The 226,646-nt window shown below is 61.4% G+C and carries 199 protein-coding genes, 1 tRNA gene, 1 other RNA gene and 5 pseudogenes (2 of these 206 cut by a window edge); 121 read left to right on the top strand and 85 right to left on the bottom strand.

Going from position 1 to position 226,646, the window contains the following annotated elements:
• Positions 1-263, bottom strand: partial view of an ABC transporter permease gene (locus tag ACZ5TO_RS09940; RefSeq protein WP_464797955.1) — the start only. The gene continues 562 nt to the left of window position 1, outside the view; the window shows 263 of its 825 coding nt (coding positions 1-263); its start codon is at positions 261-263; its stop codon lies beyond the left edge, outside the window.
• The gene (locus tag ACZ5TO_RS09935) at positions 260-1,177 is read right to left on the bottom strand and encodes an ABC transporter permease (RefSeq protein WP_464797954.1); all 918 of its coding nucleotides are present in this window, start codon (positions 1,175-1,177) and stop codon (positions 260-262) included. Before ACZ5TO_RS09935 ends, ACZ5TO_RS09940 begins: the two co-directional genes overlap by 4 nt.
• 233 nt (positions 1,178-1,410) lie before the next feature.
• On the opposite strand from ACZ5TO_RS09935, the gene ACZ5TO_RS09930 reads away from it, so the two are divergent.
• Together ACZ5TO_RS09930 and ACZ5TO_RS09925 are read left to right on the top strand one after the other, a co-directional pair.
• On the top strand, positions 1,411-2,826 hold the full coding sequence (locus ACZ5TO_RS09930) for an aminotransferase (RefSeq protein WP_464797953.1): 1,416 nt from the start codon (positions 1,411-1,413) through the stop codon (positions 2,824-2,826).
• A gap of 337 nt (positions 2,827-3,163) precedes the next feature.
• Positions 3,164-4,090 (top strand): IS110 family RNA-guided transposase, encoded by a 927-nt coding sequence (locus tag ACZ5TO_RS09925; RefSeq protein ID WP_464797952.1) that lies wholly within the window; start codon positions 3,164-3,166, stop codon positions 4,088-4,090.
• A 42-nt stretch (positions 4,091-4,132) separates the two neighbouring features.
• On the opposite strand, the gene ACZ5TO_RS09920 is transcribed toward ACZ5TO_RS09925, so the two are convergent.
• Together ACZ5TO_RS09920 and ACZ5TO_RS09915 are read right to left on the bottom strand one after the other, a co-directional pair.
• Positions 4,133-5,329: an aromatic ring-hydroxylating oxygenase subunit alpha gene (locus ACZ5TO_RS09920; protein WP_464797951.1), complete on the bottom strand. Its 1,197-nt coding sequence runs from the start codon at positions 5,327-5,329 to the stop codon at positions 4,133-4,135.
• 169 nt (positions 5,330-5,498) lie between these two features.
• Positions 5,499-5,726, bottom strand: a complete 228-nt coding sequence (locus tag ACZ5TO_RS09915) for a hypothetical protein (RefSeq protein WP_464797950.1) — start codon at positions 5,724-5,726, stop codon at positions 5,499-5,501.
• 165 nt (positions 5,727-5,891) lie between these two features.
• On the opposite strand from ACZ5TO_RS09915, the gene ACZ5TO_RS09910 reads away from it, so the two are divergent.
• Together ACZ5TO_RS09910 and ACZ5TO_RS09905 are read left to right on the top strand one after the other, a co-directional pair.
• Positions 5,892-7,310 (top strand): amidase, encoded by a 1,419-nt coding sequence (locus ACZ5TO_RS09910; protein WP_464797949.1) that lies wholly within the window; start codon positions 5,892-5,894, stop codon positions 7,308-7,310.
• Positions 7,311-7,560: 250 nt separating this feature from the next.
• Positions 7,561-8,778 carry a DUF2778 domain-containing protein gene (locus ACZ5TO_RS09905; protein WP_464797948.1) on the top strand — a complete coding sequence of 406 codons (1,218 nt, stop codon included), beginning with the start codon at positions 7,561-7,563 and terminating at the stop codon, positions 8,776-8,778.
• A gap of 100 nt (positions 8,779-8,878) precedes the next feature.
• Here ACZ5TO_RS09905 and ACZ5TO_RS09900 read toward each other — a convergent pair whose 3' ends face one another.
• A complete protein-coding gene (locus tag ACZ5TO_RS09900) occupies positions 8,879-11,365 on the bottom strand; it encodes an ATP-dependent helicase (RefSeq protein ID WP_464800372.1) in 2,487 nt (828 codons plus the stop codon).
• Positions 11,366-11,639: 274 nt separating this feature from the next.
• Here ACZ5TO_RS09900 and ACZ5TO_RS09895 point away from each other — a divergent pair, with 274 nt between their 5' ends.
• The 4 genes from ACZ5TO_RS09895 (at position 11,640) to ACZ5TO_RS09880 (ending at position 21,299) form a co-directional block, all read left to right on the top strand.
• Positions 11,640-12,806 (top strand): efflux RND transporter periplasmic adaptor subunit, encoded by a 1,167-nt coding sequence (locus ACZ5TO_RS09895; protein ID WP_184140088.1) that lies wholly within the window; start codon positions 11,640-11,642, stop codon positions 12,804-12,806.
• Positions 12,806-15,961 carry an efflux RND transporter permease subunit gene (locus tag ACZ5TO_RS09890; RefSeq protein WP_184140086.1) on the top strand — a complete coding sequence of 1,052 codons (3,156 nt, stop codon included), beginning with the start codon at positions 12,806-12,808 and terminating at the stop codon, positions 15,959-15,961. The genes ACZ5TO_RS09895 and ACZ5TO_RS09890 overlap by 1 nt, the downstream gene beginning before the upstream one ends.
• A gap of 82 nt (positions 15,962-16,043) precedes the next feature.
• A complete protein-coding gene (locus ACZ5TO_RS09885; RefSeq protein ID WP_464797947.1) occupies positions 16,044-17,456 on the top strand; it encodes an FAD-binding oxidoreductase in 1,413 nt (470 codons plus the stop codon).
• A 66-nt stretch (positions 17,457-17,522) separates the two neighbouring features.
• On the top strand, positions 17,523-21,299 hold the full coding sequence (locus ACZ5TO_RS09880; protein ID WP_464797946.1) for an AsmA family protein: 3,777 nt from the start codon (positions 17,523-17,525) through the stop codon (positions 21,297-21,299).
• Here the strand turns inward: ACZ5TO_RS09880 and ACZ5TO_RS09875 are convergent.
• The 4 genes from ACZ5TO_RS09875 to ssrA all read right to left on the bottom strand — a co-directional run bounded on the left by ACZ5TO_RS09875 (position 21,292) and on the right by ssrA (position 22,786).
• Positions 21,292-21,516, bottom strand: a complete 225-nt coding sequence (locus ACZ5TO_RS09875; RefSeq protein WP_464797945.1) for a ribbon-helix-helix domain-containing protein — start codon at positions 21,514-21,516, stop codon at positions 21,292-21,294. The genes ACZ5TO_RS09880 and ACZ5TO_RS09875 overlap by 8 nt on opposite strands.
• 70 nt (positions 21,517-21,586) lie before the next feature.
• Positions 21,587-21,784, bottom strand: coding sequence for a DUF4169 family protein (locus tag ACZ5TO_RS09870; RefSeq protein WP_464797944.1), 198 nt, complete (start codon positions 21,782-21,784; stop codon positions 21,587-21,589).
• Between the two features lie 10 nt (positions 21,785-21,794).
• Entirely contained in the window at positions 21,795-22,316 is a 522-nt protein-coding gene (locus ACZ5TO_RS09865; protein ID WP_464797943.1) for an SspB family protein, read from the bottom strand.
• 110 nt (positions 22,317-22,426) lie between these two features.
• Positions 22,427-22,786, bottom strand: a transfer-messenger RNA (tmRNA) gene (gene ssrA / locus ACZ5TO_RS09860).
• A 134-nt stretch (positions 22,787-22,920) separates the two neighbouring features.
• Here ssrA and ACZ5TO_RS09855 point away from each other — a divergent pair.
• From ACZ5TO_RS09855 to ACZ5TO_RS09805, 11 genes and pseudogenes are all read left to right on the top strand, one after another.
• On the top strand, positions 22,921-23,232 hold the full coding sequence (locus tag ACZ5TO_RS09855) for a DUF2853 family protein (RefSeq protein ID WP_464797942.1): 312 nt from the start codon (positions 22,921-22,923) through the stop codon (positions 23,230-23,232).
• A gap of 87 nt (positions 23,233-23,319) precedes the next feature.
• Positions 23,320-23,847, top strand: a pseudogene (locus tag ACZ5TO_RS09850) (thymidylate synthase); the annotation flags it as partial.
• Between the two features lie 183 nt (positions 23,848-24,030).
• Positions 24,031-24,990 carry a thymidylate synthase gene (gene thyA / locus ACZ5TO_RS09845; protein WP_464797941.1) on the top strand — a complete coding sequence of 320 codons (960 nt, stop codon included), beginning with the start codon at positions 24,031-24,033 and terminating at the stop codon, positions 24,988-24,990.
• Between the two features lie 236 nt (positions 24,991-25,226).
• On the top strand, positions 25,227-28,577 hold the full coding sequence (locus ACZ5TO_RS09840) for a hypothetical protein (RefSeq protein ID WP_464797940.1): 3,351 nt from the start codon (positions 25,227-25,229) through the stop codon (positions 28,575-28,577).
• The gene (locus tag ACZ5TO_RS09835; RefSeq protein ID WP_464797939.1) at positions 28,505-30,607 is read left to right on the top strand and encodes a hypothetical protein; all 2,103 of its coding nucleotides are present in this window, start codon (positions 28,505-28,507) and stop codon (positions 30,605-30,607) included. The genes ACZ5TO_RS09840 and ACZ5TO_RS09835 overlap by 73 nt, the downstream gene beginning before the upstream one ends.
• Before the next feature lie 43 nt (positions 30,608-30,650).
• Positions 30,651-31,208, top strand: a complete 558-nt coding sequence (locus ACZ5TO_RS09830; protein WP_464797938.1) for a hypothetical protein — start codon at positions 30,651-30,653, stop codon at positions 31,206-31,208.
• Positions 31,209-31,211: 3 nt separating this feature from the next.
• Positions 31,212-32,960 (top strand): tyrosine-type recombinase/integrase, encoded by a 1,749-nt coding sequence (locus ACZ5TO_RS09825; protein WP_464797937.1) that lies wholly within the window; start codon positions 31,212-31,214, stop codon positions 32,958-32,960.
• A gap of 225 nt (positions 32,961-33,185) precedes the next feature.
• Complete coding sequence (locus tag ACZ5TO_RS09820; protein WP_464797936.1) at positions 33,186-33,908, top strand: hypothetical protein; 723 nt, start codon at positions 33,186-33,188, stop codon at positions 33,906-33,908.
• A gap of 560 nt (positions 33,909-34,468) precedes the next feature.
• A complete protein-coding gene (locus ACZ5TO_RS09815) occupies positions 34,469-35,668 on the top strand; it encodes a metallophosphoesterase family protein (RefSeq protein WP_464797935.1) in 1,200 nt (399 codons plus the stop codon).
• The gene (locus ACZ5TO_RS09810) at positions 35,665-37,512 is read left to right on the top strand and encodes an ORC-CDC6 family AAA ATPase (protein ID WP_464800371.1); all 1,848 of its coding nucleotides are present in this window, start codon (positions 35,665-35,667) and stop codon (positions 37,510-37,512) included. Before ACZ5TO_RS09815 ends, ACZ5TO_RS09810 begins: the two co-directional genes overlap by 4 nt.
• The gene (locus ACZ5TO_RS09805; protein ID WP_464797934.1) at positions 37,509-38,516 is read left to right on the top strand and encodes a hypothetical protein; all 1,008 of its coding nucleotides are present in this window, start codon (positions 37,509-37,511) and stop codon (positions 38,514-38,516) included. The genes ACZ5TO_RS09810 and ACZ5TO_RS09805 overlap by 4 nt, the downstream gene beginning before the upstream one ends.
• A 501-nt stretch (positions 38,517-39,017) precedes the next feature.
• Here ACZ5TO_RS09805 and ACZ5TO_RS09800 read toward each other — a convergent pair.
• The 3 genes from ACZ5TO_RS09800 to ACZ5TO_RS09790 all read right to left on the bottom strand — a co-directional run bounded on the left by ACZ5TO_RS09800 (position 39,018) and on the right by ACZ5TO_RS09790 (position 40,887).
• Positions 39,018-39,353 (bottom strand): metallophosphoesterase, encoded by a 336-nt coding sequence (locus ACZ5TO_RS09800; protein ID WP_464797933.1) that lies wholly within the window; start codon positions 39,351-39,353, stop codon positions 39,018-39,020.
• Between the two features lie 193 nt (positions 39,354-39,546).
• On the bottom strand, positions 39,547-39,924 hold the full coding sequence (locus ACZ5TO_RS09795) for a hypothetical protein (RefSeq protein ID WP_464797932.1): 378 nt from the start codon (positions 39,922-39,924) through the stop codon (positions 39,547-39,549).
• A gap of 273 nt (positions 39,925-40,197) precedes the next feature.
• A complete protein-coding gene (locus ACZ5TO_RS09790) occupies positions 40,198-40,887 on the bottom strand; it encodes a response regulator transcription factor (protein WP_464797931.1) in 690 nt (229 codons plus the stop codon).
• Positions 40,888-41,414: 527 nt separating this feature from the next.
• On the opposite strand from ACZ5TO_RS09790, the gene ACZ5TO_RS09785 reads away from it, so the two are divergent.
• A complete protein-coding gene (locus ACZ5TO_RS09785; RefSeq protein WP_064329943.1) occupies positions 41,415-42,626 on the top strand; it encodes an IS256 family transposase in 1,212 nt (403 codons plus the stop codon).
• A 143-nt stretch (positions 42,627-42,769) separates the two neighbouring features.
• Here the strand turns inward: ACZ5TO_RS09785 and ACZ5TO_RS09780 are convergent, their stop codons facing one another.
• The gene (locus ACZ5TO_RS09780) at positions 42,770-43,159 is read right to left on the bottom strand and encodes a hypothetical protein (RefSeq protein ID WP_464797930.1); all 390 of its coding nucleotides are present in this window, start codon (positions 43,157-43,159) and stop codon (positions 42,770-42,772) included.
• 229 nt (positions 43,160-43,388) lie between these two features.
• A complete protein-coding gene (locus ACZ5TO_RS09775; RefSeq protein ID WP_464797929.1) occupies positions 43,389-43,982 on the bottom strand; it encodes a TetR/AcrR family transcriptional regulator in 594 nt (197 codons plus the stop codon).
• Positions 43,983-44,085: 103 nt separating this feature from the next.
• On the opposite strand from ACZ5TO_RS09775, the gene ACZ5TO_RS09770 reads away from it, so the two are divergent.
• From ACZ5TO_RS09770 to ACZ5TO_RS09760, 3 genes are read left to right on the top strand one after another with little or no spacing between them, the layout of a single operon-like run.
• Positions 44,086-46,206 (top strand): xanthine dehydrogenase family protein molybdopterin-binding subunit, encoded by a 2,121-nt coding sequence (locus ACZ5TO_RS09770; protein WP_464797928.1) that lies wholly within the window; start codon positions 44,086-44,088, stop codon positions 46,204-46,206.
• Complete coding sequence (locus ACZ5TO_RS09765) at positions 46,203-47,504, top strand: FAD binding domain-containing protein (RefSeq protein ID WP_464797927.1); 1,302 nt, start codon at positions 46,203-46,205, stop codon at positions 47,502-47,504. The genes ACZ5TO_RS09770 and ACZ5TO_RS09765 overlap by 4 nt, the downstream gene beginning before the upstream one ends.
• 11 nt (positions 47,505-47,515) lie before the next feature.
• A complete protein-coding gene (locus tag ACZ5TO_RS09760) occupies positions 47,516-48,097 on the top strand; it encodes an LOG family protein (RefSeq protein ID WP_464797926.1) in 582 nt (193 codons plus the stop codon).
• An 818-nt stretch (positions 48,098-48,915) separates the two neighbouring features.
• Here the strand turns inward: ACZ5TO_RS09760 and ACZ5TO_RS09755 are convergent.
• Positions 48,916-49,629, bottom strand: coding sequence for an HD domain-containing protein (locus ACZ5TO_RS09755; RefSeq protein WP_464797925.1), 714 nt, complete (start codon positions 49,627-49,629; stop codon positions 48,916-48,918).
• Positions 49,630-49,958: 329 nt separating this feature from the next.
• Between ACZ5TO_RS09755 and ACZ5TO_RS09750 the strand changes: the two genes are divergently transcribed.
• The 3 genes from ACZ5TO_RS09750 to ACZ5TO_RS09740 all read left to right on the top strand — a co-directional run bounded on the left by ACZ5TO_RS09750 (position 49,959) and on the right by ACZ5TO_RS09740 (position 51,631).
• On the top strand, positions 49,959-50,093 hold the full coding sequence (locus ACZ5TO_RS09750) for a hypothetical protein (RefSeq protein ID WP_464797924.1): 135 nt from the start codon (positions 49,959-49,961) through the stop codon (positions 50,091-50,093).
• A gap of 103 nt (positions 50,094-50,196) precedes the next feature.
• Positions 50,197-51,140, top strand: a protein-coding gene (locus ACZ5TO_RS09745; protein WP_464797923.1) for an IS630 family transposase whose coding sequence is annotated in 2 segments (ribosomal slippage) — positions 50,197-50,533 and positions 50,533-51,140 — 945 coding nt in all. Because the reading frame shifts where the segments join, the coding sequence is not laid out codon by codon here.
• Positions 51,141-51,226: 86 nt separating this feature from the next.
• Positions 51,227-51,631, top strand: a complete 405-nt coding sequence (locus tag ACZ5TO_RS09740; RefSeq protein ID WP_464797922.1) for an EF-hand domain-containing protein — start codon at positions 51,227-51,229, stop codon at positions 51,629-51,631.
• An 860-nt stretch (positions 51,632-52,491) separates the two neighbouring features.
• On the opposite strand, the gene ACZ5TO_RS09735 is transcribed toward ACZ5TO_RS09740, so the two are convergent.
• Positions 52,492-53,409 (bottom strand): AraC family transcriptional regulator, encoded by a 918-nt coding sequence (locus tag ACZ5TO_RS09735; RefSeq protein WP_464797921.1) that lies wholly within the window; start codon positions 53,407-53,409, stop codon positions 52,492-52,494.
• A 100-nt stretch (positions 53,410-53,509) separates the two neighbouring features.
• Between ACZ5TO_RS09735 and ACZ5TO_RS09730 the strand changes: the two genes are divergently transcribed.
• On the top strand, positions 53,510-54,478 hold the full coding sequence (locus ACZ5TO_RS09730) for an oxidoreductase (protein WP_464800370.1): 969 nt from the start codon (positions 53,510-53,512) through the stop codon (positions 54,476-54,478).
• A gap of 498 nt (positions 54,479-54,976) precedes the next feature.
• Here the strand turns inward: ACZ5TO_RS09730 and ACZ5TO_RS09725 are convergent, their stop codons facing one another.
• The 3 genes and pseudogenes from ACZ5TO_RS09725 to ACZ5TO_RS09715 form a co-directional block, all read right to left on the bottom strand.
• Positions 54,977-55,222, bottom strand: a complete 246-nt coding sequence (locus tag ACZ5TO_RS09725; protein WP_464797920.1) for a hypothetical protein — start codon at positions 55,220-55,222, stop codon at positions 54,977-54,979.
• A gap of 267 nt (positions 55,223-55,489) precedes the next feature.
• Positions 55,490-55,690, bottom strand: a pseudogene (locus tag ACZ5TO_RS09720) (transposase); the annotation flags it as partial.
• 613 nt (positions 55,691-56,303) lie between these two features.
• Positions 56,304-56,930, bottom strand: a complete 627-nt coding sequence (locus ACZ5TO_RS09715; protein ID WP_464797919.1) for a TetR/AcrR family transcriptional regulator — start codon at positions 56,928-56,930, stop codon at positions 56,304-56,306.
• Between the two features lie 126 nt (positions 56,931-57,056).
• Between ACZ5TO_RS09715 and ACZ5TO_RS09710 the strand changes: the two genes are divergently transcribed.
• A complete protein-coding gene (locus tag ACZ5TO_RS09710; protein WP_464797918.1) occupies positions 57,057-58,067 on the top strand; it encodes an HlyD family secretion protein in 1,011 nt (336 codons plus the stop codon).
• A 2-nt stretch (positions 58,068-58,069) separates the two neighbouring features.
• Complete coding sequence (locus ACZ5TO_RS09705; RefSeq protein ID WP_464800369.1) at positions 58,070-59,854, top strand: MFS transporter; 1,785 nt, start codon at positions 58,070-58,072, stop codon at positions 59,852-59,854.
• 288 nt (positions 59,855-60,142) lie between these two features.
• Here the strand turns inward: ACZ5TO_RS09705 and ACZ5TO_RS09700 are convergent, their stop codons facing one another.
• A complete protein-coding gene (locus ACZ5TO_RS09700; protein WP_464797917.1) occupies positions 60,143-62,941 on the bottom strand; it encodes an ATP-binding protein in 2,799 nt (932 codons plus the stop codon).
• Between the two features lie 525 nt (positions 62,942-63,466).
• Between ACZ5TO_RS09700 and ACZ5TO_RS09695 the strand changes: the two genes are divergently transcribed.
• On the top strand, positions 63,467-63,907 hold the full coding sequence (locus ACZ5TO_RS09695) for a hypothetical protein (protein WP_464797916.1): 441 nt from the start codon (positions 63,467-63,469) through the stop codon (positions 63,905-63,907).
• Between the two features lie 733 nt (positions 63,908-64,640).
• Here ACZ5TO_RS09695 and ACZ5TO_RS09690 read toward each other — a convergent pair.
• From ACZ5TO_RS09690 to tnpA (ACZ5TO_RS09670), 5 genes are all read right to left on the bottom strand, one after another.
• Positions 64,641-64,988 (bottom strand): hypothetical protein, encoded by a 348-nt coding sequence (locus ACZ5TO_RS09690; protein WP_464797915.1) that lies wholly within the window; start codon positions 64,986-64,988, stop codon positions 64,641-64,643.
• Positions 64,989-65,065: 77 nt separating this feature from the next.
• Positions 65,066-65,365: a hypothetical protein gene (locus ACZ5TO_RS09685; protein ID WP_464800366.1), complete on the bottom strand. Its 300-nt coding sequence runs from the start codon at positions 65,363-65,365 to the stop codon at positions 65,066-65,068.
• Positions 65,365-67,002 (bottom strand): IS66 family transposase, encoded by a 1,638-nt coding sequence (gene tnpC / locus ACZ5TO_RS09680; RefSeq protein ID WP_464797879.1) that lies wholly within the window; start codon positions 67,000-67,002, stop codon positions 65,365-65,367. The genes ACZ5TO_RS09685 and tnpC (ACZ5TO_RS09680) overlap by 1 nt, the downstream gene beginning before the upstream one ends.
• 59 nt (positions 67,003-67,061) lie before the next feature.
• Positions 67,062-67,412: an IS66 family insertion sequence element accessory protein TnpB gene (tnpB, locus tag ACZ5TO_RS09675; protein ID WP_064334793.1), complete on the bottom strand. Its 351-nt coding sequence runs from the start codon at positions 67,410-67,412 to the stop codon at positions 67,062-67,064.
• Complete coding sequence (tnpA, locus tag ACZ5TO_RS09670; RefSeq protein ID WP_464797880.1) at positions 67,409-67,780, bottom strand: IS66-like element accessory protein TnpA; 372 nt, start codon at positions 67,778-67,780, stop codon at positions 67,409-67,411. The genes tnpB (ACZ5TO_RS09675) and tnpA (ACZ5TO_RS09670) overlap by 4 nt, the downstream gene beginning before the upstream one ends.
• Positions 67,781-68,372: 592 nt before the next feature.
• Between tnpA (ACZ5TO_RS09670) and ACZ5TO_RS09665 the strand changes: the two genes are divergently transcribed.
• From ACZ5TO_RS09665 to ACZ5TO_RS09655, 3 genes are all read left to right on the top strand, one after another.
• Entirely contained in the window at positions 68,373-69,041 is a 669-nt protein-coding gene (locus ACZ5TO_RS09665; RefSeq protein WP_464797914.1) for a response regulator transcription factor, read from the top strand.
• A gap of 770 nt (positions 69,042-69,811) precedes the next feature.
• On the top strand, positions 69,812-70,291 hold the full coding sequence (locus ACZ5TO_RS09660) for a carboxymuconolactone decarboxylase family protein (protein WP_464797913.1): 480 nt from the start codon (positions 69,812-69,814) through the stop codon (positions 70,289-70,291).
• Between the two features lie 60 nt (positions 70,292-70,351).
• Complete coding sequence (locus ACZ5TO_RS09655) at positions 70,352-71,113, top strand: SDR family oxidoreductase (protein ID WP_464797912.1); 762 nt, start codon at positions 70,352-70,354, stop codon at positions 71,111-71,113.
• Between the two features lie 236 nt (positions 71,114-71,349).
• On the opposite strand, the gene ACZ5TO_RS09650 is transcribed toward ACZ5TO_RS09655, so the two are convergent.
• Entirely contained in the window at positions 71,350-71,802 is a 453-nt protein-coding gene (locus ACZ5TO_RS09650) for a hypothetical protein (protein WP_464797911.1), read from the bottom strand.
• A 226-nt stretch (positions 71,803-72,028) separates the two neighbouring features.
• Here ACZ5TO_RS09650 and ACZ5TO_RS09645 point away from each other — a divergent pair, with 226 nt between their 5' ends.
• Both ACZ5TO_RS09645 and ACZ5TO_RS09640 read left to right on the top strand, forming a co-directional pair.
• Positions 72,029-73,348: a DUF4365 domain-containing protein gene (locus ACZ5TO_RS09645; RefSeq protein ID WP_464797910.1), complete on the top strand. Its 1,320-nt coding sequence runs from the start codon at positions 72,029-72,031 to the stop codon at positions 73,346-73,348.
• The gene (locus ACZ5TO_RS09640; protein WP_464797909.1) at positions 73,332-74,792 is read left to right on the top strand and encodes an argonaute/piwi family protein; all 1,461 of its coding nucleotides are present in this window, start codon (positions 73,332-73,334) and stop codon (positions 74,790-74,792) included. Before ACZ5TO_RS09645 ends, ACZ5TO_RS09640 begins: the two co-directional genes overlap by 17 nt.
• 523 nt (positions 74,793-75,315) lie before the next feature.
• On the opposite strand, the gene ACZ5TO_RS09635 is transcribed toward ACZ5TO_RS09640, so the two are convergent.
• Positions 75,316-76,281: an alpha/beta fold hydrolase gene (locus ACZ5TO_RS09635; protein WP_464797908.1), complete on the bottom strand. Its 966-nt coding sequence runs from the start codon at positions 76,279-76,281 to the stop codon at positions 75,316-75,318.
• A 514-nt stretch (positions 76,282-76,795) separates the two neighbouring features.
• Here ACZ5TO_RS09635 and ACZ5TO_RS09630 point away from each other — a divergent pair.
• Positions 76,796-78,088, top strand: a complete 1,293-nt coding sequence (locus ACZ5TO_RS09630; protein WP_464797907.1) for an epoxide hydrolase family protein — start codon at positions 76,796-76,798, stop codon at positions 78,086-78,088.
• A 236-nt stretch (positions 78,089-78,324) separates the two neighbouring features.
• Complete coding sequence (locus ACZ5TO_RS09625) at positions 78,325-79,260, top strand: DUF2971 domain-containing protein (RefSeq protein WP_464797906.1); 936 nt, start codon at positions 78,325-78,327, stop codon at positions 79,258-79,260.
• A 39-nt stretch (positions 79,261-79,299) separates the two neighbouring features.
• Here ACZ5TO_RS09625 and ACZ5TO_RS09620 read toward each other — a convergent pair whose 3' ends face one another.
• From ACZ5TO_RS09620 to ACZ5TO_RS09605, 4 genes are all read right to left on the bottom strand, one after another.
• Positions 79,300-79,638, bottom strand: a complete 339-nt coding sequence (locus ACZ5TO_RS09620) for a response regulator transcription factor (protein WP_464797905.1) — start codon at positions 79,636-79,638, stop codon at positions 79,300-79,302.
• A gap of 101 nt (positions 79,639-79,739) precedes the next feature.
• Complete coding sequence (locus ACZ5TO_RS09615; protein WP_464797904.1) at positions 79,740-80,393, bottom strand: response regulator transcription factor; 654 nt, start codon at positions 80,391-80,393, stop codon at positions 79,740-79,742.
• 107 nt (positions 80,394-80,500) lie between these two features.
• Entirely contained in the window at positions 80,501-82,519 is a 2,019-nt protein-coding gene (locus tag ACZ5TO_RS09610) for a PAS domain-containing sensor histidine kinase (RefSeq protein WP_464797903.1), read from the bottom strand.
• Between the two features lie 167 nt (positions 82,520-82,686).
• Positions 82,687-83,142 (bottom strand): hypothetical protein, encoded by a 456-nt coding sequence (locus tag ACZ5TO_RS09605; protein WP_464797902.1) that lies wholly within the window; start codon positions 83,140-83,142, stop codon positions 82,687-82,689.
• 395 nt (positions 83,143-83,537) lie between these two features.
• On the opposite strand from ACZ5TO_RS09605, the gene ACZ5TO_RS09600 reads away from it, so the two are divergent.
• The 3 genes from ACZ5TO_RS09600 (at position 83,538) to ACZ5TO_RS09590 (ending at position 88,178) form a co-directional block, all read left to right on the top strand.
• Positions 83,538-84,863, top strand: a complete 1,326-nt coding sequence (locus tag ACZ5TO_RS09600) for a mechanosensitive ion channel domain-containing protein (protein ID WP_464800368.1) — start codon at positions 83,538-83,540, stop codon at positions 84,861-84,863.
• Entirely contained in the window at positions 84,745-85,146 is a 402-nt protein-coding gene (locus tag ACZ5TO_RS09595; RefSeq protein WP_464800367.1) for a LysR substrate-binding domain-containing protein, read from the top strand. Before ACZ5TO_RS09600 ends, ACZ5TO_RS09595 begins: the two co-directional genes overlap by 119 nt.
• Before the next feature lie 116 nt (positions 85,147-85,262).
• A complete protein-coding gene (locus ACZ5TO_RS09590; protein ID WP_464797901.1) occupies positions 85,263-88,178 on the top strand; it encodes a PAS domain-containing protein in 2,916 nt (971 codons plus the stop codon).
• Positions 88,179-88,187: 9 nt separating this feature from the next.
• Here ACZ5TO_RS09590 and ACZ5TO_RS09585 read toward each other — a convergent pair whose 3' ends face one another.
• Positions 88,188-88,550, bottom strand: a complete 363-nt coding sequence (locus tag ACZ5TO_RS09585) for a response regulator transcription factor (protein ID WP_464797900.1) — start codon at positions 88,548-88,550, stop codon at positions 88,188-88,190.
• Positions 88,551-89,142: 592 nt separating this feature from the next.
• Here ACZ5TO_RS09585 and ACZ5TO_RS09580 point away from each other — a divergent pair.
• The 13 genes from ACZ5TO_RS09580 to ACZ5TO_RS09520 all read left to right on the top strand — a co-directional run bounded on the left by ACZ5TO_RS09580 (position 89,143) and on the right by ACZ5TO_RS09520 (position 103,080).
• On the top strand, positions 89,143-89,622 hold the full coding sequence (locus tag ACZ5TO_RS09580) for a carboxymuconolactone decarboxylase family protein (protein WP_464797899.1): 480 nt from the start codon (positions 89,143-89,145) through the stop codon (positions 89,620-89,622).
• Between the two features lie 955 nt (positions 89,623-90,577).
• Positions 90,578-91,537 (top strand): MBL fold metallo-hydrolase, encoded by a 960-nt coding sequence (locus ACZ5TO_RS09575; RefSeq protein WP_464797898.1) that lies wholly within the window; start codon positions 90,578-90,580, stop codon positions 91,535-91,537.
• A 300-nt stretch (positions 91,538-91,837) separates the two neighbouring features.
• Positions 91,838-92,542, top strand: coding sequence for a hypothetical protein (locus tag ACZ5TO_RS09570; protein WP_464797897.1), 705 nt, complete (start codon positions 91,838-91,840; stop codon positions 92,540-92,542).
• 366 nt (positions 92,543-92,908) lie between these two features.
• Positions 92,909-93,544, top strand: a complete 636-nt coding sequence (gene wrbA, locus ACZ5TO_RS09565) for an NAD(P)H:quinone oxidoreductase (RefSeq protein ID WP_464797896.1) — start codon at positions 92,909-92,911, stop codon at positions 93,542-93,544.
• Positions 93,545-93,571: 27 nt separating this feature from the next.
• Positions 93,572-94,735 (top strand): VOC family protein, encoded by a 1,164-nt coding sequence (locus ACZ5TO_RS09560; RefSeq protein WP_464797895.1) that lies wholly within the window; start codon positions 93,572-93,574, stop codon positions 94,733-94,735.
• A gap of 38 nt (positions 94,736-94,773) precedes the next feature.
• Positions 94,774-95,892, top strand: coding sequence for an iron-containing alcohol dehydrogenase (locus ACZ5TO_RS09555; RefSeq protein WP_464797894.1), 1,119 nt, complete (start codon positions 94,774-94,776; stop codon positions 95,890-95,892).
• Entirely contained in the window at positions 95,889-97,274 is a 1,386-nt protein-coding gene (locus ACZ5TO_RS09550) for an amidase (protein WP_464797893.1), read from the top strand. The genes ACZ5TO_RS09555 and ACZ5TO_RS09550 overlap by 4 nt, the downstream gene beginning before the upstream one ends.
• Positions 97,275-97,282: 8 nt before the next feature.
• Positions 97,283-98,173: a tryptophan 2,3-dioxygenase gene (locus ACZ5TO_RS09545; protein ID WP_464797892.1), complete on the top strand. Its 891-nt coding sequence runs from the start codon at positions 97,283-97,285 to the stop codon at positions 98,171-98,173.
• A gap of 104 nt (positions 98,174-98,277) precedes the next feature.
• Positions 98,278-98,889 carry a glutathione S-transferase family protein gene (locus tag ACZ5TO_RS09540; protein WP_464797891.1) on the top strand — a complete coding sequence of 204 codons (612 nt, stop codon included), beginning with the start codon at positions 98,278-98,280 and terminating at the stop codon, positions 98,887-98,889.
• 123 nt (positions 98,890-99,012) lie between these two features.
• Positions 99,013-99,729, top strand: coding sequence for a nitroreductase (locus tag ACZ5TO_RS09535; RefSeq protein ID WP_464797890.1), 717 nt, complete (start codon positions 99,013-99,015; stop codon positions 99,727-99,729).
• A gap of 90 nt (positions 99,730-99,819) precedes the next feature.
• Entirely contained in the window at positions 99,820-100,743 is a 924-nt protein-coding gene (locus ACZ5TO_RS09530) for a LysR substrate-binding domain-containing protein (protein WP_464797889.1), read from the top strand.
• Positions 100,744-101,203: 460 nt separating this feature from the next.
• Positions 101,204-101,983 carry an alpha/beta fold hydrolase gene (locus ACZ5TO_RS09525; RefSeq protein WP_464797888.1) on the top strand — a complete coding sequence of 260 codons (780 nt, stop codon included), beginning with the start codon at positions 101,204-101,206 and terminating at the stop codon, positions 101,981-101,983.
• A 65-nt stretch (positions 101,984-102,048) separates the two neighbouring features.
• Entirely contained in the window at positions 102,049-103,080 is a 1,032-nt protein-coding gene (locus ACZ5TO_RS09520; protein WP_464797887.1) for an alpha/beta fold hydrolase, read from the top strand.
• A gap of 113 nt (positions 103,081-103,193) precedes the next feature.
• On the opposite strand, the gene ACZ5TO_RS09515 is transcribed toward ACZ5TO_RS09520, so the two are convergent.
• Both ACZ5TO_RS09515 and ACZ5TO_RS09510 read right to left on the bottom strand, forming a co-directional pair.
• Entirely contained in the window at positions 103,194-103,619 is a 426-nt protein-coding gene (locus tag ACZ5TO_RS09515) for a nuclear transport factor 2 family protein (protein ID WP_464797886.1), read from the bottom strand.
• Positions 103,620-103,631: 12 nt separating this feature from the next.
• Positions 103,632-104,381, bottom strand: a complete 750-nt coding sequence (locus tag ACZ5TO_RS09510; RefSeq protein ID WP_464797885.1) for an SDR family NAD(P)-dependent oxidoreductase — start codon at positions 104,379-104,381, stop codon at positions 103,632-103,634.
• Between the two features lie 184 nt (positions 104,382-104,565).
• Here ACZ5TO_RS09510 and ACZ5TO_RS09505 point away from each other — a divergent pair, with 184 nt between their 5' ends.
• From ACZ5TO_RS09505 to ACZ5TO_RS09495, 3 genes are all read left to right on the top strand, one after another.
• On the top strand, positions 104,566-105,375 hold the full coding sequence (locus tag ACZ5TO_RS09505) for a substrate binding domain-containing protein (protein WP_464797884.1): 810 nt from the start codon (positions 104,566-104,568) through the stop codon (positions 105,373-105,375).
• 161 nt (positions 105,376-105,536) lie between these two features.
• A complete protein-coding gene (locus ACZ5TO_RS09500; RefSeq protein ID WP_464797883.1) occupies positions 105,537-105,968 on the top strand; it encodes an organic hydroperoxide resistance protein in 432 nt (143 codons plus the stop codon).
• A 190-nt stretch (positions 105,969-106,158) separates the two neighbouring features.
• A complete protein-coding gene (locus ACZ5TO_RS09495; RefSeq protein WP_464797882.1) occupies positions 106,159-107,457 on the top strand; it encodes an MFS transporter in 1,299 nt (432 codons plus the stop codon).
• A gap of 100 nt (positions 107,458-107,557) precedes the next feature.
• Here ACZ5TO_RS09495 and ACZ5TO_RS09490 read toward each other — a convergent pair whose 3' ends face one another.
• On the bottom strand, positions 107,558-109,000 hold the full coding sequence (locus ACZ5TO_RS09490; RefSeq protein WP_464797881.1) for a DNA methyltransferase family protein: 1,443 nt from the start codon (positions 108,998-109,000) through the stop codon (positions 107,558-107,560).
• 926 nt (positions 109,001-109,926) lie between these two features.
• On the opposite strand from ACZ5TO_RS09490, the gene tnpA (ACZ5TO_RS09485) reads away from it, so the two are divergent.
• The 5 genes from tnpA (ACZ5TO_RS09485) to ACZ5TO_RS09465 all read left to right on the top strand — a co-directional run bounded on the left by tnpA (ACZ5TO_RS09485) (position 109,927) and on the right by ACZ5TO_RS09465 (position 114,393).
• On the top strand, positions 109,927-110,298 hold the full coding sequence (gene tnpA, locus ACZ5TO_RS09485) for an IS66-like element accessory protein TnpA (protein ID WP_464797880.1): 372 nt from the start codon (positions 109,927-109,929) through the stop codon (positions 110,296-110,298).
• Positions 110,295-110,645 (top strand): IS66 family insertion sequence element accessory protein TnpB, encoded by a 351-nt coding sequence (tnpB, locus tag ACZ5TO_RS09480; RefSeq protein WP_064334793.1) that lies wholly within the window; start codon positions 110,295-110,297, stop codon positions 110,643-110,645. Before tnpA (ACZ5TO_RS09485) ends, tnpB (ACZ5TO_RS09480) begins: the two co-directional genes overlap by 4 nt.
• A gap of 59 nt (positions 110,646-110,704) precedes the next feature.
• The gene (tnpC, locus tag ACZ5TO_RS09475; RefSeq protein WP_464797879.1) at positions 110,705-112,342 is read left to right on the top strand and encodes an IS66 family transposase; all 1,638 of its coding nucleotides are present in this window, start codon (positions 110,705-110,707) and stop codon (positions 112,340-112,342) included.
• Positions 112,342-112,641: a hypothetical protein gene (locus tag ACZ5TO_RS09470; RefSeq protein ID WP_464800366.1), complete on the top strand. Its 300-nt coding sequence runs from the start codon at positions 112,342-112,344 to the stop codon at positions 112,639-112,641. Before tnpC (ACZ5TO_RS09475) ends, ACZ5TO_RS09470 begins: the two co-directional genes overlap by 1 nt.
• 1,065 nt (positions 112,642-113,706) lie before the next feature.
• Entirely contained in the window at positions 113,707-114,393 is a 687-nt protein-coding gene (locus tag ACZ5TO_RS09465) for a hypothetical protein (RefSeq protein ID WP_464797878.1), read from the top strand.
• Between the two features lie 26 nt (positions 114,394-114,419).
• Here ACZ5TO_RS09465 and ACZ5TO_RS09460 read toward each other — a convergent pair whose 3' ends face one another.
• Positions 114,420-116,264: an ATP-binding protein gene (locus ACZ5TO_RS09460; RefSeq protein WP_464797877.1), complete on the bottom strand. Its 1,845-nt coding sequence runs from the start codon at positions 116,262-116,264 to the stop codon at positions 114,420-114,422.
• Entirely contained in the window at positions 116,261-117,481 is a 1,221-nt protein-coding gene (locus ACZ5TO_RS09455) for an SIR2 family protein (protein ID WP_464797876.1), read from the bottom strand. Before ACZ5TO_RS09455 ends, ACZ5TO_RS09460 begins: the two co-directional genes overlap by 4 nt.
• Before the next feature lie 1,148 nt (positions 117,482-118,629).
• Here ACZ5TO_RS09455 and ACZ5TO_RS09450 point away from each other — a divergent pair.
• Positions 118,630-119,235, top strand: coding sequence for a hypothetical protein (locus ACZ5TO_RS09450; RefSeq protein ID WP_464797875.1), 606 nt, complete (start codon positions 118,630-118,632; stop codon positions 119,233-119,235).
• Positions 119,236-119,528: 293 nt separating this feature from the next.
• Here the strand turns inward: ACZ5TO_RS09450 and ACZ5TO_RS09445 are convergent, their stop codons facing one another.
• From ACZ5TO_RS09445 to ACZ5TO_RS09435, 3 genes are all read right to left on the bottom strand, one after another.
• Entirely contained in the window at positions 119,529-120,341 is an 813-nt protein-coding gene (locus tag ACZ5TO_RS09445) for a metallophosphoesterase (protein WP_464797874.1), read from the bottom strand.
• A gap of 421 nt (positions 120,342-120,762) precedes the next feature.
• Complete coding sequence (locus tag ACZ5TO_RS09440) at positions 120,763-122,787, bottom strand: AAA family ATPase (RefSeq protein WP_464797873.1); 2,025 nt, start codon at positions 122,785-122,787, stop codon at positions 120,763-120,765.
• Positions 122,784-123,101, bottom strand: coding sequence for a hypothetical protein (locus ACZ5TO_RS09435; RefSeq protein ID WP_464797872.1), 318 nt, complete (start codon positions 123,099-123,101; stop codon positions 122,784-122,786). The genes ACZ5TO_RS09440 and ACZ5TO_RS09435 overlap by 4 nt, the downstream gene beginning before the upstream one ends.
• A gap of 157 nt (positions 123,102-123,258) precedes the next feature.
• Here ACZ5TO_RS09435 and ACZ5TO_RS09430 point away from each other — a divergent pair, with 157 nt between their 5' ends.
• The 3 genes from ACZ5TO_RS09430 (at position 123,259) to ACZ5TO_RS09420 (ending at position 125,306) form a co-directional block, all read left to right on the top strand.
• Positions 123,259-123,537 carry a helix-turn-helix domain-containing protein gene (locus ACZ5TO_RS09430; RefSeq protein ID WP_464797871.1) on the top strand — a complete coding sequence of 93 codons (279 nt, stop codon included), beginning with the start codon at positions 123,259-123,261 and terminating at the stop codon, positions 123,535-123,537.
• Positions 123,538-123,637: 100 nt separating this feature from the next.
• A complete protein-coding gene (locus ACZ5TO_RS09425; protein ID WP_464797870.1) occupies positions 123,638-124,921 on the top strand; it encodes a ComEC/Rec2 family competence protein in 1,284 nt (427 codons plus the stop codon).
• A 118-nt stretch (positions 124,922-125,039) separates the two neighbouring features.
• Positions 125,040-125,306, top strand: a complete 267-nt coding sequence (locus ACZ5TO_RS09420) for a hypothetical protein (protein WP_464797869.1) — start codon at positions 125,040-125,042, stop codon at positions 125,304-125,306.
• 231 nt (positions 125,307-125,537) lie between these two features.
• Here the strand turns inward: ACZ5TO_RS09420 and ACZ5TO_RS09415 are convergent, their stop codons facing one another.
• Together ACZ5TO_RS09415 and ACZ5TO_RS09410 are read right to left on the bottom strand one after the other, a co-directional pair.
• The gene (locus ACZ5TO_RS09415) at positions 125,538-126,026 is read right to left on the bottom strand and encodes a hypothetical protein (protein WP_464797868.1); all 489 of its coding nucleotides are present in this window, start codon (positions 126,024-126,026) and stop codon (positions 125,538-125,540) included.
• A gap of 177 nt (positions 126,027-126,203) precedes the next feature.
• On the bottom strand, positions 126,204-126,956 hold the full coding sequence (locus ACZ5TO_RS09410) for an SDR family oxidoreductase (protein ID WP_464797867.1): 753 nt from the start codon (positions 126,954-126,956) through the stop codon (positions 126,204-126,206).
• Positions 126,957-127,264: 308 nt separating this feature from the next.
• On the opposite strand from ACZ5TO_RS09410, the gene ACZ5TO_RS09405 reads away from it, so the two are divergent.
• Complete coding sequence (locus tag ACZ5TO_RS09405) at positions 127,265-127,735, top strand: hypothetical protein (RefSeq protein WP_464800436.1); 471 nt, start codon at positions 127,265-127,267, stop codon at positions 127,733-127,735.
• A 14-nt stretch (positions 127,736-127,749) separates the two neighbouring features.
• On the opposite strand, the pseudogene ACZ5TO_RS09400 reads toward ACZ5TO_RS09405, so the two are convergent.
• Positions 127,750-128,129 (bottom strand): annotated as a pseudogene (locus tag ACZ5TO_RS09400) (transposase); the annotation flags it as partial.
• A gap of 637 nt (positions 128,130-128,766) precedes the next feature.
• On the opposite strand from ACZ5TO_RS09400, the pseudogene thyA (ACZ5TO_RS09395) reads away from it, so the two are divergent.
• From thyA (ACZ5TO_RS09395) to ACZ5TO_RS09370, 6 genes and pseudogenes are all read left to right on the top strand, one after another.
• Positions 128,767-129,045: pseudogene (thyA, locus tag ACZ5TO_RS09395) on the top strand (thymidylate synthase); the annotation flags it as partial.
• A gap of 21 nt (positions 129,046-129,066) precedes the next feature.
• Positions 129,067-129,588: a dihydrofolate reductase gene (locus ACZ5TO_RS09390; protein ID WP_464797866.1), complete on the top strand. Its 522-nt coding sequence runs from the start codon at positions 129,067-129,069 to the stop codon at positions 129,586-129,588.
• A gap of 216 nt (positions 129,589-129,804) precedes the next feature.
• Positions 129,805-130,926, top strand: a complete 1,122-nt coding sequence (gene hflK, locus ACZ5TO_RS09385) for an FtsH protease activity modulator HflK (protein WP_464800313.1) — start codon at positions 129,805-129,807, stop codon at positions 130,924-130,926.
• A complete protein-coding gene (gene hflC / locus ACZ5TO_RS09380) occupies positions 130,926-131,858 on the top strand; it encodes a protease modulator HflC (RefSeq protein ID WP_464800312.1) in 933 nt (310 codons plus the stop codon). The genes hflK and hflC overlap by 1 nt, the downstream gene beginning before the upstream one ends.
• A 10-nt stretch (positions 131,859-131,868) precedes the next feature.
• Positions 131,869-132,057 carry a DUF2065 domain-containing protein gene (locus tag ACZ5TO_RS09375; RefSeq protein ID WP_184140065.1) on the top strand — a complete coding sequence of 63 codons (189 nt, stop codon included), beginning with the start codon at positions 131,869-131,871 and terminating at the stop codon, positions 132,055-132,057.
• 177 nt (positions 132,058-132,234) lie between these two features.
• Positions 132,235-133,719 carry a DegQ family serine endoprotease gene (locus tag ACZ5TO_RS09370; protein ID WP_464800365.1) on the top strand — a complete coding sequence of 495 codons (1,485 nt, stop codon included), beginning with the start codon at positions 132,235-132,237 and terminating at the stop codon, positions 133,717-133,719.
• 175 nt (positions 133,720-133,894) lie between these two features.
• Here ACZ5TO_RS09370 and serB read toward each other — a convergent pair whose 3' ends face one another.
• Complete coding sequence (gene serB / locus ACZ5TO_RS09365; RefSeq protein WP_464800311.1) at positions 133,895-134,788, bottom strand: phosphoserine phosphatase SerB; 894 nt, start codon at positions 134,786-134,788, stop codon at positions 133,895-133,897.
• On the opposite strand from serB, the gene miaA reads away from it, so the two are divergent.
• Positions 134,787-135,710, top strand: coding sequence for a tRNA (adenosine(37)-N6)-dimethylallyltransferase MiaA (gene miaA / locus ACZ5TO_RS09360; protein ID WP_464800310.1), 924 nt, complete (start codon positions 134,787-134,789; stop codon positions 135,708-135,710). The two genes, serB and miaA, sit on opposite strands and share 2 nt — an antisense overlap.
• Here miaA and ACZ5TO_RS09355 read toward each other — a convergent pair.
• A complete protein-coding gene (locus tag ACZ5TO_RS09355; RefSeq protein WP_464800309.1) occupies positions 135,688-137,754 on the bottom strand; it encodes an ATP-binding protein in 2,067 nt (688 codons plus the stop codon). The genes miaA and ACZ5TO_RS09355 overlap by 23 nt on opposite strands.
• A 323-nt stretch (positions 137,755-138,077) precedes the next feature.
• On the opposite strand from ACZ5TO_RS09355, the gene ACZ5TO_RS09350 reads away from it, so the two are divergent.
• Positions 138,078-139,856, top strand: a complete 1,779-nt coding sequence (locus ACZ5TO_RS09350) for an acetolactate synthase 3 large subunit (RefSeq protein ID WP_464800308.1) — start codon at positions 138,078-138,080, stop codon at positions 139,854-139,856.
• 74 nt (positions 139,857-139,930) lie between these two features.
• Complete coding sequence (ilvN, locus tag ACZ5TO_RS09345) at positions 139,931-140,503, top strand: acetolactate synthase small subunit (RefSeq protein ID WP_184140053.1); 573 nt, start codon at positions 139,931-139,933, stop codon at positions 140,501-140,503.
• 277 nt (positions 140,504-140,780) lie between these two features.
• On the opposite strand, the gene ACZ5TO_RS09340 is transcribed toward ilvN, so the two are convergent.
• The gene (locus tag ACZ5TO_RS09340) at positions 140,781-141,626 is read right to left on the bottom strand and encodes an aldo/keto reductase (RefSeq protein WP_464800307.1); all 846 of its coding nucleotides are present in this window, start codon (positions 141,624-141,626) and stop codon (positions 140,781-140,783) included.
• Between the two features lie 108 nt (positions 141,627-141,734).
• On the opposite strand from ACZ5TO_RS09340, the gene ACZ5TO_RS09335 reads away from it, so the two are divergent.
• From ACZ5TO_RS09335 to ACZ5TO_RS09320, 4 genes are all read left to right on the top strand, one after another.
• Positions 141,735-142,328, top strand: coding sequence for a LysE family translocator (locus tag ACZ5TO_RS09335; RefSeq protein WP_464800306.1), 594 nt, complete (start codon positions 141,735-141,737; stop codon positions 142,326-142,328).
• A gap of 91 nt (positions 142,329-142,419) precedes the next feature.
• Positions 142,420-142,995, top strand: a complete 576-nt coding sequence (gene nthA / locus ACZ5TO_RS09330; protein WP_464800364.1) for a nitrile hydratase subunit alpha — start codon at positions 142,420-142,422, stop codon at positions 142,993-142,995.
• Positions 142,992-143,651 carry a nitrile hydratase subunit beta gene (gene nthB, locus ACZ5TO_RS09325; RefSeq protein WP_464800305.1) on the top strand — a complete coding sequence of 220 codons (660 nt, stop codon included), beginning with the start codon at positions 142,992-142,994 and terminating at the stop codon, positions 143,649-143,651. The genes nthA and nthB overlap by 4 nt, the downstream gene beginning before the upstream one ends.
• On the top strand, positions 143,638-143,994 hold the full coding sequence (locus tag ACZ5TO_RS09320; RefSeq protein WP_464800304.1) for a nitrile hydratase accessory protein: 357 nt from the start codon (positions 143,638-143,640) through the stop codon (positions 143,992-143,994). The genes nthB and ACZ5TO_RS09320 overlap by 14 nt, the downstream gene beginning before the upstream one ends.
• On the opposite strand, the gene ACZ5TO_RS09315 is transcribed toward ACZ5TO_RS09320, so the two are convergent.
• Positions 143,991-145,109 carry an AbrB family transcriptional regulator gene (locus ACZ5TO_RS09315; RefSeq protein WP_464800303.1) on the bottom strand — a complete coding sequence of 373 codons (1,119 nt, stop codon included), beginning with the start codon at positions 145,107-145,109 and terminating at the stop codon, positions 143,991-143,993. The genes ACZ5TO_RS09320 and ACZ5TO_RS09315 overlap by 4 nt on opposite strands.
• 115 nt (positions 145,110-145,224) lie before the next feature.
• Here ACZ5TO_RS09315 and ACZ5TO_RS09310 point away from each other — a divergent pair, with 115 nt between their 5' ends.
• On the top strand, positions 145,225-146,352 hold the full coding sequence (locus ACZ5TO_RS09310) for an ATP-dependent DNA helicase (RefSeq protein ID WP_464800302.1): 1,128 nt from the start codon (positions 145,225-145,227) through the stop codon (positions 146,350-146,352).
• A gap of 80 nt (positions 146,353-146,432) precedes the next feature.
• Here ACZ5TO_RS09310 and ACZ5TO_RS09305 read toward each other — a convergent pair whose 3' ends face one another.
• Positions 146,433-147,110 (bottom strand): MerR family transcriptional regulator, encoded by a 678-nt coding sequence (locus ACZ5TO_RS09305; RefSeq protein WP_464800363.1) that lies wholly within the window; start codon positions 147,108-147,110, stop codon positions 146,433-146,435.
• Positions 147,111-147,424: 314 nt separating this feature from the next.
• Complete coding sequence (locus ACZ5TO_RS09300; RefSeq protein WP_464800301.1) at positions 147,425-148,486, bottom strand: hypothetical protein; 1,062 nt, start codon at positions 148,484-148,486, stop codon at positions 147,425-147,427.
• 242 nt (positions 148,487-148,728) lie between these two features.
• Here ACZ5TO_RS09300 and ACZ5TO_RS09295 point away from each other — a divergent pair, with 242 nt between their 5' ends.
• Positions 148,729-149,481, top strand: coding sequence for a pyridoxine 5'-phosphate synthase (locus tag ACZ5TO_RS09295; protein WP_464800300.1), 753 nt, complete (start codon positions 148,729-148,731; stop codon positions 149,479-149,481).
• A 34-nt stretch (positions 149,482-149,515) separates the two neighbouring features.
• On the opposite strand, the gene ACZ5TO_RS09290 is transcribed toward ACZ5TO_RS09295, so the two are convergent.
• On the bottom strand, positions 149,516-150,403 hold the full coding sequence (locus ACZ5TO_RS09290; RefSeq protein WP_464800299.1) for an SDR family oxidoreductase: 888 nt from the start codon (positions 150,401-150,403) through the stop codon (positions 149,516-149,518).
• 152 nt (positions 150,404-150,555) lie between these two features.
• On the opposite strand from ACZ5TO_RS09290, the gene ACZ5TO_RS09285 reads away from it, so the two are divergent.
• Together ACZ5TO_RS09285 and ACZ5TO_RS09280 are read left to right on the top strand one after the other, a co-directional pair.
• A complete protein-coding gene (locus ACZ5TO_RS09285) occupies positions 150,556-150,963 on the top strand; it encodes a winged helix-turn-helix transcriptional regulator (RefSeq protein WP_184140034.1) in 408 nt (135 codons plus the stop codon).
• Positions 150,964-150,981: 18 nt separating this feature from the next.
• Complete coding sequence (locus tag ACZ5TO_RS09280) at positions 150,982-152,226, top strand: FAD-dependent oxidoreductase (RefSeq protein ID WP_464800298.1); 1,245 nt, start codon at positions 150,982-150,984, stop codon at positions 152,224-152,226.
• Positions 152,227-152,277: 51 nt separating this feature from the next.
• On the opposite strand, the gene ACZ5TO_RS09275 is transcribed toward ACZ5TO_RS09280, so the two are convergent.
• Positions 152,278-152,487, bottom strand: coding sequence for a cold-shock protein (locus tag ACZ5TO_RS09275; RefSeq protein WP_184140030.1), 210 nt, complete (start codon positions 152,485-152,487; stop codon positions 152,278-152,280).
• Between the two features lie 277 nt (positions 152,488-152,764).
• A complete protein-coding gene (locus ACZ5TO_RS09270; protein ID WP_464800297.1) occupies positions 152,765-153,145 on the bottom strand; it encodes a BRA0787 family protein in 381 nt (126 codons plus the stop codon).
• Positions 153,146-153,540: 395 nt separating this feature from the next.
• On the opposite strand from ACZ5TO_RS09270, the gene ACZ5TO_RS09265 reads away from it, so the two are divergent.
• The 3 genes from ACZ5TO_RS09265 to ACZ5TO_RS09255 all read left to right on the top strand — a co-directional run bounded on the left by ACZ5TO_RS09265 (position 153,541) and on the right by ACZ5TO_RS09255 (position 156,959).
• Entirely contained in the window at positions 153,541-154,197 is a 657-nt protein-coding gene (locus ACZ5TO_RS09265) for a TetR/AcrR family transcriptional regulator C-terminal domain-containing protein (RefSeq protein WP_464800296.1), read from the top strand.
• 55 nt (positions 154,198-154,252) lie between these two features.
• Positions 154,253-155,272, top strand: a complete 1,020-nt coding sequence (ilvC, locus tag ACZ5TO_RS09260) for a ketol-acid reductoisomerase (RefSeq protein ID WP_184140024.1) — start codon at positions 154,253-154,255, stop codon at positions 155,270-155,272.
• Positions 155,273-155,735: 463 nt separating this feature from the next.
• Positions 155,736-156,959, top strand: coding sequence for an aminotransferase-like domain-containing protein (locus ACZ5TO_RS09255; RefSeq protein WP_464800295.1), 1,224 nt, complete (start codon positions 155,736-155,738; stop codon positions 156,957-156,959).
• A 157-nt stretch (positions 156,960-157,116) separates the two neighbouring features.
• Here ACZ5TO_RS09255 and ACZ5TO_RS09250 read toward each other — a convergent pair whose 3' ends face one another.
• Both ACZ5TO_RS09250 and ACZ5TO_RS09245 read right to left on the bottom strand, forming a co-directional pair.
• On the bottom strand, positions 157,117-158,757 hold the full coding sequence (locus ACZ5TO_RS09250; RefSeq protein ID WP_464800294.1) for a M20/M25/M40 family metallo-hydrolase: 1,641 nt from the start codon (positions 158,755-158,757) through the stop codon (positions 157,117-157,119).
• 113 nt (positions 158,758-158,870) lie between these two features.
• Complete coding sequence (locus ACZ5TO_RS09245; protein ID WP_464800293.1) at positions 158,871-160,487, bottom strand: hypothetical protein; 1,617 nt, start codon at positions 160,485-160,487, stop codon at positions 158,871-158,873.
• Positions 160,488-160,619: 132 nt separating this feature from the next.
• Here ACZ5TO_RS09245 and ACZ5TO_RS09240 point away from each other — a divergent pair, with 132 nt between their 5' ends.
• From ACZ5TO_RS09240 to ACZ5TO_RS09230, 3 genes are all read left to right on the top strand, one after another.
• A complete protein-coding gene (locus ACZ5TO_RS09240) occupies positions 160,620-161,726 on the top strand; it encodes an endonuclease/exonuclease/phosphatase family protein (RefSeq protein ID WP_464800292.1) in 1,107 nt (368 codons plus the stop codon).
• A 78-nt stretch (positions 161,727-161,804) separates the two neighbouring features.
• Positions 161,805-162,719: a PhzF family phenazine biosynthesis protein gene (locus tag ACZ5TO_RS09235; RefSeq protein WP_464800291.1), complete on the top strand. Its 915-nt coding sequence runs from the start codon at positions 161,805-161,807 to the stop codon at positions 162,717-162,719.
• Positions 162,720-162,837: 118 nt separating this feature from the next.
• Positions 162,838-162,913: transfer RNA gene (locus ACZ5TO_RS09230), tRNA-Lys, on the top strand.
• A gap of 123 nt (positions 162,914-163,036) precedes the next feature.
• On the opposite strand, the gene ACZ5TO_RS09225 is transcribed toward ACZ5TO_RS09230, so the two are convergent.
• Positions 163,037-163,252, bottom strand: coding sequence for a hypothetical protein (locus tag ACZ5TO_RS09225; RefSeq protein WP_464800290.1), 216 nt, complete (start codon positions 163,250-163,252; stop codon positions 163,037-163,039).
• A gap of 503 nt (positions 163,253-163,755) precedes the next feature.
• Here ACZ5TO_RS09225 and ACZ5TO_RS09220 point away from each other — a divergent pair.
• The 7 genes from ACZ5TO_RS09220 to ACZ5TO_RS09190 all read left to right on the top strand — a co-directional run bounded on the left by ACZ5TO_RS09220 (position 163,756) and on the right by ACZ5TO_RS09190 (position 171,338).
• Complete coding sequence (locus tag ACZ5TO_RS09220) at positions 163,756-164,265, top strand: hypothetical protein (protein WP_464800289.1); 510 nt, start codon at positions 163,756-163,758, stop codon at positions 164,263-164,265.
• An 11-nt stretch (positions 164,266-164,276) separates the two neighbouring features.
• Positions 164,277-165,053: a hypothetical protein gene (locus ACZ5TO_RS09215; protein WP_464800288.1), complete on the top strand. Its 777-nt coding sequence runs from the start codon at positions 164,277-164,279 to the stop codon at positions 165,051-165,053.
• A 334-nt stretch (positions 165,054-165,387) separates the two neighbouring features.
• Positions 165,388-165,945 (top strand): DUF924 family protein, encoded by a 558-nt coding sequence (locus ACZ5TO_RS09210; protein ID WP_464800287.1) that lies wholly within the window; start codon positions 165,388-165,390, stop codon positions 165,943-165,945.
• A gap of 104 nt (positions 165,946-166,049) precedes the next feature.
• On the top strand, positions 166,050-168,530 hold the full coding sequence (locus ACZ5TO_RS09205) for a mechanosensitive ion channel domain-containing protein (protein WP_464800286.1): 2,481 nt from the start codon (positions 166,050-166,052) through the stop codon (positions 168,528-168,530).
• Positions 168,531-168,672: 142 nt separating this feature from the next.
• The gene (locus ACZ5TO_RS09200) at positions 168,673-168,936 is read left to right on the top strand and encodes a hypothetical protein (RefSeq protein ID WP_184139890.1); all 264 of its coding nucleotides are present in this window, start codon (positions 168,673-168,675) and stop codon (positions 168,934-168,936) included.
• Positions 168,937-169,057: 121 nt separating this feature from the next.
• Complete coding sequence (locus tag ACZ5TO_RS09195; protein ID WP_184139888.1) at positions 169,058-169,885, top strand: response regulator; 828 nt, start codon at positions 169,058-169,060, stop codon at positions 169,883-169,885.
• Between the two features lie 208 nt (positions 169,886-170,093).
• Complete coding sequence (locus tag ACZ5TO_RS09190; RefSeq protein WP_464800285.1) at positions 170,094-171,338, top strand: GGDEF domain-containing response regulator; 1,245 nt, start codon at positions 170,094-170,096, stop codon at positions 171,336-171,338.
• A 46-nt stretch (positions 171,339-171,384) separates the two neighbouring features.
• Here the strand turns inward: ACZ5TO_RS09190 and ACZ5TO_RS09185 are convergent, their stop codons facing one another.
• The gene (locus ACZ5TO_RS09185) at positions 171,385-172,392 is read right to left on the bottom strand and encodes a GlxA family transcriptional regulator (protein WP_184139879.1); all 1,008 of its coding nucleotides are present in this window, start codon (positions 172,390-172,392) and stop codon (positions 171,385-171,387) included.
• Between the two features lie 289 nt (positions 172,393-172,681).
• Here ACZ5TO_RS09185 and ACZ5TO_RS09180 point away from each other — a divergent pair, with 289 nt between their 5' ends.
• Positions 172,682-173,290 (top strand): N-acetyltransferase, encoded by a 609-nt coding sequence (locus ACZ5TO_RS09180; RefSeq protein ID WP_464800284.1) that lies wholly within the window; start codon positions 172,682-172,684, stop codon positions 173,288-173,290.
• Positions 173,291-173,375: 85 nt separating this feature from the next.
• Here the strand turns inward: ACZ5TO_RS09180 and ACZ5TO_RS09175 are convergent, their stop codons facing one another.
• Positions 173,376-173,561, bottom strand: a complete 186-nt coding sequence (locus tag ACZ5TO_RS09175) for a hypothetical protein (RefSeq protein ID WP_184139877.1) — start codon at positions 173,559-173,561, stop codon at positions 173,376-173,378.
• 105 nt (positions 173,562-173,666) lie between these two features.
• Positions 173,667-173,885 carry a hypothetical protein gene (locus tag ACZ5TO_RS09170; RefSeq protein ID WP_184139876.1) on the bottom strand — a complete coding sequence of 73 codons (219 nt, stop codon included), beginning with the start codon at positions 173,883-173,885 and terminating at the stop codon, positions 173,667-173,669.
• A gap of 116 nt (positions 173,886-174,001) precedes the next feature.
• Here ACZ5TO_RS09170 and ACZ5TO_RS09165 point away from each other — a divergent pair, with 116 nt between their 5' ends.
• Positions 174,002-174,919: a LysR family transcriptional regulator gene (locus tag ACZ5TO_RS09165; protein ID WP_184139874.1), complete on the top strand. Its 918-nt coding sequence runs from the start codon at positions 174,002-174,004 to the stop codon at positions 174,917-174,919.
• A gap of 195 nt (positions 174,920-175,114) precedes the next feature.
• Here ACZ5TO_RS09165 and ACZ5TO_RS09160 read toward each other — a convergent pair whose 3' ends face one another.
• From ACZ5TO_RS09160 to ACZ5TO_RS09130, 7 genes are all read right to left on the bottom strand, one after another.
• Entirely contained in the window at positions 175,115-177,157 is a 2,043-nt protein-coding gene (locus ACZ5TO_RS09160; RefSeq protein WP_464800283.1) for an ASKHA domain-containing protein, read from the bottom strand.
• A gap of 285 nt (positions 177,158-177,442) precedes the next feature.
• The gene (locus ACZ5TO_RS09155; RefSeq protein ID WP_464800282.1) at positions 177,443-178,408 is read right to left on the bottom strand and encodes a methyltetrahydrofolate cobalamin methyltransferase; all 966 of its coding nucleotides are present in this window, start codon (positions 178,406-178,408) and stop codon (positions 177,443-177,445) included.
• A 92-nt stretch (positions 178,409-178,500) separates the two neighbouring features.
• Positions 178,501-179,595: a methylenetetrahydrofolate reductase gene (locus ACZ5TO_RS09150; RefSeq protein ID WP_184139869.1), complete on the bottom strand. Its 1,095-nt coding sequence runs from the start codon at positions 179,593-179,595 to the stop codon at positions 178,501-178,503.
• 3 nt (positions 179,596-179,598) lie between these two features.
• On the bottom strand, positions 179,599-180,186 hold the full coding sequence (locus tag ACZ5TO_RS09145) for a methylenetetrahydrofolate reductase C-terminal domain-containing protein (RefSeq protein ID WP_184139867.1): 588 nt from the start codon (positions 180,184-180,186) through the stop codon (positions 179,599-179,601).
• Positions 180,179-180,481 (bottom strand): virulence factor, encoded by a 303-nt coding sequence (locus ACZ5TO_RS09140; RefSeq protein WP_184139865.1) that lies wholly within the window; start codon positions 180,479-180,481, stop codon positions 180,179-180,181. The genes ACZ5TO_RS09145 and ACZ5TO_RS09140 overlap by 8 nt, the downstream gene beginning before the upstream one ends.
• 187 nt (positions 180,482-180,668) lie before the next feature.
• Positions 180,669-181,451 (bottom strand): formyl transferase, encoded by a 783-nt coding sequence (locus ACZ5TO_RS09135; protein ID WP_464800281.1) that lies wholly within the window; start codon positions 181,449-181,451, stop codon positions 180,669-180,671.
• Between the two features lie 110 nt (positions 181,452-181,561).
• Complete coding sequence (locus ACZ5TO_RS09130; protein WP_464800280.1) at positions 181,562-182,203, bottom strand: DUF1638 domain-containing protein; 642 nt, start codon at positions 182,201-182,203, stop codon at positions 181,562-181,564.
• A 17-nt stretch (positions 182,204-182,220) separates the two neighbouring features.
• Here ACZ5TO_RS09130 and ACZ5TO_RS09125 point away from each other — a divergent pair, with 17 nt between their 5' ends.
• Entirely contained in the window at positions 182,221-182,379 is a 159-nt protein-coding gene (locus ACZ5TO_RS09125; protein ID WP_184139859.1) for an entericidin domain-containing protein, read from the top strand.
• A 51-nt stretch (positions 182,380-182,430) separates the two neighbouring features.
• Here ACZ5TO_RS09125 and ACZ5TO_RS09120 read toward each other — a convergent pair whose 3' ends face one another.
• Positions 182,431-183,126, bottom strand: coding sequence for a corrinoid protein (locus tag ACZ5TO_RS09120; RefSeq protein ID WP_184139857.1), 696 nt, complete (start codon positions 183,124-183,126; stop codon positions 182,431-182,433).
• Positions 183,127-183,466: 340 nt separating this feature from the next.
• Here ACZ5TO_RS09120 and ACZ5TO_RS09115 point away from each other — a divergent pair, with 340 nt between their 5' ends.
• The 6 genes from ACZ5TO_RS09115 (at position 183,467) to ACZ5TO_RS09090 (ending at position 190,622) form a co-directional block, all read left to right on the top strand.
• Positions 183,467-185,038, top strand: coding sequence for a trimethylamine methyltransferase family protein (locus ACZ5TO_RS09115; RefSeq protein WP_464800279.1), 1,572 nt, complete (start codon positions 183,467-183,469; stop codon positions 185,036-185,038).
• Positions 185,039-185,145: 107 nt separating this feature from the next.
• Entirely contained in the window at positions 185,146-185,838 is a 693-nt protein-coding gene (locus ACZ5TO_RS09110; protein WP_464800278.1) for a ferredoxin, read from the top strand.
• Positions 185,839-185,951: 113 nt separating this feature from the next.
• Entirely contained in the window at positions 185,952-186,644 is a 693-nt protein-coding gene (locus ACZ5TO_RS09105) for a phosphodiester glycosidase family protein (RefSeq protein ID WP_464800277.1), read from the top strand.
• 78 nt (positions 186,645-186,722) lie between these two features.
• Positions 186,723-187,244, top strand: a complete 522-nt coding sequence (locus tag ACZ5TO_RS09100) for an RNA polymerase sigma factor (protein WP_464800276.1) — start codon at positions 186,723-186,725, stop codon at positions 187,242-187,244.
• 14 nt (positions 187,245-187,258) lie between these two features.
• Complete coding sequence (locus ACZ5TO_RS09095; protein WP_464800275.1) at positions 187,259-189,226, top strand: vWA domain-containing protein; 1,968 nt, start codon at positions 187,259-187,261, stop codon at positions 189,224-189,226.
• A gap of 514 nt (positions 189,227-189,740) precedes the next feature.
• Complete coding sequence (locus ACZ5TO_RS09090; RefSeq protein WP_464800274.1) at positions 189,741-190,622, top strand: LysR family transcriptional regulator; 882 nt, start codon at positions 189,741-189,743, stop codon at positions 190,620-190,622.
• On the opposite strand, the gene ACZ5TO_RS09085 is transcribed toward ACZ5TO_RS09090, so the two are convergent.
• Complete coding sequence (locus ACZ5TO_RS09085) at positions 190,607-190,954, bottom strand: hypothetical protein (RefSeq protein WP_184139843.1); 348 nt, start codon at positions 190,952-190,954, stop codon at positions 190,607-190,609. The two genes, ACZ5TO_RS09090 and ACZ5TO_RS09085, sit on opposite strands and share 16 nt — an antisense overlap.
• 125 nt (positions 190,955-191,079) lie before the next feature.
• On the opposite strand from ACZ5TO_RS09085, the gene ACZ5TO_RS09080 reads away from it, so the two are divergent.
• Both ACZ5TO_RS09080 and ACZ5TO_RS09075 read left to right on the top strand, forming a co-directional pair.
• Entirely contained in the window at positions 191,080-191,727 is a 648-nt protein-coding gene (locus ACZ5TO_RS09080; RefSeq protein WP_464800273.1) for a helix-turn-helix transcriptional regulator, read from the top strand.
• Positions 191,724-192,857, top strand: a complete 1,134-nt coding sequence (locus tag ACZ5TO_RS09075) for an aminotransferase class I/II-fold pyridoxal phosphate-dependent enzyme (protein WP_464800272.1) — start codon at positions 191,724-191,726, stop codon at positions 192,855-192,857. The genes ACZ5TO_RS09080 and ACZ5TO_RS09075 overlap by 4 nt, the downstream gene beginning before the upstream one ends.
• 141 nt (positions 192,858-192,998) lie before the next feature.
• On the opposite strand, the gene bmt is transcribed toward ACZ5TO_RS09075, so the two are convergent.
• The 5 genes from bmt to ACZ5TO_RS09050 all read right to left on the bottom strand — a co-directional run bounded on the left by bmt (position 192,999) and on the right by ACZ5TO_RS09050 (position 198,279).
• The gene (gene bmt, locus ACZ5TO_RS09070) at positions 192,999-194,012 is read right to left on the bottom strand and encodes a betaine--homocysteine S-methyltransferase (RefSeq protein WP_464800271.1); all 1,014 of its coding nucleotides are present in this window, start codon (positions 194,010-194,012) and stop codon (positions 192,999-193,001) included.
• 178 nt (positions 194,013-194,190) lie between these two features.
• Positions 194,191-195,234, bottom strand: a complete 1,044-nt coding sequence (locus ACZ5TO_RS09065) for a quaternary amine ABC transporter ATP-binding protein (protein WP_184139835.1) — start codon at positions 195,232-195,234, stop codon at positions 194,191-194,193.
• Entirely contained in the window at positions 195,227-196,138 is a 912-nt protein-coding gene (locus ACZ5TO_RS09060) for an ABC transporter permease (protein ID WP_184139833.1), read from the bottom strand. The genes ACZ5TO_RS09065 and ACZ5TO_RS09060 overlap by 8 nt, the downstream gene beginning before the upstream one ends.
• A gap of 240 nt (positions 196,139-196,378) precedes the next feature.
• Positions 196,379-197,377 (bottom strand): ABC transporter substrate-binding protein, encoded by a 999-nt coding sequence (locus tag ACZ5TO_RS09055; protein ID WP_464800270.1) that lies wholly within the window; start codon positions 197,375-197,377, stop codon positions 196,379-196,381.
• Between the two features lie 758 nt (positions 197,378-198,135).
• Positions 198,136-198,279 (bottom strand): hypothetical protein, encoded by a 144-nt coding sequence (locus ACZ5TO_RS09050; RefSeq protein WP_184139829.1) that lies wholly within the window; start codon positions 198,277-198,279, stop codon positions 198,136-198,138.
• 245 nt (positions 198,280-198,524) lie between these two features.
• Here ACZ5TO_RS09050 and ACZ5TO_RS09045 point away from each other — a divergent pair, with 245 nt between their 5' ends.
• Both ACZ5TO_RS09045 and ACZ5TO_RS09040 read left to right on the top strand, forming a co-directional pair.
• Positions 198,525-199,988 (top strand): cobyric acid synthase, encoded by a 1,464-nt coding sequence (locus tag ACZ5TO_RS09045; protein WP_464800269.1) that lies wholly within the window; start codon positions 198,525-198,527, stop codon positions 199,986-199,988.
• Between the two features lie 146 nt (positions 199,989-200,134).
• Positions 200,135-201,739, top strand: a complete 1,605-nt coding sequence (locus tag ACZ5TO_RS09040) for a peptidoglycan-binding domain-containing protein (RefSeq protein WP_464800268.1) — start codon at positions 200,135-200,137, stop codon at positions 201,737-201,739.
• 90 nt (positions 201,740-201,829) lie between these two features.
• On the opposite strand, the gene ACZ5TO_RS09035 is transcribed toward ACZ5TO_RS09040, so the two are convergent.
• On the bottom strand, positions 201,830-202,759 hold the full coding sequence (locus tag ACZ5TO_RS09035) for an IS110 family RNA-guided transposase (protein WP_464798050.1): 930 nt from the start codon (positions 202,757-202,759) through the stop codon (positions 201,830-201,832).
• 266 nt (positions 202,760-203,025) lie between these two features.
• On the opposite strand from ACZ5TO_RS09035, the gene ACZ5TO_RS09030 reads away from it, so the two are divergent.
• Together ACZ5TO_RS09030 and ACZ5TO_RS09025 are read left to right on the top strand one after the other, a co-directional pair.
• Positions 203,026-203,340: an HlyU family transcriptional regulator gene (locus tag ACZ5TO_RS09030; RefSeq protein ID WP_464800267.1), complete on the top strand. Its 315-nt coding sequence runs from the start codon at positions 203,026-203,028 to the stop codon at positions 203,338-203,340.
• A gap of 157 nt (positions 203,341-203,497) precedes the next feature.
• Positions 203,498-204,745, top strand: coding sequence for a GGDEF domain-containing protein (locus ACZ5TO_RS09025; protein WP_464800266.1), 1,248 nt, complete (start codon positions 203,498-203,500; stop codon positions 204,743-204,745).
• Here ACZ5TO_RS09025 and ACZ5TO_RS09020 read toward each other — a convergent pair.
• On the bottom strand, positions 204,742-205,203 hold the full coding sequence (locus ACZ5TO_RS09020) for an Lrp/AsnC family transcriptional regulator (RefSeq protein ID WP_184142117.1): 462 nt from the start codon (positions 205,201-205,203) through the stop codon (positions 204,742-204,744). The genes ACZ5TO_RS09025 and ACZ5TO_RS09020 overlap by 4 nt on opposite strands.
• Before the next feature lie 163 nt (positions 205,204-205,366).
• Here ACZ5TO_RS09020 and ald point away from each other — a divergent pair, with 163 nt between their 5' ends.
• On the top strand, positions 205,367-206,485 hold the full coding sequence (gene ald, locus ACZ5TO_RS09015) for an alanine dehydrogenase (RefSeq protein WP_464800265.1): 1,119 nt from the start codon (positions 205,367-205,369) through the stop codon (positions 206,483-206,485).
• A gap of 257 nt (positions 206,486-206,742) precedes the next feature.
• Entirely contained in the window at positions 206,743-207,609 is an 867-nt protein-coding gene (locus ACZ5TO_RS09010; protein ID WP_464800264.1) for an IS110 family transposase, read from the top strand.
• Between the two features lie 115 nt (positions 207,610-207,724).
• On the opposite strand, the gene ACZ5TO_RS09005 is transcribed toward ACZ5TO_RS09010, so the two are convergent.
• Positions 207,725-209,260, bottom strand: a complete 1,536-nt coding sequence (locus tag ACZ5TO_RS09005) for a sensor histidine kinase (protein WP_464800362.1) — start codon at positions 209,258-209,260, stop codon at positions 207,725-207,727.
• 162 nt (positions 209,261-209,422) lie between these two features.
• Here ACZ5TO_RS09005 and ACZ5TO_RS09000 point away from each other — a divergent pair, with 162 nt between their 5' ends.
• The 3 genes from ACZ5TO_RS09000 (at position 209,423) to ACZ5TO_RS08990 (ending at position 211,236) form a co-directional block, all read left to right on the top strand.
• Complete coding sequence (locus tag ACZ5TO_RS09000; RefSeq protein ID WP_464800263.1) at positions 209,423-209,989, top strand: thermonuclease family protein; 567 nt, start codon at positions 209,423-209,425, stop codon at positions 209,987-209,989.
• Positions 209,986-210,636, top strand: a complete 651-nt coding sequence (locus ACZ5TO_RS08995) for a uracil-DNA glycosylase family protein (RefSeq protein WP_464800262.1) — start codon at positions 209,986-209,988, stop codon at positions 210,634-210,636. Before ACZ5TO_RS09000 ends, ACZ5TO_RS08995 begins: the two co-directional genes overlap by 4 nt.
• Before the next feature lie 111 nt (positions 210,637-210,747).
• On the top strand, positions 210,748-211,236 hold the full coding sequence (locus tag ACZ5TO_RS08990) for an Lrp/AsnC family transcriptional regulator (RefSeq protein ID WP_184139651.1): 489 nt from the start codon (positions 210,748-210,750) through the stop codon (positions 211,234-211,236).
• A gap of 142 nt (positions 211,237-211,378) precedes the next feature.
• Here ACZ5TO_RS08990 and ACZ5TO_RS08985 read toward each other — a convergent pair whose 3' ends face one another.
• Both ACZ5TO_RS08985 and ACZ5TO_RS08980 read right to left on the bottom strand, forming a co-directional pair.
• Positions 211,379-212,269: an NAD(P)-dependent oxidoreductase gene (locus ACZ5TO_RS08985; protein WP_464800361.1), complete on the bottom strand. Its 891-nt coding sequence runs from the start codon at positions 212,267-212,269 to the stop codon at positions 211,379-211,381.
• A 224-nt stretch (positions 212,270-212,493) separates the two neighbouring features.
• The gene (locus tag ACZ5TO_RS08980; protein ID WP_464800261.1) at positions 212,494-213,309 is read right to left on the bottom strand and encodes a class I SAM-dependent DNA methyltransferase; all 816 of its coding nucleotides are present in this window, start codon (positions 213,307-213,309) and stop codon (positions 212,494-212,496) included.
• 126 nt (positions 213,310-213,435) lie between these two features.
• Here ACZ5TO_RS08980 and ACZ5TO_RS08975 point away from each other — a divergent pair, with 126 nt between their 5' ends.
• Positions 213,436-214,164: a DUF2270 domain-containing protein gene (locus tag ACZ5TO_RS08975; RefSeq protein WP_184139646.1), complete on the top strand. Its 729-nt coding sequence runs from the start codon at positions 213,436-213,438 to the stop codon at positions 214,162-214,164.
• Positions 214,165-214,179: 15 nt separating this feature from the next.
• Here the strand turns inward: ACZ5TO_RS08975 and ACZ5TO_RS08970 are convergent, their stop codons facing one another.
• The 4 genes from ACZ5TO_RS08970 to ACZ5TO_RS08955 all read right to left on the bottom strand — a co-directional run bounded on the left by ACZ5TO_RS08970 (position 214,180) and on the right by ACZ5TO_RS08955 (position 217,164).
• Complete coding sequence (locus ACZ5TO_RS08970) at positions 214,180-214,446, bottom strand: usg protein (protein ID WP_464800260.1); 267 nt, start codon at positions 214,444-214,446, stop codon at positions 214,180-214,182.
• A 144-nt stretch (positions 214,447-214,590) separates the two neighbouring features.
• Complete coding sequence (locus ACZ5TO_RS08965) at positions 214,591-215,421, bottom strand: ABC transporter permease (RefSeq protein WP_184139642.1); 831 nt, start codon at positions 215,419-215,421, stop codon at positions 214,591-214,593.
• Positions 215,418-216,221 carry an ABC transporter permease gene (locus ACZ5TO_RS08960; protein WP_464800259.1) on the bottom strand — a complete coding sequence of 268 codons (804 nt, stop codon included), beginning with the start codon at positions 216,219-216,221 and terminating at the stop codon, positions 215,418-215,420. Before ACZ5TO_RS08960 ends, ACZ5TO_RS08965 begins: the two co-directional genes overlap by 4 nt.
• Positions 216,222-216,384: 163 nt before the next feature.
• Positions 216,385-217,164 carry an ABC transporter substrate-binding protein gene (locus ACZ5TO_RS08955; protein WP_184139640.1) on the bottom strand — a complete coding sequence of 260 codons (780 nt, stop codon included), beginning with the start codon at positions 217,162-217,164 and terminating at the stop codon, positions 216,385-216,387.
• A 330-nt stretch (positions 217,165-217,494) separates the two neighbouring features.
• Between ACZ5TO_RS08955 and ACZ5TO_RS08950 the strand changes: the two genes are divergently transcribed.
• Positions 217,495-219,639, top strand: a complete 2,145-nt coding sequence (locus tag ACZ5TO_RS08950) for an OmpA family protein (protein WP_464800258.1) — start codon at positions 217,495-217,497, stop codon at positions 219,637-219,639.
• Positions 219,640-219,687: 48 nt separating this feature from the next.
• Here ACZ5TO_RS08950 and mobB read toward each other — a convergent pair whose 3' ends face one another.
• From mobB to ACZ5TO_RS08935, 3 genes are read right to left on the bottom strand one after another with little or no spacing between them, the layout of a single operon-like run.
• Entirely contained in the window at positions 219,688-220,206 is a 519-nt protein-coding gene (mobB, locus tag ACZ5TO_RS08945; RefSeq protein WP_464800257.1) for a molybdopterin-guanine dinucleotide biosynthesis protein B, read from the bottom strand.
• Complete coding sequence (gene mobA, locus ACZ5TO_RS08940) at positions 220,203-220,838, bottom strand: molybdenum cofactor guanylyltransferase MobA (RefSeq protein ID WP_464800256.1); 636 nt, start codon at positions 220,836-220,838, stop codon at positions 220,203-220,205. The genes mobB and mobA overlap by 4 nt, the downstream gene beginning before the upstream one ends.
• Before the next feature lie 53 nt (positions 220,839-220,891).
• The gene (locus ACZ5TO_RS08935; protein WP_464800255.1) at positions 220,892-221,797 is read right to left on the bottom strand and encodes a DMT family transporter; all 906 of its coding nucleotides are present in this window, start codon (positions 221,795-221,797) and stop codon (positions 220,892-220,894) included.
• Between the two features lie 345 nt (positions 221,798-222,142).
• On the opposite strand from ACZ5TO_RS08935, the gene ACZ5TO_RS08930 reads away from it, so the two are divergent.
• A complete protein-coding gene (locus ACZ5TO_RS08930; RefSeq protein ID WP_464800254.1) occupies positions 222,143-224,686 on the top strand; it encodes a methyl-accepting chemotaxis protein in 2,544 nt (847 codons plus the stop codon).
• A 77-nt stretch (positions 224,687-224,763) separates the two neighbouring features.
• Here the strand turns inward: ACZ5TO_RS08930 and moaA are convergent, their stop codons facing one another.
• Positions 224,764-225,750, bottom strand: coding sequence for a GTP 3',8-cyclase MoaA (moaA, locus tag ACZ5TO_RS08925; RefSeq protein WP_464800360.1), 987 nt, complete (start codon positions 225,748-225,750; stop codon positions 224,764-224,766).
• 200 nt (positions 225,751-225,950) lie between these two features.
• Between moaA and ACZ5TO_RS08920 the strand changes: the two genes are divergently transcribed.
• Both ACZ5TO_RS08920 and ACZ5TO_RS08915 read left to right on the top strand, forming a co-directional pair.
• Positions 225,951-226,325, top strand: coding sequence for a gamma-butyrobetaine hydroxylase family protein (locus tag ACZ5TO_RS08920; protein ID WP_464800253.1), 375 nt, complete (start codon positions 225,951-225,953; stop codon positions 226,323-226,325).
• A 54-nt stretch (positions 226,326-226,379) separates the two neighbouring features.
• Positions 226,380-226,646: pseudogene (locus ACZ5TO_RS08915) on the top strand (monovalent cation:proton antiporter-2 (CPA2) family protein); it runs 1,559 nt beyond the window's last position.

The following is a 226,646-nucleotide window of genomic DNA, read 5'->3' as shown; positions in this document are numbered from 1 at the left end:
CAGATGCCGAGGAGCGTGGAGAGCAGCGATACCGTGACGCCGACGACGAGGCTGTTGCGCGCGGCCTCCAGCATGACGGTGTTGCCGATGAGCGAGGCGTACCACTTCGTCGTGAAGCCGGCGAGCGGGAAGGTGGTCGTCGCCGCGTTGTTGAAGGAGAAGACCGGCAGCAGCAGGATCGGCAGGTAGAGGAAGAGGAAATAGACCGCGACATAGGCCGGCAGGAGCGGGATGAGGCGCAGGCGCTGCGTGAGGGCGTTCATCTGATCCTCCGCACCGCGAACTTGAGGGCGAAGACGACGACGGCGGCGGCCAGCGAGACGAGCACCATGGTCGTGACGGAAAGGGCCGCGCCCAGCGGCCAGTTGGCGCCCTTGCCGAACTGCGTCTGGATGGCGGTCGCGATCATCACGCCGTCCTTGCCGCCGACGAGGCGGGGCGTGACGTAGTCACCGACCGTCGGGATCATCACGATGAGGAAGGCCGAGACGACGCCGGGCAGCGAGAGCGGCAGCGTGACGCGGAAGAAGGCGCGCATGCGGCTGTCGCCGAGGTCGCGCGCCGCCTCGATCAGCGTGCGGTCGATCTTCTGCAGCGAGACGTAGATCGGCAGGATGGCGAAGGCCGCCCAGCTATGCACCAGCGTGATGACGACGGCGTTGGAATTGTAGAGGAGCGAGGTCACCGGCTTGTCGATGAGGCCGAGCGAGATGAGGCCGGTGTTCAGCACGCCGCCATAGCCGAGGATGACCTTCCACGACATGACGCGGAGCAGGTAGCTCGTCCAGCAGGGCACGGTGACGAGGAAGAGCCAGAGGTTGCGGTGCACGCCCCCGTGGAACGAGATGAACCAGGCGATGGGATAGGAGAAGACGACGGTGGCGACGCTGACGACGAGCGATATCCAGAGCGAGCGGACGAAGAGGTCGCGGTAGATCGGCTCGGTGAGGGCCTGCCGGTAGTTTTCCAGCGTGAAGGTGCGGTCGATGTCGAGATAGTCCTGGGTCCAGAAGCTGTAGGCGAGGACGGTGAGGACCGGGAGGAGGAGCAGCGCAAGCGCGTAGAGGAAGGTCGGCGAGATCATGGCGAGGCCGCGGGCCTCTTCGCTGCGGACCCACCGGCCTTGCCGCGCCGGTGGGAGCGTGTCGGCCGCCGCGCCGAGCGCCGCCGCCGTCAACGGACGGGTCTCCGGCCGCAACAACTTTCATAGAGCGTGAGATGTCCCGTTTCCATGCGGCGCGCCTTTTCGGCTTCAAGTGTTCCCGACGCCAACATGCGCTCAAATGCCCGTTGAAATCAAGCCCCGATTCTGCGATATTGATTGAACGAACATTCAGTATGAATTGGAAAAATGAAATTTTTCATGCTGTTGGTCGAGAATATTTCTCGTGAAATTCGATGGAGGGAAGCATGGCGGCAATTCCGAAGACGGCAAACGGGCCCGCCGACGAGGCGGCCGACGACCTGACCCTGCTTGCCGAGCGTCATCTGGTGCAGCCCTGGCCCGTTTCCGGCTCCATCGGCGCGGAGGCACGCGGGCGGCTCGATGCGGGCGAGGGCATCTATGTGACGGATGCGAGCGGCCGCCGGCTGATCGACGGGCCTGCCGGCATGTGGTGCGTCAATGCCGGCCACCGCAACCGGGAGCTGGCCGAGGTCATGGCCTCGCAGGCCATGGAGCTTTCCTACAATTCGCCATGGTACACGACGAACGCGCCCTCGGCGATCCTCTCGGCACGGCTCGCCGAGCATGCGCCGGAGGGTGTCGACCATGTCTTCTACACGACGGGCGGGTCCTCGGCCGTCGAGACGGCGCTGCGCTTCATGCAGTTCGCCAACAATGTGAAGGGGCGGCCGGAAAAGAAGCTCATCGTCTCGCGGCAGGGCGGCTATCACGGCTCGACCTATCTTTCGGCCTCGCTCAACGGCCGGCCGCGCGACCACGACTGGATGGACAGTGCGTCCGATCTCGTCGTCAAGCTCTCCTGCCCGGATCCGTTCCGCCGGCCGGACGGCATGAGTGTCGAGGCCTTCTGCGACTTCCTGGTCGAGGAGTTCCGCCAGGTCATCGAGGAGAAGGGGGCCGATCGCATCGGCGCCTTCATCGCCGAGCCCGTCATGGCCTCCGGCGGCGTCATCGTGCCGCCGCCCGGCTACCTCAGGCGCATGCAGGACCTCTGCCGGCGAAACGATATCCTCTTCATCGCCGACGAGGTGGTGACGGCCTTCGGCCGGCTCGGCCATGTCTTCGCCTCGAAGGAGGTCTTCGGCATCGAGCCGGACATGATCACCTTCGCCAAGGGGGTCACATCCGGCTATTTCCCGCTCGGCGGGGTGATGATCGCCGGCCGGCTCTTCGAGGAGCTGCGCCGCTCGAACCACTCCGAGGCGATGTTCGCGCACGGCCTCACCTATTCCAGCCATCCGGTGGGCTGTGCGGTTGCGCTGAAGAACCTCGACATCCTCGAAGGCGGGCTGCTTGCCCATGCGCGCGCCGTGTCGGATCATTTCCAGCAAAGCCTCAAGGCGCTGGAGGAGTTGCCGCTGGTCGGCGAGGTGCGCGGCCTCGGGCTGATGGCCTGCGTCGAATGCGTCGCCGACCGCGTCTCGAAGAACCCGCTCACGCTCGACCTCGAGGTCGGCAAGCGCATCGATAGGCATTGCCAGGACCTCGGCCTGCTCGTGCGCCCGCTCATCCACATGTGCGTGATGTCGCCGCCGCTGACCATCTCGCTCGACCAGATCGACGACATGGCCTCGATCCTGCGCCGCGGCATCGAGCTGACGATGGACGACCTGACGCGGGAAGGGCTGTGGAAGGGCTGAGGCCTTGCGTGTTCGGCCTGCTGTGCGATGTGGATCCTCGGGTCAAGCCCGAGGATGACGGCGGGGAGGAGAGTTACCCCATCCATCAAACGATGCGGCATGCGGAATCGCCGCTTTTGCCGCTATACTTCCCTTCTGTCGTCATCCTCGGGCTTGACCCGAGGATCCTGTGTGTTTTGGTTGGTGTAGGATGGTTGCGGGAAGGAGACCGAGAGGATCCCGGCCGTCGTTTGTAACGGCAGGCCGCCGCATGGCCTGGTCCCTTCCCGCTTCGCCCATCAACCTGAACAGTTGCATGAGGCTGTTGGCGCAGACCTCGCACACAGGAGCAGGCTCCATGACGATACACCACAATTTCATCGGCTGCGACATCGGCAAGGAAGCGGTCGATATCTTCGACCCGCGAACGGCCAGGTTCTGCCGCATCCCCAACACCGAGGCGCAACTGTCCGCCTTCGCAAAGCGCCTCGACCCGGCCGGCGACCTCGTCGTCCTGGAGGCGACGGGCCATTGCGACCGGCTGGTGCGCCTGTGCCTTGCACAGGCCGGCATCGCCTTTGCCCGCGTCAATCCGAAGACGGCGCGGCGCTTTGCCGAGGCGCGCGGGCGGCTGGCCAAGACCGACCGCATCGATGCCCGCTCGCTTTCGCACATGGGGGCCATGTTCGGCCTTTCGGCCGATGCGCCGCCTTGCCCGGTACACGAGCGGCTGGCGGCCCTTGCCCGGCGCCGCGACCAGCTCGTCGACGCCCGTGCGGGCGAGCGCAGACATCTTGGCGAGGCCTTCGATCCGGCCGTGCGCGCCGACATCGAGGCCATGATCGCCATCCTCGGCGAGAGGATCGCTGCAATCGAGAGCGCGATCGACGAGCAGATGCAGAGCGGCAACCTTGCCGAAGGGGCCAGGCGCCTCGCATCGGCTCCCGGCGTCGGCAAGGTGACGGCCCTGGCCCTGCTTGCCCATATGCCCGAACTCGGCACGCTCTCGCCCAAGGCGGCGGCAAGCCTTGCCGGCCTTGCGCCCTTCAACGACGATTCCGGCAAGAGAGCAGGCCGCCGCCGCATCAAGGGGGGAAGACCAAGGGTGCGAAAGGCCCTCTATATGGCCGCCCTCGGCGCCATCAGGGCCTCATCGCGCCTGCGCACCTTCTACCTCGCCGTCAAGGCCAGAACGGGCGCCGCTAAGGCCGCCATCATCGCCGTCGCGCGAAAGCTCATCACCATCCTCAATGCCATGCAGCGCGACAAAACCCATTTCCGATGAAACACAGTTGCCACCCGGCGAGTGCGGCTCTGGCGGAGGCGCCTAGCCCTGCCGCAGCCCGGCATTGACGCCCGCCATCTCCTTTTCCTCCGGCGCATCTTTCAGCGTCATCACCGGCAGCACGCGGCGCAGGTGGTCGTGGTGGGTGCGCACGCCGTATTCGAGGTCGGAGAGGTAGAATCCGGCGAAGGCGTTGGAGGTCATGGCCTCGTTGGACCAGACGGTGAGCTGCACGTCCTCGGCCTGCGTGTCGCGGTCGATGCGGTAGGCGAGGTAGCGGGCGAGGCGGCGCGCGCGGTCTTCCTCGCGGTAGCGATAGATGCCGCCCCGCAAAAGCGTCTTGCCGACGGCGACCGGGAACTCCTGGTAGAATTGCACGGTCTCGGGCGTCACGGCGATGACGCAATTGGGGAAGAGGCCGAAATAGATCCACGCCTTGCGCAGGTGCTCCGGCAGGCGCGCGTTCTCCGGCGATATCCTGACGTAGTTGCGCACGCTCCAGCGCCGGCCGGCATGGGGATTGTAGGTGGCGAAGGAGCGGCAGAGGCCGTCGACGAAGGGCTCGTCGTAATAGGTGGAGCCGTAGAGGTCCTGCAGGGCCGGATGGGCCATGGCGACGTGGTAGCCTTCGTTGTCGACATCGCGCACCGATTTCCAGTTGACCGGGCTTTCCTGCGTCCAGATATCGCCGGCCGGCACCATCTCCTCCGAGCGGTAATGCGACAGCTCGGCCTCGAAGGGCTTCATCACCTCGGCGACGGAAGGTTGCGGGCCGGGGGCGAAGCGGATGAAGACGAAGCCTTGCCAGACCTCGCATTCCAGCGGCTTCAGGGCGAATTCGTCCTTGTCGAGCGGGGGAAAGCTCTTCGGGCGCGCGGCGCCGCGCAGCGTGCCGTCGAGATTGTAGACCCAGCCGTGGAAGGGACAGACGAGGGCGTTGCGGCAGGCGCCCTTCTCGTCGGCGACGAGGCGCGAGCCGCGGTGGCGGCAGATGTTGTGGAAGGCGCGCACCGCGCCGTCCTGCCCGCGCAGGATGAGCGCGCGCTCGCCGACGACGTCCATGGCGAGGTAGTTTCCGGGCTCGGGAATGTCGGAGACATGGCAGGAGATCTGCCAGTGCTCGCGGAAGACATGCTGCTTTTCCAGCTCCAGGAGGGCGGGGCTATGGTAGCACCAGCCCGGAAGCCCGCTGCGGTCCCAGTCGTTCGGAACGCTGATATCGCGGATCATCTCGTTCATGTCGCTCCCCATATCTTGCTGAACGTTCATTCAATATAAGCATAATTCCCGTTCAAAAGGAATAGGTTGCGAAGCCGGTGGTTTTTGCGGATGCGAAAGGCCCCGGCCGAGAGGCGGCCGGGGCTGCGGGGCGCTCGTCTCCAGGCGATGCCGTGATGCCGGAAAGGCTTCAGCGGCAGACCCTTACGGTCCTGAAGACGACGTGGCCCCATTTGTTGTAGCGCTTGACCTTCTTCCAGAAGCAGTGGCGGTGATGGCCGTGATAGTGCGAATAGCCGTGGTGGTGGCCCCAGCCGTGGCCGCCGACGCCGAAGTAGAAGCCGCCGGCCTGCGAGGGGGCGGCGAAGGACACCGCTGCGACGGTCGCGATGACGGCGGACATAAGGAACTTGCGCATTTCTCTCTCCTCTCTGGCCTTCAAGGATGAAACGCTCATCCTCTGGCTCCAACTTTCGCAGAGGGAAGGGGGCCGCGCTGTTCCGCATGGAACAGGCGGGCTCGCGGGCTGGCGCTTCGTCCCGGCGCCTGCTAGCTCTTCTTCGAACGACCGCGGGAGCCGAGCTTGCAGGACATCACCGACCTTTCCGCCCTTGCGCTATCCTCCGCCATCGCCGAACGCCGGCTCGACTGCCGCGCCGTGATGGCCGCCTATATCGAGCGCATCGCCGCGATCAATCCGCGCCTCAACGCCATCGTCAGCCTGCGGCCGGCGGACGAGCTGATGGCCGAGGCGGAGGCGGCGGACCGGGCGCTGGCGGCGGGAACGCATCGCGGCTGGCTGCACGGCATTCCCTTCGCGGTGAAGGACCTTTCCGAGGCGAAGGGCATCCTCTGCTCCTTCGGCTCGGCGAACTATGCCGATTTCGTGCCGGACTATGACGATATCCATGTCGAGCGCATCCGCGCGGCCGGCGCCATCGTCATCGGCAAGACCAATGCGCCGGAAATGGGCCTCGGCTCGCATACCTACAATCCGGTCTTCGGCGTCACCCGCAATCCCTATGACGTGACGAAGAGCGCGGGCGGTTCTTCCGGCGGGGCGGCGGCCGGGCTTGCCGCGCGCATCCTGCCGGTCGCCGACGGCAGCGACATGATGGGCTCGCTGCGCAATCCCGCCGCCTTCAACAATGTCGTCGGCTTCCGGCCTTCCTTCGGCCGCGTGCCTTCGCTCGGCAACGAACTCTTCCTCGGCCAGCTTGCCGTCAACGGGCCGATGGGGCGCAGCGTCGCCGATGTCGCCGCCTTGCTTGCGACGCAGGCCGGGCACGACCCGCGCGACCCGCTGTCGCTCTCGGACGAGGACCTTTCGGTCGACCTTCACCGGGATATCGCCGGTGCCCGCATCGGCTGGCTCGGCGATTTCGGCGGCCATCTTCCCTTCGAGCCGGGCGTGCTGGAGCTTTGCCACGACGCGCTCGGCGTCTTCCGCAGGCTCGGGTGCCATGTCGAGGAGGTCGCGCCGGGTTTCGACATGGACAGATTGTGGCAAACGTGGCGGGCGCTGCGCCATTTCCTCATTGCCGGCGGGCAGGCGGCTGACTACGGCGACCCGGCCCGGCGGGCGCGCATGAAGCCGGAACTTCTCTGGGAGATCGAGCACGGCCAGCGGCTGACGGCGGCGGAGGTCCATGCCGCCTCGCTCGGGCGCAGCGACTGGTACCGCTACATGCTGGACCTGTTCGCGGCTTACGATTTCCTCGTCCTGCCCTCCGCGCAGGTCTTCCCCTTTTCGGCGGAGCTGGACTGGCCGAAGGCCGTGAACGGCCGGGAAATGGACACCTACCATCGCTGGATGGAGGTGGTGATCGGCCCGACTCTCGCCGGGCTTCCCGTCGCCGCCATGCCGGCCGGCTTCAGCGCGGAAGGGCTGCCGGCGGGCATCCAGATCATCGGCCGGCCGCGCGGCGACCGGCAGGTGCTGTCGGCGGCGGCGGCCTATGAACGCGCCACCGACTGGCTCGGCCGGCATCCCCAGATATAGCCATAGCCGGGCTTTGGACACGCCAGCGCCGCATTTTCGTGAAAGGCACGCTTGCCGGGTGTCGAGGACCGCCCGGCAGACTCCTTCAAAAACATGAGGCGCCGTTTAGGAATTGCTTACCATATTTCGTCATTCTTTGCTCGTTCGGCAAGGCTCCGGGACGCGTGGTTCCGCCTGCCGCCAGCGTAAAGGCCTTCGGAGCGTCATTTCCGCGGCCGCGTCGAGTAACGAGTATCGGGTAACGAGTATCATGGCGTCTGTGTACGAGTCCGCGCGCTCCGCGTCCAAGTCCCGGCAGGGCCGTTCCGGGAGCATCCTTCTCAGCGCCGCGCTTGCCTGCGGCGTGCTTGCCGGCTCCGCCTGGGCCGTCGTCTCCACGCTTCATGCCATGCAGGATGCAGCCTCCTCGCTTGCCGAGGGGCGCAGGTCCATCGCCGCATCGCTCTCCGTCGCATCGGCCGGCATTAGCGACGCCCAGCCCGAGCGCCTGGTGAAGGTCGCCAAGTTCTCGCGCCTTTCCCCGCCGTCCGAAAGCGAGATCCGCCAGAAGCAATTGACCGCCGAGGCGATCCAGGCCTCGCGCCAGCGCAAGATTTCCATCGAGCTCGCCTCCGCCGTCAAGCGCGAGAAGGCCAAGGCCCTGATGATCGAGACGGCCGTCGCCCGCGCCGAGCGCTCCGTGGAGCAGGAAAAGGCGATCACCGGCGAACGCGCGCTCGTCACCGCCATGCTTCCCGACGACGTTTCCGGCCGCAAGAGCATCCAGCCCTTCGGCCTCGTCATGAAGAAGGCCGAAGCCGAGGAAGAGGACAGCGAAGACGATATCCTCAGCGATATCCCGCTGCCGGAAACCCGCCCGGCACTCGAGACCGTCACGATCGAGCGCAAGCCGGCGGAGGAAAAGCCCGCCACGCGCACGGCCACCCGGCAGGCGAAGGAGGACGACGACGACGACAAGGACGTCGCCATCGTCAAGCCGGAGCGCTCGCTGTTCGGCGATCTCTTCAAGAGCCGCGGCAACGGCACCGGCTGGGTGGGTAAGGGCACGAAGGTGGCGATCTACGACGTCTCCAACGCGACCGTCTACATGCCCGACGGCACGAAGCTGCGCGCTCATTCCGGCATCGGCAAGATGCGCGACAACCCGCGCTTCGAGCATGTCAAGATGACCGGCCCGACGCCGGCCGGCATCTATCGCCTGCGCATGCGCGAACGGCGCTTCCACGGCGTCGAGGCGATCCGCATGCTGTCCGTCGACGGCCGCGATCCCAAGAACCGCACGGGCCTGCTGACGCACACCAATCTCCTGCGCGGCCAGAAGGGCTCGCACGGCTGCGTCGCCTTCCAGAACTACGAACCGTTCCTCAATGCCTTCAAGCGCGGCCATGTCAACATGCTGGTCGTCGTGCCGGAACTGCCGTCGTCCCGCACGCAGCTTGCCGCGCTCTACAGGAAGGCCGGGGCGTAAAGACCCCTCCCTAAATCCCTCCCCGCAAGGGGGGAGGGACTTGCCCTGCGGCACCCTCAGAGAGAAAATTTCAAGGCTAGCGGGCAGAGAGGGCCTTTGCTCACACCGGCTGGACGAACCCGTCCAGCACGCGTTTCTGGCCGGCGCGGTCGAAGTCGATCGTCAGCTTGTTGCCCTCGATCGCCGCAATGTTGCCGTTGCCGAACTTCATGTGGAAGACCCGGTCGCCGATGGAGAATTTCGAGGGCTCCGTCACGGTCGACTTGGCCACCAGCTCGCCTTCGATGGTGCGGGCGCGCGGGCCGCTTTCGCCATAGCCGATGCGCTCGACGGCGTGGCCGGAGCGCGAGCCCCAGTTGTCGCGCGTCGCCTCCGTGCGGTTCGCCTGGGCGCGCCGCCAGCCGGGCGTCGAATAGGTGTTCTGGAACGGCTCCTGCTTGTCGAAGCGCGACTGGCCGTATCCGCCGCGCCCGTAGCCGCCGTAGGACTGCTCCACCTCGGCGACTTCCACATGGGTTTCCGGCAGTTCGTCGAGGAAGCGGGAGGGTAGCGTCGTCTGCCAGAGGCCGTGGATGCGGCGGTTCGAGACGAACCAGATGTGGCAGCGGCGCTTGGCGCGCGTGATGCCGACATAGGCAAGGCGCCGCTCCTCCTCCAGCCCCGCGCGGCCGCCCTCGTCGAGCGAGCGCTGGTGCGGGAAAAGGCCTTCCTCCCAGCCGGGCAGGAAGACGGTCTCGAATTCGAGGCCCTTGGCCGAGTGCAGCGTCATGATCGAGACGGCGTCAAGGTTCTCGTTCTGCTCGGCATCCATGACCAGCGAGACGTGCTCCAGGAAGCCGCGCATGGATTCGAAGGCCTCCATGGAGCGGATGAGTTCCTTCAGGTTTTCCAGCCGCCCCGGCGCCTCGGCCGACTTGTCGGCCTGCCACATCGCCGTATAGCCGCTCTCGTCGAGGATCTGCTCGGCAAGCTCGGTATGCGGCATCGTCTCCAGCAGCGACTGCCAGCGGCGGAAATCGGTGACGACGTCGAAGAGCGCCTTGCGCGCCTTCGGCTTCAGTTCGTCCGTCTCGACGATGTCGGCGGCGGCGGCGAGCATGGGGATGTCGCGGGCGCGGGCATAGTCGTGCAGGTTGCGGATCGTCGTGTCGCCGAGGCCGCGCTTCGGCGTATTGACGATGCGCTCGAAGGCGAGGTCGTCGGCCGGCTGGCTGACGAGGCGGAAATAGGCGAGCGCGTCGCGGATCTCCAGCCGCTCGTAGAAGCGCGGGCCGCCGATGACGCGGTAATTGAGGCCGAGCGTGACGAAACGGTCTTCGAATTCGCGCATCTGGAAGGAGGCGCGCACGAGGATCGCCATGTCGTTCAGCTTGTGGCCCTTGCGCTGGAGCTGCTCGATCTCCTCGCCGATGGCGCGGGCCTCTTCTTCCGAATCCCAAGCCGCATGGACGACGACCTTGTCGTCGTCCGGGTCGCGCCGGTCGGTGAAGAGCGTCTTGCCCAGCCGGTCCTCGTTGTGCGCGATCAGATGGCCGGCCGCGCCGAGGATATGGGCGGTGGAGCGGTAGTTGCGCTCCAGCTTGACGACCTTGGCGCCGGGAAAATCCTTCTCGAAGCGCAGGATATTGTCCACCTCCGCCCCGCGCCAGCCGTAGATCGACTGGTCGTCGTCGCCCACGCAGCAGAGGTTGACGAGGCTCGCGGCCGCACCGCGCCTGTCGGCGCTGGCTTCCGGCGTGCCCTTCGGTCGCTGCGCCAGAAGCCGCAGCCACATATATTGGGCAGTATTGGTATCCTGATACTCGTCGACGAGGATGTAGCGGAAGCGCTGGTGGTATTCGGCGAGCACGTCCGGATTGGCGCGGAACATGCGGATCGGGTGCAGCAGGAGGTCGCCGAAGTCGCAGGCGTTCAGCGTCTTCAGGCGGTTCTGGTAGGCGATGTAGAGCTCTCGCCCCTTGCCGTTGGCGAAGGCCCGCGCGTCGCCTTCGGGGATCTGCGCCGGGTCGAGGCCCTTGTTCTTCCAGCCGTCGATCATGCCGGCGAACTGCTTTGCCGGCCAGCGCTTGTCGTCGATGCCTTCCGCCTGGAGGATCTGCTTGATGAGGCGCACGACGTCGTCGGTGTCGAGGATCGAGAAATCCGAGCGGAGGCCGACGAGCTCGGCATGGCGGCGCAACAGCTTGACGCCGATGGAGTGGAACGTGCCGAGCCAGGGCATGCCCTCGACGGCGCCGCCGACGAGGAGGCCGATGCGCTCCTTCATCTCGCGGGCGGCCTTGTTGGTGAAGGTCACGGCGAGGATCTGGCTCGGGAAGGCCCGGCCGGTCGCAAGGATATGGGCGATGCGCGTCGTCAGCACGCGCGTCTTGCCGGTGCCGGCGCCGGCGAGCACCAGCACGGGGCCGTCGAGCGTTTCCACCGCCTCGCGCTGCTCGGGATTGAGACCGGCAAGATAGTCCGGCGCCCGGTGTGCGTCTCGCGCCGCCATGGCGCGCGCGGCGATGCCGCCGGCGGGCTTTGCTGGCCTTGCGGAAAGCTGCGGGTCCTCGTCGAAGAAGGGAATGTCGTCGTAACCGCTGATCATGCGGCTCAATGTAGTGATTCGGGACCGAAAGGCCAGTTTTCCGTTCTGCTTTTATTCCCGGGGTGCTAGATTATGAGGACGGCGGCCGGCGGCGCGACGGCGGGCTGCCGGAAGAGGGCGGCCTTTTCTTACGGTTCGGTAAGGCAGGGGGCCGCCAATCTTACAATTCCGTAATGATCGCATTCTTTCATTGTCCGTTCATTCTCAAAGCGGGATAGTTGGTCTATGTCGCGGTGCAGTACGTGACGGTTCGCTTCCATCGGAGAAAGATTGCATGCGGGTTTGGAAACAGCTCCTCATCGGCACCGGCGTCATCGCGGCCGGGGTTCTGCTTTGGGGTCGCTTCGTGCCCGGGGCGAACGACATGCTGGAGGCTGCCGGCCTTCCCGGCAAGCTCGTCGCCGCGATCGCGCCGGCCGGTGAGGACAAGGCGGACGGCGGCCAGAAGGCGGGCGGGCGCCGCGGCTTCGGCAACGGGCCGACGCTCGTGGCCACCAAGCCCGTCGCCATGGCCGTCGTCAACGACCGGCTGAATGCCATCGGCGACGGCGAGGCGATCCGCACCGTGACCGTGACGCCCTATGCGACCGGCAACCTCACGGACGTGCTCGTCCAGTCGGGCGAGCGCGTGGAACAGGGGCAGGTCATCGCCCGGCTCGACAGCGAGGAGCAGAAGATCGCCGCCGACCAGGCGCGCGTGGCCCGCGACAGCGCCGAGCAGAAGCTGAAGCGCGTCCAGAACCTGCGCTCCTCCACCAGCCTCGCCGAACTGCAGGATGCGGAAACCGCGGTGAAGGCGTCGGAACTTGCCCTGCGCAATGCCGAGCTTGCCCTCAGCCGCCGCGACATCACCGCGCCCTATGGCGGCGTGGTCGGCATCATCTCGGTCAATCCGGGCGACTACGTCACGACCTCGACGGCGATCGCCCGCATCGACGACCGTTCGGAAATCCTCGTCGACTTCTGGGTGCCGGAGCGCTTCGCCACCTCCGTGCGCGTCGGCGGCGAGGTCTCGGCGACGGCCGTGGCGCGGCCGGGCGAGACCTTCTCCGGCACGGTGCAGGCCATCGACAACCGCATCGAGCAGGAAAGCCGCACCCTGCGCGTGCGCGCCCGCATAGCCAATCCCGAGGACGTGCTGCGCGCCGGCATGTCCTTCCAGGTGACGATGCGCTTTGCCGGCGACCTTTATCCGAGCGTCGATCCGCTCTCCGTGCAGTGGAGCGCGGACGGCTCCTACATCTGGCGCGTCAAGGGCGACAAGGTCGAGCGCGTGCCGGTCCATATCGTCCAGCGCAATCCCGACATGGTGCTCGTGAAGGCGGAACTTGCGGAAGGCGACCAGGTCGTCACGGAAGGCGTGCAGACCCTGCGGCCCGGCGGGGCCGTGCGCAAGGTGGCCGAAGGCGAACAGGCGCCCGCGGCCACGGAGGGCTCGTGATGTCGGGGGAAGCCACCGGCCACAACGATACCGGCAAGGCGGGCTTCACCGCGCTTTTCATCCGCCGGCCGATCTTCGCCCTCGTGCTCAATACGCTGATCGTCGTCGCGGGCCTTGCCGCCTTCAAGGGCGTCGAGATCCGCGAGCTTCCCTCGGTCGACCAGCCCGTCATCAGCGTCACCACCAATTTCGACGGCGCCTCGCCGGAAACGGTCGACCGCGAGCTGACCGACGTGATCGAGGGCGCGGTCTCGCGCGTCCAGGGCATCAAGGACATCTCCTCCGTCTCCTCCTTCGGCCGCAGCCGCGTCACGCTGCAGTTCTCCGACACGACGGACGTGAACCAGGCCGCGAACGACGTGCGCGACGCGCTCGGCCGCGTGACGAACCAGATCCCCGACGGCGCCGACGATCCGCGCGTCGTCAAGGCCGATGCGGACAGCCAGCCGATCATGCGCCTTGCGCTGACCTCCGACACGCAGTCGCTGGAAGACCTGACGCTGCTCGCCGAAAACGAGATCACCGACAGGCTCGCCTCCGTTGAAGGCGTTGCCGACGTCGTGGTCTACGGCGACCAGGAGAAGATCTTCCGCGTCGACGTCGACCAGTCGAAGCTCGCCGCACGGGGCCTCACGGTCGCGGACCTGCGCAATGCGCTCGCCACCGCCGCCTTCGACGTTCCGGCAGGTTCCCTGAAGAGCCAGAGCCAGGACATCACCGTGCGCGCGACGGCGGATCTCGTCAAACCCGCCGATTTCGAGAACCTGATCCTGAAGAACCGCGTGCGCCTCGGCGACGTCGCCATGGTGACGCTCGGGCCGGACGAGGGCTCGACGGCGCTGCGCTCCAACGGGCGGCAGGGCATCGGTCTCGGCATCATCCGCCAGGCCCAGTCCAACACGCTCGACATTTCCGCCGGCGTGAAGCAGATGGTCGGCCAGCTCGGCAACGTTCTGCCGGAAGGCACCCAGCTCAAGATCACCAGCGACGATGCCGTCTTCATCGACGGCGCCATCCACGAGGTGGAGATCGCGCTCGTCGTCGCGGTGCTGATCGTCACGCTCGTCATCTACCTCTTCCTGCTCGACTGGCGCGCGACGCTGATCCCGACGATCAGCATGCCGATCGCGCTCGTCGGCACCATCGCGGCCATCTACATGGCGGGCTTTTCCGTCAACATCCTGACGCTGCTCGCCATCGTATTGGCGACCGGCCTCGTGGTGGACGACGCCATCGTGGTGCTGGAGAACATCGTGCGCCGGCGCGCCGAAGGCCTCAAGCCGCGGGCGGCCGCCATCCTCGGCACGCTGGAGGTGTTCTTCGCGGTGGTCGCGACCACCGCGACGCTCGCCGCCGTCTTCGTGCCGCTCTCCTTCCTGCCGGGGCAGGCGGGCCGGCTCTTCCGCGAGTTCGGCTTCGTGCTCGCCTTCGCGGTGCTGCTCTCCTCCTTCGTGGCGCTGACGCTCTGCCCGATGCTCGCCTCGCGCATGCTGACGAAGGACGTCAAGCACGGGCATACCGGCGTTCTGGCGCGCATCGGCGCGGCGGCATCCGGCTTCTACCGGCGCACGCTGCGGGCCTGTCTCGGCGCGCCGCTCATCGTCTTCGTCGTGGCGCTGCTCTTCACGGCGGCGGGCGCGACCTCGTTCTTCACCATCAAGTCGGAGCTGACGCCGAGCGAGGATCGCTCGATGGTCATGCTGCGGGTCAACGCGCCGCAGGGCGTGTCGCTGGAATATGCGCAGGACCAGATGAAGCTGATCGAGAACAAGCTGCGCCCGCTCTACGACAGCGGCGAGATCGTCAACATCTTCTCGATCTCCGGGCAGGGCGGCTCGACCAACAGCGGCTTCATGGTGCTGACGCTCGCGCCCTGGAAGGAGCGCGCCCGCACGCAGCAGCAGATCGTGCAGGACATCAACAAGGCGGTCGCGACCGTTCCCTCCGTGCGAACCTTCGTCATGCAGCCGAACAGCCTCGGCATCCGCGGCGCCGGCAACGGCCTCCAGGTCGCACTGGTCGGCAACGACTACACCAAGCTCGGCAATGCGGCGGCCGAGCTCGTGCGCAAGATCGAGGACAGCGGGCGCTTCCAGAACGTGCGCCTCAACTACGAGGCCAACCAGGCGCAGCTTTCCGTGACGATCGACCGCGAGCGCGCGGCCGATCTCGGCATCGACATCACCGGGCTTTCGGCGGCCCTGCAGGCGATGCTGGAGGGCACCAGCGTCGTCGACGTCTATGTCGAGGGGCAGGCCTATCCGGTCAAGCTCTCCTCCACGACGACGCCGATCAACGACCCGATGGATCTCGAAAACATCTTCCTGAAGACCGGCGACGGCAAGATCGTGCCCATGTCCTCCATCGCCTCGCTGGAAGAGAAGGCCGTCGCCCCGCAGCTTTCGCGCGAGCAGCAGCTTCGCGCCGTCTCGCTCTCGGCCGGCCTCAAGGACGGGCTTGCGCTCGGCGATGCGCTGTCGATGGTCCAGGAGATGGCGCAGCCGCTCCTGCCGGACGGCGCCCGGCTGATGCCGATGGCCGAGGCCGCGACGCTGCAGGAGAATTCGAGCGGCCTTGCCGTCACCTTCGGCTTTGCCATCGTCATCATCTTCCTCGTGCTTTCGGCGCAGTTCGAGAGCTTCGTCAGCTCGATCATCATCATGGTGACGGTGCCGCTCGGCCTTGCCTGCGCCGTCTTCGCAATGGTGGCGACGGGGACGACGCTCAACATCTACAGCCAGATCGGGCTGGTGCTGCTCGTCGGCATCATGGCGAAGAACGGCATCCTCATCGTCGAATTCGCCAACCAGCTTCGCGACCGCGGGCAGGATATCCGCAGCGCCATCGAGGATGCCGCCAACATCCGCCTGCGTCCCGTGCTGATGACGATGATCGCCACCGTCGTCGGTGCGGTGCCGCTGGTGCTGGCGAGCGGGGCGGGCGCCGAGGCGCGCATCTCGCTCGGCTGGGTGCTGGTCGGCGGCCTCGGCCTCGCCACGGTCGTCACGCTCTATTTGACGCCCGTCGCCTATCTGGTGATCGCCCGCTTCACGAGCCCCCATGCCGACGAGGAGAAACGCCTTGCCGCCGAGCTGGAGCATGCCGAGGCGCTGGCGCGCGGCGGCGCGCGCGACCTGCCGCTCGCGGCGGAGTGATTTGCGGCGGTGAGCCGATATTGCGGCTGGACAGCCGGGCGCCAATTTGCTGAGTAAACCTCATAGAAGTGAGGACCTTACCATGGCATTGGCGGATATCAGGAGCGGCGTACGCAACGAGAAGGGCATTGCCGGGGTGTTGCCGCTGCTTGCGGCGCGCTTCGGCGAGCGGTTCCAGACGGGCGAGGCGATCCGCAGCCAGCACGCGCACACCACCACCTACATTCCCGCCCAGCTTCCCGACGGCGTCGTCTTCGTCGGGAGCGCCGAGGACGTGCAGGCGGTCGTGGCGCTTTGCGCGGACCATGCCGTGCCGGTCATTCCCTTCGGCACGGGCTCTTCGCTGGAAGGGCAGGTGAACGCGCCGAACGGCGGCATCTCCATCGATTTCTCCAACATGAAGCGCGTTCTCGAGGTGAATGCCGAGGATCTCGACTGCACCGTCGAGCCCGGCATCACGCGCGAGGAGCTGAACACCTATCTGCGCGATACGGGCCTCTTCTTCCCCATCGATCCGGGCGCCAACGCCTCCATCGGCGGCATGGCCTCCACGCGCGCTTCGGGCACGAACGCCGTGCGCTACGGCACGATGAAGGACAACGTGCTGGCGGTGACGGCCGTGACCGCCACCGGCGAGGAGATCCGCACCGCCCACCGCGCGCGAAAATCCTCGGCGGGCTACGACCTGACACGGCTTTTCGTCGGGGCGGAAGGAACGCTCGGCGTCCTCACCTCGGTGACGCTGCGCCTGCAGGGCATTCCCGCCGTCATCGCCGGCGGCATCTGCGGCTTCCCGACGCTGAAGGATGCCTGCAACGCCGTGATCATGACGATCCAGCTCGGCATTCCCGTCGCCCGCATCGAACTGCTCAACGCCCTGCAGGTCCAGGCCTGCAACGCCTATTCGGGCCTCACCCTTCCCGAGCAGCCGACGCTCTTCGTGGAATTCCACGGCAACGAGGAGAGCGTGCGCCTGCAATCGGAGGAGTTCGGCGCGATCGCCGCCGAATGCGGCGGCGGGGCCTTCGTGTGGAGCGCCGACGCGGCGGAGCGGGGCAGGCTCTGGAAGGCGCGGCACAATGTCTACTGGTCCTGCAAGGCGCTTCGGCCGGGCCATGAGGCGCTGTCGACCGACGTCTGCGTGCCGATCTCGCGGCTGGCCGATTGCGTGGCCGAGACGGAGCGCGACATCGAGGAGCACGGTCTTCTCGCGCCCATCGTCGGCCATGCCGGCGACGGCAATTTCCACACCTGCGTCGTCTTCGACGACAAGGACCCGGCGGAAGTGGCGAAGGTCGAGGCCTTCGTCGGCCGGCTCAACGCCCGGGCGCTCGCCATGGACGGCACCTGCACGGGCGAGCACGGCATCGGCCAGGGCAAGCAGGCCTTCCTGCCGAAGGAGCTCGGCGGATCGCTGACCCTGATGCGGCAGATCAAGCAGGCGCTCGATCCGCACAACATTATGAACCCCGGCAAGATTTTTTCGACTCCGTAGCCGGCGTTCGCGCTATCGTGCGGCGATTGAAGGGAATTCGAGGCATGCGGCGTGCTTTCTAGGATCATGCTTTTCGTCGGCGGCCTGGTGGTGGTGGCGCTGTTTGCGGCGCTGCTCGCCCCGCTTTTCGTCGACTGGACGAGCTTCCGGCAGGATTTCGAGCGCGAGGCGAGCCGCATCATGGGCCGGCCCGTCACCGTGCACGGCAGCGTCGATGCCCGCCTCATCCCCTTTCCATCGGTGACGCTCAATGACGTTCGCGTCGGCTCGCCCGAGGACGGCAAGCCGCTGGTGGAGGTCGCGCGCTTCTCGATGGACGCGGAGCTCGCGCCCTTCCTTTCCGGCGAGGCGCTGATCTTCGACATGCGCATCGAGGAGCCGAAGGCCCGCATCAAGCTTTTCGAGGACGGCACGCTCGACTGGGCGCGCGGCCGCCAGTCCGCCATCCCGGCCCGCACCGTCGTGCTGGAGAACGTGTCGATCACCGGCGGCGAGATCGAGTTCGTCGACGAGCAGACCGGCCGCACCCGCCACGTCACGGGTCTCGACGCGCAGGTCTCGGCAAAATCGCTTGCCGGCCCGTGGCGCATCGACGGCCGCGCGGCGCTCGACGGCGAGAGCGGCGCCTTCCAGCTTGCGAGCGGCCAGGTGGAGAACGGGGCGCTTTCGCTGCGCACGCATATCGTGCCGGACCGCCTGGCCTTTGCCGCCGATCTCGACGGTGCCGTCAAGCTCGTGGATTTCCGCCCGCAATACCAGGGGGGCTTCACCCTTTCGGAAAAGCCGCGGCCGAAGGGCGAGGGGGCGCAGGACCCGATCCGCGTTGCCGGCAAGTTCGAGCTTTCCAACGAGCGCATCCGCGTGCCGGAATACCGGCTGGAGGCCGGCCCGCGCGACGATCCCTACGTCGTGACGGGCGAGGCGACGCTCGATACCGGCCGCGCGCCGGAATTCCTGCTGCTCGCCGACGGCCAGCAGATCGACGTCAACCGCATCGGCAACAGCGGGACGAACGGCAAGACGGGGCGCAACTCGCAGATTTCCGCCCGCCAGCGGCTGCAGGCGCTGCTCGCCATCGCCGCCGATATCCCGATCCCGCAGGTGCCGGGGCGGGCGAGCCTCTTCCTGCCCGCCGTCGTGGTGGGCGATACGACCGTGCGGGAAATCCGCCTCGACGTGAAGCCGGACGGCGACGGCTGGCAGGTCGAGCGGGCCGATGCGCTGCTGCCCGGCCGCACGGCGCTGGAGGCCAAGGGGCGGCTGCAGCTCGGCGAGAACCGCGGTTTCGTCGGCGACCTGCTGATGGCCTCCAACCAGCCCTCCGGCCTCGCGACATGGCTTGCCGGCTCGGTGGACCCGGAAATCCGCAAGCTGAAGACCGCCGGCTTCTCCGCCAAGGTCGACCTTACGGACGAGTTGCAGCGCTTTGAGAACCTGGAGGTCGCCGTGGGGCCGGCCTCGCTGACGGGACGGCTGGAGCGCGAATCCCGCTCGGGCACGGCGCCCACGCTCTCCATCGAGCTGCGCGGCAACGAGGTGGAGCTGGAATCGCTGAAGGCGCTTGTCGGGCTGGTGGCGGGCGACGCGTCGCTGTCCGCCGTGCTCGACCATTCCATCGCGCTCGATATCAAGGCGGATCGGTTCCGCGCCTTCGGCGAGACCGCCTCCGGCGTCGATGCGGTGATGACGGCGAAGGACGGCCTCCTCACCCTCAGCCGCCTCGATGTCGATGCGCTGGCGGGCGCCTCGCTCTCGGCGAGCGGCACGCTCGGCGGCTCGCTCCTTGCGCCGAGCGCCGGCCTCGACATCCGCGTGAAGGTGGCCGCCATGCAGCCGGTCGCGGACCTTCTCGCCCGCCACCTGCCGGCCCACCCGCTGCTGTCGCGCTTCGTCGCCGGCGCGGGCTACTATGACAATGCCGACCTTTCCGCCCATCTTAGTCTTTCCGACGAGGCGGAGAGCCCGCTGACGGTCACGCTCTCCGGGCCCGTCAACGACGGGCGGGTCGACCTGAAACTTTCGGCCGGCTCCCTCGACGATCTTCTCGAGGCGCGCGGCTTCGATCTGGACGGTAGCCTTTCCAATCCGCAATCGGTCGTGCTGGCGGGGCAGATGGGGCTCGATCCGCTGCCCTTCGACGCGGATTCCGACGGCCGCATCGCTCTCGCCGTGAAGCAGCCGGAGGAGGGATCGGCGGATGTCTCCGTGACCTTCGATGCCGGCAGCACGGCGCTGTCCGCCAAGGGCACCGCGGATCTTTCGGCCGGGGATTTCCTCGCCGGCACGCTCGCCCTTTCGGTGAAGAGCGACGATATCGAGCCCTACCTGATGATGAACGGCATCGCGATGCCGCAGGGCGGCGCGGGCCTTCCCGTCACGCTGGACGCCGATGTGGCGACGAGCGCGGCGGCGGTGGCGATCACCGGCATTGCCGGCAAGGCCGACCGCAACGCGTTCTCCGGCGCGCTGACGTTCGACCGCACGGCGCCGATCCTCAAGGGCACCGGCGGGCTGCGCTTCGATACGGTCGACCTCGCCTATCTGGCCGAGGCCGTCGCCGGGCCGGTGAGCGACGTTTCGGACGGCTCGCTGAACGGCGCGCCCCTGGTGCAGCCGTTGCAGGATGCCGCGGACGTCTCCGTGGCGCTGGAGGCGGGGACCTTCTGGCCGGGGCTCTACGGTGCGGTGGAAGGCTTCCGCGGCGACCTTGCCTGGAAGGGCGGGGAACTGACGCTGACGGACATGGCGGGCGACTGGCTGGGCGGAAAGCTCGCCGGCCGCCTGAAGATCGCCAATGCCGACGAGAACGGCCTGTTCGAGGCGCGCGCCACGCTGTCGGGCGTCGACCTGTCGAAGATCGTCTGGTCCGGCCCGGACGGTGCGGTCGCGGCAGGCAGGGCCGACGTGACGCTGGCGGTCGATGCCTCCGGCAAGAGCGTGCGCGCCATGGCGGAAGGGGCGAGCGGTTCGGGCGAGGCGCAGGTGTCCGGCCTCGTCGTCAAGGGGATCGATACCGGCGCGCTGCCGTTGCTGCTCTCGGCGGCGGACGGCATCGAGGGCGATATCACGCCGGAGAAGGTGGCGGGCTTTGCCGCCGATGCGATCCTCAAGGACGAAGCGGCGCTGGGCGCGGTGCGCATTCCCTTCGCGCTTGCCGGCGGGAGCCTGCGCTTCCAGAGCGTGGCGGCGGAGGATGCCGGGGCGGCGCTGACGGGCGATGCCGATATCGGGCTTGCCGACGGATCGATGACGGCGCGGCTTTCCGTGGCCTACAAGGCGGGCGAGGACGCGCTTGCCGGCGCCGAGCCCGAGGTGACGCTCAGCTATCGCGGCCTTGTCGATGCGCCGGGCTTCTCGCTCGACGTGCAGCCGCTCGCCAACTACCTCTCGCTGCGCCGCTTCGAGACCGAGCGCCGGCGGGTGGAGACGTTGCAGGCCAATGTGCTGGAAAAGCAGCGCCTGCGCCGCGAAGCCGCGCTCTACCGCGCGCGGAGCGAAGCGCGTGCGGCCGCCGCCGAGGCGGCGCGCCTGCAGGCGGCGGAAGAGGAGCGCCGGCGCGCGGAAGCCCGCAAGCGTTCCGACGAGGCGCATGCGGCGCAAGAGGCCGAGAGCCTGCGCCGCAAGGAGGCGGACGACGCCCGGCGCCTTGCGGAGGCGCAGGAGGAGGCACGCCGCCTCGCCGCGCAGAAGGCGGCCGAAGAGGCGCGGAAAGCGGAGGAAGAGGCAAAGCGCCGCCGCCTGCCGGTCACGCCCGAGGAGGGCGTCGAGCGCGGCGGCGAACTGCCGCCCGTCGGCGGAAGCGGCGGGGCCTTGAACTTCGAAGGCCTGCCCGGCCTCAACTGAGGCCACCGCCCCGGGCCTTCAGCCGTTCCAGCACATGAAGGCGCAGCGCCGAGGAAAGATTGCCCTCGACGCCGCGCGCATCGTCGATCTCGCGAATGAGGGCGGCGAGCGGCATGGCGCGCTCGGCGGCAATCGCCTTCAATTCATCATGGAAGGCCGGTTCGAGGGAGAAGCTCGTGCGGTGGCCGTGCAGGGTGGCGGAATATTTCCGGATCACATCCGACCTCACGCGATGATTCAGATGCCTTGCAAACCGAATCCGGCATTGCCGCCAAGGGATTGAAATTTCAGCTCTTCGTCTCTTCGGGCCGCTCGATGCGGCCCTGGTCGTGCGCGTTCTTCGCCTTCTCGTTGAGGGCGCGGGTCAGCGACTTCTCCGCTTTCGTGCGGCCGAAGGCGACGCGGTTCTGCTCGGCCTGCCTTTCCTTTTCGGAACGGGCCTTCTGCTTGCGGACCTGGCGGAGATTGACGACGTCGCCGCTCATCGGCCGGAACTCAGTTCTTCTTGCGGAAGGAATCGAGCGAGACGACCGAGCCGCCGCCCTTGCCGTTGTCGTCGCCTGTCGGCGGCGTCGGTTCCTGGGCGGTCTCCTCGGCCTTTTCCGCGGGCGCGGGATAGGCGGTGACCTCGGCCGAATGCTCGTCCTCTTCCTCCATCGCCGGCACGTCGAATTCCAGCTCGAAGCTCACCGACGGGTCGTAGAAGCCGCGGATGGCGTTGAAGGGGATGACGAGTTTTTCAGGCGTGTCGGAGAAGGAAAGGCCGATCTCGAACTGGCTCTCGGTGACCTTGAGGTCCCAGAACTGGTGCTGGACGACGATGGTCATCTGCTCGGCATATTTCGCCTTGAGGTGCTGCGAGATGCGCACGCCCGGGGCATTGGTGAGGAAGGTGATGAAGAAATGATGCTCGCCGGGAAGATGCCCCGTGACCGCGACTTCGGACAAAACCTTGCGAATGACGCTGCGTAGCGCGTCCTGGGCGAGAATGTCGTAGCGAATGTGGTCTTGCGCCATCCGTTCCTGTCTTTCTTCCAGCCTTTGTTTTCAGGCATTGCATGTCTACCCATGCCTTCCCGGCACGAGTCATCTGGCACAGCTATAGACCATTTCAAGGCATTGGAGAAGGTGAAGGCTTCTGTTGCCAGGTGCCTTCGGACCCCGCCTGCCGGTGCGACCCGTCAGGACTTTGAGTGAAGTGTCACACCGCCATTAGGCAGCGAGACGAGCTTCCGCATAGTTGTCGTTTGCAACTACAAGTTTAGCCCGATAACGGTGGTACAATGCCGAGCAAAAAGTCGATCTTTACGCCCTTGTCGATCCTATTTCGCCCCCATCAAAAGCCGATCCTTCCGGTCGATCGGTTTTTGGTGGAGGCGCCGGGTACCGCCCCCGGGTCCAATGGGTTTATTACACCGCCCGTTTATTGCCATAGCTGCCGAGGCAGCACTTCACATATAGGCGCTCTCTTCGCCCAAGAAAAGACCCCCGCGCAGGTCATTTTCGGCCATCCACCCGGATATGTTCATTAACGCTTGACTTGCCGATCCTGCTTGAAAAACATGGGCCCGCGGCAGCGCGCCATGACGGCGGCAGCAACGTGACCCGCGAAGGAGACACCATGACCGACTATCTCGCAGATGTCCGCAAGTACGACAGCGGTGCCGACGAGGCCATCGTCAAGAAGATCGTGAGCCATCTCGGCATCGCGCTGCGCAACCGCGACTCCTCGCTCGTCTCCTGCTCCGACCCGGACGAACTTGCCCGCGTCAGGGAAAAGTGGTGCGGCAAGAAGCGCGGCATCACCGGGGATGCCGCCGACAAGGCCGTCGAGGCCGTCTGCAAGGCCATGTCCGACGACCGCACCAAGTCGCGCGTCACCTTCTACTATCTCACCGCCAAGGAACTCGGAAAACTCGGCGCGCTCGCCTGAGGAAAGCCGGGAAAATCCCATTTCACCCTTTGGCCGCCGCCGCGATCGCTCTAGTATCGAATGCTGGACAACGAATCGGCGGCGACCATGCAGCAATATCTCGACCTTCTCTCCCATGTGATGGAGAACGGCACCGACCGGGGCGACCGCACGGGCACCGGCACGCGCGGCGTCTTCGGCTACCAGATGCGCTTCGACCTTTCCGAAGGCTTTCCGGTGCTGACCACGAAGAAGCTGCACCTGCGCTCCATCATCCATGAACTGCTGTGGTTCCTGAAGGGCGACACCAACGTCGCCTACCTGCGCGACAACGGCGTCACCATCTGGGACGAATGGGCCGATGCGGACGGCGAGCTCGGCCCGGTCTACGGCTACCAGTGGCGCTCCTGGCCGACCCATGACGGACGCCATCTCGACCAGATCGTCGCCGTCGTCGACAGCATCCGGCGCAATCCGAATTCCCGCCGCCACATCGTCTCGGCCTGGAACCCGGCGCTCGTCGACGAGATGGCGCTGCCGCCGTGCCATTGCCTGTTCCAGTTCTACGTGGCGGACGGCAAGCTCTCCTGCCAGCTCTACCAGCGCTCCGCCGACATCTTTCTCGGCGTGCCGTTCTTTTCCGACATCAAGTCTGTATCTTCGGTGCTAACTAATTGGTTCCGAAAGATTATCCCGTCTTCCTCTCCGGTATCGGTACTCTCTCCAATTTGATCGCGTCAAGGCCAAGATGCATTTGATGACTTGCGCGCTTTTCCGGCCGTCGTCAGACTGTTTCTAACGCTATAGGAATTGCAGAACATGCCTCGCCATCCCGAGTATCAATATCTGGACCTTATAGAGCATCTCCTTGAAAAAGGTGATCGCCGGATCGACCGAACAGGCGTCGGAACCCTCTCCACTTTTGGAGCGATGATGCGGTTTGATCTGTCTGACGGGACCTTCCCGGTCTACACGACGAAGCGCGTATATTGGAAAACAGCTGTGAAGGAGATGCTCTGGTTCCTGACGGGGCAAACCAACATCCAGTCTTTGCTTCGTGAGAACGTGAATATTTGGACGGATTGGCCGCTAGACAAATATCGAAAGGCGACGGGCGAGGACATTTCGCAGAAAGACTTCGAAGCGAAGATTCTCGATGACGATGACTTTGCCGCCAAATGGGGTGACCTGGGTCCGGTCTATGGCAAGCAATGGCGACGTTGGCTTGCCAACGGGGTCGAATATGATCAGGTCGCGACCTTAATTGAGACACTGCGGACGAACCCGGCCAGCCGCAGGATGTTGTTCCACGCGTGGAACGTCGCCGAACTCGATCAGATGGCGTTGGCACCCTGTCATATGACCTACCAATTTTACGTCAGTGAGATGGGGGAAGGGGCAAATGGCAATACGGACCCGAGCGCGATGACCGATGCGAACGCTGGGAAGCGCGGCAAGCTGAGCCTTCTCGTTGGGCAGAGATCTTGCGACCTTGGCTTGGGGAATCCATTCAACGTGACTCAGGAAGCGGCCCTTCTGCATATGATTGCGCAGCAGGTCGACATGGTCCCCGGCGAGCTGATTTGGGTCGGTGGCGATGTCCATCTGTATCTGAACCACCTTGACTTGGCACGGACAATCTTAAGCCGCGGACCCAGACCGTTCCCGAAGCTTCGTCTCAAGAGACGACCAGCATCGATCGACGACTACACAATCGATGACTTCGAGGTCACGGGTTATGATCCACATCCGGCAATCGAGGCACCGGTGGCCGTTTGATACAGCACCGTCTCCGACGAGGGTGCCATACATCAAAAGGCGATCCAGGTTCTGGTGAGCTGAAACGGTGACTTCGTTAGGAGTCTGGAAAGTATACCGAAAAATTAGCAAAAGCTAATCGACCCGTCCTGGTACCGGTCGCTTGCTTGCGCGCGGAATGCAACCGGCAATTTGATACCAATTGTAAACAACTGAAACTTAGGCCTGGATGTGTCGATCTGGGACAGGGCGAACGTATGCGCAAAAAAGGTCAGGATATCAAAGGAAGAAGCCGCCCCGCGGACAACGCGCAGCTGGAGTTCTCGGACGTTGTCAACGCACAGATGTCATCGGAAGTTCTCGTAGAAGATGCACCGATTTTTGGGAGGCAGGTTCAGTCTGTTCCCTCTGATCGGAACGACATTGGTTCAGCCGACCTCGCTCCGACGCGAACACTCACCCGGGCTTCGCTCGATCTTCAGTCTGGGCTTCCCAGCCTCGTGCCGGAGACGGGCGACATGCATGAACTCTTCGCCGGAGAAGCGTCACAATGCGACATCACTGCCTCTCTGGACAATGAAGAACGAGCTTCATCGGGGCACGGCGTGGAACCGTATGGCGACCTGATCGCACGTTTTCCTTCACTTGCCGCTCATCAGAACTATCGGCCAACAACGACGAAAGGTAAGTTAGTTGCTTGCCTCAACGAGTGTCTGCATGCGGGACGGATTCCTCGCTCCAAACGCGACCCGACGCAAATCAGTCGCGTCTTCTTCGCTCAGAAGGTGGATGTAACCCACGGAATGCTCGGGCATTTGAAATACATCCTCGAAACCTACGAGGCTGTATTGGAGCTTATCGAGCCGCTGTCGTCATTGCCGGACGCGCCAAAGTTCGGAGCGGACCCCGAGCACGGCGAGCCGATGGACGACGCCGCACTCTATGTCGTTTCCCTGTACCCTGAGCTTCTGAAGCACCAGCATTACGCAGTCGACAGTACGGCGAGAGCAATCGTTCGGATCCTGAACCTGCAGCTTGTGAGCGGTGGGCTGGAGCGGAGCAGGGGCGGAAAAATTAGTCGTCGGGCAATTACAAGTCAACTTGGGCTGAGCAGCACAGCAACTGCGCCTTATGTGCCTATTCTGGTTGACTACGAAGATGCCGTTGGCGGCAAAGAGTCTGTTCACGAAGCCAATATTCCCGCCATGCGCTCTTGGCTGGAAGAGCAGTTCAATGCTGGAACACTCGATACACGAGATGGCAAAGTCAGCCGCAAGCAATTTACCGATCACTTTGGTCTGCCGCAAAACACGTTGATCTTTCTCCGGTACCCGAGAATTGGGGCCGTTATGGAGGAGATGGACGACCGCATTAAGTCCACGGGATACGTTCCCGGCCCGACACGAGAGAGGCTTGAGGCTCTCGAAGCGATACTTGCTGACGATCCTCCGCTCAGCAAAGATGGTCGTTCGATACACCGAAAAGGAGTCGCGACACTCATTGGAATTCCCAAAGGAAACCTCAGACGTTCCCCTTTTGCGGAGCGCCTGCGTGACGCTGACCTTGATATGGTCAAGAGCCTGGAAGAGGATCCACTAACTGCCTTCGCGGGCGGCCGGATATTCAAGTTCCGATGCCTCGTCGAGCAAGGTTGGCCGGAAACGTATGCTGTCCGGGCCAAAATCTGCTTCGAACGCTTGTACCGGACGAAGAAGAAGGACGAGGCCAAAACCTATTTTGCGGGCTTGATCGAACTGTTTGCGTTCTTGGCAGGCAATGGCTCGCAATACTGCCGGTCTCTGTTCCACGGTCTGGGGAATGGAGTTCGTCCAAATTCCCTGCGCCGCGAGTTCACGATGGCCGCGCAGGAGTACCGAGAGCACCTCAGAGCAGCGAACGAAAACACGGACACGTGTAATGCCAAGATCAGCGTCACGAACGGCATTATCCGTAAGCTGAGCGCCGACGCCATTCTCCCATCGCTTACACTGTACCTGATTCAATATAGAAGCGATAAAAAAAACCACGGCAAGACTGTTGCCGAAGCAGTCGAAAGCCAAGACGGAAAGCGCTCGAAGCCTCACGTCGACGACTATCTGATGTTTGCGACTTCAATGCTCAAGCAGGCGGCCGAGCTTCGACAAATCGAATTGAGTAGCCTTGACCAAAGTGATTTCAACAAGGTTCTTCGCGAGGAGCTTGAGAGGGAGCAATTTACGGCGGCTGATAATCCGGCCACGTTGATCCTGCGTATATTGGATCGCCGTCTTACCCTTATCAGGAACGCCGCATGGGCAATGGTGAAGGAGGGCCAGCGGCTTCTGGAGCACGGGCAGGAATTGCTCGAGCGGGGGAAAGACCCTGGGGAATTGTTCGATGTCATCGTTCGAAAGGGAAAGATTAGCGAACCCGTTCGGGTGAGGCTGTTGCATGAGCATTTCCCCGACGTGAATGACTGTGACCAAGGCATTGCAAACCTCTTGAGGGTCGTGGCCGACCGGTACAACTGGATTTATCCGTCCAACAAGGATGGACGTTCCGAGGGTCAATTTTTCCAGAAGCGGGCTCTGAAGTATGGCGGAGCGAGGACGTTACAGGCCTACCTGATCCCTTCGCAGGATACGATGGCCGCGGTTCTCACACTGTACCTCCTGGAATCCGGCAGCAACGTCTCCGTCGGTCGCACGCTTTATTTCGATTGCATTGAAACGACTGAGGAGCCGCATCATTCCAAAGTGACGGGCTACAAGGCTCGTGCAGGCGGCAAGCCGATTTTCGCTGTCATGGAGGATCGGTGCGAGGCGGTGAAGGCCATGAAGTGGCTCCAAGAGGCCGTGGGCCGAATTCCCGAATTGCATCCAGAGACCAGAAAGCAGCTTTTCATCTCCCGTGGCTTTGGTGAAGAGATCAAGCTCATCGAGGAGTTTACGTATCGCGCGGCGTTCAAGCGGCTGATCGAGACGATCCCGGAGCTGGCAAACCTAACGCTTACCCCGAACATGATCAGACCGTCCGTCCTGCTGAAGGCGGCCTTGGAGGCTGGGGGGCTTACGAGGCTATCGAGGGCGATGGGACAGCAGAGCCCGCAGGTGCACGAGGGCTACGTCAACAAGTATCCGATGAGGTTTTTGCGCGATACCGAGATCTACCACTTCCAGCATGCGCTTGAGACCGCCGTCGTCAGCGGTATTGAGAACGCCCACGAGATACTAGGTGTTGACGTCGATGGCATGGCTCGCCGTATCGAGTCCGTCATGAAGACGGGCCTAGGCACGCTCTGCAAGAACCAGAAAGGTCGCCCTGGCAACGATGGCGCAGTGTGCACTTCGATTGACTGCTGGAATGATTGTCCGCAGTTGATTGTCATCGCCAAGAAGGAAGAGATCGCAATTCTGCAAATCTGGCAGCATTCCCTGCGATTGGTCGAAGGGGATTGGATCCGTGATCAACCGGAGCGGTGGGAGAGTGTGTGGCTTCCATGGTTGTGCTTCGTGGATGCCGTTGAGGTGAAGATGCGTAGCACGTTTGGCCCGGTATGGAAGGCGGCTACGGCTATCTCCGAGAAAATTATTGCGAACCCGAATTTCCAACCGATGAGGCTTTTCTGATGCCGGTACAATTGATAGCGAGGCCTCTTGGTAAATGTCACCAGGCAGTGGACCCGAAAGACCGCCGACGCGCCTGGCTGAGCGCTTACGAGGACACAAAGTGGGTGCTGAGCGACTCACCGGGTTGTGGAAGCGACGAAAAAACAGTCGATTTCGACGTCCGGATGGCAGATGGACGGTCCCTCATCTATCACACTGAACTCTACAATAGTACGAAAGAGCTGCTCTTCTGGATTCGCGCTGGAAATTACACGCGCTTCGACGATGCTTCCAGGCATAAGCAATACGCTGAAACGATGCTGAGGCTTTGCTACGGTCTCACGTCGAGGGGCTTCTATTCCTTCGCGGGCCTGACCTCTATCGACATCGATATCATTTGTGAAGAAGCCGCATTTGGCGTCGATGGGCTCACCGGCGCATCGGCATTGGTGAGGAAGATGTTGGGGCAGTATCACAGCTGGGAAGACGTGCCTCCCGAGCTGCGAATGCGGGACGCTTTTCACGAGGCGGATGTCATTTTCAATCTCAACCTGCCCCCGAAATGGGCTCTGCCGGAGGTCCGTTCCGAAATCGAAGCAGCAACCGCGCGTATCAACGGAAAGACCATCGTTTCGCTCGCTGCGCTTAAAGACGAGCCGATCACAAACCAGAACGTTCAGCTTGTCACAATGCTGTTCGAGGGTCTCTTCGCTTTGCGCGATTTCATCGAAGCGACGTCAATTTCGTTTCGGCCGTTTCCAGAAGGAGCGGCGCAGCGTGCATTCAACTTGGGCCGGGGCACCACCAGAACGCCTGTTCCGCCCCCGGAACTTGCCATGCGCCTCCTGGAAAACACTACACGCTACCTGGTGGACCATGTTGACCACGTCGTTAAGTCCTATCATGACGCTCTCAGTTCGCGCGGTAGTGAGGGATGGTATGCGCGAGCGTTGGAGGTCGGCACACAGGTGCGAAGTATCGTCACCGCAGCCTACATCCTGATCGCAGCCTTCACCGCTCGCCGCGCAGAAGAGATAAAAATGCTTCGACGCGATTGCACTGCTGGCAATGACAGCGACGGCTGGTGGATGAAGGTCTACATCGAAAAGACCGAACGCCAGTGGACGTGGATCCCGGTGCCAGGCCTCGTGGCTCGCGCGTTCAATGCGGTGCGTTCTCTCACTCCTGATAGTGAGGTCGATCCGGATGCTGACTTGTTTCAGTTCCACGACATCGCGCAAAACAAGGTTGTCAATCTGTATCCCGAGAACCTTTTGGATACTTTCGCGGAATCGATTGGTGCGCGCGAGTATGCGAACGACAACACGAAGAAAACCCAGACGTGGACTTGGGTCACCAGACAATTCCGTCGCTTGTTCGCTGTCATCTTCTTCTATCGCTACAGGGGCAAGATCAAGACGCTCGCCCATCAACTTCGCCATTTCGATTCTAGGATGACGAACGACTACGTCACGTTGGATCCCGACATTCACAAGCTCTGGGACCAGGAGGTCTGGCACCATCAGATCGAGATCGCCAGGGAAATTGTTGATGGCCGCGTCACTTACAAGGGGCCAATGGGCAAGCGTCTGACCACGTTGGTCAAGCGTCTGCGTGAAAAGTTCTCTTCTCAGATCAAGGTTGTCAGCGAGGCTGCGGGGGCAGCCTTAGTGCGCCATCTTCAGATATCTGAAGGGGCTGTGGTCCGGCAGATCAGAAAAAACCAGCTCGTTTTGACCCCAAAGCTCTGGGTGACTTGCTCGTGCCCACGTAACCGTAAGGGCTGCGAAAAGGCGGCCTGTCGGAAGGCGGCCGGGTACAATGACAATGATGTCGGACCGGACTTCGCTGCGGCCGGGCCGACCGTTTGCCCAGAATGCCCGTTCGCCCTTATCGGCCCCGAGAACATTGCCTATATCGAGGAACAAGCGCAGGCGATGTCTGCCAGTGCCCAGGTATCCGCAGAGTATGGCAACTCAATCTTCGCGTCGCTGCAGGCCGCGAATGTCGTCAAAATCACGGGGTTCTTGGAGGACCTCAAGGCCGCGTGACAGGCGCGGCCTGCCAGGGCCTGGAGGGCAGGGAGCAAAATAGATGTCCAAGATGCCGGAATTTGAGAAGATCAAGGCTCTTTTCACGACCTGGGTCGAGACGGGTGTACCGAACGGAATTGAGTACCCGAAGACGCAGAGTGCTGCCGTTGGATGGAAGTGCGAGCAGTTCGGCATCAGTGGTGTCGGGACGAAGACGTATTTCAACACGCGAAGCCCTGAATACGGGAAAATTGTTCAGGAGATCAAAGCTCTGATCGCCCAGCTCAAACCCCAGGCGGAGGTCCGGAAGCTTTCCCGAAAGCAAGCGAATGTTCCCGCACCAGTCCCGGCCCCTGAAAACAAGCGTGTATATGTTCCTCAGGCGACCCGGACCTACAGAGCGCAAAGCCAAGCCAAGGAATTTGAAGCCGAACTGATAGCTACCGTCACCCAGCTTCAACAAACCAGAGAAGCGCTTGTGTCCTCGGAGCTGAGTTTGAAAATAGAGCGGCAGACTACTGAAAGGCTGAGAGCCGAGAAGGCGAAGCTTGAGCAGGATAACGCGCAGCTCACCCGCTTACTCGCGGCGAAAACCGGCGTCCTTCACGTGGTCGAATGATCGATGGATATCGAGTTGAACCCATTCGACATCGCTCGCGACGAGCCCACACCTGCCAAGGATACAGGGTTCGACGAGAAGCTCCCTGCGTCCAATCAGGCGCGGAGTAAGGCCCTGCTCGGCCGTCTGAATGAGCTCCTCCGCACGTGCGATCCGGCCAATGTTCCCTCCTATAAAGGCCGGTTTTCACGCGTTTGGTTCGCGGAAAGGATCCATTGCTCCGTCTCGACACTAACGACCAGTGTTCGGCTCCGAAAGGCCCTGAATGTCTGGGAAGAGAAGCATCGTAAGAAGATGGTTCCGACGGAACGTCGGACGTACGATGATACGAACGTCGTCCTCCTCCGCCGAAAGTCAACAGGGCGTATCGTGCGCGTTCCCGTGACGATTTCCCAAGCCATCAGCGCACAGACGAAAATTGTTCCGACGCTCGTTTGGGAAGACGGGATGGATGAGTGGGCTGCGGATTACGCACGACATCTCACCTTTCGCGTAAAGAATGGCCCTTCGAGCGTCGAAGAAACGGTCAAAAAGCTCCGGCAATTCCGCCGGTTTCAACGTACTCACGGCGTTCAATACCATCAAGTCGACGATGACTTTCTGCTTACCTTTCAGGGTGCAATGGAGAGCGACGGTCGATCCACGAGGAAGCGCCGTGACGAAGTTCTCTCAGCGGTCCACGACTTCTTCAAGTGGGCCGATGGCAGGGGGCTGCTGACAAATCATGTCCAGACAGCGCCCAAGGGCGAATATAGTGATCTGCCGGATGACTATGTGTTCCCTATATCCAGTGAGCAGGTGTCGGTATCCGGGCGGCATGGTCAAGCGTACCTGAAGTGGGTGTCGACGCTCACGGGGGGAGCCGAGCACAGTACCTATGGTGCTCGACATACGCCGACTTCCTCCGAAGTTCTTGAGCTGGGGGAGATTGTCGAAACCCAGGGGCGTCACAGGGTCCGCAACAGGCTGATCATGGACTGGGCGCTACTCACTGGCGCTCGCGTGAGCGAAATCGTCCAGGTCCGCGAGAGCGATCTGCCGCCGTTCGATGATATCAGCGCATTCTTCTCTGATGACGGCAGTCCAAAGATGTTCGAAGTCTGGGTCGAGCGTAAGAACCGTGGCCGAAGCATGTTGCGTGTTCCCGACGATCTCGCGCTCCGTACGGCAGAATACATCGCTTGTGATCCGGAACGGCTCGATATCGTCAACAGCGGTCTGGGTGGGACCCGTCGCAACGACAACTTCGTGTTTCTGTCCGAACGGACAGGCGAAGCGTTGGTTACGGATAGCATTACCCGCATTTTTAGGGCATTTTTCAAGCAGGCTGGCATCAAGAAGGCCAATATCCATCGCTTGCGGGCAAAATTCATCACCGAGAAGATCGAGATGCAACTGGATAGGTTGCAGGAAGGTGGAGTCTACGTCGATCCCACTTCGAACTGGGAAGAAACTGTGCTTGTGATGGCTGCGAAGGATATGGGCCACTTACATCCGGTCTCGCTCATGCCCTATCTGCACGACATTCTACAAAAGCGCCAAACCAAGGACGGGGAGCTCGAAGTCCGCTCGGCCGAGTCTCGGGCCCAATCGCTTAAAAGCTTCGTCAATCAGATGCAGTCTCGCCTTGAGACCCATGCGGGGTTGGCCGAGGTCGCCAGGTTGCTGGAAGGGGAAAAAGTCTCAGAGGCCATAGACCTATTGGGAGATGTGCAGGACCAACTGCGTGAACTCATTGGTATTCGAACGTAGTTTCAGCCGGTTGCAGTTGATGGTGTCTGGCCATGTGCCTGCTGTGAATACGATGGTCCTAATACCCTGGTTCTCGCTGGCCACCGTCTGGCATTACGGGTGGTGACGGGGCCGTGGAGGGCGGAGGCGATTCATAAATGTATTAGGCAACGTCTTTTTTGGCTTGCCAAGGCCGCGTATTCACCTGAGCATCATACCCAGTGAAGTCCATATGAACCGTTCCTCATGCCGCGTAAGGTTTTCGAAGCCAGCCTATTTCATCTTTCACCCTTTGCCGTCGAGTGGTTATTCCGGAGCGATAGGTTCAAAATGGACTATGCGTGTGCTCCATTCGAGGGCGGCCTGTTAATCCAGTGCGAGACACGATCATCTTCGAAAGTGCCTGATCACGGAACGCCCGAAATCGACCTCGTTCTTGGTCAATCGTTTTCTGGAGCAACACACTTATTTTTCCATGAGGGCGGTGCCGTGCTTCCCTTACCTACGCACGACAAGGCAACCGTGCTTTCAACCTATAAGACTCCACCATTTTCGAAGAATTGCGATGACAGCGACTTCGCAAGAAGTGGGTACGAGGCCCTTTTGGACGAGCCTGAGTTCACTGCGGCGACACCAGAAAAATTCACGACAATGATCATGGATTGCGATCAGCGGCTCCGCCAGCGATCCCTATACAGCGCAGACCTCGAAATCGAGGATGATATCGAGTTCGCGTACAATCTCGCGTGTGGCGTGGAGTACGTGAAGCTGGAGTCAAACCAGAACTGGGTCCCATGCGACATTGCGATCAAAGAGCTCGCCCAGGCGGTTGATGTCTACATTCGGGCGTTTGACCGGCTATACAGCCAAGAAAATAGGTACCTGGACGGTCTAATACTTGCTGCGAAGTCAAGGATTTTCCGTAGCTTGAGAGTTGAGGACGATTGGCGAAGGAGGCCTGTGATGTGACGGGCAAACCGGCGTTCTCGCGGACTTGCACGCCGCGATCTCGACGCTCCTGGTGGACTGTGATCACCTGCGGCAGCAACTGCAAATCGCAACAGCGTACGTGAGCGGAGGCTTCACGTGGGGCTGGAGGCCGGACGTCGAATGGCAAGATTTGACGTCAGCGCAGACCGTCCGTGGAGGGACGCACCCGCGATATCCAATGTGCCGATTAATCTGGCTAGTGGAACAGCAAATTTACCGCATACTCTTTAAAGCATTGTTCCTGCGATCGGTGGATGCCCCGTTTGGTACGGCGTCGCAGTTTTCTGCGCATAGACAGCTAAGGGCATGGTTTGGGTCAGAGCTATGGTGGCGACAGTAGCGGATGCTATCGATTAGCTTCGGCCCGGCCCGAGGCGGTTGGGAGTCTGTGAGTCTTGTAGAGGTGTACTCTTGGCGCTCGCCACGGCTGGTGCAGTTGGCACTGCTCAAAGGTGCCGGGCTCGCTGGAGCGAACGGAATTTGACCCTGCCAAAACGCGCTGATAGGTTGAGCCGAAAAACGGAGCTAGGGCTGGATGCATGCCGACTTGTAGTATTTTGCAGATTGGCGATATCCATTACCCCGTCTACAAAAATGAAGCCGATGTCGACAACAAGCTCGACACTGGATCGATGGTCCTGAACGGGGTCGGTGTAAATCGCATTGCGAGCGTAATCAAATATATCGGCAACCTCTCGAAGTCAGTACATATCGATTTTGCGGCATTTGTCGGCGATTTCACGGACGCGGGCAATCAAGAGGAATTCATCAACTCACTTGAATATTTCTCGACGGCGTTCAAGTCGCTGGGGATACCGGCATATGGCGTGCCAGGTAATCACGACCTAGAATGGCCACAGATCCTCAACAAGGAGCATAACAAGTTCGCCGCTTTCCAGGCGATAGCTGGCAAATACACGGGATCGATCGAGCTCTCTTTTGACAATCATAAGGCTTACGAATGCTCGGCAGGGGCTGGAGCGGTCGCTCTCTATGCTTTCAATTCCTGTCTTGGCTGCTCTGACATTTGGAAGATGAGCCGTATCTACGAGGTGGATCTAGAAAGCCACCTCAACTCCCTAAGCGGGCCGGACCTGTTTTCCCGGTTTGACGCCCCTTACATCGATCAGGACTCTATTTCGTCGGTGTGTCACGACATCAGGTCCAATCCGCATGTGACACCGATTGTTCTTGCCCATCACAACATATTTCCGCAGCGGACACCCCGAATAGCCATCTTTCCGGAAATGCTCAACGCCGGATACGTCAGGAACGAGCTGAAGCAGCTCGGGCGGCCGATCGTCTATCTTCATGGACATATCCACGACTCTCTCGTGGAATCGCTTCTCGCGGACGATGGTGACGATGGGCAGATCAGCATTGTTGCGATTTCTGCCCCGCTTCTCCGCGATGGCTTCAACCACGTCCAGCTGTTCACGTCCGATGATAATGTCCCGTTGGGCGTCCAGATCGACGAATACAGGTTTCAAACCGTGGGAATTACCGGGCCGAAGCGTCGGAAGATTCGCTTTTACGGTCCGGAAAAGCGCGACCGCCTCATCGATGAGACTGGGAAAGACATTATCTCTCTGGTCAAATCTCAGAGCAGTAGTCGGTTCTCAGAACTTTCAGATAAATTCTCCGCTCACAAGATCTTGGAGCTGGAATTCGCCGGGCATCTGATGATTGATCGGACGCTGGAGTTCAACGACAAAACCTGGCGGGTAAGTTGCCGATGATTTCCAATTTCCTAAATCCCTTTCGACCCGTCAAGTTCGAGGATGAAGGCTCGCCCCTCATATACGTCTCTGATCAGGCGATGCAGCAATTTACTGCGGGTAATTACTTTTTCACGGGCAAAAGGGGCTGCGGGAAGACCTCAATCCTAAAAATTTCGGATACACTCTTTCAGAACGAGAATAGACATCTTCGCCAGTCATCGGACATCGCTCGGTATAAAACGACGTTCGGCGTATATATAAATTTGAATAATCGTTCAAAGCCCAATTTCTTTACGATGAGGGATAATAAAGCTAACAGAAAATACCTTGTCACCAAAGAATCCAAACAAGAGCTTACGACATATTACCTTGAGCTGATCATTCTCCATAAGGTTGTCGAACATTGCGTGGCATTAAGAGACGCAGCGGTTTTCAAGGTCGATGACGACTGTGAGCGGGGCATCGCACACAGCGTGTGCCGGGAATATGGGGTAGGGAAGGCCAAAAACCTCGATCATCTCGTGTACGAGATTGAGCACGTTCTGGTCGAGATGCTGGAATTCGCAAGATGCATCCGCGACGACTTGCCGTCGTTCAAGACGCGGCATGAGAATAAATTCCATTCAATCATGGGTCAGGTTCTCCGCGCGCTAAAGGGCCTCAATGAACACTTGAACCAAATCCGCATCTTGATTGATGACTGTGAAACCTTTTCGCCGGAGTTCCAGGCCGCTCTTAACACTCTGATCCGCACACCACGTGGAGAGCCCGTGGCCTGGTCAATTGCCTATGTTGATGGTCGTTACCGGGCAGCTGAAACTACAATCGACGGTCAGGCGCTAGCCCGAGAGGAGCGGACGATCGTTTATCTCGACGGCCTTGATGCCGTGGATTATGAGAAGTTTTGCACTGAGGTCACGCGACTGCGCGTAAAGCGCGCGTTTCCTGATGTCGGCGATTTCAGCATCAAAGACAAGCTCGCGGCTTTTGAGATTGATGAGCTCTGTGCCGAGAGCTTTGCGGATACCACCAACAAGCGCGCTGTCACCTTCCTCAAGGATTTTCAGAACCGTCAGAACCCTTCGCGTAAAATGTGGGAATTTTTCCTTGAACGGTCCGGCATTGATGACGTTCGCTCCAACGATGCGCTCCGCAAGAAGGCCTTGGCCTCCTATATTTGCATCTGCGCGAAGTACCGAGTTCCCATGTACTACGCAGGCTTCAAAACCGTCGTCGGTCTTAGTGATGGATGCATCCGAGATTTCCTGGAGGTATTGGGGTCGCTGTACGAGCAGGTAACGCACAGCTATTCCGATCCAAAACGCTTTCTTCAGCGGGAGGTCTATGACATCCGCGAGCAAGATCGCGGCTGCCGGGAGGCTGCGACCAGGAAGCTTCTATCGATCAGCGACTATGCCGAAAAGAACGGGTACTATCTGGCTAAGCTAATTCCGTTTCTAGGTCACTTGGTTAAAGAGTTTCAGCACGATTACAAATACCAGTCCGCCCTCAAGAGTCCGGATCGTGCGGTTTTCAGCATCGAGATGGGACGAAACGAACGGTACATTGAACTCATCAGGGATGCTGAAGTAGACGGATACGTGCGAAGAGTCGATCTCGTCGCGAAGCAGGGGGTCTACTGTTTTCGTCTGCACAGGCAGTTTGCCCCAAACTTCGATATTGCTTATCGCGAGCCGTCAGATGGCTTGATCCCGATCCCTACTTTTTTCCTTCATCAGATTAATGATCGTGAGGTGGACAATCCCTCTGTGTGGGCCAGGCACGTCTTCGAGGGCTGGCTTCGCAAGCGCCAGAACCCTGCGCAGGCAGACCTGCTCGAAGATGAGGAGGACGAGCGTTGAAATATCGTTTTGAGACCTTCAGCGATAAGTCCCCATCGGAGTTGGCACAACTCGTCACGGCGGATGTTGCGATCGTAGCAGCCAGTTGGGAGAACCGCAGTAAGACGGCACTGTCTGTGCTCGAAAACGTCGATCTTAAGCGTCTCATCGTGGTGCGATTCAGTAATACGGGAAAGACAGGCGTTTCTGGCAATATCCGGCACCAGTACAAAGCGTTCTGCAAAGAGCGAAAAATCGAACACAGAGAAATCGTCTTCAACTCGGTCACGGATGACTACGGCTCTCTAGTCGAGGTGTCGAAAGAGATCGATTCAGCCATAGGAAATGCCAAACGCCTGATTTTTGACATTACATCAGCGCCCCGTCTCCTGTGGTGCTCCCTGGTCGCCCTGTGGGATAAAAAGAACTTCGTCAGGAAAATAACATTTCTGTACGCGAGGCCGAACTATGCCTTCAAGGAGACACCCGACCGCAAGCTCGTCTTTGATTACACGGATGGCGACTGGCAGCTAACCGAGCCCGCTTTCCTTCCGCCCGTGTTTAAGGGCGGATTGGCGAAGACGAACTTCATATCGATCGGGTATGAATATGATCAAATCAAAAAGCTCCTGTACAGATTCGAAGCGGACAACAACGTGTTTGTCTACTCAAGCCCAGGTTTTCGGGAAAAATACACCGAACTCGCGTTGGAGACGGTGGGCAAGATCAAGAACGTATTTGAGGTCCCAGAATCCAAGTTCATGCCCTATCCGGTGCAAGACTTTGTCGGCTTGCAGAGCGCACTTAGTTCGCGGATCTCCGAGGTGAGCGATCTGCCCGGGGCGAGCGTGCTGCTGGTCTGCGCGGGCAGCAAAATCCATAGTCTCGCGTTCCTGTTTTGCGCCTTGGAGAACCCTGCAGTTGGTCTGAGAGTCCGTGTGCCTCAGCGCTACAACGAAGTGTCCACTGAATGGACGGCAGGGATCGAGGCTATCACCGCCGAGAACATTTTCTCTCCCCTTTGAGGGTGGGCGTCCCTTTCTGTTTGGCTAGATATTGGCGACAAAACCCGCCTGGAAACCATTTTTCTCTCGCTCGTATGGATATCCGCGCGGGTTGCAGACGATCCTGGTACTGCCCCTCGTAATAGTCGACGAAGCGGTGGATATGACCATGGACCCATAGGTCGGGCTTTCCATTCTAGATTGTCGGTGTGAGGTCCGACGCGAATGCCGCGTTGGTTTCTTGCCCATGAAACTTCGGATCCAGAGATCTTGGCGATGGCGCATGGTGCGTGAGCACGACTGTCGTGCCGTGAAACGGCTTCGCAAGTTGCGCCTCGATGAATGCTCGGCTGGCAACGTGGCGTGTGATCAGCTCTCGGGCCATCAGCAATCCCGGCATACCGGTTCGTGCCAGCCGGAACGGAATATCTCGCGGAAGTCGACCATGTATCGTTTGCAGACATCAATCGCTATCTCTCGACGATCCGGCAACGAAACCTCCTCTTTGATCCCCCATTCGATCTAGAAATCTGTCCATAGCGTCGCTCCGACAACGCGCACGTCTCCAAAGACTTTCGTTTCGTTTTCCAGGACCGAAATCCGTGTTCCTTCGGTAAGCTTCCTCGCAGTCGCAAGGGTGTTGTCGATCGTGTTGCCGTAGCACTCATGATTGCCCAATACCATGACCACGGGCATGATCGGCTCGACCCGCGTCACGAGGAAGTCGAGTGACATCTGGATGAAACCAGCGACGTCGCCAGCACATAGGCAAATATCGGCATCTGGGATTTCAATCGAGTTCGCAGGCAAACGCTCCGCGTGGGCAACGTGCAGGTCACTGACGATCCAAGCTTTCAAAAAGCACCTATTGTCATGGGATAGGAAGCAGAGAGAGAGTTCGGAACGAAACACAGCATGGCGACCGCTTCACGCCGTGCTCCCCATCGTCGGAGACGCCGCAGACGGACCTCATCGGAATACATCTCGCCAATGCTAAATGTAGCACAGTGCGATGTCGCAGATGAGAACCTCAGCGAGGATGGTCCGGCGGTCAGGCAGCCACGGTCTCTTCAACCGGCTCGAAAGCCCACAGCGTGGACTCGTAGAAAATGAAATCGTTTGGATACCGGATCGATTTGTGCCCCTTACGCCGGATCTCGATGTTGACGCCTTCACCATCCGGCCTGATCTCCACGCTGACCTGATCCTCCTCCTCAACTTGATTGTCTCTAACGAACTCGTGGATCCGTCCGAAAAACTGCAGCGCGCTGCCCTGGTCACCATCGAAATGCTTCACCAGCGTTGCAGCCATCCATGCGAGGCTCCATCCTTCTTCGACACGACCCTCAGCGTAGGTGCAATAGTGATGCACGTCTTCGAACAGACGTACCGATTGAATGTTCACCGTCGACCGAACTAACTCGCTCATTCTTTCTTTTCCTCAATTCTGGCATGCAAGTGTTTGATAGATATTCAAAAAGAAAACACTGCGTGGTCGGCGCTCGCCGTAGAAGCACCGAGCCGTCAGGCCCAGGCCAACTTAGTGAGCGGCGTCTGACGCTTCACGTCGGGCCCCGGTCACAGCCTGCGGTATCGGGAGCCCGCAAAGTACCGCTCAAGGTGATATCGCCTCATCATGATCGGTGTGAACAGGCCGCGATCGGGCGAATGTACGCCACGATCGAGCCAAGCATACTGTCGTTCAATGAATGATTCTGAACGACTGCCGCTCTTGTGCGCGACCTGCATCGCGTGTGATTTCGTGCATTCGAACGAGTTCGGCGACGGAGCGGGCTTTCATCTTCCGGACCATTTTGCCGCGGTGCACCTTCACCATAATCTCGCTGACTCCGAGATTGTAGGCGATCTGCTTATTCATCAGCCCGCTGGTCACGGCTTCAAAAACCTCCGTTTCCCTTGGTGTGAGGGTCGCGAGCCTCGTAAGAATTGCCCGGCGCGCCGACACGGCCGCAAACCGCTCCGCGTCTTTCTTAAGTGCGTAATTCACTGCGTTGAGAATTTCGCCGCGATCGAGTGGTTGGAGGAGGAAGTCAACTGCGCCAGCCTTCATAGCTCTAACGCTTTTCTGAACATCGTGGTCCTGGCTGATGAAAATCACTGGCAGATTGATGTCCAGCTGGCAGAGTCTATCATGGAAGTCGAGGCCACACCCGGTAGGAAGGCTGCTTCCAAGGACGATGCATCCGCGAGCGTCGTCGGCGACCGACGCCAGGAAATCATGGGGATCGGCAAAAGCCTGAGCCTCCAGTCCGTAGTCGGTAAAGAGGCGCAAAAGTGAGAGCCGGGTTTGTGGGTCGCCGTCGATGATGAACGCGGTCGCCTCGCGGAAGATGTCGAACCCTTCGGTTGTCGTCGCGGTTTGCAGTTCCATGGCGTTATTCTCCGAGTTATGAATGTGTTTCGGTAGCCCCTAAACTTGGTAGACATCGGCGCGCCGAGCGAGTTCAGATGTGTTTTGATTTGCGAAATAATGTTGGTATTCGGTTGTGCTGGAAGTGCCGATGGTTGACCTGTGCCTCGCTAAAAGTTGCCGATTGTTGGCGGTGCGGAATCGAGAGGAGGCCGGGGGTGACAGAGCGCTACTGACGCGATGGCGTCCCAGACGCAGGGATCGCGCGGCTGATATGAGAAGGCGGTAACGGCGCGTCTTTGTATGTTTCCGAGCCGACGCCCCTTAGGTGTGACCGCATCGGCCTTGAATTTACCCGGAAACGCCAAGCAGCGAGCAGGGGGTGTCCCTGCTGGTAGCGTCCGCGCAGATGGTGTAATTTCGGAGGCGCATTGAGGTGGAAACGGCGGTGGAGAATGGGCTGCCGTATTCGTTGAGCGCAAGGTGGGCACCGGGCCTGTCGGAGAAGGTGGAGTTGCAAAGCTTCAACCAGACCGAAAGGAACCCCGATGACCGACGATAGATTACCCCTTGCCGAGCTTGCCGCGAAGAGCGGCGACAGTGATTTTCTGCGAGCGATTGCCGAAAGCGTGCTGCAACTGATCATGGAAGCCGACGTTGACGGTCTGATCGGCGCTGGCCGCTATGAACGTGGTGACGGCCGCCAGACATGGCGCAACGGCTACCGCGACCGCTCGCTCGACACCCGGCTCGGCACGCTGAACCTGAAGATACCGAAGATGCGGCAGGGAGCCTACTTTCCCGGCTTCCTGGAGCCGAGGAAGATGGTGGAGAAGGCGCTGGTCGCCGTGATCCAGGAGGCGTGGATCAACGGTGTCTCGACGCGCAAGGTCGATGAACTGGTGCAGGCGATGGGCATGACGGGCATCTCCAAATCCTCCGTTTCCAAGCTCTGCAAGGACATCGACGAGCGGGTGAACGCCTTCCTCAAGCGCCCCCTTTCCGGCGACTGGCCATATCTATGGCTCGACGCCACCTATCTGAAGGTGCGCGAGGGCGGGCGCATTGTATCGGTGGCGGCGATAATCGCGGTGGCAGTCAACACGGACGGGAAAAGGGAAATCGTCGGCCTGCATATCGGCCCCTCCGAAGCCGAGCCGTTCTGGACGAGCTTCCTGCGCGATCTGGTGCGCCGGGGCCTCACCGGCGTCAAACTGGTGATCTCCGATGCTCATGAAGGGCTGAAGGCCGCCATCACCCGCATCCTCAGCGCGACATGGCAAAGGTGCCGCGTTCATGCAATGCGCAACGCGCTGGCCTACGTTCCCAAGGGCCAGCACACCATGGTCGCCGCCGCGATCCGCCAGGCCTTCATCCAGCCCGACCATGACAATGCCGTCCAGACCTGGCGGCATGTCGCCGACCAGCTCCGCGTCAGATGGCCCAGGCTCGGCACCTTCATGGACAACGCCGAGGCCGACGTGCTGGCCTACATGGCCTTCCCCGCGCAGCACCGCACGAAATTACATTCGACGAATCCGCTGGAGCGGCTGAACAAGGAGGTGAAGCGCCGCGCCGATGTCGTCGGCATCTTTCCCAACGAGGACAGCATCGTCCGGCTCATCGGCGCGGTCCTGCTCGAAGCCAACGACGAATGGCAGCTGCTCAGCCGATACATGCAGGTCGAGGCGATGGCCGAGCTGAATCCATCGACAGTCGAGGAGGAAACCACACTTCAAATTACACCCAGAGCCGCCTGATCATGACGGCCCGGAACCACACCCGAAATTACACCAACTTGACGGACGCGGCCGTCCCTGCTCGCTGCTCAGGTACTCACGAGAGTGGTTAAGCCTTACGCTTACATCATCGTAGGCTTACAATCACTTGCGGATGACGACTCTCACAGAGCCTTGCGCAATATAATCAACTGGTCGATCTGCTCGTTGTGAAGGGTAACATAGAACAGCAGGACGAGTGGGTCGGGAAGGCCGAATCCTTCGAAACTTCCCTTAACCTCGGCTGTGAGGATTACACCAGCGGGCCGTTGCCGGACATCTGACACCGAGATGTTCATGTTCATTCCGATGACGTCTCGCCTGCTCCAGTCCTCGATGGAACATTTTCCTTGAAACTCTTCGAATTGGTCGTTCACGACCGCGCTTTCGGCGAATTGCTCCAACATTTGGACGACGTCATTGTTGTTCACAGCCTGAAGGAAAGCTATGACCGCCGGGGGCAGTGCCCAAGAAGTGGCTGGTTCACACCGCGCTTCGGAAAGTTGCGACTTCATTAATCGTGGCTCCTCGGAAACAATTTGCCTCGATCATACCCGCGGAAGAGGCGGTTGGCATGTTAAGAACCGTTGGTTTCCGTTAAGAGCTGAGTGAACCGAACGCCATGATCACGTCTGTACACGCTTCTTTCCATCCGTGACAGAAGATAGCGATGGCGTCGGCACAAGCTGCCGCCATACGGGTATTTATGGAGACGCGAAAACACCGAAAGATCCGCTGAACCCTTTATTTCTCTGGGGTTTCGTCCGGAAGGACATTATTCACAATGGCTTTGATCCATTCTGCGTCGATCGGAGCATACGGTATCAACATCCTGTAGTAGAACGCGCCGAACAGCAAATCGAGGATGACTTCCCCCCTTTCGCGGCCCAGACCCGCCGTCATTATTGCTTTCAAACCCTCTTCCCGACGCGGGTGTATCCAGCTCTCCCAGAAAGCTAGACGTAGCTCGGTATTGGACTGAGCCGCTCCAATCAGATGGCACAGGAGCTCCCTACGCTTGCTATCGAGAGCAGCGGCAAGGTCCATCAGCGCGTAGATCAAGGTCTGGCGCAGCGTTTCGCCGTGGCGGTAGGCGATCAGAGGATGGAGATCCGCAAGAAAAGCATCCATGACGAGATGTGGCGCGCTGGGCCAGCGCCGATACAGCGTTGTTTTTGCGATTCCTGACTGTGAAGCGACGCCTTCCATCGTGACTTTTTCCGCGCCCAGTTCCCGCGCCAGGCGTAATGCCGTGCCGCGAGCTTCTTCGCTGATTTCCTCCCTGCGCGGTCGGCCTGATTGTTTAGTCTCTCCCACAGTTACCCTCGTCAAATCCATCTGAACCCACTTTATCGGTAATCGACGGTTTCGCAACGGCACGTATCGATTTTATATTGCTTCGATACGTATCGTATTGTATCTTCCGATGATGCTGGAGACCATGAGTATGATCGGACAATCCGTCGTCAAATGGGATGCCTATGACAAAGCGCGTGGCACATTTTGCTATCCATCAGATTTGTCTCTGCCAGGCATGCTTCACGTCAAGGTTCTACGAAGTCCTCGCCCGCACGCGCGGCTGGCTGCAATCGAAGTGAAGGATGCGCTTTCTTCGGCGGGAGTGGTTTGTGTCCTTACCGCTCGCGACATTCCGGGCATCAACAGGTTTGGTCTCGTAACCCCTGATCAGCCGGTGCTGTGTGAAGAAATTGTTCGTTTCTGTGGAGACGCAGTTGCGATCGTAGCGGCCGAAACTGAAGCGCAGGCGCGGACAGCGCTGGCTAAAATTGACGTCAAATATGTCGATCTCCCACCACTTTTCGATCCGCGAAAAGCGCTCAATGCTGATGCGCCTCATATTCATGAAGGCGGAAATCTCTGTTCGGAACTGCGCCTTGGATTCGGGGATGTTCCAGCAATACTGGCCGCTTCGGCGTATGTGGTGAAAATTGCCTACGCTACTGGCCGCCAAGAACATGCCTATCTGGAAACAGAGGCAGGCATCGCATTCTACGACGAACAGGGCAGGGTCTGTATCACATGCGGAGGACAGAACCCCTTTGCAGACAGGTTACAGCTGGCGATGATCCTAGATCTGCCGGAGGATCGGATTTGGGTGAAGCACCCGCCCATGGGCGGCGCGTTCGGAGGGAAGGAGGATCTCAATGTCCAGGCAGTTCTCGCGCTTGTCTTGAGGCACACAGGTCGTCCGGCCAGCATGATGTACGATAGGAGTGAAAGCATCGCGTTTTCGGTGAAGCGCCATCGATTTGAAGTTGAAGTGGAGGTTGGGGCCGACGCTGCAGGCAATCTCACCGCGTTCCGAGCTGATATCCTGGTGGACACCGGAGCATACCGTACTCTCGGACCCAGCGTTCTGACACTTGCTGCGGAACATGCGCCGGGACCGTATAGGTTCGCTGCCTCGGAGGTAAGCGGACGGGTCGTGCATACGAATAATGGGAACGCATCCGCTTTTCGCGGTTTCGGCAATCCGCAGGTCATCCTCGGCATAGAACAGGCGATGGACGAGTTGGCCGGAAAACTGGGGTGGGACCCGCTTGAGTTTCGTTGCCACAACCTCTTGAAGAAGGGTGATCGTGCAGGCGCAGGCCATATCGTCACCTCGGACGTGAGCCTACATGCTTTGGCCAAACGAGCACGCGAAAGCGTTCTTCGTACCCCGCCAGAGACCAACGGAAGCGTCCGGCGCGCAACCGGGTTTGCATTTGTATGGCAGGGTTTTGGGCTTGGGCCGGGCGTCGAGCAAGGTTCCACGGTGTCCATCCGGCGGGACAAGGACGGCGGCTTTATTCTCGACTGCTCCGCCCCCGATCTGGGAGAAGGCAATTTAACGGCGTTCATACAGATTGCGGCCGACACGCTCGGGTGCCAGCTCAATGCGGTTCGGTTGAAAAACGGTTCGACCGACGAAATGAATGCGTGGTCTACCAACGCCTCGAGATCCGTTGCGGTGACCGGGAGTGCGGTCTTATTGGCTGCGCGTGCCGTTCGGACACGGATCGACGCGGGCGAGAACGGAGAGGTAGAAGAAACGGCCCATTACTCGCCTGATCTGCGTCAGAGCCTTGTTATCGGAGCGCCGCACATCGACTACGCCTATGGCATCCAGTTGGTTCGCATTGCACTCGATACGGTCACAGGAGCAGTAACAGTTGAGGAGGCGGAGACCTATCTCGATCCCGGCCAGGTGATCAATCCCGATGGTGTCAGTGGGCAGGTCGAGGGTGGCTTCGCACAAGGTCTGGGCTTCGCGCTATTCGAAGAACTTGCGCTTCAGGGCGGAATGGTGCTGAACGACCGCCTTTCAAGTTATATCATTCCAACGATCCGGGACGTGCCCTCGAAATTGCGCACGTTTCTGCACAGTACGCCGAGCCACTCTAATCCGCTTGGAGTACGCGGTATCGCCGAGGTTGGTTTGACGCCCGTAGCTGCGGCCACTGCGAACGCTTTGGCCTCTCTAACCGGTCGGCGTTTCGAAGTGTTTCCTGTCCGTCCCGAAGCCCTCCTTCCTTTCGCGAGAGGAGAGAGGCCATGACAATGTTTACGGTCAATGGCGTCGTTCATGAAACGCACGAAGGCAATCAAACTCTATTGGAGGTGCTGCGAAACGAGCTTGGTCTTAGCGGTGCCAAACTTGGCTGTGGCGAAGGAGAATGCGGGGCTTGCACGGTACTACTGGATGGCAAGCCTATATGCGCCTGTCTTCAGTTGGCATCGTCGACTCAAGGACACGATGTCCGAACAGTGGAGTTTGTGGCTGAAACCGAAATTGGCCGAGATGTGGTGCATGCGATGGTCACAGCTGGCGCAGTCCAGTGCGGATTTTGCACGCCCGGAATCGTTGTCGCTGCGGCAGGGCAGTTGGCACTCGGTCTGCCTGACAGTTTGGATGCCGCTCTTGAAGGTAATCTCTGTCGCTGCACCGGCTATGCCAAGATTCGCCAAGCACTTGAGACGATCCCGGCCGAACGGAAGACGCCCCAGGTGATCACGACCAGGCGGGACATGCAGCTTACTTACGCGCTTTCCCGATTGGCCGCCGACTCCGGCACTATACCGATTGCCGGTGGAACCGACCTCTTGGTTAGGCACGAGCATGATCTTGTCGATAAAAGGTTTCTCGACCTTACTAGACTTGATGAACCCGGTTTGGCCGTCATTCGGTGTTCCGATCAGGGATTGGTGATCGGTCCGCTCGTCACGTGGACCGATATCCTGTGCAACGGAGACGTGATGCGGGAAGCGCCGTTGCTCGTCGAAGCCGCACGCACTGTCGCCAGCGCCCAAGTTCGCAATGTGGGTACATTAGCTGGGAACATCGCGACGGCCTCGCCCGCAGGTGATGGTCTGGTCGCGCTGAGTGCGCTGGGCGCAGAATTGGAAATTTGCCATCAAGCGTATCAGCGCCGCGAGTCCCTCGCTGATTTTGTCACCGGGCCGGGCCGCACGTCGCTCCGCCCAGGGGAGTTGATCACGGGAATCATGATTTCGCGTCAGCCTCGTGGTGCGGACGTTCGCCAGTTCTTCCGGAAGGTTGGACCCAGACGTGCTCAGGCCATCTCTAAAGTCTCTTTGGGAATGGTGGTGAAAATAGAGAATGGCATCATCCAGTACCTGCGACTGTCCTTTGGTGCTGTGGGACCGAGACCGATGACGTGCCCGACAACCACGAGCTTTCTCGTGGGCAAGGCCATCAACCAACCCAACCTAGAACGCGCGAGCGAATTTCTCGTCAAGGAGATTTCTCCGATCAACGATCACCGCTCGACTGAAATCTATAGACGCGAAGTTGCAGTCCGACTGCTTTCGGACGCTCTGCTGCAATTTGCCTGAAGGAACTTCTCATGCGTATCTGCGTGTTCACCGGATCAAGTTTTGGTCGATCGGAGGCTTACCGGAACTCTGCCGTGAGCTTGGGCCGGACAATTGCGCGAAAAAGTCTCGGGTTAGTTTACGGCGGTGCTTCTGTCGGCTTGATGGGGGCCGTCGCCGACGCTGCGCTCAACGAAGGCGGTGAGGTCATTGGCGTCTTGCCCCGAAAGCTTGCAAATCAGGAAGTGGGACATCGCGGATTGACCAGGCTGCATTTGGTTGACTCAATGCACGAGAGGAAGGCGATGATAGCCGACCTGTCAGATGGTTTCGCAGTCTTGCCCGGTGGGATAGGTACGCTGGAGGAAGCCTTTGAAGTGTGGACATGGTCACAGCTGGGCTTCCACAGCAAATCGGTCGGCCTGCTAAACGTAGACGGGTTCTTCGATGGATTGAACGGTTTTCTGGACAATCTTGTAACCGAGCATTTTCTAAAGTCTGTTCACCGAGGAATCCTACTCTGCGAATCTTCTCCGGAAATGTTGATCGATAAGCTCACGACTACGCGCGTCCCAGTCGCTCCCAAATGGATTGAAATGTCGGAAGTGCGGTAGTCCTATGCGGGGCTATTTCCCTCCACGCGGGCTCACGAAGCATCCGCTGCTGGACGTGATCCTGCTGATACTCGGCATTTAAGGCTTGCGTCGCTGAGTATAGCGAGCGGGTCGCTCCCCACACATGATTGCCGACCAGGGAGCTGGTCTTGCGGCCGAGATACTCCTCGCCTGAGGCGGTCTCTCCCCGGGAAGCGAGTTCTGCCTCGATTGCGAGGGTGTCAGTATGACGACCGTGTTCGCGAGTTCGCTCCAAAGCTGGGGGAGTCGACAGCCCCGAGCGATCTTTGAAGGCCATCGGCTGTGCTACTTGCGCCGAGGCGGGCGAAGGCGTGCTAGTTGTGCAGTAAGACAGGAGGAGGCAGACAAGTCCCGTCAGTGCGCCAGATGGTTTGAGACTCACGTTTCTTCCACGTTGTTCCCCGACCGTACCCTGACATTCTGTTGTTTTGAGTCACGCGGGGCGTAGTGGATTAAGCGGTTGTCGTCCACGACATGAATTGTAGGCGATCGGTTGGAAAAGGCCGCCCCTCCGAAAGGGGCGGCCTGCGGAGCTTCTCCGCTGCTTCGGATTGGGAGGGGCATGACCGAAGCGTGTCGCCTTGCAGGTTTGGGAGGAGGGGAGGCGACGATTGAAAACTACCGCAGGTAGGATCTTCAGGGCAGCTATACTTGAGTTTGCTAAGGCGTGCTGGACTAATGAGGTAGACTGAAGCACCACGAAAGTTTTCACTATGATAGTGCCATAGGGGAGGCCGTGTGCGGGCAAAAGAGGGATTGCCCTCGAATGGCGCGAGCACAGCCACGCAGCCGCCCGGTCACTCTTCGAAAGGAGCTTCGAGCACCATGTCCACTGCAGACGGCGCTGAATACTCTGCGACGTAACGGTGACCGAAGTCTGCTAGAAAGCTACCGTAACTGGCTCCTGGAGCGCTCTCGACTATGTGGCAGAAGCAGCGGATCATCTTTTGCTTCATTTTAAGGCGCGGAAAGAACTTTATGATCGATTGTATCTCAGCCGCAGGAATGACTTCATACTGGAAGCCCACCACGTCCAGTCCTATTCCCGCCGTGCAAAGGGCCACCTCAGATTCCTTAAACAAGCCAATCGAAGGCGTCGAGTTCAGGGCTACGCTGTCCCAGATCAGCTGGGCGCGGCGGGTGTCTAGTCCATTGTCGATCGCAAACGCGCGAGCCAGATCAGCCGCTTCTACCTCAAACCTCCGCGGTCCCACGAAACTCTCGTTCAATGTTATGTCGTGCAAAAGGGAGCCCAACGCCACGACCTCCCTGTCATGCTCAATGCCTTGAATGTCAGCTATCCTGACAGCGAACAGCCACGAGCGCACAACGTGGTTGAACAGGTAAGGTTCATATCGTCTGCGCGCGTATTCGAACGCCATTTGAACGATGTCGGTCGCCGGAACGGTGACACCGGCAATGGTTTGAAAACTGGATGAATTCACGGTCTTGCCTTTGATCTTATGGTCGCGTTGAAGTGGTGTGAGCAGGAACGGAGGCGCGATGACCATCCCGATGCCAATGCTTGTCGCGGAGTGGCCATATGTCCGGCAGATCCTCGACAGCCACTTTGATCATAGGTCGAGAAAGAAGGGGCTATAACTATACGTAAGGCTGGTATCGAGCGGACTGATCTATCAAGTCATCCATGTCCCGTCTGAGTGGCAAGTTTTGCCGGATCCACTGTTCCGGCAATGCGCGAACAGAGTGTTACTATACGTATATCTATCGGAGCCCTCCAGTAGCGCTTACCTTCGCCGACGGGTTGGATGGCCTTGGTACGCATCAGCATTGATAGGCGTTTCCAACTCTTGACCAACCAACAGCAAAGGATACGGTCATGTTTTGGATTGAATGGGCTCTGATCGCCGCGCTGATGACAACGGCTATACTGGCTGGCGTGGAGGCGTATATGAATCGGCTTCATGTCCCAGTGCCGGTAAAGGCAAAGAAGGACTCCTTGCCTAAAAATTGAAGCCAATGCCGATGCTAGAGCACGTCCGGGGATCGATGAATCGATTGTGATGTGACGTACTGGCTGGTTTCTGCTTCAACATGCGTTTTGGCGGAGGTTGATGATGGCCAGAGCGCTCAGCAAGGAGTTGCGGTTACGTGTCTTGAAGGCTGCTGACGAAGGGGCATCGGCCCGTCAGGCGGCAGCACGTTTTGGGGTTGGAATATCGAGCGCCATCCGCTGGATCGCGCGGGCGAGAACCGGGGAACGGATGCCGCGCCCCCAAGGCCGTCGTCGTGGTTCGAGCCTCGACGGATATGCAGACTTCATCGTCGGGATGATCGAGGAACGCAAGGACATTACATTGAACGAGATGGTCGAGCGTCTCGATACGGAGCGCTCGATGCACATCGGTCGAAGCGCCTTGAGTGACTGGCTGCGCGGGCGCGGCTGGACATTCAAAAAAAGTCCGCACATGCACTGGAGCAGGACCGCCCCGACATCGTGAAGCGCCGACGCGCCTGGTTCGACGGCCAGCCCGATCTCGATCCGGCGAAACTGGTCTTCATCGACGAGACCGGCCTGTCGACCAAGATGGCGCGCCTGCGCGGCCGTGCGCCCTGCGGTGAGCGCTGTCGGGCCGGTGTGCCGCACGGCCATTGGAAAACCACCACCTTCACGGGCGCACTCAGACTGTCCGGCATGACCGCGCCGTTCGTCTACGACGGTGCGATGAACGGCAACGTGTTCCGCGCCTATGTCGAGCAGGTGTTGGCTCCGTCCCTTGCGCATGGCGACGTCGTCATCATGGATAATCTACCCGCCCATAAGGCCGCCGGTGCGCGCGACGCCATCGAAGCGGCAGGCGCGAGCCTGCTCTACCTGCCGCCTTACAGTCCCGACTTCAACCCCATCGAGAACGCATTCGCAAAGCTCAAGGCGTTGATGCGGGCAAGGGCCGAACGAACCATCTCCGCTCTCTGGAACGCCGCCAGTTCCATCGTCGAGCTCTTCACCCCCGCCGAATGCGCAAACTACTTCAGGGCCGCTGGATATGAACCGGATTAAACCGGACGTGCTCTAGACGCAAATCGTCCAGCCTCACACAAGATGTCTGTCGCACTGGAACAATGCCAACAAAAAAGGGAGATTCCATGCGCGTCGGATCAGCTTCCGAAATTCACCAGCTTTTTATGCCTCGGACCAAATCGAAAGATGCTCCGGTACCCCCCGAAGAGCAGGCGAGTTCGATACCACGGGTCAGTGGGGGAACTCCCGTCAACGATGAGGTAGTAGCCGCTTTCCTCGCCAAGTTGGCGGAGAGCAACTTCAACCGCGACGACACCAACGGTGATGGAATTGTCTCGCGGCAGGAGTACATCGACAACAAGATGGAGCGCCGACCGAACGGCTACCAGCCGCAGATCGAAGATGTCCAAAAGACGTGGAACGAGCTCGACAAGGACGGGAAGGGCCAACTGAACGAGCAGGAGTACACTCAAGCCTTTGCCTCGGTCTTCCGCGTGACCCGTGGAACGATCGAGAAGCCGATTGGCTGAACAAACCAGCGCCAGCGTCAGCCGTCGAGTGATGCGACGCTGGACTGCACTGTTATTCCGCTTCGGAGGGCAGCCGGTTTTACCTGGGGTCTCGTCGACAAAGATGATGTCCGCCGTTCTGATGAATGCGACTTCAATCAAGAACCCCATTCACTCATCTGAGTTCTAGCTTTTGAAGCCAGAGGGCCCTATCTGATTTAGTTGAACGCGCCCGCCAAGGACCCTAGCGGCGCTTTGCATCAGCTGGGCGTACGACCGCCAGTTGACGCCGTCTGCCCTATTTACCATTGCGATGAGTGGGTCTTTCAGGAGTTCGTCAACTGTGAGTTCAAGGGACGGGAGCACTTTATTGCGACATGCGGATGGTTCCTTTCTTGTCCTGGCTGGGCGGGGAAGAGCATCTGACGCTTTTTCGATGTGACCTTCTTCGCCGAGGCGGTCGATGCTTGAGGCCCGGCTAAGACTGGTAACGTTCAACTGTTCAAGACCGTTCGATTTCGCGAAGGAAGTCGCCATTCCTGACAGATCGTATCTTCTTTTCTTGTGAGCCTCGGCATGCATCGGAGAGATTTTAGTGGCCTGTTCGTGTGTGGCGGGCGCAGACATAGGCATCCTCTTGCAGAAGAAATGAAGGTTGGAGGCGGGGCGCTAGCCCTGCGGTCTGTCAGCCATAATGTTTAACACCGAGACAAAAGCGCACCAGCATACTTGCGTACACCTATGAAGGTTCTGAGCCTCTCTCGGATCAGGCAATCTGCTTGGCGTGCAAGTATCGCTGCGGCGTCATCAGATTGGGCGGTGGTGAAGTTGAGGCAGAGTTCTAGAAACCGCATCAATCGCAATCGCCTCTTGGACGGCCTCTAAAGCGGGGAGTTCTCCTGTCTGTGCATACGAGGCGAGTGGCCGTAATGCTGCCTGAACCTCGCGCTGAACGCGCTCTCGGAACTGAACCCGAGGCCGTTTGCGATGTTGCCGATCGCTTGGCTGCCTCGTCGCAGAGCGCGGCTCGCAAGCTGCATCCTCAGCTCCGAGAGGTACTCGATCGGAGATGTGCCGATGAGGGTCTTGAATCGCAGGGCGAAGTTAGCTCGCGACATGCCCGCAATGTTGGCAAGCTGAACAAGCGTCCATTGCTTGCCTGGTTCAGAATGAAGCGCGGTCAGGGCCCTGTCGATTCGAGGATCGCGAAGCGCCGCGGGCCAGCCGGATCCGATGCGCTGGTTAGCAGTCAAAAATGCTCGAAAGCCTTCCACTATAAGCACGTGCAACAAATGGGAGCGAATAGAAGTCGACCCAGCCAAGGGGTGTTCAATCTCTCCGGCGAGCTTATCGATCAACCACGCGATAGAATTGGAGCCAGGTGTGTCGGCCGGAATGTGAATGAGCGTAGGAAGATCCTGCAAAAGTGGCCGCGCTAAGCTCTCGTCTATGGTCATTTTGCCTCCGATGACGAGTAACTCCTCAGATAGTCCGTACTTGGCGACTCCCTGTGACACGTTCGCAAAAACTGCAGAAGCAAGGTCGGGCTCGCGATCCAAGTCACTGGCCATAACAAAAGAAACGGATCGGGTAAGGATAAAGCAGTCACCCTGCTGCAGCAGGAGCCCTTCCTGCATATCGGCAGTCTTGAGCCATGCCACGCCTTTAACAATCGCGTTGAACTTGAGACCTTCAAATGATGGGGTCAGAACCGACCAGTTCCCGCCTGCGCTCAGTCCGACAGAAACATAGGACTTCGCTTCAAGCAAATCCAGGATGTTGGAAAGGGAGTCGTTCATCAGACGATTACGATAATTTTTAAGACTGAACCGCGTTGATCGTCTCACATGCCCGATCTAATGTCCAGTCGAGAGTATAGATAGAGCGAGGACAGCAATGGTGAACTTGAAACAGGCACCAATACACAGTGGTTTTGGAGCTGCGACGACTGCCAGAGAGGTAGCCAAAGGTATCGATCTTTCCGGTAAGACGGCAATCGTGACCGGTGGGTACTCCGGGTTGGGCCTGGAAACGGCCCGGGTACTGTCAGAAGCGGGGGCCACCGTCGTCATTCCCGCACGAGACACCGCGAGAGCGCTAGCTTCGGTGGCAAACATCGAAAACACCGAAGTAGATGAGCTCGATCTGATGAACGCGGCCTCGATCGAGACCTTTGCTGAGCGGTTTTTGGCATCGGGAAGGCCGCTCGATATCCTCATCAACAGTGCAGGGATCATGGCAACTCCGCTGATGCGCGATAGTCGCGCGTACGAAGCGCAGTTCTCCACCAATCACCTTGGTCATTTCCATCTGACCAAGAAACTATGGCCAGCCCTAGCAGATGCCCATGGCTCCAGGGTCGTAAGTGTTTCGTCCGGGGGGCACCAAATTGCTCCAGTCAGTTTCGACGACATCAACTTTGAACGGCGGCCCTACGATAAGTGGATAGCCTATGGCCAATCGAAGACCGCGAACGTGCTTTTTGCCGTCGCTCTAGACAAACGAGGCGAAGCACAAGGAATAAGAGCTTTCGCCCTTCATCCCGGCACGGTCCTTGGCCCCTTGGCTCGTCATCTCACTGAAGACGAGATCGAGGCGTTCAATGTCTACGATGACCAGGGCAAGGTGATCGTTGCGCCGGAGCGGGATCTCAAGAACGTAGAGCAAGGAGCCGCCACCGCCGTTTGGTGCGCGACAAGTCCACTCCTTGCTGGTCTCGGAGGTGTTTATTGCGAGAATTGCGATGTCGCATCGGTGACGCCCGAGGACGGCTCGTCACGCTTTGGCGTTAATAAATGGGCCATCGACGACACCGTTGCAGAAAGACTTTGGACTGTCAGCGAAAGGATGATCGGTACAAATCGTTAAATGAGAATGTGACTGCCGATACGTCAGACCCTAAGCGAACCTTGTGGTCGTGGCTGTACCGAGTAGATCGCGAGGCCGATTTTATCTTGTCACTCCGCCTCAACGAAGGCGGATGTGACGACGGGCAACATTCATCTGCAATTCGTGGCGTGACGCATATCGACCGAGTAGTCGTATCAACCGCTTTTCCTGGGTTTCGTCAATTCCTACCCGAATGCAATATTCGGCGACGTCCCACATATCCTGCACTTGTGATTTTTCGGATTCTTTATCTGACATTGAAAGCATCAGCCGACTTAAGTGGCCCCTGTGGCGTTCGGTTCGCAGCGCTCACGGTCGCATCCATTCACGATCTTTGTCTTCTTTTAGGATGGACCGCCGCAAATTGCGATCTTGCTAGCGGGCCATAGTTCATTGTCTTGAAGTGTCGTTCAGTAGGGCCGCTCGGGTGACCTAGTCACGAGAGCGGCCAACCACCATCGGCGACTAGCTTCTTCTTTAGCGATCGCTCAAGTGCGATCGATGGCTGAGTTTCAGCGAACGATCGGGCTGAATGAGGTAGGTCTCGCGGTAGCGGTTACCTCCGCTGATGAACTCGTGGTTAACGATGCTTCCAACCGGTGCTTTCTGAAGTCTCGAATGCGGTTGACCATTATAGGTGATGCTGCCGGGGATAGGCTCGAGTGCCGAAGCAGAAGTTGCCGACAACCCGACGAAGGCGAGTATGCTGATGAGGTTTTTCATTTTCCGTGTCTCCTGAATGGCTGGAGGTATTTCCTGCCTTGACGAGAAGACTATCGTACGGAGAGAGGCTGTTTCCGAGTTATACAAGGGCTTAGCTATACCAAAGCACTGCCTGATGTGAGTGCCACCTTCTCGAGAAAAAGCTGAACAAAGTCCGTGAAGCAGTGGTGACCCTCGTTTTTAGCCGCTGACCTGAGCCCCTGAACTTCCTCCAAATTTTGGTAGAGTCCGTCGCAACAGGAGACGGACGGAATGAAGCGTGCACGGTTTCAGCTTGGCATTCTCATCTTCAAGAGCCTTCAGGCGTTTGGCCTTCGGCACGTCCATGCCGCCATACTTCGAGCGTCACTTGTAGACGGTCGCGTCGCTGACGCCGTGTTTGCGGCACAGCTCAACGGCCGACAAACCGGCTTGGTGCTCCTTCAAAATGCCAATGATCTGCTCGTCGCTGAAACGGGATCGCTTCATTCTCTATCTCCATCTCCGCAGAACAGAATAACCTCAAACCGAGGACATTCCAGGGGAGCATGTCACTGGCTTCGATATGCGTCTCCCGTCGGAGGCTTGCGCCATTTGCTACACGATGTCGATTTTCATCAGCACCAACGTATAGTTTACCTTACCACACAGAGTGAACTAGCTTTTCGAAAATGGTCAGACTGGCTCTCAGTTCTCCTTTGATGCGATGCCCGGTTGGAAGAGCCAAGGAGGGCTTCTAGCCGCAAATTGCTGACGAGACGGCGAAATGCCTCATAGGAAAGGGAAGGGCATGCGCATCATAATTGTGGTGATGGTCGCCTCTGTCCTCAGCATTCTGGTGTTCAAGTATGTCGATCACTCAATAGGCGCAGACCTACTTTTTCATGAGATACGGTACCCGGAAACGACCATCGATGGGTGACGACGCTCAAGTTCCGAAGGACTCGCGATGTACCGGATAATCAAGGCGGAAACACCAACTATCCCGCGAATCTGCCTCTCAGAGCTCTTCGCTTATGGGGGGAAACCTACTCTAGATGCCTGGAGCTACAACCGCGCGGGCGGTAACGCCATGATGGCTTCAAATAACTCATTCAAGCCCTTAAGCCCGGCTTTGAAGTCCGTTGAGAAATATACTCACTATCGACTGCGCCATTCTCTCGGTCTCGCTGGGACTCAGAGGTGGACGCAAGCCGAGAACAACTTGCAAGTGGATATTGTCGCGCAACATTCCCGCAAATTGATCGGCGACCATCTTGCAATCGTCAACGTCAATTTCACCACGCTTCTTTGCCTCCTCCAGAACCTCGGCGAGGCGGAAGGCGGCGCGACCCGGACCACGATCATAGAAGGCTTTCGCCAACTCCGGGAACCGCAAGGCCTCGGCCATGATCGCACGATATACGCCGATCATCGGCGGCGACATATAGACCTCAACAAGCCTTCGTGCGAATTCCAGCATAGTCTCCCGCAAATTACGGCCACCGATTTCTTCGACAGCCAGCGCGGCGAGTGCTTTATCTGCTCCCTCAGAAACAAGAGCGGTGAACAGCCCCTCCTTATTTCCAAACTCACTATAGATGGTTCGTTTCGAGCCCCCAACTCGTTCGATAATGGCGTCCATGCTCGTAGCTGCATAGCCTTGCTCGAAGAAGACTGTGGCAGCGGCTTGCAGGATTGCCGTCCTCCGTTCTGCGGCAGACAATCTCTTGCCCCTGTATGCATCCATTCTGTTCATCCTTCTGAGAGCCTCTTGACTGGTACGGTACGTTACCGTATTTGTCAACGGTAACAACCAGTACCAAGCGGAATCGTCACAATGCGAAGCGTTATAAGAGTTGGAATTCTAGGGGCTTTGGCTGTCCTCGTCGTGGCGCTTGCGTGGTCATGGGGGTGGCATTGGCTGACGACGGGCCGCTTTGAAGAGACAACTGACAATGCCTACGTACGTACCGAGATAACTTCGGTGGCACCCAAGGTTACAGGTTACGTTCTCAAGGTGAGTGTGGCGGATAACGCGACGGTCCAGGCAGGGGACGTTCTTTTTCAGATTGATGACAAGGATTACAAGGCTCGGCTCGCGCAAGCAGAGGCCAATATCGCATCTGCCCGTGCCGCCCTGCTGAACCTTGAAGCCGAGGCACGCCTTCAGAAAGCAGTTATCGCGCAAGGTGAAGCTCAACTCAGGTCTGCGCTCGCCACCCAGACACTGGCAATGCAAAACTTTGACCGCAACCAGTCGCTAGTACGCACCAGCACCGTCAGCCAGGCGAAATTCGAGGAGAGCGAAGCTGGAATTGCACAGGCTGAAGCTTCCGTCAGCGCAGCGAAAGCCGCCATTCAGGCTCAGCAGAGGAAACTAGAGGTTCTGGCTGCTCAAGGAGACGTTGCCCGAGCAGCGCTGTCTCAAGCTGAGGCTGCACGTACTTTGGCGCAGATTGATCTAGACAACACCACCGTGCGCGCGCCAATCAATGGTGTCGTTGGCAACCGTCAAATTCGGGTCGGTCGACTAGTGAACACGGGTGCTCCCGTGCTCGATATTGTCCCTGTCCACAACGTCTGGATTGTCGCCAATTACAAAGAAACCCAGCTGGAAGATATTCGCGTTGGGCAACCGGTTCGTGTTTCTGTTGACGGTTATCCCCATGTAGAAGTGCTTGGCGTCGTTGATAGTCTTGCACCGGGCAGCGGAGCGGCGTTCAGCCTGATCCCCGCTGACAATGCGACAGGCAATTTCGTTCGTGTCGTACAGCGACTGCCTGTAAAGATCACACTCACTGATATCCCTTCTCAGGTTCATCTCGTCCCTGGTTTGTCCGCTCGCGTAGCGATCAAAACCTCCGGAGGGGAGGGCGCATTGTGACCATGCAGGTAATCGATCCGCGCCATGTCGCTACCCTACCAGACGCCCGCAACAGTGCGCCAGCCATACTCTTTGTTACAGGTGTCGTGCTTGCCGCGCTAATGGAAGCGGTTGCTGGTACGGTTTTGTCTACTGCCCGCCTCGATATTATTGGCGACACGTATGCGACATCCGATGAGTTGGCGCGTTTGGACGTTGGATACACGGCAGCCAAGCTTCTGGCCTATATCCTCGCGCCGTGGTTCATGGCACGGCTTTCGCCACTAAGCTGCCTTCGCGCCGCGACAGGTACCATGACCGTCGTCTGTGGTGCGGCTGCCATAACTTCGGATCTGGACGCGCTCACTGTGCTGCGCCTGCTTCAAGGCGCAGCGGGAGGGATCTTGCTAGTGAGCGGACAGACAATGCTATTCCTGATGTTCCCCCGTTCACATCAACCTCTTGTACAGTGCATTTTTGCTATCGGCGCAGTTGTCGCGCCTGCTACCCTTACTCCGTACATGCAAGGATGGTTTGTCGACAGCTTGTCCTGGTCGTGGATCTTCTTAAGCATCGTGCCGATCGGCATTGGAGCGCTGACCCTTCTTGCCTTGTCCAAGGAAAGCCTGGATGGGCGGACTGGCGTAGGGAAGTTTGACTGGCTTGGAGCGGCCTCGTTTGCCGGAGCTGCATTCTGCCTCACGTACGCTTTAAATCAGGGAAGTCGATGGGATTGGTTTGAAGAACCGATGATCGCACATCTGCTGACTGTTGGTGGCCTCGCGTTGCTCCTATTCCTCGCCTACCAGTTCAATACGAAGAAGCCTGACACGGTTCTTGATCTCACAATTTTTCGGAATAGCGGATTTGCGTTCGGGTTTATCGCAAGCTTCGCAGCAGGGTTCGCGCTCTTTGGCAGCGCCTATCTTATACCGACCTTCGCCGTCTCGATCATCGGGATGACGCCTACGGAAGCGGGAATGCTTCTGCTCCCAAGCACACTAATGTTTATTGCAACGCTGCTTTTGACCACGTTTCTGGTGCAGCGGCGTGGGCTTCCTCCAATCGTAACCGTACCGTTCGGCATTCTTTGCTTCATCGCAGCTATGTGGATGCTTTCTGGGGCTAACGGTGACAGCGGCTTTCCCGACTTGATGCCAGCTATCCTCCTTCGGGGCCTTGCACTTGGTTTCCTGTTCTTGTCAATCACGCTGATCACGCTGCCTGATCTTGAGGAGCAGCAAATGGCGTACGGCGTGGGTCTCTTCAATGTCGGTCGCCAAACTGGTGGACTCCTGGGCGTCGCTGCCCTGCAGACTCTGCTTGATCATCAAACGGCATTAAATAAGAGCGTGCTCGTAACCTACATCGTCCCAGGCCGCGTTGCCGTCTCAGATCGTATCGCGCTTTTGACGAACAGCCTCATTTCGCGCGGATTGGACGCGAGTGCAGCCGCTGAAGCTGCCGTTCAAACTCTCGGGAGAGAGGTTACAAAACAGGCGAGCATAGTCGCCTTCGACACCGCGTTCCTTGCAGTGGCTCTGTTCTTCGTTGTTGCAGCTCCAGTTCTGATCGTGTCCAAGGTCATTATTGGCAAAGTTCTCAATCCTGGTTCGCGCAACGTTTCCGATCATCTCGAAGAAGGCAGCGGCCTGAATCTCGAAAAACTACAGACACGATCCGCGTCCAGGGAATCCCCCGTTTCAGAGCAAAGTCTCTTTGAAATGTTGCCGGATCATTCCGTACGAGACCTTAGCACCGCCAGCCGAACTGGCGCTCGCCAGCGGCGAATTATGAAAGGAATCTAACATGACTAGAGTAACTGCAGCTGTCATCGCCACCGTCGTTGCAATGCCGCTATTCTCCGGCGTGTCGTTTGCAGAAGGCGACTACTACGAGGGTGCAAGCCGTCCGAACTGAGAGCAGTTTATTCAAGACATCGAACTTCGTCCGCGGCTCAAGTTCGCAAATCAGAGTCGCGGACTTGCTGATGAGCCTCGACGCGTTGCCGAAGGCCACAGCAGATCGCCCCGAGGCCGTTAAGCACTCGAGCTATCATAAACGCTACTTGTGGACTCAGGGGCAGCATGACGGGTCTATGATTTCGCCAATCTGATATCGTAGCTGTCTTCGTCGGATGCGAAACGCGCCAAAATCTGTTCGACATTGAGGATGCTGTCGCCCAAGAGTTGCGGGTAGTGTCGCGCCGTAAGAGCAACCCTCAGCTGGAACGCCAGGGCTCCGTGTTCGCACGCGAGATCCCATGCCCTGTCCAAATGCCTCCGAGCTTCTTCAACTGGCTGGCCCTCACTTTGGAGAGCTAGCACTGCCTGTAGCCGATACATCTCTGCGAGCTGGAATTTTTCGCCGCTAGCCTCCGCCACGCGAAATGCCTTCATAAGCGTGGCTCTGCCCCGATCACATCGACCCGTTCGCGCCAAACCTTCAGCGAGCGCGGCAAGGAAGCTGACGATCATGTGGTGGTGGTTTTCGGACGCCATGATTTCGAGCGCTTCTTCAAGCAACGGAACACCGACGTCGGAGAGCCCCTTTCGAACGGCCAGCTCTCCCTCCAGTCCTTTGCTAACAGCGCTGAAGGCCGCTAAGGAATTTTCTCCAGCGATGGTGCGTAATCTCATCACCAAGTCCGCCGCATCATTCCAGTCCCCAAGCCAGATGAGGGTAGAGGCAGCGTATGCAAGGGCAATGCAATGAGGAATGGGGTGGCCGTACGCCGACGCATCTTCAACCGCCTTCAAAGCGTAGCGTCTAGCCGCTCTTCCCTGGCCCTGCAGGCAAAGCACGCGGCCGAACTGGACGTAAGCCCGAATACGCTGGGTGAAGACGCAGAGATTGAATCTCACTGGCTCAGACCGCAAGTCGGAACAACTCGCGTCGAGATGCTCTGAGGCCCGTTGCAGCTGACCGGAATAGGAGAAAGCTACCCCAAGCATCCATTGGACAAGATCACGGGCCTCCGGGTCCTTGACGCTCGCGATCCGCTGGCTCTCTAGCGCGATATCAAGGCCTTTGTAGCAATTCCCGGCGCGCATCTCGTAGATGTTGAGACCAGCAAGGATGTCAAGCTGCATCCGTTCGTTGGCTATCCGCTCCGCTATAGCAAGGGCCTTGGAGAATGCTTCGGAAACGTTGCTATTACCGTTCCGGACGATGATGCCGGAGACGGCAAGCGCTTGCTGGAGGCGGGCCTCTTCAACGGACCCCGCCATTTCTCCCGGGAGACGGTCCAGTGCGAGTGCGGTCCATCTATGACACTCATCGAGAAGGGAGAGCTCCAGGAGAACAGGTGCACTCGCTGCGGCGAGGCGAGCTCCAGTCTGGACGCTCGCCTCGTCGTCGTAGCACCAACGCAGCGCGAGTCTTATGTTGGGAAGAGCTTTCCGATGTGAAGCCGGGGTTCCGGTTAGACGAAACGTATCGGCGTTGCCGATGGCATCCTCCAACAGGCGCAAGTAATACCTCGCGTGCCCGAGAGCTGTTTCTCGCAATTCATTTGCCTGTGACCGCTGCAGCTTCTCTAGGGCATATGCCCTGGCGGTTTCCGACATCCTGTAAGTACGGGCCCCATCTTGGCTAAGGAACCGTGAGAGTAGGAACCTATCGGCGAGTCCTTCGATCACAAGAGAGGCTTCCGCGATATCATCGAAGCCGCAGATGGCCATGGCAGCGTCAATACTGAACTCGCCGACTATCCAGCCAAGTCTTCTGAAACCCAGCTTTTCCCGGTCGCTTAAAAGGTTGTAACTCCAGTCGTGCAGAGCCGCCATAGTCTGATGACGAGGTAACGCCGTGCGACGGCCTTGCCAGTAGAGTCCGAATCGATAGTCAAGCAGGTCCGGCATTTGTAGCAGGCCGTGGACGCCTGCGCGTCCCGCGACAAGCTCGATGGCTAAAGCAACTCCTTCTAGGCGACGGCAGATACTGGCCGCCACAGAAATTTCCTCTGCGGTCAGTTCGAGGCTCCCGCCGCTGGCGTAAGTTCGGTCTACGAACAGCCGAACGGCTGGAAAGGCGAGCATTTCTTCCGGCCCTAGAGGATGTCCTTCGGGCGGTGCTTCGAGCGGCGGAACGACGAGCACATGCTCCCCCTCGACTCTCAGAGTCTCCCGGCTAGTCGTGAGGAGATAGACCTCGGGGCATTCGAGGAAAACGTGTTCGGCAAAACGGGCGACTGCATCAATGATATGCTCGCAGTTGTCGAGGACCAACAGAAGACGTTTCTGCCGAACGACAGAGGTGATATCTGCGGTTGGGTCACGGGAAGCTACGGGTACCCCCAGAAGGTTAGCGATAGCGGATGCGACCAACTCACCATCCACGATCGTAGTAAGATCCGCAAAGACCACACCGTGGGAGAATTCGGCTTGGGCCGCGTGAGCTGTCGCCACCGCAACGGTCGTCTTTCCGATGCCGCCCGGTCCAATGAGGCTTAAGAAGCGGCACTGTAGCAGCCGCTCCGCGATGTCCTGTACTAGATGCTCGCGTCCCACCATACGCGAAAGGAGAGGAGGAAGAACGGATGTCGCGCCGTCGGGTGAGATACCTGGCGGAATTGCATCACTAGCTGCTCGACGGACGGGAACTGAGAAAGCATAGCCCCGTCCGGAAACATTCGTAATGTACTGCTTTCCGCCACTCGCTTCTCCAAGCAGTTTCCGTAGACCGGATACGTGGACGCGCAGACTGACCTCGTCCACAACCATGTCCGGCCATACGCGCGCGTGCAGGTCCTTTTTGCTGACAACGGCACCGCCGTTCTCGACAAGAGCAGTGAGCAAATCGAACGCTCTGCTACCGATAGCTACGGAGCAACCGTCTCTCTCCAGGGTTCGCTCGGCGGGTACCAAACGGAAGGGTCCGAACTCGTAAGACATCGCATCTCCGAAACGATTTCGGCCTCTCACGACGCGAGGAGTATCGGTACAAGCTGTGATCAGGCCACTGGTGCCGCCGCCATCCGTCGGGTAGGCAACATGCCGCAAGTTAGCCCTTCGATGCGGAAGGGACGATGCAAACTTTGGTTTTAGTGGACTGCGGAAGTTCTATGCGTTTCGCCTCGGTGCATCGTCGAAGACGAAACAGTAGTTCTGAATTCGAAGATTTCGTATGCCACCACAAGGTGAGCGACAGAGCGGGTTTTCATTTTCCCGACATAATCCTCCATGGATTCGGAACATAAACTCGCTGTTTTCCAACTGAAATGGGTTTCGGCTGAGTGTCATCCGCCCCCATCTGCGTTCGTGACGGGAGATCCGGCCATCCCCTGCTACCACTTTCTCAATCAGGTCCTTGTTCGCACAATGACATAGAAACCCAAAGGGGTCCTAAACCATCGTTTGGGAGGTGTCGCTTGAACCTCGGTGTTACGTTTCCGATCATTCCAACGGCAGGAGATAGATATGAGAGCGGTGAAAATCAGCGTGTACGCCATGGTATGGTTCAACATCCTTTTGGCAGGATGGCTCTCCATTCACATGCTTTACGATCCGGAGAGCTGGTACTACTTCGTACCGGGGGTAACCGATACCGGGATGTTTAACCAGCATTTCATCCGGGACATTGGCATCATCCAGGGTTTCGTCACGGCGGCCTTCGCCGTGGGATTGTTCAAGGCCAACCGGCGCACAGAGCTCTGGGCCGCCGCCACGCTCTGGCTCATTGCGCATGGATGTTTCCATCTGTGGGAAGTGGCAGTCGGCATTTGCTCGTCGTCCGTCATCATACGCGACTTTCCGGCAGTCAGCTTGCCTGCGTTGTTCGGAATTGCAGCAACGTGGTGGGCGTTCGCTCAGGCTAAACGCTCGAGCCCCAATGCGGACATGGCGATAGCAGGCGCTTGATAAGGCAGCAGAGGGGGAGGGCGTCTCCTTCTGTCGTCTAGTCGACACTCAGTACCGATGATCGCGTCGAGCACTCGCTCGCCTGGATCATCGGCCATGCGACTACTAAGCGACCTACCCACCAATTATTCCATCGGCAGCCAAACACTACGTCGTTGTTGGTCAGGATGTTTGGCGGGCAATCGCCCGGTCCTAGCCAGAAGAAAGCAAAGTCATTTTGAAGACATCGCCATCCCTTGTGATCACGATGCCGATCGCGGCTGTTATCGTTTTGCTCCCGAGTTCGGTCTCCGCTCATGTGAAATGGTTCGCCCCCTTCATTGTGGGGGCTCCGCCCGAACCCGTTACGCGCACCCTGCATGACCTTTGGTTTTGGGTTGGCATCGGCCTTGTGTTGTTATTCTTCATACTGGCGCGAGTGATCGAACGCAGTTCATACGGAGCCAGCATTATTCAGGGGCTCAACTATGCCACCGGCCCGCTCTGGAGGCGGCAAGACGACTACATCAGGTCGATCATTGCTGCATTCTTTGTTGCAATCTTCGCCGTCGGCGGCGTCTATCTCACACCCGATCTGAAGACTCCCGCGGAATGGGTTTCCTGGTTGCAGCTTGTGATCGCGTGCTGCATCTTCTTTCGCCCAACCATGCCGATAGCTGGGGCGGGTATTGTTGCCCTCTGGATCTTCGCGCTACGTGATTACGAACTCTTTCACTTGTTTGACTACCTTGCGCTAGGGCTTGGCGTAGCCGGATACCTGATCCTCGAGCCAATGAGCAATGAAAAGCTTCGGTCGCGCCGCTTTGAAGCGCTTCGTTGGCGGCTGGCAATAGCTTTGATGTGGTCCAGTCTGGAGAAGTTTGCCTTCCCTAGCTGGTTCTATCCGCTTGTTGTCGAGAAGCCATTCCTCACTTTCGGGATGCCGCGTGATGTGTTCATCCCAATGGCAGGAGTGACGGAGTTCACACTGGGATTTGGTCTGCTTTGGACACCATTGATCCGCAGACTTTCTGCTATCGCGCTCCTCGTAATCTTTACAGCCGCGGTCTGGCCATTCGGCCGGGTGGACCTCATCGGTCACGGGCTCATCATGACAATCTTAATTGCAGTGTCGGCTGATCAGCGTTCAGGGTATCCATCCGGCGAAGGCCGCGGGGTTTATGATTTCGGCTCGTCTGCCATGATGCGTTCGATCCTTGTGGGATCGCATTGCTCGTCCACAAGGAACTGTCGGACACCGCCATCCCAGGTGCGGATATCGGCGAGGAATTCCTTTAGGCTTTCGATGCCCCGGTCGGTGAAGGTCGTGATGCCCTCTTCGCTGCCGTCATAGGCATGGATCATCTCGCCGTAGTCGATGTTGTCTGAGTTGCTGGCAATTTCCTGGACGGGTTCGAGGTTCTCGCCGATCAGCGTGGCGACGTATTCGATCGTGTAGACATGGGTCGGTCGCGCCATCAGGCCGCCCTCTGCCGTGCGCTGCCGGCGGCGGTCCAGTTCCACGGCAACAGTTCCGGCAGGCGTGATACGGACATGTTGGGCATGCGGGCGAGGACATCCGCCAACCAGGCCTGCGGATCGATATCGTTCATCTTTGCGGTGACAATCAGGGAATACATGAATGCGGCACGTTCGCCGCCGCGCTGGGAACCGGCGAATAGCCACGCCTTTCTTCCCAGAGCTATCCCGCGCAGGGCCCGCTCGGCTGCATTGTTCGAAAGGCAAAGCCTGCCGTCGTCAAGGAACCGGGTGAAGGCATCCCAGCGCCCGTCCTTCTCGAACATGTAGTTGATCGCCTTGGCGACGGGATTGTGCTTGGACATCTGGGTGCGCTGCGCCATCAGCCAGTCGTGCAGTTCCTCCACAAGCGGGCGAGCATGTTGTTGGCGTGCTGCGAGCCGGTCCTCGACAGGCAATCCGTTTATGTCGCGTTCGATATCGAAGAGCGCGTCGATGCGGGCCACGGCCTCGAGTGCGACCGGCGATATCTCATGAGCGGGTTTGCCCTTGCGCACGTTGCCGGCGATGTCGGCCAGTTCGAAGAACTTGCGCCGCGCATGACTCCAGCAGAGCGCGCTGATTACCGGTGCAGGGCCGCGGTCCGCACGATAAAGGTCGTTGTAGCCACCATAGGCATCGGCTTGCAGTGTGCCATGCCACCCAGCGAGATGCGTGTTGGGATGGATTTTCTCGCGATCGGGAGAGAAGTGGAAGAGCGCCGCGGGAGGGGCACCGCCGGCGAAGGGGCGGTCATCGCGCACATAAGTCCATAATCGTGCCTGCCGCGTTGCACCTCTGGCCAGCAGCGGCACGGTTGTGTCGTCGCCATGCAGCCGGCTGGCGGCCAGCACATGGGCGCGGATCAGATCATGAATCGGCTGCAGCACCGTCGCGCAGGCTCCGACCTGATCGGCCAGCGTGGAGAGGCTGAGATCGACGCCTTCCCTGGCGTAGCGCTCAGCCTGGCGGTTCAATGGCTGATGTTGGCCGAACTTCTCGAACAGGATCGTCGCCAGCAAGTTCGGTCCCGCCCATCCACGCGGGGTCGCATGGAAAGGTGCCGGTGGCTGGCTGATCTTCTCGCAGTCCCGGCAGGTGAACTTCTCGCGCACCGTCTGGATCACCTTCCACTGGCGCGGAATCGCCTCCAACGTCTCGGTGATGTCTTCGCCCATCTTCACGATCCGGACCGAGCCGCAACAGGCGCAGTGCGCGGGAGCCTCGATGATCACGCGTTCGCGCGGCAAGTGCTCGGGAAACGGCTTACGGGCTGGCCGGCGGCGTTCGAAGGCGGAGACATTTGTGATCTTCGCTGCCACGCGTTCCGCGGCGATCTCGTCCTCGGTGGCGTCGGCCTCGAGTTCTTCGAGCTGCAATTCCATCTGGTCGATCAGCCGGGCGCGCCGTTCCGAACTCTGGCCGTACTGCTCGCGGCGCATTTTGGCGATCTCAAGCTTGAGGTGCCGGATCATCGCTTCGGAGGTCGTCACAACGGCGCGCACCTGCGCGAGATCGGCCTCGGCGGAGGCGGCACGCGCTTCCGATGCTGCAAGCGCGGCGCGTAATCTGGCTATCTCCGAAGCAGCATCATCCATGGCCGAAAGCTACCATGTCACATGCTGAAAGCCCAACAAAAACAGAGGAATGATAGAGATCAGCCTGCCGCTGCAGGCCGTTGCGTCCAGCGGGGATTGCGCCAATCGATCCCTTCCAGGAGATATCCCAACTGCGCCGCCGAGACCGGCACGGCGGAGCCATTCTCGCTGACCGGCCAGATGAACTTGCCCGCCTCAAGGCGCTTTATGTAGAGCGACATGCCGACGCCGTCATGCCACAGGACCTTGATCAGGTCACCCTTGCGGCCTCGGAAGCAGAAGACTTCGCCGCCATGAGGATCGCGGCCAAGACCTTGCTGAACCTTCAGCGCCAGGCTGTTCATACCGCAACGCATATCCGTCACGCCGCCCGCGATCCATACTTTCACCCCGGCCGGAAAGGCGATCATGGCGCGTCCAGAACCGGCAGCAGGCGCGCGAGGATCGTCGGATCAAGCGAGGCCGGAATCGTCAGCCGCCGCCCGTTCGGCAGCCCGATCTCGATCGTCTTGGCGTCTTCAGGCGGTGGCGGTGAGGCCACCTCGCATGATGCGGCCATCGGTGTCGAAATCGTAACTGGCACGAAGCCCGTTGGAGCGGAACCGCTCAGAAGGCCACTACGATATTCCCGACGCCAGCGGGTCAACAATGACCGCGACAGTCCATATCGCCGCGCCGTCACTGAGCCCTGCCGAAAGCCTTGAAGGCTCTCCTCGACGATCCGGACCTTCTCTTCGTCCGACCAATCCCGCCGGCGACCAAGATCATCGGCGGACAAAACCTCAATCGGGGAAATGATTGTAGCGCATGACATAAGCCATGGACTTAACGCCAATCAGCAAGTCAGGGCAGACGGCCTTCGGCGGAGGGATACCGTTCAGGCGTGGATCTCATGAGATCCTTCAAGCGCAGGCTGGTGAACATTCCGATCGGTCTCACCACTGCGCTGGTTGTTTTCTGCGCTTCATACTGGGGCCTGCATTTCGCGTTTTATGGAATGGACGGAGACCAGGCCATCGGTGACATTCAAAAAACAACGCACTCGTACAGTTCGGAACATCCGCACGGACCCGGTGGTCCGAATAGCGCGTTGGAAGATCAGATGCACCCGTGAACGGCAAGTGCCGAGCTGCTGTCCGGGCAGCGAGCTAGCAGTGAGCCAATCCTCAATCGCCTCAAGTTTTCGGGGGGCGCATTAGCGAACGCTAGGAACCTAAACCAAGGTTTGGTCCCATATGGCTTGAATTTGTGATATAGAACGCTGGTCATGAGAAGATCCGTGATGTGAAGCGGACGCGGCTGGATAGAGATATGAACGTGGGAAAGGGACCCGAAAACGTGAGCTCTTTTTCAGATATTGAGGCGACACGATGCAAAGCGCTCAGGCCGGAATAGAAATGTCCGCCGAACCTATCGTATACGTTGTTGACGACGACCTGGAAATGCGGGAGGCGTTGCTTGATCTGTTCATGGTGACGAAAAAACGTGCATCTGGGTTCGCGAGCGGGACTGAATTCATCAAGCTAGCCGACACAAAAGCACCAGGCTGCGTGGTAGTTGATCTGCGAATGCCGGGCGGTAGTGGCCTGGATCTTCAAAGTCAGCTCATCTCCATGGGCAGCAGGCTCCCAGTTATTTTCCTCACCGCCTATGCGGATGTACCCACGAGCGTCAAGGCGATGAAGGCGGGGGCTAGTGACTTCATCACCAAACCATTCGCCAACCAAGAGCTTCTGAAAGCAGTCGAGCATGCCATTCAGCTGGACTTAGAGCGGCGCAAAGCAGATGAAGAACTCGATAAGATCCGGCTCTTGGCTGACACGCTGACACCGAGAGAAAAAGAAGTTATGCACGCTGTCGTAAGCGGCTTAATGAACAAGCAGGTCGCATTCGAGCTCGGTATCAGCGAAATGACGGTCAAGTTGCATCGGATGAGCGTAATGAGGAAGATGCAATGCCGCTCTCTGGCCGCACTGGTACGGTGTGTCGAGCAGTTGCAGCGGGTCGCGGGGGAGCCTCCCCGCATTCGGGCGGCGTAGCTCCAACTAAGGCTTTGTGGCGCGAGCCAACGCAAATTAGCCCCTATGTCAGCCACCTTGAACGAGTACAGAGCGGGTGAGCTGTGCTACGGCTTCTGGACGGCTCAGGTTCAGTGTGCCAGTTAGGACTCATCCACCGAAATTAAAAATGAGATTACTAATAATCAAAAACCACAGCGCGGCTGATTAAGAGCAATTAATGTTAAAGACAAGTATAGAAGAATTGCCAGATCATTTGCGTGAGCCATTGATGAAAACTCTGATGTTCAATGGCATGACGCTCGACAAATCAGTTTTGATCTTGCACCGCAAACGAGCTCTTCTCGTTAACGAAGACGCTCAAGTCAGGACGAGATTTACATCGGATGGTTATACCACAACTTTTCCTTACGCCTGAAGACGTGAGGAGTCGGCATCAGCTCTTGCGCGTTTCGCGCTCGCTTTGTTGTTCGCCAAGCCAGCAAACGCGTGTTCATCGCGTTTGAAGCCAAGTGTTCGATTGGTGGCAGGCAATAGGGCTAGGGGCGATCGATCTCGTCGAGTGCGTGACCCTTGTCCCCGCTAGTATGCGGGCGAACGCATGTGCGCCGTCACCATTGAACAGGATTCCCGGATTACCGCACGCCATTCCACCTGCGATCGTAGCTGTCGCCCACCCTGAACACTTAAACCTACGTTTATCTATCGCCCAATGGGTGATCGCTTAGAGTTGCTCAAGGTAGCCCGATGCAGGCGACCGGTTCTTCACTTCCAACTCAGGAATAACGCCAATGACACAGCGCATCAACTTCGCGAAGGAATCTCCGGATATCATGAAGAAATTCATGGAATTCGTGACTGCCACAAAGGACAACGTCGTTGAGGAATCCATTCGGCATCTGGTGAACGTACGCGTCGCGCAGCTTAACAACTGCACCTTTTGCCTGGATATGCATATCAAGCAGGCCAAGCTCAACGGCGAGCGGGAGCTCCGGCTCTACCACCTGGCATCGTGGCGCGAGTCGATGCTCTTCTCTCCGCGCGAGCGCGCTTCGTTGGCCTGGGCAGAAATCCTCACGAAGCTTCCTGACCTTGGGGTGCCGGACGACATCTACGACCGCGTTCGCTCCCAGCTTAGTGAAAAGGAGCTGTCTGACCTGACCTTCGTCGTCATGTCTGCCAACGCCTGGACCCGCGTCAACGCTGGCTTCATGACCGTACCAGGATCATTCGACACAGCCCTCGGGCTCGACAAGGCTGAGTTGAACTAAGGAATGTGCTGCATCGGCGTCGGTGCGGCACCCGTCATAATCATCTAAAGGAGAGCAAAAATGAAGATTGTCGTCATTGGTGGTACGGGCCTAATCGGGTCAAAGCTTGTCCAGCGCCTGCAGGCAAAGGGGCATGATGTCATCGCCGCTTCGCCTGCATCCGGCGTCAATACTGTCACAGGTGAGGGGCTGGCAGAGGTTCTTGCTGGCACTCAGATTGTGGTGGACGTGGCCAATTCTCCATCCTTCGAAGACAAGGCGGTCATGGAGTTTTTCCAGTCTTCCGGTAGTAATCTTCTGGCGGCAGAGGCTGCCGCTGGCGTCACGCACCACGTAGCACTTTCCGTTGTCGGAACTGATCGCTTGCAGGGTAGCGGATATTTTCGCGCGAAGCTCGCCCAGGAAAAGCTCATCAAGGAAGCTAGCATTCCTTACACTATTGTCCATTCCACGCAGTTTTTTGAGTTCATGTTCGGCATCGCTCAATCTGGTGCTCAGGGCGATAAAGTGCATCTCTCCCCTGCTATGATGCAGCCGATCTACTCGGATGACGTCGCCGACGCGCTTGTTGACTTCGTTCTCGGTAAGCCTCTCGATGGGATGGCCGAAATAGCTGGTCCTGAGCCGATCCGTATCTCCGATGCGGTTGAAAAGTACATGCGTCAGATCGGCGACAACCGCGAGATCGTTGTCGACAGCCAAACTCCCTATTTCGGCGTCCGTCTTGACGACAAGACTCTCATGCCATCGGAAGGTGCACGGCTCGGGAAGACGTTGTTCTCCGAATGGGTTAAAACGGCAACGCCACCCCCGGCGCGCTAAGTCAAACTTCTATATAACGCCCTGCTTCGGCAGCACGTGGACTCGGATAGGCGGCAGCCCGAATACAGGGTTGCCGCTTTCGATTCACAGTGCGCTGAAGCAGCGTAGCCCTATTGCTTGCTGGACGCGGAGCCTCGTATGGGTTGTCGTCTGCCGAGCATCAAAGATCGCCACCACCACAAGCTCGCCAGGTTTCAAAGAGCCCCTGTATCCCTACTGGGATGCCTCTCGAGCGGTCACGGATTTAGACTCGGGACCAGCGCGGACATCACGGTACGCAGCAGGGAGGTGACCATCGAGGGTTCGTTCCGAAACCTTGCGAACCGGCCGAGATCGTAGGCCACGTCTCGCAAACCCTCGAGCATTCTTTGCCGCTGGGCCGCGCTCAGATTGTTGAGGCTTTCATAGTAGTCCTCGCCCTGTCCGAGAGAGAAATAAGTTTCGGGAAGCTCGTTGAACTCAGGCAGGAATTCGGGAGCACGAAAGCCTGGGAGCAGGTTTCGGGAGGGTTGCAGTCCGATCCGGCCGATCTTCACAGACCCTATCTGATGTCTGACACCCAGCTCATCTATGACCAGGACTGTGAACATCGTTCTAAACAAGAACCAACCGTCCCAACCGTCCACGATGAGGTAAGCGCAATCGGTTGCGTTGTCGGGAATAGGACCTTGAAGAATTCTGAAAAACATCTCGGATGAAGTATTCTCGGGGTGTGCGTGCCGCTAAGCTATTGAGAACCACTAAAGGCTGCAACTGTTCGTTTTTTTGGCATTACGCCAGCGCTGGGCGATGCACTTTAAAGCCCGTGTTAGTGGCCTGTAAAACTTGTGGAGGAAAAGCGAATTGTTGTCGGTATGATTGCATTGTCATTCGATATCCGTTGGCAGGTTGGGAGCTGCATCGTACTCATAGGCGATGGCCAAGACTATTACGCAGAATCAGATCAGCGGTGAGATCGGGGAGACAGCCACAAGGTTGTGCTTCCTCAAAATGGGCTTCCAGTTTGATGGCCGCTCCCGCTTGGAAGCAGGCATAGACGGGATCGCCGAAGTAATGCTCGAAGGCAGGCCGACTGCTGGAATGATTGCTGTCCAGGTAAAGACGACCGAGTCCGGAATGTACTCCGGTGAGGACGACCATGGCATTAGTTATCTTCTGCGGGCCGAAGACCTCGAGTACTGGCGTCCCAGCAATCTGCCGGTCATCATCGTCCTGCATCGAATTTCCGACGGCAGCCTCTACTGGAAGGAAGTACCGACGGGTGATGCCTTCCAGGACAGGCGTTTGAAATTCAACAAGGCGGAGGACAGGCTCGGACCCTCCGCAGTGGATCGACTGGCGTCATTGACGGTTCCGAAGACCGGTTTCGGCTATTACATACCCCCGCTGGGCGGCGGCGAAGAGGCTTTGGTCAATATCCTTCCGGTCACGCTGCCCCGAGAGATCTACGTTGCCACTACCAAGTATGATCGAAAGCAGGCGAGCGCCATCATCCTCGGCGACGACGAACCGGCGCGGTTCGACTGGGCTACCAAGGGAGGCGGGTTCTGGTCGTTCCACGATCCACGGATGAGCGTCTGCCGGAAGTTCGTCGACCTTGATCAGGTCGAAGCCATTGAGGTCGAGCATCTGGCCTTTCACGAAGACGAAAACGAACGGAACAACTTCGCGTTCCTATTGCGTCAGACCCTTAGTCATCAGGTGCGCGGCAACCTCTCTTGGAGCAAGGAGAAGGGACTTCACTATTTTACAGCACGAGCCAAGAACACCGGTCGCGTATTCAAGTATCGGGCCTCGAAGAAGAATACCGAGGCGGAGGTTGTCAACGTCGTCATGGATAGAGACAAGCCGGAGCGGGTATCGTTTGTCCGTCACCACGCGTTCATTCCTCGGTTTGAGAGTCTTTTCGACGAGTGGTATCTTGTGATCGAGCCAACGTACTTCTTTACCTATGACGGCGTAACCCCCCACACCGCGCCCGATGCCTTGCTGTCTGGAAAGAAGCGCATGGACAATAGCAGCGCCATCCGCGGCCAGGTCATCATGTGGCACCGCTTCCTGCAGAGTATCGAATCCAAAGCTACAGACCTCTTTGCCGCTCCATCCGGCGAACCGTGGTTGACCTTCGGAGAGCCCCCAATGGTTCAGCTCCCGACACGTGTCCCCGAAGATGTATGGCGTACTAAAGCCAAATCGACCGGAGAGGAGGGGCCGCAAGGTGTCTTCGAAATTTAGAACCACGATATTTCAAGAGCCGCACCTCGAGTTTGGCGATAACCACCACAACACCGATCCGAGGCGCGGTCTCGTCGTTGGCGGACCGTTGCAGACCCCTGTCGGAGACACCATCAAGATCGCCGTGGTCGGCAGCGCCAAGACCGTCGAAGACGCCAAACGCTTCATGGGCACTGTCGCCGGGGGCGTCGCTGGAAACGGTGAGAAGCATCCGAATATGCACCCTGATTTCCCCGGCTTGGGCAATCAGAATCCTTATAGATGCAAGTTCGAAGTGGATGAGCGCGCGACCGCTGCCATCCCTCAGTCGAAAATCAACAAAATCAAGAAGGAGCCATACACCGATAAGGCCATCGAAATGGCCGTCGACGAGATATTCAAGGAGCTCCAAGCAGTCGACGAGAGTGGAAATCGCCCGGACGTTGCTGTCATAGCCCTCCCTGTTTCCCTGATCGAAAGGGTGTGGAACGCCCGGCCCGACGCAAGCGATGGCAGTGAAACAGATGCCGTCGAGCGGGCAGACGTCCTGAATTTCCGCGGGCTCCTCAAGGCAAAGTCGATGCATCTGAGCTTTCCGACCCAGATCGTGTGGGAGGATGTCTTTGACGGGAAGGCCTCAATCCCGAAAAAGATCAAGGAAGACAGCGAACGTAACACTCAAGACGACGCCGATGTCATCTGGAACCTGATGACATCGCTGTACTACAAGGGAACTGGGCGCATACCGTGGCGGCGGATGCCTCATCTAGGTGAGTTCACCGCCTGCTACATCGGCGTGAGCTTCTATCGGGAGGCTGGCGGGAAGGACCTGTTCACGAGCGCGGCGCAGATGTTCGACGAGCGTGGCCGCGGCTTTATCCTGAAGGGTAAGCGCGCAGAAACTGAGAGTAGGGGGCGGCATCCCTACATGACCAGGGATGATGCCCGTGATTTGATCCTAGAAGTGCTTGCTGCCTATAAGGCCCACCACCGGAACTACCCCGCCCGTGTCGCTGTCTACAAGACGTCGCGCTTCCGTGAGGAGGAGGCGGAAGGGATCACCGAGGCGCTTGCCGAATCCGCGATCGAGATGAAGGACCTAGTCTGGATTCAGGAGCGGACGGCTATGAAGGTGCTCCGCGACGGCAACTATCCTGTAATGCGCGGCACATTCGTCGAGCTCGACGGAAAGGGTCTGCTGTATACGAACGGTAGCATTCCGTACTACGGTACCTATCCGGGCACCTACGATCCCCGACCGCTACTCATTTGCCCCCATGAATCCAGTGACAACACGGTCGAACAGATTGCTAAGGAAGTCCTCTCCTTAACCAAGATCAACTGGAACTCGACCCAGATGAACCAAAAGCTGCCGGTGCCGATCAGGGCAGCCAGGAAGGTCGGCGAGGTGTTGAAATACGTAGGTGACGACAAGGTGAGCTCGGACTACTCGCGCTATATGTAACCGCGAGTAGTCCGGCGAAGCGGCTGATCTCAATTTGCTCCTATCGACGCCCATGCGAGCTCTAGTCGAGGGCCATCGGCAGATGAAATCCTGCGGGCACCGTACCATCGCTTTCGTACTTCGCTTGAAGGCGGTGGCGGGACTGCGCCGCCTGCTGCTCGCTGCGGCTGCCACCGCCTTCAGCCCAGGCGGTCCATGGTTTTCGACTAGCCGGATTGTTTGTGGTTTGCCATCGCGCTTCATCCGGCCGATCCGCTGAAGCGAGGAGCAAGAGGTCCGATATTAGTTCAGCCACGGTGATCTCTATAGTACGCGCGCAGGGAGGTGAGCGTCAGGCGGGAAGCTTAGGCCGTTAATCGGCGATTATGTTCCCAGTGCGTGTGGTCGCTCGTGCGAAGCCGCTCGCGCCCGCCACCTGAATAGACGATGGATGCTCCGAATATAAGACTTTCGGCAGGTAAATCACATTTCTAGGCCGCTATCGACAGTGGGGGTGCTCGTACAAGCACCCCCACTAGCCTTCTTATGCCTCCAGAAAATCCATGATGTCGGCATTGATGATATCGGCATGAGTTGTAGCCATTCCGTGCGGCAAGCCCTTGTAGATCTTGAGCGTAGCCTTTTTGAGGAGCTTCGCAGACAATTCAGCTGAGTCAGCCACAGGTACAACCTGATCGTCGTCACCATGCAACACGAGCGTCGGAACCGAGATGACCTTGAGGTCTTCCGTAAAATCAGTTTCGGAGAAAGCTTTGATGCCGAGATAATGGGCATTAGCCGCTCCAGTCATGCCCTGTCTCCACCAGTTTTGGATCATGGCGTCAGATGCGGTCACGCCTTCGCGATTGAAACCGTAGAAGGGACCGCTCGCGACATCAAAGTAGAACTGCGACCGATTGGCGGCGAGCGCCTGACGGAAGCCGTCAAATACCGAGATTGGAAGACCGCCAGGATTGGCGGTAGTCTTCACCATAAGCGGGGGGACTGCACCAATGAGTACGAGTTTGGCAACGCGGTTTTTGCCGTGCTTGGCGGTGTAACGAGTGGCTTCGCCGCCGCCGGTCGAATGGCCGACATGAACGGTTTGCCGGAGATCGAGATGTTCGACAACGGCCGCTACGTCCGCGGCATAATGGTCCATGTCGTGCCCGTCCCTGACTTGGCTCGATCTGCCATGCCCTCTGCGGTCGTGCGCGACTACCCGATAGCCCTTGTTCATGAAGAAGAGCATCTGGTTGTCCCAATCATCGCTGCTTAGAGGCCACCCGTGATGGAAAACGATTGGCTGACCGTCCCGCGGTCCCCAATCCTTGTAGAAAATATGCACGCCATCCTTGGTGGTAACATAGCCAGTCTCGCCCACTACGCTTTGCGATCCTTTTCCCGGTTCAGCGGCTGCAGCCTTTGATCCGACCGCCGCGGCGGCGGCGAGCGAAACGCTTCCCGTCATAACCCTGCGGCGGCTGGTAATCAGTTCTTCCTTCGTCATTTCAGCTTCTCCGTTCGATAGCCAATACGCCACGATCATGCCCAGGGGTCAGGGGCATAGTGACGGCTTAGGCTAGCGGCTGGGGTTAGCTCGAGGAACTATACGTGCGTTTGGTGGATACCCAAGTTTATAGGACATAGAATAAGTTCAGTTGAACTACAGGTTTGCAGATCTTCTTGAAGGGTTATTAAGCGGCTAAGGGCTGGGGCTGCGTAATTGATTGGCAAAGGAGGGATTGGACTCATTTCTCCAGTCAATGCCCAAGAGGCTTTCGACAGCGCCGCGTCCAACGCCAATTTCACGGCCTCCAGTACAATCAACGCCTAGCCGTCGGCAGAGGCGGAGGGCAGGGTACGCCCGGTAGGCACAAGTCTTGTGTCCGTGTTCCGTCTAATGATTTCGCTCCGACGTGACTAAATTCCAGCTGCTGAGAGGATACGTTGCCAGGGTCGATAAACGAGACCGCCCGTCGTGCCCCATTTCAGCATCTGTCATATCTCGGAGATTAAATTCGATGCACCATCAGCTCGTTACCGATCGGAATGCCTTGAACTCACAGAGCCGAAGGAGGTTTCTCGGCGGCATCGCAGCTGTAGGCGCGACGTTAACAGCGCCCAATACGATGTTAGCGAGCTCCGGCGGTCTCACTCTGCCGAAAGCCTCACCCCAAATCACGCCCTTCACCGTTGAGATTCCGCAGGCGGCTATTGATGATCTAAAGAGCAGGTTGGCTGGCACCCGGTGGCCCGACCAGGAGACGGTTGATGATCGAAGCCAAGGTGCCACGCTTCATGATGCCAAAACACTGGTGGATTACTGGGCTAAACATTACGACTGGCGAAAATTCGAATCCCGCATCAACAAGTATCCGCAATTCCGTACTGAAATAGATGGCTTGGGCATTCACTTCATCCACGTGAAGTCCAAACATCAGGACGCCCTCCCAATCATTATGACGCACGGGTGGCCCGGATCGGTGGTTGAATTTCTTGACACGATCGAAATTCTCACGGATCCGACGTCACATAGTGGCCGGGCGGAAGATGCCTTTCATGTTGTAATACCGTCAATTCCCGGTTTTGGATTCTCAGACAGACCTTCCGGCTCCGGCTGGAACGCCGAGCGCACTGCTGACGCCTGGGGCTTATTGATGCAACGGCTTGGTTATACCCGTTGGGTCGCCCAGGGCGGAGATTGGGGTTCGCTGATTACGCATCGTCTGGCGCAGCGCAAACCGAGCGGGCTTATCGCCGCGCATGTGAACCTCCCCCTCGTGTTCCCCATGGAACCGCCAGTCGAACCAAGTGCGGAAGAGCGAAAAGCGCTGGAGGACATGTCAATTCTCAGCAGTGAAGGTTCTGCGTACGCGTTCCAGCAGGGAACCCGACCCCAAACCCTTTCGTACGGATTGGCTGACTCACCTGTAGCCCAAGCCATGTGGATCTATGAGAAATTGCAATCCTGGTCCGACAACAATGGAAACATCCAGGACGCGCTGTCGATCGATGCAGTGCTCGACGATATTTCCCTTTACTGGTTCACCAACACGGCTGGTTCATCAGCGCGGTTTTATTGGGAAGTCTTCAGAACCGGCTTTTCCAACTACTCGGCGGGTCAAATTGATCTCCCTATGGCAGCGACGATCTTTCCCCGAGAGTTCTATCGCACGCCGCGTTCATGGGCTGAAGCGGCCTGGCCAAATCTCTATTACTGGAGCACCGCACTGCGCGGTGGCCACTTTGCTGCGTGGGAACAGCCGGAGATCTTCGCCACTGAACTCAGAAAGGCATTCTCAGGCATGAGATGACGAATAGGTACACGTACGGCTCGGAGCTTGATGCCTCCAACGCATCGATCGCTGACCAAGGTCTGAGACAGTCGCTGAGTGGAGTTAGCGTTTAGCGGTTTAGGGATTAAGAAAGGAGAGGTTAGGAGTTTTTTTTAAACCAGGAATTCCTCTAGTTCGTCGAAGTTGCGAAGCCATTGCATCATCAAAGGCGACCCTGAAATACTGGATCAAGAACCCGATTCGTGAGAGCGATAATGTCTGATCCGAGTGCTATTCCGGATATCTTCGACCCCGAAGTCTTCAAAATTTCCGAACCACCGCCGCCAATTCTTTATAAGTATATGGTGGCGGATCGTATCGGTGGGGTTCTCGAACAGGAAATGGTCCGATTTACGCATCTCCTCGACACGAATGACAGCTTTGAGGTCCGGAAAACGTTTCGGCGCTTTGCAGGTCCGAAGCTCATCAAGATCATGCAGGGCGCAATCAGGGCCATGTTCACGCCCGAATACATAGAGAAGAAGTTGCAATCAAAACTCGCCGAACGCGGCATTCAGGTGCCGTACTCTCAGGTGAAGGAGATGTTTCGGCAACAATTCGGTATGTCTCTCGAAGATGTCATGCGCAGCCAGATGAGTGAGTTTGTCGACAAGTTCCTGGGTGGTATTGATACGATCAAGACACCAGAAGAGTTCCTGACCGAAGTTGGCTCGATCCTTATGTGCTTCTCACTATCCGAACGCTGCGACATCGCTACCATGTGGGCTCACTACGGCGGAAATCACACTGGCGTGGTCGTTGCCTTCGACACTGCCCACCCTTGGTTTATGGACGACAAGGGGAAGTCGAAGCTGCAGAAGATCAAGTATCTGGATGAGCAGAACGAAGAGCTTTTTGATGATCTGCAAGCGGCGTTGTCATCAAAAGGAACGGACTGGGCGTACGAACGGGAATGGCGCATCAACTGCGCGATGAAACAGATCGAGAAGACCATCGACATTGGGCAAGATAAGATTCATCTACGGTCGTTTCCGACTGAAGCTGTTACCTCGGTAATAGTTGGTGCGAAGGCTTCGAGCGCTACTATCGAACATACTCGCCACATCCTGACGCGAAAGTACCCGCATGCTAGGCTGCAGCGTGTGATCCCTCAAAGAATGGCCTCAACCTTCGAGATACACGACATTTGAGGCCGCCAGCTCGCGCCCAGCTTGCGGCGGACCCGTCTCCTACTGACCTCCGGACGATGAAATCAACGCAAGAAGGGCTGCTGGGCTGATCGGCTTTTCGAGAAAACCAATGGCACCGCCCCTCTCTGCCGCTCGTTTGGTCCGATCATCCGCAAACGAGGTCATCAAACAGACCGGAGGCCCATTCTGCTTCACAAGTTGTTCCAGTAGCTCAAGCCCGCTGGTGCCCGGCATCTTTACGTCAGCGAGCACACAGTGGACGCGCGGAATATCACCAGATTTCAGAAATTCATCCGCGGAATTGTAGGTCCAGCTTTCGATTCCCATCGCATCGAAGAAGTCGTGTAGTGATTCCAGCAGGAACTGGTCGTCATCCACGATAGCCACCGTTTTGCTTGTTGTGTGCTGCATTAAACTAAAATCCCAGTGTAGACCATGAGGCCCTGTCCCCGCGGTGATCTGTTTATGGAGGAGCGACGTTATTCAGTCGAATCCAGAAGAATGACTGAGTGCCGAACGAGTTCGGCGAGGGAGGTTACCTGCATTTTCCGCATCATGCTGCCGCGATGCAGTTTGACCATGATCTCACTGATCCCAAGTTCAAAGGCTATTTGCTTGTTCATCAGCCCCGACACTACAAGGCGCATTACCTGGTCCTCCCGCCGCGTGAGGTTCGCAGCGCGCGCCCTGACCGTTTGGCGAAACAGACGTTTTGGGTGATTTTCCAGGTCGATGGCGAAGGCAGCACTTACTGCACCAAGAAGTTCGCGGGTCAGGAGGGGCTTCTGGAGGAAATCGACAGCGCCCGTTTTCATCGCGACGACGCTGGTGGCCACGTCGCCGTAAGCTGTCATGAATACCACGGGGAGATCGTAACCTGATGTTTTGAGCTGCTTTCGGAAGTCGATTCCGCCGACACCTGGCAAGCGGATGTCGACCAGAAGACAACCGTTTGTGGAGCGAGATACTCGGGAATAGAACGCTGCCGCGTCTTCGAAGGCCTCTGCCTCTATCCCATTAGCTTGGAAAAGGTCCAAGAGGGACAATCGAAGCAACTCGTCGTCTTCGACGATGTGTACGACCTGATGGGGCGAACAAGCAGCGTTAGGGTCGCGGGCAGCAGCGTGTGCCATAGGCGGTCCTCCAAGCGAGATGGACTTCAGGTCCAGGCTTCATTTTATCGTCACCGCTTCCTTGGGCAAGTAAACGAACGTTTGCTGTGTGGCCCGAGTTCCGTTCGCTAATCCGGCTCGCTTTCCAATTGTGCGGGCAGGGGCAGAGCTACAGTAAACTGCGCGCCCGTGTCGTTGTTTCGAGCAGTGATCGTGCCTCCGTGATTTGCTATGATAGAGCGGCATATTGCCAGACCCATTCCCATTCCTTCGGCTTTGCGAGAGAAGAATCCGTCGAAGATCCGCTCGATGTCGTCGGGCGCGATGCCGCCACCCGTATCCCCTACGGATATCACGAGCATTCCATCGAGATCTGCTGAGGTCGCGATCATAATATCTCGCGACGGACCGTCGTGGGTGGTAATCGCGTGAATGCCATTGATGAGGAGATTTACTATAACTTGTTGTATTTGCACCCGGTCGCCAAGAACCTGCGGAAGTTCGGCATGCAGCCGCATGGCGATGGTGATACGGTGCGCGATGCTCTCGGGCTGCACGAGAAGCACCCCTTCCCGAATGATATCATTCACATTCACAAGGGCGCGTGAGGGTTCTGTTTTGACCGCCATGTCCTTTATTCGGCTGATAACTTGGTTCGCGCGGTGCGCATTTTTCTGGATACGCCCAATGATTGCCCGCAGCTTCGGAAGGTTTGAGTCATCTCTCATCAACCATTGAAGTGCCGTCTCGGCATCCGTAGCTACAACAGAAAGCGGTTGCCTGACTTCATGTGCAATGGATGTTACGAGCTCGCCGAGAGCGGAGATGCGCGCAGCGTGGGCGAGGTCCGCCTCGATTTTTCGAAATTGCCGTTCGAGCCGACGTTGCTCCGTCACATCGATCATTATGATCAGCGTCTTGTCGAGCTTCTCCGGAAACTGTGGAAAGGTGACGTAAAACAGGACGTCTCTGAGTTCTCCATCGAATGTGCGGATTTTCATTTCCTCGCTGTAGTTGCGGCCGCCTTCGAAATGGGCCATGACGACCCTCGCTCCGGCTTCTGGAGTGCCAGCGAAAAGATATCTCACGTCGCTTATAAAGTCCTCTCTACGAGAACCCTTAAAGAGTTTGATCGCACTCTCGTTCACGTCCGTGACAACGACCGCCTCGCTCGCGAATGCAACCAGATTGGGGTGGTCTCGGACGTGGACGCTTATATCGGTCACACCTGAAGCCTTCAGCCGCTCAATGACGCCAGTCATTACTCGGGCGTCTACCTGCCAAACCGGAAGTGGCACATTGTCTATTAGATTCCGATACCGCTGCTCACTGGCAGCCAAGTCCCAGTAGGGTTCTAAATCGCGTAAGGAGCCTTGAACGCATGCCAAGATGGTATTTGAATACCTCGAGCCGTCACGCCAAACTGCGAGAACGTCTTTATCTACCGCTTCCCTAATGATCATCTGATCAGCACCTTGGCCCGAAAGCATCTTGATTGTCATCTGAAGCAATCTATCCCGATGCTTCTTCGGCCACGAGGTATACGCACTTCCGCCTACGGTCGCTTTGGCCATCTCGTCTCCGGCGAACAATTTCGCGGCGGTCGCGTTCAGATCAATGACCTGGAGATGCTCGGCGATGAGTGCGATATCCCCGTCTGTTAGTTCAGTAAGCTCTGGTCCCAGTCGTCTTGCAATCTGATCAAGCGCTGTCGCAGCGAACGAGGCATCGATGCGCCAAACGGCGAGCCAATCCTTTTGAAGACCAACGGGTTGCCGTTCGACATTGTTGGTGTCGGCAATCGAACCGCACTCAATATATCTATCGGTGTTGCCGTTGCGATCCCGACCCGTCCGCACCCTAATGTGCACAAGGACTGGCATTCCATCATGGTCGGTACGGTGGACAATCCCTTCCCAAAAGCCAACCCTCTTCAGTTCCGTCCAATTAAGATTAGCACCTGTGTCTATGAAGACATCTTGGATGTTCTTGCCAATCACCTCGGGCTGAGACCGCCCGTAAAGCAGATGAGCCGCCCGGTTCCAGTAGACGATATGTCCAAATTGATCATAGACAACTACGCACTCGCTGACCGCCTCCGCGATCTGCGAGTCAAGAAGGTCGTTTTGTTGGATTGCCGATAACATAAAATTTCTGACCAACCTCAACGATAAACTTCGACGAAACAACTCGCCTTTCCGGAACCTGCGGTGTCTTTTGCGCCCCCGAGCATGGCGTCCGCTAGAACGGCCGCAAAGTATTTTCCGAGTGAGGGTCACCAGCAGATTTTGAAGCTTGTGCTCTCTTTTCTCCTTCAGCGGATTGGCGACGGCTTTGTTAGCGTCAGCTTCGCATTGAGCGCTTTTCGCGGATCGAAAAGTGGTGGGAGATCGACATATTTGACGTCAATTTTAGCCAGCGCTGTCCGCGCCTGCGCTTCAGTTTCGGCCGCTACGATCGCAACTGCGTCTCCACAGAAACGAACAATTTCTTCACACAGCACCGGCTGATCAGGGGTTACGAGACCAAACCTGTTGATGCCCGGAATGTCGCGAGCGGTAAGGACACAAACCACTCCTGCCGAAGAAAGCGCATCCTTCACTTCGATTGCAGCCAGCCGCGCGTGCGGGCGAGGACTTCGTAGAACCTTGACGTGAAGCATGCCTGGCAGAGACAAATCTGATGGATAGCAAAATGTGCCACGCGCTTTGTCATAGGCATCCCATTTGACGACGGATTGTCCGAACATACTCATGGTCTCCAGCATCATCGGAAGATACAATACGGTACGTATCGAAGCAATATAAAATCGATACGTGCCGTTGCGAAACCGTCGATTACCGATAAAGTGGGTTCAGATGGATTTGACGAGGGTAACTGTGGGAGAGACTAAACAATCAGGCCGACCGCGCAGGGAGGAAATCAGCGAAGAAGCTCGCGGCACGGCATTACGCCTGGCGCGGGAACTGGGCGCGGAAAAAGTCACGATGGAAGGCATCGCTTCGTCAGCGGGTTTGATCCGGGTTTTTGACCGCAGCACCTACCAAATGGATAGGTGCCCCCGCTAAAATTTTCGCTGTAGCCTCCTCGCAAACTCTTCGCGACACGTCAGGGTAGGTAAATTTGCCTGCCAAGTGGCGCGATTATCTGACAGGTGCCGCCGCAATGCCGCAACATGCGTACCTCTTAGTCATAACTACTGTTGTCCTTGGTGCAGCGGGAATAATCGTATGGCACCTCCAAGGCCGAAATCGGCCGACGGAGCGGCTGATAGTGCAGATAATATGCTTTCTCGGCATGTCGCTGACAATTCATCTTGCTGATGTGTTTCCCTTCCGGTTCGAAGCGCCTCATTTTGACGAAAGCAGCGCGCTGGTGGTGTCCGCGAAGATCTTGTGGTGGACACACCTTTCTTGGGCCACGATCGGTTTTGTCCGGATCTATATCGTGCTTGAACGCAGACCACGGGAAGCGAGACTTGTACAAGATCTCCTGGTCGCCATAGTCTACCTCGGTGTCTTCCTTTCGATACTGGCATTTGTGTTCGGGGTGCCGATCGCGACGCTGCTCGCGACTTCGGGTGTGGTGGCGATCATCCTCGGTTTAGCGCTGCAAAATACGCTAGGGGACGTGTTTTCGGGCGTTGCGCTTACGCTGGGTCGGACGTACGCCATCGGCGACTGGATTTTGCTCGGAGACGGAAGCGAAGGAAGGGTTATCGCAAGCAACTGGCGATCAACCTATCTATTGACGAGCGCAAATAACGTCGTGGTTCTCCCGAACAGCGTACTCGCCAAGCAGAGCCTGACCAATGTCAGCAAGCCCGACGAAACCCATCAGATTGTACTGCCCATCAACATCGTGCCAAACCGATTACCGCACCTAGTCCTTGCGGTCATGCAAGAGGTAGTAAAAGGCAGCAATACCATCGTGCAAAATCCCCCGCCGATTGTCTCGCTTGTTGGCATCAATGGTGCCGCAATCGAAATTCAACTTTTGTTTCAAGTAAGGAGTCCGTCCCAGCGGGTTTCGGCGCGTAACGAAGTTGTCGATCTTGTCTACCGACATTGTATCGCGAACAATATCTCCCTCTCGCTTCCCCCCGCGACGCAGGCCGTGCAAGTCGTACCGCCAAAGAAAGATGTACGCCCCGTTGGCTCATTGCTCGGAGCGACCACCGAACTTTCCCACTTGAAGCCGGAAGAGCGGGACAGGTTGCTTGCTTCGGCTGTGTGGAAATCATATGGGGCCGGTGAAAAGCTAGCCAACCGCTTTGCTTTAATTAGGACGGGAGTCGTTGAGGTTCGCGGATCTGACGATGAGATCATTCGGCTTGCGCCAGGTGATGCTATTGGCACTTTGGAGCTGCAAGATCAGCTCGCGTGGAACACCGAAGCCCGGGCGATCACGCGGGTTACGGTATACGAAATCGACCGAACTTCGATTTTCGCCGAGTCCTCCACAGATTCAGGCTTCTCTGCGGCCTCTTAAAGGCTCCACGATCTTTTTCCGTTCCAGACTAGCCGGTGGAGAGGCAGCGTGCGCAAACCTCGGTATCGCTCCGCTTCCAGGCTACATTTGCCGAGAGGAGAACAGGGCGGGGAGACTTCGCCAGACTCTGCCCGGCTGGATCGCCGCCGATGCTCGGATGAGCGCGCTCATTCCTTACAGAAATGGCCTGCTGCCAGCGGTTCGTTCACTTGTCGATTTTCTGGCAGCCGAACTACCAGGCGTGACCGCCTTCGAGCCTCTTGGTGTGTCACCCCACAATTGACCATAAAATGACATACTCGGTGAAGTGACAGCGGCCGTAGCGCTTGCGGTCGCGGCTATGACAGTTTTAGGTAGTCTTCAAGCAAAGATACGCTTCAAGCGCCCGGTTGGCTTGTGATGCGCGCCATAGAGGCTGGGATGATTATTCGAAAGGCACAGTACACCTTCCTTCTCATAGTGGCCCTGGCGATCGGGATCATTACGTTATGGTTTGGTTCCACGATCCTGGGTTTCCTGCCGCTTTTCACGATTGTCCTACTTTTTGCTCGCCGGAGTGACCTGAAGGTTGCGAACGTCCTGCTTCTCGCTGGCTTGATCGTGTTTGCTGCGACGGCAGTCCTGTTTCAGGGAGTAGTAAGACAGCAGGCAATATCGTTCACGATACTTTGCGCGGCCGCCCTCTGCATCGCTAGGGCGATCACTCTCTCGGCGGCAGATACGGTCACACCGCAGTCGAGCCGCCCTCTATCCGCACCGGGGAAGTCGAGACAAGATGCGAGCGAGGCTGATATCGGCGTCATGATCCATGAAGCCGATCGGGAGGCTGCTGCGTTCGCCTCCTCGCGCGCGTTCTGGACCGATGTTACACAGGTCATGAGCCTGCGCGTGCGCCAACCTGACGGCAGTGTGCAGTGGAACAAAGTCAGGTCAGAACCAGGAGGCAAGTTAGCGGTCGAGGTTGATGAACTTGATACCTCGGCAAATCGGATTGCGTGGACAGACACCGCGCCTCGTGACCCCTCCGAACCCGTCGCTGCAGCGAAAAACATCGAGAACCTTTTCGGGAACGGCTGGGCCTTCGACGCCGAAGGAAGGTGGATATACCTGCCCATCTTCGCGCAGACGACCCTCGGCTTCACGCCGGATCAGCTAAATGAATCCATTGCGGACGGCGTATCTGCCTGGGCAAAGCTCCTCCATCCGGATGAACGTGACGAAGTGACTGAGAGCTGGCTGCGATCTCTGCGCACTGGAGACCCTTTCAACGCTGAGTTCCGTATTCGCCGAAAGACCGGGTATGCCTGGGCCCGTAGCGCGGCTCGTTGTGTACGCGACAGAAGCGGCGACATTGTCGGTTGGTATGGGACATCGATAGACATCGACGTACAGCGTAGAACCATGGAGGCACTCCACGAGCGTGAGCGAGAACTCCTGCAACTGGTCAACATGGTGCCGAGCAACATCTGGCGGCTCGGACCGAATGGCGAACCAAACTTCTTCAACACGCGAATGGTTGAGTATCTCGGGATTGACGTTCCGCAAATCGAGATGCCGGGCCTAAGTCGTCTGGACGCTATGATAAACCTGGCCATCCACCCCGATGATCACACCGTTTTCGGGCAGGCGTTGAAGCAGTCACTACTCACAGGCGATAGTTTCGAATCGAGGTACAGACTGCGGCGTTCAGACGGAACGTTTCGATGGATGTCGAGTCGAGCCGTGGCGATGCGTGACCGCGAGGGGCGGATCACACAATGGTACGGGTTATGTCACGACATTGACGATCAGGTGCACGCGGAGGAGGCACTGCAGCGTAGCGAATGGCACCTCCAGCGGCTGATCGGCGCGTTCCCGGTGCACGTGTGCAGCTGGACACCAGATGGCAGGCTCTCCTACATCAATCAGCGGTATCTCGAAGACCTGGGCGGTCCGATCACGACCCGCGAAGAATTGGCCGCGGCCGTATTGTCGCGCGTTCATCCCGATGAAGTCGCTCAAGTCGCAGAACAGGTGCGACGGGGCACAGGGGGCGGTGAGGCCTTCTCCGTACGCTACCGTAGACTGGATAAGGACGGATCCTATCGTTGGACCGATGGTCGGTTTGAGCCCCTTCATGCCCGAGACGGTGAGATTTCCGAATGGTTCGGCATGACGATCGACGTGGACGACGAGATGAAGGTGCAGCAGGCTCTGCGAGAAAGAGAGAGATCGCTTCAACGGCTCGTCGAGACCCTTCCTGCTTTGATTTATTGCAGCACTCCAGAAGGAAAGCCAATCTACCGAAGCCAGAGGCTTCGTGAGTTCCTCGGTTTCAATATTGAGGACAAGGACAACATCGGCCCTACGAGACTGGAGGGCACGCTCGCGGCCATCATTCATCCTGACGATCTTCCGGCTGTGAGGGAGCGCTATGTTCGGTCGCTTTCCACGGGCATTCCTTACGTAATGAAACACCGCCTCAGACGTTTTGACGGCACCTACCGCTGGGTTGAAACTCGATCGGCGGCGATGCTCGACGAGGAGGGCAAAATCGTACAATGGAATGGTGTCTGCTTGGATATCGACGATTTGATCCGTGCCCAGGAGGAACTGGGCCTCGCACAAAGAAATCTTGCTCGTGCGAGCCAGGCTGCCAGCATGGCGGAACTCACGGCTTCGATCGCGCACGAAGTGGGGCAACCGCTCGCGGCTCTGCTATCGAGTTCTGATGCTTGCCAGCAATGGTTGTCCGCGGAGCCGCCGAACCTGGAGCGCGCCCAGAGGGCACTAGACCGAGTTATCAGAAGTGCTAACACCGCAACTGCTGTCGTGACTAGAATACGTGCTCTGTTCAGGCACTCTAACGAGGCCAAATCGACAACGTCACTCGCCGCGGTCGTCGCGGATGCAAGGGAACTTATGGCCGAGGAGGCGGCACGGCGAAGCGTCCGGGTGCAAGCGTCCGTTAGCGAGCGTCTTCCCGAGGCGGTACTCGACAGGATCCAAATCCAGCAGGTATTGGTGAATCTTGTTCGGAACGCAATGGAGGCAATGGACCCCCGCCAGGACAATCGCTCGATCGAGGTCACGGCCGAAGAGGTGGCAGGATGGCTACAGGTTGCGATCAAAGACAGCGGACCGGGTATCCAGAATCCTGATCGAATTTTCGAACCCTTTTTCACGACCAAAGGGGAGGGAATGGGCATGGGTCTGGCGATTTGCCGGTCCATAGTCGAGGCACACGGAGGACGTTTGTGGGCTGAAAACAATCCGGAGCGAGGGGCCACTTTCTTCTTCACATTGCCGACGGTCGAGGTCGCAGATGCCGCCTGAGACGTTCCGTTAGGAGTTGACCGCAGTTTCTAAGGCCGAACGAAGGTCGTTGCTGTTGAATGGCTTGAACAAGCATGTGCCAGCGCGTTTTGCTTCATTTATAACCGCGTGCTGCGCATGTCCGGTCATGAACACGACGGGTATTTGATTCTTCCGCCGTCTCAATTCGTTGTAGAGCTCGACGCCGTTCATTTCCGGCATTGAAATATCAAGGAGGAGGCAGTCGGCGTCGGCAAGGCGCGGCGACTCAAGAAATTCGCGGGCCGACGCGAAAGTGACTGCCGAGTAGCGGAATACTTCCAGTAGATCGAGGAGGGACTCCCTAACGGATTCGTCGTCGTCGATAACTGCGATCAATGGCGGGTGCTGCATGTTAGGGCGTTCCCGCGAAATATTCGGTGTCGGTCGGGGCAGTCGAGGCATGCTAGGTTCTGAAGGTGGTGCAGGCGGAAGGGTGAAAGCGAGCGTCGCCAACATGGGCCCCTTGGAAGGAGCCCCTTGTTGTGATGGAAGCGTCTGGAGCTCTCGGCGGCATATACTCAAATCCGATCCAAGTTGTCGATGCGTGAGGTGACATACACGTCGTATGATCGCAGATTGTCGGCCATATGGCCGCACCGCTTGTCGCTGCTTCTCGGCCGTGGTCGATCTTCCAAACCTCAATGGCGACCCGTCCAGGTGGCCAGAAGCTGTTTCGGTGATCCACTGGCCTCTTAGCTTCTCCGATATCTTTCGTATCATGGCGTCAGCACTTCGGTTCGCCCATCGTTGTTGCTGGGTCCGGAACTTGCTTCTTAGCGCGTGGAAATTCGGACTGCGGCAACCGGAACTCCCTTCGCCGTCGCGCCTCCCCAACAGACGTATAGCTACAATAGGGTTTTAATGTGCACCATCATCCTTACGCCTAAACGCATACGATGTTGGGCTCCCCTGCAAACAAATATTTTGAGATGGACGACAGAACATGACACAGCGGCTTAACTACGCTCAACTTTCACCTGAGCACTTCAAGGGTCTGATGGCGTTCAGCAACGAAATCAAAAAGGGCTCTATCGAGCAGTCAATCCTGGACCTAGTCGACATCAGGGCGTCGCAAATCAACGGGTGCACCTTCTGCCTGGACATGCATTCTAAAGAAGCGCGGATGCACGAGGAACGGCCGCTACGCCTGCACCACGTCGCCGCTTGGCGGGGTTCGACGTTGTTTAACCCTCGCGAGCGCGCAGCTCTCGCCTGGACTGAAGCGCTTACGAAGCTACCAGAAGGAGGCGTTCCGGATGACCTCTATGAGAAGGTTCGCGGGCAGTTCTCGGAGAAGGAACTCTCCGACCTGACGTTCCAGGTTATGGCGATTAATGCGTGGAACCGCGTTAGCATCGCGGTCAAAGCCGTACCTGGGTCTGCCGACAAGGCATTTGGTCTCGACAAGGCCGGGCTGAAGTAGCGCGTTCCCGGCTACAGACAGCCGCTCTCCAGCGGTTGTCTGTTCGCGTTTATGTAGTTGCCCGCCTTTTGGTGCCAAAGATGCCGCGTGTGACTGGCCTCGAGATCGACGGCTATTCCATGCTGCTATGCGGTCACCAGAAGGCCTTTTACTTGGCACGGCTCCTGAAGGAAAAGTTCGGTCCTGACACGGCTGATCAGAGAGGCCATTGGGCGGCGAGTGCCGATCAGCGGCGTATGATCCAAACAAGGCCTGTGGCGTCGACCCGAAGATTGGCTAGTGCTGGCACCTCTCTTGCTCAATCCAATATAGCGGACGACTGGTATCGCTAATGAGGCGCTTTAGCCAGCAGGCAATCCGATGACCTATTCAATGGGAGCCAAGGTGCGCGCAACTGGATACATCGTCAGTCAGGCGGGGAGGGGGTATTGCTGGAGATCCGCTCGAAAAGAAGGCCGCCCCGGTTTAAGGGGCGGCCTGAGCGGAGAGAGATCCGCTACTCCGGTCGGGGAGGCGGCGGGACCGGAGCTTGCCGCCGATAGTGAGGGGGATCAGAGCGGCGACGTTCACAACATAAGGCCGCGCCTGCCTCGGCAATAGTTATACGTTGGTTTGTCGTTTTGGGTCTGCATAGCTCTGCGCAACTGAGTAGAAGCGCTTCGACGCAACTGAGCTTAGCCGTGTTTGGAAGAGCGTGACTTCATCCTTCCCTTAAACGGCGTCCGGCCTGCTTGAGGAATGGCAAAGGTGTTGTGCGGTTAGACGCCACTCCTAAACCTAAGTTTGGATTATCGGCGCTTGAGGGCGAACATAAATTGACGACAGCCGTCACCGAGAAGCGCTTGGACGGCGATGATCAGATTAAGTTCGAGCGCGGAAATACCTCACGTATGCAATGTCAGCGTTCTACCGGATGGAAGGTGGCAGGCTAGTGTCCACACAAAAGGAGTGCGTCATGTCGCAGTCAGAAGCAAAAGCCCTTACCTCGCAATCAAATATTCCCTCGGACAACACATTTCATCCTGGCAAACCGGGTACTGGGGAGCTCGTTCCGTCGCGCTATGCGCTGCGGATTGGCGAAATTGACGTTATGGTAGTCAGCGATGGAGTGCTACCGCTCCCAACTAAGATGTTGGGGCACAACGCCGATCCCGCTGTGCGGGCGACATGGATGGAGAACATGTTTCTTCCGCCAGATGCATTTGACTGGCCGCTGAATGCGGTGGTGGTGCGTAGCGGCGAGCAGACTATTCTCGTCGATGCAGGACTTGGGCTGGACCCGGACTTGCACTTGCCGAGGGCTGGGCAATTGGTAAAGCGGCTGGAAGCCGCGGATATCGATCTTGGATCCGTAACCGACGTGGTGCTTACCCACTTGCACATGGACCACATCGGCGGGCTTCTCGTCGAAGGCGTTAAGGAACGGCTACGCCCCGACCTGAAGATCCATGTAGCGGCCTCCGAGGTCAAGTTCTGGGAATCACCCGATTTCTCCCAAACGAACATGCCGCAGGGTTTTCCGGACGCGCTTAAGGCGACCTCCAAGCGTTTTCTGAACGAGTACCACAACCAGCTTCGGATGTTCGATGACGAGTACGAGGTAGCACCTGGAGTAGTGGCCCGTCGCACTGGCGGACACACACCAGGACACTGTGTGATCCGTTTGGCGTCTGGTGGCGAAGCGTTAACTTTCGCCGGAGACGCTGTGTTTCCGGTCGGATTCGATCAGCCAGAGTGGCACAACGGTTTCGAGCACGACCCTGAAGAGGCAGCCCGCGTCCGCGTTGATCTTTTGCGGGAACTAGCGGCGACCGGCGAACTGCTGGTGGCAACCCATCTGCCGTTCCCCTCTATCGGCCGAGTGGCGGTCTCCGGCGAAGCTTTTCGTTGGGTACCGGTCTTCTGGGACTATTAACCGCTAGCGGTCGACGCCAAAAACGCGTCCGCCTGCATTAAATGGCTGACGGTAACCGATGATGCACGCACCGTCCTGCCCATGCATCCGACTGATCCAGCGAGGTTCGGGGAAACCCGGACCTCGCATCATGTTGGTGGCTGTTCGTCACCACGTGTCGGGGAATTTGAGCAAACGGATGTATAGCTTGGACGTGCATGCCGTCCGATTATGATCGTGATGACCCCGACGGGAGCGGCGGAACCTGTCCATCGCACTAGGGCCGTCGGTCCCTAACATCACGTAGCGAAGGGCAGCACCATGACCACTACTTCTTACCGCGAGTACGCCATGGATCTGCGAGAGCGGATGCAGAAACTTCGTCGTTCGGACAACGTAAGGGGTACCATGGAGGTCGTTATATTCCGCAATGCCTTTTGCTACAGAAGCTTTGAGGTGGTTGGGAAGGCGTATCGTCGCGACTATCACAGCGGTTCCATCAACACCGAAAGTGAACTGGTGCGGGAGGATGGCCAGGATACCTGCCGGGAAATCGACAGCTTCTTTCTTCTGCCTGAGGTGTACGCCTATTCGGACCGAGCACTTCAGGCGGATAGAAATCCTCTGAAGCACTCACATTGGGATGGCACCCTGGCGCTTATTGAAGTCAAGTACAGCACCGCTGTCACGACCTGGCATCAACGGATGCTTTTTATAGGCTTCTGCGATCCGATCCATGCAGACTTCGCCATAGCCCTTGACAAGGATATATTCAAAGACGGTAGCTCAGGTGGGACGCGCCTTTTTGAGTGGCGACCTGTAGACATCCCGCAGATAAACAGCTTCGCGGATGCTCAACCAGCTCAACCGAAATGCCCCGCTTCTGGATTCTCTACACAAGCCCTTCCGCCGGGGTGCCGGGAATGCTTGAGCTCGTCCGGTGGATCGCGTTCTCAGGCCACGTGCGCGGGTAGGTTCGCAGTCGACGTTGGCGCAGGCGTGATGGATCTCCCGCTCTCGTCGTAGTCGAGTAAACTCTTCAATAGGCAAGGAGTGTCAATCAGTAACATTGACACTCCTTGCCTATTTTGCTGCCACGCTTCCCTCACGCTTCAACGGGCTGCCTCCTTCCTGAGAAAAATCGCCGGGTGTCGGTGATTCGAACCACATGAGGTTTGCTGCGTTTACAATGCCTTTTTCGCATTCTTCTGTCGCGGGATCGTTCAATTGGTTGGACGGTGGGTCTTGCAGGACGGGCTTCCGCCTTACTTCCATTCGCGTAAACTCGGCGACATGCAGGCCCTGGTGGCCGCGTCAACCTAGAACCGAAACGGGCAACCGACGGCAGCATCGCGCTGCCGATCGTACCCGCATGCTTAGTCAGGAGTGAAGATGCCCAAGGTGTTGATCGTATTCCATTCACGCAATGGATCAACGGAAAGCCTCGCCAATGCGATAGCGGAAGGTGCGCGTTCAAATGGTGCAGAAGTCAGGCTGAGGCGCGCCCGGGAGCTGGTGTCGCGGGAGGTCATGGAGTCCGTGCCGGGGTGGGGTGTGGCCGCTGATGCGATGAACGAGAAGTACGAAGCTCCTACGGAGCAGGATGCCGACTGGGCGGACGCGATCGTTTTCGGGACGCCCACCCGGTTCGGATCCGTCTCGTCGGAACTGAAAGCTTACATCGACGGGCTAGGGGGCCTCTGGATGCAGGGCAAGCTTAATGGAAAGGCTGGATCGGTGTTCGGGTCTACTTCCTCCAAGCATGGAGGAAACGAAGCGACGCTGCTGTCGCTGTATGGACCGATGGCCCATCTCGGCCTGATCATCGTCCCTCTCGGCTACTCTGATCCATCCATGTTCGCGGCCGGTACTCCTTACGGCGCGACGCACGTTTCGGCTCGGGACACGGTGGCTCCAGGCGAGGCTGACCTCGCGGTAGCTCGCTACCAAGGCCACCGTGTCGCCCACGTGGCCAGCGCGCTGCTCGAGGCCAGAGCTTCGGCGGAAGATGAGCGGCTTTCGGCCTAAACCAGACAACTAAAAAGAGGTGGAACAATGAATGAGATGATCATCAAAGGCGTTAACAGCCAGACCTTCGTGTCCGCGAATATCCGCCGTACCGAGCACTTCTTTTCCCAATTGCTCGGTCTGCCAGTCGTCAAGAGAACGGTCCACAATCTTGACAGCCGCTTGCCCGTTATCACGTTCGGCTTCGCTGAACATCCTGGCGAAAAAAAGCGGCACGAGACGATCACCTACATTGAATGGAACCCCATCTTCTACATGATGCCTGAAGCCGGTTTCGTCGATCCTCAGCAAGCTGCTGATGGCGTGTCCTCTCCCCGGGCCGGGGATCCGAGGGGTCGCTGGGGCGCTGGTACCAACCACCATCTAGCGCTGCATGTCCCCGACCGAAACGGACTTCTCAAGTGGAAGCGCCGCCTCACTGATCACGGGGTTCACGTAACTGGACCCTACAACCGCCACTATTTCCACGCCATCTACCTCCGCGACCCGGACGGAGCGATCATCGAAATCGCTACCAGCGAGCCCGGCTTTGGCCACGACGAGGCCGTTTTGGGCTCGGGATTTCGCCCGCAACCGAAGGAGAACCTCATCGGGGGACGCGACGAACTCTCGGTGGCGTCAGAAACCTGGCCCGAGCCTGTGGAGACGATCACTCCGCACTTCGCGCTCCGCGGCTTCCATCACATCACCTCAGTTTCCAGCAACGCTGAGCGGACCGAGAAGTTCTTCGTTGAGACGGTCGGGCTGCACTTGATCAAGAAGACAGATTATCTCGATGAGAAGGGCGGCACTCACTTCTACTATGGCTGCGACGACGACCTCTCGCCGGGCTCAGTGCTGACTTTCTTTGGCCTACCGGGCTATAAGCCGGGGAGGCTGGGTACCGGATTGGCTCACCACTTCTCGCTAAATGTCGAAAATGACGCTGCACTTGCGGACCAGCACGAAAGACTGTCCCGTCTCGGCGTAAACGTCTCCCAAATTCAGGCAACTCCCTACGCGCAGCAATTTTACTTCCGTGATCCGGATGGCCACATTTGCGCGCTGTCGACCCCGAGCGAGTTTGCCATTGATGAGGAGCCGGGCCAGTTGGGCAGGAAATTGTGCCTGCCTGAAGACCGGGAGGCCGATCGCACCGCTATTGAACGCCATATAGCGTTCCGCCCAGCTCCAGTGCCAGTCCAAGCCTAAGCCAAGCGATTTGGTTCACTAAGCAGGGGAGAGCCCAGATGAGCGAGATCCGTTTCCTTCCCCAGTCATCGGTGATCTGGGGAAAGGATGTAGTTGCGCCCGCGTTGCGCCAGGTCAGAGAACAATTCACGCAGAAACCGATACTATTCAGCATCCCGGAATTAGTAGACGTACTGGAGGAAACTGTCGCGCCTGGCCTTGGGCAGACATTTTCAAGGTATCTGGATTTCCCTCCGCATGTTCCCGATTTCGCCGTTGAGGCTGCGCTGGGAGCTGCAAAATCTGCAGGAGCGGGTCTGATAGTCGCTTGCGGCGGAGGATCCGTGCTAGACGCCGCCAAGGCCGTCTCGCACGCGCACCACCTGGAAACGGGAAGCTTTCTCCCTATCGTTGCTCTTCCCACCACCCTATCAGGATCGGAATTCTCTCACTACTTCGGGATAACTGAGACGAGTGGAGGGACTAGGTTCAAGCGCAGTTACGCTGTGCGGGACACGACGCCTCGACACGTCATCATTGACCCCGACCTGATGCGGAGAACGCCCAGACCACTCCTTCTCTCGTCCGCCATCAAAGGGATGGACCACGCACTTGAGGGAATGAGGAAAGTGGGAACGGAGCATCCGCATGCGATCCTGGCGGCTCAAGGGGTTCGCAGGTTCCTGTCTGTTCTGGGGAATTGGCCGGAGCAGCTGGAAACGGAAGACGCGTTAGCGAAGGGACTGGTGACGCTAGAAGATATTCTCGCGCTCCAGCTCAGCGCGTGGCACTGCTATTTCTACCCCGCGTCGGTTGTCTACGGCCTTAGCCATCGCATCGGCCACATACTTGGCGGGACTTTCGAGTTGCCCCATAGCATGACCTCCTGTGTCACCCTTGCGCCGGTCATGTCCGCTACGTCAGCGTTCTATGGAAGCAAACTGCGCCCATTCGCGCCGGAAGAGAACGCAGCTGCCCCGGCAGAGTATTTGGCCCGGGTTATAGCCCAGACGGTGAAACATTTAGGCCTGCCTTCCACCCTCAGCGACCTTAGGCTAGCGAGAGAGGCACTGCCCGATGTCGCGTCTCTTCTGCAGGAAAACTACCCTGACGAGGTCCGTGACCTCGGTCCCGGGGCAGAGGAGAAGCTGCTGCCGCTCTTGGAGGCGATGTGGTGAGCGCTGTCGAAAACAACGGTTCGGATGGCCTTCTTCCTGCGGATCGATCCGTTAGTGAACTGCTGCTTTCGCTACGGGAAGGAATGCTCACCGCACGTTGCGCCGCAGAAATGGCGTTCGAGCGCATTCGATCATGCAACGGGAAGATCAATGCCTTCTCGACCCTCTCCAACACCGCACTCGATGAGGCCGACGCCTCGGACGCGCGGCTCCGCTCCGGACGGCAGAGACCCTTGGAGGGACTTCCTATAGCCGTGAAGGATATGATCGACACGCGAGGAATGGAAACGGGGTACGGCTCGGCTGCCTATCTTGGTTACGTCCCGTCTCGTGATGCGGCTGTCGTTGAGCGCCTCCGGCGCGAAGGCGCAGTCGTGGTCGGAAAGACGACAACACATGAATTCGCGTGGGGCGTGACGACGGAGAGCGCGGCGCTGGGCGACACCCTTAATCCTTTCGACGGGTCTCGTACACCTGGCGGCTCAAGCGGAGGCGCGGCCGCGGCTATCGCAGCCGGAGCGGTTCGGGTAGGACTTGGAACGGATACGGGAGGCTCTGTTCGGATTCCAGCTTCGCTCTGCGGCACCGTCGGCTACAAGCCCAGTTACGGAGCCGTCCCCGTGGAAGGTGTCTTTCCGCTTTCCCCATCACTTGACCACGTCGGCATCCTTGGTGTTACGGTTGAGGACGTGAGCATCATCGCGGAGGCATGCGGTATTGACCTCTCCGGGCTTCTCGCAGATGCCAGCCCTTCCTTCGCTTCGGCTCACGAGGACGCGGCCGTGCCAGCGGAGCGTGCAGTTGTATTGGCCTTTCAGGCAGCCTTGGACAAGGTGAGTAGCCGCTACGAACTGCTTCCCGCTCGCGGCGGAGCTGTCACTTCTGAAGCCTATGAAATTTTTGCGTCAACGGTGCGGTTCGAAGCTTCAGCAGTACATCTAATGCGACACGGGGTGGATTTCCTGCGGCGTTACTGCTCGAAGGAGACGGCTGACAGAGTAGCGGCCGCAGAAGGCTTAACACTCTCCTCGTATGCGGCGGTACAGGAGCGCCGGAGGAAACTTAACGCTCGCTTGTTCGGTCTCTTTCAGGACGCAGAATTCCTTTTGCTTCCAACCACCCCATGCATTGCTCCCAAAAGAGGCACAGCTGGCGTGTCCATCGAATGGTGGAATGGTTCTGTGCGGGAAGCGCTTATGGCATACACCTGCGCTTTCAATCTCTCCGGGTGTCCGGCCGTCAGCATCCCGATGCCGCATCCCGCGCTATCCATGCCCGCAGGTCTGCAGATTGTGGGGCGTCCGGGCTCCGATGGCCGCCTTTTGCGGGTCGCGGCCGCAGTGGAAAAGTTACTCTGCCAGGCAAGAACATCAGACCACTAGGAGGACCAATGATGATCAATCACCTCGAGAGCAGGAACTGGCCCGAAGGCACACCTGAAGGGCATACCCCCTATAGCGCATGGCTAAAGGTGGACGAGTTGCATTCCCTTCAGCAGACGGTGGGTGATCATCCGGGGGAATACGGGTTTATCGTCACCGTCCACATCTCCGAGCTGTGTTGGATGTTGATCATTAGGGAGATGGAGATAGCGCAGCAGCAGCTTCGCCAGAACAACGTCCGTGAAGCTGTCCGCACCCTACGGCGGGTCGTGGGGCATCATGCCCCGCTCAATGCGACTTGGAAGTCAATTGCCTGGATGACTCCAGCCGACCTCCTGTCAATGCTTTCAAAGGTTGTGCAGAAACACGGTCAAGACACGGCTCTTCAAGGTTGGACCTACCGGCATATGGTTTACCTGATGGGCATCAAGCAACCGGAGCATCTGAGACATTTCGAGCCGCAGCCTCATCGCATGAGGCAGCTTGAGAAGGTTCTGGCGGAGCCCAGCCTCTACGATGACGTCATCGCCTACCTCGCACGGCGTGGCTTCGCTATTCCCGCCGAAGTCCTCACCAGGAACCCTGCTTCGCCTTCGACCTGTTCCCCCGAAGTGGAGGAGGCATGGAAAGCAGTATATGCTTCGTGCGACCAGGACCTGAAGGATCTCGGTGAGATCCTCGCGGATGTCGCCGAAGAGTTCACCAACTGGAAATACCATCACCTGATGGCTACGCGTCGGACATTCGGCAAGCGAATGGCGTATTTCGGAAGCGAAGGCATCGCGTGGCTGACACCAACGCTGGAAGAACTGCCGTTCCCCGAGCTTTGGAGCGCAAGAACCTCGATTGGTGATCCTCAGTCCGGACAGACTCCGTTGGCATGTCCTCATCATAGATGATTGCAACAAGCGGCTTGGGGCCGCCGGTCTTCAGCCCTTGCGAAGTGATAGCCAAGGGCCGGGGAAGACGTTATCAATGGATCTTCATGTGACGGATCCATTCGATGCTACGACTATATGACAGCCGCCTGTCTGGTAATTCATGGAAGGTCAGGCTTCTTTTAAGCTACCTGGGGACGCCGTTCCAACGGGTGACGCTCGATCTCGAACGCGGCGATACCAGGGAGCCTTCATTCGTCCAGAAGAGCCGATTCTCACGAATTCCGGTGCTGGAACTCGATGATGGGACCACCATCGTCGAGTCTGCAGCAATCTTGCTCTACCTAGCGGAAGGGTCTCCGTTGCTTCCCGACGATCGTCTGCAGCGGGCTGACGTTCATAGCTGGATGTTTTTCGAGCAGGCCGATCTCCAGAAACCCCTTGCCCTTTCGCGGATGTACCGCATCAGGGGACTGGCCGAAGCAAAAGTCGATGACATGGCGCGGATGCTGACGGAGGGCACCGCGGCTCTGGAAAAACTCGACCGCTGTCTAGAGGGTCGCCACTGGCTCGTCGGAGAAAACTACTCCTTAGCCGATTTGGCGGTTTTTCCCTATGTGTCGCTGGCCCACGAAGGTGGATTTGATATGCGGCCATTCCAGAACATTGCCCGTTGGCTCAGCTCCGTGAGGAACCAACCAGGATGGATCGACCTGCTGCAGGATGTGCAGACGTAGAGCCGACCTCCGATAATGTCGGCGTTCGCGATATTGGACGATGCGTGCAATCGTTGCGCCTTTTCATCGAGGCTGGTTCTCGTACTCTCGTGGTGCCGTAAGAGCACAAGAAGGGGAATGAGAATGAACGCAACGATCCAGCATACAGAAACCGATCAGGCCTCCGCTGCGTACTTCGTGGACCGGGTAATGAAAGACCGCACGGCTAAACGAGGTTTCCTCGACAGGGCCGTATCGGTGGACGTCGTTCGGGAGATACTATCGATCGCTCGGTACGCACCCAGCTCCAGCAACACGCAGCCTTGGCGCTGCTATGTTCTCATGGGCCCATCAAGGGATAGGATAACGGAGAAAGCGGTAGAGATATTTCGTGCTGGACCGGAGAAATTAGCGCCGGAGTACCCGTTTTTCCCCCAGCCGCTACACGAACCATACTTGAGCAGGTTCAACACGTTCCGTGGGCAGCTGGGCGACGCCGTGGGGGTACCCCGTAGCGATCGGTATGGGCGCGCAAAGGACGTCGAGCGCCAGTTTCGCTTCTTTAACGCTCCCGTCGGCCTAATCTTCACCATGGACCGTCGGCTGGAGTGGGCAAGCTTTATCTGCTATGGCTGTTTCCTGCAGAACATCATGCTGGCCGCCAAGGCACGAGGTCTCGACACGTGCGCGCAGCAGATCTGGTCTCTCCAGCATCCTTTGCTGAAGGAAGAACTTAGGATTCCCGACACTGACATGGTGGTCGCAGGCATGTCTCTCGGGTACGCCGACAATAGCCGGGCCGAGAACAATATGGCCATAGAAAAGCTTCCGCTGGAAGAAGTCGCAGACTTCGTTCAATAAGGGCGCGGTCAATCGCACCGTCCTGCAGGCTGCCGCAAGGATTGCGAACGATCGCGAGACCTGCAAGATTGGCGTCTGGCAGGAGTCTTGATGCTCGACTTACGTGACATCTACTATTTTGTTCAAATCGTGGATCGAGGCGGGTTCACGGCGGCCGGAAATTTTCTCCGGTTGCCGAAGTCCACACTAAGCCATCGCATGCGTGAACTCGAAGTGAATCTTGGCGTTCGTCTCCTTAACCGGACGTCGCGACAGTTCGGCATGACTGAAGTCGGCACCGAGTTTTACCGTTACGCAACGCAGGTCCTCCGTGAAGCCGATCTGGCGGAACAGGCCGTGCGCCAGCGGGTGTCTGAACCCAGCGGGACAATTCGCATAACTACTGCGGTCGAGATCGCGCAGTTTGCCCTAAAGCACCTCCTTCCAACCTTCCTCAACAAGTATCCTAAGGTGCGGATTGTAGAGATCACGACCGATCGGTTGATAGATATTGTCGGTGAAGGTTTCGATCTCGCCCTACGAGGGCATGTGACGCCACTACAGGATTCCGGATTGGTACAGCGCGCGATCGCGAAAGTGCCATGGTGTCTCTTCGCCAGTCCCGGGTATCTGAAAGACAAGGGTACCCCGATCGCGCCCGAGGATCTGGTCCGACATGAGACGATCTCGATGGTCGGCCGAACCACTGGTGTTTGGAAATTGCAGAACGGTGACGGCACCATGCTCGAGATCGCCGTTGATCCGAGATTTCTCAGCAACAACATGGTGGCGCTGAAGGAAGCGGCCTGTGCCGATCTCGGGATCGCGGCGCTACCGGGCTATATATGTAAGGACGAACTGGCCGACCGCAGGCTAGTTCAGCTCTTGCCGGGCTGGATCACGGCGGACGCCCGAATGTCCGCGGTGATGCCGCACAGAGAAGGACTTCCGCCTGCCGTGCGCGCTCTGGTGGACTTCCTGGCGGCCGAGATACCGAAGATCACGGAGTTCTCGGAAGACGCCGTCCGATGGTAGCAAGCTAGCGTCCCTGCGCGCTGAGCCGTTGTTGCGAAGTCTCTTGACGGCATTCAGGCAATCCAGGTTGGCAATTTATTGTTGTCGAAGCAGGGCCGCGGAGGTGTCGATACGGACGCTCCGATCCATTGGAAACGTTCGGGACGGCCGGACGGTGACGCCTCTCTCCACCTTTGCTGGCAAGTCTGACAGAGGCTGTGACCGGGAACCCTTAGCATCACGCTCAACATTTTCGCATGCCTGCAACTAGCACGGACCAAACCACCGTATAGCTGCCCCGGCAGCAGCAGATGCTTAAATTGCAAGGCGTTACCAGACGAATTGTCCGTGATCACAGAAGCTGGCACGAGCAGCAGCATGCTCAAATCCTGCCGCGCACGAAAGATCACACTGATGACCGCAAGGTTGCCCAGGCGTCGGCTGGAAAGTTGATAGCGCCTGAAAATGGAAGGATGCGAAAATGATGAAGGTAATTAAGGCGAGTCTCTTTGCCGCGTTCCTTAGCGCAACGGCAGGTTCTGTCCTCGCTGCTGACGCAAAGCCCACTGTCGTGCTTGTGCACGGGGCCTTCGCTGACGCTTCGAGCTGGAATGGTGTCATCAGCGAGCTAGAGAAGGACGGCTTTCCCGTGGTGGCCGTGGCAAACCCTCTCCGTAGCGTCAAATTCGACGCCGACTATGTCCGGCGGGTCGTCGCCGGGATTGAAGGTCCGGTTGTTCTGGTCGGGCACTCGTATGGCGGCTCCGTCATCAATGACGCGGCGGTTCCCAAGAGCAATGTCAAAGCTTTGGTTTTCGTGGCGGCTTTCGCTCCGGAACGCGGTGAAACGGCGGCTGAGCTGTCGGGCAAGTTTCCCGGCAGTACCTTAGGCTCGGCGTTGGCCAAGCCAGTCGTTCTGGAAGGAGGCCAAAAAGACCTATACATTGAACAGTCTAGGTTCCACGAGCAGTTCGCCGCTGATGTATCCAATGCCCAGGCCGACCTGATGGCTGCAGCCCAGCGCCCTATAACTGAGGCGGCCCTTTCTGAACCGTCGGTGAGCGCGGCGTGGAAATCAATTCCTTCCTGGTTCGTGTACGGCGACGCCGACAAGAACATTCCCCCAAAGGCGTTAGGTTGGATGGCGGAACGAGCAGGTTCCAAGGGCACCGTCGTGGTGAAAGGCGGCTCGCATGTCGTAATGGTCTCCAACCCCACCACGGTTACCCGTCTGATCGAGGACGCGGCTCGCCGAGATTGAGTTCGCCGGTGCGTGGGCTCATGAGCTTAGCGTCGCACCTGAATGGCAATGTAAGGAGCAGAAGAATGTTCAACGACAGCACGATAAGCCGCCGAAGCTTGGTGCTTGCTGGCGTGGCTGGTGCCGCAGCCGCCTCTCTGCCACTCCCCTTATCGAGAGCCGCTGTAGCGGCCGAAGGTAACGACATGAAGACAAACACCCTCGGGGCCTCGAAACAGGTGAAAGCAGGTGTCCTGGAAGTGGGATACTATGAAATCGGTCCTTCAGACGGACCAACAGCCATCCTCCTGCATGGCTTCCCATACGACATCCAGAGCTATCGCGAGGTTGCGCCACTTTTGGCATCCAAAGGCCTCCGCGTTATCGTACCGCACCTGAGGGGGCATGGTAACACCAGGTTCCTTGACGCAGATATTCCGCGCGCGGGGCAACAAGCCGCTATAGGACGAGACCTCTTGGACTTGGTAGATGCCCTGAAGATCAAGAAGGCGGTATTCGCCGGGTACGACTGGGGCGGAAGGGCAGCGTGCGTTGCCGCGGCTCTATGGCCTGACCGATGCTCAGGCCTCGTTTCCGTCAACGGCTATTTGATCCAGGACATCGCGAAGTCGGCGCAGCCCGCTCCTGCCGGGGTGGAGCGCGGATTCTGGTATCAGTTCTACTTCCAGACTGAGCGGGGCAGGGCGGGGCTGGAGGCGCATAGAAAAGAAATTGCCGAGATCATGTGGCATGACAATTCCCCTACCTGGCGCTTCGACAAGCCAACCTTTGAGCGAAGTGCGGCGTCCTTCGAGAACCCGGACTACGTTGATGTGGTGATCCATTCCTACCGTCATCGTCTGGGTGGCGCTTCGGGCTACCCAGAGTATGCGGAACTGGAACGGCGACTTGCCCAACAACCTGTCATCACCGTGCCGACTGTTACCCTCGACGGTGATTCCGACGGGGTCGTGGCCGCTACCGACGGAACCGCCTCCGCGAACAAGTTCTCTGCTAAAAGAGTTCATCGGGTCGTGAAAGGCGTTGGGCATAACCTGCCCCAGGAAGCGCCACTGGCCTTCGCAGACGCCGTGCTGGAAGTCGCCTCACTAACCTGACGCTGTGTGGATCCCTGGTTTTAGCTGCGGCTTCGGAATGGAGGTGCGCGTTCCGCAGGGGCGACGCAACAGCGGGCCCAGGGTGACCCTGCTGTCGCGCGACCTTGCACCGATCAACGTTGTGGTTGCGCTCTAGGCGGAAGGAAGCCTTTTGCTGAAGAAAGGTCGGGCCACGGGAGAACCGTTTCTCCCGCGACTTTCCATCCGTTGTCCTTCTTCACGAGACGCAATTCATAGAGGGCAGCATCTGCATGTTGGCTCATTCTCCTGTAGAGAAGCGCAGTTGCTTGGTTACCTTGCTCCTCAATGTGGAGGATACGCTTTTCTGTCGACAGTGGTTCCTCTCCAGCGTCTCGGCGGGAACGGAATTCGGCGAACATCTCGGACTTCGAGAAGCGCACCACCTCACCCTCAGCGGTCAGAACGAGAAAGCCGAGATCATCGGTGTAAAGATCGTCCATCTCGTCCATTCGATAGTGGCTGCCCGTGTCCGCGAGCCGATGAATGAACTCTACTATTTCCTGGTTCAATTTGCTCATCTTCTCATCCTTTCACGTGATAGACATGCCGCCGTCGACGTTCAGCTCAATTCCGTTGACGAAACTTCCCGCGTCAGAAGCAAGGAAGAAGGCGGCGTTTGCTAGTTCTTCGGGCGTCCCGAGCCGACCTGCAGGAATGGTGCGTGCTAGCTCCGCCTCAAGGGAGGGCCGGTCTGCGTCGGAGATACCCAACTTGCTGAGGATTGCTGTGTCTGTTGGTCCCGGGCTCAGAATGTTCACACGGATCTTCCGGTCTCTCAGCTCCAATGCCCAGTTGCGGGCGAACGCAGCTATCGCGGCTTTTGTCCCGGCATACAGAGTGTGATTGGGCAGAATTTTCGAGGCGGCAAGCGAACTCGTAATCACAATACTGCCGCCGTCCCTCATAACGGGAAGGATTTCTTGGACCCCGAAAAACACTCCGCGGGTATTCACCGCGAAATGATTGTCGTATTCATCCGGTGTTACTTTATCGGACGTCGTAAGGTTGATGATCCCCGCGTTCGCGATGTAGATGTCAACCGCTCCGAAAAGCTCTCGAACTTTCGACGCCACCGCCGCATGATGTTCCAGATCAGCCACGTCACCTTGAATGCCAAGCGCGCCATGTCCAATCTCCTGAACCGCATTTTCCAGGACATCCTGCCTTCGTGCCGTGATGACAACCTGGGCTCCTTCTCTGGCGAACATGGCGGCGGTAGCTTTGCCTATGCCGCTGTTCCCGCCCGTGATGACCGCAACCTTGTTTTTCAGCTTCTGCATTGCCTTCTTACTCCGTTGTAATGCACGGTAAGTAAGCTGCATGCCCGACCCTCATTAGAACTCCAATTGGCACAGGATCTCGTCCTCCCAGGCTCAAATGACTAACTTACTCACCGAAGCAGCCAACCTGATTGCCTTCGTCAGGACAGTGGAAACTGGGTCTTTCAGCGCCGCGGCAAGACATATGGCGACGACACCCTCGGCAATTTCGAAGAGCGTCGCTCGCATTGAAAGGGTCCTCGGCGTGCGTCTATTCTTGCGTTCGACGCGTGCTCTCGTGCTTACCTCCGACGGGCAGCTGTTTTTCGATCGCGTGGCACCGCTGCTGAGGGAGCTGCAAGCCGCGGGTGATATTGTTGGGGGACAAACCGGGCTTTCCGGTAGACTCAAAATCAGTCTTCCAAGCGAGGTTGCACGCGTCGTGATGGACGCCTTGCTGAAAGACTTCGCCGCGAGTCATCCCGACCTGAGCATCGTCGTCGGAGTAACAGATAGGTTCGTGGACGTTATCCGCGAAGACTACGATGTCGTATTTCGCGTCGGCCGTGTCGCCGAGAGCGAACTGATCGCAAGAAAGTTATCCAAGATGGAGATGGTGCTCGTCGCGGCTCCATCGCTTTTGGAGCGTTATGGCAATCCGGTGAACATCGAAGACCTAGCTAAGTTGCCCTTTGCAAAATACTACGTCCCGGGCCGACCATTCGAAGTCCTGTTCTCGAACGGTAGCAGGATTGCACCGGGCGGTCCGATTGAGTGTGATTCCGGATTTGGCCTGCAGGCTGCCGCCTTGCATGGTATAGGCGTCGCACATCTCATGAAGTTCGTGGTGGCGAACGATATTGAAGCTGGCCGTCTGGTGCAGCTGCTTCCCGAGCTGGAGCTGCCCTCCCTTCCGCTCAACGCGTTGCACGGGTTTCGTCGTTCCGTACCGCTAAGGGTGCGGGCAATGTGCGATTTCATTGCCAACGAAATCAATAACATCTCCCCTCAATGATGCGTACGTTACGGGTGATCTCGGAGACGGTCCTCTCCTCCTTGGGAAGCTGAGAACCAACAATCCGCCATTCACGTGGCACAGGTATACCTAGGTTTCCCTCGACAGCCCCGGGCCAATGGATTGTTCTTCACCGCGTCTTGTCGGCGAAAGGAGAGAACATGTCAGTCCAGGCAAAATATAAGACCAGAGCGACAGCAACCGGAGGAGGGCGCGACGGTAAAACCGCGCTCGCCGACGGTACGCTCGAACTGCAGCTTGTCGTTCCGAGAGAGCTTGGCGGATCGGGCGGAGACGGCGCGAACCCAGAAAAGCTCTTCGCACTCGGTTACTCCGCCTGCTTCCTTGGCGCATTGCGGGTTGGCGCATCGCAGCTGAAGTCAAAGGTTCCCGAGGGCTCGACGGTCTCCGCCACCATTGGAATTGGTCCACGCTCTGAAGGAGGTTTCGGTATCACGGCAGCGCTTGACGTTTATCTCCCCGGTATGAGCGAACCAGACGCCAAGCATCTTGTCGAGGTCACGCATGGGATCTGCCCTTATTCGAACGCTATCAAAGCAAGCGTTGATGTCGACTTCACCATCCGGACCTGATCGTGTCCAGCAACGCTCCATTTTGGAGTCGCGGCCGTCCTCGTGACGGCCGTTTGGTTTAGGGCTGTCAGCGCAAAGAATTTGGAGGGATACGGAATTCGGCAAGTTCGCCAAATCAACCTAAACGAGGGTTTACCTTGAGAAATCGCCAGGAATTCTGTTCATCGAGTCTACGAGAGCGGAGGCGGCGATGTCTGCGACAGAACCTAACAAACACAGTTCAGCCATTTCTTTCCGAGGGGCAGTGGCAGCCATTGTTTGCAGTGGCATCGAATTCTACGATGTAACGCTATTTGGGATTTACGCATTCGCGATCGGTCGTACGTTTTTCCCGAACTCTAATCCCCAGCTCGAAGTGCTTGCCGCTGTTGCGGTTTTTGGTGCCGGGTTCATTACCAGACCCTTCGGAAGTGTGATAATTGGTGCCTATGCCGACAGAAGGGGAAGGCGCTCGGCTCTCGTACTGACCGCGACCTTGATGGCCGCCGCCACCCTGATCATAGCCTTGATGCCGAGCTACGGACAGATCGGCATTTTCGCTTCGGTCGCAGTGGTGATCGCCCGTCTGACACAGGGCTTTGCCTTTGGCGGGGAAGTCGGTCCTTCGACCGCGCTCGTCTACGAGCTCGCTCCCTTGAACCGGCGCGGCGTCTACGCTAGCTGGCAACCGGCCATTCAAGGATTGGCGACGATGTTTGCGGGGGCATTCGGCTTAGCACTCAGCGCTTTTATGCCCCCGGGATCTCTTGTCGATTGGGGCTGGCGGCTTCCCTTTCTAATAGGTTCCGCTGTGTTGCTGATCGCTCTGGTCCTCCGCCGGAGGATGCCCGAAACACTGTCTGCTGCTGACCGTCACGATAAACGGAAGATCGCCCAAGAGATGATTGGTTTGGTGGCGGGGTATCCGAAGGTCCTGGTAGCTATAGTAACCCAGATCGCTTTCGGTACGATTGCCGTCTACGTATGCGCCTACATGAACACATACATTCTCACCGCCCTCAAAATGCCCGCGCAGATGTCCTTTCTGGCAACATGCCTAGTCGGCGTCTTCATCTGCATCGGCTCGGTGGCGGGTGGAGTCCTCGCTGATGTTCATGGTTCGCGCTCTGTCATCTACATATCTCGCGCCATCCTATTGATAACGGTCTATCCGCTTTTCTGGGCCGCAGAGGGGTCTCTTTATGGTGTCATCCTCCTAAGCACCGCCCTCCCGTTCCTGTCGATGTTAAGTGGGGGAGCTAGCTTCGGTGCGATGATGGCTGCGTTGCCCGTTGCCGTGAGAAGTACCGGGCTGTCGATAAGCTATGCGGTGGTTGTCTGCGTATTCGGAGCGTCGCTGCAGTTCGTCCTGACAATGCTGATTTCGAAGACTGGGGATGCTCTCGTTCCTGCGTACATCATGATGCTGACAACGGTTGTGGGAATGCTAGGGGTACCGTGGCTGGAGGCCAACAACACATCGCGCGGTGGAGCGATATCTCCGGCTTGAACCGAGATTTTCGCTATCGCTGGAACCTTGCGATCCGCACTCTCAGCTGTTTGCGCCAGGACCTGGGCAAGAGGCTAGCATTTTGTGTGACGCCACTCTCTTAGAGCTCGGACGGCTTCCTGAATGATACCCCGGTTCTCGGTGGAGCGATGAGTCGGAAAAACCACTCGCCGAGCCTCTCCTGGTTCGAGCTTGAGCATTCTCCTCCGCCAAGTGGATGGCCTTCCAGCTCGCAGCTCAGCTTTACGAAATCCGATCCCCAACTTGGCAACCTTAACGTCGCGGAAGCCGGATTGATGATTTTCACCGCGAGAATGCTGTTCGTACATACTGCCCCGGCCTCATTGCGCGCGAGGCGGACCTCTGCACCCGACATATACTGTAGGAAATAATCCGGCCGAATGACGCCTGGGACAGAATACCAAGCTGCGCGGGTCCGGCACTTATACCGAGCTCGAGCGATAAGACCGCGGTCACTGTCCAGATATTTCACAACGGAGTCCGGCACGGGGCCCGCTGAGAGACTAAGCAGGAGGCATTGCTCGTCGTTAATCATCCATTCGTTGATGGTGCCATCTTTTACTACGTCCGTCTGGAGATATTCGCCTCTCCGTACGGTCGGAAGCAGATACTCGCTGGGAATGCCAAACGAACGCGCGGAGGTTGGGGACAGGTGAAAGAAGTCGTTGTCTCCGCTGATATAACCAATGCCGATCTTCGCGAAGTCCCCGAAACGCTCCGTGCCTGAACGCAGGCTATATTCCTGGTAGAGCGCCCGGCAGTGACGCGATATTAGAAAGGGCCGCAAGCGACCCTGCCAATTGATTTCAAGGTCACGCCAACTTACCCTCTCGTCGGAAGGTGGCGGACGATCGCATTGCTCAAAGCTGCTGAGTTTGGCGAACTCGATGTGGGTTGTCCGCTCGCCAAAGCCGTCGCAGTAGAGAAGCCAGCAATCCTCGGACAATTTAGGGAAAAGCTTTCTTTGTACGGCGACAACGTTAACGGTCCGGAAGTGCTCGACAAGATACTGCAAAATTGGCTTAGCGTAGGGGGCGTGACCTATTTCGGCGGGAACGACGAAAGCCATTCGCCCTCCGACCTCAAGGAGACTGGCTGTTACAACCAGGAAGGCAGCCCAGGCCGAACTTAGACCGCCAAGCTTCACGCCTTGCGCCGCGCAAATGTTCTCGGCGGCAATTTTTGTTTTTCCCTTGAACTTTTGGAAGCGAATACAAGGCGGGTTCCCCGCTGCGCAAGGAAACCGTTCCTTGGTGTCCAGAGCCCACTGGAAAAAATCGGTGTTGTCGATTGTGGCGGTTGGTGCTCGCTCCCGAGCAAGCAATGCCGCGAACGGGTCGTGTTCAATGCCCCTCGAATTCGGATGATGTCGGACTATTGCACCGTCACCACAAGACGGATCGAGCAGACGATCGCCGGGGTCGTAGACAACCCAGCGGACGAGGGATTGGGCTACATGCTCCGGGGTAAAGAATTGACCTAAAGGTTCGGCTTGAACGCCGTCCAGAGAGACAAATTTCATGGGGAATTAGGGCAGCCCGACGAGCTTGTCGTAGCTGAAGTTGCCGATAGTCAATTGTGGGCTGAAATGTTGGAGCGCGACAAGAGCCAACGAACGTCTGAAGGAAAATTTTCCTTTTGCTCGTCCAAGACCTGCTTATAGAGGACCCGTTCCGAACGCATCTACCTCAACATGACGTTCGCAAATCTACAGACTGGCAGTCACACGCGGCCAATGTTGGCGGCCCCGATGATCTAAAAGCGTCGGGCTCGTCGTAAGCGATGGACTGGTTTATATGGAATTCTATTGCTGCTCCTATGAAAACGTTCTTGGGAAAAATTCCATCGTCGCAATAAATTATGAGTGGAAATACTGGGGTCCAATAATGAAGATTATTGGACGTTAGGCGGTGTAGATGGGGCTATATGTAACTTTTGAACTTAGTCGCATCTAGCTTCCATTGCCAATGTGCTCGTCCAGGATTAGAGCCGTGCTGGGATAGCCCGGGTCCGCGTGACAATCGCAAGCCCGCGGTGCAGGCGAGAGACATCTATATCCCAGACCTCCACATTGATACTCAGCAGGTGAAACTATGGAACTTCCATTGAGAAGGGCGACGATGTCGCGCTTGTTCGCAGCTACAGAGTCTCTTGCGAAGATTGTAAGTTATTTCGGCATCGACGTGCGGCGGACGGCGTATATAGAGCCTTCTGGATTCAATAGATTCCCAAATTTCGAACCCCCGTTAACTGTATGATGTTATGGCGAAAACGCCGTGGCCGAATCCGGAAGTCCACTAACTTTTGAAAGAAGTCCACTAACTTTTCACGGCGCGTGGCATCGAAAACAGTGTATCCCTCCGCCGAAGGCCGTCTGCCCTGACTTGCTGATTGGCGTTAAGTCCATGGCTTATGTCATGCGCTACAATCATTTCCCCGATTGAGGTTTTGTCCGCCGATGATCTTGGTCGCCGGCGGGATTGGTCGGACGAAGAGAAGGTCCGGATCGTCGAGGAGAGCCTTCAAGGCTTTCGGCAGGGCTCAGTGACGGCGCGGCGATATGGACTGTCGCGGTCATTGTTGACCCGCTGGCGTCGGGAATATCGTAGTGGCCTTCTGAGCGGTTCCGCTCCAACGGGCTTCGTGCCAGTTACGATTTCGACACCGATGGCCGCATCATGCGAGGTGGCCTCACCGCCACCGCCTGAAGACGCCAAGACGATCGAGATCGGGCTGCCGAACGGGCGGCGGCTGACGATTCCGGCCTCGCTTGATCCGACGATCCTCGCGCGCCTGCTGCCGGTTCTGGACGCGCCATGATCGCCTTTCCGGCCGGGGTGAAAGTATGGATCGCGGGCGGCGTGACGGATATGCGTTGCGGTATGAACAGCCTGGCGCTGAAGGTTCAGCAAGGTCTTGGCCGCGATCCTCATGGCGGCGAAGTCTTCTGCTTCCGAGGCCGCAAGGGTGACCTGATCAAGGTCCTGTGGCATGACGGCGTCGGCATGTCGCTCTACATAAAGCGCCTTGAGGCGGGCAAGTTCATCTGGCCGGTCAGCGAGAATGGCTCCGCCGTGCCGGTCTCGGCGGCGCAGTTGGGATATCTCCTGGAAGGGATCGATTGGCGCAATCCCCGCTGGACGCAACGGCCTGCAGCGGCAGGCTGATCTCTATCATTCCTCTGTTTTTGTTGGGCTTTCAGCATGTGACATGGTAGCTTTCGGCCATGGATGATGCTGCTTCGGAGATAGCCAGATTACGCGCCGCGCTTGCAGCATCGGAAGCGCGTGCCGCCTCCGCCGAGGCCGATCTCGCGCAGGTGCGCGCCGTTGTGACGACCTCCGAAGCGATGATCCGGCACCTCAAGCTTGAGATCGCCAAAATGCGCCGCGAGCAGTACGGCCAGAGTTCGGAACGGCGCGCCCGGCTGATCGACCAGATGGAATTGCAGCTCGAAGAACTCGAGGCCGACGCCACCGAGGACGAGATCGCCGCGGAACGCGTGGCAGCGAAGATCACAAATGTCTCCGCCTTCGAACGCCGCCGGCCAGCCCGTAAGCCGTTTCCCGAGCACTTGCCGCGCGAACGCGTGATCATCGAGGCTCCCGCGCACTGCGCCTGTTGCGGCTCGGTCCGGATCGTGAAGATGGGCGAAGACATCACCGAGACGTTGGAGGCGATTCCGCGCCAGTGGAAGGTGATCCAGACGGTGCGCGAGAAGTTCACCTGCCGGGACTGCGAGAAGATCAGCCAGCCACCGGCACCTTTCCATGCGACCCCGCGTGGATGGGCGGGACCGAACTTGCTGGCGACGATCCTGTTCGAGAAGTTCGGCCAACATCAGCCATTGAACCGCCAGGCTGAGCGCTACGCCAGGGAAGGCGTCGATCTCAGCCTCTCCACGCTGGCCGATCAGGTCGGAGCCTGCGCGACGGTGCTGCAGCCGATTCATGATCTGATCCGCGCCCATGTGCTGGCCGCCAGCCGGCTGCATGGCGACGACACAACCGTGCCGCTGCTGGCCAGAGGTGCAACGCGGCAGGCACGATTATGGACTTATGTGCGCGATGACCGCCCCTTCGCCGGCGGTGCCCCTCCCGCGGCGCTCTTCCACTTCTCTCCCGATCGCGAGAAAATCCATCCCAACACGCATCTCGCTGGGTGGCATGGCACACTGCAAGCCGATGCCTATGGTGGCTACAACGACCTTTATCGTGCGGACCGCGGCCCTGCACCGGTAATCAGCGCGCTCTGCTGGAGTCATGCGCGGCGCAAGTTCTTCGAACTGGCCGACATCGCCGGCAACGTGCGCAAGGGCAAACCCGCTCATGAGATATCGCCGGTCGCACTCGAGGCCGTGGCCCGCATCGACGCGCTCTTCGATATCGAACGCGACATAAACGGATTGCCTGTCGAGGACCGGCTCGCAGCACGCCAACAACATGCTCGCCCGCTTGTGGAGGAACTGCACGACTGGCTGATGGCGCAGCGCACCCAGATGTCCAAGCACAATCCCGTCGCCAAGGCGATCAACTACATGTTCGAGAAGGACGGGCGCTGGGATGCCTTCACCCGGTTCCTTGACGACGGCAGGCTTTGCCTTTCGAACAATGCAGCCGAGCGGGCCCTGCGCGGGATAGCTCTGGGAAGAAAGGCGTGGCTATTCGCCGGTTCCCAGCGCGGCGGCGAACGTGCCGCATTCATGTATTCCCTGATTGTCACCGCAAAGATGAACGATATCGATCCGCAGGCCTGGTTGGCGGATGTCCTCGCCCGCATGCCCAACATGTCCGTATCACGCCTGCCGGAACTGTTGCCGTGGAACTGGACCGCCGCCGGCAGCGCACGGCAGAGGGCGGCCTGATGGCGCGACCGACCCATGTCTACACGATCGAATACGTCGCCACGCTGATCGGCGAGAACCTCGAACCCGTCCAGGAAATTGCCAGCAACTCAGACAACATCGACTACGGCGAGATGATCCATGCCTATGACGGCAGCGAAGAGGGCATCACGACCTTCACCGACCGGGGCATCGAAAGCCTAAAGGAATTCCTCGCCGATATCCGCACCTGGGATGGCGGTGTCCGACAGTTCCTTGTGGACGAGCAATGCGATCCCACAAGGATCGAACGCATCATGGCAGACGAGCCGAAATCATAAACCCCGCGGCCTTCGCCGGATGGATACAAAACAGTTCGAAATTCGAACTATTTAGAGACGAAGAATGCTTCGAATCTCGAAGTAATTTTATATCGTCATGGCGTCTGCGCGTCTCCTTTTCTGCATTGGCAAGTAGGTAGCCCGCCTTTGCATGAGACAACTATATATTGTTTTAAATTACTGGTGATTCCTGGAGTGATGGCAAAGTACGCCGTGCGTCCACCACGACACGCAATGCTAGCGCCGAAGAGATTTCTTGTTACCTTTGAGGTAGCACATCTGGTTAACGATTATATGGTAGAGGCACCGAAAACATCCCCAAGAGCCTTGAAGTCTGTTGAAATGGCGAGACTCGTTCCGGACGGCCATTTTGACGACTGGACCCCGAAGAGCACGCCTGGTTCATACCTCGCTTGGCACGAGAGCGATGGCTCCCACACGCGAATGGAAAAACTTGGCGATGGCGGCGTGTTATTTTGCAGCTACTATGCCGAGATGCGGCAGGAGTGCGAAATCTGGCTTCTTGGGTCAGTCCAGTCGCCTGGCCTACATCCGCTAGTCCTCAGGTCGAGCCGCGGCGACGGGCTTGCTCCTTTCACGCTCGATTGGAACTCGGGGAGCGGGACCAATCTTGGATATCTGAACAAAGAGTTCGTGGAAAATGCGTCAAATCTCGGTCACGTCCGCATCCGATGGCGGACCGTGGTTTCGCAACAAGATTTCGAGCATACGTTCACTATACCTCTCATGATTGTCGCTGGGTAACGCAGCGTTAACTCGGGTTGCCCTACGCCCCTCCACCAAATCGGAGACAACGTTGTGGCCCTTCGCCTTTTTCAAGCTAGTCGTGGATCAGGTCCAGTTTTTGCGGCGGATTGCTCAACCGACGACGGTCCGTTTTGGTGCGGGACATGCAATGCCCCGGTGATCAGGATTTCGGCTCATACAGTCCGTGGCGATGATCTCAGACTTCGACGAGACGTCCCGGCATTTTTCAGACTTGCAAAACATCAACAGCACGGGCGAGGGTGTCCAAACTCGGTTCAGGGTGCAGTTGAAATAATCATGCGGGAGGCGGATGCGGTAGAAGATCGCGCCGAGCCAGAGTTCCAGGTCGTGGATGGCAATGTGAGGTTTCGCATTAATATCCCGACGGTCCTCGCAGCGAGGAGAGAACATGTGCGCCCAGACGAGACGCTCGGTCCAAGGCTTGGACGGATTATGAGAGAAGGGCATCTCGACAGCTATCTTAGGTCTGCGGTGGGATTGGCAAAGATCTGGAACGCGATCGATAGAGCGGAAAACAGAAACGAGCTCAGGGAGCTGGTGCATCTAGCGGACAAAGATAACACGATCTCATGGTCGAATTTCTCGTTCTCGCCGCCTCGATATTCCGAGCTACTCCGTGAAGTTGAAAAAACGAACCGTCATTCCATGGCAGTTCTCGTCACCGTGCAGAAACTGCGTGCGTTGAACGTTAATTGGATTAAGGTCGAGTGTGCCGTCGCGCGGACAACCGACAAAAAACGAGATACCAGAGTCTCCCCGATATTATTCGTGAGACCGCAAGTAGCCCGGAGATTGGCTCAAGATAAGCAATACATCGCATTTGGGAACTGGCGACTTGGTACGGAAAACCCTTGGAAGTCACCATCTGGTTACGAAATCGTCTATCAGGACGTGACTCTAAACGTGGAACGCCTGGCACAGATTGCTCCTATCGCCGTTCCTGGCGAATCGGAAAACGTGTGAGACGCCGACGCGGGACAGTGATTATCCTACCCCGTCATTCGTTCGACGATTGTCGCAAGGCCTTGCGTCGTCGTGCCCTCTGACGACCAGCCTTTTGCAAACGAGATGTCGTTCGAGTCCGGCAGTTGATCTTTGGTCAATGTACGTAGCTTAATACGCGCGGGAATGGCGGCAGCTTCACCGACAAACAGTGCCTCTTGTCGTGGCAACGACGAAAGAACCTTCGTCATGCCAGCAAGGCTATCGGGTAGGATGCGTGAAACGTGTTCTTGGTCGCTGCTATTAGCCAAGCGCAGGACAATCCAGGAATTGCATTGAGAAATCACCGTGTCCTCGATATCGGACGGTCTTTGAGAGACGAGCATCAGGCCGAGACCGTACTTGCGGCCCTCACGGGCCAAGCGACGGACTGCTGACTGAGCAACCTCGTACTGGGCGTCGCCCCTGTTTGGCACATATCGATGCGCCTCTTCGCAAACGAAGAGCATGGGATCCTTCTCTCTATCCTCACGCGTCTGATGCAGCTTGTATTGGAAAAGGAGGCGTGCAATCGCACCGGCAAGGGGACCAGCCACTTCATTCGGAAGGCCAGAGATGTCGACGATCTTCAGGCAAGCGTCGGTGGCACCATCGATATTCAAAAATTGCCCGAGAATATTGGCCAAGGCAGGAGAGTCGGCACTGTGCTCTTCCATCAAAAACCGGACGCGTGGGTCAGTGGTAAGCACGCGAAACTTATTCAGGATTGAAACATAATCCTTTTGGAAGTCGGACGGTGTCACGTCGGCCCATGCACCATTGTTCCACCGCTTCGCTTGTCTGCCCTTTATGTGAGCCAGAAATTCTTCCAGCCGGAATGGCCTCGGCTTATCGCGGTCGAATGCCAGCAGTTGTTCTTCTGTGACGCCTGGCATTGGCATCGGCTGCTCCGGATGCTGGCCTGCTGGTAGGTCGTTTGGGATGTCACCGATAGCACTTCGGGCGAGCCCTGCCGCGACCATACGGGCGTGGGCAAGCGCCTTGTAAACGGTATTGGCCTGGGACGTCGCTTCGAACTCCGTTTTTCCGATCACTAGGGATCGGAACTCATCGCTCGACATCAGCCAGTAGGGCAGCTTCAGTGTCGCTATGCCCTCCGGGTTCTGGCCCAACGCGTTATAAGCTCTGAATACCTGAGACTTGCCATTGAATGCTGCAGCATATTCGCCGTGAGGGTCAATGAGGACTATGCACGGACGAGTTGGATGATCAGGTTGGCCTTGATGCTCCAGAACGGAATGAAGTACAGCTGCGACCGCGCTGGACTTCCCCGAGCCGGTCGATCCGAGTATTGCGCAGTGATGACCGAAAAGTTTATCTACATTTGCCCGGCATGACACCCTCGTTGTGCCGACGTAACTTCCTATTGGAACAAGCCGGTCGACACCGTCCTCTGAAGACTTTTCCGCACTCGCGAAAAGTCTATCGGTCTCTTCCTTGGTGATCAGGTGGACCGCCTGAAGAGGGAGAGGGTAGGTCGACACGCCTCGCTTGAAGGACAGCTTGTCTTCGGCGGCATTGAACCATGCTTCTCCTAAAAGGTCTGCCTCGATCACTCTGCGGTCCTGATCGACGGCTTTCCTTTGTGGAGCCGAAAGGGCTGCGGCCTCTTCATCAGACTGGAGGCGCAGCAACCGCACGGTTGCGAAGAGTATCCGCCGTCCCGCGTGCATCTTTATGATGCTGCCGATCTGGCCAACGTCATAGACGCGACCACTGTGGCTCCTGGTCAGTTCTGTTATGTCGCGCTTCAGCGCGATCTTCATGGCGCTTCCGGCTACCTCAAAAACGATTCCGATTTCCAGATCCGGGTCTAGGGCAAACGCGCTCATGCCATCGCCTCCAGGATGTCCTTCGGTAATCCGCTTGAAAGAAGCTTGGAGGCCCCCTCGAAAGTCCACCAGCTTCTCGTTCCGTTTGGGGCAGGGAAGAATGGCCCTTTCTGACCTTGGTAAAGGCCCTTAGGACTGGCGATGAAAAGCCGTTGTCCCCACGGTTCCGATTGCCATTTGCGCAACGTCGGAGGAAGTTCGTTATTCGGTTCATCGCTGAAAGCGACGACGGTAAGCTGGTTTTTGGCGGAAGCCATCGCGATCTCGAACTCGGCATTTATGTGGTCGTCGCCGAACGAATAGCCACAGGCAAGCACCACATGATCATTGCCTTGAGACAGGCGCTGCCGAAACCGCTGAAAGATCTCCGCAAACGGGTCGCGTTGGGTGTTCACGTACTTTGTTGCCTGCGGGTAGATCATCACCGACCCACCTTCACCAGGATACGTGTCGCCGTTGCGCACTCGCAGCATGTTCGGACTACCTGAACTCGGCTGATACCAGTCGATTGATCCATGTAGCTTCGAGACGATAGCTCTGGTCCCGGGGGTCACGCTATAGTTTCGGATATTCCAGAAGCCAACCCCACCTCCCACGAAGCCGTCTTGAAACTCCACTCCGGCCAGGGCAAGAGCGTCTTCGATCAGTGTGTCGTAGTTCGTTGTAAAGAACTCGACCGGGGTTCGAGCAAAATCCAGCCCGGCACGGTTCGATCCGAAGACCGCCGAGATGAATTGCTTATGGCCGACGATGTCGACAATCGACTTGCCGTTGGTGCCGACCATTTCTGGATCGGTAACGGCTCCGTGCTCGTCCTTGCGGGCGGCCCTGAAGCCCCACCGGACAGCGGCGGCGATTTCACCGATCAGCCCGCGGTGGACTTCGATCAACTTATCCTTCGAAACTTGCTCGCCACCGATCATGATGCCACCGGTCCGCGACCTAGCCGCAATCGAGATCAGATCGCCCAGGTGAGTTAGATGGTGCTCAATGTGGGAATTCGCACCGCAATCGTCCTGAATAAACGCGAGGATCCGCAAGGCGGCAGGATCCTCGTGAAACAGCTCGCTTCGGGCAACTGCGAGCACCCGTGCCGTCAGAGCGTACATGAGGGGAATATTAGCCGGGAAGCTAACGCCTGCACCCAGAAGCCATGTCTGCTTAGGACTGCTTAGATGCTTTTCGAATTGTTCAGCCACGTCGACGTCGATCGTCATTGCAGCGTTCCCCCAGTTTTGCTCCCCATTCGCGGCGCAACCATCGGTACTGCTGAGGGATTCGTCAAGAATGGATGTGTGGCCAAGGCAATCAAGCGTGCTGAGGCGTTTCGCCTCCGGTCGGTCTCAGCGGCTATGGATTGCCACGTCCTCTGCGCCGGGTGTCGCGTGAGGGGATGATAAACATCCAATAGGCGAAACCGTGCGCCGAGGGCTAGGATTAAACGCGACCGGCGGCTGTTGCGGCACACAACAACAGTCTCCAGCGATCTACGCTTGACGGCGGTGAGTGGTGACGCCAGCATTTTTGTATCGCGTCAGGAATGTCCGTAATGAGTAACCCCACCATGCTGGTCGTCAGCACAACCCACCTTTGCAACGAAACAAATGCCTTTCTGTCCTCCACCGACTGCATGGACTGGCCAATCCTGGGCGGACCATATCGGGATATTGGCTGGTTTTTTCCATGTAGATGAGGATGTTTACGCCGATACCGAGCGGCCGTTCTTCGACTTGTATTCTGTCATCCAGCACGCGGCCGATCACGGATACGGTATCGTCCTGTTTTATGATTTGGGCGATGTGATCGACTGCTTACCAGTCTATCGGGAGCCGGATTGCGTGGACACGGACGCGTATTTGTACGAGGGCTCCATCAGCAGGCAAGCTACTCGGGACTCGATCAGTAAAACAAGTTCCGGAGAGAACACACCTGCAGCAGTCTCGTCTCGATCTCTCCTCCTTGACCTGAATATGTCCATCGTCAAGGCTCACGACTACCTACTCGCTAGGCGGTCAGAAATTTACGCAGCCTCTAAAACCCCGAGCCACCGGACGTTATTTCTGGAGAGCTCCAGACTGGTGAAAAAAACATCCTCGCTTTTCAAACCCTTTTGGCCGATCTCGATGCAGAACTCTACCCCTAGCCGACGTTGGCAGAGAACTTCCGAGTTACGTTAACCGCACCATTGTCACCTGCTCGCCTCAACTGGGCGGGCTAGCTCATATCCAAACAATTAGGAGCGTCCTGGCTGAGGCGAGCATATCGCAATGCTCTTCAAACTTGATGGAGCATTGTTTTCAAGGTTTCAATTGACGGGCGGGAAAATCCGACTGAGCATTATAATGGTTCCATTTGGAAATTAAGCATGACAATTTTTGAGGCGAAGTTAAATCTAACAACAAAAGCATATATCCCCGCAGATAACGAAGAAAGCGCCAAGCGAATGTGGAAATATTTCGTGGGATCGTCTTTTGATTTGGCTGATGTCCGGTGGACTTCCCCTTGCGGCACCTCGCCGTTCACAATATTTCCAGATTTGAACATCGAGCCCATTCGGCGAAGGACGCAACTGCGACCAATCCTTTATGAAAATGTCCGTGTTGCTGTGGAGCAGGAACCAATCGTAGATCAGGACTTCCTCCGCCCGAGTGGCGCGTACCCTGAGGTCGCCCTGAAGATATTTCCCTTGGATGTCGCTCTCCAGGTGACAGGCTACATAACGAAGGGCGGGCGTTCGTCCGTAGCGGAAGTTGTCGAATACCTCGATCTAAGCGTCGTCAACCTCTCAGATGCCGCGAAGTTTTGGCTTTCGATGGAAGGCCTGGAGTCCGAGGTTTTGCCGATAGTGATCTCACGAACAGCAGTAATTTCTGGTTTCAGTGGCACTGGTCGGAAGCCGACCCTGAGGGCTAAGCCATCGCGGTTATCTGGTGCATCGGGCAGTTCAGCGGGTGCGCGACGCCTGCTGTAGGTCTAGCAACACGTGAGAGACGGAGCGCTACGTCCCAGCGCTTGCCTGGCTCCTAGCGTCGCAATGTCCTGTCACTAAGGCACGGAATTTGAGGGATTATGGAGCGTCTTTTTCTTTCCAGAGGCCGTTATGGTGGCTCTGTTCAAGCGTGTCTGGTCTAGCGTTGCCATGAGTAACTTATTTCCTCAGACTGTTGTTGCGCCTAGGGTAGGTCACCTCGAAGGTGATGGTGCCGTTGTTCCAGATGGGTTTAAGCCAAAGGATGTTTTCGTCCGCCACAATACGCTCCGCTTTCAGATGTCGATGACTAAGCCCTCGATGAATCCGGTCTCAGACTTTTCCCGTTGATAACCGAGTGGATTGCAAATCACGCGCGTATGACCTTCCCGGTAATCCAGCGCATGGTGGACATGGCCATGTATCCAGATGTCTGGCTTTCCTTTGTGAATAAGGTCGGAAAGATCCGAAGCGAAAGCGGCATTGCTCGGGTGACCACGGAACCGCGGATGAAGGGATTTTGTTAGTGGTGCGTGATGTGTAAGAACGATGGTCGTTCCGGCAAATGGTTTCGCAAGTTCTTCCGTGATGAACGCACGGCTTTCGACGTGGCGTTCGATCAGTTCCCGCGTCGTGAGCAGACCCGGCATGCCATCCTCGAACCATTCTGACCGGAAGATCGCGTGGAAATCCATCATGTATTTGCGGCAGATCGTCAGCGCCAGCGACTTTCTCTCGTGGAGAGGTAATTCCTCACCATCAACCCCGTGTTCGCATTCGAAATCAGTCCACAGCGTCGCGCCTACAATTCTGACTTGATCGAAACAGCGTCTTTCGTTCTCCAGGATATGGACGCCGCGAACGGCTCGTTGCTTTGCCGTCACCAGCGCCTGATTGATTGTCGCTCCATAATAGTCGTGGTTCCCCAGCGTCGCTACCACGGGCATGCGGGGTGCGATGTGACGAGCTAGGAAATCCATCGACATGTCGACGTTTCCTGAGATGTCGCCCGCGCAAATACAGATATCCGCATCCGGGATAGTTATCCGATCCGGCCGGATGAGTTCCGCGTGAGTCAAATGCGTGTCGCTGGTCAGCCATGCTCTCACGACAGTATTCCTTTCATGGTGAACTTTTCTCAAAGGGCGGTTCAAGCGTGGTCATGGCCTTCGGCGAATGCCCGGTTATGTGCGAACTGATGCTCGTGACGGGAGGATGACGGTTCCTTTAGAACCGTCATCGCTTGCCGAAGTCGACGGCCGTAGCGGCGCGAGCAACTCCGTAAGCCTAGGACCCGACAATCGGCGCTCGGTTTTCAGCGCTTGGGCTATCGCGAAGACGACAGCCTGATGAGATTGCAGGAGGTCAGTTGTGCGTTCATGCTCGGTCTTGAGGAGGAAATCGACCTCGTTATGAAGCCAAGGATCCCTTTCGATCAGCTGAGGAGCCAAGTGGTCGAGATGGCGGCCTGGAAGGACGTTGAACCACCAGCCCATTCCGTAAGCACCGATCATCTTGATCGCCAATTGTTTAGACCGCTTGCTGACTATCGGCATCCTCCCAATCTTCGGAGCGACCTAATGGGCTTCTGTCGAGCGGGCGAAGAAGCTCATCCAGTTTCGGACCATTCAGTTTTCCCTCCGTTTTCAATGCCTGGGCGAGCTGCATAAGAATGGGTTTGTGAGCGTTCAGGGCCTCTTTGGCTTTGCGATATTCAGCCCTGAGAATAGTGCCGATCTCCCTGCGTAGATCCGGCCGTCGTTCCAGAAAGCCCGGATCAGACGAGTCCACGAGGTGGATGGGCATGAAGCTTATTACTGTGCCCATGCCGAAAGTCGCTACCATGCGGGCAGCTATCTCCGTTGCCGAGGCGAGATCGCTCTCAATCGAGCCACCGGCAGAAGTTGAGCGGTCCCCGCAGATGATCTCCTCCGCAGCAAGGCCAGCCAAGCCGACTGCTATTTCCGCCCGAAAGGCGGTCGCGGTCTTCAGCATCGAAGTGGGCTGGTGGACCTTCGTATTTCCATGAGAATAGCGGTTGTCATTCGCGATGTAGTCGAATGCGTAAACTTCAACCGAAACTATCTCACCAACGTTCAACAGTTTCGCGATAACCGCATGGCCCGCTTCGTGGACACAAACCCGCCAAATCTCTTGCTCGGTAAGGCGAGGGCGCTTCGGCAACGCCCGCTCCAAGTCGGCGGGTTCAACCTGACGATTGTCTATGCGTGCGAATTGGCGCACTTGCCTGGTTAGGTACTCAAGATCGGCACCCGTATATCCAGGTAGTTTTTCCGCTGCGTCTAGAACCGACAGATCGCCGGATAGCTCGGGCAAATAGAATTCAAGGATGGCGATCCTGTCGTCGATGGAGGGCGCACGGATTTCTACATGCCGTTCTAGTCGACCGGCGCGAGTGAGGGCGGGGTCCAGTCGATCCGGTAAGTTGGTTGCGGCCACGATAATCACACCCTCGCGGCTAATAGATCCATCAATCGCTTCGAGCAGGGCCGTCACGACCTCCGTGCAGTATTGAGAGTTATCGCCTGAGAACCTGCGCCGGTCGCCGACCGCGTCGACTTCATCGATGAAAAGGATAGCGGGAGCCATCTCTCGGGCTTCGTTGAAGTCAGCATTCATGGCCTTTAGGAGATCTCCCAAATGTCCGCGGGACTGCCATTTGGCCAATGAGCAGGGCACAAAATGGGCGTTGCATTCAACGGCGAGCGACGAGGCGAATGTTGTTTTGCCTACTCCTGGAGGACCGTACAGGAGGATGCCCCGGTCTACGTTTGCCCAGGAGAGCTTGCCTTGACGCCAAGCAGAGAGGTCGTATTTCAGCTGTGTGCCCCAACGACCGGTCTCTCCGAACGCCTGCATCGGGAGGATGTTTTTGGCTGACGCCACCTGAACTCGCTGACGCCGCAGGCGTTCGATAGAACGCGAGGCACGCCGCCCGCTTCTGAAAATACCGTCAAGCAAGGCGGGCTCTTGCTGGCGCAAAAATTCTTTCTGATCGGCTGTCAGTATTCCAGCATTCATCAGACGCGCCAAGCCATCAAGATGAGCATCCTGCATCGGTTCCAGGTCCATGACCGCGTCCGCCATGGCCTCGATCACTGGGTGGAGATCCGAACCAATATTCGCAAAGATGATAATCTTGCTTGCTCTCAACATGTCCTTAGGAACAGTTTCCCATTTGCCCTTCTTGTTTCTTTCGGGATGGGTGAATGCAGCAAACTGGAAAGACCGGTTTTCTGTCGATCCGAGGCACAGGGCTGAAACGGCCTCGAGATCTTCCAAAGTCCAGTTTCGCGGCACCCTTACGATTAGGACGAACGTGCGCGCGCTCAAGAAGGCTGGAACTCGCTTCAACAGTTGGATGAACGCGCAGCACTCCAGGAAGAGGCGGGGACCCTTATCAAGAGCCTGGAAGGCAGCATTTCGCCGAAAGCTTAGTGGCATTTTGGAGCGCACCTCATCGACTCTCTTCGCAGCTTGCATCATTGCGGCGATGGCTGCGTCGAGCAGCTCGCTGTCATATTTTTCGGTCACGACTGGAGCTCCTGTTGCACCAGGAGCGAGCCAAGGCTGTACCAGCGATTGGTCGTGCGGGCGATGCCGAGAGACTGATCAATATAGATCAGCTCCGATGTAACGCCGCCTTTGCCATCGCGGATTGATGGGTGAGAGTTCATCGTACCAAGCAGACAAGGAACCGCACGCTTCACGATGATCCAGTCGTCAATAGTAACCGCTGGATAGGGAAGGTGCCCATCGGCCAAAGAAGTGAGATCTGCCGCTAGCCTTCTATACGTTGCGGCCATCTCCCGAAGACCGTCGGAGTTGAACGTTGATGTGAAATCCATTTGCTGATTCTCCGTCGATTTCGAAAACAGAAAGAATTTCACACAGAAAGGCACGATTCGTTTCAGAAATGCAAATAGATTATTGCTTTATAGGAGTTCTGGTTTTGAAAATGCAAGCTATGTTGACATTTTTCCTGACGCGGATGTTTGTGGACAGATGGCATTGTCATTTGACCCCTCAACGCTCCGAGCTGCGCGCGTTCTTGCTGGCTTAACGCAGGAGGATTTGGCTCGTCTTTTGAAGATCTCGGTGCCGTTTTTGCGCAAGGCGGAAACAACACCTGAAAAGATGACTATTGAGACGCTTGAGAAGATAAAGGTTGCGTTGGAAAAGCAGGGAATTGTCTTTATCCACGAAAGCGCCGGGGAAGGCCCAGGCATTCGGCGTCGCAAACCAAACGAGAAGAAGCCGGACACTCGCTCTAAGGATGGATAAGAGCTGCTCGGCGGTTTAGCTTACAAGAGAGACCAGTTCCTAATTTTCAAGGTGTTCGCTAAAGCTGGCCAACGTTCGTTGAGGAGGGGGTAGGGTTACATTGTTCATCGATATTCCGACGACAAGATATCTTGAAGAATTTCCTCGGCGATCCTTATACGCTCGACTTTCCCGCATCGATTTCCTCAGTGATCGGCCACATCGTCGCGCGTCGTTCGAGTTCGACGGCATCGATGCGCGTTCGGTTGACTTGGCGACCGACGTCAAAAAGGAACTTTTCGATGGCCGGGAGTTCCGGTCGTTCGGCCTGGTGCGGATTGTAACGACGCTTCATCGTTTCTCCGAAGTGCTTGGATCACCCCCGGTCATTGGCGGATGGTATCACCTGGAACTTGAGCCGGGCGTCCTCCATAAAGGGTTGATGTCCTGGCATGCTCAGCTTGGGCCGACCGGCTACTATGATCAGTCACGAGGCTCGACGATATCCGGATCACCACTGGAGGATCCGCTAGACCCGTCCGACCGGCCAAGACCTCGCAGCCTCGGTGCGGCGGCAAGCAGGCAAAAGCTTCCCCAGAGCATCGCAGAGCTTTCCAAGGTCGCGACGGTATCATCTGACATTACCGTCCTTGATGGGATTTTGGCGCAGATTCAAGCGCCGGAAGCCATCGTCGTTCGTGATGTGGGCCAAGCGTGCTTCACATCCTTCTTAACCAAGGACGGTGAAGCCTACCTCCACTTTGACACCGGTCTCCCGATCTCCTTCAACGGACATACGGCACCGAAATCGATCATTGTCCAACCGGCTAAACAGCAAGCCGTTATTCTGTCGCACTTCGACTGGGACCACTTGCATGCTCCGTATTCGATCCCGGCGTTGCTTGACGCGAAGTGGATTGTTCCGTCTCAGAAGCTGGGGCCGGGGGCCGCGCGGCTGGCCCTTATTATAGCGAGAAGGGGTGGTCTTCATGTTTGGCCAGCCGGGCACGCCTACAACTCCGCGGCAGTTTCGGTAGCTGAATGCTCCGGCACCGCAGGAAATGTGAATGACACTGGGCTGACAATTGTAGCAAAGCTGGCAAGTGGTAAGCGTGCGCTACTCACCGGAGACGCTGCATATTCGACGCTGCCAGCTGGCTTCAACAAACCGGTCGAGTATCTCGTCGTAAGTCATCACGGCGCGAAATGTTCAGGTGGCTTAAAAGGACTTCCTACACCTTCAGGAAAGTTCGAGAAGTCGGTTGTCTCATTCGGCTCGCGCAACGTTTACCGCCATCCGGACCTAGCAACCAAAGCGTCACACGTATCTGCGGGCCTACGTCCTTGGATTTCTACGGCGGCTGATTACCCCCATTATGGCCGGGGTGATAGATATCTGAAATAAAGGCGAACCCGCGTGGGGCAACCTTCGCTCATCGGAGCCCCCGGCATTATGGAGAGCAAGTGCCAAGAGATACCGATGAGGGCTGATGCTATCTCCTCGTGCGTCAGGAGTAATGCGTATGGTGGAAATCGTACACGAATTGAAAGCGCAACTGGGTGAGACGGGTGCCACGTTCGAGGCGCTGCGACCCGAGATCGTCGCCCTCGGCGACCAGAAGTCGGCATTCGAGAAGGTGATAGAGGTCTACGATCCTGGCTTTGAACTCGCTGCGCCTGCGAAGGCTCGCTGTGCTTCACGAGTGACAGAAAGCCGGAGCGGCACCGAGCTTCTCAAGGGCAGGCCTGTGGCAGCTGCTAAGCATATACTGACAAACATCAGCGTATGATGTAGGGTACTTCAATGGCAAAAGCAGTGATGAGTTGGGGAATCGACTGCTGAAGCTCAGGAAACCATCCTGACCCGCATCCTCGGAAACAATGACCTGGCGCGATACTGCGGGCGCTCCATGCTGCTTTCGGATGCGGAAGCTCTTCTGGAGCAACTCAAAGAGTATGGACAGTGGGTCGAGAGCGAAAAATCCCGGGGTTCTGGGCTTTTCTAAACATCAGGGGCAAAGTTAAGGAGCCGTACCAGCACACGCCAACCGCGGCCCTGGATCCGCAATGTCGAGCCCACCGGAAATCGACAGAAGCGTGCTTGCAATTACATTGATGGCGCTCCGGCTCGCGATCACCGATGTTTCGCAGCCTTGTTTAAGATGATCTGCCTCTGAAAGTTGCTGTAATGTGTCCCGCGCGAGGGCGAGCGCTGCAAGCCAGGCTGACCGATCCCACCGCCGTGCGATGGTACCGGCGGCTCGGCTATGGTCGTGATGAAGAACCGGCCCCGTGCGTACAAGTTCGTCCAAAGCGTTCAACAGCGCTTTTCGAACAACGTTGCCGCGAGGACGAAGTAACGTACCGTTGGGATCGATGCCGGTCTCAAAAGCGTGGATAAATTCGCACAACGTATGTCTATAGGAGGTGGCATACGCTGGCCGTTCGAGGACATCTTTCGAGACGACGGGTCCGGCTGCTAATTCTCTAAGCTCTTCTATGATACGCATATGACTACTCCCCGTTCTTCATGAATAGGGTTTTCTGCGGCGGCGAATGGTGCAAGCGGAAAATTGCGCGCTCAAATTTTAGGCCGCCATCGCCATCGGCGAACGAAACGCGTCGCCGGTAGCGCCGGTCGGACTCAACAGATCCCGGGACGACCGCACCTCTCCTTCGCCTCGCTGTTATGTCTGCAGGCCTCGTGAAAGCCAGTCGTGAAAGGTCTCGGTGCCTGACGCGAACGGTCTCGCTGGCAAAAGGGCTTTGCCCCTCAGTGCAACCCCGAAATACATAGCTGTTGGGCTGGAAACAATGGCACGGCTATCTTGATGTGCGCTTAGGAGCTCTCGGGCTAGATCGCAAAGTTGGCTGGCTTCTGGGCCTCCGAGATCAACAGTGCGATATTTTGCTTTCTGTTGGACCACCCGCGCGATGATCGCTGCCGCTTCGTCGGCGGCGATCGGCTGGAGGTCGACTACGGGCAATGCCAACGCTCCATCAACTTCGGAAGCGTCTACTATGCCTCCAAGTGTTTCAAAAAATTGGGTGGATCGAACAATTGTATATGGTACGCCGGACGACCGAACGAGGTTTTCTTGGACCAGCTTTGCTCGGAAGTAGTCGTTCTCCACCAACTGATCGGCTCCGACAACCGATAGGACGATATAGTGCCGGATTTCGGCATTTCGCGCGGCGGTGAGCAGGTTGGATCCGGCTTGCTTGAAGGATTGAAGGGCATCGTTGCCGCCGAAGGAGCCAAAATTGGTTACATCGATAAGGGTGTCGGCAAACGCGAGAGCCTGGCTAAGTCCTTCGCCTGTGATCGCATCCACGCCCGTACTTTTGGACGCTTCTACTACTTCGACCCCGCTGCGCCTCAGAGCCCCTACTATCCTGCTGCCCATCAATCCGCTCGAGCCCAAAACTACGGTTCTCATCGCGCTATCCTTTCAATGTACGCAGAGGGCGATAGTAAGGGTTCCGACAGCATGATCGATTAAACGATGTTTTGGGTTGACCAAGTGAAAGTTGACCATCCGCAAGTTCTCTGACGATCTCAACGAAAACTCACGAGTTGTGACCTGAGACCCTGAACTTTCTCCAAATCTGATAGACTCCGTCGTATCAAGGGGACGGAGGGAGTGAAGCGTGCGCGGTTACCGCTGCAACAGCTGCCGAAGCATTGGACGCGCATGTGGTCGAATGCCGCCGCGCGCTTTTCTGACCGCGCCCGAACGATGACCTCGTGACGCTGCTTGATGAAAGTCGAGCTGCCGCAAGCCCGAGGCCATCAGTAGATCCGATCATAAAAACCCGACTCATGAGCCATCCCCTTCGTAGGTTGATCGCCGCGGCATTTTTGTGGGTTGCGGCCGACAGATTCATGATTGACGCTATCATCAGTGCAATGCGGAATCTGACCATGTGGTTCAACCTGACTGATACGGAAGTAAGAGAAATACTGGCTCTCATGCCGGAGGGAACTGTCGCCGAAAAGCTGCGAGAACCTGCTGATCCGGACGCCCAAGCATTTAAAGACGCCGTCGCAACGAGTGACGATCTGGAAGTCGATCCGGACGCAGTCGTGTCCCGGGGCGACGATGGAGCTTTCGTCATGAGTTGGACCTGGGTCCCGAATGAGAAAGCGGGCATTGAGCCAGCCTCCGACGAGGAGGACCATGACAGCATCGATTCGACCAGGGGCATACTGATCTGATGGCGTATTGGGATCAGCGGGTTCTTCAGCCAGGCATAGAAGCCACTGGGCCGGATACGCAGGCAGCGGCACATCGCCCGCACCGTGAACTGCTGGCGATGCTTGGCAACAAACGCGTATCTCACTTTGCATCCTTGGCGAAATACGCGGTGGCTTTTTTTAAGATGTCGCGTTCCTCGGTGACGCGCGCCAGCTCCGTCTTCAGACGACGTATCTCTGCCGCCTGATCCCCATCGCTTCCTGATGGCTTCGAGAACTTCTTCTTCCACGCGTAGAGCGAGTGTTGGCTCACGCCCAGCCGCTGCGACACCTCCGCAACCGGATAGCCCCGCTCGGTAATCTGCGCGATAGCATCGCGCTTGAACTCGTCACTGAAATTGCCAGATCCCATCATGGCCTCCTTGCCTCAAAAATAGGGAAGAAGGCGTCCACAAATCTAGGGGCTATTCAGTCCGCTCCTCTGCGCCGGTCCTCCAGTGTCTTCCGCTTTTCGTCACAATAGCCCAGGAGCATATCAGCAACCCGCTCGCGCAGCACATAAACTGTCGGCATCAAAGTCCTCACGCATCACTCAATCGAAGCCTTCATGACGCATGCTAATTGCTAGAACCTTTACGTTCTGTCGCAACGTTAACGCCGGTAAGCGTCGTGAAGAGTGTTGCCGGAGCTTTCGTCAGGCAGCCACTAGCTTCTGAGATGTTGGACTGTTGGACCGACCCCGCGCAAAGCCTGACATGACAGAGAAGCTAGTCAACGCAAGCATGCTTGCGTCCTCCACTTCGTTCCGGCCCTGGCGGGTGACAAGCTCCTCCTTACATGTCGTGCGAGAGCTATCGGGACGGGGAACATCAAAAAGCGCCCTTCGGGCGGTTCGCTCCCCTCTGGGGGATCGAACAGGGAACAGGCTCAGTGTAGGACTCAACTCTCAAGCGCCGAATTTGGATTGAACGAATTGACTATCGCCAGCCGAAGCCGACAATAGGAAATGACTCGTTTTTCGGTACCAAGTTATGAAAAAAAATGATGATGTCGGAAAACCGTTCAACATCGCCTCCTATGCGCTGCTGACGATGATGGTGGCGCAGGTGACGGGCCTCAGGCCCGGCGATTTCGTCCATACGCTCGGCGACGCGCATATCTACGCCAACCATTTCGAGCAGGTGCGCACGCAGTTGACGCGCCGGCCGAAGCCGTTGCCCTTCATGAAGATCAATCCGGACGTGAAGGACCTTTTCTCCTTCAAGTTCGAGGACTTCGACCTGATCGGCTACGAGGCCGATTCAAACATCAGGGCGCCGATCGCCGTCTGATTTTTCGGGAAGCCGACCAGCATGAGCCAAGCCAAGATCGTCCTCGTCGTGGCCGTTGCGCAAAACGGCGTCATAGGTCGGGACGGCGACCTGCCGTGGCGCCTGCCGTCGGACCTCAAGCGCTTCAAGCAGCTTACGCTCGGCAAGCCGGTGGTGATGGGCCGCAAGACCTGGGATTCGATCGGAAGGCCGCTGCCCGGCCGGCCGAACATCGTCGTCACGCGCGATGCTTCCTTCGCCGCTCCCGGCGCCACGGTCGTCTCCTCGCTCGACGAGGGGCTTGCCGTCGCGCAGCGCGAGGCGGAGGCGCTCGGCGTCGACGAGGTCTGCGTCATCGGCGGCGGGCAGATCTATGCCCAGGTCTTCGACCGGGCCGATATCCTGCATGTCACCCGCGTGGAGGCGGACGTTGCGGGCGACACGCGCTTTCCGGCAATCGATCCGGCCGTCTTCGAGAAGGTCGCTGACGAGCCCATCCCGCAGGGCGAGAAGGACAGCCACGCCATGCATTTTGCGACGTGGCGCCGGCGGAAAGCCGCCTGATCCCCCGCGAAAATCACCGATAACGAACTATTTTGCCGCACGGGCGCCCAAGAGCCAGCGGATTTGTTGAAAGGCGCCCGAGGGATACCTATAACGGGTTCACCTAGCGTTGCGCGGCGAAACAATCCGCGAAGCGCTCGACAGACGGAACTGGCGCGTTTTGCATTTCGAAGAAGCGCAAGAAGGCGCCAAGGGGATTTAACGAAAGAGGTATTGATGCCCTGGAGCAATCAGAACGGCGGCGGCGGCCCTTGGGGCGGCGGCGGCGGAAACAATCAGGGGCCCTGGGGGCAAGGACCGAACCGCCCGCGCGGCGGAGGAGGCGGCAATAGCGGCCCGCCGGATATCGAGGATATCATCCGGCGCGGCCAGGACCGGCTGAAGAACGTCATGCCCGGCGGCTTCAACGGCGGCGTGGTCGTCATCGCGCTCCTGCTTCTCGGCATCTTCTGGCTGATGAACGCCATCTACACCGTCCAGCCGGACGAGCGCGGCGTCGAGCTGCGCTTCGGCAAGCCGAAGCAGGAAGTCTCCATGCCCGGCCTGCACTTCCACTTCTGGCCGTTCGAGACCGTCGAGCTCGTCAAGATCACCGAGCAGCAGCAGAATGTCGGCGGCCGTGCGGCCTCTTCCGGCTCCGACAAGTCCGGCCTGATGCTGACGGGCGACCAGAACATCGTCAACGTCCAGTTCTCGGTGCTCTTCTCGGTCACCGACCCGCAGGCCTATCTCTTCAACCTCGAACATCCGGCCGAGACGCTGCAGCAGGTCGCCGAAAGCGCCATGCGCGAAGTGGTCGGCCGCCGTCCCGCGCAGGATATCTTCCGCGACAACCGCCAGGCGATCGCCGAGGGCGTGAAGGCGACGATCCAGTCGACCATGGACGCCTACGGCGCCGGCATCTCGATCAACACCGTCGCCATCGAGGATGCGGCCCCGCCGCGCGAAGTCGCCGACGCCTTCGACGAGGTGCAGCGCGCCGAGCAGGACGAGGACCGTTTCGTCGAGGAAGCCAACCAGTACGCCAACCAGAAGCTCGGTCTTGCCCGCGGCCAGTCCGCGCAGATCCGCGAAGAGGCGGCCGCCTACAAGGACCGCGTCGTCAAGGAAGCGGAAGGCGAGGCGGCACGCTTCCTCTCCGTCTACGAGCAGTACAAGGCGGCGCCCGACGTCACGCGCAAGCGTCTCTTCCTCGAAACCATGGAAGAGGTGATGAAGAGCTCCAAGAAGGTCATCATCGACGACAAGCAGAACGGGCAGGGCGTGGTTCCCTTCCTTCCCCTCAATGAACTCGGCCGGGCGACCGGCCAGCAGCAGCAGGCGGGAGGCACGCAGTGATGGGCAACCGTTTTCCAGCAATCCTGATCGCCATCGGCGTTCTTCTCTTCATCGCCTATTCGTCGGTGTTCGTCGTCAACGAACGCCAGCAGGCGATCGTCCTGCGCTTCGGCCAGATCAAGGACGTCAAGACGGAGCCGGGCCTCTACTTCAAGCTGCCCTTCGGCTTCATGGACGCCGACAGCGTCCAGTATGTCCAGGACCAGGCGCTGCGCTTCGACCTCGACGACATCCGCGTCCAGGTCTCGGGCGGCAAGTTCTACGAGGTCGACGCCTTCGTGGTCTACAAGATCACGGATGCCCGCCGCTTCCGCCAGGTCGTCTCGGGCGACCGCGAATCGGCCGAATCCCGCCTTCGCACCCGTCTCGACGCGGCGCTTCGCCGGGTCTACGGTCTGCGCGGCTTCGAAGCGGCCCTTTCGGAAGAGCGCGCCTCGATGATGCGCGAAGTGCGCGGCGAGCTGACGGGCGACGCCCAGAACCTCGGCCTCACCATCGAGGACGTGCGCATCCGCCGCACCGACCTCACGCAGGAAGTCTCCCAGCAGACCTACGACCGCATGAAGGCCGAGCGTCTGGCGGAAGCCGAGCTCATCCGCGCCCGCGGTAACGAGCAGGGCCAGCGCCGCCGGGCCGTCGCCGACCGCCAGGTCGTCGAGCTCGTGGCGGCCGCCCAGCGCGACTCGGAAATCCTGCGCGGTGAGGGCGAAGGCGAGCGCAACCGCGTCTTCGGCGAGGCCTTCTCGAAGGATCCGGCCTTCTTCGACTTCTACCGGTCGATGAGCGCCTACCGTGCGGCGATGACGTCGTCGACGGACACGACGCTGGTCCTCTCGCCGGAATCGGAGTTCTTCCGCTACTTCGAGGATGCTGCCGGCGCCAAGCCGGGCGCCTCGGGTGCGGCGGCGACGACGCCGTCGAACGCGAACTGAGAACGCCTCCATGTCCGATTTCCTGACGGGGATCGCGTTCTTCCTGATCATCGAGGGGCTGGTGTACGCACTGGCCCCTTCGGCTTTGAAGCGCATGGCCGCCTATCTGCCGGCCGTGCCGGAAGGCCAGCTCCGCGCCGCCGGGCTCGGCGCGATGGTTCTCGGCGTCGCGATGGTCTGGTTCATCCGCGGCGCCTGAAACGAACCCTTGCGGCGGGCCGGCAAGACGGGCAAGAGTTCGTGCCGGAGAGCGTGACTGACTGATTTTTGCCGTATCCGGCGCGAACACTCGCTGCGACGTGCCAGACCGAAGAGGATGCCGAACATGGCTTTGAACAAGACGTCCAGCGCCGCCCGTGCGGCGCTCACGCTGGCGATGGGCTTCTCGCTGATCGCCGGCGGGCCGCTCGCCCTTCCGGCGCGCGCCGAGGTGAAGCCGGCCGGTCCCGAATCGGTCGCCGACCTTGCCGAAAGCCTGCTCGACGCGGTGGTGAACATCTCCACCTCGCAGAACGTGAAGAGCGACGACAAGGCCCCCGTTCCGCAGGTGCCGGAAGGCTCGCCCTTCCAGGATTTCTTCGACGAGTTCTTCAAGGGCGAGGGGGGCGACGGCTCCAACCAGCCGCAGACCGTCAATTCGCTCGGCTCGGGCTTCGTCATCGATCCCAAGGGCTTCATCGCCACGAACAACCACGTCATCGAGGGCGCGGACGATATCGAGGTGAACTTCGCCAACGGCTCCAAGCTGAAGGCCAAGCTCGTCGGCACAGACCCGAAGACGGACCTCGCGCTCCTGAAGGTCGAGCCGAAGGCGCCGCTGAAAGCCGTTCCCTTCGGCGATTCCCGCACCATGCGCATCGGCGACTGGGTGATGGCGATCGGCAATCCGTTCGGGCTCGGCGGCTCGGTGACGGTCGGCATCATTTCCGCGCGCGGGCGCAACATCAATGCCGGCCCCTACGACAACTTCATCCAGACGGACGCCGCCATCAACCGCGGCAATTCCGGCGGCCCGCTCTTCAACATGAAGGGCGAGGTCATCGGCATCAACACGGCGATCATCTCGCCCTCGGGCGGCTCGATCGGCATCGGCTTCTCCGTGCCGACGGAGCTGGCGCAGAACATCTTCCTGCAATTGCGCGATTTCGGCGAGACGCGGCGCGGCTGGCTCGGCGTGCGCATCCAGCCCGTCACCGACGACATTGCCGAAAGCCTCGGCATGAGCGGAGGAGCCAAGGGCGCGCTCGTTGCGGGCGTCATCAAGGGCGGGCCGGTCGACAACGGCTCGATCCGCACGGGCGACGTCATCACGCGCTTCGACGGCAAGGACGTGCGCGAGATGCGCGACCTGCCGCGCGTCGTCGCCGAAAGCCCGGTCGGCAAGGCGGTGGACGTGGTGCTGCTGCGCGACGGCAAGGAGATGACCGTCAAGGTCACGCTCGGCCGTCTCGAGGACGACGAGAAGCAGGCGGAGAACGAGGACGCGGCGACCGGCGACGAGGAGACGACCGAGGAGGAGGACCTTGCGCCCGAGACGGGCGAGCAGGCCCAGCCGAAGGCATCCGAGACGGTTCTCGGCATGGGGATCGGCGACCTCGACGAGGAGGCCCGCAAGACCTTCTCCATCGTGGAAAGCGTCAAGGGCGCCGTGATCACCGAGGTCGCCCCGGATTCGGCCGCCGCCGAGCGCGGCATCGTGCCGGGCGACGTGATCGTCGAGATCGGCCAGGAGGCCGTGGCGAGCGCCGACGAGGTGAAGACCCGCATCGCCAAGCTGAAATCGGAAGACCGCCGCAACGTCCTTATGATGGTCGCCAACCACAGCGGCGCGCTGCGGTATATCACCGTGCGGATCGATTGACGTAGAGGCGGCGTCCGCCCCCTCATCCGGCCTGCCGGCCACCTTCTCCCCGCAAGCGGGGAGAAGGAGACAAGGGGCAAGGTCGCGCCCCGATCTTTCGGGAAAACGGCGCAGCGTTCCCCTTCTCCCCGCTCGCGGGGAGAAGGTCGCGGCAGCGGGATGAGGGGCTTTGCCCTCAAGCCGCCCCGACGAAATCCGATTTCCGATAGCCCTGCAGGTAGAGCAGCGCCGTAAGATCACCGTGGTCGATGCGGATTTTTGCCTCCGCCGCGACGGCGGGCTTGGCGTGGAGGGCGACGCCGGCGCCGGAGAGGTGCAGCATGCCGAGGTCGTTGGCGCCGTCACCGACGGCCATGGCCTCTTCCGGCGAGATGCCGAGGCGTTCGGAAATGTCGGTGAGCGCGTCCACCTTGGCCTGCTTGCCGAGAATGGGTTCGGCGACCTCGCCGGTCAGACTGCCGTCTTCGGCAAGCAGGATGTTGGCGCGGTTCTCGTCGAAGCCGAGCGTGGCGGCGATGCGGCTCGTGAAGACCGTGAAGCCGCCCGAGACGAGGGCGGTGTAATAGCCCTTCGCCTTCATCGTGGCGATCAGCTCGCGCCCGCCGGGCGTCAGCGTGATGCGCTTTTCGATCACCTCGTCGACGACGGAGACCGGCAGGCCCTTGAGCAGCGCGACGCGCTCGCGAAGGGCGGGCTCGAAAGCGATCTCGCCGTTCATGGCGCGGGCCGTGATGGCGGCGACCTTCTCCTTGAGGCCGACTTCGGCGGCAAGCTCGTCGATGCATTCCTGGCCGATCATGGTCGAATCCATGTCGGCGATCAGCAGCTTCTTGCGCCGCGTCTCAGTCTCCTGCACGGCAAGGTCGACCGGCGTGCCGGCGATGACGGCGAGGATCGTGTCGCGGGCGGCGGCAATGTCGCTGTCGTCGCGCAGCGCGATATCGCAGGCGATGCCGTCGGCAAGCCAGTAGAGGCCCGAGGCCTTGACCCGGTCGGCCGCCTGTTCGGCAATGGCTGGTGTCAGGACGGGATTTGACGGATTGGCGACAAGCGTGGCAACGAAAGCCATGATGAGAAACCTTGATCGAAAGCGGGACGCGATCCTGATAACGGGCCCGACGGCGAGCGGCAAGTCCGCGCTTGCCGTACGCCTTGCAGGCGAGCACGGCGGCGTCGTGGTCAATGCCGACAGCATGCAGGTCTACGACACGCTGAACGTGCTGACCGCCCGTCCGCAGCCGGCGGACATGGGCGGCATCGAGCACCGCCTTTACGGCCATGTGCCGGCCGGCAGCGCCTATTCCACCGGCGACTGGCTGCGCGAGGCGCAGGCCGTCATTGCCGAACTGCGCGCGCGGGACAGGCTGCCCGTCTTCGTCGGCGGCACGGGGCTTTATTTCCGGGCGCTCACTGGGGGACTTTCGGACATGCCGGCGATTCCGGGCGAGGTACGCGAAAGGCTGCGCGGCCGGCTGGAAGAAGAAGGGGCGGAGGCGCTGCACCGGCTGCTTTCCGCCCGCGACCCGGAGACGGCGGCGCGCCTCATGCCGGGCGACGGCCAGCGTATCGTGCGCGCGCTGGAGGTGCTGGAGGCGACGGGAAAATCCATCCTGGCCTTCCAGTCGGCATCGGGGCCGGCGGCGGTCGATCCCGCCCGTGCGGAGAAGATCGTCGTCCTGCCGGACCGCGCAGTGCTGGCGAACCGGATCGACCGGCGTTTTGCGGCGATGCTGGAGATGGGGGCGGTGGAGGAGGTGAAGGCGCTGCTTTCGCAGAACCTCTCGCCCGCCATGCCTGCGATGAAGGCCATCGGCGTGCCGCAGATCGCGGCGATGCTGGCGGGAGAGATGAGCGAGGCGGAGGTCGTCGCGCGCGGCGCGGCGGCGACCCGGCAATATGCCAAGCGCCAGATGACCTGGTTGCGCAACCAGCTCGACGAGAGCTGGCGGCGGATCGATCCCATGGCGCCTAACGGCGAATCAGGCTGCTGAGCGGCTTCTTGAGGAGTTGTTCGCGGATGGAGCCCTCGCGGCGCGGTTCTTCCGTGCCGCCGAAGGCGGGCGTCGGGCGTGCCGGCTGGCGATAGGGATCGGCGGCCGGGCGCTGCGGCTCGGCAAGCTCGCGGCGGCTGGCGTCGAAACGCTCCTGCGTCGAGGGCTGGTAGGCACCGGCCGCGCCCGGCAGCATGTCGGGCCGGTAGGGTTCGTGCACGACGGGCTGCGGCGTTGCCGCGGCCTCCAGCGTATCGATGTAATCCTCCTCGTCCTCGTAGGGCGCATCCTCGTAGCCGGTCGGGAGCGACGCGTTGGACGCATTCGAGGAGAGATAGGAATTCTGGAAGCCGGAAATGTCGGGCCCGGAAATGGCACGCATGCGGGCGACGATGGAGCGCAGGTCGACGCTTTGTGAGGTGTCCTCGCTCGCCCGGATGCCGGTGCCGTTCGCCTTCGGCAGGCGGTCCGCCTCCACGCGCGAGAAGCGCATGCGCATCGGCACCGCGACGGCCTCGCCGAACGCGATGGCCTCGCCGTTGCCGATCGAGGAGATGAAGCTGGTCGTCGAAGACGAGGAGTTGGGGATCGCCGAGCGGATGATCTCCTGGTCGTGCTCGTTGGCAAGGCGCATGGCGAAGACCGTCGAGCACTGGGAGAGGATCGTCGGGTCGAGCTCGCCGGGCCGCTGGGTGACGATGCCGAGCGAAACGCCGTATTTGCGGCCTTCCTTGGCGATGCGAGCGATGGCCTGGCGGGTCGGCGTGAAGCCCAGCTTGGGATCGGCCGGCACGTAGCGGTGCGCTTCCTCGCAGACCACCAGCATGTGTACGCCGCCATTGCTCCACAGGCCGATCTCGAAGGCCATGCGGCAGAGCACGGAGGCGACCGAGTTGACGACCTCCGAGGGGATGCCGGCGAGCTGGAAGGTCGTCACCGGCTTGCCTTCGCCGGGAATGCGGAAGATGCGGGCGATGGTGTCGAGGATCGTGTCGGTGATCGTGTTCGAGGAGAACATGAAATGGTAGCGCGGGTCGTTGATCGCCGACATGATCTTGACCTTGAGCGAGCGCAGGTGCGGCTTCTCCGCCCGGCCTTCGAGCCGGCCGATGCGCTCGTCGACGAGCGCCAGCAGGTCGGCGATGCGGAAGGGCACCGGTGTGTCGGCCGTCATCGAGCTCTTCTCGCTCGATCGGCGCATCAGCCCGCTCTCGCTGGAGCCGCGAAAGGCGCGCTTGGCCTCGGGAATGAGGTCGCGCAGGATGTCCATCTCCTCCGGCACCGGCGGACGGCCGCGGAAGACGACCTCGGCGAATTCCTCCAGCCGGAACAGCCAGAAGGGCAGGTCCAGCGTATCCGTGTCGATGACGACGGCAAGGTCGCCGAAGGCGGAGGCGAATTCGTTGTGCGGGTCGAGGATGAGGACGCGCAGTTGCGGATCGGCCTGGATCGCCTTGTGCAAGAGCAGCGTGACGGAGGTGGACTTGCCGACGCCGGTCGTGCCGACGATGGCGAAGTGCTTCTCCAGCATGGAGGGGACGTGGATCGTCGCGTCGAGGCTCTCGTCCTGCGTCAGCTTGCCGATGGTGCACACGTCGCTCTTGCCGGTGTCGTAGACGCGGGCAAGGTCGGCGGCGCGGATGCGGTGGGCGATGGCGCCGAGATAGGGATAGTCGGTGATGCCGGCGGAAAATTCCTCGCGCCCATCGGGGCTCACATGCACCTCGCCGAGAAGCTCCACCTCGATGCGGAAGACCGTGTCGTTGTTTTCCACCCAGCTCTGCTGGTCGGTGGACATGGAATAGACGAGGGCGACGACGCGGTTGCGGCCGACGGAAATGGAAATGAGCCGGCCGACGGACCACAGTTCCGTAAGCGCGGTCTGGCCGCCGTCGGCGAGGGCGCTGATGGTCGCGCGCGAGCCGTTGCAGGCCACGACCCGGCCGAGCAGGCGATTGCCTGTCTGTCCGTCCCGGCGGTCCTGTTCGCCCGCCGTCATGGAGGTCTGGAATTCATTGTTGAGCAACGCGGCACTCCTTGCCATCAACCGCCACGTTACCGTTGCGCACTTAATAAGACGTTTCGGGTTGAACGGCTTCGCAGCCGCCTTTTGCCCGCCATTTCCAAAACCGTGCCGTTTCGAAACATCCCGAAAGGCGTTGACGCGGATGGCCTTTGTGGCTAACAATCCGCGCCATGAATAATCTGACGGCTATCATTCTTGTGGTGGGATCGCGCATGGGCAGGGTGGTGTAACCACCCGGCGAAAGCTCCCATGCGCGGTAAGCAGGCTCCTTCCGGGGCCTTTTTTTATGCCCGGAAATTCGATAATCACCCTGAAATACGAAAGAGACGGACGGAAATCCGATGAGCGGAACAGAAAACCAGATGACGGGCGCCGAAATTGTCTTGCAGGCCCTGAAGGACAACGGCGTTGAACATATCTTCGGCTATCCGGGCGGCGCCGTCCTGCCGATCTATGACGAGATCTTCCAGCAGGACGACATCGAGCACATCCTCGTGCGCCACGAGCAGGGCGCCGGCCACATGGCCGAAGGCTATGCCCGCTCCACCGGCAAGGTCGGCGTCATGCTCGTCACCTCCGGCCCGGGCGCGACCAATGCCGTCACGCCCCTCCAGGACGCCCTGATGGATTCCATCCCGCTCGTCTGCCTCACCGGCCAGGTTCCGACCACGCTCATCGGGTCGGATGCCTTCCAGGAGTGCGACACGGTCGGCATCACGCGGCCCTGCACCAAGCACAACTGGCTGGTCAAGGACGTCAACGACCTCGCCCGCACCATCCACGAGGCCTTCCGCGTCGCCCAGTCCGGCCGTCCGGGCCCGGTCGTCGTCGATATTCCGAAGGACGTCCAGTTCGCGACCGGCACCTATACGCCGCCGTCGGACGCGCCCGTCCAGAAGAGCTACCAGCCGAAGACGCAGGGCGACGCCAGCCAGATCGCGGCGGCCGTCAGCCTGATGAAGTCGGCCCGCCGGCCGATCATCTATTCCGGCGGCGGCGTCGTGAATTCCGGCCCGGAAGCCTCGCGCCTCCTGCGCGAACTGGTCGAGATCACCGGCTTTCCGATCACCTCGACGCTGATGGGCCTCGGCGCCTATCCGGCCTCCGGCAAGAACTGGCTGGGCATGCTGGGCATGCACGGCTCCTACGAGGCGAACATGGCGATGCACGATTGCGACGTCATGGTCTGCATCGGCGCGCGCTTCGACGACCGCATCACCGGCCGCCTCAACGCCTTCTCGCCGAACTCGAAGAAGATCCACATCGACATCGACCCGTCCTCGATCAACAAGAACGTCCGCGTCGACGTTCCGATCCTCGGCGATGTCGGCACCGTCCTCGAAGACATGGTCCGTCAGTGGCGGGCGGGCGCGAAGGATTACGACAAGTCTCTGCAGGCCGACTGGTGGACCTCCATCGCCAAGTGGCGGGCGCGCAACTCGTTCGCCTATACGCACAGCAACGACGTCATCATGCCGCAGTACGCGATCCAGCGGCTCTACGAGCTGACCAAGGACCGCGACACCTACATCACCACGGAAGTCGGCCAGCATCAGATGTGGGCGGCGCAGTTCTACGGCTTCGAGCAGCCGAACCGCTGGATGACCTCGGGCGGCCTCGGCACGATGGGCTACGGCTTCCCGGCGGCGATCGGCGTGCAGGTCGCCCACCGCGACAGCCTCGTCATCGACATCGCGGGCGACGCCTCGATCCAGATGTGCATCCAGGAGATGAGCTGTGCCGTCCAGTATAACCTGCCGGTCAAGATCTTCATCCTGAACAACCAGTACATGGGCATGGTGCGCCAGTGGCAGCAGCTCCTGCACGGCAACCGGCTGTCGAACTCCTACACGGAGGCGATGCCGGACTTCGTGAAGCTGGCGGAAGCCTATGGCGGCGTCGGCATCGCCTGCGACAAGCCGGCCGACCTCGACGGCGCCATCCAGGAGATGATCGACGTCAAGCGCCCGGTCATCTTCGACTGCCGCGTCGCGAACCTGACCAACTGCTTCCCGATGATCCCCTCGGGCAAGGCGCATAACGAAATGCTGCTGCCCGACGAGGCCACGGACGAAGCGGTCGCCAACGCGATCGACGCCAAGGGCCGCCAGCTCGTTTGATGAAAAGGAGAGCAATTCCAGCAAAAGTGTGAAGCGGTTTTGCGTCCGGAATTGCGTGAGGAAAGAAAACGATCATGAACGCACATCTTCAGCCCACGGGCTCCGCCTATTTCATCGCCAAGGAAACGCAGGTCGCCGAGAGCCATACGCTCTCCGTCCTCGTCGACAACGAGCCGGGCGTCCTTGCCCGCGTCATCGGCCTCTTCTCCGGCCGCGGCTACAACATCGAAAGCCTCACCGTCTCGGAGACGGAGCATGAGGCGCACCTGTCGCGCATCACCATCGTGACGCGCGGCACGCCGGGCGTCCTCGAGCAGATCAAGTCGCAGCTCGAGCGTATCGTCCCCGTCCACCGCGTCGTCGACCTCACCGTGCGCGCCCGCGCGCTCGGTCAGGAACGCCCGATCGAGCGCGAGGTCGCGCTGGTGAAGGTCATCGGTTCGGGCGAGATGCGGCAGGAGACGCTGCGCCTTGCCGACGCCTTCCACGCCAAGGTGGTGGACGCGACGACCGATCACTTCATCCTGGAGATCACCGGCAAGTCGTCGAAGATCGACCAGTTCGTCGCGATCATGAAGCCCCTCGGCCTCGTCGAAGTATGCCGCACCGGCATCGCCGCAATGAACCGCGGCCCGCAGGGGATGTGAGGGGCAGCCGCCCCTCATCCGCCTGCCGGCACCTTCTCCCCGCAGGCGGGGAGAAGGGGGTGTTGCTCCGTTTTCCCGAAGACTGGGCTGGAGCAAGGCCCCGCTTCGCCTTACCTCTCCGCTGTTTGCCTCTCGTCAGCTACCTCTCCGTCGTCATCCTCGGGCTTGACCCGAGGATCCATGCCACAAATTCAGGGCATGCGGTGGAGTGTGGATCCCCGGGTCAAGCCCGAGGATGACGACGGTGGGGGGAGCCGGGTTGGTCTTCCCTCCGTTTTCAAATCATCTCCAGCGGCCGCTTGCGGGTCGGGGGCGGGAAGGCCTGGTCGAGGAGGCGCAGGTCCTCCGAGGACAGGCGGATCTCGGCGGCGCGGAAGTTCTCGCGCACGCGCTCCGGCGAGCCGGATTTCGGGATGGCGATGACGCCGGCCTTCGTGAGCAGGAAGGCGAGGGCGACCTGGGCGGAGCTGGCATCGTGGATGCGGCCGATCTCCTCCAGTGCCGGATGGCCGACAAGCCGGCCCTCGTCGAGCGGCGAATAGGCCATGAGCGGAATGCCCTGCACCTGGCTCCAGCGCAAAAGATCGTACTCGATGCCGCGGCGGGCGAGGTTGTAGAGCACCTGGTTGGCCGCAGGGCGCGCCGGCTCGGCGGCGGCGAGCAGTTCCTGCATGTCGCTTTCGTCGAAATTGGAAACGCCCCAGGCGCCGATCTTGCCGTCCGCCTTCAGCCTCTCGAAGGCCTCGACGGTCTCGGAAAGGGGATGGCGGCCGCGCCAGTGCAAGAGGTAGAGGTCGATATGGTCGGTGCCGAGGCGCTTCAGGCTCGCCTCGCAGGCGGCGATTGTGCCGGCGCGGCTGGCATTATAGGGCAGCACCTTGCTGACGAGGTAGACCTCCTCGCGCCGGCCGGCGATCGCTTCGCCGACGACGTCTTCCGCCCCGCCGTCTGCATACATCTCGGCCGTGTCGATCACCGTCATGCCGAGGTCGAGGCCGGCGCGAAGGCTGGCGACTTCGTCGGCGACGGGCGCGCCGTCCTCGCCCATGTGCCAGGTGCCGAGGCCGAGCGCCGGCACCTGCCGTCCGCCGGGAAGGGTGACTGCCGGTAGTTCCGCTTTCATGCTGCGCTTCCTCCGAGGCCGAATTGTCTGCATGACAAGAATTGGCTGGTCGTTGCAAAGAGATGGGCTATCAATCCGAAAAAACAATCCGGATAACAAGAGTCCGCCATGCCGATCGAAATCTTTCTGGCGCTGATGGTCTTCGCCTTCACCACCTCCATAACCCCCGGCCCGAACAACATGATGCTCTTCGCCTCGGGGGTGAACTTCGGCTTTGTGCGCACGATCCCGCATATGTGCGGCATCGGCGTCGGCTTCCTCGTGCTGCTGCTGGCCGTCGGCTTCGGGCTCGGCGCGCTGCTGGAGACGTTTCCCGCCGTCTATACGGTGATGAAGTTCGCGGGCGGGGCCTATCTCCTCTGGATCGCCTGGAAGATCGCCATGTCGCGCAGCATCGCCGAGGGCAAGGCCGGGACGCAGCCGATGAGCTTCCTCGAGGCGGCCGCCTTCCAGTGGGTCAATCCGAAGGCGTGGGTCATGGCCGTCTCCGCCATGGCGACCTATACCGATGCGCGCAACTATACGGTCAGCGTGCTGATCGTCGGCCTTGCCTTCGCCATCGTCAACTTCCCGAGCGTTTCCACCTGGGCGGGCTTCGGCTCGGCGCTGCGCCAGTGGCTGTCCGATCCGGTGCGGCTGAAATGGTTCAACATTTCCATGGCGCTGCTGCTCGTCGCCTCCCTCTGGCCGATGCTGCGCTAGCGGGGTATGAAAGGGCGAAGCGGGAGGAACGACCGTGTCGCACGATCACGACCACGACGACCATCACCACCACGACAACCATTTCTCGCCGATGGAAGCGCGCGTGCGCGCGCTCGAGACCATCCTGACGGAAAAGGGACTGATCGATCCGAAGGCCATCGATGTCATCGTCGAGACCTACGAGACGAAGGTCGGCCCGCGCAACGGTGCGCGCGTCGTCGCCAAGGCCTGGGCGGAGCCTGATTTCGCAGACTGGCTGAAGCGCGATGCGACGGCGGCCATTGCCAGCCTCGGCTATACCGGCCGGCAGGGCGAGCATATGCGGGCGGTCTTCAACGACGGCGAGACGCATAACCTCGTCGTCTGCACGCTCTGCTCCTGCTATCCCTGGTCCGTGCTCGGCCTGCCGCCCGTCTGGTACAAGGCGCCGGCCTATCGCTCGCGCGCGGTCATGGATCCGCGCGGCGTGCTGGCGGAATTCGGCGTGATCCTGCCGGAGGCGCGGAAAATCCGCGTGTGGGATTCGACGGCGGAGCTGCGCTATCTCGTCGTGCCGGAGCGCCCGGCCGGTACGGACGGGCTGGAGCAGGACGCGCTCGCCGACCTCGTGACGCGCGATTCGATGATCGGCACCGGGCTGGCGCTTATCCCGGAGGCGCGACCATGAACGGGCCGCACGACCTCGGCGGCCAGCACGGTTTCGGCCCGGTCGCGCCCGAGCGGGATGAGCCCGTCTTCCACGGCGACTGGGAAAAGCGGGCGCTCGGCGTGACGCTCGCCTGCGGCGCCTTCGGCGCGTGGAATATCGACGAAAGCCGCCATGCGCGGGAAAATATCCCGCCTGCCACCTATCTTTCGGCGAGCTATTATGAAATCTGGATCCGCGCGCTGGAAACGCTGCTGCAGCGTCACGGCTTCGTCAGCGCCGCGGAGCTGGCCGAGGGGCATAGGCTGGACAAGGGCGCGGCGCCGAAGCGTATCCTCACGGCGGACATGGTGCCGGCGGTGCTCGCCAAAGGCGGGCCCTGCGACCGGCCGGTGGCGGCCGCGCCGCGCTTTGCCGCCGGCGCACGCGTGCGCACCCGCAATTTCAATCCGGCAACGCATACGCGCCTGCCGCGCTATGCGCGGGACAAGGCCGGCATGGTGGAGGCCGTGCAGGGCTCCTTCGTCTTCGCCGACGACAACGCCCATGGCCGGGGCGAGAACCCGCAATGGCTCTATACCGTCGTCTTCGACGGCGCCGAGATCTGGGGCGAGGGCGCCGCGCCCGGCCTCACGGTCTCGATAGACGCATGGGAGAGCTATCTTGAGCCGGTGTGAGACGCTTGCCGATTCGCCGCATCTGCCGAAATCGGCCGAGGGCGATCCGGTCTTCGCCGAGCCCTGGCAGGCGCAGGCCTTCGCCATGACGGTGCGTCTTTACGAGCAGGGCGTTTTCTCCTGGGAGGACTGGGCGAAGGCGCTGTCGCGCGAGGTGCATCGGCCCGGCCGGGCAATCGACGGCGCGGATTATTTCGACTGCTGGGTGGCGGCGCTTTCCGGGCTCCTGAGTGAGCGGGGCGTTGCGAGCGAGGCGGAGCAGGCGGCCCTTTCCGACCGCTGGGCGCGCGCGGCGGAAGCCACGCCGCATGGCAGTCCCATCCTTCTCGAAAACGCCGGCTAGGCGCGGTTCGCCACGAGGCGGGCGAGCCAGGGGCCGATGAAGGTGACGAGGATCAGCCGCGCCGTCTGGAGCGTCATGACGAAGGCGATGTCGACATTGCTGGAGGCGGCGATGACGGCGACCGAATCGAGGCTGCCGGGGCTTGTCGCGAGATAGGCCGTCAGCGGATCGATGCCGAGGACGAAGACGAGCAGCGCGGCGAGAAGTCCTGAAAAACAGAGCAGCGCGAGGATGGAGAGCACCGTCGGCAGCAGCGCCCGGCGCGCATGCATGAGGATGGCGCGCGTGAAGCCGAGGCCGATATTCCAGCCGAGGAGCGCGAAGGCGATGACCAGCAGCCATTGCGGCAGCACGATCGTCACCGTGCCGGACGTGTTCAGAACCGAGGCGATGGCGAAGGGGAAGAGGAAGGCGCCGGCGGGGATGCGCAGCTTCTGCCCGGCGAGGCCGGCAAGGATGCCGATGGCCAGGAGGGCGGCAAGCGGAAGGAGCGGCACCGGCTCGAACCAGGCATGCGCCGCCACGGTGCCCTGATGGCCGCTGAAATGGGCAACGAGCGTTGCAAGGCTCGCCACGAACAGGACGCGCAGATACTGCATGAAGGCGACGAGGCGCACATCCGCGCCGTAGGCTTCCGCCATCATCAGCATGGAGGAGGCCGCACCCGCCGACGAGCCCCAGATCGCCGTGGTGCCGGGCAGGACGCCGCTGCGGGCGATCGTCCAGCCGCTGAACGTGCTGACGGCGATGACGGAGAAGATGACGAGCAGGATCAGCGGCCAGTCGCGGAGGAAGGTGCCGACGAAATCCTGCGAGACCGTGGCGGCGATCATCAGCGCGAGGACGACCTGCACGGCGAAGAAGCACAGTTTCGGCACGCGGATCGTGCCGCCGGAAAGCGCCACGGCGATGCCGGCGAGCATCGGTCCGATCATCAGCGCGGCCGGAAAGCCCGTCATGTAGAGCGGTGTCGTCGTTGCGAGCGAGAGACAGGCGACGATGGCCCATTGCAACGCCGTCGGCAGCCGGCCGAGGCCGGCGGGCAGGTGGGCGGTCGCGTTCGGGGTCTCGGCGGCGGGGGACAAATCATCGCTCCATGGGATCGCGCCTTCCATACAGCGGGGCAGCGACGGGGAACAGGGCCAAAAGAGGGGGTAGGCGACCCCTTCCGCCTGTGAACCCGGCGGACCGGCCCTTGCCTTGGGCGTGCGAATCCTGCCAAGTCCGGGCATGGAATTCGCACCCCAACAGGACGAGGCGCTGAAAGCCGTCGCGCGGTGGCTGAAGGACGGACGGGACCCTCTCTTCCGGCTGTTCGGCTATGCCGGCACCGGCAAGACGACGCTTGCACGCCATTTTGCCGAGCATGTCGACGGCGAGGTGCTGTTCGCCGCCTTCACCGGCAAGGCGGCGCAGGTGCTGCGCTCCAAGGGGGCGACCAACGCCAAGACGATCCATTCGCTGATCTACCGCCCGCGCGGCGAGGAAGAGGTCTCGGACGAGGAGACCGGCAAGACGTCGATCTCGCCGATGTTCTCCATCAATCGCCAGAGCCCGGTGGCCAAGGCCGCGCTCGTCGTCGTCGACGAATGCTCGATGGTGGACGAGGCGCTCGGCAAGGACCTGATGAGCTTCGGCACGCCCATCCTCGTCCTCGGCGATCCCGGCCAGTTGCCGCCCGTTTCCGGCGGCGGCTATTTCACCAACCAGGAGCCGGATTACCTGCTGACGGATATCCACCGGCAGGCGCGGGACAATCCGATCATCCAGCTTGCCATGCAGGTGCGCGAGGGCCGCGACATCGCCCATGGCGACTACGGCGCGGCGCGCGTCATCGGGCGGGGCGAGGTGGACCAGTCGCTGGTGCTCGATGCCGACCAGGTGCTGGTCGGCACGAACCGCACGCGGCGGCGCTATAACCAGCGCCTGCGGGAGCTGAAGGGCTTCACCACCGACTATCCGCAATCCGGCGACAAGCTGGTGTGCCTGCGCAACGATCCGGCCAAGGGCCTGCTCAACGGCTCGCTCTGGCAGGTGATGAGTTCGTCCAAGGAGACGGTGAAGCCCGGCATCAACCTGATGATCCGGCCGGAAGACGACGACATGGATCGCGGCGCGGCCAAGATCAAGCTGCTGAAGGCCGCCTTCGAGAACCTCGAGGAGGAAATCCCCTGGTCGACGCGCAAGCGCTACGACGAGTTCGATTTCGGCTATGCGCTCACCGTGCACAAGGCGCAGGGCTCCCAGTGGAACAATGTCGTGCTGTTCGATGAAAGTTTTGCCTTCCGCGACACGCGCGAACGCTGGCTCTACACTGCCATCACGCGCGCCGCGGAAACGCTCACCGTCGTGCGATAGTAGGGACCCGCACGACGGACCGCTCACCAGGAAGCGGATGAAAGAGGCCGGTCATCATGTCCGGCCGCTTGACGCCGGCCTTAATGGCCGACGATCCCGAGCATGACCGCCTTGGCGACGGCCTGGAAACGGTTGTTGCTGTTGAACTTGGCGATGATGTTCTTCTCCATCACCTGCACCTCGCCGGGCTCGACCTCCAGCGCGCGGGCGATGCGGCTCGTCGGATAGCCTTCGGCCATCAGCGAGAGGCAGCGCAGCTCGGCGGGCGTAAGGTGCGCGCGCGGCGTGTTGTCGTTCGTCTCGGCCTCGTGGCCGGTGCTGAAATCGAGGAGCTCGTTGATCTGCTGCATCTGGCGGCGGATCGTCGATTGCTGGGCGGCGAGCTCGCGCTTGCGCGCGATCATCGCCGTGCGGAAGACGACGTCCGCCTGCTCCTGCGTCTCGGCGGCGGAAAGCTGCTCCAGCAGTTCCTGGATGACGGCGACGGGCATGCCCGTCTCGCGGCAGGTGTTGACCACCGCCATCTGCTGGATTTCCTCCGGCCCGTAGACCCGCATCGGCCCGACGCGGGCAGCCGTCAGCAGACCCTTCTCCTCGTAGAAGTGGAGGGTGCGGTGGGTCACGCCGAAGGCGTTCGCCATGTCGGCGATGGCAAGGCGGCCTTCCGGCAGGTTTTCCGGCAGCGGCGCCACGGGCAGGAAGCGGATGGCTTTGCGCCCGCCGACCCGTGCTGCGGCTTTCTTCGACTCATTGGTCATCATGAAAGCGGCCCGCGATAAAAGATGCAGTCATCAATTGCCCCCGGTCGCCGGCGTGAGGGCATCTGCTCGAAGGAGAGATGCCGGGACGGCGGATAGTACCTTTCACCACGGTTTCCGGCGCACATGTGCAGCGCTGCCGGTCGCGGTCTCTTCGGAATTGCCGATCCCTGCCGCAAAACGACTGTGCCGGATCGGGACTCCCGGGCGGTAAATCTTACCGAACCGCCCACGCTGCCAAAATAAGCGCAAGATGAAAGTGTGCCTATCGTTATATCTAGGGATGTATTTTCTGTGCCGGCGCGGTTCGGTCCCTATTGCATGAGGGAGGCCTGGTTCACCGCCGCGGCCTCTGCGACCGCCGGCTTGCGGGCCGGGCAGGCCGCTTCGCCGGGGTGGAAGGCGCCCTGCTCCGAGCGCGCGAGGCACTCCATGGCGCTGCTCGCCATGCCGTTGCGGAGCGCATGGCGGTAGAGCGGGCCCTGGGCCGAAAGCGCGCGGGCGGCAAAGGCGACCGCCTCGAAGGCGATGCCCGATTCGCTGGCAAGCTGCGCGGCCGAGAAGTGGCGGGCATAGATCGTCGCCCCGGTCTGCTCGTGGATCAGCCTTGCATAGACGCCGTTGCCGTCCGGCCTGTTCTCGACGCGGATCGCATAGGCGAGCTGGGGCGCCTCGCCGGTCTGCGGCGTTTCCGAGAGGCGCACGGTCCTGTGATATCCGGCCGAGCGGGCGATTTCCTGGGCGAACGCCGCGCAGGCGCCGCCGGCCGGCCAGCATTGGAGGATATGGAGCCGCGGCAGCGCTTCGGCATGGCTCGTCGAGCGCGCCTGCATGACGAGGGCGAGCTGCGCCCGGTCGATTGCCGCATCGAGCGGGCCCGGATAGAGCGAGGGCACGAGGAAGAACAGCGGCAGGAGCGAGAAGAGCGCCAAGGGCGAGGAGACCGGCGCGGGAAGCCAGGAGCGCCGCCGGCGCGGCTTGTGGCGGGCCGGGCGGGCCTGCGCAGGCGAGGCGGCATCCTCCGGCGCCGCGTCGAGGAGGCTGTATTCGGGAACATAGCTGCCGAGCGGCACGCGGATGCGCAGCCGGTCGCCGGCGCCTTCGCTTTCGTAATACTGGTCGAGGAGCTTGCGCAGCTTGCCGGCCTGCACGCGCACAAGGGGGTCGTTGCCGGCATCGAAGCCGGGCGCCCGGCCGAATACGTCGATGCCGATGCTGTAGCCCTTCAACTGGGTCGCCTTGCCGGAGAGCTCGTTCTCGACGATGTAGGACAGGAACGAGCGCAGCCGCTCCGAGCGGGCAAAGGTCTCGCTGGCCACGACCGAGCCGAGGGCGCGCCGCACGAGATCGCACGCCGGCCTTTGGATCCCGCTCATGGTGCCGTCGCCGAGGAGACCATCGTCGCTGTCCGATTTCCTTCCCGTTCCCCCGAGAGGGCGCCCATCGGCACCCCCAAAAATCAAGGGGAGTTTATCGGTGATTCCCGACCGGCGGCAAGAGGCGCGGGCGGCTCACGTCGACAATTCGTCGGCAAGGCCCGAACCGCCGCGAGTTCCGGTGATTGCCCTTGTGGAAACAACGCGCTAGACCACGTTTCATAACAGGAGCCAGCCCCGCCATGCCCGCAAAACTGTCGGTCAACCTGAATGCCGTCGCCATGCTGCGCAACCGCCGGGACCTGCCCTGGCCGAGCGTCACCGGCCTCGGCCGGATCGCGCTTCGGGCGGGCGCCAGCGGGCTCACCGTCCACCCGCGTCCGGACCAGCGCCATATCCGCTTCAGCGACCTTGCGCCGATCCGCTCGCTGATCGACGGCGAGTTCCCCGAGTCGGAATTCAACATGGAGGGTTTTCCCGAGGAGAACTTCCTGCGGCTGGTCGAGGAGCATCGTCCCGAGCAGGTGACGCTGGTGCCGGACGACCCGCGGCAGGCGACCTCCGACCATGGCTGGGATTTTCGCGCGAGCGAGGCGCTGCTGCGCACCATCGTCGGCCGCCTGAAGGGGCTTGGCCTGCGCGTCTCGCTCTTTGCCGACGGAGAGCCGGACCGCGAGGCGCTGGCGATCGCAAGGGACGTCGGCGCGGACCGGATCGAGCTTTATACCGGCCCCTATGGTGGCTGCCATGATGACCCGGCGGAGGCCGCGCGCCTTGCCGGACGGCTCGGCGAGACGGCGGATATCGCCTTCGGGCTCGGCCTCGGCGTCAATGCCGGCCACGACCTCACCGTCGCCAACCTGCCGATGCTCGCCGCGCGCATTCCGCACCTTGCCGAAGTCTCCATCGGCCATGGCCTCACCGCCGACGCGCTGGAATACGGCATGGCGGAGACGGTGCGCCGCTTCTGCCGCGCCTGCGGCCAGGACGTCTGAGAGGCGGCACCCGCAAAGGCGCCGCCCTTCTGCCTCAGCCGAGGAAGGCCGCCTTGTTGGCGGCGACGAAATCCTCGAAGGACGTCGGCTTGCGGCCGGAGAGCTTTTCGGCGTCGTCGGTGACCATCGCGATCTTGCCTTCGCGCGTGTTGGTGTCGAAGGAGACGACGGTGGGAATGAACCCTTCCGGCAGGCCGGCGGCCTTGAGGCCTTCGGCAAGCTGGGCATCCGTCACATGCACCACGTTCAGCGGCTTGCCGGTGGCGGCCGAGACGATGGCGGCGATCTCGTCGGCCGTGTGGCTCTTCGTGCCCGTCAGCGTGTAGGTGCGGCTCTCGTCGCCAGCCGAAAGCAGCGCGCCGGCGATGGCGGCGGCGGTGTCGGCGCGGGTGATGTGGGCCAGTTTGCCGTTGCCCGAGGCCGTGTACCAGCTTCCCGTCTGCAGGGCGTGCGGCAGCGACATGAAGAGGTTTTCCGCATACCAGCCGTCGCGCAGGATCGTATAGGGGATGCCGGTCGCCTTGATGGCCTCCTCGGTGCCGAGATGGTCGGGGGCGAAGGTGACGCGCGAATCGTCCGGCTGCGGCATGGACGTGTAGAGGATGTGCTTTGCGCCGGCCTTCCTGGCGGCGGCGACGGCGGCCTTGTGCTGGGCGAGGCGCCGGCCGGGCCTGTCGAGCGCGTCGGTGGAGAGGATCAGCACCTTGCCGGCGCCCGCGAAGGCGGCATCGAGCGAGGCCGGATCGTCGAAATCGGCCGCGCGGACGGTGACGCCCTTTTTCGCATAGGCGTCGAGCTTGGCGGTGTCGCGCGTGGTGGCGATGATGTTTGCGGGCGCGACCTTGCCGGAGGCGAGCAGCGCATCGAGGACGAGGCGGCCGAGATGGCCGGACGCGCCGGTGACGAGGAGGGTGTCGGTCATGTCTTTACCTTTCGTGGCGGGCAGGCGGGACGGAGACCTCCGGTCCTGCGGCGAGTTGGTCTCTTATTGAGACTTGCTCTTATCTGGTAATCTGCTAGAGCGTGTAAAGAAGGCAGTTTTTTCTGCGGTGGTTACTTCAAGGGAACCGGGTCATGAACAGGGTCGTCGATCGCGCCGAGGGCGAACGTGTCATTCTCATCGACGGCGTCGCCATGTCGATGGACGATTGCCCGGTGCGCGACGTGCTGGACAGCGTCGGCGGCAAGTGGACCTCGCTGATGATCCTCGGCCTTGCGGACGGGCCGCGCCGTTTCTCGCAACTGCGCCGCTTCATCCCGGATATCTCCCAGCGCATGCTGACCCAGACGCTGCGCGACCTCCAGCGCGACGGCTACCTCACCCGCACCGTCTATCCCACCCAGCCGCCGAGCGTCGAATACGCGCTGACGCCGCTCGGGCGATCCTTCCTTGCGCTCCTGCGCTCCCTCGTGCAGTGGTCTACGGAGAACCACAGGGCGATCCGGGCCGCGCGAACGGCCTATGACGCCGGGCAGCAATAGGCACGACCGGGGACGGGCATGGAACGACTGGATATCGGCATTGCCGGCGCGGGGCCCGCGGGGCTTGCGGCCGCGCTGTTCCTCGCGCGCGCCGGCCACAAGGTCGAGCTCATCGAACGCTTCGCGCAGCCCTCGCCCGTCGGCTCCGGCCTGCTGATGCAGCCGACGGGCCTGACGGTGCTCGACGCCCTCGGCCTTTCACCGGCAATCCACGCCCTCGGCAACCGCATCGACCGGCTGCACGGTGCGGATGCGTCGAGTGGCCGCACGGTGCTGGACGTGCGCTACGACGCGCTTGCCGGCGGGCGCTACGGGCTTGCCGTGCACCGTGCCGCGCTGTTCTCGACCCTCAACGACGCCGTCGTGGCCGAAGGCATTCCGGTCCGCACCGGCATCACGCTCGCCAAGGCCGAGACGCGGCAATCGCGCACGGCGCTGCACGATCCGGACGGCGAGATCGTCGGCGACTACGACCTGGTGATCGATGCGACCGGCGCGCGCTCGCAGCTTGCCGCCGCCTCGGTCGTCGCGCCCATGGTGAAGGAACTGCCGTGGGGCGCCTTCTGGGCGACGCTCGATTGCGACGGCATCGCGCATGACGCGCGGGCGCTGACTCAACGGTATGACGCAGCGAAAGTCATGATCGGCGTGCTGCCGGTCGGCCGGGCGCGGGCGGGGGAAGGGCGCAAGGTCGCCTTCTTCTGGAGCCTCAAGACGGCGGACGCGGATGCGGTGAGAAAGGCCGGGCTCGACCGCTGGAAGGCGGGCATTGCCGGCTACTGGCCCGAGGCGGTGCCCTTCCTCGACCAGATCGCCGACTGGGACCGGTTGACGCTCGCGCGCTATGCCCACCGCACGACGCTGCCGCCCCATGCGGACGGCATCGCCTTCATCGGCGACAGCGCCCATTCGACCAGCCCGCAGCTCGGGCAGGGGGCGAACATGGCGTTGCTCGATGCGGCCGCGCTCGCCCATGCGCTTCGGACATCGGGCTCGCTGGAGGAGGCGCTTGCGGCCTATGCGGCCGCCCGGCGCAGCCATGTTCGGCTGTTCCAGCTTCTCTCCTATGTCTTCACGCCGTTCTACCAGTCCGATTCGCGGTCCATCGCCTGGCTGCGCGACCGGCTGGTGGCGACCATCGCGAAAATTCCGCCGGCGCCGCAGATCCTTGCCGCCATCGTCTCCGGAACGCTCGCCGATCCGTTCAGCCGGGCGGGCCTGACGGAATGCCGCTGGCCGGACGGCGTGCTCCGGGAAGCCTGAAACGCAAAAAGCCCGCCGGAGGCGGGCTTTTCGTTCGCTATCGCGAAAGGATCAGGCTGCGGTCAGCTGATCGGCAGACATCTTGCCGGACTTGCGGTCGCGGACCAGCTCGAAGCTGACCTTCTGACCTTCGTTGAGGCCGGCGAGGCCTGCGCGCTGTACGGCGGAGATGTGGACAAAAACGTCCGGTTCACCGCTGTCCTGCTGAATGAAGCCGTAGCCCTTGGTGGTGTTGAACCATTTTACGATGCCAGTTGCCATGACGAAACCTTTCCTGAGCCGTCAAATCAATCTTCGGCCGCCGCAGCGGCCACGGGAGGTCGAATTTGAAGGGGAAGTCGTGAAGGTGACGGTTTTGGGCCGGCAAATACGGAAGTCAACGTTCAAATCGATGCGCGAGAAATAGTGGTTTCAATCTGACTGGTCAAGAGTCGGGCGCATGCGTGCGTGCGGGGAAAACGGAACGGGGGCGACGGCACGCGGATGATTGCCCACAGGAAAAAGGCCCCGTTTCCGGGGCCTTGCGGTTTTCAAAGCCTCAGGCAGGGCGCCGCTTGTCGACGCGGTGCTGGTCGAGGAAGGCGGCGATGGCCGCTTCGCCGCACAGGCGGCGCTGTTCCACGAGCGCGGCGGCAAGGCGTGCGGCCTCGCCGAAGGTGGTGATCGGCGCTTCGGCCGCCGCGGGATTGCGCGCAAGCGTGCCGGCGACGATATCCGCCAGCACATGCGGAAGGAGATCGGTGCACTCCTTCATGCTTTCGAAGACGATACCGATCGGAACGAGCCTGTCTTCGTAGATGACGGCGGGTTCGGCGCGTTCGTCTTCCCAGGTTTCGAGAGCTTCAAGGGCATCGCCGAACAGTTGCTGCAGGGTGATGGGAGCATGTCCTTCGTGAAGGTCCGGCAGGAAATTCAACATTTTCTGTCTCCTTGGCGTAAGGGCGTCGGGCTTCGTACTCCTGACTGGGACCGGCGGTTCGGCCTTTCCGGCAGGCGCCGGCGGCGGCCTGTTGCACCGCGAGCCTCACAAATCTTAACAACGGGAAATGGATTGGGAAGCGAAAAATTTTATCCAAGCGGCATGGAGATTGTCGCGTTCGTGGACTTCTGTTTCAAATCAGCGAGATAGCGGAAAGAAAATTTCTGGGCCGTTGTGCGTTGCAGCGATGCCCGCAGTCGGGATCTGCATCCCCACGGGAGCAACGCGGGCTGCAAATCACCCATCGAGTCACGATACCAACAAGCCTGTTGACCGCGGCGCGGGAGGGCGCTAGAAGATGGCGAACCGTACGGTACGGTACGCAAAATTCACGGATGGGTATCTTGCAGGACGCAGGGCAGGGAAAGACGGGCGCGGCTGCCGCGGGCCTGACGGAACGTCAGGGCGCGGTGCTGGAGCGTGCGCTCGGCCTGCTCGTGGAAGGCGGGGAGCGGGCCTTGACGACGGCCGGCGTCGCCCGCGCCGCCAACTGCTCGAAGGAAAGCCTCTACAAGTGGTTCGGCGACCGCGACGGGCTGATCGCGGCGATGATCGCCTACCAGGCCGGCAAGGTGCGCACGGTCGAGGTGAGCGCGGGCGCGCTGACGGCCGAGACGCTGCGCCGGCATCTTCTCGCCTTTGCGCGCGACCTCATCGACGTGCTCTCCGGCGACGTGTCGCTGGCGCTCAACCGTCTTGCCATCGGCCAGGCGAGCCGCGAGGGCGGCGGTCTCGGCCGCCTCCTGCAGGAGCGCGGCCGCCGGCAGATCGGCCGGCGCGCGGCGGCGTTGCTCGAAGCCGGCCGCAAGGCGAAGCTGCTTGCCTTTTCCAGTGCGGAAGAGGCATACGGCACACTCTACGGGCTGATCGTCTCGGACATGCATCTGCGCATGCTCCTGGGCGAGGACGCCGGTGCACTCAAGAAGGAATTCTCGCCGCGCGCGGAGAAGGCGATCGACGCCTTCCTGACGCTCCACGGCGTGAAAGGATAAGCCGGCGGACAGCCGCCGGTTCGGATCAAACAGACGTCAAGGGAAGGAACCATCGATGCGCGTCTATTACGATCGTGATGCCGATCTCAACCTCATCAAGGCGAAGAACGTCGCCATCGTCGGCTACGGTTCGCAGGGCCGTGCCCACGCCCTCAACCTCAAGGATTCCGGCGCCAAGAACGTCGTGATCGCGCTGAAGGCCGGTTCGCCGACCGTCAAGAAGGCGGAAGCCGACGGCTTCAAGGTCATGACCGTGGCGGAAGCCGCCAAGTGGGCCGACCTCCTGATGATGGCGACGCCGGACGAGCTCCAGGCCGACATCTACAAGAACGAGATCGCGCCGAACATCCGCGACGGCGCGGCCATCGCCTTCGCCCACGGCCTCAACGTCCACTTCGGCCTCATCGAGCCGAAGGCTTCCGTCGACGTCGTCATGATCGCGCCGAAGGGCCCGGGCCACACGGTTCGCGGCGAATACCAGAAGGGCGGCGGCGTTCCCTGCCTCGTCGCCGTTCACCAGAACGCCTCGGGCAACGCTCTCGACCTCGCGCTCTCCTACGCCTGCGGCGTCGGCGGCGGCCGTTCGGGCATCATCGAGACCAACTTCAAGGAAGAGTGCGAAACCGACCTCTTCGGCGAGCAGGTCGTTCTGTGCGGCGGTCTCGTCGAGCTGATCCGCGCCGGTTTCGAAACGCTGGTCGAAGCCGGCTACGCGCCGGAAATGGCCTATTTCGAGTGCCTGCACGAAGTGAAGCTGATCGTCGACCTGATCTATGAAGGCGGCATCGCCAACATGAACTACTCGATCTCCAACACGGCCGAGTGGGGCGAATACGTCTCGGGCCCGCGCATCATCACCGCCGAGACCAAGGCCGAGATGAAGCGCGTCCTCACCGACATCCAGACCGGCAAGTTCACCTCCGAGTGGATGCAGGAATGGAAGGCCGGCGGCGCCCGCTTCAAGGGCATCCGCCGCAACAACGACGCTCACCAGATCGAGGAAGTCGGCGCCAAGCTCCGCGGCATGATGCCCTGGATCGGCAAGAACAAGCTGGTCGACAAGGCCGTCAACTAAGCTTTCCTGCCTCTTTGCAGGAAATCGGGCCGGGCGGTTCTCCGCCCGGCTCTTCTTTCAGTTCATCTGAAATAGTGCAGTGCATCCTCTCCGCTATTGCGGTGCGGCAAGTAATAATCTTGCCGGAAAGGCCGAACGGGCGCAGAATACGGGCGTGTTTCGTTCCGCTGTCAGGAGGATAGTGCGATGACCACGATTACCCAATACTTCGCCTGGTTCGATCTCTTCATTCTGGCCAGTATAGCAACGCTCGTGCTGCTCAGCCTTTACGGCGACCGCACGACCTGAGCACGGCCGCGCAAGACGCCCTCGCGAAGACGAGTGCAGTGCAGGAAATGGATGGCACGCAAGACCTTGGGGCGTGCGCCTCTATTCTTGGTGCGATTATTTAGGTCAGTATTATTGACATAAATACGGTGCCATGATGAGGTGCGGGCAGACAACAAGCCCGAGGAAACCTCCTATGTTCAAGTGGGAACAGGCCTTCGCGACCCGTGCGTCGCGCATGAAGGCGTCCGAAATCCGTGAATTGCTGAAACTCCTGGAGCGGCCGGACATCATCTCCTTCGCCGGCGGCATTCCCGATCCCGCGCTGTTCCCGCGCGAAGCCTTCTCTGCCGCCTATACGGATGTGCTGGCGGGCGAGGGTGCCGCGGCCGGCCTGCAATATTCCGTCAGCGAGGGCTACAGGCCGCTGCGCGACTGGCTTGCCGGCGAGATGGGCAAGCTCGGCGTTCCCTGCAAGGCGGAGAACGTCTTCATCGTCTCGGGCTCGCAGCAGGGCCTCGATTATCTCGGCAAGCTCTTCCTGTCGCCGAAGGACACCGCGCTCGTCACCTGGCCGACCTATCTCGGCGCCCTGCAGGCCTTCAATGCCTATGAGCCGACCTACGACCGGCTGAACCTTGCCGGCAACCGCACGCCGGACGCCTACCGCGCCACCGCGGCGGAAGCGGGCGGGCGCGTGAAATTCGCCTATCTCTCCGCCGATTTCTGCAACCCGACGGGCGAGACCGTCGACCGGGCGGGCCGTGAGAAGCTGCTGGACCTTGCCGAGGAGCTGGACATCCCGGTCATCGAGGACGCCGCCTACCAGTCGCTGCGCTATGACGGGGAGGCGATCCCGCCGATCCTCGCGCTCGAAATCGCCCGCAAGGGCGACATCGAGGCGGCGCGCACGCTCTATTGCGGCTCGTTCTCCAAGACGCTCGCGCCGGGCCTTCGCGTCGGCTACATCGTCGCGGCCTCGCCCGTCATCCGCAAGCTCGTGCTGATGAAGCAGGCCGCGGACCTGCATTCTTCGACCATCAACCAGATGGCCATCGCCCATGTCGCCGAGCGCGGCTTCGACGCACAGGTCGCCAAGGTCCGCGCCGCCTACAGCCACCGCCGCGACGTCATGCTGGCGGCGCTCGATAAATACATGCCGGACGGCGTCCACTGGACAAAGCCGGAAGGCGGCATGTTCATCTGGGTGACTCTGCCGGCGGGCATGGACGGTGCCGCGCTGCTCGCCCGCTCCATCGAGACCGAGAAGGTCGCCTTCGTGCCGGGCCAGGCCTTCCACGCCGACCGCAGCGGCGCCAATACCCTGCGCCTCAGCTTCTCCTGCGCCGACGACGCGACCATCGAGGAAGGCATCTCCCGCCTCGGCCGGCTGCTGAAGACGGAGCGGCTTGCCGCCTGATCGGCGTGCAATTGCCCCTCACCCTAACCCTCTCCCCGCAAGCGGGGCGAGGGGACGTGCCCCACAAACCGGTATTGCTTGGGGAAGCCGGTGCGGCCTATCCCTTCGCCCCGCTTGCGGGGAGAAGGTGCCGGCAGGCGGATGAGGGGCATTCTGTCTATTCCTTGAGACACGCCAGTGCCGCCTCGAACACCAGGTCCGGCAACACCCCGAACGTATAGGGCGCGTGCACGCGCTCCCATTTCTGGTGATAGTCGCGCCCCCAGGGCCCGATATTGACCGTGGGGAAGGAGAGCAGCCCTTCCGGCGCATCGTCGGTGAAGGCGGCGGACGGCGTGTTGGCGGCGATGAGGCCGGTTTCGCCGGCATCCGGCCGGTGGCCGAAGAAGCTCATGTCGGAAATGCCGGCGAAGATCTGCTTGAACTTGATCGACGTGCCGTGCCGCTCCGCGGCCGCGTCCATGACGCGCCGGAGCCGGGCCTTCATGTCGCCGGTATCCGAGCGCTCCAGATGCACCAGCGGGTAATGCAGGCTGCCGAAGCCGACGATCACCGCAGGTCCCTCGATGCCCGCCTCCGTCGCCGCCGCCGAGACGATCTCGCGGCTGACCTTCAGGGGATCGGTGCTGCCCGAAAGCGAGCGGTCGAGCGCGTCGAGACGGGCGAGCGCCGCCGCGCCTCCCCGCGCCTTCAGCCGCGCGATGAGCTCGGCATAGGTGAGCACCAGTCCCTCCGTCGTCGCCCCGGCGTGGTTCCGATAGCGGGCCCGATGCGCATCCTGCGTTTCGAGCGCGGCTTGCAGCGCGCCGGCGACGATGGCGCGGAATTCTGCGAGCATGTCGCGCGCGCTGCGGCGGTGCGTCAGCCAGTTGAAGGAGAGCCAGACGCGGTCCGGCGTCGTCACGTCGTAGCCGTCGCGGATATCGCGCGCCTCCAGGCAGACGGGCGGCGGGGAGCGCTCGCCGAAGGCCTCGTCGGAAAGCTCCGGCACGGTATCCATCGCCCGGACGATCTCGGCGCCGATGCGGTGGGCGCTCGTGCCGTTGAAGGGATAGCCGGCATGGGTCGGCCGGCCGATGACGAAGGCGAAGGGCGCGAACTTGCCGATGGAGCCGAGATAGACCGCACGGCCTTCCTCGCCGTCGCGCTCGCAGCTCGACGCGTCGAGGTTGATGCCGGCGACGATATCGAGGTCGAAGCGCCGGGCGATCCCCGGCAGGGCGTTGCGCAGGCTGCGCATGCCGCGCGAACGGTTTTCCTCGTCGGGCGTCGCGACGAAGAGGATGTTGCCGTCCGGCGCGTCGAGCCCGGCAAAGCGCTCCATCGCGGCGATTCCCGCCGCAAGGCCGCTCTTCATGTCGAGAAGGCCGCGGCCGGCGATGAAGTCGCCGCTCTCGAAATCCCGGAGCGCCTTTTCCTCTGCGCCGTTTCGCGGGCGGCCGCGAAGCTCTTCGACAAGCGCTCGCGTCAACGGTTCCGGATCGCAGGCGAGCGGGGCGAGCGTGCCGTAGTTGGCGATCGAGACCGTGTCGAAATGGCCGGCCAGCACCACCGTCTTCCGCCCCGTGCCGCGCACCAGCGCGACGACGTTCCGCGTCAGCGGCTCGCCGTGGCTGTCGACGGTGAAGAGCTGGTCGGGATGGCGTTGGAAATACGGCGTTTCGGCCAGAAGCGCGTGCAGCCGCCCGGAAAAATCCGCCTCGTCGGGCGAGCCCGTCACGCTCGGCCAGCACGTCATTGTGAGGGAGAGGTCCTTCGTGCGCGCGGCGGAGATGCGGATTGCGGTATCGTCTGTCATGGAAGGCCTGCCGGAACTGTTGCGCCAATGGGCCGAGGCTAGCCAAGGATGGCGGCGGGCGAAACGGCAATCTTGCGGAAAACCGCGCCTGTCCCAAGCCAAGCATCGCCACGCTACGGCATGACGATGTCGATCTCCTCGCCGCTGGAGGAATAGGTGATCCGCCCGCCCTTCCAGCCGTCCGGGCTTTCGAGGCGGATTTCCAGCGTCACCTTGCCGTCGGGCGAGGGCACCATGAAGCTGCCGTCCGGCGACATGATCTGGCCGATGGAGAAGGTATAGCGGCTGACCGCCATCTCGGAACCGACCTTGAGGCGGGTGAAGGTGCGGGCGGTCAGTTCGTTCAGCTTTTCCGCCGAGAAGAAGGCAAGGTCGTCCATCCGGTAGAGCCGTTCCGGCCGGAACTCGGCGTCCCACGGCATCATCATGCCGGAGGCGGTAACGCCGCGGTCGCTGGCGGTGTAGTCGCGCATCGTGCCGGGCTTGTCCGGCACTTCGGCGAGGATGCGCATCGAATCGCCGCTGACCGTGATCTCGGCAAAGCGCGCATTCGTGCCGAACTGCTCGCCGATGGCGGCGAGCACGTCGCCGGTCGTTGCCGGATCGAGCCAGTTGCGCTTCGGCCGGCGGGCGGGCGGCAGGTCGGCGAGGCGCACGGTGCCGTCGGCGGTCAGCTCCACCGAGCCGCCGTTGGAAAAGAGCGCCAGTTCCCCCGGCTGGCCCCAGTCGGTGAAGTGCACGGACCAGCGCTGTTCCGGCTTGCCGGGCCCGTCGGAGAAGAGCCGCAGCATCATGTAGTTGAGCGTCGATTTCTCGTTGCCCCAGGCCTTGACCGCATTCTCGCGGACTGCCGCCAGCGGGCCGAAATCGACGTCGGCAAGCGACAGGGCGGGCTCCTCAGCCGTGCCGGGAAAGAGCGGCGAGGTGACGGGCGAGCGCGTGACGCCGGCAAGGTCCCAGGAATAGCCGACGGCATTGTCGGGCAGGCTTGGATGGTCGGCCTTCACCTGAACGGATTTCGGATAGATCGTCACGTCGTGCACCACCGGCTTGCTGCCGATGGCGCCGAGCAGGCTCGCCAGCGCCGCTTCCTTCGGCCAGTCGTCGTCCTTGAGGAAATCCATCGTGCGGGCGCGCACCGTGTTGGAAAGGTCGCCGCCGATGATGTTTCCGCCGGCATCCGCGTAGACCGTCGCGCTTTCGCGCGGCGAGGCGACATAGATCGACCAGCGGATATCGCCATAGGCGGGCGAGGGGAGCAGGCCGACGCGCCGGGCGATCTCGATGGAGCGCACCGCCGCCTCGTCCTGCAGTTTCGCATAGGCAATGGCGTGGGCGGCGACCGTGCTCACCTCGTCGAGGGCGAAGGCCTCGAGCGGGAAGAAGCCGGAGGCCGGATCGGCGACGATGGCGGGCGCCGGCTTTGCCGAAGGGCCGCTCACGACCTCCGCGGCAAAGAACAGGAGCCGCGTCGCCTGCCGCACGCTCCATTCGTCGACGTCGCCCGGCCGGCTGCTGCCGGCAAGCACCGTCACGTCCCTGTCGGTGATCCGGATCGTGTGCACCTGTAGCTTGCCGCCGAGCGCCTCGGTGACGCGCGCGACGGCGCGGGCGGCTTCCCCGGCCGTCGTCAGGTAGCTTTCGGCGGCGCGGGCGGGCGGGGCGGCAAGCACCGCCCAGGCCAGCCACGCCGCAAGGACCATGCGTGCCATGCCGGATGCCTTGCCCATGACCGATCCTCCATGGGCGGATAACGGCGGGATCGGGCGGTTTATTCCGTGAACGGCGCCGGGCGGGGAGAAAAGACGCTTTCCATTGCCGGTCAGCCGGTTACACTTTACCGGCACTCCCGGAAGGACCCCATGTCGCTGCGCCTTGCCACGTTCAATATCGAAAACCTCATGACCCGTTTCGATTTCACGGGTTTCCGCAACCAGCTTCGCCAGGATCGCGTCCTGCGCCTCTTCGACATCCGCAACGAGGCGGAATACCAGCGGCTGGAGGAGGCGCGCACCATTGCTCATACCGACGATGCCCGCCAGCATTCCGCGCTCGCCATCGCCGACGCAGATGCCGATATCCTCTGCCTGCAGGAGACCGACAACATGGCGGCGCTGCAGGCCTTCGAATACGGCTACCTCTTCCGCATGGTCGGCAACGGCTACCGGCAGAAGTATCTCATCGAGGGGAACGACAGCCGCGGCATCGACGTCTCGGTGCTGATGCGCGAGGAGACGCGCGACGGCCAGCGCATCGAATGCATCGACATCCGCAGCCATGCCGGCGTCACCTATCGCGATTTCGACCTCTTCACGCCGGACCTCGGGCCGGGCATCCATCCGCAGGACAAGATCTTCAAGCGCGACTGCCTGGAGATGGACCTGCGCATCGGCGGGCGGCCGCTGACGCTCTATGTCGTGCATTTCAAGTCGATGGGGCCGGGGCGCGACGGCATGGACGGGCGGCAGTCCACCATGCCGGTGCGCATGGCCGAGGCGCGCGCCGTGCGCCGTATCGTCGAGGACCGCTTCGGCGCCGGCCGCACGGCGAGCAAGGCCTTCGCCATCTGCGGCGACATGAACGACTACCAGGAGAAGCTGCGCATCGAGGGCGACCGGCGCAACGGCTACCGCTTCGTTCCCGAAAAGGAGCCGGTGAGCGCGCTCGACGCCTTCACGGCGGACGGCTTTGCCGTCAATCCCATGCTGCGCCGGCCGGTGGAGGACCGCTGGACGCTCTATCACAGCCGCGGGCCGGAAGAACGGCACCTGTGCCAACTCGATTATATCTGGCTCTCGCCGTCGCTGGCCGAGCGCAACGCGCAGCATGTGCCGGAGATCGTGCGCGCCGGCCAGCCCTTCCGCACGCTCTTTCCGCCGGGGCAGGACGTGGAGCGCTATCCGCGCATCGGCTGGGACAGGCCAAAGGCCTCCGACCATTGCCCTGTGGTCATGACGCTGGATTTGTGAGCCGCGGGCCTATGCATTTCCGCTTGCCCGTGGCGGATGCCTCGGGCAGGCTGGGGAAAACCGAACAGGGAGAATGCCTTGCCTCGCCGCTATGCCATCTACGACGTCTTCACCGATACGCGGCTTTCCGGCAATCCGCTGGCCGTCGTCTTCGATGCCGACGATCTCGACGGCGTCGTCATGCAGCGCATCGCCGGCGAGTTCAACCTGTCGGAGACCGTCTTCGTGCAGCGGCCGGAGAACCCGGCGCACACCGCGCGCCTGCGCATCTTCACGCCCGGCCGGGAACTGCCTTTCGCCGGCCACCCGACGGTGGGCGCGGCGGTCGCCATCGCCGAGGCGGACGGGGAGAGCGCGAGCCCGCGCGACCAGGTGAGCGTGCTGGAGGAGAATGTCGGCCCCGTCCGCTGCGCGGTGCAGCTCGGCGGCCGCAGGGCGACCTTCGCCGAATTCGACCTGCCGTGCATGTCCGTGCGGCTCGATGCCGCCTTCGAGCGGCAGGCGCTCGCCGATGCCCTCAGCCTGAAGCCGGGGCAGATCGGCTTCGAGAACCATGTGCCCTCGCTGTGGAGCGCCGGGGTCGCCTTCGTGATGATCCCCGTGCACGACCTTGCCGCCGCCGCCGCCGTGGATTTCGACCCGGCGCTCTGGGAGCGCTGCGCGCCCTTCGCCGAAGGGCATCTTGCCGCCGCCTACCTCTATTGCCGCGGCGGGGTGAACCATACCGCCAGGTTCCACGCCCGCATGTTCGCGCCCGACATGGGCATTGCCGAGGACCCGGCGACGGGGGCGGCGGTCGCGGCCCTGTCCGGCGCGATCCAGTTCTTCGACAAGCTGGTCGACGGCCATCACCCGATCCTCATCGAGCAGGGCGTGGAGATGGGGCGGCCCTCGCTGATCCATCTCCATCTCGACGTTTCCGGCGGCACGATCGCCCGCGGGCGCATCGGCGGGCAGGCGGTGCGGATCGCCTCCGGCCTGCTGGATTTGTGACGGCCGTTTTTGCGCTGCGGAAGAAAATTCGCCCCCGACGCATTTTTTTCGGACGGCGGTATAGACAAGCCCGGCGAAGGCATTTATACGCCCCTCCAGACCGCTGGAGCGGTCAAGTGGGTGATTAGCTCAGTTGGTAGAGCAGCTGACTCTTAATCAGCGGGTCCACGGTTCGAGCCCGTGATCACCCACCAAAATCAAATACTTAGCGGTTTTCTATCAACCCGCATTTTACAGCAGAACGGAAGTTTTACACTTTTATATCGCGTCTGATGGCGTCAATGATTTCTTCTCGGGCGAGAGTGGTTTGCGGCTGACTAGATCAGCATCGCCCGCCGCGCGGATGATATCTCCGATGTCAGTTTGCTCTTCTCTTCATGTGGCTTTGCCAGGTGCGCATACGCGAAGGTGATCGCCGTTCCTCGCAGATCGTGGAGGGTAACGCCCTTGATGCCCAACCTGGTCATTTCCTTGCGCCACAAGGCCCAGAAGCCACTGGATGTCCAGTTATCGCCAAATGAGTTGACGAGCATTTGGTGCTGACCGTTCTCTTGACCTTCGCAGGATCGGCAGAATATCGGGCGCAGCGGTGATGCGCACCTTTGCCCCCGTTTTCCATTGCTTGATTGATATCCTACGAGCGCTTTCCCGGCGCTCGTACAAGATGCGCGAACTGGTGGCCTCTCTGATCTGCGGTGCTCTGGTGCCGGCTGCCTGACTTCGCCCGCCATTCATTGCCTAAATGTGATCAACTGGCCACGGCCTCCCGACAGGGTTGCAGCCCAGCGCGCGGCGGCGTTCCTGATCGGTGTGTTAGCGATGTGGATTTCAGACGCGGTATTTAAGTTTGCCGTGAGGAGATTTAGACCCACAGGTGCCGCCGAGTAATTCGGGACTGCGCATCGGATGGCTTGCGGGCATCATTTAACGGGAGGTATTACGTATAATTTTACAATTTCCCCGCGAAAATTGCGTTGACAGTTTGCCATATGTTCGCAACATTTGAGTTGTGATGCTTGCAACTGGGGAGGCTGGCATGAGTAAGTCTTGCATCGTCGGGATTTCACGCAGCCTGATCGCTTTGGTGGTTTTATTCGCATCGTTTGTCCAAACAAGTTCTGCGCAGCAATTCGATCCTCGTCAGGTACTTGCGTTATTAATTCACCAGCTTCAAACCGGCACACCAAATCCTGGGCTGATTGGCCCGCAGCTTTGGCAAACGATTGCCATGCAAACAGGTAATTCTGGCGTGTATGTGCCGCTACAACAACTGGGCCAAGTCACTGGAATAAATGTCGTGCAGCAAATCCCGTTGCCGTTTGGAGTGGGGTTTGTGATGACTGCGCAGCATCAGAACGGCCAATCGAACTGGCAATTCGCAATAAGCCAGATGAGCGGAAAAATTGAGTATGCTGGCTTCAACGTGCAGCAGGTTGGTTCTGGCGGAGATCGTGGCACTAGTGGTGGTAGCGGGGGGACTAGCGACGGTGGTTCAGATCCGATTCCGCCGTCTCAGGCATGCGATCAATTCCCTGATCTGTGCTAGGGAGGCATGCGATGTTGTCTCGACGAAGCTTCGTGGTCGGAAGTATTGCTGTGCCCTTCATTCGTGCATGCCCTTGCCATGCTCAGCAATTCACAGCAAGTGATCGGACACCCAACACCTATGGGTGCTGGCTTGACGATGAAGATGTTGATTCAGTCTATCCGGTAGGTACAGACACGCGTCTATTTGTTTCAGGCGATGAGCCGATGATTCCGAAATCTGGTGATCGGAACTTCGACTATGCCTTGGCTCAAACGCTTTCTAAAATAAGTTCTGTCTTTGATGTCCTCCCCGGCTTCGCGTACTATGACGACTATGATGGAAAGAACGCATACGCTACTACGGCCGTTCGGCTGAACAGAGCTGACGGGACTGTCTTGTTCGGACAGGGGCTGCTTGCTGATCTTCGGGCCTCTCCTGACCATCCTGAAATTGCGGTGACCGCTGTATGTGCACATGAGTTTGCTCATGTCTTTCAATATAAGCATAATTTGATGGATGGGCTTCTGGCGGGCCAGTCGACCGTCAAACGAGTTGAGTTGCAGGCAGATTTTCTTGCCGGGTATTTTGCAGGGATCAGAAAGAAGGAAAGGCCCGCGTATGCTGCGGCAGTGGTGGCTGCGACCCAGTCGAAATTCGGTGACGATGCAATCGACAACCGTGGGCATCATGGCACGAATCAGGAGAGGGGAGTTGCGGTTGTCGCGGGTTTCAAGTTCGGAACTGGCGTTTCTCGCAGTATCTCTGAAGTGATCCAGGTAGCGAATAATTACGCGCTTAGTCTCTGACCACGCATGAGGCATCTCTATCCGAAGGGTCGCCTCCTTCGTCCCTCCATGTGTTCACGCTTCCCTGTAGGGGAAGTCCTCCTGGGGAGGGGAAGAAACAAGTGGGCACATGCGTCAAAAGTGGTGGATCTTGTTTTACAATCGGCTTTGAGAATTACTGTAGTCATTGAGTGATCTTTGGCGATATTCTACACCCGCCAAATTTTCTCAAATTCCGCTGATTAAACAAGCCTTTGGCAAAGCGAAGGCGCCTGCCTTCCGCTTGTCTCTGCCCGCCCCCTTGCAAGCCGTCCTCCCTCCGCCATATTGCCTTGGCGAGGAATGGAGACCTGTCATGAATGAGAACGGGATTGCGCGGCCGGATGCGGTTGTGGGCTTCTGGTGCGAGACGCTGACGGCGAAGGACTGGTGGCAGTCGACGCCGGAGCTCGATGCGCGCGTGCGCGAAAAGTTTGCCGCAACGCACCTTGCGCTTTCGCGCACGGTGCCGGACGAATGGCGGGCAAGCCCCGAGGCGCGGCTTGCAGCGATCATCGTGCTCGACCAGTTTCCCCGCAACATGTACCGGGCCTCGCCCCTTGCCTTCGCCACCGACTGGATCGCCCGGCGCGAGGCGCTGCTGGCGCTGGACGCGGGGGCGGACAAGGCGGTCGACTACGGCCGCCGGCATTTCTTCTACATGCCCTTCGAGCATTCCGAGCTGCTGGCCGACCAGGACCTCAGCGTCTCGCTCTTCGAGGCGCACGGCGACGAGACGTATCTCGATTATGCCGTCCGCCATCGCGACGTCATCGCCCGGTACGGCCGCTTTCCGCATCGCAACGGCTTTCTCGGCCGCGTTTCGACGCCGGCCGAGGAGGCCTATCTCGCCGAGCCGGGGGCGGGATTCTAGCGCCGGGAGGAAGGCCGTTTAAAATGGCCGCATTCACGGCTAGAAGTGAACGGAATCGCCCGGGTGCGATGCATCGTCTGCCTTTGCTTACCGAGGATGGCCTGTTGCCGCTCTTTCGCCTTCTCTCCATCCTTTTCATGCTCGTCCTTTTCGCGGCCGCGCCTGCCGCCGCGCAGACGGCAGCCGCGTCCACGGACGACATCGCAACGCAGCTCGAGCAGGCGAGCAACGACCTCCGGAAGGCGGGCGATCAGCTCAACGCCATCCGCGAGCGCGTCGAGCGCTACGAGGACGACGACGCCCGCCTCGTCGACCTGAAGGTGGAGACGGAGACGCTCAACCGCTCGATCCTGGCGACCTCCGTCGCCATGCGGCCGCGGCTCGACGCAATCAAGGCGCGGCAGGCCGAACTCGGCGATCCGCCACCCGAGGGCGCGCCCGCCGAGGCCGACGTCGTGGTTGAGGAGCGCAAGAAACTGGCCGCAGAGCGCAACCAGATCAACGCGCTGACCGGCGAGGCCGAGAACCTCTCGATCGAGGCGACCAGGCTTGCCAACCGGGTCACCGAGATCCGCCGGCGGCTTTTCACCGACGCCATCCTGAAGCGCACGGAGATCAACGCCGACCTCTTCGCCAATGCCTCCGGCGCAATGGTGAACGAGACGCAGACCTTCGGCCGCACCGTGACGGCCTGGCTGCAGTTCGTCTGGAATTTCAAGCGGATGCCGCTGCTCGCCGCGCTGCTTCTGTCGCTCCTTGCCGCGCTGGTGCTGCTTTCGGGCAGCTACCGGCTCTTCTCGCCCTACATCAGCGCAGCGCGGCAGGATAAGCCGAACTACATCACGCGCCTTTCCGTCGCCTTCTGGTCGACGGTGCTGCCGACGATCGCGGCGGCGGCTTTCGCCGGGGCGAGCTATTTCTTCCTCGACGCGTTCAAGGTGCTGCGCACCGATATCGCGCCGCTCGTCGCCATCACGCTCGGCATGGTGGTGGCGATCTATTTCGTCGGGCAGCTTGCCAATGCGGTGCTGTCGCCGGGGGACGGGCACTGGCGGCTGGTGCGCGTTTCCGACCGGGGTGCCCGGCGCCTGTGGCTCCTGATCGTCGGCATGGCGCTCGTCAACGGCGCCGACTACTTCCTCGGCACGATCAGCGAGGTGCTGGGCTCGCCCGTGGTGCTGACGGTGGTCAAGAGCTTCTTCGCCTCGATCATCATCGGCCTGCTCCTGCTCGTCACCGCCTTCGTCAAGCCGGTGCTGCGGCAGGGCGAGACGCCGGATTCGCCGGGCCGTCCCTGGCCGCGCTCGGTCTTCGTGCTGCTGGTCCTCATCGGCCTCGGGCTCATCCTGTCGGCGCTGCTCGGCTATGTCGGCATGGCGCGCTTCGTCGCAACGCAGATCGTCGTGACGGGCGCGGCGGTGGTGACGATGTATATCGGCTTCCTGTCCGGCCGCGCCGTCTCCGCGACGAACGCCTTTGCCGATACCGCCATCGGCAAGCGGCTGGAGGAGCGCTTCGGCCTCAGCCCGGTCGCGCTCGACCAGATCGGCCTTGCCGCGGGCCTTGCGATCTATCTCCTGATCATCGTCTGCTTCGTGCCGCTGATCCTCCTGCAATGGGGTTTCCAGGTCGCCGACATCGAATCGTGGACCTATCGCATCTTCACCGAGATCCGCGTCGGCAGCATCAGCATCTCGCTCGTCGGCATCCTCGTCGGCATCCTGCTCTTCGTCTTCGGCCTCGTCGTCACGCGCTGGTTCCAGAAGTGGCTCGACGGCAACGTGCTGGCGCGCAGCCAGGTCGATACCGGCGTGCGCAACTCCGTGCGCACCGCGGTCGGCTATGCCGGCGTCGCGCTTGCCGGCCTCGTCGGCATATCGGCGGCGGGCATCAACCTTGCCAGCCTCGCGCTCGTTGCCGGCGCCCTCTCGCTCGGTATCGGTTTCGGCCTGCAGAACATCGTCTCGAACTTCGTTTCCGGCCTCATCCTGCTCGCCGAGCGGCCGTTCAAGGTGGGCGACTGGGTGGTGGCGGGCACCACGGAGGGCTTCGTGCGCCGCATCTCCGTGCGCGCCACGGAGATCGAGACCTTCCAGCGCCAGACGGTCATCGTGCCCAATTCGCTGCTCATCAACGGGCAGGTCGGCAACTGGACGCACCGCAACAAGCTCGGCCGCATCGAGGTGCCGATCAGCGTGCACGGCGGCAACGACCCGCGCCGGGTGCAGGCGGTCCTCGCCGCGGTGGTCGGCGCGCAGCAGGGCCTCCTGCGCAATCCGGAGCCGACGGTGGTGTTCCTTGCCTTCTCCGCCGCCACGCTGGATTTCGAGATCAGGGCATTCCTCGCCGATATCCTCAACGGCGGCAGCGTCAGGTCGGAGCTGCGCACGGCGATTCTCGAAAAGCTGCGTGAGGAGGGGATCGCCATCGGCGGGCCGGCCGCGCCCGAAGTGCCGGTGAAGATTTCCCCGGACGGCGCCCGGCTCATCACCGCGCTCCTCGACGAGGCGGTGGAGAAGGTAAAGCCCGCCCCCCGGCGCCGCGGCAAGCCGGCGCAGGATGTGCCGGACGGGGAGGGCGCGTGACGCCCTGCCCGATTTGCGGCGCATGAACGCCGCATTCACGCTGCATTCAGCCGCCCCCGCATAAAACACATGCAAATCCGCCCGATGGGCGATAGTGTTGCCTTGGGCTTTTGAACAGGGGCGGCGGTTGCGCCGGGCAAAGATGAAGCGAACGATCGTGATGCTGCTCGTGTCGGCAGGGATGGCCGCTCCGGCCATGGCCGCCTCGGTGACCAACAAGGACGCCGACACGCAGGTCCTCGTCATCGTCGAGGGCGGCAGCCGCATGGAGATCGCCGTCGAACCGGGCGCCACGCAGACGATCTGCCCCGCCGGTTGCTTCGTCACGCTTCCCAACGGCGACCGCATCGCGCTCAACGGCGGCGAGGAGGTCGAAATCGAAGGCGGGGCGGCCTCCGTCAAGTAAAGTCCAAGGTCAGGCGGGAGATATCCTGCCTACCGCGTTTTCATGCTCTCTAAATTTAACGCTTTCGCAAAGGGTTGCAGCTACCCCTTAGACGGGGAACATCCATTTACGAAGGCATGTCATGGCGTTTATCGGCATTTCCGGGATGCAGTATTCCGGCGCGTCTCTTTCGCAGCACCGTATTCTTCTTGCCGAGGACTCCAACGTCTTCACATCCATGATCTCGAAACGGCTGAAGGAACTCTTCGGCATCGAGGTGGATATCTGCCGCAGCTTCGAGGAGCTGGAACTGGCCTATGACAAGTCCACCGAGAAGATCACGCTCGCCATCTCCAACATCAACCTGCCGGGAGCGGAGAACGGCGAGGCGCTGAACTATCTCGTCGACCTTTCCATTCCCACCATCGTCTTCACCGGCACCTTCCAGCAGAAGACGCGCGACCAGCTCCTGTCGAAGGAGATCGTCGACTATATCCTCAAGGACAATATCTTCGCCGTCGACATGCTGGCCGAGTCGGTCTGCCGCTTCCTGACCAACCACCAGCATCATGTTCTCATCGTCGACGACAGCGCGACTGCGCGGGCGCTGCTTTCCACGCGCCTGAAACGTTACAATTTCCGCGTGAGCACGGCGGAGAACGGAACGAGCGCGCTGGCGCTCCTCAAGGCGAACCCGGACATCGCCCTGATGATCACCGACTACAACATGCCGGACATCGACGGCTTCGAGCTGACGCGCCGCATCCGCGGCACGACCGGCTCGCACCAGCTGCGCATCATCGGCATCTCCTCGTCGACCGACCGGCTGCTCTCCGCCCGGTTCCTCAAGGCCGGCGGCAACGACTTCATCATGCGGCCCTTCATCGACGAGGAATTCTATTGCCGCGTGAACCAGAATCTCGACACGCTCACCCAGATCAGGACCGCGCAACTGCGTCTTGCGGGCTGAAAAAGCGATCCACCCTGTTCTGTCCTTCACGTAACGTAAGATATTCGCGCGCAGATTAACCACTTGGTAAAACCAGTGGTTTGTAATGCTGCAAACGGGAACTTCATCAAGGCACTGGACGGACGTGGGAGTGGATTCAAATCCGCAGCGAGGAACAGCATTTCTGCGCCACTCGGGCCAGCAGGTGCTGCTCGTGGAAGACTCGCGCATGTTTTCCACGGCCGTGAAATATCGCCTCGAGCAGGAGCTCGGCCTTTCCGTCACCCATTGTTCCAGCATGGCGGCGCTGCGCGCGACGCTCGAAGGCGACATGCCGGACTTCGTACTAGCCGTTCTCGACCTCAACCTGCCGGATGCGCCCAATTGCGAGGCGCTCGACTATGTGATCGCCCATCAGATCGCGCCGCTCGTCTTCACCGGCTCGTTCAGCGACGCCACGCGCGACCAGATCCTCGCCAAGAACGTGCTCGACTATGTCGTGAAGGACAATCCGGCAGCCATCCAGCAGCTCGTGCTTGCGGTGGACCGGATCCTCACCAGCGGCAAGACGAAGGTGCTCGTGGTCGATTCCGACGCGGAATGCCGGCGGATGCAGGTCGATCTCATCACCCGGCAGCACTTCCAGGTGATCGACGTCGACAGCGGCGCGGCCGCGCTCGATATCCTCGATACCCATGGCGGGATCGACCTCATCGTCTGCGACCTCGACCTTTCCGACATGGACGGCCTCGATCTCCTGAGCGAGATCCGCCAGCGGCACGGCGAGGACGCCGTGCGCGTCATCGGGCTTTCCACCGACGAGGACCGGGCAAGGGCCGCGCCCTTCCTGCGCGCCGGCGGCGACGACTACCTGCGCAAGCCGTTCATCCAGGAAGAGTTCAACAGCCGCATCTTCCGCGTCGCCGCGATCCAGAAGCGGGTGCAGTCGCTGAGCCGCATCGCCGCGCGCGACTACCTGACGGACATCTACAACCGGCGCTATTTCTTCGAGACCGGCCCGCGCATCGTCGAGCAGGCGCTGCGGCGCGGCGGGCTTGCCTCCATCGCCATCCTCGACATCGACCATTTCAAGCGCCTCAACGACACCTACGGCCACGAGGTCGGCGACGTGGTGCTGAAGGCCGTCTCGCGGCGGCTGCGGCACCGGGTCGGCGACCGGCATCTCCTCGCGCGCCTCGGCGGCGAGGAGTTCGGCGTCATCTTCAACGGGCTGGGGCTGGACGAGGCATCCGACTATTGCGACCGGCTGAGGGCGGAACTGGCCGCCCAGCCGATCGACGCGGACGGCGAGCCGTTGACGATCACCGTCTCGGTGGGCCTTGCCGCCATTTCCGGGCGCGAGACCTTCGACAACTACCTCAACGCCGCCGACCAGTTCCTCTACATGGCCAAGCATGCCGGCCGGAACCGCGTCTTCTCCGAACTTTCGCTGATGAACGCGCTGGCAAGCTGATCCCCCGCCGAAGCGGGGGAGGTTCTCGGCCGGTTTTCAGGATGGTTCAGCGCGCGATGGCCGACAGGGTCAGCTTGCGCTCGGCGCGTTCCTGCTGAGGCGAGCGGTTGTAGAGCTCGCGGTAGCATTTTGAGAAGTGCGAGGCGGAGACGAAGCCGCAGGCGACCGCCACCTCCACCACCGGCATGGAGGACTGCACGAGAAGGTGACGGGCGCGGTCGAGCCGGATTTCCAGATAGTAGCGGGCGGGCGAGCGGCCCATCTCCTGGCGGAACAGGCGCTCGATCTGGCGGCGCGAAAGGTCGGCGCTGTCGGCGATCTCCAGCAGCGACAGCGGCTCGGCGAGGTTCTTCTCCATCAGTTCGATGATCGACAGCACCTTGGCGTTCTGCACGCCGAGGCGGGCGCGCAGCGGCAGGCGCTGGCGGTCGTGCGGTCCGCGGACACGGTCCGTCAGCGCCTGCTCGCAGACCCGATTGACGAGGTTTTCGCCGAAATCCTGGTCGATCAGGTTCAGCATCATGTCGAGCGAGGCGGTGCCGCCGGCGCAGGTATAGATGTTGCTGTCGATCTCGTAGAGGTCGGCATAGACGTCGACCTGCGGGAAGGCCTCGGCAAAGCCCGGCAGGTTCTCCCAGTGGATGGCGCAGCGCTTGCCCGAGAGCAGGCCCGCCTGGGCGAGCACATGGGCGCCCGTACAGAGCGAGCCGACGGCGATGCCGCGGTTATAGACCTCGCGCAGCCAGGCGTTGACCGACTTGTTGGAGAAGTCCTCCACATAGATGCCGGAACAGACCAGCACCATGGAGGGGCGGTTCTCGCCGCCCAGATGCTTGCGCTCGTCGGCGAGCGAGGAATTCACCTCGATGCCGATGCCGCTGGAGGAGAGCACCTGCTGGCCGTCGGTGGAGGCGAGGCGCCAGGTGTAGGCCTCGTAGCCGAGCATGCGGTTGGCGATGCGCAGCGTCTCGATCGCCGCCGAAAAGGGCAGCATGGAGAAGTTGGGCACCAGGAAGAAAACCAGAGAGCGCTTCTTGACGTCTTGCTTGTTCATCGGACTATCCATGCTGGGGAGGCGATGTCGCAATCGTCGCAGGCGTGGTGGCGGCCGCGCTAGCATTTTTGCGACGTCCACAAGGATGGATACGACTGAGACATACCCTCTATCGCCGGAATGCCAGTAAGTTGCGGCGGAATTGCGGTGGCGGCCTCCGGCTTGTAGATTTGCGACCTTGCCGCCCGCATCGCCCGATTGCGACAGGTGGGCGGCATCCATTCCCGGAGTTTGACAAAGGCTCCGCGCCCGGCGACAAGGCGGCAGGGTTTCAAAGAGGGATTGGACGATGTTGTCGGATGGATATACGGACGTGCCGGCGGGCAAGCTCGCGGCGGTGGTGACCTGCCTCGAAATGCGGGCGCCGCCGGAACGGCGCGCCGATCCCGGGCAGCCCGGCGTCACGCTGGAGCGCGCGGTAAAGCCCGACGTCGCGTGGTATCGCGACCTCTACCGGCGCATCGGCGCGGACTGGCTGTGGGCCTCGCGGCTCGCCATGGAGGAAAGCGCGCTTGCCGGTATCCTCGAACATCCGCAGATCGAAGTCCATGCCGTGATGAAGGCGGGGCAGGCGGAAGGATTGCTGGAGCTCGATTTCCGCGAGGAGGGGGCCTGCGAACTCGCCTTCTTCGGCCTGACGCAGGCGATGATCGGCGGGGGCACGGGGCGCTGGCTGATGAACCGGGCGTTCGACCGCGTCTGGTCGCAGAAGGAGCACGCGCCGGTCGGGCGCTTCTGGGTGCATACCTGCACGCTGGATTCGCCGCAGGCGCTCGGCTTCTACATCCGTTCGGGCTTCGTGCCGGTCAAGCGGCAGGTCGAGGTCTTCGACGATCCGCGGCTCCTCGGCGTGCTGCCGGAGACGGCGGCGCCGCAGGTGCCGATCCTGCGCCCCTGAAAACGAAACCGCCGGAGTGACGTTAGTCAGGTCCGGCGGTATCTGGCGTCGTCTTCGTTCGGCGTTGTGCCGGGGTCGTCGTCCATCATCGTGCCGACTTTTCCCGCGAGCGGAAGCCGATGTCCTTGCGCAGATCGAAGGGCATGCCTTCAAGTTCGCGCTCGGCGCGCCGGCGCTGCCATGCCGAGACGATCCGCGCGACGGTTTCCCGCACGAGGGTGGTAAGGCCGGCGGAGCGCCGGACCGGGCTGTGGTGCAATGCAATTGCCATTTGAGGGTCCTTTCGAGCTTGGGAGGTATCGAAAGGTCGCGACCTTGAGCGTGACTGTGCCGCAACCTAATGCATCAATCAAACGAATATATTTGATTGGAATGATCAGCGTTCTTCATGTCTTCCGATGGCAGGCCAGTCGATGTCCTGCTTGAGGTAGTCCGGCAGGCGGGAAAGCTCTTCCGCCGTATGCCGGGCGACATTGCGCCGGTGGCGGGCTTCGAGCGCCTCGCCCACGAAGCGCCGTATTGCGTAGTAGAATCCGTTTCCGCGGGCCAGAACGGCGAGATCCACGTCGCCCGGCAACGATTTTTGCGTTTTCATGGCGTTTTTCCTCACGTTCGTCTGTTTTGCAGGTTGACTATCCTCCCATCGCAGTTTTCAATCAAACGAAATGAAGTGACAGTTTGCTTCAGATTTTCTGATCCATGGAGGCAGCCATGAACCTGCTGATGCGCCAGACGCTCCCCCTGCTGGAGCTCGATATCCTCAAAACCTTCGTGGCGATTGCCGAGACCGGCAATTTCACGACGGCCGCCGAGACCGTGCACCGCACGCCCTCGGCCGTCTCCATGCAGATCAAGAAGCTGGAGGAGCTGCTGAGCTGTTCGCTCTTCCGCCGGGATGCCCGCTCGGTGGTGCTGACCCATCACGGCGAGGTGCTGCTTTCCTATGCGCGCCGGCTGATCGCGCTCAGCAACGAGGCGGTGTCGCGCTTCATGACGCCGGAAATGAACGGCGTGGTGCGGCTCGGCGCGCCGGACGACGTCGGCGAGCTCATCCTGCCGGAAGTGCTCAAGCGTTTTGCCGAGACCTATCCGTCGATCGCGGTCAACGTCTCCATCGAGAGCAGCGCGAACCTGCGCCGCGCCGTCGCCGAACGGCGGCTCGACCTCGCGATCTTCAACGCCACCGACGGCACGATCCCCGTTCCGGGCGAAATCCTGCTCAAGGAACAACTCGTCTGGGCCGGCAAGAAATGCGGCACGGCGCACCTGAAGAACCCGCTGCCGGTCTCGGTCTGGGAGGAGGGCTGCATCTGGCGTGCCCGGGCGCTGGAGGAACTCAGCCGCTCGCGGCGCGAATTCCGCGTCGCCTATTTCTGCGCCCATCACATGGGCCAGCGCGCCGCCATCCGCGCCGACCTCGCCGTCGCCCCGCTCGCCCGCTTCCTCGTCGGCGACGACATGGTGGCGCTGGGCGAGAAGGACGGCCTGCCGGCGCTCGGCCACTATCTCATCGGCCTCGTCGTCAACGAGGAAGCCGAAGCGCCGGCCCTCGCCGTCGCCGAGGAGATCCGCACCGCCTTCGCCCGCATGGAGCGGCATCCGATGGACATGCTGCAGGTGGCTTGCTGAGGGGCGGGCTCGCCGCTTGCGTCCGTAAAAGCCCCTCATCCGGCCTGCCGGCCACCTTCTCCCCGCAAGCGGGGCGAAGGGGATACGCCGCACCGTTTTCCGAATTGCGACATTGCGTAGGGCACGTTCCCTCTCCCCGCTTGCGGGGAGAGGGTTAGGGTGAGGGGCAAATCCCGCGCGCCCTTCGAGGCAGTCCTACTCCCGGCTCCTCCGCCGCCTTCGCCCGCCGCCTTCGCCGCCGCCGTCATCCGAGAGCACCTTGCGCTCGGGCAACGCCACCACCTTGGCGAGCTCGGGGAAGGCGTCAACCTTGTTCGGCATTGCCATGGCGTTGACGAAGAGCTGCTGGAAATGCGGCTCCAGCGCGGTCTCGATCTTCTCGATGCGGGCGACGGTGCTTTCGATCTCGCGGCGGTGGTCGCGGTTGAGGAGCGCCATCAGCGCGCCCGTGCCGGCGGCGTTGCCCACCGCCTTCACCTCATCGAGGTTGCAATCCGGGATGAGGCCGAGGACCATGGCGTATTTCGGATCGATGAAGGAGCCGAAGGCGCCGGCGAAGCGGATCGTGTCGACATGCTCGACGCCCTGCTTTTCCATCAGCAGCTTGATGCCGGCATAGAGCGCGGATTTCGCAAGCTGGATGGCGCGGATGTCGTTCTGCGTCACCGTGATGCGCGGCTCGCCGTCGTGCAGCAGGTAGGAATAGGTGCGGCCGGTCTGGAGGATGCGCGGGCTCCTCTCGGCCATGGAGCCGTCGACCACGCCGTCCTCGGAGATGATGCCCGCAAGGTACATTTCCGCGACGACCTCGATGATCGCCGAGCCGCAGATGCCGGTGACGCCGACGCTCGCCGCCTGTTCGGCAAAGCCCTCTTCGTCCGACCATTTCTCCACGCCGATGACGCGGAAGCGCGGCTCCAGCGTGACAGGGTCGATGCGCACGCGCTCGATGGCGCCGGGGGCCGCGCGCTGGCCGGAGGAGATTTCCGCGCCCTCGAAGGCGGGGCCCGTCGGCGAGGAAGCGGCGACGATGCGGTTCCTGTTGCCCAGCACGATCTCCGCGTTGGTGCCGACGTCGACCAGCAGCATCATGCGGTCCTGCCGGTAGGGGCCTTCGGCGAGCGTCGCGCCCGCCGCGTCCGCGCCGACATGGCCGGCGATGCAGGGCAGCGTGTAGAGCCGCGCGCCGCGGTTCACCTCGATGTCGAGCTCGTGCGCCCAGTATTGCAGCGCGCCGGAGACGGCGAGCGCGAAGGGCGCCTGGCCGAGTTCCGTCGGGTCGATGCCGAGGAAGAGGTGGTGCATGATGGGGTTGGCGACGAACACCATGTCGAGGATGTCGTGCCGGTCGACCTCGCCCTCCTCGCAGACCTTCCCGATGAGGCCGTTGACGGCCTCCCGCACGGCCTTGGTCATGGCTTCCCTTCCGTCCGGGTTCATCATGACGTAGGAGACGCGGCTCATCAGGTCCTCGCCGAAGCGGATCTGCGGGTTGGACGTGCCGGAGGAGCCGACGATGCGGCCCGAAAGCAGCGAGACGAGGTGCATGGCGATGGTCGTCGAGCCGATGTCGCAGGCGATGCCGTAGGCCTCGTTCTTGAGGCCCGGCCAGAGGCCGACGATGAAGGGGCGGGAGGAATCCATGTCGCGGTGGATGGCGGCGGTGACGCCCCAGTTGCCCTTGCGCAGGATCGACTGCACCTGCGGGATGAGGTGCGGGGCGATGAGCAGGTCCTTCCAGCCCCAGTCCTTCTCCAGCATGGCTTTCAGCCGGTCGAGGTCGCCGAGCGGCTTGTGCATGTCGGGCTCGTCCACCTCGACGTAGCAGAGCTGGACGGCGGCGTTGCGCTCGATGACGCGGTCGGTCGCGGCCTTGCGCACGACCTGCGCATTGATGACGGTGTCCTGCGGCACGTCGACGACGAGGTCGCCGAGGATGAGGGCGGAGCAGGAGAGGCGCCGGCCTTCCGGCAGGCCGCGGACCTTCTCGTAGCGCTCCTCCTTCGGGCCCTTCTCCGAGATGTGGTCGAGCGAGGAGACGATCTTGTGCTTGGCGAAGTTGCCTTCCTGCACCTCGATCTGACAGCGCCCGCAGGTGGCGCGCCCGCCGCACACGCTCTCGACATAGACGCCGAGCTTTCGCGCGGCTTCGAGGACGGGCGTGCCGATGGGGAAGCGGCCGCGCTTGCCGGAGGGCATGAAGAGGACGAGGGGATCCTTGCTCGCGGTTTCGCTCATAGTGTTCTCAGTCCCTGCTGTGCCGTCGAAACGCATTGTGCCTACTCCGCCATGATGACGCTGCCGCCATACTGCGCCGGAAACCGGCCCCGGACTGGCCAATTCCCGACATGAAAAGATCACCTTGCGGGGCGGGCGCAAGGTGATCGGTGGTTTGTCGGCTGCCGGCATCATCCTGCCGCCAGCATTTGTCTTTCCGGCTCACCCCCCTCTGCCCTGCCGGGCATCTCCCCCTCAAGGGGGGATGCCCGGCAGGGCAGAGGGGGGTGAGCCGCTGGTGTATCCTTACTCCGCCCGCGCACCCCCGCCGGCGCGCGCGGCGCGGCCGCCGCGGCGGCCGCCGCCGGCGGCCGGGGCTGCGGCGGCGGAGGCCGTCGCGCCGGCTTCGGCGGGCTTGTGGTCGCGGTAGGTCATGATCCAGTTGGTGCAGTTCGGGTCCGTGCCGTTGAGGACGTTGGCGGCGCGCACGGCTTCCATTTCCTGCGGGCGGCAGGGGTTCATGATGGCGCTCGTCATGCCGGCGCCGATGACCATCGGGATGAAGCCGGCATTGATGCCGTGGCGGTGCGGCAGGCCGAAGGAGATGTTGGAGAGACCGCAGGTCGTGTTGACCTTCAGCTCGTTGCGCAGGCGATAGAGAAGCTGGAAGACCTGGCGGCCGGCATCGCCCAGCGCGCCGATCGGCATGACGAGCGGATCGACGACGATGTCGTGCGGCTTGATGCCGTGGTCCATGGCGCGCTCGACGATCTTCTTGGCGACGGCGAAGCGCACGTCGGGATCCATGGAGATGCCCGATTCGTCGTTGGAGATGGCGACGACCGGGACGTCGTATTTCTTGACGAGCGGCAGGATTGCTTCGAGCTTTTCTTCCTCGCCCGTGACCGAGTTCAGCAGCGGGCGGCCCTTGGCGACCTTGAGGCCGGCCTCGATGGCGGCGGTGACGGATGAGTCGATGGCGAGCGGGATGTCGACGAGGCCCTGGACGATCTCCAGCGTCTGGACGAGCAGGCCCGGTTCCGTCTCGTTCGGGTTGACGGAGGTGACGCCCGCATTGATGTCGAGCATCGTGGCGCCGGCGGCGACCTGCTCCAGCGCATCCTTGATGACGGTCTCGAAATTGCCGGCCTGCATCTCGGCGGCCAGCTTCTTGCGGCCGGTCGGGTTGATGCGTTCGCCGATGACGCAGAAGGGCTGGTCGAAACCGATGATGATTTCGCGGGTGGCCGAGGCGACGATGGTGCGTGTCATATAGGGTCCTCTGGGGCGGGGCGCTCTGTCTGGTCTAGCGCGCGATTTTCCGTGTTACAAGCTTGCGAGACCGGCTGCTGCCCGGCCCGCGGTCAATGGGGCTGGCTGGCGGCTTTCTCCGCCATCTGCTGCTGGTCCTGTTCCTGGCCGCTGCGCGCGGCCTCGATGCGTTCGGCGACCATCTGGTCGACCGGGTTCGGCTCGCGCGTCCAGGGCCGGCGGCCCTTCAGCACGCCGGAATCGTGGACGATCTCGGCGACATATTCCTCCTGCCGGTAGGCCATGACGTGGATGCCCGAAACGCCCTCGATCTCCTTCACCTCGTTGATGATGTCGATGCAGAGCTGTTTGCCTTCCTTCTTCTGGTCCTCGGCGCCCTCAAGGCGCTTGATGACCGCATCCGGGATATGGATGCCCGGCACGTTGGAACGGATCCACTTGGCGGTCTTGGCCGAGGCCATCGGGCCGACGCCGACGAGGATGTAGCATTTCTCGTGCAGGCCGAGGTCGCGCACCTTCTTCATGTATTCGCGGAACATCGGCACGTCGAAGCAGTACTGGCTCTGCACGAACTGCGCGCCGGCCTCGATCTTCTTGGCGAGGCGGAAGGGGCGGAAGTCGTAGGGCGGGGCGAAGGGGTTGATCGCCGCGCCGAGAAAAACCTTCGGCGGCGTCGTCAGCTTGCGGCCGGAGAGGAATTTTCCGTTGTCGCGCATGATGCGCACGGTTTCCAGCAGCGACATGCAGTCGAGGTCGAAGACCGGCTTTGCGCCCGGCTGGTCGCCGGCCTGCACGCCGTCGCCGGTCAGGCACATGATGTTGCAGACGCCCATGGCCGCCCCGCCCAGCACGTCGCCCTGGATGGCGATGCGGTTCTTGTCGCGGCAGGCGATCTGCATGATCGGTGCGTAGCCCATGCGGGTGAGCAGCGCGCAGATGCCGACGGAGGACATGTGGCAGTTGGCGCCCGAGGCGTCGACAGCGTTGATGCCGTCCACCCAGCCGTCGAAGATCGCGGCGCGCTCGTAGACGTCTTCCGGGTTTGCGCTGTCGGGCGGGTTGAGCTCGGTCGTCACGGCGAATTCGCCGCGGCGCAGCACGCGTTCAAGGCGGCCCAGCGAGGAATGGCCGGGCAGGGGATCGAGCGGCAGGTGGGCGCCGAGCGGGTTTTCGTCGATATGCGCCATGGATCAGGCGTCCTTTCCGGCAGCGGCGGCAGCTTCGCGGGCCGCGGCGGCTTCCGCCGTCACGCGCAGCCAGGAGGAGGTTTCGCGCAGCGACTGGTTCACCGGCTTCTGCACGTTCATGATGGCATTTCCCCTCACCATGTTCTGCGAGCCCTTCCAGGCCTGCACCCACACGCAGGGCATGTCCGGCTCCACCTCGCAATTGCCGTTGGCGCGCACGCCGCCGCACGGGCCGTTGCGCAACTGCTTGGGACAGTTCATCGGGCAGGACATGCCCGTGGACGACAGCGCGCACTGGCCGCACATGCGACAGTCGAAGAGAAAGCCCTTCACATGCCGCTCGACGAAGGTGATGGGCCGCTCCACACGCTGGTAGCCGAAGAGCTTCCAGACGGGATGCAGCAGCAGGAAGACCTGCGCGAAGCGGTGGTAGAACCACTCGAAGAAGCGCGAATGGCGCACGGCCCACAGGCGCACCGTGTATTTGTGGCGCGAGCGGCGGTTCGGCGACACGCCCGCCGGCGTGAAGGCGCCGGTGGCGGCCTTCTTGGCGGGGGCGGCATTGCCCGGTTTCTGGACGGCGTCAGCCATTGTCGCGGCCTCCGGCCTTGACGAGGGCGACGAGGCGTTCGCGGTCGTAGGCCGCTTCCAGTTCGGCGGCGGCCGTGTCGGCTTCCGCCTCCAGGTCGTCGGAAACCGGCACCGGATCGGCCTTGCGCCATTCGGCGAGGTAATCGTCCGTCTCCGCCGCGCCGGTGCGCATGGCGCACATGTCGATCGCCTCGGTGAAGCGCAGCGACAGTTCCCGCTTGGCGCTCGTGCGGCCCTTCTTGATGATGACCTGGGCGGGGATGTCGCGCCAGTAGACGATGATGCGGTCTGCCATGTCGAAAATTCTCCGGGAGCGTTTCGCTGGAACGCTCTTCCTCTCTTCGCAATTCCGGGCGGAAACCGTGGAGCACTTTTCCGGGAATTGCTTTAGCGCTGACAATGCTGTGTGGCCGCGTTCCGGGCTTCACTCGCCACGACTGCCCCATGCTCAAAAACGACGCGGGATTTTCCGGCCTTGCGATTTACCAGATGCCGCGGGTCACGCCGTTCCAGAGCCAGGTCCAGATCGGCGGATGATACCATTGCCGCGAGGGTCCGGCTATTTTCAACGGCTTGAGGTCGCCCGCGACGGCATCGCGCAGGGCCTCGACGACGATGCCGGTGGCCGCGGCGGTCTGGAGCAGCGGATAGGTGTGCATCGTGTCGCGTTTGGAAGGCTTGAGCCGCACCTGCCGGAGGATGCCGCCGGTATCGACGCCCGCGTCGACGAGGTGCACGGTCGTGCCGAAATTCTCCTCGTCGCCCATGGCGCGCGACCAGTATCCGCCTTGCAGGCCGCGATATTGCGGATTGATGCCCGCATGGAGGTTGAGGACGGGGCAGGGGATGGTGCTCAGCGTTCCGGCCGTCAGCATGCGCGTGCTGACGAGGAGCAGCGCCGCCGGGCGGATCTCGGCGATTGCCGCGAGGAAATCCGGACTGTTGGCGGAGGGGACGGCGATGCGGCGGATTGCCGGGTCCCTGTCGGGACGTGCGCCGAATTCCTCAAGGATCTCGCCGGCACGCTTCGTCGTGAAGCGCTTGCCGTATTTCGAGGCGACCATGGTGGCAAGCTGGCCGAGCGCCTGCACCCAGCCGAGTTTTCTCGCCCGCCTGCGGATGAAGCGTTTTTTCGATTCGGCCTGCTCCTCGATGACCACGAGGTTCGCGAACGCGGCCTTGACGGCATTGACGACGATTTCGGGATTGGGGCCGGGCTGGATGAGGATGGCCACCGTTTCCGTCCGTGCTTCGATATCCGTCATATGTGCGCCCCGCCAAACCTTGGCGCGCATCATCGCGACGAGGGCTTAGGAAGCCGTAACCGGGATGGCGGATTTCTCGGGCAACGCTAACGATTGGTTAGTTCTGGGCGTCAACGTGCCTTCAGCAATTCGCCCGTCAGGTCGCCGTAGCCGGTGAAGCGGTATTCGTAGGTGAGGCCGAGATAGTCGGCGGCTTCCTTCGCCTTCTGCTGCAAGGCCTCGTCCTCGACCTGCGAGAGGTAGACGAGCTTTTCGTAGTTGCCGAAATACATCTCCTTCAGTTGCGGGTAGCGGTCGAGGCCGAGCGGCTCGATGACGAAGCCGCGGAACTGGCGGGCGAGGAAATCCGTGAGGAAGAAGGAGGTCACGTCGTCGTCCTTCGCCGCGAACGCATCGTTGCCGACGAAGAAGGAATAACAGTGCGGCCCGGCGATGCGCTCGACGCCTTCGCGCTCGCAGACCTTGTCGAGGAGGCCCCCGGTGCCGCAATCGGCATAGCCGACGAAGATGTGCGAAAAGCCTTCCGCGCGCGCCTCGGCGATCGCCTGCTCGACGCCGGGCGCGATCTTCTGCGGGTGGGCGTGCCAGATGGCGGGAAGACAGACGAGGTCGATATGGTCGAGCCCGTTGGCCTGGCGGATGGCGAGCACCTCCCGGGCAATCGCCCCGCAGGCGATGATTCGAACTTTTTCCGCTTTCGTGCGTTCTTCGCTCGGACTTCCGAGCCGAAGTTCTGCGTCAACCACATCCATCAAGAGGGACTCCGACCATGACTGGGACAAACCTGACCAGGATCAGCATCGTTCTCGCGGCGCTTCTGGCGCTCAGCGCCTGCGGAAACACCATTCGCGGAATCGGTCGGGATACGGCCAATGCCGTCGATGCGACGCAGGACGCGGGCCGCAGTGTCGAACGTGCCGCAAACTAAAGGTCGTGAACGGACGGCGCCGGTTCAAGACCGGCGCCGTCGAATTTCCTGTCAGCCGGCAAGCATGTTGTGCTTGCGCTTCATGAATTCCTTGGCGGTTTCGACGGCCACGGCCGCGTCGCGGCAGTAGGCGTCGGCGCCGACGGCCTTGCCGAATTCCTCGTTCAGCGGCGCGCCGCCGACGAGAACGACGTAGTCGTCGCGCAGGCCCTTTTCCTTCATCGTGTCGATGACGACCTTCATGTAGGGCATGGTGGTCGTCAGCAGGGCGGACATGCCGAGGATGTCGGGCTGCTCGCGCTCGATGGCTTCGAGGTAGTTCTCGACCGGGTTGTTGATGCCGAGGTCGATGACGTCGAAGCCGGCGCCTTCCATCATCATGCCGACGAGGTTCTTGCCGATGTCGTGGATGTCGCCCTTGACGGTGCCGATGACCATCTTGCCCTGCTTCGGCGCGCCGGTGGCGGCGAGCAGCGGACGCAGGATATGCATGCCGGCCTTCATCGCGTTGGCCGAGAGCAGCACTTCCGGAACGAAGAGGATGCCGTCGCGGAAGTCGATGCCGACGATGCGCATGCCTTCGACGAGGGCTTCGGTAAGGATGTTGTAGGGGGCCCAGCCGCGCTCGAGCAGGATATTGGTGCCCTCTTCGATCTCTTCCTTGAGGCCGTCGTAGAGGTCGTCGTGCATCTGCTGCACGAGTTCTTCGTCGGAGAGATCGGCGAGAATGATTTCGTCGTCAGACATGGTGGGGTTTCCTCGTCTCCATTGCGCGTGCCATTGGCAAGCTCCGTCAACAGGAATAGCTTTCCTGCGGTGCGAACCCGGTGTTGAAAACGACGTCGCATACAGCAAAAAGCGACCAGCCCGGCGCTTGTTTCATCCATAACGCCGAAAGCCGTGAATTGACAGTCCAAACAAAGCAATGGCGCTACATTTGCATGGGCCGGCCCGCTATGGTTTTGCGGCCGGGAAGGTATCCAGCGTGCGCCACCGCTTGGCGCATTGAGAACCGCCCCGCCCCGACGGCTTGCTAGCATAGGACGAGTGGCGCGTTCCGGCGCACGAACGACAAGGAAGACGGATCATGACCGAGGACATTCAGCAGGTGGCAAGCGAGGGCGGCGGACGCCGTTCGCGTGAGGGGCGGGGTGCGGCTGCGCGCCGCGCATCGCGTACGGGGGGCGGTCCCGGCCCGTCGCTGCCCTACATCACCCGCAAGATCAGGGAATACGAGGTTCTCGACGAGGAAGGCCTGACGCTGATCGAGCGCAATGCCGACCGGGTGCTGGAAGAGATCGGCATCGAATTCCGCGACGATCCGGAAGCGCTGCAGCTCTGGAAGGAGGCCGGCGCCGACGTCAAGGGCGAGCGCGTGCACTTCCCCAAGGGCCTCTGCCGCGAGCTCCTGAAGACCGCGCCGTCCGACTTCACCTGGCATGCCCGCAACGCCGAGCGCAACGCCCATATCGGCGGCAAGGCCACCGTCTTCGCGCCCGTCTACGGCCCGCCCTTCGTGCGCGACCTCGAGGGCAACCGCCGCTATGCGACCATCGAGGACTTCCGCAACTTCGTGAAGCTCGCCTACATGGCGCCGTCCATGCATTCCTCGGGCGGCACGGTCTGCGAGCCGGTGGACGTTCCGGTGAACAAGCGTCACCTGGACATGGTCTACACGCACATCAAATATTCCGACAAGCCGTTCATGGGCTCGGTCACCGCGCCGGAGCGCGCCGAAGACACGATCGCCATGGCCAAGCTCGTCTTCGGCGAGGATTTCGTCGAGAAGAACACGGTCACGCTCAACCTCATCAACGCCAACTCGCCGATGGTCTTCGACGAGACCATGGTGGGCGCGCTCAAGGTCTATGCCCGCCACAACCAGGCCTGCGTCGTCTCGCCGTTCATCCTCTCGGGCGCCATGAGCCCGGTCACGGTCGCCGGCACGCTGACGCAGATCCTCGCCGAGGTTCTCGCCGGCGCCTCCTTCACCCAGCTCATCCGCAAGGGTGCGCCGGTGCTGTTCGGCACCTTCGCCGCCTCGATCTCCATGCAGTCCGGCGCGCCGACCTTCGGCTCGCCCGAACCCTCGCTCGTCTCCTACGGCGCGGCGCAGCTCGCCCGCCGTCTCGGCCTGCCGTTCCGTACCGGCGGCTCGCTGTGCGGCTCGAAGGTTCCGGATGCGCAGGCCGCCCATGAATCGGCCAACACGCTGAACATGACGCTGCTCGCCGGCACGAATTTCGTGCTGCACGCGGCCGGCTGGCTCGAAGGCGGCCTCGTCGCCTCCTACGAGAAGTTCATGATCGACCAGGACCAGCTCGGCATGCAGCAGAAGTTCGCCGAGGGCATCGACCTTTCGGAGACCGCGCAGGCGCTCGACGCCATCCGCGAGGTCGGCCCGGGCAGCCACTATCTCGGCTGCGCCCATACCCAGGCCAACTTCCAGACGGCGTTCTACCGCTCGCCGCTCGCCGACAACAACTCGTTCGAGCAGTGGGAGATCGAAGGCCAGAAGCGCATCGAGGAACGCGCCAACGCGCTCTGCCGCACCTGGCTGGAGAGCTACGAGGCGCCCTATCTCGACCCGGCCATCGACGACGCGCTCAAGGACTATGTCGCCAAGCGCAAGGAATCGATGCCCGACGCGTTCACCTGAAAGGGTCCCGACCGCGCCAGGGAGCAAGGCGGAGCGGTGCGGGTGGCGGACATGATCCAGAAGGAAGTCTGGCGCCCCCACTACGAACTCAAGGGAGACGTGACCCGGTGAGGCCGTCTCGCCCCGATATTGAAACCATCCGTGCGGCGCTCGCGCCGCACGGTCTTTTTTTGCGCGGCACCGTCGATTTCGAGGACGGCGAGGCCGCCCCGGCGCTTGCCGACGGTCGCCCCGCCGCCGGCATCGCGCTTGTCGGCAATATCGGCAGTTCCCTGTGGCCGGCCTTTTCCCGCTGGCGCGAGGGCCTGCCCGACCGGGGCGGCAGCGACCCGCTCGACGCCTGGTCGAAGGCGGTGCTTCGCCCCGTGGCGGCAGCGGCGGGCGCGACCGTCTGGTTCCCCTCGGACCCGCCATGGCAACCCTTCCAGCGCTGGGCTATGCGCGCGGAAAGCCTGAAGGCCTCGCCGCTCGGCATCCTCATCCACCCCGTCTACGGCCTCTGGCACGGCTATCGCGGCGCCCTGGGCTTTGCCGAGCCCATCGGGGCGGAGCCGGCACCGCACGCGCCGCATCCTTGCGACATCTGTCCGGACAAGCCCTGCCTTACCGCCTGTCCCGTCGGCGCCGTTCGGCCGGACGCCTTCGACGTATCCGCCTGCCGCGCCCATCTGCGCACGCCGGAAGGGAATGCCGGCTGCATGGCCGCCGGCTGCCTCGCCCGCGCCGCCTGTCCCGTCGGAGCCGGCTATCGCTATGAGGCGGCGCAACTGCGGTTCCACATGGCCGCGCTGTCGCTTTGACCTTTTCCGGGCTTCCACTAGTTTTGCCGCATTGGCTTATGATCCTGTGCGATATGCGCTTCTTTCCGGTCTTCACCCTTCTCATTGCCGCTTTTGCCTTCCGGGAGCCAGCCATGGCCGAACCGCCGAAATGCGCCGAGGCGATGCACCAGTCCGCCCGCTACACCGTCTGCACCTTCGATCCGGCGACGGATACGATCCGGCTCTTCGGGGCGGCGGCGCTGGGCGCGGGCGGGGCGACGTATGACCGGCTCAACACGCATCTGCTGCGTAACCGGGAGTATATGAGCTTCGCCATGAACGGCGGCATGTACCATCCGGACTACGGGCCGGTGGGTTTGCTGGTGGAGCAGGGCCATGAGACCGGGGCGCTCAATCGAGGCGATGCCTTCGGCAATTTCTTCCTGAAGCCGAACGGCGTCTTCTGGGTGGACGGCGGCAAGGCGGGCGTGATGGAGACGGAGGCCTTTGCGAGCGCGGGGATCGCGCCGCGCGAGGCGACGCAGTCGGGGCCGATGCTGGTGATCGACGGGAATATCCATCCGCGCTTCCTGCCGGACGGCACGAGCCTCCAGATCCGCAACGGCGTCGGCATCCTGCCGGACGGGCGCGTCGCTTTCGTCCTGTCGAACGATCCGGTGCGCTTTTTCGATTTCGCCACGCTCTTCCGCGACCGGCTCGGCTGCCGCAACGCGCTCTTCCTCGACGGCAGCATTTCCAGCCTCTATTCCCCGGAAATCCGGCGGCATGACCGCAATGCCGTGATGGGCACGATCATCGCCGTCGTGAAAAACCTGCCGCCGTGACAAAATAATCGGGTGCATGCCCAAGGATTGCCCTGCGGCGCACGTCTGAAGGAAGTGTGCACCAACCGGGATGGACCCGTGGAAACAGAACTCGTCGAGAAGGCGGCTTCGGGAGACAGGCAGGCCTTCGCCGCGCTGGTCGAGAGCCGCTATGATTTCATCCATGCCGTCGCCTGGCGATGGTGCGGCGACCGGCAGGATGCCGAGGACGTGGCGCAGGAGGTGTGCATACGCCTTGCCGGCGCCATCCGCGGCTTCAAGGGGGCGAGCCGCTTCGGCACCTGGCTCTATACGGTGACGCTGAATGCGGCGCGCGACCAGATGCGCAAGCGCCGCCGCGCCGAATGGCGCGAGGCCGCCTATTCGCGCGAGAAAGTCGTTCTGGAGAGCGGACCAGACGAGGATGCCGGCGAGGCGCTGTGGCAGGCCGTGCGCCAGCTTCCCGAAAAGCAGCGCGACGCCGTGCTGCTCATCTACGGCGAGGGGCTCAGCCACGCGGCGGCGGCCGATGTGCTCGGCTGCGCCGAAACGACGATTTCCTGGCATGTGCACGAGGCCCGCAAGCGCCTGAAGGTGCTTTTGCGCGATGCGGCCGCGTGACGGAAGGACGGACGATGACCGAATTCGACCTTAACAGACTTTCCCGCCGCACCCCGCCGGCCGCCGACCCCTCGGCCCGGGCCGCGGCGCTCGCCGCCGCCATGCAGGCTTTCGACGGGGCGGAAAAAACATCGGATGCCCCCCAAGGTTCGGCTGCCGGCGGGCGTCGAAGCTCCATCTTCAACCGGATATGGAGCCCCATCATGAACCGCAGATTTCTGGCCGGCTCGGCCCTTGCCACTCTCCTTGTCGTGCCCGCCGCGGGCCTTGTCACCTACGAGCTGGTGAAGAGCGGCACGGTCACGCTCGACGCGCAGACGACGATTGCGGCAAAGCCGACGGACGAGGACCAGCGCGCCCGCAGGCAGGTCGCGGAAAAGGCGAAGGCGGAGATGAAGGTCGCGGCCGATAGCGCCGAGCCCGCGCCGCTTGCCGAAAGCCGCGAGGAGGAGGCCGTTGCGGCCATGCCGGAACCGCTGGCGGTCGGCGGGGCCGCCACCGTGCAGAGCCTGAGCCGGATGGCGATGCAGCCTTCCGATGCCATGCCGCTGCCGGCGGAAAACCGCGAGCGCTTCGCCTCGGCCGATCCGAACCCGGTGAAGAGCGTCGCGACCGATCCGGTCTCCACCTTCTCGGCGGATGTCGATACGGCCTCCTATTCCTATGTCCGCCGTTCGCTGCTTTCCGGCAGCCTGCCGGACCCCGATTCCGTGCGCGTCGAGGAGCTGGTCAATTATTTCCCCTACGACTGGAAAGGACCCGAGACGGCGGAAAAGCCGTTCAAGGCGACCGTTACCGTCCTGCCGACGCCGTGGAACAGGAACACGGAGCTTTTGCATATCGGCATCAAGGGCTTCGACATGGTGCCGGCGGATGAGCCGGCCGCCAATCTCGTCTTCCTCATCGACGTCTCGGGCTCCATGGACGCGCCGGACAAGCTGCCGCTCCTGAAGAGCGCCTTCCGCCTGCTCGTCGGCAAGCTGAAGGATACGGACACGGTGTCGATCGTCACCTATGCCGGCAATGCCGGCGTGGTGCTGGAGCCGACCAAGGCGAAGGAGCGGGAAAAGATCCTCGATGCCATCGACAATCTCCAGCCGGGCGGCTCGACGGCCGGCGCGGAGGGCATCGAGACGGCCTACAGGCTGGCGGAGAAGGCGTTCCGGAAGGACGGCGTCAACCGCGTCATGCTGGCGACGGACGGCGATTTCAATGTCGGCCCTTCGAGCGACGAGGACCTGAAGCGCTTCATCGAGGCGCGCCGCAAGAGCGGCATCTTCCTCTCCGTGCTCGGCTTCGGCCGCGGCAACTACAATGACGGCCTGATGCAGGCGCTGGCGCAGAACGGCAACGGCACGGCCGCCTATATCGACACGCTCGCCGAGGCGCAGAAGACGCTGGTGGAGGAGGCGGGCGCATCGCTCTTCCCCATCGCCAGGGACGTGAAGTTCCAGGTCGAGTTCAATCCGGCGCGGATATCCGAATATCGCCTGATCGGCTACGAGACGCGGGCGCTGAACCGCGAGGACTTCAACGACGACAAGGTGGACGCCGGCGACATCGGCTCCGGCCATCGGGTGACGGCGATCTACGAGGTGACGCCGAAGGGCAGCCCCGCCGTGCTGAACGATCCGCTGCGCTATGGAAAAGAGGTTGCTGCGCCGGCTGAGGACGGCGGCGAGCTCGCGTTCCTCAAGATGCGCTGGAAGAAGCCGGACGGCGATACGAGCGAGCTGGTCACCATGCCGGTGACGGATGCCGATGCGGTCGCCGGTGTGGATGCCGCCTCCGCCGACGTCCGCTTCTCCGTTGCCGTCGCCGCCTTCGGGCAGAAGCTCAAGGGCGTGCCGGCCTTGCGGGATTATGCCTACGGCTCGATCCTCGGGCTGGCGGAAGCGGCGCGGGGAAGCGATCCGTTCGGCTACCGGGCGGAGTTCCTGAAGCTCGTGCGGCTGGCCGGCGGGCTTGCGGGGGAGAAGTAGAGAAAGACCCCTCCCTAAATCCCTCCCCACAAGGGGGAGGGATTTAATGGGCGGCACCCTCGGTATGAAAAAGGGAGGGAGGAGCAAGCCTCTGGCGTTCTCCCCCCTTGTGGGGGAGATGCCGGCAGGCAGAGAGGGTCTTTACGCGGCAGGCCTGTCACTTGAGGGCGTCGTGACCCTATCCCCTTCGCCCCGCTTGCGGGGAGAAGGTGGCGGCAGCCGGATGAGGGGCGCGGTCCAGCGCCTCTCTTTCGCTCGCGGCAGGGGCTCGCAGCGGTCTCCATCTGTCAGCATCAGCCCGGCATCGCGCAGCAGGCGCCTGTCCCCGCGCACGACGAGCAGCCGCAGCGCCGCCCGTTCCGCCCCTTCCCGGCGATAGCGCTCCCATATTTCCCGCAACATCCTCAGAATCGTCATGCCATGCGCCTTTCCTTCTGCGCAGAGCCAAGCAAAGCCATAGACATTTCACAAACGAATAGCGATGATGGCAGGTATCAGGAAAAGCGATGGCGCCATGTATCCTCCTCTCGAAAGCGATCTCCTGCGCATCTTCGTTGCCGTCGCGCAGGCGGGAAACGTCACGCATGCGGCCGAAAGGCTCGGGCGGACGCAATCGGCCGTCAGCATGCAGGTGCGCAAGCTGGAGGATTTCGTGGGCTCCGTGCTCTTCGAGCGCGGCCCGCGCGGCGTGGGGCTGACGGCTGACGGCGAGCGGCTCCTGCCCTATGCGCGGCGCATCGTCGGCCTCGTCGACGAGACGACGGCGGCCATGCGCACGGCCCCGCTCGACGGGCCGGTACGTGTCGGCATTCCCGAGGAATACAACCAGACTGTCCTGCCGGCCGCGCTCGCGGCCTTCGCCGGCAGCCATCCGGGAACGGAGGTGACGGTGCTGTGCGGCTATACCGCCCAGCAGCTTGCCGCGCTCGAGGGGGACAAGCTCGACCTTGCCGTGATCTTCGACTGGTGCGACGGCATTTCGGGCGAGGTGCTGGCGGTCGATCCGACCGTCTGGGTCACATCCGTTGCCCATAGCCGGCATCTGGAGCGGCCGATGCCGGTCGCGGTCTACTGGCGGTCGAACTGGTGCCGGGAGTTTGCGCTGCGCTCGCTGGAGCGGCACGCGATCCCCTACCGCATCGCCTATACCTGCGATACGAGCGGCGGGCTGCGCTCGGCGGTGACGAGCGGGCTTGCCGTCGCGCCGCTCTCGCGTAGCACCCTGCCGCCGGGCACACGGGAGCTGACGGCGGGGGACGGCTTTCCGCCGATCGATTCCTCGCGCGTCGTGCTCAAGCGCAATCCGCGCCGCAGCGGGGCGGCGATCGACGGCATGGCCGACATGATCCGCACGTCCTTCGGGCCGCTGGCCGCCGCCGGTCAGGCCTTCGGATAGGCGCGTTCGAGACCGCCGGAACGGGCGAGGCCGGCGCGGAAGGCGGCGAAGGCGGCATGCTGGCTGGAGCGGGCGATTTCCATGAGGCGGATCTGCAGGCGGGCGGGCGCGGCATCGCCCAGCCATTCGCCGAGCCTTTCCAGCTTCAGCGAATTGAGGAAGCGGGCCGTGGCGGCCCTGTCGAGATGGAGGGCAAGGCCTTCCAGCAGGTTCTCGTCCTGCTGCGGATTTTCCATCAGAAGGCGCAGATAGGCCTCGTCGCCTTCGCCGAGCGCGCCGAGCTTGTCGGCGACGGTCGCCCGGTCCGGAAAGGCTGCAAGATCGGCACTCATGGCATTCCCCCAGAATCGTCTCCGTTCTGGATAGGACGCGGCGGAAAGCGCCGCAAGCGTGGCTTGGCATTTTGGATTTAAAATCCAATATTGACAAAATATCTACGATAGGTTTGTTTGCCGCCATGCAAACCCGAACGAATGCCGAAACGCTGCTCCGCCAGCACACTGCCACGGCCGCGGCCATCTCGACCCTCCTTCACCCTCATGCCGAGGTCGTGCTGCACGATCTCGAAACGGGGCGGATCGCCGGCATCTGGAACGCCTTTTCCGGGCGCAGGCCCGGCATGGAATCGCTCGTGGAGGACGAGCCGGAGGCAGCCGGGGACGACGGCGTCTACGGCCCCTACGAGAAGACCGGCGCGGACGGCCGCCGCCTGAAATCGGTGACGGCCGTGCTGCGGGACGGGGAGGGGCGCGCCACCGGCCTCCTATGCATCAACATGGATGTCTCGCATTTCGATGCGGCGGCGAAGATGCTTTCCGCCTTTGCCGGCACCCCGGCGCCGCGGCCGCCCTCGCTCTTTGCCGGCGACTGGCGGGAGGAGATCAATACGGCGCTGCACGAGTGGCTGCGCGGGCAGGGGCTTTCCCTTTCGGCGCTACGCAAGGCCGAGCGCGTGGCGCTGGTAGCCGTGCTCGATGCGCGGGGCCTCTTTGCCACCCGCAATGCCGTCGATCATCTCGCCGGCCTCATCGGCGCCTCGCGCGCCTCCATCTACAATTACCTCGCCGAAGCCCGGCGGCCGAACGACAAGGACGAGACCCCGTGACCACGCTGCCGGATTTCCGCCTCGAAACCCATTTCTCGCGCTGGGAGTTTTCCGCGCGCCACCACATGACCGCGAGCGACGCCGAGACGATGACCATGGCGGCGCTTCTGGCACTCGCCGGCCCTGAGGACCTGGAGGCGTGGGAGCGTGTCTCGCTCGGCTATACCGAGACCTGGGGCGCGCCGGCGTTGCGCGAGACCATCGCCTCGACCTACGACACGCTGTCCGGCGCCGATATCCTCACCTTCGCCGGGGCGGAAGAGGGGCTTTACTGCGCCATGCTGGCGCTGCTTGCGCCGGGCGACCATGCCATCGTCACCGTGCCGAACTACCAGTCGATGGAGACGATGCCGGTCACCATCGCCGGCAATGTGACGGGCGTGGCGCTGCGGCCGGAAAACCGCTGGCAGCTTGATCTCGATGATGTACGCGCCGCGCTCCGTCCGGAAACCAAGCTCATTGCCGTCAACTTCCCGAACAACCCGACCGGCGCCATCGCCGATCGGGAGATTTTCCGCGACCTCGGCGCGCTTTGCGCCGAGCGCGGCATCCATCTCTTTTCCGACGAGGTCTATCGCGGGCTGGAGGTCGACGCGGAAAAGCGCCTGCCGCAGGCGGCGGACCTCTTCGACAGGGGCATCTCGCTCAACGTCATGTCCAAGGCCTACGGCCTGCCGGGCCTGCGCATCGGCTGGATCGCCAGCCGCGACCACGCGCTGCTCCAACGCATGGAGAAGATGAAGCACTACCTCTCCATCTGCAACGCGCGCCCCTCGGAGGTGCTGGCCGGCATCGCGCTCAAGGCGCGCGAGGCGATCTTCGCCCGCAACCGCGCGCTCTGCGCGGAAAACATCGGCAAGCTGGACAGCTTCTTCGCCGAATACCCGCATCTCTACGAATGGACCGCCCCGGACGGCGGCTGCGTGGCCTTCGCGCGCTATCGCGGGTCGGATGGCGTGGAGGAGCATTGCCGGCGGCTGGTGGAAGAAAAGGGCGTGCTGCTGCTACCCTCCAGCCTCTACGCCTCGGACCTCTTGCCGGTGCCGGCGGACCGCTTTCGCGTGGGCATCGGCCGGAAGAACATCGACGCGGGGCTTGCGGCCTGGCGGGAATTTCTGGAGGAGGCGTAAAAGACCCTCTCTGCCTGCCGGCATCTCCCCCACAAGGGGAGAACGGCTAACAGCCGGCTTCTCCCTAAAAATTTTCCGCTGCGATTGCCGCAAGGTACGTCCCTCTCCCTTGTGGGGAGGGATTTAGGGAGGGGCCTTCGGTCAGCTCCGGCGCCGGCCGCGTTCGCGGGCGGGGGCGGTGCCGCCCTGGTTGGCGGTCTTGTTGCGCAGCGGGCCGATCGTCTCGATGATGGTTTCCAGCGTCGGGCGCTCGCGTACCTCGTGGGCGTCGAGCGCGACGCGCATGGCGGCGAGATGCTCGCAGGAGGTGCCGCAGCAGCCGCCGATGATGCGCGCGCCGGCATCGCGGGCAAGGCGCGCATATTCGGCCATCAGCGGCGGGGTGCCGGAATAGTAGATCTCGGCGCCGCGATATTCCGGGATGCCGCAATTGCCCTTCACCACCACCGTGGCGGAGGGGTCTGCGCCCGTCATGTCGAGGAGCGAGGAGAGGATGTCGGAAGCGCCGACGCCGCAATTGGCGCCGACGGCGAGCGGCCCCGTGCCGATATCGCCGGCAACGCCGTGGATATCCTTGGGATGCAGGCCCATCATGGTCTTGCCGGCCGTGTCGAACGAGCCGGTATAGACGAAGGGCAGGCCGACCTTGGTGGCCGCTTCCGCCGCCGCGCGGATTTCCTCCGGCGAAGACATGGTCTCGATCCAGGCGACGTCCGCGCCGCCGGCCTTGAGGCCCTCGATCTGCTCGGCGAAGGCGGCGACGGCATCGTCATGGGTAAGGGCGCCGAGCGGCTCGAACAGCTCGCCTGTGGGGCCGACGGAGCCGGCGACGATGACCTTGCGCGGCGCCTTGTCGGCGACGGCGCGGGCGATCCCGGCGGCCTTCCTGTTGAGTTCGAAGACGCGGTCGTCCGCGTGGTGCAGCTTCAGGCGGTGGCGCGTGCCGCCGAAGGTGTTGGTGAGGATGATGTCCGCGCCCGCATCGACGAAGTCCTGGTGCAGCTTCGTGATGTTCTCGGGCTTCGCCTCGTTCCACAGTTCCGGCGCCTCGCCGGCCTCCAGGCCCATCGCGAAGAGCGAGGTCCCGGTCGCCCCGTCGGCAAGCAGGAAGGGCTTTTCGGCAAGAAGCGCGGCAAGCGGGTTCGTGGCGGTCATCGGCGTATCCTTCTGTTTGTCGCATCATATAAAGATTTCTTTATGTGATTGCAACGGCCGTTTCCCGTTCCGTCGTCATGCTCGGGCTTGTTTGCAGGAGACGATAGTGCACGAGAGACAGCAAGCGCCGGCACCCCAAAACGATGAGGGCGCCGTCACGGCGCCCTCTCGCGTGCGGTCAGGCGGCCTGCGCCTCGTCGGTCGCCTGGGTCACCATGGCGGCGATGACGGCGCTGAGGGTGAGGGCGCCGAGGGGCTTGCCGGCCTCGTCGACGACATGGGCCAGGGTCTGGTTGGCGGAAGTCATGGCGCGGGCGGCGCTTTCCAGCACCGTGCCCTTGGCGATCGGCATGCCTTCCGGATTGCCGGAGAGCGGGGCCATGATCGTCTCGACATTGACGACGCGGCCGCGGTTCACTTCCTTGACGAAGGCGGTGATGTAGTCGTCGGCCGGGTTCAGCACGATCTCCTGGCCGGTGCCCTGCTGGACGACCATGCCGTCGCGCAGGATCGCGATCTTGTCGCCGAGGCGAAGCGCCTCGTCGAGGTCGTGGGTGATGAAGACGACCGTCTTCTTCAGTTCCTTCTGCAGTTCGAGGAGAACGGTCTGCATGTCGACGCGGATCAGGGGGTCGAGCGCCGAATAGGCTTCGTCCATGAGCAGGATGTCGGCGTCGTTGGTCAGCGCGCGGGCAAGGCCGACGCGCTGCTGCATGCCGCCCGAAAGCTGGTTCGGATAGTGGTTCTCGAAGCCGGCAAGGCCGACGCGGGCGATCCACTCCTTGGCGCGCTTTTCCCGCTCGCCGGACGACACGCCCTGGATCTCGAGGCCGTAGACGGTGTTCTCCAGCACCGTGCGGTGCGGCAGCAGCGCGAATTTCTGGAAGACCATCGCCGTCTTGTGGCGGCGGAATTCGCGCAGGTCCTTCTCGTTCATCCGACACACGTCGACGCCGTCGTAGAGCACCTCGCCGGCGGTCGGGTCGATCAGCCGGTTGATGTGGCGGATGAGGGTCGACTTGCCCGAGCCCGAAAGGCCCATCACCACCATGATGCCGCCGGCCGGCATGGAGATGTTGATGTCGCGAAGCCCGAGCACATGGCCGTATTTCTGGTTCAGCTCGGCCTTGCCCAGGCCGTTCTTGACGGCATCGACATAGTCCCCGCCCCGGGGCCCGAAAATCTTGTAGAGGTTGCGGACCTCGATTGCATGACTAACCATGAATTACCTCCGAGTGCTTTTGCAGGCGCCGGCCATAGGCCTGGCTCGTGCGGTCGAAAATGATGGCGATGGCCACGAGCGCGAACCCGTTGAGGAACCCGACCGTGAAGAACTGGTTGTTGATGGCCTGGAGCACGTTCTTGCCGAGCCCCCCGACGCCGACCATCGAGGCGACGACGACCATGGCGAGCGACATCATGATCGTCTGGTTGATGCCGGCCATGATGGTGGGAAGGGCGAGCGGCATCTGCACATTCCTGAGCTTCTGCCAGCCGGAGGAACCGAACGCGTCGGCGGCCTCCAGCACTTCCTTGTCGACGAGGCGGATGCCGAGGTTGGTGAGGCGGATCATCGGCGGAATGGCGTAGATGACGACCGCGATCAGCCCCGGCACCTTGCCGATGCCGAAGATCATGACGACGGGGATGAGGTAGACGAAGCTCGGCATCGTCTGCATCACGTCGAGGATGGGGTTGACGAAGGCCTGCACCCGGTCCGACCGCGCCATGAGGATGCCGATCGGAATGCCGATCAGCACGGCGATCAGCGTGCAGACCGTCACCATGGCGAGCGTCACCATCGTGTCGTTCCAAAGGCCCATGAGGCCGATGGCGAACATGGAGACGGCCGTCCCGATGGTGATCTTGATGTTGCGGCTGCCGAAATAGACGACGCCCAGCATGACGATCAGCACGAACGGCCAGGGCGAGTTGACGAACAGCCGTTCGAGATCGTTCAGGAACCATTGCAACGGCTGGACCAGCGCGTCGATGGCGTTGATGTAGCTTCTGACCAGGCTTTTGAAGCCGTCGTCGATGACCTTTCTCGCCGCGCGGACGCTGGCGTCACTGAAGGCTGGAAATTTGCAAAGAAAGCCTGGCACTGATTCGCATAGGCCTGCCATCCTGTTCCCCTCTTTGTCTCCGGAAGTTGCCGTCCTGCCGGGCAACGGATCGTTGCCTGCCGAACGGATGCACAGGGATATTGTTGTTCTGGTTCCCGGCTTGCCGTCCGTCATCGCACGAAACGGCCGTTCGATACTGTGCTGTTAGCGACCCCGGTTTTCCCGATGTGCGCGGACGTTGCCCGTCCGTCGTGCGTCGCGAGGAGGGCCGGCAACCCGCGGATTGCCGGCCGATGCGCGTCAAAGAGCGGCTTTCACCTTCTCCGCGACCTGCGGCGAGACCCATTTGGTCCACATGTCCGGATAGTTTTCGAGGAAGTGCCTTGCCGCATCCTCGTTGGTGCCCTGGTTCTCGCCCATCCAGGCAAGCACCTTGCCGACCGTGCCGTTGTCCCACTGGCGCGTCTTCATGTAGTCCATGGCCACGCCCGCCTTTTCCGCGAAGGCCTTGGTCACGATGGTGAAGACGTCCGACGTCGGATAGGAGTTGACCTTCGGCTCGGGGCAGTCCGGCACGGCGGTGCAGGCGTCCCAGTCGGCCTTGTCGTGCTCGACGCCGAAGGACAGGCGCGTCATGTCGTACTTGCCGAGGATGGCGGTGGGCGCCCAGTAGTAGCCGAGCCAGCCCGTCTTCTTCTCGAAGGCATTGGCGATCGAGCCGTCGAGGCCGGCGGCCGAGCCCGTGTCGACCAGCACGAAGCCGTCGTCGTCGGCCTTCAGCGCGCGGTAGAGGTTGGAGGTCGAGACCTGGCAGTTCCAGCCCGACGGGCAATTGTGCACGGCGCCCTTGGACGGGTCTTCCGGCGCGGGGAAGAGCTCGGGATACTTCAGCGCGTCCTGCACCGTCTTGATGTCGGGATGCTCGTCGGCGAGGAATTTCGGGATCCACCAGCCTTCGACGCCGCCTTCGGAAAGCAGCGGGGCGAGCTGGATGAGGCGGCCTTCGGCGATTGCCGCGTCGAGCGGCGTGCGCACGGCGTTCACCCACATTTCGGGCGCGACGTCCGGCTCGCCCTTCTCGTTCATGGAGGTGAAGGTCGGCATGGTGTCGCCGGTCACCAGCGTGACCGTGCAGCCGTAGCCGCTTTCGAGGATGATCTTGTCGACCTGCGCGGCGACGCCGGCCGAGGCCCAGTTCATTTCGGCGATCGAGACCTCGCCGCATTCCGCCGCCTGGGCAGAACCGGCGAGGCCGTAGAGGCCGGCGGCGAGGAGAGTGGAAGCAAGGAGCTTCTTCATGAATTAAGACCTCCCAGTCTTTGAGATGCAGCGATCAACCCGGAGGGCAGCGCAGGGTACTGCGTTATCCCGACTACCCGAACGTTTTGCGACAGCCACGGGATATCGATGCCAGACGAGGCGAGCCAATCCCCCTGCTATCGTGACGCCGAGCCCCTTATTGTTGTCTGCCGGCGGAACCCTGTCGCCGGCAACGTGTCCTCGTGCGTCTGACAGGCAGCCTACGGGTTCTCATTGAGAAATCAACCTCCTGCCGGGAATGCCGCCTTGCGGGCGCGCCTTCCGGGAGGCTTCGAGGCCGGAAAACCGGCGCCCTTTCGGCGGAAATTCTGGGCTTTTGCCCGCATGAGGGCAAATGTCCGCAAGGCGGATCGCCGGTATGGAAAAGATGGTCGCCGGATGCGGACAAATCCTGTCCCGTATGCGCCGCCGGGCGGGCGCGAAACTTTTTTCGCATTCTTTCAAAAAAAATCGCGATTCATCTTTGCTTAAGGTCCCGATAACGGTCCGGTAACGATGTGCCGCTATTGGTTTTGACACGGCGGGGGACACCGCCGCCCGCTCCGGATAAGGTATTGCGTTCCGGGGTGCCTCAGCGTCCGATGCGTATCTGTCGGAAGCCGCCATGCGTATTTTGGCAAGCCGTGCATCGCCGGAAGGCGTGCACGGCTTTCGCCGTTCTGAGGGCAAGAAAAAACGCCGCCTCCCGGAGAGAGACGGCGTCGTATGCGAGCGGACCTGACGTCGCGCCCGAAGGATCAGCCGACGTTGCGCGTGCGGATGAAGCCGAGCGGGCCAAGCGGCGTATCCATGACGAGGTTGCGCACGCGGGACTGGCTCTTGGGGGCTTCGCCGTTCCAGGCGATCTGAACGAAATTCGGCTTGCTGAAGATGTACAGCATGGTCTTGGTCCTTGAAACCCGAAGCCACTTGCCTCGGCTGGTGATGAGATGGATATAGGCTTGCCGGCCGCAAAAATCATGGTCGATCACGGCGCTCCATGTCGCAAATCGGATATCATGACAGCCATGCTGCGGATGTATGGCGCAGTGTTGCCGAAAAGCCTCTGCGCGGTGCCCGAAATTGCGGCGGGAATGCGGTGAATCAGGGCTTTTCGGCGGCAGGCGGGAGTGCTAGGGAGGGCGCCATGACCAGAACGATCATGCTTCAGGGCACCGGCTCGGATGTCGGAAAAACGGTATTGGTGGCCGGGCTCTGCCGCATCGCCGCCAATCGCGGGCTGAAGGTGCGCCCCTTCAAGCCGCAGAACATGTCCAACAACGCCGCCGTCTCCGCCGACGGGGGCGAGATCGGCCGGGCGCAATGGCTGCAGTCGCTCGCCGCCCGCGTGCCGTCCTCCGTGCACATGAACCCCGTGCTCCTGAAGCCGCAATCGGATGTCGGCAGCCAGATCGTCGTGCAGGGCAGGGTGTTCGGGCAGGCGAAGGGGCGGGACTACCAGGCGCTGAAGCCGAAGCTGATGGGCGCGGTGATGGAGAGCTTCGAGGCGGTCTCCTCCGGCGCCGACCTCGTCGTGGTCGAGGGCGCGGGCTCGCCGGCGGAAATCAACCTTCGGGCCGGCGACATCGCGAACATGGGCTTTGCGACGCGCGCGGGCGTGCCGGTCGTGCTCGTCGGCGACATCGACCGCGGCGGCGTCATCGCCTCGCTCGTCGGCACCCATGCCATCCTGCCGGAGGAGGACCGGCGCATGGTGACGGGCTACCTCATCAACAAGTTCCGCGGCGACGTGAGCCTCTTCGACAGCGGCGTTGCGGCGATCGGCGGCTTTACCGGCTGGCCCTGCTTCGGCGTCGTGCCGTGGCTGAAGGAGGCCGCGCGCCTGCCGGCGGAGGATTCCGTCGTGCTGGAGCGGCTCGCCAAGGGCGGCGAGGGGGCCTTGAAGGTCGCCGTGCCCGTCCTGTCGCGCATCGCCAATTTCGACGACCTCGATCCGCTGAAGGCCGAGCCGCAGGTGGACCTCGTCTTCGTGCGGCCGGGCGAACCCATTCCGGCCGATGCCGGCCTCGTCGTCCTGCCGGGTTCGAAATCGACGATCTCGGACCTCCAGGACCTGCGCGCCGCCGGCTGGGACAAGGATATCGCCCAGCACATGCGCCGCGGCGGGCGCGTCATCGGCATCTGCGGCGGTTACCAGATGCTCGGCCGCCGCGTCACCGATCCGCTCGGCATCGAGGGCGGCGAGCGCGAGGTGGCGGGCCTTTGCCTTCTCGACGTCGAGACGGAGATGGCGCCGGAAAAGACCGTGCGCAACAGCACCGCCCGGTCCCTGCAATACGACGTGCCGCTCGAAGGCTACGAGATCCATCTCGGCCGCACGACGGGGCCGGATACGCAGCGGCCCTCCGTCAGCATAGATGGGCGGCCGGACGGCGCGGTCTCGCCGGACGGGCGCGTCATGGGCACCTATCTCCACGGGCTTCTTGCGAGCGACGCCTACCGGGCGAAGCTCCTTGCCGATTTCGGCATCGCGGGCGGCGGCTTCGACTATCGCGCGAGCGTCGATGCGGCGCTCGACGGCGTGGCGGCGGAGCTGGAAGCGGTTCTCGACCGGCGCTGGCTCGACGGCCTTCTGGGCACGGCTGATTAAATCGCGCTGCTGAAACGTACAGCCATCGGGCTTCCTCGCCCCGGTTCTCGCACCAAAGTTGCGCCAGAATTGGGTGTAAGGAGTGGCCTGGAACCGCCCGGGCCGCCGGGCGTTGACGCTGCGCGCGATCCGAAAGGGTGAAATACATGGGTTCTGGACCTCTCGCACGATCCGTTCTGGCCAGCCTCGTCGGGCTGTCGCTCGCTGGCCTTCCGGCCGCAGCCTTCGCCCAGTCGGGCAAGGAAACATCAAGCGCGGGAAAACGCTGGGAGGAGGAATTCTCCCTCTGGCAGAAGGTCTCATCCGGCAGCGACATCGCGCAGTACGAAGGCTACCTGAAGCAATATCCGAACGGCACCTTCGCCTCCATGGCGCGCCTGCGCATCGCCGAACTCCAGGCCGCCGCCAAGGCCAGGCCGGCGGCGGAAGCCGATGCGAAGGCGACCGCTGACGCCGAAAAGGCCAAGGCGGACGAGGCGGCCGCTGCCGAGAAGGCAAAGGCCGAAGAGGCTGCTGCCGCTCGCAAGCTTGCGGAGGAAAAGGCCGCTGCCGCCGAGAAGGAAAAGGCGGAGGCCGAGCGGCTGAAGGCCGAAGCCGACGCGAAGAAGGCGCAAGAGGAAGCTGCGGCCCGCAAGCTGGCCGACGAGAAGGCCGCTGCCGAAGCAAAGGCGAAGGCCGAAGCCGAGGCGAAGAAGGCCGAGGACGAAGCCGCCGCGCGCAAGCTGGCCGCGGAAAAGACCGCTGCGGAGGAGGAAGCCAAGGCCGAAGCCGCCGCGGCGGAAAAGGCCCGCGCCGACGAAGCTGCCCGCCTGAAGGCGGAAGCCGACAAGGCGAAGGCTGAGGAGGCTGCCCGTCTGAAGGCGGAAGAGGCTGCCGCTGCGCAAAAGGCCCGCGCCGAGCAGGAGGCCACGGCCCGCCGCGAGGCGGAGGCAAAGCGCGTGGAGGCGGAAAAGGCCGCCGCGGCCGAGAAGGCGCGGATCGAGCAGGAAGCCGCCGCCCGCAAGCTCGCCGAGGAGAAGCAGGCCGAGGTGGAACGGCTGAAGGCCGAGGCCGCCAGGGCCGCCGCCGAAGCAGAGGCCAAGGCGGCGGAAGCCGCGCGCCTCACCCGCGAAGCCGAAAAGCGCGCCGGGGAAGCCGCCGCGGCCCGCACCACCGAGGATGCCGGCAAGGCCGATACGGCAAAGCGCGAGGAAGAGGCCTTCCAGAAGGCGGTGGTCGCCGGCACGCAGCAGGCCTTCCGCAGCTATCTCGACACCTATCCCGACGGCCGCTTCGCCGCTGACGCGCGCGAGCGCCTTGCGGCCCTTGCCGATACGGGGCAGCAGAAGGCCGAGCCGAAGCGCGAGAGCGCGACGGCAAAGCTCGACAGCGAGCGCCGCGAGCCCGTGGTCGACCCGCGCGAAGCCTATCTCGGCCGCGGCGGGCGGGCGCAGGCGCAGCGCTGGCTGAGCCTGCTCGGCTTCAACACCCACGGCGCCGACGGCGTCTTCGGCCCGCGCTCCCGCTCGGCGATCGCCGCCTGGCAGGGCGCCTCCGGCTACCGCCCGGACGGCTATCTCACGCGCCAGCAATACCGCGCGCTGCAGCGGGCCGCCGATTACGCGGAAGTCCGCCAGAACCGCCAGCGCCGCTACCAGCGCGACTACGACGTGCTGGAAGGCCCCGTCGACGGCTATTACGACGGCCCCTACTACCGCGACGACGGCTATTACCGCGGCGGCGGCGGCATGGTGATCATCCCCGGCTACTAAAGGCCTCCCTGTAAGGGAGGCCTCGCAGATGGCAGACGGTCGCCTCTTTCCCCTTCTCCCCGCAAGCGGGGAGAGCGACTGTCTTTGTGGTCAAGCGTTTTTCCATGGTTTACCGTCGCGGATGATTGCGTTGAGGATGGTGAGGAGTTTTCGCATTGTCGCGACGATGGCGACGATCTTCGGCTTGCCGGCAGCCACGAGCCTGTCGCGGAAAGCCTTGAGGACCGGGTTGTGACGGGACGCCACGAGGGCGGCCATGAAGAGCACGGCGCGCACCTTGCCGCGACCGCCGCCGATGAAGCTCCTGCCTCGCCATTTGCCCGATTGCCGCGTGAACGGCGCGATCCCCGCCAGTGAGGCGATCTGGCGCCGATCGAGCGTGCCGAGCTCGGGCATCTCGGCAATCAGCGTGCGGGCGGTGGTCGGCCCGACACCCGGCACAGACGTCAGAAGCGCCTCGCGCACCCGCCACAAGGGCGACTTGCGAATACGGCCGTCGAGCTCGTCGTCCAGGCTTGCAAGTTCGTGCCGGAGCGCGGCAAGCAGGCGCTTGATGCTCTTCTGTGTCTCCTTCGTCTGCGCCATCCGCGCCCGGTTCTCTTCCGCCGTGATCATCTGCACGATCTGGCGGCGGCGCGACACGATGGCCGAGAAGGCTTCACTCTCCTCATCGCGCAACGGCCGGATATCCGGTTTCGTCGCCGCCACGAAGGCTGCGATCACCGCCGCGTCGATCGGGTCGGTCTTGGCACGTTTGCCCAGCGCATTGGCATAGGAACGAACCTGCGCCGGATTGACCACGACAACGGCAAGGCCGGCCGATGACAGGCCCGCAGCCGCAAGCATCTCGTAACCGCCGGTCGCTTCCAGCGCCACGACATCGGCCTTTGCCTCTCGCAGCCGGGTGATCAGTCCATCCACGCCGGCATGGTCGTTGCCGACAAGGAAACTGTCACCGGCCGGAAGAACATGCACATCCAGCCGGTCCTTCGAAACATCAATGCCAACGATCACGTCCATCCTGTCCCATCCTTGCCTAAGCGGGCTTCGCATGCGCGAGCGGCCCTGGCGACTGTTCGGGTTCGATGGAACGGCGGATGAAGACCCAGGCTCTCCCACGGGCTTGGTGTCCCAAAGGTGCTGCGGTCTCTCATCCGCCACCGCAATCGGCAATACAGCGCCAATCCCGGGCAAAGGGAAGTTACAAAGGTGCCGGCAGGCCGGATGAGGGGCTGCGCCGTCCTTCACCCCTTGGAGCCCGCTTCCGCCTGTGCTAGCAATCGCCCATGGCATCGTTCTTTTCAAAACTTTTCGGTCGCGGCGGCGAACCGGCTTCTCCGGCGAAGATCGCCGAGGAAACCGAGGCCTATAACGACCTTCTCCTCGTCGCCGCGCCCATTCCGGAGGGCGGGCAGTATCGTCTGGCCGGCCGCATCGAGAAGCGGGACGGCGAGCGCGTGCTGGTGCGCAGCTTCATCCGGGCGGACCTCTTTTCCTCGCGCGACGACACCGTGGGCGCGACCTTCCGCAAGGCGCGGCAGATCGCCGACCAGCACGGTTCCTCGCTCTTCAGCGACGGCACGGAGAGCCGGCAGGTCTGACGCAGAACGCGGCAAATCTGCCGCGCCGCAACGAAAAGTCGTGCTTTTTCCATGAAGACGCTGGAGAACCGGCGCGATTGGCTGTATCCGCAGAAGAAGATGGGATGCGACTCTCCCGGCGGCGGCCGCCGGGCATCGCAAGATCTGCGGACTGCGCATGGGCACTGAAAACCTGATCCTGCTCCTGATCGAGGCGGGGTTCTATTTCGTCTTCATGGTGGGTCTGCTGCACCTGCGCCACCAGCTTGGCATCGGCGTCTTCGTCGCCGCGCTCGGCGTCATGCATTTCCTCGAGACGTATCTTGCCGCCGTCTTCTATATCGAATTGCCCTTCGGCGTCATTTCGCCCGGCTCGTCCGTGCTCTTCTCCGGCAAGCTGATGATGATCCTCCTGCTCTATGTGAAGGAGGACGCCGCGGTCGTGCGCGCGCCGATCTACGGCCTGCTCGCCGGCAACTTCCTGACGGTCGGCCTTAGCTTCTTCCTGCGCCACCACCAGACGGTGGGCGCGGTGCCGGGCCGCATCGCCGATCTCGCCTTCATCGACGAGATGGGCTGGCTGATGCTCTGGGGCACGATGATGCTCTATGTCGATTCGCTCGCCATCATCCTGCTCTACGAGCGGCTGGGCCGCGTCTTCAGGCACCGAACCGCGATGCGCTTCTTCGTCGTCGGCGTCGTCGTCCTGACCTTCGACCAGATCGGCTTCTTCTCGGCGCTGCATTTCCTCAATGGCGCGCCGATCGAGGTTTTCTGGGGCGGCTGGATCGCCAAGATGATGGCGGCCTGCGCCTATGCCGTGCTGATCACCGTCTACCTCTCCTATTCACGCCTCTCCGCCATTCCCGTCTCGCCGCGGCCGATCTCGGATATCTTCGCCGACCTCACCTTCCGCGAACGCTACGAGGACCTGCTCGACCGCTCCGGCCGCGACGCGCTGACCGGCGTCTACGACCGCAGCCGGCTGGAATTCGAAGCGCCGCGCCTGCTGTCGGCCATGCTGGTCGAGGGCAAGCCGCTGGGGCTGATGATCATCGACGCCGACCATTTTAAAGACGTCAACGACCGTTTCGGCCATCTTGCCGGCGACGGCGTGCTCAAGGAGACGGCCGCCTGCCTCAAGCGGGTGCTGCGCAGCGGCGACCATCTCTTCCGCTTCGGCGGCGAGGAGTTCGTGGTGATCAGCGAGGATATCCTGCCGGATGCCGGCGCCGACCATGCCGAAATGCTGCGGCGGGCCGTCGCGGCGGATATCCGCCGGCCGGACGGCGCGCCGGTGACCGTCAGCATCGGCGTCGCCAACAGCTATCACGACGGCACGACGCTGAATGCCCTGCTTTCCACCGCCGATGCCCGGCTCTACGCGGCCAAGAATGCCGGCCGTAACCGCGTGGTCTCCCGCTAGACGCCGACATTCGGCCGGTCGATGATCTCGCGCAGCGCGAAGCTCGAATTGATCTTCACCACATGGGGAAGCGCCGAAAGCCAGTCGCGGTGGATGCGCTCGTAGTCGGCAAGGTCCTTGGCGGCGACCCGCAGGATATAGTCGTATTCGCCGGACATGAGGTAGCAGACCAAAACGTTGGGGCAGAGCTTCACCGCGGCCTCGAATTCGGCGAGCGTCTTGGCGAACTGGCCGGACAGCGAGATGTGCACGATGGCGATCATCTTGTAGTCGAGCGCCTTCGGCGAGACGCGGGCGTAATAGCCGTTGATGACGCCGGATTTCTCCAGGATATCGAGGCGGCGCGAACAGGCCGAGGGCGACAGGCCGACCCGCTCGGCAAGCTCCGCGTTGGAAATGCGGCCGTTCTGCTGAACGGTTCTCAGAATCGCAGCATCGATTGCATCCATTTGCGCCATTCGAATTTCCTACGAAATTTCCGCTGATATTCGAAGAATATTCGACAAGCCGCCCTTTCGCAAACTGGCTTTGCAAGGACATTGCGCGTTTCCTCTGCTTCCATGATCACCCGCCGATGCGGCGGCAATCAATCGGGAACTTGAAGACAGGGAAGGAACGCGCATGCGTGTCGGTTGTCCGAAGGAAATCAAGAATCACGAGTACCGGGTCGGTCTGACGCCCGGAGCCGTGCGGGAATATGTCGCCCACGGCCACGAGGTCCTCGTCGAGACCAAGGCCGGCGCCGGCATCGGCGCAGACGACGACGCCTACCGCGCCGCCGGCGCGAAGATCGTTCCCACCGCTGCCGATATCTTCGGCAGGTCCGACATGGTGGTGAAGGTCAAGGAGCCGCAGCCCGCCGAATGGGCGCAACTGCGCGACGGACAGATTCTCTACACTTACCTGCATCTTGCGCCCGATCCGGAGCAGACCAAGGGCCTGCTCGCCTCCGGCGTCACCGCCATCGCCTACGAGACGGTGACGGACGAGCGCGGCGGCCTGCCGCTCCTCGCTCCCATGTCCGAGGTTGCCGGGCGGCTTTCCATCCAGGCGGGCGCCACCGCGCTCCAGAAGGCGAACGGCGGGCGCGGCATCCTGCTCGGCGGCGTGCCGGGCGTGCCGCCGGCCAAGGTCGCCGTCATCGGCGGCGGCGTCGTCGGCCTTCACGCCGCGCGCATGGCCGCCGGCCTCGGCGCGGACGTTTCGATCCTCGACCGCTCGATCCCGCGGCTGCGCCAGCTCGACGATCTTTTCGGCGGCCGCGTCCACACGCGCTATTCGACGATCGACGCGCTGGAGGAGGAAGTGTTCTCGGCCGACCTCGTCATCGGCGCCGTGCTGATCCCCGGTGCCGCCGCGCCGAAGCTCGTCACCCGCGAAATGCTCTCGGGCATGAAGAAGGGGGCGGTCATCGTCGACGTTGCCATCGACCAGGGCGGCTGCTTCGAGACCTCGCATGCGACCACCCATTCCGACCCGACCTTCGAGATCGACGGCGTGGTGCACTATTGCGTCGCCAACATGCCGGGCGCCGTGCCGGTGACCTCCGCGCACGCGCTCAACAACGCGACGCTGCACTACGGCCTCCAGCTCGCCGACAAGGGCCTCAAGGCCAGCGCCGAGGACCGGCACCTGCGCGCCGGCCTCAACGTGCACAAGGGCCGCGTGACGAACCACGCGGTCGCCGAAGCGCTCGGCTACGAGTCCTACGCGCCCGAGGCTGTGCTGAACGTCGCTTGATGGCGGCGGGATGAAAGAAGGGCCCGGAGCGATCCGGGCCTTTTTGGAATACCGGCCATCGCCCACTCCTCCGTCGTCATCCTTATCTGTGTATTGCGCGAGAATATTGTATGTTCGCGTTGCGGCAGCGTACCTCGTCATCCCAGGTCGCCAGAGACCGTGTCCGAGCACGGTACGCTGCCGTTTTGCATGCTTCACCCGAACAGTTGACCGGGAGGCCGTAGACGCGGCGATCCCGCAGGATAAGGCCGGGCATCATGACGATAGCATCTTGTTTCATCGGGATCGACGTTTCCAAGGGCTGGCTGGATTGCTACATCCATCCGCAGGCACGACGGTACCGCCTTGCCAATGACGCCAAGGGGCATGCGGCGCTTGTCGAGTTGCTGGAGCGACAGGGCGGCTTGTGCGTGCTTGAGGCGACGGGCCCTTATGACCGGGCGCTGCGGCTTCACCTGCATGGTGCGGGCCAGCGGTTCCACCGTGCCAACCCGCGCAAGGCCCGCCAGTTCGCAAGGTCTGCCGGCTTCCTGGCCAAGACGGACCGGGTCGATGCGATGATGCTGGCTCGCGACGGTGCGGCGATGCCCTTGCCGGACGAGGAACCGTGCGAACCGGAACGGCAGGAACTGCGTGTGCTCATGGACCGGCGTGACCAGCTGGTGGAGATGCGCAAGAGCGAGCGCATCCGTCTGGCCGAGCCCCATGCCGATTGGATGAAGGCAAGCCTCCTGCAGGTGATCGACATGCTCGACCGCCAGATCGCTGCCCTGCAGGCGCGCATGGACGCGCTCCTGGCATCGGCGCACACCCTTTTGCAGGAGGAGGCCATCCTACGCTCGGCACCGGGCATCGGGCCTGTCACGGCAAGGGTCCTGCTTGCCCACATGCCGGAACTGGGCAAGCGGAACCGGCGGGCCATCAGCGCCCTTGCCGGGCTGGCGCCGATCGCCTGCGATTCAGGCAACCTGCGGGGCAGGCGCTGTATCTGGGGCGGGCGGAAGCGGGTTCGCGACGCTCTCTACATGGCAGCCCTGGCTGCTTGCCGCCGGATCCCTTCCAGGCGATCGCCAAGGCCATGCGCGAAAAGGGAAAGCCCGCCAAACTCGTCCTCATCGCAATAGCAAGGCGCCTGCTCGTCACACTCAATGCCGCTATCAGGGACAACAAACCAGTGCGTACTTGACACAACAAACACAGTTGCTCGGGCTTGACCCGAGGGTCCACGCGGCGGGTGCCCTACGCGAAGCTCTTGCGGCGCGGGGCGACGGCCTGCGTCTCGGTCACGGCGGGCAGGCTTTGCAGGACGCGCTTGGCCGGCAGGATGGCGATGGCCTCGGTGCCCTCGCGCAGCTTGGATTTCAGGATGAACTCGCCGTTGTGCTTGGCAAGGATCGCCTGCACGATCGGAAGGCCGAGGCCGGTGCCCTGCTCGGCGCTCTTGATGGCGATGGAGCCCTGGCCGAAGGCCGAGAGCACGACCGGGATCTCGTCTTCCGGAATGCCGGGGCCGTTGTCGCGGATGGAGACGTACTGGCCGCCGCCCGCCGTCCAGCCGGCCTTGACGACGACCTCGCCGCCCTGGGGCGTGAACTTCACGGCGTTGGACAGAAGGTTGAGGATGACCTGGCGCAGCGCCTTCTCGTCCGCCCAGACGGCCGGCATGCCGCTTTCCACCTGCTCGGAAATCGTGATGTTCTTGGCGCGGGCGCGCAGTTGCACCATGCCGATGCAATCCTCGGCGATATCGACGAGATGGACGGAATCCTCGGAAAGATCGTACTTGCCCGCCTCGATGCGCGAGAGGTCGAGGATCTCGTTGATGAGGTTGAGGAGGTGCTGGCCGGAGCGGTGGATGTCGGAGGTGTATTCCTTGTAGACCGGGTTGTTGAGCGGACCCAGCACTTCCGTCGACATCACCTCCGAAAAGCCGAGGATGGCGTTGAGCGGCGTGCGCAGCTCGTGCGACATGGAGGCGAGGAAGCGGGATTTGGCAAGGTTCGCCTCTTCCGCGCGCCGGCGCGCCTCGTCCGACATGGATTTGGCCACTTCCAGCTCGGCGATGAGGTCGTCCTTCTCCGATTGCGAGGAGAGGAGCTGGGCGCTGGTGTAGCGCAGGCGATGCGTCATGAAGACGAGGAAGGCGAGGGCGGCGGCGATGATCGCCGCCATGCCGACGGTCGCCGGATCGGGCGTGCGCACGGCGGAAACGGCGAGCGCGGCGATGGTCGGCAGGAAGGCGCACAGGATGGCATTGCGCAGCATCAGCGTGCTGACGGCGGTGACGGCGAGCGCCACGAGAAGCGAGGAGCCCTTGTAAAATTCGAAGGTGACGCCGGTGCAGCGGCCGCAGTCCTGCAGGGCAAAGGTGGCCCAGGCAAGACCCATCAGCACCTGCGCCATGAGGAACCGGCGATACCAGCGGCGCACGTCCTCGGCGGCGATCTCGCGCTTGCGCGCGCGCCGCGCGACCAGCATGCCGATGGCATGGACGGAAAGGGCGAGCACCGCCCAGGCGAGAAGGCCGATCTCCTCGGTAAGATAGATGCCGCCGGCGGCGATGAGCGCCACGACCATCGGCACGGCAAGCGCGCTCTGCGCGGCCGATGCGATGTGGAGCTGCAGCATTTCCCGCTCGAAGCCCGGCGAGATGCCCGTTGCCGTCTGCAGCCGTTCCCTGGTCGAGCGGACAGCCCGCGAGACAGCCTTGTTTCTGTGGCTGCGCGACTTGTCGACGATGATCTTGTCGGTCGATGTACTGACGCCGGTACTCATCATGGGTTGCACTGTTGCGGACAGCGTTGAATTCTAGGGAGGAATCCTTAAGAAGATGCTGCCGCGCATAAACCATTTGCGAACCATTCCGGCATTTTCCGCCCACCGGAATCGGATGCGTCCGGCATAGGACGCGACGGCATCATATTGAGGAACCTGTTCATGGGACTTTCCAGGAAGGCGCGCGACATCGGCGTTGCGGCCGCGATCCTCGCGCTGACGGCGCTCATCGTGGCGCGCGTCGACGGCGGCGGCGGCGAGACGGTGACCGGCAGCGCGCGGGCGGCGGACGGCGACACGCTGACGCTCGACGGCCATCGCATCCGCCTGATGGGCATGGATTCGCCGGAGATGATGCAGGCCTGCCGGCGGGACGGGGTGGAATGGCGCTGCGGCGTCGCCGCCCGCTCGCGGCTTGCGGAACTCCTGCGCGCCGGGCCCATTACCTGCAAGGCCGAAGGCCGCGACAAGTACGACCGCTGGCTGGCGCGCTGCGAGGCGAACGGCGAAGACCTCGGCGCGCGCATGGTGCGCGAGGGGCTTGCCGTCGCCTATGGCGGCTATGAGAATGAGGAACGACTCGCGAAGGCCGAGCGGAAGGGCCTGTGGAGCAGCACGTTCGACATGCCGCAGGACTGGCGCCGCATGAACGGCCGGCCGCAGGAAGACACGCATGAAGGAGAAGGCGGCCTGATCGGCGGCCTCCTCAGGGCAATGGGATTGACGTGACCGACAGGAATGACGCAGAACCCGCCAAGGACCTTGCCGCGCTTTCCGCGGCGATCGCGGCCTGCCGCCTCTGTCGCGACGCGCCGGCCCGGGGCCCAGCGAACCGCCTGCCGCACGAGCCGCGGCCCGTGGCGGTGATTTCCGATACCGCGCGCATCCTCATCGCCGGGCAGGCGCCGGGGCTTCGGGTGCATGAAAGCGGCCTGCCGTTCAACGATGCCTCCGGCGACCGGCTGCGCACCTGGCTCGGCGTGACGCGCGAGGAATTCTACGATCCGAAGAAATTCGCCATCGTGCCGATGGGCTTCTGCTTTCCCGGCTACGACGCGCATGGCAGCGACCTGCCGCCGCGGCGCGAATGCGCGCCGCTCTGGCGCGCCCGCATCATGGCGGCCATGCCGCAGGTCGAGCTGGTGCTGGCGATCGGCCAATATGCGCAGGCCTGGCATCTCGGCCGGGCGAAGGCGCCGAGCATGACCGAGACGGTGCGCGACTGGCGCCGTCATCTCGGCCGCAACGAGGGGCCGGCCGTGCTGGCGATGCCGCATCCCTCCTGGCGCAACACGGCCTGGCTGAAGCGCAATCCGTGGTTCGAGGAAGAGGTGCTGCCAGAACTGCGAAAGCGGGTGAAAACCCTGACGGCGTGAAACACAATTCTTTCAATTTGCAGCGAAACCGCTATATGGGGGAATTAAATTTCTTTTGTTTCACGCAGCCCCGCATGCAAACGCGTCGCGGACCTGCCCCGAGGGAGCCCGATGGATCGTCTGGACCGTAAAATCCTGCGCCTTTTGCAGGAAGATTCCACGCTGGCGGTGGCGGACCTCGCCAAGAAGGTGGGGCTTTCGACCACGCCCTGCTGGCGGCGCATCCAGAAGATGGAAGAGGACGGCGTGATCCGCAAGCGCGTGGCGCTGCTCGATCCGGCGAAGATCAACACGAAGGTCACGGTCTTCGTCTCGATCCGCACCAATTCCCATTCGACCGAATGGCTGAAGCGCTTTTCCGAGGTGATCGTCGAGTTTCCGGAAGTGGTGGAGTTCTACCGCATGAGCGGCGAGGTGGACTATCTCCTGCGCGTCGTCGTGCCGGACATCGCCGCCTACGACGCCTTCTACAAGCGCATGATCGCCCGCATCGAGATCCGCGACGTCTCCTCCGCCTTCGCGATGGAGCAGATCAAGTACACGACCGAGATGCCGCTCGACTACATGATGGTCGACAACCAGAAGAGCGGCGAGGAATAGGTTAAAACCCCTCCCCAACCCCTCCCCACAAGGGGGAGGGACTTACCGTGCGGCACTCTCAGCGGAAAATTTGGAGGGAAAAGCGTGCTGCCAGCCTTTCTCCCCCCTTGTGGGGGAGATGCCGGCAGGCAGAGAGGGTATTCTACTTCCGTTCCAGCCGCGCCAGCAGCGAGGACGTGTCCCAGCGGTTGCCGCCCATGTCCTGCACATCGGCGTAGAACTGGTCGATGAGCGCGGTGACGGGCAGTTTCGCGCCGTTGCGGCGGGCTTCCGACAGGATGATGTCGAGGTCCTTGCGCATCCAGTCGATGGCGAAGCCGAAGTCGTATTTGCCGGCGATCATCGTCTTGTGGCGGTTGTCCATCTGCCAGGAGCCGGCCGCGCCCTTGGAGATGACCTCGACGACGGCTTCCATGTCGAGCCCGGCCTGCTTGCCGAAATGGATGGCCTCGGCAAGGCCCTGCACGACGCCGGCCACGCAGATCTGGTTGACCATCTTGGCAAGCTGCCCGCTGCCGGCCGGGCCCATCAGGCCGACCATGCGGGCATAGGCGTCGATGACGGGCCGCGCCTTCTCGAAGACGGCCTCGTCGCCGCCGCACATGACGGTGAGAACGCCGTTCTCCGCGCCGGCCTGGCCGCCGGAGACCGGGGCGTCGATGAAGTGGAGGCCCTTTTCCTTCGTCGCCGCGTCGAGCTCGCGGGCGACCTCGGCGGAGGCGGTGGTGTTGTCGATGAGGGTCGCGCCCTTCTTCATGCCATCCAGCACGCCGTCCTTGCCGACGGTGACGGCGCGCAGGTCGTCGTCGTTGCCGACGCAGGTGAAGACGAAGTCGGCGTCCTTTGCCGCTTCCGCCGGCGTGCGGAAAGCCTTGCCGCCGAATTCGGCCGCCCATTTCTCCGCCTTGGCGAAGGTGCGGTTGTAGACCGCCACCTCATGGCCGCCCTTGACCTTCAGGTGCCCCGCCATGGGATAGCCCATGACGCCGAGACCGATGAACGCAACCTTTGCCATGCCGTAACCTCCTGCAATCGTTTGCGGATGGTGTAGCGGATGATCGTTTCGGGCGAAAGGGCTTCTCGCAGGGGGGCGGCGATGGATCCTCGGGTCGAGCCCGAGGATGACGGAGGAGGGAAGGTTGGCGCTAGAAGGGGCGCTCACGCATGCCGCGCCGCTCGATGGATAGGAAACCCTTTCCTCCCCGCCGTCATCCTCGGGCTTGACCCGAGAATCCACCTTCCGCGCGAGCCTGCCCGTCAGCCGCGGTACTTTGCCAGCACCAGGTGGCCGGCGATGGGCTCGCCTTCCTCCATGCGCACGGTGATGTCCGTGATCTCGACCACGTCGAAGCCGGTCTCGTCGAGGCGCTGGCGGACATAGGCGGGGGCGTGGGCGAAGCGCTGGTGCGGGCCGACCATGAAGGGACGGCCGGCGAAGGTCTCGTCCGGCAGCGTCTCGGAGGAGAAGACGAAATGGCCGCCGGCAACGAGATTGTCGGCGACGCCGAAGAGGAGCGGTTCGAGCGCGCCGAGATAGGGCAGCACGTCCGTCGCCGTGATGAGGTCGAAGGGCTCGTCGTCGTTGTCGTCGAGGAAGTCGACGGCCTCGGCGACATAGAGCGTCTCGTAGAGGTCCTTGTCGTGCGCGACCTCGACCATGTTCTCCGAAAGGTCGACGCCGGTGATGTCGTCCGCCATGTCGCGCAGCGCCCCGCCGGTCAGCCCCGTGCCGCAGCCGAGGTCGAGCACGCGCTTGAACGGGCCAAGCCCGAGCGCCTGGAAGCGCTGGCGCACGAGAAGCGGCACGCAATAGCCGAGCTGGTCGACGAGAACGTTCTCGAAGACCTCGGCATGCTGGTCGAAAAGGGTGGCGACATAGGCGTCGGGGGCCTTTTCCGGCGTCTCGCCGTGGCCCATCGAGGCAAGGCGCACGGCCGCCCCGCCGTGATCGTCCGGATCGAGCGCCAGTACCTCGGCATAAGCCCGGGCGGCGGCATCGAAATCGCCGGATTTCTCCAGCGAGAGGGCGCGGTTGTAGGCTTCCGCGAGCGCATCTTCGTCGATCTTCTTCATGGGCCGTCTCTTAGGCTTCGCTCACGGCTTTGGCAATGGAGGGCCAGGCTGCAATTAGGCGTTTATCAAATACGCAAAGAGGCGCATGATCCTTTCAAGACCAAAAAGACCAATGGGAGGAACACCATGCCCGCCGATATGCCCACGTTGTCCTTCGCTGCCGAGGCTGCCCGCTCCGCAAGTCCGGGCTTACCCTCGACGCCGGGGGAGAAGATCAACATGATGGCGCATTACTATCGCGGCGAGCTCGGCCGCATGGCCGGCTGGCGCGACCGGATCGACCGCACGTCGAACTGGGCGATCACCGTGGTTGCGGCGCTGCTCTCCGTGTCGCTGTCGACGCCCAACGCGCATCACGGCGTCCTGCTCTTCGCCATGCTGCTGGTGACGCTGCTGCTCCTGATCGAGGCGCGGCGCTACCGCTTCTTCGACGTCTACCGGGCGCGGGTGCGCCAGCTCGAGCGGTTCTACTTCGCCGAACTCCTGGGTCCGAACGACCAGCTCGCCCTCGACTGGGCGGCGCCCATCGCCAAGAGCCTGCGCAAGCCGGAATTCCTGATCAGCTACCGCGATGCCGCCTGCCGGCGGCTGCGGCGCAACTATTGCTGGATGTATCTCATCCTGCTTCTCGCCTGGGCGCTGAAGATCTCGTCCTCGGCCCTGCAGCGGCCGGCGACGGCGGGCCGGGACATGACGCTCGCCGTCGAACATGTGGTGGGCAATGCGGCGCTCGGGCCGGTGCCCGGCGGCGTGGTGATCTGCCTCGTGCTCGTCTTCTACCTCACCATCGCCTATTTCTCGCTCAAGGTGGACATGTCCGACAGCGAGCTGTCGCACGGCTCGGTGCATGTGTGAGCGGCGGGCGGGCTCTCAGTTGATGATGAACTCGCCCTTGAGCGCGCGCCACTCCGTCGCCGAGATCAGGCGGCGGTGGACGTAGCGGACCGAATGCAGCGGCCCGTCCAGCTTCTCCTGCCAGAATTTCAGGAAGCGCTTCATCTCCGGGAAATCGGGAGCCAGATCGTAGTGCTGCCAGACAAAACTTTGCAGGAGCTGCCGGTGATCCGGCATGCGGTAGAGGATCTGGGCCGTGGTCACGCCGTAGCCCTTGAGCTGCATTGCCATGTCGTTCGTCATAGCGGACCTCATCGCGTGATGAATGATGGTCCCTATGATTGAGCGCTCGCAAGGTTAATGAAAGGTTTCCCTTTCGCTTGCTCTAGAAATATTTGTTTTGAATCAGGGGTTTGGCAGCACCTCATGCGAAGTGCTGCCAAGGTGTCAGCGCTTCAGGTGGCGCGTCAGGCGGTTTTCGAGCCAGTTCCACAGGTTGCGCAGCAGCTCCACGATCACGAGGTAGAGCAGGGCAGCCCACAGATAGGTCTGGTAGTCGAAGGTGCGCGAGAAGGCGCGGCGCGTCTCGCCCATCAGGTCGAAGACCGTGACGATGGCGACGATGGCCGAGCCCTTGATCATCAGGATGATCTCGTTGCCGTAGGGGCGCAGCGCAACGATGAGCGCCTGCGGCAGGATGATCTTGAAGAAGGCGACCTTCTTCGGCAGGCCGAGGGCGGCCGCGCCCTCGTGCTGGCCGCGCGGCACGCTCTCGATGGCTCCGCGCAGGATCTCGGCCTGATAGGCGGCGGTGTTGAGCGTGAAGGTCAAAAGCGCGCAGTTCCACGCATCGCGGAAGAACCACCAGAGGTCCAGTTCCTTCAGCTCGGCCGAGAAGCTGCCGAGGCCGTAATAGACGAGGAAGAGCTGCATGAGCAGCGGCGTGCCGCGGAAGAAGTAGACATAGGCGTAGGCGATCCACGACAGGACCGGGTTCTTCGACATGCGCGCGAAGGCGAGCGGCAGCGAGATGAGGCCGCCGAGCACGATGGAGAGCGCGACGAGCGTCAGCGTGACGCCGAGGCCGGACAGGTAGCTCGGCCCGTATTTGGTGAATTTCGCCGGGTCCCAGCCGTCCACGATCATCATGAAGATGCCGACCGAGAGCGCCAGCCAGACGCCGAGGAAGACGTTGCCGAAGAAGCGGGCCGCCGTGAAGGGTTTCGGCGGCGCCGGCGGCGGGGCCTGCGGGGCGATGAGGGCGGTGACGAAGCTCATCGTGCGGCCTCCGAGCGCTTGGTCCAGCTCTCGATGCCGGAAAAGACCAGCGAGGAGAGGAAGGCGAGGACGAGGAAGAGAAGGCAGGCGACCGCGTAGAACTCGAAGGCCTCCTTGGTCACGCGGGCGGCGACGCTCGTCTGGCGCAGGATATCCGGCAGGCCGATGACGGAGACGAGGGCGGTGTCCTTCAACAGCGCCATCCAGAGATTGCCGAGGCCTGGCAGGGCAATGCGCACAAGCTGCGGCAGCACGATGAGCTGCATGGTGCGGCCATGGTGGAGGCCGAGTGCATAGCCCGCCTCGTACTGGCCGCGCGGAATGGCCTTGAAGGCCGATTGCAGCACTTCCGAGCAATAGGCCGAGAAGACGACGCCGAGCGCGATCATGCCGGCGAAGAAGGCGTTGATCTCGACCGTACCCTGGTAGCCGACCGCCGCCGCAAAGTTCTGCACGAGGATCTGCAGGCCGTAATAGACGATGAAGAGCGTCAGCAGCTCTGGCAGGCCGCGGAAGAGCGTCGTATAGATATTGGCCGCGAGCCGGAGCGATTTCTCCTCCGACTGCTTGGCAAGCGCGATGAAGAAGCCGAACACGAGGCCGACCGGCAGGGTCGCGATCGCAAGGGTGCCCGTGACGAGGAAGCCGAAGGCGATCTCGTCGCCCCAGCCCGCGTCGCCGCAGGCCAGAAGCGTCTTGCCCAGAAACAGATTGAAGATGCCGACCGGACCGCACAGGGGGTCGATAACCCCGAGAAATGCGGATACCGCCCCGACGATGGCGGTGAAGAACCCGCTCATGCCAAAAGAACCCCCGTGCGCTTTGCGCTTCTTGTCCGGGCGTTGTGGCGCCCGTTTTTCTATGTGCAAGTTCTCAAACAAAAGGAGCGGGAGAGCAAGCCCTCCCGCCCGTGCATTCTGGTGATAGGGTCAGAAAAAACCCTCATGAGCCATGGGCCCGGTCTCAGTCGCCGTAGACGTCGAAGGGGAAGTACTTGGCGTTGATTTCCTGGTACTTGCCGCTCTTGCGGATGGCGGCGATCGCCTGGGTGAACTTGTCGGCGAGCGGGTCGCCCTTGCGCACGGCGATGCCGGCGCCTTCGCCGTTGATGACCGGGTCGATCGGCAGCGTGCCGAGCAGCTTGCAGCAGGCGCCGTCTTCCGTCTTCAGCCATTCCGACAGAACCACGACGTCGTCGATGGCGGCGTCGATGCGGCCGTTGCCGAGGTCGAGCTTGTATTCGTCAGCGGTCGGATAGAGCTTGACCTCGGAATCCTTCATATGCGCTTCGGCATAGTTGGAGTGGGTCGTGGAGCCCTGCGCGCCGAGCGTCTTGCCGGCCAGCGCCTCAGGCGTGGCGTCCTTGATGTCGGAATCCTTCGGCACGACGATGGCCGGCGGCGTGTTGTAGTACTTCTTGGAGAAGTCGACCTGCTGCTTGCGCTCTTCGGTGATCGACATGGAGGCGACGATGGCATCGAACTTCTTGGCGATCAGCGCCGGGATGATGCCGTCCCAGTCCTGCGTGACGAAGGTGCATTCGGCCTTCATCTCCTCGCAGAGCGCCTTGGCGATATCGATGTCGAAGCCCGTCAGCGAGCCGTCCGATTCCAGGTTGTTGAAGGGCGGGTAGGCGCCTTCCGTGCCGATCACGATCTTTTCGCCGTCCGCCATCGCATTCGTGGAAAACAGGGCGATGACCGCTGCCGAGGCAGCGAGCGCGAAACGTTTGGAAATACGCATGTTGGTCCTCTCAGTTGAAGGCTCTCCGGCTTCTTCTTTTTGTCCGGGCCTTGAAGCAAAGCGGGCAGGGCTGCCCGCTTGGCGGCGATAATCGACCGTTTTCTGCCAAAAAATCAACTGCTTTTACGCCGTCTTTCCGCCCCGTTTCCCCGACAATTTGCCGCGCCGCCTCTGGTCCGGGCCGCCGCGCGTCCTATCTGGCCGTTCGACCGAGGCTCGTTCAGGCGTGGTTCAGGCGCCTGTCGCTAGGCCTTTGAAGGAAAATGAATGATCCGCCGGCCCTTTCGGCGCCGGCGGAATGCAACGACGGAACACCGTGAGGATATGACGATGACTTTCCGCTCAAGACTTTTCGCAACCGTGGCGCTTCCGGTGCTCTCGGCCTCGATGATCGCGACGCCGAGCCTTGCCGACGCGCTGGTCAAGCCTTTCGAGGTCGCGCAGGACAGCGGCGACCAGGGCCAGCCGACCGACGAGGAACTGCTGCTGAAGAAACAGCAGGAAGAACAGCGCCGCGTGGCCGAGGAGGAAGCCAAGCGCCAGGCCGAGGAACAGCAGCGCGCCGCCGACGAGGAGGCGCAGCGCCAGGCCGAGGAGCAGAAGGCCGCCGAAGAGCAGCAGCGCAAGGCCGACGAAGAGGCCCAGCGCCAGGCGGAAGAACAGAAGGCTGCGCAAGAGCAGCAGAAGGCCGCCGAGGAAGAAGCCCAGCGGCAGGTCGAGGAACAGAAGGCCGCCGAGCAGCAGAAGGCGGCCGAAGAAGAGGCGCAGCGCCAGGCTGAAGAGCAGAAGGCCGCCGAGGAAGCCCAGCGTCAGGCTGAGGAACAGAAGGCTGCCGAAGAACAGCAGAAGGCGGCTGAGGAAGAACAGCAGCGCCAGGCGGACGAACAGAAAGCCGCGGAGGAGCAGCAGAAGGCTGCCGAGGAAGAGCAGCAGCGTCAGGCGGACGAGCAGAAGGCCGCCGAGGAACAGCAGAAGCAGGCCGAGCAGCCGGCGCAGGACGATGCCGGGCAGCCCGCCGTGACCGGGGAGGCTCCGGCCGAGACGGGCACCGACCAGCCGGCTACCGCCGAGGAAGGCACGGACCAGCCCGCCACCGCCGAGACAGGCGGCGAACAGCCGCCTGCGGAAGCGCAGACGGGCGAAGGCCAGGCTGGCGAGACCGAGGCCAAGGAGGCGGTTCCGCCCGTCACCGAGACGCTGAGCGAAGACGAGAAGCAGGAGATCGCCAAGGACCCGGGCCAGACCGACGAGACGGTCGTGCTGCCGGTGGAGAACGGCGCCGCGGTTCTCGACAGCGACAAGGACGCCGACAACAGCGGCGGCCAGGCGAGCCGCGAGGAACGCCGCAAGCGGCGCGAGGAACAGCGCGCGCAGGAGGAGGTCCCGCTTCCCGAATCGGACGATTCGGCCCAGGCGGCGATCCCCGAGGACGTGCGCGAGGCCGTGCCGCAGAAAATCGAGGCCGCGATCAAGGAAGAGGGCCAGCGCGTCGACAAGGCGCCCGCCTTCGAGGTGCCGGCGACGACCAACATCGTCAACAACACCGTGATCAACAACACGATCGTCAACAACAACACGACCGTGAACAATGTCGACAACAGCAGCAACGTCACGAAGGTGAACGTCGTGGAGAAGGTCGACAACCGCACCGTCCTTTCGGTCGGTGACCGGCTGATCGTGCGCAGCGACGACCGGCCGCGCCTTCGCCGCGATTCCGAGGACGTCTATTACGACAAGCTCGCCCGCGGGCGGGTGCGCGAGACGATCGTCCGGCCGGGCGGCGTCAAGCTGGTGACGATCTACAACCGCTACGGCGACGTCATCCAGCGCTCGCGCGTCGGCCGCGACGGGCGGGAATACATCCTCGTCTACGCGCCGGAACTGGAGGACGACGCACCGCGTCCCGACCTGATCGACGTCGGCTACGAGCTGCCGCCGATGCGCCTGCGCATCCCCGTCAGCGACTATATCATCGATACGTCGAGCGAGCCCGATAGGGATTACTACGACTTCCTCGCCGAGCCGCCGGTCGAGCGCGTCGAGCGCGTCTACACGATCGACGAGGTGAAGCACTCCGCACGCCTGCGCGACAAGGTGCGCCGCATCGACCTCGACACGATCACCTTCGCCACCGGCAGCGCCGAGGTGCCGATGTCGCAGGCCCGCACGCTGCGCAAGGTGGCTGAGGCCATGCTGAAGATCCTCGACAAGGATCCGGGCGAGACCTTCCTCATCGAAGGCCATACGGACGCCGTCGGCTCCGACAAGTCGAACCTCGTGCTCTCCGACGAGCGCTCCGATTCGGTCGCCAACCTGCTTACCGAGGTCTACGGCATCCCGCCGGAAAACCTCCAGACGCAAGGCTATGGTGAGCGCTTCCTCAAGGTGCGCACGCAGGCCGCCGAACAGCAGAACCGCCGCGTCACCATCCGCCGCGTGACGACGCTGGTACGCCCCGTCGCCCGCGCGGACTGAGCGGGTCTGCCAAAGCGATGAGGCCGCGGGAGCGATCCCGCGGCCTTTTCACGCCGGTTCGGCAAGCCCCGTGATACGCACCACGAAATCGGCGATGGCGGTGGTGTCGTCGAGGTCGAAGACGGGAAGCGCCGTGTCGGTCACCCTGTGGTCGGCGGCGATGGCGGCGATATGCGGGTCCTCGGGGGCGAGCGGCGTGCGGTTGGCGGCGGCCAGCCGGCGGGCCTCGATCTTGGGGATGGGCTCGCGCTTGTAGCCCTCGATCAGCACGAGGTCGCACGGGGCAAGGCGCGCGAGGATTTCCGCGAAGGACGGTTCCGGCGCGCCGCGCAGCTCGTGCATGATGGCATAGCGCGTGCCGGAAACGATGGTGACCTCGTGGGCGCCCGCCTGCCGGTGGCGGTAGCTGTCGGCGCCGACCTTGTCGATGTCGAAATCGTGGTGGGCGTGCTTGACGGTCGACACGCGATAGCCGCGCGCGACCAGTTCGCTGACGAGGCGGACGGCAAGGCCCGTCTTGCCGGAATTCTTCCAGCCGGCGATGCCGAAGACCTTCGGTTGTGTCATCGTTCCAGTATCCAGAGCCAGTTTTCCGCCGCCGCGAGGTCGCCGGGCGTATTGATGTTGAAGAAGGGGTCGAGCGGGCCGCGCGGCGTCTCGACGGGAGGGAAGGCGACCTCGCGGGCCTGATGGCGCTCGAGATAGCTGCGCACGCGCAGCGCCCCGCCGCCGGCAAGCCAGGCGGCAAGGTCGCCAGCAAGGGCGACCGGCCAGAGCGCGAAGACCGGATGGAGCCCGCCGGCCGAGCGGGCCGCGACGATCCGCTCGGGGCCGTCGGCGGCGCGGGCGAGCCGCGCGACGAGATCGGCGGGGAAGAACGGGCTGTCGATCGGCACGGTCGCCACATGGCTGGCGCCGGGATGGTGCTTTCCGGCGTGGTCGAGGGCGGCGAGGATACCGCCGAGCGGGCCGGCGCGGGCCGTGTCGAGATCGGCGAAGACCGGCAGTTCCTCGCCCTCGGCAAAGAGCACCGGGCCGTTGGCGTTGACGGCAAGGGCGCTGACCTGCGGGCCGAGCCGCCGGGCGGCGCGGTCGAGAAGGCAGACGCCGCCAAGCCGGATGCGGGCCTTGTCCTCGCCCATGCGCGAGGAGAGCCCGCCGGCCAGGATCACGCCCGGTATGTCTTCTGTCGTCGCCATCGCCGCTTTCCTCCTGCCTCCGTCTAGTCCGCGCGGCGCCCGCCGGCAAGCCGTCAGGGCGCTTCGGGCACGCAGCTTCCCGCGACCGCCTGCGTGCGGCGCAGGTTCTCGCGGTAGAAGGTGTAGAGGCCGGAGGCGACGATGATCGCGACGCCCGTCGCCATCCAGAAATCCGGCAATTCGCTGAAGAACAGGAAGCCGATGCCCATCGCCCAGATGAGGCTCGTATAGCGGAAGGGCGCGATGAAGGAGATCTCGCCGGTGCGCATGGCGCTGACGATCGTCTGGTAGCCGATGAGGAGCAGCACGCTCGCAAGCGCCAGCCTTGCGAGCACGTCGGGCGCCATCGGCTGCCAGCCGCCCATCGGCGCGACGAGCAGGCCGCCGACCGTGCTGATGGCGATGGCGGTGATGACGCTGACGAAGATGGAGGGCACGTCGCTGCTGATCCTGCGCGTGGCAAGGTCGCGCGTCGCCGCGCCGATGACCGAGGCGATGACGTAGATCGCGGCGGTGGAGAACCCGTCCGGCCCCGGGCGGATGATGATGAGCACGCCGACGAAGCCGGCCGCGATCGCCAGCCACCGCCGCCAGCCGACCTTCTCGCCGAGGAAAAGCGCCGCTCCCAGCGTGACGGCGAGCGGCAGCGACTGGAGGATGGCCGCGGTATTGGCGAGCGGCATGGCGCCGAGCGCGGAAATATAGGTGATCGAGGCGAGGATCTCCGCGGCAAGGCGCAGGAGGAGGGCCGGCTGCAGCATGACCCGCCAGGCGCGCAGCGCGCCCATCCACCAGGCGATGGCGACGACCAGCACGCTCGTCATCGCGCCGCGCACGAAGAGGATCTGCCCGGTGTTCATGGCGCCGGTGGTGGATTTGACGAGGGCATCGTTGCAGGTGAAGGCCGCCATGGCGATGACCATGAGAAGCGCGCCGGTGGCGTTGCGGGAGGGGTTCATCGATGGCTCCGTGCGTCTGTCCCACTCTCATAGGACGAATGCGGGGGCCATGTCATCGCCGAACGCGCGGGAACGGTCGGGGTGGATGCCGGAACGTGCGGCGCCTTGCCGCAACCGCAGTTCCTCACAAGCGCCCCGAAGGGTTTCATTAAGTTTCGGCGCCTATCGTTGCGTTACCCCAATGAGCGTTCGCATGATGCGACGGGTGAGGGCGCGCCGCCTGGTGGAAGGCCGGCAGGCCCCGACAACGACAGGACGGCCGCGCTCGCAGGGCGAGCATTCGCGGCCACGTCCGCTTTGACCGGCACCCACGGGGATTTGGCCGCCATAAATGCCGGGGAAACCATGTCCTTCATCGACCGCCTGCTCCAGCAGCGCCGCATCGTCACCAAGGTGCTGCTCTTCGTCATCCCTCTCGTCGCGCTGATCGCGGGCATCGGCCTCGTCGGCTATTTCACGGCCAGCACGCTGAACGGCCACATGACGGTGACGCGAGAGACGATCAACAGCCTGTCGCATTTCCAGAACCTGCGCACCGGGCTGCAGGACTTCGCGGACCGGCCGGGCGAGGAGACCCGCAACGCGCTGCAGGCGCGCATCGACGAGCAGGAAGCGGGCATCCGCGCCCTCGACGCCCTCCTGCCCGACGCGGCGGAGAAGGCCAAGATCGCCTCGGTCGTCTCGCTCGCCGCCACGATGCGCGGCGAGACCGACACGCTCTGGGCCATCGACCAGGAACGCAACAGCGTCACCGCCGAGCTCGAAGGGGCGCTGGCGGCCATGGCGAAGGACGGTGAGTTCGCCGAAAAGCAGATCGGCGTCATCCGCGCCGAATCGGGCGAGAAGGAAGCCTTCGCCAAGGCGCTGCTCTTCGATGCCGCCGCCTACCAGGGGCTCGCCGAGCGCATCGGCAAGTTCCGCAAGCCCGTCGCGCTCGCGATGAAGCCGGAAGACAAGGTGAAGGCGGCCGAGACCTACCTGCCGCAGCTCCTCAAGCAGCTCGACGAGTCCAGGGCCATCGCCTCGCCCAAGGCGCTGGAGAAGATCAAGCCGCTCGAAACGGAAATCGCCACGGTGAAGGAAATCCTTGCCGGCACCGACGACGCCGATTCCAAGAAGGCGAAGTTCGTGCCGGTGCTGACGAGCCTTTCCAAGTTCGATGCCGATTTCGTCAAGGAAGCCGGCAAGAATTCCGACACCGCCGCCAAGCGCTTCGTCGGCATGGATGCGGAGATCGCGCTCCTCAAGACGCTGATCACGCTCATGGGCGACACGTTCAAGGGCATCGACGAAACGCGCCTGCATATCAGCGAGCTGCACCGCAAGCTCGACGAGGCGAGCCGCGACGCCATCCTCGCCGACATCAAGGCCGTGAGCGCGAGCGCGGCGGAGCTCGCCAAGCTCGGCGGCAAGAATGCGGCGCTGCGCGATCTTGCGCAGAAGCTCGCGCCGTCGCTCGCCCGCATCGAGAAGGGCAGCGGCGACCTCATCGCCGTCGGCGAGAAGTGGCAGGCCGCGCGCGCAACCGCCTATGCCTCGGTCGCAAGCGCCAGCCAGACGCTCGAACAGTTTGTCTCCAGCGCCCAGGAGGCCGGCAAGAAGGACAGCCAGCGTTCCGCCAACGTCTCCATCATCGCGATGGTCGCCGGCACGCTGCTGGCCATCATCGGCGGCCTGATGCTGGTCGAGACCCTGCGCGGGCCGCTGAAGCGCGTCACCGAGGCCATGTCGCGCCTTGCCAGCGGCGACCTCGACATCTCCATCGACGGGCGCAACCGCGGCGACGAGATCGGCGACATGGTGCGCTCGGTCGCCGTCTTCCGCGATGCCGCGCTCGAAAACATCCGCCTGGAGCAGGAGGCCGAGGCCCAGCGCCAGCTGACGGCCGAGGAGCAGGCCCGCCGCGCCAGCGAGCGCGCCCGCATCGAAGCCGAGCAGACCGAGGCGCTGACGGCGCTTTCCGAAGTGCTCGGCCAGCTTGCCGCCGGCAATCTGGAGGAAAGCATGACGGAGGCGCTGGCCGCCGAATATGTCGCGATGGCCCGCACCTACAACAACGCCGTCGAGGCGCTGCGTGTGACGCTTTCCGACGTGCGCGCCACGACGCTGGAGATCAACAGCGGCACGGGCAACCTTGCCGTTTCCGCCGACGATCTTGCCCGGCGCACGGAGCAGCAGGCCGCCGCGCTGGAGGAAAGCTCGCGCGCCCTTCGCCAGCTCACCGAGATCGTCCGCTCGACGGCCGAAAGCGCACAGAAGACCGCCGTTTCGGTCGACGAGACGCACAACTATGCCCGCCGCTCCGGCGAGGTGGTGGCCAAGGCGGTCGACGCGATGGACCAGATCAACAAGTCCTCGGAGAAGATCAGCACGATCATCTCGGTGATCGACGAGATCGCCTTCCAGACGAACCTGCTCGCGCTCAATGCCGGCGTCGAGGCGGCGCGTGCGGGCGAGGCGGGGCGCGGCTTTGCGGTGGTCGCGCAGGAAGTGCGCGAGCTTGCCCAGCGCTGCGCGGGGGCTGCCCGCGAGATCAAGGGCCTCATCTCCGACAGCTCGGCGCAGGTGCGCAACGGCGTCTCGCTCGTCACCGAGACCGGCGAGGCGCTGACGGTGATCAACGAACATATCTCCTCGATCCACACGCTCGTCAGCAAGATCGAGGCTGCCGCCGCCGCGCAGTACGACGGCATCAACGAGGTGAACCAGGCGGTGCACCAGGTCGAGCTCATCACGCAGCAGAACGCGGCGATGGTGGAGGAGAACACCGCCGAGATCCACGGCCTGCGCCGCCGCGTGCAGACGCTCAACGAGAAGATCGACCACTTCAAGACCCGCGATCTCGAAGCGCGGCCGGGCGACGCCTACGGGGAGCACTACGCCGCATAGGCGGTGCGGGTTTGCGAAAACGAAAACGGCCGGGCGAAAGCCCGGCCGTTTTCGTTCGGGGAACTGAAAAGGAAAGGTCAGCCGCCGGTGACGCTCATGTGGCGGGCGACGGCGGGGCGGTTGCGGCGGTCGATGATAAAGTCGTGGCCCTTGGGCTTGCGGGCGATGGCTTCGTCGATTGCCTGCGAGAGGAGCGCGTCGTCCTCGGAGGCGCGCAGCGGCAGGCGCAGGTCCGCCGCGTCGTTCTGGCCGAGGCACATGTAGAGCGTGCCGGTGCAGGTGAGGCGGACGCGGTTGCAGCTTTCGCAGAAATTATGCGTCATCGGCGTGATGAAGCCGAGGCGCCCGCCGGTCTCTTCCACCGTCACATAGCGCGCCGGTCCGCCGGTGCGGTAGGCGTTCTCCGTCAGCGTGAAGTCCCCGGCAAGGCGCGCGCGCATTTCCGACAGCGGCATGTAGCGGTCGGTGCGGTCCTCCTCGATCTCACCCATGGGCATGGTCTCGATGAGGGTGAGGTCCATGCCGCGCCCGTGCGCCCAGCGCATCAGCTCGGGGATCTCGCGGTCGTTGAAGTCCTTGAGGGCGACGGCGTTGATCTTGATCTTGAGGCCGGCGGCCTGCGCGGCGTCGATGCCTTCCATGACCTTGGAAAGCTCGCCCCAGCGGGTGATGGCCTTGAATTTCTGCGTGTCGAGCGTGTCGAGCGAGACGTTGATGCGGCGCACGCCGCAGTCCGCCAGTTCGGCTGCGTGTCTTGCAAGCTGCGAGCCGTTCGTCGTCAGCGTCAGTTCGTCGAGGCGGCCGTCATGCACCTGCCGGCCGAGCTCGCGCACGAGATGCATGATGTTCTTGCGCACCAAGGGCTCGCCGCCGGTCAGCCGAAGCTTGCGCACGCCCTTGGCGACGAAGGCGGAACAGAGCCGGTTCAGCTCTTCCAGCGTCAGGAGGTCCTTCTTCGGCAGGAACGTCATGTTCTCCGCCATGCAATAGGTACAGCGGAAATCGCAGCGGTCCGTCACCGAAACGCGCAGATACGTGATCGCGCGCCCGAAGGGATCGATCATCGGCGTGTCGGATTGCGCGACGCGGTCCGCGCCGTTCCATTGTCCCGTAAACGAATTCAATGCACGTCCTCCATTCCCGACATGTCGTGCGCGCGGGGCGCTCCGTCAAGCCGGTGCGGCAATTATGACAGCATTTTCAGCCTTGCACATCCCCGGCTTGCGGCATAGTCCTTCGCGAAATCGTGAAGAAAGGAACCGGCATGAGCGACCTTTGGCCGACCGAACTGCGCGTCTCGAAGGACCGCCAGCGCCTCGTCGTGACCTTCAACGACGGCGCGGCCTTCGATCTTTCCGCCGAGCTGCTGCGCGTCCTCTCGCCCTCCGCCGAGGTGCAGGGGCACGGGCCGGGGCAGAAGGTGACGGTGCCGGGCAAGCGCAACGTCGCCATCCTCTCCATGACGCCCACCGGCAACTATGCCGTCCGCATCGGTTTCGACGACATGCACGATACCGGCATCTATACCTGGTCCTATCTGCGCGAACTCGGGGAAAAGGGCGCCGAGCTCTTCGCCGGCTATGAGCGCGAGCTTGCGGAGAAGGGCATGAGCCGCGATATATCCGAAAAGCCGCGATAACCGCGGGGCCGCCGCCGAAGGCTGCGTCCACCGGCAAGCAACGGAGACGGACCTTTGGCAGTCGAAGCGAACGCGAACGATCTCACCCAGGTGGTGGTGCTTCTGGCGGCGGGCGTTGCCGCGGCGCCCGTCTTCAAGAAGATCGGGCTCGGCTCCGTGCTCGGCTATCTCGCCGCCGGGCTGGCGATCGGCCCCTTCGGCCTCGGCTTCTTTGCCGATCCGCAGGCCATCATCCATGTCGCCGAGCTCGGCGTCGTGATGTTCCTCTTCGTCATCGGCCTCGAAATGCAGCCTTCGCGCCTGTGGGGAATGCGCAAGGAC

The sequence above is a fragment of the Shinella sp. Sh6 genome, from assembly GCF_055392685.1.
This window is presented reverse-complemented; position numbering and strand designations above follow the sequence as displayed.

Excerpts from the sequence above, each read along its gene's own strand:
- ACZ5TO_RS09930 (WP_464797953.1), top strand. The coding sequence starts at position 1,411 with ATGGCGGCAATTCCGAAGACGGCAAACGGGCCCGCCGACGAGGCGGCC.
- ACZ5TO_RS09925 (WP_464797952.1), top strand. The coding sequence starts at position 3,164 with ATGACGATACACCACAATTTCATCGGCTGCGACATCGGCAAGGAAGCG.
- ACZ5TO_RS09920 (WP_464797951.1), bottom strand. The coding sequence starts at position 5,329 with ATGAACGAGATGATCCGCGATATCAGCGTTCCGAACGACTGGGACCGC.
- ACZ5TO_RS09915 (WP_464797950.1), bottom strand. The coding sequence starts at position 5,726 with ATGCGCAAGTTCCTTATGTCCGCCGTCATCGCGACCGTCGCAGCGGTG.
- ACZ5TO_RS09905 (WP_464797948.1), top strand. The coding sequence starts at position 7,561 with ATGGCGTCTGTGTACGAGTCCGCGCGCTCCGCGTCCAAGTCCCGGCAG.
- ACZ5TO_RS09900 (WP_464800372.1), bottom strand. The coding sequence starts at position 11,365 with ATGATCAGCGGTTACGACGACATTCCCTTCTTCGACGAGGACCCGCAG.
- ACZ5TO_RS09895 (WP_184140088.1), top strand. The coding sequence starts at position 11,640 with ATGCGGGTTTGGAAACAGCTCCTCATCGGCACCGGCGTCATCGCGGCC.
- ACZ5TO_RS09890 (WP_184140086.1), top strand. The coding sequence starts at position 12,806 with ATGTCGGGGGAAGCCACCGGCCACAACGATACCGGCAAGGCGGGCTTC.
- ACZ5TO_RS09885 (WP_464797947.1), top strand. The coding sequence starts at position 16,044 with ATGGCATTGGCGGATATCAGGAGCGGCGTACGCAACGAGAAGGGCATT.
- ACZ5TO_RS09880 (WP_464797946.1), top strand. The coding sequence starts at position 17,523 with ATGCTTTTCGTCGGCGGCCTGGTGGTGGTGGCGCTGTTTGCGGCGCTG.
- ACZ5TO_RS09870 (WP_464797944.1), bottom strand. The coding sequence starts at position 21,784 with ATGAGCGGCGACGTCGTCAATCTCCGCCAGGTCCGCAAGCAGAAGGCC.
- ACZ5TO_RS09865 (WP_464797943.1), bottom strand. The coding sequence starts at position 22,316 with ATGGCGCAAGACCACATTCGCTACGACATTCTCGCCCAGGACGCGCTA.
- ACZ5TO_RS09855 (WP_464797942.1), top strand. The coding sequence starts at position 22,921 with ATGACCGACTATCTCGCAGATGTCCGCAAGTACGACAGCGGTGCCGAC.
- thyA (WP_464797941.1), top strand. The coding sequence starts at position 24,031 with ATGCCTCGCCATCCCGAGTATCAATATCTGGACCTTATAGAGCATCTC.
- ACZ5TO_RS09840 (WP_464797940.1), top strand. The coding sequence starts at position 25,227 with ATGCGCAAAAAAGGTCAGGATATCAAAGGAAGAAGCCGCCCCGCGGAC.
- ACZ5TO_RS09835 (WP_464797939.1), top strand. The coding sequence starts at position 28,505 with ATGGAAGGCGGCTACGGCTATCTCCGAGAAAATTATTGCGAACCCGAA.
- ACZ5TO_RS09830 (WP_464797938.1), top strand. The coding sequence starts at position 30,651 with ATGTCCAAGATGCCGGAATTTGAGAAGATCAAGGCTCTTTTCACGACC.
- ACZ5TO_RS09825 (WP_464797937.1), top strand. The coding sequence starts at position 31,212 with ATGGATATCGAGTTGAACCCATTCGACATCGCTCGCGACGAGCCCACA.
- ACZ5TO_RS09820 (WP_464797936.1), top strand. The coding sequence starts at position 33,186 with ATGCCGCGTAAGGTTTTCGAAGCCAGCCTATTTCATCTTTCACCCTTT.
- ACZ5TO_RS09815 (WP_464797935.1), top strand. The coding sequence starts at position 34,469 with ATGCCGACTTGTAGTATTTTGCAGATTGGCGATATCCATTACCCCGTC.
- ACZ5TO_RS09810 (WP_464800371.1), top strand. The coding sequence starts at position 35,665 with ATGATTTCCAATTTCCTAAATCCCTTTCGACCCGTCAAGTTCGAGGAT.
- ACZ5TO_RS09795 (WP_464797932.1), bottom strand. The coding sequence starts at position 39,924 with ATGAGCGAGTTAGTTCGGTCGACGGTGAACATTCAATCGGTACGTCTG.
- ACZ5TO_RS09790 (WP_464797931.1), bottom strand. The coding sequence starts at position 40,887 with ATGGAACTGCAAACCGCGACGACAACCGAAGGGTTCGACATCTTCCGC.
- ACZ5TO_RS09785 (WP_064329943.1), top strand. The coding sequence starts at position 41,415 with ATGACCGACGATAGATTACCCCTTGCCGAGCTTGCCGCGAAGAGCGGC.
- ACZ5TO_RS09780 (WP_464797930.1), bottom strand. The coding sequence starts at position 43,159 with ATGAAGTCGCAACTTTCCGAAGCGCGGTGTGAACCAGCCACTTCTTGG.
- ACZ5TO_RS09775 (WP_464797929.1), bottom strand. The coding sequence starts at position 43,982 with ATGGATTTGACGAGGGTAACTGTGGGAGAGACTAAACAATCAGGCCGA.
- ACZ5TO_RS09770 (WP_464797928.1), top strand. The coding sequence starts at position 44,086 with ATGAGTATGATCGGACAATCCGTCGTCAAATGGGATGCCTATGACAAA.
- ACZ5TO_RS09765 (WP_464797927.1), top strand. The coding sequence starts at position 46,203 with ATGACAATGTTTACGGTCAATGGCGTCGTTCATGAAACGCACGAAGGC.
- ACZ5TO_RS09760 (WP_464797926.1), top strand. The coding sequence starts at position 47,516 with ATGCGTATCTGCGTGTTCACCGGATCAAGTTTTGGTCGATCGGAGGCT.
- ACZ5TO_RS09755 (WP_464797925.1), bottom strand. The coding sequence starts at position 49,629 with ATGGTCATCGCGCCTCCGTTCCTGCTCACACCACTTCAACGCGACCAT.
- ACZ5TO_RS09750 (WP_464797924.1), top strand. The coding sequence starts at position 49,959 with ATGTTTTGGATTGAATGGGCTCTGATCGCCGCGCTGATGACAACGGCT.
- ACZ5TO_RS09740 (WP_464797922.1), top strand. The coding sequence starts at position 51,227 with ATGCGCGTCGGATCAGCTTCCGAAATTCACCAGCTTTTTATGCCTCGG.
- ACZ5TO_RS09735 (WP_464797921.1), bottom strand. The coding sequence starts at position 53,409 with ATGAACGACTCCCTTTCCAACATCCTGGATTTGCTTGAAGCGAAGTCC.
- ACZ5TO_RS09725 (WP_464797920.1), bottom strand. The coding sequence starts at position 55,222 with ATGAAAAACCTCATCAGCATACTCGCCTTCGTCGGGTTGTCGGCAACT.
- ACZ5TO_RS09715 (WP_464797919.1), bottom strand. The coding sequence starts at position 56,930 with ATGGATGCATACAGGGGCAAGAGATTGTCTGCCGCAGAACGGAGGACG.
- ACZ5TO_RS09705 (WP_464800369.1), top strand. The coding sequence starts at position 58,070 with ATGCAGGTAATCGATCCGCGCCATGTCGCTACCCTACCAGACGCCCGC.
- ACZ5TO_RS09700 (WP_464797917.1), bottom strand. The coding sequence starts at position 62,941 with ATGTCTTACGAGTTCGGACCCTTCCGTTTGGTACCCGCCGAGCGAACC.
- ACZ5TO_RS09695 (WP_464797916.1), top strand. The coding sequence starts at position 63,467 with ATGAGAGCGGTGAAAATCAGCGTGTACGCCATGGTATGGTTCAACATC.
- ACZ5TO_RS09685 (WP_464800366.1), bottom strand. The coding sequence starts at position 65,365 with ATGGCGCGACCGACCCATGTCTACACGATCGAATACGTCGCCACGCTG.
- tnpC (WP_464797879.1), bottom strand. The coding sequence starts at position 67,002 with ATGGATGATGCTGCTTCGGAGATAGCCAGATTACGCGCCGCGCTTGCA.
- tnpB (WP_064334793.1), bottom strand. The coding sequence starts at position 67,412 with ATGATCGCCTTTCCGGCCGGGGTGAAAGTATGGATCGCGGGCGGCGTG.
- ACZ5TO_RS09665 (WP_464797914.1), top strand. The coding sequence starts at position 68,373 with ATGCAAAGCGCTCAGGCCGGAATAGAAATGTCCGCCGAACCTATCGTA.
- ACZ5TO_RS09660 (WP_464797913.1), top strand. The coding sequence starts at position 69,812 with ATGACACAGCGCATCAACTTCGCGAAGGAATCTCCGGATATCATGAAG.
- ACZ5TO_RS09655 (WP_464797912.1), top strand. The coding sequence starts at position 70,352 with ATGAAGATTGTCGTCATTGGTGGTACGGGCCTAATCGGGTCAAAGCTT.
- ACZ5TO_RS09650 (WP_464797911.1), bottom strand. The coding sequence starts at position 71,802 with ATGTTTTTCAGAATTCTTCAAGGTCCTATTCCCGACAACGCAACCGAT.
- ACZ5TO_RS09645 (WP_464797910.1), top strand. The coding sequence starts at position 72,029 with ATGGCCAAGACTATTACGCAGAATCAGATCAGCGGTGAGATCGGGGAG.
- ACZ5TO_RS09635 (WP_464797908.1), bottom strand. The coding sequence starts at position 76,281 with ATGACGAAGGAAGAACTGATTACCAGCCGCCGCAGGGTTATGACGGGA.
- ACZ5TO_RS09630 (WP_464797907.1), top strand. The coding sequence starts at position 76,796 with ATGCACCATCAGCTCGTTACCGATCGGAATGCCTTGAACTCACAGAGC.
- ACZ5TO_RS09625 (WP_464797906.1), top strand. The coding sequence starts at position 78,325 with ATGTCTGATCCGAGTGCTATTCCGGATATCTTCGACCCCGAAGTCTTC.
- ACZ5TO_RS09615 (WP_464797904.1), bottom strand. The coding sequence starts at position 80,393 with ATGGCACACGCTGCTGCCCGCGACCCTAACGCTGCTTGTTCGCCCCAT.
- ACZ5TO_RS09610 (WP_464797903.1), bottom strand. The coding sequence starts at position 82,519 with ATGTTATCGGCAATCCAACAAAACGACCTTCTTGACTCGCAGATCGCG.
- ACZ5TO_RS09605 (WP_464797902.1), bottom strand. The coding sequence starts at position 83,142 with ATGATGCTGGAGACCATGAGTATGTTCGGACAATCCGTCGTCAAATGG.
- ACZ5TO_RS09600 (WP_464800368.1), top strand. The coding sequence starts at position 83,538 with ATGCCGCAACATGCGTACCTCTTAGTCATAACTACTGTTGTCCTTGGT.
- ACZ5TO_RS09590 (WP_464797901.1), top strand. The coding sequence starts at position 85,263 with ATGCGCGCCATAGAGGCTGGGATGATTATTCGAAAGGCACAGTACACC.
- ACZ5TO_RS09585 (WP_464797900.1), bottom strand. The coding sequence starts at position 88,550 with ATGCAGCACCCGCCATTGATCGCAGTTATCGACGACGACGAATCCGTT.
- ACZ5TO_RS09580 (WP_464797899.1), top strand. The coding sequence starts at position 89,143 with ATGACACAGCGGCTTAACTACGCTCAACTTTCACCTGAGCACTTCAAG.
- ACZ5TO_RS09575 (WP_464797898.1), top strand. The coding sequence starts at position 90,578 with ATGTCGCAGTCAGAAGCAAAAGCCCTTACCTCGCAATCAAATATTCCC.
- ACZ5TO_RS09570 (WP_464797897.1), top strand. The coding sequence starts at position 91,838 with ATGACCACTACTTCTTACCGCGAGTACGCCATGGATCTGCGAGAGCGG.
- wrbA (WP_464797896.1), top strand. The coding sequence starts at position 92,909 with ATGCCCAAGGTGTTGATCGTATTCCATTCACGCAATGGATCAACGGAA.
- ACZ5TO_RS09560 (WP_464797895.1), top strand. The coding sequence starts at position 93,572 with ATGAATGAGATGATCATCAAAGGCGTTAACAGCCAGACCTTCGTGTCC.
- ACZ5TO_RS09555 (WP_464797894.1), top strand. The coding sequence starts at position 94,774 with ATGAGCGAGATCCGTTTCCTTCCCCAGTCATCGGTGATCTGGGGAAAG.
- ACZ5TO_RS09545 (WP_464797892.1), top strand. The coding sequence starts at position 97,283 with ATGATGATCAATCACCTCGAGAGCAGGAACTGGCCCGAAGGCACACCT.
- ACZ5TO_RS09540 (WP_464797891.1), top strand. The coding sequence starts at position 98,278 with ATGCTACGACTATATGACAGCCGCCTGTCTGGTAATTCATGGAAGGTC.
- ACZ5TO_RS09535 (WP_464797890.1), top strand. The coding sequence starts at position 99,013 with ATGAACGCAACGATCCAGCATACAGAAACCGATCAGGCCTCCGCTGCG.
- ACZ5TO_RS09530 (WP_464797889.1), top strand. The coding sequence starts at position 99,820 with ATGCTCGACTTACGTGACATCTACTATTTTGTTCAAATCGTGGATCGA.
- ACZ5TO_RS09525 (WP_464797888.1), top strand. The coding sequence starts at position 101,204 with ATGATGAAGGTAATTAAGGCGAGTCTCTTTGCCGCGTTCCTTAGCGCA.
- ACZ5TO_RS09520 (WP_464797887.1), top strand. The coding sequence starts at position 102,049 with ATGTTCAACGACAGCACGATAAGCCGCCGAAGCTTGGTGCTTGCTGGC.
- ACZ5TO_RS09515 (WP_464797886.1), bottom strand. The coding sequence starts at position 103,619 with ATGAGCAAATTGAACCAGGAAATAGTAGAGTTCATTCATCGGCTCGCG.
- ACZ5TO_RS09510 (WP_464797885.1), bottom strand. The coding sequence starts at position 104,381 with ATGCAGAAGCTGAAAAACAAGGTTGCGGTCATCACGGGCGGGAACAGC.
- ACZ5TO_RS09505 (WP_464797884.1), top strand. The coding sequence starts at position 104,566 with ATGGCGACGACACCCTCGGCAATTTCGAAGAGCGTCGCTCGCATTGAA.
- ACZ5TO_RS09500 (WP_464797883.1), top strand. The coding sequence starts at position 105,537 with ATGTCAGTCCAGGCAAAATATAAGACCAGAGCGACAGCAACCGGAGGA.
- ACZ5TO_RS09495 (WP_464797882.1), top strand. The coding sequence starts at position 106,159 with ATGTCTGCGACAGAACCTAACAAACACAGTTCAGCCATTTCTTTCCGA.
- ACZ5TO_RS09490 (WP_464797881.1), bottom strand. The coding sequence starts at position 109,000 with ATGAAATTTGTCTCTCTGGACGGCGTTCAAGCCGAACCTTTAGGTCAA.
- tnpB (WP_064334793.1), top strand. The coding sequence starts at position 110,295 with ATGATCGCCTTTCCGGCCGGGGTGAAAGTATGGATCGCGGGCGGCGTG.
- tnpC (WP_464797879.1), top strand. The coding sequence starts at position 110,705 with ATGGATGATGCTGCTTCGGAGATAGCCAGATTACGCGCCGCGCTTGCA.
- ACZ5TO_RS09470 (WP_464800366.1), top strand. The coding sequence starts at position 112,342 with ATGGCGCGACCGACCCATGTCTACACGATCGAATACGTCGCCACGCTG.
- ACZ5TO_RS09465 (WP_464797878.1), top strand. The coding sequence starts at position 113,707 with ATGCGGGAGGCGGATGCGGTAGAAGATCGCGCCGAGCCAGAGTTCCAG.
- ACZ5TO_RS09460 (WP_464797877.1), bottom strand. The coding sequence starts at position 116,264 with ATGAGCGCGTTTGCCCTAGACCCGGATCTGGAAATCGGAATCGTTTTT.
- ACZ5TO_RS09455 (WP_464797876.1), bottom strand. The coding sequence starts at position 117,481 with ATGACGATCGACGTCGACGTGGCTGAACAATTCGAAAAGCATCTAAGC.
- ACZ5TO_RS09450 (WP_464797875.1), top strand. The coding sequence starts at position 118,630 with ATGACAATTTTTGAGGCGAAGTTAAATCTAACAACAAAAGCATATATC.
- ACZ5TO_RS09435 (WP_464797872.1), bottom strand. The coding sequence starts at position 123,101 with ATGGATTTCACATCAACGTTCAACTCCGACGGTCTTCGGGAGATGGCC.
- ACZ5TO_RS09430 (WP_464797871.1), top strand. The coding sequence starts at position 123,259 with ATGGCATTGTCATTTGACCCCTCAACGCTCCGAGCTGCGCGCGTTCTT.
- ACZ5TO_RS09420 (WP_464797869.1), top strand. The coding sequence starts at position 125,040 with ATGGTGGAAATCGTACACGAATTGAAAGCGCAACTGGGTGAGACGGGT.
- ACZ5TO_RS09415 (WP_464797868.1), bottom strand. The coding sequence starts at position 126,026 with ATGCGTATCATAGAAGAGCTTAGAGAATTAGCAGCCGGACCCGTCGTC.
- ACZ5TO_RS09410 (WP_464797867.1), bottom strand. The coding sequence starts at position 126,956 with ATGAGAACCGTAGTTTTGGGCTCGAGCGGATTGATGGGCAGCAGGATA.
- ACZ5TO_RS09390 (WP_464797866.1), top strand. The coding sequence starts at position 129,067 with ATGAGCCAAGCCAAGATCGTCCTCGTCGTGGCCGTTGCGCAAAACGGC.
- hflK (WP_464800313.1), top strand. The coding sequence starts at position 129,805 with ATGCCCTGGAGCAATCAGAACGGCGGCGGCGGCCCTTGGGGCGGCGGC.
- hflC (WP_464800312.1), top strand. The coding sequence starts at position 130,926 with ATGGGCAACCGTTTTCCAGCAATCCTGATCGCCATCGGCGTTCTTCTC.
- ACZ5TO_RS09375 (WP_184140065.1), top strand. The coding sequence starts at position 131,869 with ATGTCCGATTTCCTGACGGGGATCGCGTTCTTCCTGATCATCGAGGGG.
- ACZ5TO_RS09370 (WP_464800365.1), top strand. The coding sequence starts at position 132,235 with ATGGGCTTCTCGCTGATCGCCGGCGGGCCGCTCGCCCTTCCGGCGCGC.
- miaA (WP_464800310.1), top strand. The coding sequence starts at position 134,787 with ATGATGAGAAACCTTGATCGAAAGCGGGACGCGATCCTGATAACGGGC.
- serB (WP_464800311.1), bottom strand. The coding sequence starts at position 134,788 with ATGGCTTTCGTTGCCACGCTTGTCGCCAATCCGTCAAATCCCGTCCTG.
- ACZ5TO_RS09355 (WP_464800309.1), bottom strand. The coding sequence starts at position 137,754 with ATGGCAAGGAGTGCCGCGTTGCTCAACAATGAATTCCAGACCTCCATG.
- ACZ5TO_RS09350 (WP_464800308.1), top strand. The coding sequence starts at position 138,078 with ATGAGCGGAACAGAAAACCAGATGACGGGCGCCGAAATTGTCTTGCAG.
- ilvN (WP_184140053.1), top strand. The coding sequence starts at position 139,931 with ATGAACGCACATCTTCAGCCCACGGGCTCCGCCTATTTCATCGCCAAG.
- ACZ5TO_RS09340 (WP_464800307.1), bottom strand. The coding sequence starts at position 141,626 with ATGAAAGCGGAACTACCGGCAGTCACCCTTCCCGGCGGACGGCAGGTG.
- ACZ5TO_RS09335 (WP_464800306.1), top strand. The coding sequence starts at position 141,735 with ATGCCGATCGAAATCTTTCTGGCGCTGATGGTCTTCGCCTTCACCACC.
- nthA (WP_464800364.1), top strand. The coding sequence starts at position 142,420 with ATGGAAGCGCGCGTGCGCGCGCTCGAGACCATCCTGACGGAAAAGGGA.
- nthB (WP_464800305.1), top strand. The coding sequence starts at position 142,992 with ATGAACGGGCCGCACGACCTCGGCGGCCAGCACGGTTTCGGCCCGGTC.
- ACZ5TO_RS09315 (WP_464800303.1), bottom strand. The coding sequence starts at position 145,109 with ATGGAAGGCGCGATCCCATGGAGCGATGATTTGTCCCCCGCCGCCGAG.
- ACZ5TO_RS09310 (WP_464800302.1), top strand. The coding sequence starts at position 145,225 with ATGGAATTCGCACCCCAACAGGACGAGGCGCTGAAAGCCGTCGCGCGG.
- ACZ5TO_RS09305 (WP_464800363.1), bottom strand. The coding sequence starts at position 147,110 with ATGACCAATGAGTCGAAGAAAGCCGCAGCACGGGTCGGCGGGCGCAAA.
- ACZ5TO_RS09300 (WP_464800301.1), bottom strand. The coding sequence starts at position 148,486 with ATGAGCGGGATCCAAAGGCCGGCGTGCGATCTCGTGCGGCGCGCCCTC.
- ACZ5TO_RS09295 (WP_464800300.1), top strand. The coding sequence starts at position 148,729 with ATGCCCGCAAAACTGTCGGTCAACCTGAATGCCGTCGCCATGCTGCGC.
- ACZ5TO_RS09290 (WP_464800299.1), bottom strand. The coding sequence starts at position 150,403 with ATGACCGACACCCTCCTCGTCACCGGCGCGTCCGGCCATCTCGGCCGC.
- ACZ5TO_RS09285 (WP_184140034.1), top strand. The coding sequence starts at position 150,556 with ATGAACAGGGTCGTCGATCGCGCCGAGGGCGAACGTGTCATTCTCATC.
- ACZ5TO_RS09280 (WP_464800298.1), top strand. The coding sequence starts at position 150,982 with ATGGAACGACTGGATATCGGCATTGCCGGCGCGGGGCCCGCGGGGCTT.
- ACZ5TO_RS09275 (WP_184140030.1), bottom strand. The coding sequence starts at position 152,487 with ATGGCAACTGGCATCGTAAAATGGTTCAACACCACCAAGGGCTACGGC.
- ACZ5TO_RS09270 (WP_464800297.1), bottom strand. The coding sequence starts at position 153,145 with ATGTTGAATTTCCTGCCGGACCTTCACGAAGGACATGCTCCCATCACC.
- ACZ5TO_RS09265 (WP_464800296.1), top strand. The coding sequence starts at position 153,541 with ATGGGTATCTTGCAGGACGCAGGGCAGGGAAAGACGGGCGCGGCTGCC.
- ilvC (WP_184140024.1), top strand. The coding sequence starts at position 154,253 with ATGCGCGTCTATTACGATCGTGATGCCGATCTCAACCTCATCAAGGCG.
- ACZ5TO_RS09255 (WP_464800295.1), top strand. The coding sequence starts at position 155,736 with ATGTTCAAGTGGGAACAGGCCTTCGCGACCCGTGCGTCGCGCATGAAG.
- ACZ5TO_RS09250 (WP_464800294.1), bottom strand. The coding sequence starts at position 158,757 with ATGACAGACGATACCGCAATCCGCATCTCCGCCGCGCGCACGAAGGAC.
- ACZ5TO_RS09245 (WP_464800293.1), bottom strand. The coding sequence starts at position 160,487 with ATGGGCAAGGCATCCGGCATGGCACGCATGGTCCTTGCGGCGTGGCTG.
- ACZ5TO_RS09240 (WP_464800292.1), top strand. The coding sequence starts at position 160,620 with ATGTCGCTGCGCCTTGCCACGTTCAATATCGAAAACCTCATGACCCGT.
- ACZ5TO_RS09225 (WP_464800290.1), bottom strand. The coding sequence starts at position 163,252 with ATGCTCGTCAACTCATTTGGCGATAACTGGACATCCAGTGGCTTCTGG.
- ACZ5TO_RS09220 (WP_464800289.1), top strand. The coding sequence starts at position 163,756 with ATGAGTAAGTCTTGCATCGTCGGGATTTCACGCAGCCTGATCGCTTTG.
- ACZ5TO_RS09215 (WP_464800288.1), top strand. The coding sequence starts at position 164,277 with ATGTTGTCTCGACGAAGCTTCGTGGTCGGAAGTATTGCTGTGCCCTTC.
- ACZ5TO_RS09210 (WP_464800287.1), top strand. The coding sequence starts at position 165,388 with ATGAATGAGAACGGGATTGCGCGGCCGGATGCGGTTGTGGGCTTCTGG.
- ACZ5TO_RS09200 (WP_184139890.1), top strand. The coding sequence starts at position 168,673 with ATGAAGCGAACGATCGTGATGCTGCTCGTGTCGGCAGGGATGGCCGCT.
- ACZ5TO_RS09195 (WP_184139888.1), top strand. The coding sequence starts at position 169,058 with ATGGCGTTTATCGGCATTTCCGGGATGCAGTATTCCGGCGCGTCTCTT.
- ACZ5TO_RS09190 (WP_464800285.1), top strand. The coding sequence starts at position 170,094 with ATGTTTTCCACGGCCGTGAAATATCGCCTCGAGCAGGAGCTCGGCCTT.
- ACZ5TO_RS09185 (WP_184139879.1), bottom strand. The coding sequence starts at position 172,392 with ATGAACAAGCAAGACGTCAAGAAGCGCTCTCTGGTTTTCTTCCTGGTG.
- ACZ5TO_RS09180 (WP_464800284.1), top strand. The coding sequence starts at position 172,682 with ATGTTGTCGGATGGATATACGGACGTGCCGGCGGGCAAGCTCGCGGCG.
- ACZ5TO_RS09175 (WP_184139877.1), bottom strand. The coding sequence starts at position 173,561 with ATGGCAATTGCATTGCACCACAGCCCGGTCCGGCGCTCCGCCGGCCTT.
- ACZ5TO_RS09170 (WP_184139876.1), bottom strand. The coding sequence starts at position 173,885 with ATGAAAACGCAAAAATCGTTGCCGGGCGACGTGGATCTCGCCGTTCTG.
- ACZ5TO_RS09165 (WP_184139874.1), top strand. The coding sequence starts at position 174,002 with ATGAACCTGCTGATGCGCCAGACGCTCCCCCTGCTGGAGCTCGATATC.
- ACZ5TO_RS09160 (WP_464800283.1), bottom strand. The coding sequence starts at position 177,157 with ATGAGCGAAACCGCGAGCAAGGATCCCCTCGTCCTCTTCATGCCCTCC.
- ACZ5TO_RS09155 (WP_464800282.1), bottom strand. The coding sequence starts at position 178,408 with ATGACACGCACCATCGTCGCCTCGGCCACCCGCGAAATCATCATCGGT.
- ACZ5TO_RS09150 (WP_184139869.1), bottom strand. The coding sequence starts at position 179,595 with ATGGCGCATATCGACGAAAACCCGCTCGGCGCCCACCTGCCGCTCGAT.
- ACZ5TO_RS09145 (WP_184139867.1), bottom strand. The coding sequence starts at position 180,186 with ATGGCTGACGCCGTCCAGAAACCGGGCAATGCCGCCCCCGCCAAGAAG.
- ACZ5TO_RS09140 (WP_184139865.1), bottom strand. The coding sequence starts at position 180,481 with ATGGCAGACCGCATCATCGTCTACTGGCGCGACATCCCCGCCCAGGTC.
- ACZ5TO_RS09135 (WP_464800281.1), bottom strand. The coding sequence starts at position 181,451 with ATGACGGATATCGAAGCACGGACGGAAACGGTGGCCATCCTCATCCAG.
- ACZ5TO_RS09130 (WP_464800280.1), bottom strand. The coding sequence starts at position 182,203 with ATGGATGTGGTTGACGCAGAACTTCGGCTCGGAAGTCCGAGCGAAGAA.
- ACZ5TO_RS09125 (WP_184139859.1), top strand. The coding sequence starts at position 182,221 with ATGACTGGGACAAACCTGACCAGGATCAGCATCGTTCTCGCGGCGCTT.
- ACZ5TO_RS09120 (WP_184139857.1), bottom strand. The coding sequence starts at position 183,126 with ATGTCTGACGACGAAATCATTCTCGCCGATCTCTCCGACGAAGAACTC.
- ACZ5TO_RS09115 (WP_464800279.1), top strand. The coding sequence starts at position 183,467 with ATGACCGAGGACATTCAGCAGGTGGCAAGCGAGGGCGGCGGACGCCGT.
- ACZ5TO_RS09105 (WP_464800277.1), top strand. The coding sequence starts at position 185,952 with ATGGCCGAACCGCCGAAATGCGCCGAGGCGATGCACCAGTCCGCCCGC.
- ACZ5TO_RS09095 (WP_464800275.1), top strand. The coding sequence starts at position 187,259 with ATGACCGAATTCGACCTTAACAGACTTTCCCGCCGCACCCCGCCGGCC.
- ACZ5TO_RS09090 (WP_464800274.1), top strand. The coding sequence starts at position 189,741 with ATGTATCCTCCTCTCGAAAGCGATCTCCTGCGCATCTTCGTTGCCGTC.
- ACZ5TO_RS09085 (WP_184139843.1), bottom strand. The coding sequence starts at position 190,954 with ATGAGTGCCGATCTTGCAGCCTTTCCGGACCGGGCGACCGTCGCCGAC.
- ACZ5TO_RS09080 (WP_464800273.1), top strand. The coding sequence starts at position 191,080 with ATGCAAACCCGAACGAATGCCGAAACGCTGCTCCGCCAGCACACTGCC.
- bmt (WP_464800271.1), bottom strand. The coding sequence starts at position 194,012 with ATGACCGCCACGAACCCGCTTGCCGCGCTTCTTGCCGAAAAGCCCTTC.
- ACZ5TO_RS09065 (WP_184139835.1), bottom strand. The coding sequence starts at position 195,234 with ATGGTTAGTCATGCAATCGAGGTCCGCAACCTCTACAAGATTTTCGGG.
- ACZ5TO_RS09060 (WP_184139833.1), bottom strand. The coding sequence starts at position 196,138 with ATGGCAGGCCTATGCGAATCAGTGCCAGGCTTTCTTTGCAAATTTCCA.
- ACZ5TO_RS09055 (WP_464800270.1), bottom strand. The coding sequence starts at position 197,377 with ATGAAGAAGCTCCTTGCTTCCACTCTCCTCGCCGCCGGCCTCTACGGC.
- ACZ5TO_RS09050 (WP_184139829.1), bottom strand. The coding sequence starts at position 198,279 with ATGCTGTACATCTTCAGCAAGCCGAATTTCGTTCAGATCGCCTGGAAC.
- ACZ5TO_RS09045 (WP_464800269.1), top strand. The coding sequence starts at position 198,525 with ATGACCAGAACGATCATGCTTCAGGGCACCGGCTCGGATGTCGGAAAA.
- ACZ5TO_RS09040 (WP_464800268.1), top strand. The coding sequence starts at position 200,135 with ATGGGTTCTGGACCTCTCGCACGATCCGTTCTGGCCAGCCTCGTCGGG.
- ACZ5TO_RS09035 (WP_464798050.1), bottom strand. The coding sequence starts at position 202,759 with ATGGACGTGATCGTTGGCATTGATGTTTCGAAGGACCGGCTGGATGTG.
- ACZ5TO_RS09030 (WP_464800267.1), top strand. The coding sequence starts at position 203,026 with ATGGCATCGTTCTTTTCAAAACTTTTCGGTCGCGGCGGCGAACCGGCT.
- ACZ5TO_RS09025 (WP_464800266.1), top strand. The coding sequence starts at position 203,498 with ATGGGCACTGAAAACCTGATCCTGCTCCTGATCGAGGCGGGGTTCTAT.
- ACZ5TO_RS09020 (WP_184142117.1), bottom strand. The coding sequence starts at position 205,203 with ATGGCGCAAATGGATGCAATCGATGCTGCGATTCTGAGAACCGTTCAG.
- ald (WP_464800265.1), top strand. The coding sequence starts at position 205,367 with ATGCGTGTCGGTTGTCCGAAGGAAATCAAGAATCACGAGTACCGGGTC.
- ACZ5TO_RS09010 (WP_464800264.1), top strand. The coding sequence starts at position 206,743 with ATGACGATAGCATCTTGTTTCATCGGGATCGACGTTTCCAAGGGCTGG.
- ACZ5TO_RS09005 (WP_464800362.1), bottom strand. The coding sequence starts at position 209,260 with ATGAGTACCGGCGTCAGTACATCGACCGACAAGATCATCGTCGACAAG.
- ACZ5TO_RS09000 (WP_464800263.1), top strand. The coding sequence starts at position 209,423 with ATGGGACTTTCCAGGAAGGCGCGCGACATCGGCGTTGCGGCCGCGATC.
- ACZ5TO_RS08990 (WP_184139651.1), top strand. The coding sequence starts at position 210,748 with ATGGATCGTCTGGACCGTAAAATCCTGCGCCTTTTGCAGGAAGATTCC.
- ACZ5TO_RS08980 (WP_464800261.1), bottom strand. The coding sequence starts at position 213,309 with ATGAAGAAGATCGACGAAGATGCGCTCGCGGAAGCCTACAACCGCGCC.
- ACZ5TO_RS08975 (WP_184139646.1), top strand. The coding sequence starts at position 213,436 with ATGCCCGCCGATATGCCCACGTTGTCCTTCGCTGCCGAGGCTGCCCGC.
- ACZ5TO_RS08970 (WP_464800260.1), bottom strand. The coding sequence starts at position 214,446 with ATGACGAACGACATGGCAATGCAGCTCAAGGGCTACGGCGTGACCACG.
- ACZ5TO_RS08965 (WP_184139642.1), bottom strand. The coding sequence starts at position 215,421 with ATGAGCTTCGTCACCGCCCTCATCGCCCCGCAGGCCCCGCCGCCGGCG.
- ACZ5TO_RS08960 (WP_464800259.1), bottom strand. The coding sequence starts at position 216,221 with ATGAGCGGGTTCTTCACCGCCATCGTCGGGGCGGTATCCGCATTTCTC.
- ACZ5TO_RS08955 (WP_184139640.1), bottom strand. The coding sequence starts at position 217,164 with ATGCGTATTTCCAAACGTTTCGCGCTCGCTGCCTCGGCAGCGGTCATC.
- ACZ5TO_RS08950 (WP_464800258.1), top strand. The coding sequence starts at position 217,495 with ATGACTTTCCGCTCAAGACTTTTCGCAACCGTGGCGCTTCCGGTGCTC.
- mobB (WP_464800257.1), bottom strand. The coding sequence starts at position 220,206 with ATGACACAACCGAAGGTCTTCGGCATCGCCGGCTGGAAGAATTCCGGC.
- mobA (WP_464800256.1), bottom strand. The coding sequence starts at position 220,838 with ATGGCGACGACAGAAGACATACCGGGCGTGATCCTGGCCGGCGGGCTC.
- ACZ5TO_RS08935 (WP_464800255.1), bottom strand. The coding sequence starts at position 221,797 with ATGAACCCCTCCCGCAACGCCACCGGCGCGCTTCTCATGGTCATCGCC.
- ACZ5TO_RS08930 (WP_464800254.1), top strand. The coding sequence starts at position 222,143 with ATGTCCTTCATCGACCGCCTGCTCCAGCAGCGCCGCATCGTCACCAAG.
- moaA (WP_464800360.1), bottom strand. The coding sequence starts at position 225,750 with ATGATCGATCCCTTCGGGCGCGCGATCACGTATCTGCGCGTTTCGGTG.
- ACZ5TO_RS08920 (WP_464800253.1), top strand. The coding sequence starts at position 225,951 with ATGAGCGACCTTTGGCCGACCGAACTGCGCGTCTCGAAGGACCGCCAG.